This window comes from Micromonospora sp. NPDC000663, assembly GCF_042898105.1.
In the GTDB taxonomy this organism is placed as follows: domain Bacteria; phylum Actinomycetota; class Actinomycetes; order Mycobacteriales; family Micromonosporaceae; genus Micromonospora.
Genome location: NZ_JBIAYR010000002.1, coordinates 1 through 227488, shown reverse-complemented (window position 1 = coordinate 227488; position 227488 = coordinate 1). Strand labels below are relative to the sequence as shown.

Genomic DNA, 227488 nt, shown 5'->3' with positions numbered 1-227488 from the left:
GGCACCACCACCGAGGTGCTGGAGCTGCTGGCAGCGCTGCGCGGGCGTACGCCCACCACAGTCATCGTCGGCGACCCGGCGTCCCCGGCCGTCGATCTGGCCGCCGCCACGGTGACCATGCCCTTCGCCGACGAGCGGTCGGTGGTGCAGACCCGCTTCGCCACCACCGCGTTGGCGCTGCTGCGGGCACACCTCGGCGACCCGGTGACGGCGCTCGCCGCCGACGCCGAGGTGGCCGTGCGCTCGCCGCTGCCGATCGACCCGGCCACCATCGGGCAGGCGACCTTCCTCGGTCGGGGGTGGACGATCGGCCTGGCGCAGGAAGCCGCTCTGAAGTGCCGCGAGGCGGCCACGTTCTGGGCCGAGGCATACCCGGCGATGGACTACCGACACGGCCCCATCTCGATCGGCGCGCCCGGCCGGCTCGTCTGGGCATTCGGCGAACTGCCCGACGGGCTGCCCGAGGACGTTGCCGCCACCGGAGCGGCCTTCGTGCACAGCCGCACGCACGGCTGGCGCACGGTGCTGGGCAGCTGGTCCGCCGGTCGGACCCCTGTCGACCCGATGGCCGACCTGATCCTCGCCCAGCGCTTCGCGGTCGCGCTCGCGACCAGCCGGGGCCTCGACCCGGACGCGCCCCGGCACCTGTCCCGCTCGGTGGTGCTGGCGTGAGCGTGAGGACCGAGCCGGGCTTGCGAACCCCGCACTCGCGCACCGGGATCGCGCCGTGAGCGACGGCGACGCCCCGGGCGTCGACCGGGTGGTCGTCGCGCTGGACGTCGGCGGCACGGGCATGAAGTGCGCCCTGGTCCGCCCGGACGGCGCGGCGATACACACCGAACGGCATCCCACCGACGCGGCGCGCGGCCCGGCCGCCGTGATCGGGACCATCCTGGATGTCGCCGAGGGGCTGGCCGACAAGGCCCGCGCCGGTGGGCTGGCCCCGGTCGCGGTGGGCATCGCCGTACCCGGGGTGGTGGACGAGGCGCGCGGGGTCGCGGTCTGGTCGGCGAACGTGGGCTTCCGGGACGTACCGCTGCGGGACCTGGCGGCGGCGCGGCTCGGCCTGCCCACGGCGCTCGGCCACGACGTGCGCGTCGGTGGTCTCGCCGAAGCGCGGCTCGGCGCCGGGCGCGGCACCGGGCATGTGCTGTTCGTGGCCATCGGCACCGGCATCGCCGCCGCGCACGTCGTCGACGGTGTCGCCGCGCTGGGTGCGCACGGCGCCGCCGGGGAGATCGGCCACATCATGGTCCGGCCGGACGGCCCACGGTGCGGCTGCGGCCGGCCGGGCTGCCTGGAGGCGGTGGCCTCGGCCTCCGCCGTGGGCCGCCGCTACGCCGAACTGGCCGGTGGGTCCACCGACGGGGCGGTGACCGCGGCCCAGGTTGCCGAGCGTGCCGGCGCCGGCGAACCGCTCGCCGGTCGGGTCTGGCAGGAGGCCGTCGAGGCGCTCGCCGACGGCCTGGCCACCGGGCAGGCGTTGTTCGACGTGGCGACGATCGTGCTCGGCGGTGGCCTGGCCCAGGCCGGGGACGGTCTGCTCGACCCCCTGCGGACGGCGCTGCACGAACGGATGACCTTCCACCGGGAGCCGCGCCTGGTCGCGGCGGCCCTCGGCGACGAGGCCGGTTGCCTCGGTGCCGCCCTGCTCGCCCTGGACGCCATGGGTGTCCGTGACCATCAGGAGAGACGATGACCGTACGGGTGAACGGCCGAGTGGTGACCCCGACGGGTGTCATCAGGCAGGGCTGCGTCGAGTGGGACGGTGACCGGATCACCGCTGTGGCCGAATACCCGTCGGTGCGGGACGGGCACTGGATCGTGCCCGGCTTCGTCGACATGCACACGCACGGCGGCGGCGGGCACACGTTCACCACGGGGGACGCCGACGAGGCCCGGGCGGCTGCCGACTTCCACCTGGCGCACGGCACCACCACGCTGCTGGCCAGCCTGGTGAGTGCGCCCTTCTCGCTGATGCGCGCGGCCACCGAGGCGTTCGCCCCACTTGTCGACGAGGGTGTGCTTGCGGGAGTCCACTTCGAGGGGCCGTACCTGTCGGCCGCCCGCTGCGGGGCACAGAACCCGGAGTTTCTGCGCGACCCGTCCACCGACGAGCTGACCGAGCTGATCGAGCTGGGCCGGGGCGCCGTCCGGATGGTCACCCTCGCCCCCGAGCGCGACGGTGCACTGGAGGCCATCAAGCTGCTCACCGCCCAGCGGGTGGTGGCCGCCGTGGGGCACACCGACGCGACGTACGAGCAGACCCGGGCCGCCGTCGCCGCGGGCGCCAGCGTCGCCACCCACCTGTTCAACGGCATGCGGCCGGTGCACCACCGCGAACCGGGACCGGTGGTGGCGCTGCTCGACGCGCCCACCGTGATCTGCGAACTCGTCGCCGACGGGGTGCACCTGCACGACGGGATGTTGACGTTCGTGACCGCGACCGCCGGCCCGGACCGGGCCGCGCTGATCACCGACGCGATGGCCGCCGCCGGAATGGCCGACGGCGAGTACGAACTGGGTGGCCAGACCGTCACCGTGACCGACGGGGTGGCGCGGCTGGCCCGCGACGGCGCGATCGCCGGCAGCACCCTCACCATGGACGCCGCGCTGCGCCACGCCGTGGAGACCGGGATCCCGATCGCCGACGCCGCCCGGATGGTGGCCACCACCCCGGCCCGGGCCATCGGCCTGGGTGACCGGGTCGGGGCCCTCCAGGTGGGCCTGCGCGCCGACCTGGTGGTGCTGGACGACGACCTGAACGTGGTGCGCGTGCTGCGCGCGGGCTCCTGGGTGGAGTGACGCCAGACCGGCGCGGCGGCTGCGGTCAGCTCAGGCTCGGGACCTCGACACCGAGGATGGCCTGCTCGTCGGGACGGTGCACGAGAACGTCGGTCAGGTAGGACTGGACGGCGTGGCGCATACCCACGTCCCGGCCGGCGCGCTCGGAGAGCAGCCACTTGTGCTCGATGATCTGCGCGAACAGCTCCTGCGGCTCCAGCTTGCGGCGCAGGTGAGCGGGCACCGCCCGGACCACCGGCTCGAAGACCTCGGTGAGCCAGCGGTGCGCTGCCTGCTGCTCGTCGGTCAGGTCGCTCTCCGCCCGGTAGGCGTCCAGGTCGTTGAGCAGCTTGCGGGCCTGGTTCTCCTCGGCGTCCAGGCCGGTCAGCCGCAGGAGCCGCCTGGTGTGGTAGCCGGCGTCGACGACCTTCGGCCGGACCAGGTAGCGCCCGCCCTCGATTGTCGACATGGCCACCTCGGCCACGTCGAAGCCCAGCTCGTTGAGGCGACGGATCCGGCCCTCGATGTCGTGCCGGGCCTCGCGCTCGACTGCCTGCTCGTAGGTGATCTCGTGCCACAGCCGCTCGTAGCGCTGCACGACCTCCTCGCAGACCACCTCCGGATCGATGGACTCGTGCAGCAGGCCGGCGGCCTGGAGGTCCAACGCCTCACCGAAGATGTTCACCCGGGCGATCTCCAGGTCCTCACCGCGCTGCCCGTTGGAGAGCGAGTTGTGCAGGGCACCCGTCTCCGCGTCCACCAGGTAGGCGGCGAAGGCGCCCGCGTCCCGGCGGAACAGCGTGTTCGACAGCGAACAGTCGCCCCAGAAGAAACCGGTGAGGTGCATCCGCACGATCAGGGCGGCGAGCGCGTCGAGCAGCCGGCTCATCGTCTCCGGACGCAGGGTGTGCGAGAAGAGCGCCCGGTACGGCAGCGAGAACTGGAGGTGCCGGGTGATCAGCACCGATTCGAGGGGTTCGCCGTCCTCGGTCTGCCGGTCGGCGACGACCGCCACGGCCTCCACCGACGGGAAGTCGATCCGCTCCAGCGCCCGCAGCAGGTCGTACTCCCGCTCGGCGATCCGCTCGCGGGTCTCCTTGAAGGCGTACACGTAGTCGCCCAACCGGACGAACCGGACGATGTGCCGGGAGATGCCCTGCGGCAGCGCGACCAGATGCTGGGCAGGCCACTCCTCCAGCGGTGTCGACCAGGGCAGGTCGAGCAGCGCCGGGTCCACGAGAGCAGACGTGATCCGCACGGGCACAAGCATGACGCCTCGCCCCCGCCTCCGCCTCACATCGTGGCTCGGCCCACAGCGCCGAACACCCCGGCCTCGCAGGGGGCCGGTAGCGTGGTCGCGTGCTCAAAACCACTGGGGTACGTCGTGAGCTGCGGTTGCGTCCCGTCCGACCGGCCGGCTGGTGGTTCGACGCGCTGCTGCTGGCCGGATTGGTCGGGCTGACCGTCGCGCTCGCCGCCGACCAGCTCTTCGGGTTGGATCGGGCGGTCGCCGACTGGGCCGACGAGCACCGGCCGACCGCCGCGTACTGGGTGGCCCGGGTGCTGAACTTCCTCGGTCAGGGCACCCCGCTGACCCTGATCGGCGTCGGGCTGGGCGTTCTGCTGGCCGTTCGGCTGCGGTCGGTGCGGCCCATCCTGCTGCCGGTGGTCGGGTTCGTGATCACCACCTTCACGATCGGTCCGCTCAAGGTCTGGACCGCGCGGGCGGCGCCGAGCGCAAGCGTCAAGGAGCCGTTCCTGACGCCCGAGCAGACGCTGCCGCTGTTCCACGACGACCTGCCGGTCCGATTCGCCCAGTCCTACCCGTCGGGGCACGTCGCCAACGCCATCGTCTGGTACGGCGTCATCGCGCTGCTGCTCGCCCCGCTCGCACGCAGCTTCGGCCGGCAACTCCCGGCCCTGCTGGTCACGGTGATCCGGGTGGTGCCGCCGCTCGTCGTCCTCACCACCACCACCTACCTGGGCTGGCACTGGCTCACCGACTCGGTGGCCGGGCTGCTGCTGGGCCTGCTCCTGGACCGACTGCTGCACCGGGTGCCCTGGGACGATCTGCCGCTCCCCGGCCGGCTACGCCAATGGGACCGGCCGTTCACCTCGTACCCCTAGGTTTGGCCTGTGGATCAACTGGCACGGCGGCTGGGCGTACCCGATGCGGTTGTCATCGGGTTGGGGTCGATGCTCGGTGCGGGCGTCTTCGTGGTCTTCGGGCCCGCCGCGGCGGCGGCCGGCGGCGCCGGCCTGCTGCCGGCGCTGGTGCTCGCCGGGTTCATCGCCTTCTGCAACGCGACAAGCTCGGCGCGGCTGGCGGCGCGCTACCCGGAGTCCGGCGGCACCTACGTCTACGGTCGGGAACGCCTCGGGCCGTTCGCCGGTTTCCTGGCCGGTTGGGGGTTCGTGGTCGGCAAGACGGCGAGCTGCGCGGCGATGGCGTTGACGATCGGGGCGTACCTGTGGCCGGGGCAGGCCCGACTCGTCGCCGTCGTCGCGGTGCTCGCGGTGACAGCCGTGAACCTGCGCGGCATCGGTAAGACGGCCGCCGCCACGAAGGTGCTTGTCGCGTTGGTGCTCGCGGTGCTGGCCCTGGTCGCGGTCGTCGGCGTGGCGGGCGGGCCGGTGCACCTGGATCGGCTGACCGACGCCGGCGGCTCGGCGCGGGGAGTGCTCACCGCCGCCGGGCTGCTGTTCTTCGCGTTCGCCGGGTACGCGCGGATCGCCACACTCGGCGAGGAGGTGCGCGACCCGCAGCGGACCATCCCCCGGGCCGTGCCACTGGCGCTCGGTACGGTGCTCGCGATCTACCTGGTGCTGGCCATGGTCACGCTCGGCGTGCTCGGCGCCGACCGGCTGGCCGACTCCGCCGCGCCCCTCGTCGACGTGGTGACCGCCGCCGGGCTGCCCGGCCTGGCCTGGGTGGTCCGCGCCGGAGCCACCATCGCCGTCGTCGGCGTGCTGCTCTCCCTGGTCGCCGGGGTCGGCCGGACCACCCTCGCGATGGCCCGCCGCCGCGACCTGCCAGGCGCGCTGGCCGCCGTGCACGAGGTGCACCAGGTGCCGCACCGCGCCGAACTGGCCGTGGCCGCCGTGGTGATCGTGGTGGTGCTGCTCGGCGACGTACGCGGCGCGATCGGTTTCTCCAGCTGCACGGTGCTCGTCTACTACGCGATCACCAACGCGGCTGCGCTCACCCTGGGCCGCGACCCGGACCGGCGGTTGCCGGTCCGGGTGCTCGCCGTTCTCGGGCTGACCGGGTGCCTGCTGCTCGCGGTCAACCTGCCGCTGGGCAGCGTGCTCGCCGGCTTCGGCGTGCTCGCGCTCGGCGCCGCCTGGTACGCCCTCCGAACACACCGCTGATCGCCGTCGTTCACGCATGCGTCTTGGCGCTGCCCCAACCGGTGCCGCTGCTCACCCCGCCTCGCCGGGCCCGTCGGATTGGCGGATCACCTCGACCTCGTCCGTCGCGCGGCCGTTCGTCACCGGCGCCGCGCCGGCCACGGGTGGCGCCGACACAGGATGCGCCGGGGAAGCGGCGACGGGTAACTCGACCGAGGGGGGCGTCGAATGCTGTTCCCCGCCGGGCCGGGGAACCGGGCCGGGACCGGCGGGCGGCGCGCAGTGCCTGGTCAACCAGTCCAGGCCGCGGCGGCGGGCGACCACGGTGAGCCGGTCACCCGCGAAGATCACCTGTCGGGGGTCGAGGTCCTTCCACCAGATCGTCCTCGCCCCGCCGGCCGGGGTACGGGCGATCAACCGGACCTGCCCGTCCCGGTTGACCGTGCCCAGTGCCCGGCCGTCGAGGTCGGAGCCCGCGGCGACCGGCACCTCGGCGACCGGCAGCGCGTGCCTGTCGACCGGGATCGTGGTGATCACCGCGCGTTCCGTGAGCGCGCCTGTGAACGCCGGAGCAGCCAGGTAGGAGACGGATCGGGACACGCCGAGGGCGAAGGTCTCCTCGACCCGCTCGGCGAAGTCGCCGTCGAAGAGCCGCAGCACCACCCGCAGGTCGTCGCGGAGATCCCGGGCGGCAAGCGCCGCTTCCAGGTTGGCGACGTCGTCGGTGGACGCCACCACCAGCGCCTGGCAGTCGGCCACCGAGGCGGCGGCCAGGGTCTCCGGCAGCGCCGCGTCACCGACGATGAGCGGCACCTCCAACTGCCGGGCCAGCGCGCCGCCACGCGGCTCCGGATTCTTGTCGATCGCCACCACCTCGACGTCGTACCCGCGCAGTTGCGCCATCACCCGCGTGCCGACGTTGCCCAGGCCGATCACCACGACGTGGCCCACCTGCGCGGGCTGCAACCGCCCGGTGTGCAGGGCCAGCCGCGCGTTGACGATGCCGTCCACCACGACGGCGGTGATCAGCGGGATCAGCGCCAGCCCGGCCAGGTTGAGGACCACCTGCATGACCTGCGCGCTTGCGGTCTTCCCGGTGTCCGGGTCGGCACCGCTGAGGGTCGTGACGAGCGTCAGGTAGAGGGCCTCGGCGGGGGAGACACCCTCGGCCCGGGAGATCAGCGCGCCGAGCACCGCGATCACCGCGAGCACCAGCATCACCGCGATGCCGATCTTGCGGGTGGCGAAGCCGCGTACCGCCCCCAGCACCACCGTGACCGGGCGGCGTCGCCGCCGGGCCCGGACCAGCCGGCGCGCCGCCACCTCGGTCCCCGGCGGCTGCCCGGTCGCCTCGGCCAGCACCAGGTCGGCGCCCGCCTGCTCGGCGGGCAGCAGGTCGACCCCCTGCTCGTCGCCGCCGTGGGCCAACGCGCAGACCACGTCCTGTGCACGCACGTCGGCCCGGCGGGCAACCCGGAACGTCTTGTCCCGATGTTGGAACGAACTCGGGTCGACCTCACCGAGCGCGGCGGCCACGAACGCCGGCGCCGCCATCTCCGCGTCGGACAGCACCTCGACAGGCGCCTTGAGCAGCTTGCGTACGCCGTCGGCCAGGGTGCCGTTGAACATCCGCAGCACCTGGCGGACCCGCTGGTCCACGGCCTGGGCGCAGAGCGCGGCGTGCAGGTTGCCCACGTCGTCCTGGTGCAGCAGGGCCAGCCCGGTCGCCCCGGCCAGCCCGGCGGCCTCGAACGTGGCCACGTCCAGCCGCTCGGAACGGACCACCCGCGCCCCGCGCAACCCCGCCACGTCCGGCCCGTTGCGCGGGTACCGCTCCGGCACCACGACCGTCACCCGGGCGCCGCCGGCCGGCAGCTCGGATTCGAGCAACGCCCGGGCCACGTAGTAGGCGAGCGCGTCCCTGCCGCAGATCACGTAGTGCGGTCGCGGATCACCGACGGGCCGCAGCCGCCAGTTCCACTCGACCGCCCGTCGCGCCCGGTCCCGCCACGGCTCCGCCATGCCCGGATCGTAGTCAGCACGATCACGGTGGGCGAGCCCGTCCGGATCATCCCCGCGAACGCATGTCGGCCCCGACGACGGGTAGAGCAGCGCCATGCAGACCTTCCTGCCGTACCCGGACTTCCTGGCCAGCGCCCGTGCGCTGGACCAGCGGCGGCTGGGCAAGCAGCGGGTGGAGGCCATCCAGGTGCTGCGCGGGCTCACCCGACCCGGGTACGGCTGGCGCAACCACCCGGCCGTGCAGATGTGGGCCGGGTACGAGGAGGCGCTCACCCGGTACGGCCTGGACATGTGTGCCGTCTGGACCGAACCGGGGCGTGCCGACACCTGCGCCACCACGATGACCGTCGACCTGGCCGCCGCGTGCGGCCCCGGCGTGGTGCGTACCCAGCAGGAGCTGGCTTCGGCCGGCGAGCTGCCGCCCTGGCTGGGCCGCGAGGACCTGCACCTGAGCCACCGCTCGTCGCTGGTCCGCAAGGACCCGACGCACTACCGGCCGATCTTCGGCGACGACGTGCCGGAGGACCTGGAGTACGTCTGGCCCGGCTCCGACCGCGCGCGCCGCTGCCTTCCGTAGGGGAGACTGGGGGCCCGACGACGGAGGTGCTCGTGGCGGTGTCGCAGATGGTGGGTCGGGTCATCGGCGTACGCCAGCATGAGGTGGACCCCGGCGGCGGTGGCGCGGACCGCGTGCCGCGACCGGTCACGGCGGTGGTGGTGGGTGGCGGCATCGCCGGCATCTCGGCGGCGGTGGTGCTCGCCGAACGGGGTGTGACGGTGACGGTGCTGGAGGCCGCGCCCACCCTGGGCGGCCGGTTGGGCGCCTGGCCGGAGGCGCTTGCCGACGGCAGCCAGCAGAACGAGCACGGCTTCCACGCGTTCTTCCGGCAGTACTACAACTGGCGGTCGATTCTCCGCCGGATCGACCCCGACCTGGGCTTCCTCAAGCCGATCCCGGGTTATCCGATCCTCAGTGAGCAGTGGCCGACGGAGGAGTTCGGCAAGTTGCCGCCCGCGCCGCCAGCGAACCTGCTCGCGCTGCTGCTGCGCAGTCCCAGCCTGCGCCTGGCCGACCTGCGACAGATGGACCGGGACGCCGCGCTGCCGCTGCTCACCTACGACCCGGTGCGCACGTACGCCGACCTGGACGACCGGACGGCTGACGAACTGCTGTCGTCGCTGCGGCTGCCGGACCGGGCACGCGCCATGCTGTTCGAGGTCTTCTCGCACTCGTTCTTCAACCACGAGGCGGAGATGTCGGCCGCCGAGATGGTCGCGCAGTTCCACTTCTACCTGCTCGGCAACCCGGAGGGGCTGGCGTTCGACTGCCCCGACGAGGATTATGCGACCGCGATCTGGGAGCCGCTGACCCGGCACGTGGAGAAGCACGGCGGCCGGGTCGTCACCGGCGCCGCCGCGACCGGGGTGCACCGCGACGCCGACGGCTGGCGGGTGACGACCACCGGCGGCGGCGACCATCAGGCCGGCCACGTCGTGCTGGCCGTCGACCCGCCCGCCCTCGCCGCGCTCGTCGCGGCCTCCCCCGATCTGGCCACGCACGCGCCGGAGCTGGTGGCGAGGATGCCCGCGTTCGGCACGCCCGGCCCTCCGTACGCGGTGGCGCGGTACTGGTGCGACGGGGACGTCGCCGCCGGTCGCGCGGTCTTCAACGGGGTGTCCCGCCAGCCCACCCTGGACTCGGTGACGCTCTACCACCGGTTGGAGAACGAGTCGCGGCGCTGGGCGCGGCAGACCGGTGGGTCGGTCATCGAGCTGCACGCGTACGCCTGCGAGCCCGACGTGCCGGCCGAGGAGCTGGCCGAACGGATGCGCCGCGAGCTGATCGCGCTCTGGCCGGAGGTCGCCGACCTGCGGGTCCGCGAGCTGCGGGCGCGGGTGGAGGCGCAGGCGCCGGCGTTCACGCCTGGCAGTCACGCCTGGCGACCGGGGGTGCGCACCGACGCACCAGGCCTCTACCTCGCCGGGGACGGCATCGGCACGGACTTCCCGAGCGCGTTGATGGAACGGTCCGCGGCGACGGGGATCCTGGCCGCGAACCACATCCTGCGCGCCGAGGGCGGCGCGGCCGAGCCGGTGCGCTCGATCCGGCCGCGGGGACTGCTCGCCGGGCGAGACAAGAGAAACCGACAAAACCCTCTATAAGCGACGGTACGCTGCCGTACGCTCGATTGATCATCTCTCGATCGACCGGGCGGGAGGGCAGCGGAGATGTCACCACTGCACCGTGCCGGTGCGGACAGCGGGCCGCTCACCGAGGAGGCCGGCCGCGACGACGCGTACCCGCTGATCCGTGACGAACGCGCCTGCGTCGTCACCGCCCTGCGGCTGGGCTGGTGGATGGCGGACGCGTACCACCACGCTCGCAACACCCAGCCCGCTGCGACCGTCGCACCCCGCCCACCGGCGAAGCTCTCCAACCTGACCGAGATGTCCCCGCCCCGGCGGATGCGGATGTACCTCGACGGGGTCGATGTCGCGCTGGCGCAGATCGCAGCGCTCACCCGGCACACCGGACCCCGCCCCGACACGGCAGGCGCCCGCGCCCGGCTGCCCGACCTGGACCGGCTGCCCGACCTGCGACCGCCCGACACCACCGACACCGAACCACTGCTGCTGGCCCTCGACGACCTCAACGTGGAGGTGCTCCGGTGGACGATGGCCACCAACCTGCGCGTCGGGCTCGCCTACCGGCTGGGACGGTCACTTGCCGACACGGTCCGGCCCGGCGACGCCACCGAACTGCTCCGGCGCTTCAACGGCCGACAGGTCCAGATCAGCCGCTGGCTGGACGAGCTGGCCACCGTGCTGCCGCCGTACTCGGCGGCGGTCGTCCGCCGCTCACTTGCCGAGTGGGCAGTCGCCGTGGAACGCGCCGGCCGGGGCGACCCGACCGAACCCGAGCCCGCCGAACTGAGCCGCGAGCTCCGCAACCAGGGTGACCTGTGGCGCGGCGTGCTCACCGGCGGTCTGCACCCGCGCGACCTTCTCGACGAGGAGGACTACGCGGTGGTCGCCAGGAACCTGATCATCCGGGACCGGCGGCTGGTGGCGCAGGCCGCCCGGGGGATCTTCTGGCCGGTGCTGGTGCCGCTGCTTGTGGTGCTCTTCGCAGTGGTCGCGGCGAGCGCCGCCGCCGCGGCCGGCTCACCGACAGCCAGGGCCACAGTCGCCCTGCTCGGCCTCGGCGCCGGCCTGGCCGCCATCTGGCGATCCGTCTCCGGACCGGCGATGTCGGTCGCCGGTGAGGTCAACCGGCCGCTGCTGGACAGCGAACTCACCGCACGGATGGCGCTGCGACTGGATCGCCCCCTGACCACCATCCGGCGTACGGCGGGGACCACCGCCCGCCGCCAGCGCCGCCCCGAGGAGCCCGAGAGCCGATCGAAATACGTTGCCCCCCTGTCCCGCCCGGACCTACCGTGATCGCGCAAGGTCAACCACCGCAGTGGGAGCAGCTCATGACGATGTCGCACGTCAACGCCGTGCCGTCGACGCTCCCTGCCGACGGTTGCCGAGCGGAAGGTCCCCGGGCGGGCCGGCCCGACTGACGCGTACCCGTACGCGCGAGCCGCCCCGTCCACCAGCCGGACCGGGCGGCTCTTCGCTGTCCGTCGCATCTGTCGAAAGGAGTCCCGGTGGACGCCGTCCTCGTCATCAACGCCGACCTCGGCCCGCTGCACCGGGTCACCGTCCAACACGCCGTCCGGATGCTCTGCCGACGGGTGGCCGAGATCCACGAGGCGGAGCCGGACCGGGTGATCGGAGTCTTCCCGATGCCCCGGGTCGTGCGGCTGGTCCGCTACGTAGTCACCAGGTGGCGGTTCAGCGCCGGACCGGCCTGGTCACGCGCCGGGGTGCTGCGCCGCGACGAGCGGTGTTGCGCGTACTGCGGCGGCCCGGCGTCGACGATCGACCACATCCTGCCCCGCTCGCGTGGCGGCCGGAACACCTGGCGTAACACCACCGCCGCCTGCTACGGCTGCAATCAGCGCAAGGGCGACCGGACACCGGCCGAGGCGGGCATGCCGCTGCGCCGGGAGCCGGTGAACCCGGGCTGGGCGGCGCTGGCCGGGCGGTGACGGAACGGGCCGGCGGGAACGGGGGGCCGCGTCCGGGGGTACGCCCCGGGCGCGGCACCCGCCGGCCCCCCGTCAGTCAGAGTTCTCCGTGACCATCGGCTTCGGGCGGCCGTTGGCGCAGTGCACCCGGATCTCGCTGTCGTGCTCGGCCGAGGTCAGCTCGATCTGGACCCGCTTCGCCGGGCCCGGGTCGTACGCCTCGGCCTGAAAGCCGGGCGCGGGCGTCACCCCGAGCACCTCGACCGACCCGTGGAGGCAGCGGACGGTGACTGTCCCGCCCCGCGCGCCCACCGGAACGCCCGGGGGCACGGTGGGCGTGGGAGGGGCCCCGGACGGGGTTGGTTTCGGGGTGCCTGCGGTTGGGCGTACAGGGGGTGCCCCGCCCGGACCGGTCGGGGGGCCGGTCCGGGTGGCGACCGAGGAGTGCCCGGACGGCGGCGTGGCGGGTGGTCGGGTGTCGGCCGGGTCGGGCGGCACCACTGTCCGCGGTAGCCCCACGGTGGTGGTGTCGCCCGATCCGATTGCGGTTCGCGGGGTGCCCGCGTCGTGCGTGCTGGAGTCACCGAGCGCGCCGGCCAGCGCCACCGCGGCGACCACCGCGCCGCCGACCGCCAGCACCGCCCGCCGCCGACGCCACGACCGCCGGCGAGGCTTACCCGGCGGCCGCACAGCCGGGCCGCTCGACGGCCCCACCGCGCCCGACGCAGACTCCGGCATCGCCCCTGACCCGGCCTCCGCCGCTGACTCCACGCCCGCCACGACCTGGGCCGGCGTCGTGTCGGTGTCCGCCGCGAGTGCGACCGGCCCGCCCAGGGCGGCGGATTCGCCCGCGGCGACGCGCAGGATGCGGGCCGCCTCGGCGGCCGGCGGCCGGTCGTCCGGATCCCGGGCCAGGCACCAGCGGTAGAGCCGGTGAACCTCGGCCGGCACCCCGTCCATCTCGGGCAGCGGGTCCGGCTCGACGTGGACCTGGGCGTGCGCCGTCCCGCTCCGCCCCTCGGCGACCCGGGGTAGGCGGCCGGTGAGCGCCCGGTGCAGGAGCAGGCCGAGGGCGTACACGTCGCAGGCGGGTAACACCTCGCCGGCCGCCAGCCGCTCCGGCGCGAGGTACGCCGGCGTGCCGAGCAGCCGCCCCTCGAAATCGATCTCCGGATCGCCTGCGACCGCCGCGATGCCGAAGTCGAGCACCTTGGCGCCGGTGGGCGTCAGCATCACGTTGCCCGGTTTGATGTCGCGATGCACCAACCCTTGGGCATGGGCGACCGCGAGCGCCGACGCGACCTCCGCACACATCCGCAGCCCGGCGCGGGGCGGCAGCGGTCCGGCGGCCAGCCGCTGTTCGAGGGTGGTGCCGCTGAGAAGTTCCAGCACCACGAACGGGACCCGTACACCGTCGAGAAGCGACTCACCGTAGTCGTAGACGGCTGTGACGTGCGGATGCGACAGTCGGGCCGCCGCCAGGGCCTCGGCGCGGATGCGCCGCCGGGCGTTGGCGTCGGAGCCGATGAGCACCTTCACCGCGACGTCCCGTTCGAGCACCTCGTCGTACGCCCGGTGCACCGCGGACATGCCGCCGCTGCCGAGACGCTCCAGGAGACGGTAGCGGCCTGCAAGCAACTCATCACGCTGCACGACGGACAGCCTGCCGTACCGACCCGCCCCGACACCACCCGGGATCGAGGTTTCACAATGGCGCAGACGTCGGAGGTCCCGGCGGACGGGCCACCGGCGGGCGGTGATCAGCCGTCGGTCGGCGCGCGCCAGGCGAAGCGCGGCTGTCGACGCTGGACGATCGCCGCCACCCCTTCCCGGGCCTCGCCTGTGGTTGTCACCTTCCGGTGCCACCAGGCGATCCGCGCCGGTCCGGCCCGGTCGTCGATGATCTCCTTGGCGGCGGCGACGCTCAGCGGTGAGCGCTCGGCGATCGTGGCGGTCAGCTCGTCCACCCGCGCGGCGAGCCGGTCGCCGGGCAGCACCTCGTCGACCAGGCCGATCCGCAGGGCCCGCTCGGCGTCGATCAGTTCGGCGGTGAACAGCAGGTGCTTGGCCGCGGACGGTCCGACCAGCCGGGACAGCCGGCGGGTGGTGGGCGCCGGATAGACCAGCCCGAGCCGGGCCGGGGGTACGCCGAAGCGGGAGTCGTCGGCGGCCACGCGCAGGTCACAGGCGACCGCGAGTTGGGCGCCACCCCCGACGCAGGCGCCCCGGATCGCGGCCACCGTGGGCTTGGCGAAGCTGGCGAGCCGCTCCTCGGCGGCCACCGCGATGCTTGCGTCACCGGCGTCCAGCAGCTCGGCCAGATCGCCCAGGTCGGCGCCCGCGCAGAAGGCGTCCCCCGCGCCGGTCAGCACCACCGCCCGTACGCCGGGGTCGGGCTCCAGCCGGTCCAGCAGTTCGGGGAGCTGCCGCCACATGGCAGCCGTCATCGCGTTGCGGCGGGCCGGGTTGTGGATCACCACGGTCGCCACCGGTCCGGTCACCTCGACGGTCAACTGCGCGTCCGACACGTCCGCCCCTCTCCGCGTCAGCCGTCCGACGCCCCTGCGAGCCGCCGACGTGCGGCGGTGCGGCGACCATAACGGCGCGGACCCGACGACCACCGATGAGGGGTGGTCGCCGGGCCCGTACGACGGTCAGGTCAGGAGACGTTGAGCGCTGTGTCGTCGATCACGAAGGACGTCTGGAGCGAGGCGTCCTCGGTGCCGGTGAACTTCAGGCTGACGGTCTGGCCGGCGTACGCCGCCAGGGAGAAGGACTTCTGGCTGTAGCCGGTGGCCTTGTTCAGGTTCGAGTAGGTCGCCAGGGTGGCCAGAACGGTTCCGCTCGAGTTCAGCACCTGCACGTTGAGCTTGTCGTACGCGACGCTCGTGGTGGTCTCGGCCGAGTCGATGTGCAGCCAGAAGCTGAGCGCGTACGACGAGCAGCCCGACGGCAGGGTCACCGACTGGGCGAGCGTCTCGGTGCGGGTGCTGCCGTACCCGTTGAGCCAGGCCTTGTACGACCCGGTGCGGGCGGCCTGGCCGCTGGAGCTGGTGATGACGCCGGAGCTGGCCGTCCAGCCGGTCGCACCGGACTCGAAGCCCGGGTTGGCCAGCTTCTGCCCGGCCGCGGTGCAGCCGCCCCCGGTGCCGTTCACGGTGAGCCGGTAGGTCGCGCTGCGGGTGACCGAGCCGGCGCCGTTGACAGTAACCGAGTACGTGCCGGGCGGGGTGGCCGCCGAGGTGCTGATGGTGAGGGTGGACGAGCCGCCCGAGGTCACCGAGGCGGGGCTGAACGAGGCGCTCGCCCCGCTGGGCAGGCCGGAGGCGGAGAGCGTCACGGTCTGCGCCGAGCCACTCGTGGTGGCGGTGGCCACCGTGGTGGAGGCCGAGCCGCCCGGGTTGACCGAGCCGGCGGTCGGCGACAGCGACACCGAGAAGTCGTTGCCGGTCGAACAGGGCGTGTCGTTGCCGGCCACGTTCACCGCGGTCCAGGCGGCCTGCACGGCCTTGTACTCGGTGGAGCAGCTGCCGTACAGGTCGGTCGCCGCCCGCAGGCTGTACGCCCGCGCGGTGTTCGCCGGGTTGCTGGTGTTGACGTACGACGTGTTGGAGGTGAAGTAGACATCGAGCGCCCGGTACCAGATCTTCTCGGCCTTGGCCCGGCCGATGCCTGTCACCGCCGGGGCGGAACCGCAGACCGGGGAGGTGCCGTACGAGGTGGCGCCGGTGCCCTCGGCGAGGTTGAAGAAGAAGTGGTTGGCCACGCCCGAGGAGTAGTGCACGTCCTTGCTCCTGGTGCTGGTGGACCAGCAGCTGTCGGACGAGCCGTCGAGTGACGGGTTGTACATGTAGCGCAGCGGCGTACCGTTGCCATTGATGTTGATCTTCTCACCGACCTGGTAGTCGCCCGGGTCGCTCGGCGCGGCGGAGTAGAACTCCACCATGTTGCCGAAGATGTCACTGGTGGCCTCGTTGAGGCCGCCGGATTCGCCGGAGTAGACCAGGCCGGCAAGCGCTTCGGTGACACCGTGGCTCATCTCGTGCCCGGCCACGTCCAGCGAGACGAGGGGGCGGGAGTTGCCGGAGCCGTCACCGTAGGTCATCTGGGCGCCGTCCCAGAAGGCGTTGACGTAGTTGTTGCCGTAGTGCACCCGGCTCGGCACGCCGGCGCCGTTGCCGAAGATGCCGTTACGGCCGTGCGTGTTCTTGAAGTAGTCGAACGTCTTCGCCGCGCCGAAGTGGGCGTCGACGCCGGCGGACTGCCGGTTGGAGTTGGCCCCGGTGCCCCACGCGTTGTCCGCGTCGGTGAAGGTGGTGCAGGTCGACGTGCCGTTGTTCATGTCGCAGGTACGGCCGTTGCCGTGCGACGGATCGATCATCTGGTACGTGCTGCCGGAGAGCGTCGTGTCGATGCTGACCGAGCCCGTGTAGATGCCCTGGCCGCTGCCGACCACCGACTCGATCTCGTCGTACGACCCGATGGCCGCGCCGGTGACGGCGTCGCTGATCACGTGCAGCCGGGACGGGGTCTGCCCGTCGGGCTGCCAGCCACTCACCACCGTCTCCCAGGCCAGTCGACCCGTGCCGGAAGTGGCGTCGACGAACAGCTCAGGGGTGGCGACAGCCTCCGCCTCGCCGACGAATCCGGCGCGGGCGGCCTTCTGCGCCGCGGCCGCCGGGATCCTGGCCGAGGTGGCGAGGGTCAGCGGCGCGGCCAACCCGACCGAACTGCCGGCGTACGTGCCGTTCGGCGCGGTGTGGATGACGAAGTCACCGCCGTACACCCGCAGGCCCTGGTAGGTCCGGGTGTAGCGGGTGTGCGCGGCACCCGTGGCGTCCAGCTTGGTGCTGTGCACCTGGTAGGACTCGGCGCTCGAACCCTGGACAGCGCCGGGGTTCGTCCGTAGGACGGTTGCCGCTCGGGCCGCGGCGGAGGCGTCCGGCGCGGGAGCGGTGGGCGGAGCCGCGTGTGCCGCGGTGGCGACACAGGTCAGCATGCCGCCGGTTAGCAGCACTGCACTGACGGCCGCAAGGGGTCGTTTCACGTGCCCTCCTGGAAGGAGAAGAGTGTGACGGGGGTAGTCACGCATGTAGATATAGCTATGTGTTGAGGAAAAGAGAAGGCCTGGACCGCTCCCAGACATCGACAATGACCGAACGGATGAGGGTTGTGACAGGGAACCGGGGATCGGCGCCACGCGTCCGACGGACATGAGATCCGCCTCGACAACCGGCGCCACCGTCGCGCTCCTGGCCGCCCTCCTGGCCGGCTGCACCAGCACCGATCAGGGCGGCAATCCCCCGGACCAGCCGCCCGCCACCACCGGCCCGTCGCCGACCGTCGCGACCACCGACTCCCCACCGACCGTCGCCCCCAGCGGCACCCCCACGGCCGGCGGCGTGGCCCCCCGGGTGACGCTGCGACGCTCCGGCGGTTTCGCCGGGCGCGGCGACGCGGTGACCGTCGAACCGGACGGCCGGTGGACGGCCGTCGACCGGGCCGGCAGCCGGCGTACCGGCCAACTCGACACCGCAGACCTCGGTCGGCTGGGTGGGCTCGTCGCCGACCCCCGCCTCGCCGCCGAGGCACGCCTGACGGCCAGCCCGAGCGGATGCGCGGACGCGTTCAGCTACCGGTTGACCGTCGGCGCCATCGAGACCGGGTACGTCGACTGCCCCGGCGAGGCCACCCCACCACCGGCCACCCGCGCCCTGGTCGAGCTGATCCTGCGCGCCACCGACTGACCGTCGGCACTCACACCAAATAGTCCGCCGGCAGGCCGGTGCCCCGCAGCTCGGGCGGCAGGTGCGCCACGTCGTTGAAGGCGACCAGGTTCGGTGGGCCGGCCGGCCCGTACCGGATCACGGTCAGCCCCGCGTTGTGCGAGTTCACGCCCAGCCACCGCCGCTCCGGCGCGTCGAGCGCGTGCCGGACCAGCCAGCCGATCAGGAAGTTGTGCGTCACGACCAGCTCACGCACCGGCTCGCCGCCCCCGTCGCCGTCGACCGGGCCGGTGAAACGGCGGACCGCCGCCGCCGTCACCCGCGGCCCGTCGACCCGCGCGGCCGGCGCGAACTGGGCCAGGAAATCGGCGTACGCGGGCGGCAGGCCAGCCGGATCCGTGTCGTGTGGGAGGTGGTCGCCAGCCAACTCGGTCGCGTACACCGGAACCCCCGGCAGCGACGCGGCGACCAGCTCGGCGGTCTGCGCGGCCCGGAGCAGCGGCCCGTGGTGCACGGCGGCGAACTGGCGGCCCCGCAGGCGCTCGCCGAGCAGCGCAGCCTGCCTCCGGCAGCGCTCGGACAGGCCGGAGTCCGGCTCCTCCGAATCGTCCGCCCCGGTCAGGTCCTGCTCACCATGCCGGGCCAGATACAACAGGCGGGTGATCATGGCCCACCCCACCACATCGGGAGGCGCGGGATCGAACCCGGGCCTCCCGACCAACGGCTGACTAGCCCCGCGGGAACATCTGCCCGATGCGGATCTTGTTGCCGAAGGGGTCGCGGATGCCGAAGTCGATCCCGTACGGGCGCTCGGTCGGCTCGTCGGTGATCTCGACGCCCTTCGCCACGAGATCCTCGTGCGTCTTACGGGCGTCGTCGGTGGTCATGAACAGGTACCCGCCCAGGGCGCCCTTGGTGAGCAGCTCGCGGACCTGCTCGGCGGTGGCCGGGTCGAGTGCCGGCGGGCCCGGCTTCTCCAACAGGATCTCGCGCTCCGGGTCGCCGGGCAGGTTGACCGTCAGCCACCGCATGAAACCGAGGTCCTGGTCGGTGTTGACCTCCATGCCGAGCTTGTTCACGTAGAAGTCGAGCGCCTCGTCCTGGTCGAGGACGTAGATCTGGGAGCGGCTGATCGCGTTCATCGTCATGCCCATGACGCTAGAGGTCGCCCCTGACCTGCTGCTTATCCAAAACTGATCGGTCTGGTCCAGGCCTTGGTGAAGCAGGACGGCACGTTCGTCGGCGTGGCGCGTCGACGGAAGCCGGTCGGCGACTCACCGACGATCTGCCGGAACGTCCGGCTGAACGTGCCCAGGCTGCTGAAGCCGACCGCGAAACAGATGTCGGTCACGTCCCGCTCGGTCTCCACCAGCAGCCACATCGCCCGCTCCACCCGGCGGCGTTGCAGGTAGCGGTGCGGGGTCTCACCGAACGTGGCCCGGAATGTCCTGATGAAATGGGCCTCCGAGACGTGCGCGATCTTGGCCAGCGCCGGAATGTCCAGCGGCTCGGCGTACGCCCGGTCCATCGCGTCCCGGGCACGCAGCATTGCCCGGTTCGACTCCTCCACCGCGCGACTCATCGGCCCCCGTCCCGCTCGGCTCGTTGCCCGGCCAAGGCTACCGCCGGGCGGGGACGGTGCAGGGGACCAGTTGGGCGCTCAGCGTTGCGGTGCGACGGCACCGGTGACCCGGCCGGTGAAGCCACCGGCGGCCAGCATGAGGGCGACGACGCCGAGCAGGGCACCGAGCAGCACCGTGCTGTGCACGCCGTGGCTCGGTAGCGCGAGGCCGGCGACCAGGGCACCGCCTGTGATGCCGACGTTGACGGCGGCAGAGACGGTGGCGGCGGCGAGGTCGGAGCGTCCGGGAGCCACCTGAAGAACGACGCCGCCGAGCACCGCGGTGAACGCCGCGAACGCCAGTCCTGCCAGAGCGAGCAGGCCCACGGCGACCGCCGGCTGGTCACCGACCGCGTACAGCCCGAGCAGTGCCACCGACTGGAGCACGATGGTCGCGACCAGGGCGAGCCACGGACTACGGTCCACCACCGCTCCGACAGCGAGGATCCCGAGCACGCTCGCGACGCCGCGCACCAGCAGGATGACCCCGACCGACGAGGCGGCGAAACCGCTGACCTCGGTCACGAAGAGGGCGACATAGGTGTAGGCGGCGATGGCACCTGCGGTCGTCAGGATGGCCACCGCGACGAGCAGCCAGAAGCGGTAGACGTCGGGTGTCTCGCCCCGGGCGGCGTGCCCCTGCTCGGGCGGCGTCGACGGCAGGAGCGAGGCCACCGCGACGAGCACTATCGCGCCGAGTCCGGCCACCGCCAGGAACGACATGCGCCAGCCAGCGCGTTCGCCAAGCCAGGTGCCCGCGGGCACGCCCAGGACCAGAGCGACGCTGCCACCTGCGAACACGATCGCGACCACTCGGCCGCGTAGCCCGGGTCGGAACAGCTCGGCCGCGGCCGGCACCACCACCGCCCAGAACAACGCGTGGGTCGCCCCGGTCGCCATCCTGGCCGCCAGCAGCAGCGCGAACGTGCTCGCGAACACCGTGATCGCGGTGCTGACGACGAAACCGGCCAGGAGCGCCGACAGGAGTCGCCGGCGAGGAATTCTCCTGGCCAGCGCCGTCAGCGGGATCGAGGCGACAACGACCACCGCGCCGTACGCGGTGACGAGCAGGCCCACCCGCGACGGCGCGACGGCGAGGTCCGCTGCCATCGGGAGCAGCAGGCCGATGGGCAGTGCCTCGGCGGTGGTGTAGAGGAACGTGCCGCCGGACAAGCCGACCAACGCTCCCACTGCTCGCCAGTGACCCATCCATCCCCCAACTGTTTCCGGCTAAATCCGGTACGCCAGAAACAGGCTAGTGACGGCCCCCACAGTGGTCAACTGGTAAAGTGCGTTTTGATGGAAACAGTCGAGGACGTCACGCGGATGCACCTGGTGGGCGGCAACCTCGCCCTGGACTTCGTCAACACCCGCACCGGTCCACCCGTCGGGCCGTCCGACGACGACGTGCTCACGGGCTATCCGGAGCTGGTCGCCTGGGGCGCGTACGCGGGCGCCCTCACCGGGTCGGAGGCGACAGCCCTACGCCGACTGTCCCGCGCCGATCCGGACGGCGCTCGCGCCGCCTTCTCGCGAGCGCTGGGCACCCGCGACTACCTCGACGACATATTCCGGTCGCTGGCCGCCGGCGGGGCTCCCGGCGCGGCTGCGCTGGACCGACTGCGGGACGACGAGGCGGACGCGCTCGGCCACGCGCAGCTCCAGGGCGGGAGCACGTACGCGTGGGTCTGGCGAGATGACCACACGCTCGCCCGGCCCCTACGGCAGGTGGTGCACGCGGCGGTCCAGCTGCTCACCACGGGAGCGCTGGACCGGATCAAGGGATGCGGCGGCTGCCGCTTCCTCTTCAACGACGAGAGCAAGAACCGCAGTCGCCGCTGGTGCAGCATGGACGACTGCGGAACCGCCGAGAAGATGCGCCGCTACGTCGCCGCGAGGCGCACCCGCGGCGGTGCCGCTCCGAGAAAAGCCTGATGAAATTTGGAGCCCCCGGCCGGGATCGAACCGGCGACATCTCGCTTACAAGGCGAGTGCTCTGGCCAGCTGAGCTACAGGGGCGCGTGCGTCGTGGTCAGCATAGCGAGTGACGTCCGGATATCCCGCTCGCGAGGGCTCCCGAGCACGGGAAACGTCAAGAACCCGACGCCCATTGGTATGACGACAAGTCGATTGATGGTCTACCGTGCCCGACTGACCGGAATGCGTAGCTGATGGGCCAGGTTCCACCCTCCCCCGCCTTGGCAGCGCAGGGAAAGCCGTTTACCGTGCAGTGACACGGACGACAACCCGGCCGCCCCCGCGACCTGGCCGCCGTCCGCTGACCGGCACGGACACGTGCCTGTCGCTCCTTCACTCGGATCGTCCGGCACGTTCCTGCCGGTGAAAGGAAGCGCTTCACCATGGCTACGGTCACCTATTCCAAGGCGTCCCGGATCTACCCGGGCACCGAGCGTCCCGCCGTCAACGAGCTGGACCTCGAGATCGGCGACGGCGAGTTCCTCGTCCTCGTCGGCCCCTCCGGTTGCGGCAAGTCCACGAGCCTGCGGATGCTCGCCGGCCTGGAGGACGTGGACGCCGGCTCGATCTACATCGACCAGCGCGACGTCACCCACCTCCCCCCGAAGGCCCGCGACATCGCGATGGTCTTCCAGAACTACGCCCTCTACCCGCACATGACGGTGTACGAGAACATGGCGTTCGCCCTGAAGCTGCGCAAGACCTCCAAGTCGGAGATCGACCGTCGCGTCAAGGAGGCGGCCGGTCTGCTCCAGCTGGAGGAGTTCCTCAGCCGCAAGCCGAAGGCGCTCTCCGGTGGTCAGCGTCAGCGTGTCGCCATGGGCCGCGCGATCGTCCGCGAGCCGCAGGTCTTCCTCATGGACGAGCCGCTGTCGAACCTCGACGCCAAGCTGCGTGTGCAGACCCGTACGCAGATCGCGTCGCTCCAGGCCAAGCTGGGCGTCACCACCGTGTACGTCACGCACGACCAGGTCGAGGCCATGACCATGGGTCACCGGGTGGCCGTGCTGCTCGACGGTGTCCTCCAGCAGGTGGACACCCCGCGGGCGCTCTACGACACCCCGGCCAACGTCTTCGTCGCCGGCTTCATGGGCTCCCCCGCCATGAACATCAAGACCGTTCCGCTGAACGAGCAGGGTGCCGAGTTCGCCGAGCTGCACATCCCGCTGACCCGCGAGCAGGTCGCCGCGGCCCGCGCCGAGGGCGGCGACGGCAAGGTGACCGTGGGCTTCCGCCCGGAGGACTGCGACCTGGTCAGCCCGACCGAGGGTGGCATGCCCGTCGTCGTCGAGCTGGTCGAGGACCTCGGCTCGGACGCGAACGTCTACGGTCACGCCGCGCTGGGTGGCAACTCGGAGCGCTTCGTCGTCCGCACCGACCGGCGCAGCATGCCGAACATGGGTGACACCGTGTTCGTCAAGCCGCGCACCGGCCGCAGCCACGTCTTCCATGCCGCCACGGGCAGCCGGATCTGACGTAAAGCCGTACCGGAAGGGGCGGTCCGCTTCGGCGGGCCGCCCCTTTCGCCGTACCGGCAGGTTCGCCTCGCCCTGTGGGGTCAGCGCGGGAATGGCTCTGGAGCCACGTCGGCCGTGGCTGATCCCGGCCACGCTGCTGACGGCGTTGGCCGGGGCGCTGCTCTTCGTCGCCTGGACCCGCCAGATCTAGGCACACGACGAGGCCCCTCCCCGGAGTCGGGGAGGGGCCTCGTCGACGTGACTACAGCTCGATCGAGCGCCGGCGGGCGACCTCGGCCAGGGTGACGGCGGCCGCCACGCTGGCGTTGAGCGACTCCACCTCGGAGATCATCGGGATGCTGACGGTCAGGTCGCAGGTCTCACCGACCAGCCGGGACAGCCCGCGCCCCTCGGAGCCGACCACCACCACGAGCGGACCGACGGCTGCCTCCAGGTCGTACAGGTCGGTGTCGCCGTCGGCGTCCAGGCCGACCACCATGAAGCCGGCGTCGCGGCACGCCTTCAACGAGCGGGTCAGGTTGGTCACCTGCGCCACCGGCACCCGCGCGGCCGCGCCGGCGCTGGTCCGCCAGGCGGTCGCGGTGATCCCGGCGGCCCGCCGCTCGGGTACGAAGACACCCTGCGCGCCGAACGCGGCGGCCGAACGGATCACCGCGCCCAGGTTGCGCGGGTCGGTGACCCCGTCCAGTGCGACGAGCAGCGGCGCCTGCTGCTCCAGGGAGGCGGCGACCATGTCGTCGAACGGCTGGTACGCGAAGGGCGGCACCTGCAACCCGACGCCCTGGTGCAGCACCCCGCCGGTCATCCGGTCCAGTTCGGCGCGGCTGATCTCCAGGTTGGCGATGCCCCGGTCGGCGGCGGTCCGGATGATCTCGTTGATCCGGTCGTCCATGTCGATGCCCTGGGCCGTGTAGAGCGCCGTCGCCGGCACCTGGGCGCGCAGCGCCTCCAGCACCGGGTTGCGCCCGACCAGCAGCTCCGGGGTGTCCTTCGACGGGTTGGACTTGCGCCCGGGCGCGACCCGGGGGCCACCGCGGCCGACGGGCTTGCCGCCCCGTCCGGCGGCGCCACCGCGGCCGGCCACGCCACCCCGACCGCCAGGTACGCCCCGGCCGCCGCCCTTGCCCCAGGTGGTGTCCTTGCTGCCCGGCTGACCGATCTTCGGGGCGCGCCCCTCCTCGGCCGCCGCCCGGCGCTCCTTGTCCTGCTTCCAGGCGGTGCGCTGGGGCAGCTTCTCGGTGCCCGAGTAACCCTTGTGCCACGGTCGTTCGTCGGCGGGCAGCGTACGCCCCCGACCGGCGAGGGAGTCCTTGTTCTTGCCGCCGGAGCCCTTGGGGGCACCCGCCTTCGGCGTCAGTCGCCGGCCACGGCGCTGCGAGTTGCCGGCCATCAGTCCTGCTCTCCAATAGTCCAACGGGGGCCCTGGGGGGTGTCCTCGACCACCACGCCGGCCAGCTTGAGCTGGTCGCGTACCGCGTCCGCGGCGGTCCAGTCCTTGCGGCCCCGGGCCTGCGCGCGCTGCTCCAGGGCCAGCGCGATCAGGGAATCCACCACGGCGCGCAGGTCATCCGAGCGGCCGCCACCGGTCCACGCCGGGTCGAGGGGGTCGACGCCGAGGATATCCAGCATTGCCCGCACCACGGCCAGGGTGGTGCGGACGGTCACATCGTCACCGACGCTGAGCGCGGTGTTGCCGTCCCGGATGTGCTGTTGCAGCACGGCCAGGGCGGCGGACGTGTTGAGGTCGTCGTCCATGGCGGCGACGAAACCGGCCGGGAGCTCGCCGAGCTGCCCGACGCCCACCCGCTCGGCGGCCCGCTGGACGAAACCCTCGATCCGGCGGTACGCGGTGGCCGCGTCGCGCAGCGAATCCTCCGAGTAGTCGATCACCGAGCGGTAGTGGGCGGCGGCGTAGTAGTAGCGAAGCTCCACCGGGCGCACGCCGAGCGAGTCCACGTACGCGAGGCCCAGCGCGTTGCCCGCCGACTTGCCCATCTTGGCCCCGCCGATGCTGAGCAGCCCGTGATGCACCCAGTAGCGGGCGAACGGCAGCCCGGCCGCCTGGGACTGGGCGATCTCGTTCTCGTGGTGCGGGAACGTCAGGTCCAGACCGCCACCGTGGATGTCGAACTCCGGGCCCAGGTAACGCCAGCACATGGCCGAGCACTCGATGTGCCAGCCCGGGCGGCCCAGCCCCCACGGCGACGGCCAGTAGGCGTCCGCCGGCTCGTCCGGCTTGGCACCCTTCCAGAGGGCGAAGTCGCGCGGGTCACGCTTGCCCCGGTCGGGGGCGTCGCCGGCCGACTGCATCGCGTCCGGGGACTGACCCGACAGCGATCCGTACGCCGGCCAGGACGCCACGTCGAAGTAGACGTCACCGGAACCGTCGGTGGCCGGGTAGGCGTGCCCGTCGTCGATCAACTTGGTGATCAGCTCGTGCATCTCCGGGACGTGCCCGGTGGCGCGCGGCTCGTAGGTGGGCGGCAGCACGTTCAACGCCCGGTACGACTCGGCGAGGATCAACTCGTTGGCGTACGCGATCGACCAGAACGGCCGGCCCTGCTCGCCCGCCTTGACCAGGATCTTGTCGTCGATGTCGGTCACGTTGCGGATGAACGTGACCTCGTAACCGGCGGCCAGCAGCCAACGGCGCAACACGTCGTAGTTGACGCCGGAGCGAAGATGGCCGATGTGCGGCGGCGCCTGGAGGGTGAGACCACACAGGTAGACCCCCACCTTGCCGGCTTCCCGCGGGACGAAGTCCCGCACCGATCGGGTGGCGGTGTCATACAGGCGTAGCGTCACCGTACAAGGGTAGCCGTCCACGCCTGTCCGGATCCGCCGGTGCCGGGTCGTACGCTGCCAGACGTGGATGCGACAGCACGCTCCGGTGAGCCACCCGCCAGCGCCGAGGCTGTCGTGGCTTCGACCGACGTGGTCGCCGGGCGGGGCGGGGAGACCGCGCAGACGCTGGACCGGGGGCTGCGGCTGCTGCATCTGGTCGCCGACGCGCCGGGCGGCCTCACCGTCACCGAGGCCGCGACCCGGCTGGGGATCGGCAGGGCCGCCATCTACCGGCTGGTCGGCCCGCTGACCGGGCACGGAATGCTGCGCCGCGACGCCGACGGGCGGCTCCGCCTCGGCGCAGGGGTCCTGCACCTGGCCCGCAGGGCCCAACCACTGCTCGCCGAGGGCGCGCTGCCAGCCCTCCGTCGGCTCGCCGAGCAGGCCGGCGCGACCGCGCACCTGACCGTCGTCGAGGGCGGCGAGGGCGTCGCGCTGGTCGTGGTCGAGCCGAGCTGGACGTCGTTCCACGTGGCGTACCGGACGGGGGCGCGGCATCCGCTGGATCGGGGGGCGGCGGGGCGGGCCATCCTGGCCGGCCGGGCCGGTGTGGCGGAGCCGGTGAGCAGCAGCGGGGAGTTGCAGTCCGGGGCGTACGGGGTGGCCGCGCCGGTGCTCGGCGTACCCGGGTTGGAGGCGAGCGTGGGCGTGGTGGCCCTCGCCCCGCTGGACGTCGAGCTGGTCGGCCCGCAGGTGCGGGCCGCCGCCACGGCCGTCGCCGTCGCCCTCCGCTGACACTGACCCTGACCCGCGGCCTTGATCGACTCGAGATCGCCGATGTGGCGGTATCTCCGCCGATCGATAGCGCCACTACGCCGATATGGTGTTGATCTCGCCGTATAGCACCCCGAACCGGGTGTCCGGTGGTCATCCACAGGCACGCTCGGGCGGCGTACCCGGCGCTGTCCACAGGGGTATCGGGCGCCGGGGCGAAGGTCCGAGTCTGGGCACATGCCTCCTCGTCCCCACCTACCTCCGGCCCTCGCCTGGCAGGTCTTCCGCGGCTCGGACGTGATCCGACAGGGGCTGGCCACCCGACACCAGCTCCGTGGCTCGTCCTGGATCCGCCTGCGGCACGACGTGTACGCCGACGCGCGCCTCGACCGCGACCACGCGCTGGCCTGCCGGGCAGCGGCGTTGCGGCTGCCACCCGAGGCGGTGATCGCCGGCCCGTCGTCGGCCTACCTGCACGGCGTCGAGCACGCCGCGGGGTTCGACGACGACGTACACGTCCTGGTGCCGAAGGCTTGTCGGGTCGACTCCCAACGCCGGCTTCGCGTGCACCTGCTCGGCGCCGACGCCCCGGCGCTCACCGGCGCGAGTCCGGCCGCCACCCCGCCGCTCACCGGCACGAGTCCGGCCGCCGCGCCACCCCTCCTCCCACCGATGGCCGACGTGGGAGGCGCCATCGCACCGCGCCGCACAGATCCCACCTCGGCAGCCTGGGAGACGGCTGTCTGGTTGGATCCGCTGCGCGCCGTCCCGATCATCGACTCGCTCCTGGCGTGCGGCCTGACCACCCAGGCGGCGCTGACGACCGTCGGCACTGCCAACGCGGACCGGCCGGGCGGCCGCCGGGCGACATGGGTCTTCGGCCTGGCCGATCCGGGTGCGCAGTCGCCCCCGGAGTCGCAGCTACGGGTGCGGCTGGTTCTGGGCGGGCTTCCCCGGCCGGTGACCCAGCATCCGATCCGCGTGGCCGGCGGGCTCGTGCTGCATCCCGACCTGGCCTGGCCCGAGTTCCGGGTCGCCGTCGAGTACGACGGCCGGTGGCACTCCGATCCGGAGCAACTACACCGTGACCGCCGTCGGCTCGACCTGCTCGTGGGTGCGGGGTGGTTGATACTGCACGTCACCGGTCGACGGCTGCACAACGACTTCCCGACCGTCCTGGGGGAGGTCAGATCAGCGTTGTTGTCCCGCGGCTGGCGTCGGTGAGCGCCCCGGCGCTCGATCAACTCCAGCTCACCGACATGGGGGCATCAGGCAGGGCGCAGACCGCCAGATCGCCGATACGGAGTCGATCAACGACACGTGGTCAGCACGGCGTTCAGGTCTCAGGCGTTGACCGCCAGCGCGGGCTCGGGTGGGGCGGGTGCGGGCGAGGCGCGCAGTTCGTCGAGGCGTACGAGCGCGACCCCGGCGACGATGAGCGCGCCTCCGAACAGCTGCCAGGCGGTGGGCAACTCGTCCAGGAGCAGCCAGGCGATGAGCACCGCGAAGAGCACCTCGGTCAGCCCCACGAACGAGGACAGCCGGGGCCCGAGGATCCGGGTGCCGGCGACCCCGGCCAGGTACGCGACGACGGCGGCGACCAGGGAGAGCCCGACGATGGGCAGGAGCCAGCTGGTGCGCTGCCCGGCGAAGGTGACCTCGCCGAATGTGGCGTGCAGCGGCAGCACACCTGTCAGCCCGATCAGGAGCAGTACGGCGGCGCCGACGGCCATGCCGCCGCTGGCCATGGCGACGGACGGCAGTCGGGGGTCGACGCGGCCGGCGAGGACGAAGTAGCCGGCCAGGCCGACCGCGGCGCCCAGCCCCCAGAGCACGCCCACCGGGTCGAAGTCGGCGTTGCCGGCGAGGTCCAGCACGAACGCCAGTCCGGCCAGGGCGGCCACCGAGCCGACAACTGTGAGTTGGCGGGGGCGCTGCCCGTGGCGCAGCCACATCCAGCCGACGACGAGGATGATGCCCAGGTATTCCAGCAGCAACGCGACGCCGACCGGCAGGTAGCGCACGGCGTTGAAGAAGCAGGCCTGGGCCAGCGCGACCCCGAGCAGCCCGAACATGGCGATCGCCGTGGTGTTCCGCCGCAGCACGTCCCATCTGCCGCGCAGCGACAGCACTGCGGGGATCGCCAGCACCAGGGCGGCGATGCCGACCCGGGCGATGACGGCGGCCTCGGCCGACCAGCCGGCCTCGATGAGGGAGCGCGCGAAGGTGCCCGAGGTGGCGAAGGTGACTGCGGAGAGCAGCGCCAGCGCTGCCCCGGCGGCGGCGGGTCGTCGATGCATCTCGCGCTCCTCGGTACGACACGGGTGTCATGAGCAAACTATCCTTGTGCCCATGACGCTAGGCGCAGCCTGTGACAGGAGTCAAGTTGCTTTTCGCTCATGACACCGAGTGTTCGCTGATTGCCGCCGCCGCGCTCGTCAACACGGCGGGCCGCGACGGCGAACTCCTCCCCGACGTCACCGCCCTTGACGCGTTCTTCGTCAGGCACGGCTACAGCGGTCGACACGAGCACACCGACGCCGAGTTGCAGGCCGTCCGGGAGCTGCGGCCCCGGCTGCGCCGCATCTGGTACGCCGAACCGCCCGAGATCGTCACCCTGGTCAACGGCCTGCTGCTGGAGCACAGGGCGCTGCCGCAGCTCATCGAGCACGACGACGAGCCGTACCACCTGCACGCCGTACCCCGGGACGCCCCGCTGGCGACCCGCATCGCGGTGGAGGCGGCGATGGCCATGGCCGACCTGGTCCGCGCCGGCGAGCTACGTCGACTGCGGATCTGCGAGTTTCCGGACTGCGACAACGTGGTCGTCGACCTGTCCCGCAACCGGTCGCGGCGCTTCTGCGAGGCCGGCTGCGGCAACCGCGCGGCGGTGACCGCCTACCGGGCGCGCAGGGCCGCCGGCCGCTCCTGAACGGCGTCGGCCCGCACCTCGTACTCCACCTCGCCGTGCTCGGTGCCCGGAATCGGGTCGTCCCACTGGAGGTGGAAGGTACGCACGTGGCGCAGACCCGCCTTCTCCAGCACCCGCCGGGACCTGTCGTTGACCGCCATCGTCTCGGCCCAGACCCGACGCACGCCCACCCGGTCGAAGGCGTACCGGACCAGCGCCCGCGACCCCTCGGTGGCCAGGCCGCGCCCCCACGCCGAGCGGCGCAGCCGGTAACCCAGCTCGGCCTCGGTGCCGTCGACCGACGGGTCGAGCGCGAACCAGCCCAGGAAGTCGCCCGTCTCCCGGTCGAGCGCCGCCCACCGACCCAGCCCGGGATGCCTGTCGTACTGGGCGAGCAACTTCGGCAACTGCTCATCCCGGACGGTCGCCAGCGGCGTGGCGACGCCACCGGTGAGGAACCGCATCACCTCCGGGTCGCTGTCCAGCTCCACAAGCGCGTCCACGTCGGCAATCGTCAACCGCCGCAACAGCAGCCGCTCGGTCGCCGGAGGCACTCCACCCATGGCCGGATCATCCCGCCCGCCCGGAGACCAGTCGAGCCATTTACCTCGCCCCGAGATTCGTAGCCACCTCGACGCAGTTGTTGTCCTGCACGACGCGGCTGCCGACCTGTACCGGCTCAACCCGCACGACGGGCCGGACCCGGCAGCCCTCTTCGCCCGCTTCCTCGGCTGGGCGGCACCGCGCGGCGGCCCCGCCTCAGGGGTGGGTCATGCGGAGTAGGTCCAGGGTCTCGTCCAGCTGGGTTTCGGTGAGCTTGCCGGAGTCGACGTGCCCCCGGGAGATCACCACCTCGCGGATGGAGGTCTGCTTGGCCAGCGCCTCCTTGGCGATCGAGGCGGCCTCGTCGTACCCGAGGTAGCGGTTCAGCGGGGTGACGATCGACGGCGACCCTTCCGCGTACGCCAGGCAGACCTCGGCGTCCGCGACCAGGCCGGCCACCAGGCGGTCGGCGAACAGCCGACTCACGGCGGCCAGCAGCCGGATCGACTCCAGGAGGTTGCGGCCCATCACGGGGAGCATGACGTTCAGCTCGAAGTCGCCCTGGGAGCCGGCGAAGGCGACTGTCGCGTCGTTGCCGATCACCTGGGCGCACACCTGGCGCATCGCCTCGGCGACGACCGGGTTGACCTTGCCCGGCATGATCGACGAGCCGGGCTGGAGATCGGGGATGCGCAGCTCACGCAGGCCGGCGCGGGGGCCGGACCCCATCCAGCGGATGTCGTTGGCGACCTTGTAGAGGCCGACAGCCACGGTCCGCAACTGCCCCGACGTCTCCACGAGCGCGTCGCGGGCGCCCTGCGCCTCGAAGTGGTTGCGCGCCTCGGACAGCGGCAACCCGGTCGACTCGCGCAGCTTCCCGATCACCGCGGCGGCGAACCCGAGCGGGGTGTTGATCCCGGTGCCCACGGCGGTGCCACCCAACGGCAGCTCGGCCAGCCGGGGTAGCGAGCCCTCCAGCCGCTCCACGCCGTAACGCACCTGGGCGGCGTACCCGCCGAACTCCTGGCCGAGGGTGACAGGGGTGGCGTCCATCAGGTGGGTACGCCCGGCCTTCACCACCGTCTCGAACTCCGCCGCCTTCTCCTCCAACGCGGCGGCGAGGTGGTTGAGCGACGGCAGCAGATCTTCCACGATGAACTGCGTGGCGGCCAGATGGATCGACGACGGGAACACGTCGTTGCTCGACTGGGACGCGTTGACGTGGTCGTTGGGGTGCACCGGCGAGCCCAGCTCACGGCTGGCCAGGGTGGCGATCACCTCGTTGGTGTTCATGTTCGACGAGGTGCCCGAGCCGGTCTGGAAAACGTCCACCGGGAACTGGTCGTCGTAGCCGCCGTCGGCCACGTGCGCCGCCGCGGCGGCGATGGCGGCCGCGACATTCGCGTCGATCACGCCCAACTCGCCGTTGACCTCGGCCGCCGCGCCTTTGATCTGCGCGAGGGCCTTGATCTGGGCCGGCTCGATGCCCCGCCCGGAGATCGGGAAGTTCTGCACCGCGCGCTGGGTCTGCGCCCGCCACAGCGCCTCGGCGGGCACCTCCACCTCGCCCATCGAGTCGCGTTCGATCCGGTATCCGGTCGCCTCTGGAGTCGTCACGCGTACCATCCTGCCGCGCCCGTGGCCGACTCGCAGATGATCGGTCAGCCCAACTCGGCGAGCAGCCGTTCCACCTCGTGCCGATCCGGCGACTCGATCTGCCGAAACAGCGCCAGCGCCTGCTCCAGGTGGATGCGGGAAGCCGCCGGGTCGGTGGCCCACACGCTGCGGGCGATGCCCTCCAACGCCCGGGCCTGCTCATAGCGGGCACCGAGCCGGCTGGCGTCGGCGAGAACCCGGCGGTACAGGTCGAGCGCGCTGGCGGCATCCCCCTGTTCCAGGATCGACCGGGCCAGCAGATTTCGTGACGCACACTGCCCGACCCGGTCACCGGCGTCCACCATCGCCACCAGCGCCTCCCGGTGTCGGGCGGCGGCACGCTCGGGCTGTCCGGCGACGCGTTCCATCACACCTATCTCGTTGAGCACCTCCCCCTCGCCGAACCGGTTGCCGGCCTGCCGTTTGAGGTGGAGCGCGACCCGCAGCAGACGACGGGCAGGGCCCAGATCGCCCATCCGGTGCCGGACAATGGCGAGGTGCCCCATCGCGTTCTCGATCTGCCGGCGGTCCTGCGTCTGCCGGGCCAGCATGAGGTGCAGCCGGGTCAGGCGCAGCGCCTCGCCGTACCGGCCCCAGCCAATCAACGAGTAGGACCGGTTGTTCAGCAGGTTGGTCATCGCATTGAGGTCGCTCATCCCCCGGAGCAGGCCGAACGCCTCGTCGAACTTCGCCTCGGCCTGATGGAGGTCACCGTTCGCCGCGTACGAGATGCCCAGGTTCCACAGCGTGGTGAGCACATCGCCGCGCAGGCCGAGCCGCCTGCGCAAGGCCAGTGCCACCTCCATCGCCTTGATCGCCTCACGGAAGCGAGCCAGCCGGAAGTACGCCGAGGAGACGTAGTTCAGCATCGTGGCGACCGCAGCATCGTCGCCCAGCCGCTCGGCGACACGAAGCCCGAGTGTGTGGGTCTCGATCAGCTCGTCGAGGTGCCCGCCCTCGAAGTTGAGTCGCCAGCAGGCACGGGCCAACTGCCAGCAATGGACGGGGAAGCCCTCCTCCTCGGCCACCCGGACCAGGGCGGTGAGCGCGACATGGTTCTCCTCGAACCACGCCCGCCCCTCGGCCACCGGGACGGCGACCAGGTCGGGCCGGCCGGGCGTGTGCGCGGGGATGTTGCGGCGACTGCCCGCCGCCTCGATCGTCCGGGCGATCCCCAACGTGACGGACAGGTGATGGTCCAGCAGCCGCTCCAGGGCTGCCCTGCGCTCCCCCTGCCGATCCGGGCCGACAAGCAGCAACCTTGCGTACTCGCGAAGCAGATCGTGTAACCGGTAGCGACCCGGCTGCACCTCCTCCACCAGGTGCGCGTCGACCAGCTCGTCGAGCAGTTCCTGGGTTTCGGCCAAGGGCAGCTCGACCAGGGCTGCGGCGACCCGACTGTCCAGGCGCCCACCCGGATACAGGCCGAGCAACGGAAACAGGCGCTGCGCCAGTGGTGAGACCTGCGCGTACGACAGGGCGAACGCCTGCCCCACCGAACGCTGCCCGGCGGTCAGCTCGGCCAGTGGACCCGCCCCGGCGGCCAGCCGCTCGGCGAGGTCGGCGACCCGCCACCGCGGTCGGTGCGCGAGGCGTGCGCCGGCCAACCGGATGGCGAGCGGCAGGTGGCCACAGCGACGCGCCACCTCGGCTGCCGCCTCCGGTTCGGCGGCGATCCGTTCCACGCCGGCGACCCGCCCGAGCAGCTCGATCGCCTCGTCGGCGTCGAGCACTGGCAACGACGACGGGCGGCCCTCGTCGAGCCCGACCAGGCGACGACGACTGGTGATCAGGATCAGGCAGTGCGAGCCGCTGGGCAGCAGCGGGGCCACCTGGTCGGCGGTGCCCGCGTTGTCCAGCACCACAAGCGCCCGCAGGCCGGCCAACTCCGTCCGCCACAGCGCCAGCCGGTCGTCCGTGTCCTCCGGTATCCGCTCGACCGGTACACCGAGCTGGCGCAGCAGGGCGGCCACGCCCGCAGCCGTTGTCAGCGGGCGGCGTTCACTGTGCCCGTGCAGGTCGATGAAGAGTTGGGCGTCCGGGTAGCGATCGGCGAGGGCGGTGGCGACGTGCACCGCGAGTGTCGTCTTGCCGCTGCCGGCCATTCCGTCGATCAGCTGGATCCGGGTGCCGTCCTCCTCGATCTCCTTGACCAGGCGGTTCAGCGTCTCCTGTCGACCGGTGAAGTCACCGATCGCGCGGGGCAGCGAACGGACCGGCAGCGTCGACCGGGCCTCCCGACCGACCAGGGCCAGGTCGCCCGCGAGCACCCGCTGGTGCAGCTCCTGCAACTCGGCGCCCGGTTCGATGCCCAGCTCGTCGGCGTACAGCCGCCGGCCCTCCCGGTAGACCGCCAGCGCGTCGGCCTGCCGGCCGACCGAGGACAGAGCGAGCATCAACTGGCCGCGCAGACGCTCGCGCAGCGGATGCTGGTCGACGCTCTCGGTCAGGTCCTCGATCAGCTCCGCGGCACGCCCGAGGCGCAGCTCGACGTCGACGCACTCCTCCAGCACCGTGAGGCGCTGCTCGTCGAGCGCCTGGGCGCGACGACGGATGCTACGGCTCGGTATGCCCCCGAGTGCCGGTCCGCGCCACAGCGCCAGGGCCGCGCGGAACCGCTCACGGGCGTCGCCCAACCGGCCGGCCGCGACGGCGGCACGGCCAGCCTCCACCGTGCGGGCGAAGACGTCGGCGTCCAGGTCGTTCAGGGCGGTACGGATGCCGTACCCGACCGGGTCGGTGATGATGGTTTCCGGGGTGAGGCCCAGCTCGGTGAACCTGCGGCGCAGCCGCGACACGCAGGTCTGCAACTGGGCCCGGGCGGTGGCCGGAGGGTTCTCCTCCCACACCGCGTCGACCAGTTCCTCGACGGGCACCAACCGTCCGGGGCGCAGCAGCAGCATGGCGAGGACGATCCGGTCGCGGCCGGCGGTGACAGTGGACTCGCCACCGCCGACCCGCAGAGGCCCCAGGATCCCGAACCGCATTTACTCCCCCGCATCAGTGGTGCAACTTCAGCAGAGTAGTCCGGCGATCACAGATCAGCGCAGTCAGGCGATAGTGATCTGAGAGCGGATCGACAGCGGTGCGCAGCACACTCGCTCCGGGTTGTCGGTGACGGCATCCGACGGGGGCGGTGCGCCCGCCCCACCCCAGCGGGGCGGGCGCACCGATGTCGGTTCAGCACGGATGACAGGAAGGGGCACCGGGCGGTCGCCCGATGCCCCTTCGCCGTACGTGTCGGGTCAGCGGCGACCGACGGTGAGCACCGGCTTGGTGACCTCGGCGAAGAAGTCGTTGCCCTTGTCGTCGACGACGATGAAGGCCGGGAAGTCCTCCACCTCGATCTTCCAGACGGCCTCCATGCCCAGTTCCGCGTACTCGAGCACCTCGACGTGCTTGATGCAGTCCTGGGCGAGGCGGGCGGCGGGGCCACCGATGGAGCCGAGGTAGAAGCCGCCGTGCTGCTGGCAGGACCTGGTCACCTGACCCGAGCGGTTGCCCTTGGCCAGCATCACCTGCGAGCCCCCGGCGGCCTGGAACTTCTCCACGTAGGCGTCCATCCGGCCGGCGGTGGTGGGGCCGAAGGAGCCGGAAGCGTACCCCTCGGGGGTCTTCGCGGGGCCGGCGTAGTAGACGGCGTGGTCGCGCAGGTACTGCGGCATGGGTTCACCGGCATCCAGCCGCTCGGCGATCTTGGCGTGCGCGATGTCGCGGGCGACCACGAGCGGCCCGGAGAGCGAGAGGCGCGTCTTCACCGGGTACTTCGACAGCTCGGCGCGGATCTCGTCCATCGGCCGGTTGAGGTCGACCCGGACGACCATCTCGCCGTCGAGGGAGTCGTCGGTGACGTCGGGCAGGAACCGCGCCGGGTCGGTCTCCAGTCGCTCCAGCCAGACGCCCGACGGGGTGATCTTGGCCACGGCCTGCCGGTCGGCGGAGCAGGAGACAGCGATCGCCACCGGGCAGGAGGCGCCGTGCCGGGGCAGCCGGACCACCCGTACGTCGTGGCAGAAGTACCGGCCACCGAACTGGGCGCCGATGCCGAAGTTGCGGGTCAGCTCCAGCACCTGCGCCTCCAGCTCCAGGTCCCGGAAGCCGTGGGCGCTCATCGAGCCGGCGGTGGGCAGCGCGTCGAGGTACTTGGCGCTCGCGTACTTCGCGGTCTTCAGCGCGTACTCGGCCGAGGTGCCGCCGATGACGATGGCCAGGTGGTACGGCGGGCAGGCGGCGGTGCCGATCAGCCGCAGCTTCTCCTCCAGGAACTGCATCATCCGCGTCGGGTTGAGCAGCGCCTTGGTCTCCTGGTAGAGGTACGACTTGTTGGCCGAGCCGCCGCCCTTGGCCATGAACAGGAACTTGTACGCGTCGGGGTGCCCGTCCGGGTCCTCGGCGTACAGGTCCACCTGGGCGGGCAGGTTGCTGCCGGTGTTCCGCTCGTCCCACATGGTCAGCGGGGCGAGCTGCGAGTAGCGCAGGTTCAGCCGGGTGTACGCCTGGTAGACGCCCCGCGAGATGGCCTCGGCGTCGGCCCCGTCGGTAAGCACGTGCCGGCCCCGCTTGCCCATCACGATCGCGGTGCCGGTGTCCTGGCACATCGGCAGCACCCCGCCGGCGGCGATGTTGGCGTTGCGCAGCAGGTCCAGGGCGACGAACCTGTCGTTCGGCGAGGCGGCCGGGTCGTCGATGATCGACCGGAGCTGGGCCAGGTGCGCCGGGCGCAGGAAATGCGCGATGTCGTGCATCGCCTCGGCGGTCAGCGCGGTGAGCGCGGCCTGCTCCACGGTGAGGAACCGGCGGCCCCCGGGGCCGTGTACGACGTCCACGCCCTCGTCGGTGACCAGGCGGTAGTCCGTCTGGTCGGGGCCGGTCGGCAGGAGGGGGGCGTACGAGAATGCGGCGGCACTGCTCATGAGCGGCAAGCCTAGGGCAGACCGGTCGATCATTCCCACCCGCCGGGCTGCGTCTGGGACGCCGCTCTCATCAGCCGTCCTTGCCGCCGTCCGGGTCGGGGCAGAGTTCCCGTTTGGGTCCGCAGTTGTCGCCGCCGTCCGGTCCGCCGGGCCCGGGGCCGCCGGGGCGTGGGGCGTCGCCGTCACCGGGTCGACCGGGGGTGCCGGCGGAGGCGCCGAAGCGGATGTAACCGATCTCCCGCCCCTCCCCGATGATCATTCCTTGTGGCCCGACCGCGAGGGCGTTCGCCGAGGTGCGCACGACTGCCAGCTCCCGCCCGGTACGCGGGTCCAGCGCCGTCAACCGGGACGGCTTCTCGTCGGCGACCAGCGCCGCGTACGGAGTGAGGGCGGCGCCGGCCTTGCCGCTGGCGGGGCGGGTCCACAGCACCCGGTCGGTGCCGAGTTCCCGGGCCGTCACCGAGCGCTTGTCGGCGGCCCGGAACACCGCGTACCTGTCGTCGACCGCGACGAGCTTCGTGTCGCGTTCACCCACCCAGAGCAGTCGTCCGTCGTACCCGTCGATGACCGCCTCGCGGCCGTCCGCGCCGACGCCGATCAGCACGTTCCGCGCGCCCTGCGGGTCCTCGCGCTGCGCGCAGCCGGCGTTGTCGGCGGTCCGCAGGTTGACGCCGGCCCGCTGCCAGGCCTCCTGCCCGGTCGCCGGGTCCCGCGCGGAGATCGCGAAGTAGCAGGACCCGTCCTGCGAGCGGGCGGCGATCCGCAACATCCGGCCGCCCACCACCGAGAGCCGCTCGTCCTGGCCGGGCTCCACGTTCTGCAGGACCCGGCCGGTGGCGGTGTCGACGACGTGCACCCGGCCGTCGACGGGGAAGCCGAGTAGCGGGGGCACCGACTCGGGGCCGGCGACCCCGTCGTCGACCCGGGGGGCGGTGAGCCGGCGGGTGCCGCGCAGTCCCGGGTTGTCGGCGAGCAGGCCGCTGTGCACCCCGGGCAGGAACGCCGTCCACAGTGGGGCCGTGCCGCGCGGGTCCCAGGCGCTCAGGGTGCAGTCGGTGGCGTCCGTGCAGCTGGCGTCCAGCAGCAGGTTGCGGTACGTCCACACGGCCACCGCGTCGTCGTCGCGCCGCCGCGTCGCCCCGGTGGTGGGGTCGAGCAGCTCGTACCCCTTGACCAGCAGCTTGCCCACCGCGACGACCGGGTCACGGTCACCGCCGGCGACCGCCGCCCAGTCCGCCTTGCGCTCCCAGAGCTGGGCGCCGGTGGCGAGGCTGCGGGCCTCGACCCGGGTGCGCTGCTCCACCACCACCGTGTCGCCGGCGATTGTCACGCTGCGCGGGGTGCCGCCGATCCGCTGCTGCCAGACCACGTCCGGCTCGGAGATCGGATCGCTGCGGTCGACCCAGTCCCACAGCCCCGGGAACGGATTCCAGACACCTGTGGCGGCGAGGGCGACGACCACGGCGAGGCCGAGCAGCAGCCCACCGCGCACGCTCCCCTTCGCCACACCGCACACCGTAGCCACGATCACGGATCTTCAGTACGCCCGCGCCGCCGTGTCGCCGCGCTTTCTGTACTCGAAGGTGTTAGAGCGTCCGTACGGCACTGCGTACCAGCGGAAGCGTGCGGTACGGGATCTGCTCGGCCAGCGCGATGATCGTCGACGCCCGGGTGATGCCGGCGGACGAGACGATCTGGTCGATTACCCGTTGCAGGTCGGTGTTGGAGCGGGCCACGATCCGGCAGAGCAGGTCGCTGGAGCCGGTGATGGTGTGCGCCTCCAGCACCTCGGGGATCGCCGCGAGGTGGGCGGTGACCGGGTCGTGGCCGTGCCGTTGGCTGATCTCCAGGGTGACGAAGCTGGTCACCCCGAACCCGATCGCGGCAGGTGAGATCTCCGGACCGAAGCCGCCGATGACACCCCTGTCGACCAGTTTGTCGAGACGCGCCTGGACGGTGCCCCGGGCCACGCCGAGCCGCCGGGAGCACTCCAGCACCCCGATCCGTGGCTCGTCGGCGAGCAGTTCGACCAAGCGAACGTCGAGCGCGTCGAGCTGTACAGCCTGCTCACCCTTCATGGGTTCAGACCATACTGAATGCGCAACCTGACCAGCGTTTACACCGACAGTTGCCCACCTGATGCCGGCACGGCGATCCTTCGGACAACAACCGGCCCACGAGGCCGGCCGGTACGCGAGGGAGGCCACCATGACCCAGGCGATCGACCGACCCCAGTCGACCGAGGACGTCGACGTCGACCAGCTCGTCGGCGCTGTCGACCACGACATCAGCCACGACCCGTTCCCGGTCAAGGGCCTCGACTACGTGCACTTCATGGTCGGCAACGCCAAGCAGGCGGCGCACTACTACTCCACCGCCTTCGGCATGACCTGCGTGGCGTACCGGGGACCCGAGCAGGGCTTCCGGGACTACGCCGAGTACGTGCTGACCAGCGGCTCGGCCCGGTTCGTCCTCACCGGCGCCGTCCGCCCGGACGCCAAGGGCGCGGAGCACGTCGTCAAGCACAGCGACGGCGTCATCGACATCGCCCTCGAGGTGCCCGACGTGGACGCCGCGTACGCCCACGCCACCGCGCAGGGCGCGACCGGCCTGGTCGAGCCGAACGACATCACCGACGAGCACGGCACCGTCCGGGTCGCCTCCATCGCCGCGTACGGCGACACCCGGCACACCCTCGTCGACAGGTCCCGCTACACCGGGCCGTTCCTGCCCGGCTTCGTGGCCCGTGGCCCCATCGTGGACCGGCAGCCGATGATCGACGCCGGCATCCAGCCGAAGCGCTTCTTCCAAGCCGTCGACCACGTGGTCGGCAACGTGGAGCTGGGCCGGATGGACGAGTGGGTCGAGTTCTACAAGCGGGTGATGGGCTTCTCCAACATGGCGGAGTTCATCGGTGACGACATCGCCACCGACTACTCGGCGCTGATGAGCAAGGTCGTGGCGAACGGCACCCGCAAGGTGAAGTTCCCGCTCAACGAGCCGGCGGTGGCCCGCAAGAAGTCGCAGATCGACGAGTACCTGGAGTTCTACCAGGGCCCCGGCGCCCAGCACATCGCTGTCGCCACCAACGACATCGTGGCAAGCGTCGACGCGATGCGGGCGGCGGGTGTCGAGTTCCTGGACACCCCCGATTCGTACTACGACGACCCGGAGCTGCGCGCCCGGATCGGCAACGTGCGGGTGCCGATCGAGGAGCTGAAGGCCCGCAAGATCCTGGTCGACCGGGACGAGGACGGCTACCTGCTCCAGATCTTCACCAAGCCGGTGCAGGACCGCCCCACCGTCTTCTTCGAGCTGATCGAGCGGCACGGCTCGCTGGGCTTCGGCAAGGGCAACTTCAAGGCGCTGTTCGAGGCGATCGAGCGGGAGCAGGAAGCCCGCGGCAACCTGTAACACTTGCGGGCGTGACGCAGCCTCCGTCGTACCCGACGCCGCCGGCAGGTGGGCCCCAGCCCGCCGCCGGCGGCTTCGCGCCGCCACCCGGACCACACCCCCAGGGGTACGCCGTGCCGCCGCAGTACGCCCCACCCGGGTACGGCACACCCCCGCGGTACGCCCCACCACCGCCGGCGTTGAGCCCGGCCGGGCAGCCGCTTGCCAGCTTCGGCGACCGACTGCTGGCCTGGCTGATCGACACGGCACTGGCGAGTGTCGTGTCGTTGGTGCTGTTCATGCCGGTCTTCCTGGTCCTCTGGTGGCGGATGTTCAGCGAGATGACCCGGACCAACCCGGACGGCACCCTGGTGGAGCCCGACCCGGGCACCTTCCTCACAGAGTTCTTCCTGCCGATCCTGCTGTTCCAGGCGGGCCTGTTCGTGGTGCTGCTCGGCCTCTACTGGCTGTACCACGTGGAGTACCTCAAGCGCGGCGGCCAGACACTCGGCAAGAAGATCATGAAGCTGCGGGTGGTACCCATCGATCCGGCCGGCACGCTCGACCGGCGGATCGCCGGCCGGCGGTGGCTCGTGCAGTACCTGGCGTGCTCGCTGGTGCCGGGCGCGAGCTACGCCGACGGGTTGTGGCAGCTCTGGGACAAGCCCTGGCAGCAGTGCCTCCACGACAAGTTCGCAGGTACGGTCGTCGTTAAGGTGGCTTCGTGAGTGTGCAACCGGGTTGGTACGTCGACCCCGCCGACCCCGAGACCCGACGGTACTGGGACGGCGAGGGTTGGCTCGGTGCGCCCATCCCGGTCGACGCCACCCCGCCGGACGGGCCGCCGCCGCCCGAGCCACCGCCGGTCCCGGTCGCCCAGGCGGCCCCCGACGCCGCGGCGACCAACGCGGGCTGGCCGCCGCACGCCGGGTCGGGCCCCGCGCCGGGTCACGGCATGCCGCAAGGGCACGGCGCCCCGTCACCGCACGTTCCCCAGCCGGGGCCGGGTTGGGAGCCGCAGGCTGGTCCGCCCGGCTGGTCCCCGCAGGCCGGTCCTCCGGGCTGGACACCGCAGGGCGCCCCTCCCGGTTGGTCGCCGCAGGGCGTGCCACCGGGCTGGCCCGGCCGGCCGCCCGAGCCGCGCCCGCACGGGCTGAGACTGGCCGGATACGGCCGCCGGTTCGCCGCCCGACTGATCGACTTCACTGTCGTCTTCGCCCTGAACGCCCTCGTCAACGGCTGGTTCGTGTGGCGGCTGATCGAGGAGATGCTGCCGTACTGGCGGGAGGTGTTCCGGCGGGCGTTCGCCGGCGACACCTCCACCGACAACCTGCCGCAGATCGGCGAGCAGGCCGGGCTGCTCCAGGTGGTGATCCTGCTGATCGCCACGGCGCTCTGGCTGGCGTACGAGGTGCCCGCCATGGCGTCCCACGGGCAGACCTTCGGCAAGCGGGTGATGCGGATCCGCGCCGTGCCGCTCGCCGCCGACCAGCCGCTGGGCTTCGCCAGGGCGTTCGGCAGGTGGACCACAATGGGTCTGCCCACACTGCTCTGGTACTGCGCCGGCCTCGGCCTGATCCTGCAGCTGGTCGACGCCCTGTCCCCCCTCTTCGACCACCCGCTGCGTCAGGCGCTGCACGACAAGCGCGTGCAGACGGTAGTGGTCGAGGTCCCCGCCAGCACCGCCCCCGCCCTCTCGAACGACGACCAGCCCCCGGGAGACACCCCATGACCGACTCCGGACGTCACCAGCCGGCGCTGCGGCTGACCCGCGCCGACCTGGACGCGCTGCCCAGCTACGTGCCGGGGCGTAGCCCCGCCGATCTCGCCCGGGAGCTGGGTCTACCCGAGGCGATCAAGCTGGCCAGCAACGAGGTGCCGTACGGCCCGCTGCCCGGTGTCGTCGAGGCGGTCACCGAGGCGGTCACCGCCTCGCACCGCTACCCCGACATGGGCGTGGTGGCGCTGCGTGACGCCCTGGCCCAGCGGTACGGCGTGGACGTCGACCGGATCGCCACCGGCTGCGGGTCGGTGGCGCTCGCCGAGCACCTGGTCCGGGCCACCTGTCTGCCCGGCGACGAGTTGCTCTACTCGTGGCGCTCCTTCGAGGCGTACCCGATCATCGCGGCGACCAGCGGCGCGACGAGCGTGCGGGTGCCCAACGACGCCGGGCACGGGCACGACCTGGCGGCCATGGCCGCGGCGGTGACCGACCGGACCCGGATGATCCTGGTCTGCAATCCGAACAACCCGACAGGCACGGCGGTCCGCAAGGCCGAACTGGACCGCTTCCTCGACTCGGTGCCGGACGACGTGCTTGTGGTCATCGACGAGGCGTACCGGGAGTTCGTGACCGATCCGGAGGTGCCGGACGGGCTCGACTACCTGGACCGGTCGAACGTCGCGGTGCTGCGCACCCTGTCCAAGGCGTGGGGTCTGGCCGGGCTGCGGATCGGCTGGCTCGTGGCGCAGCCGACGGTGGCGGCGGCGATCCGCAAGGTGGTGACGCCGTTCTCCACGAGTACGGCAGCCCAGGCCGGTGCGCTCGCGGCGCTGACCCAGGCCGCCGAGATGGAGCGCCGCTGCGCGCTCGTCGTCGCCGAGCGGGACCGGGTCACCGAGGCGCTGCGCAAGTTCGTGCCCGACGTGCCTACCAGCCAGGCCAACTTCGTCTGGATGCCGCTCGGCGACCGGGCGGTGGCCTTCGGGAAGGCGTGCGAGGCGCGCGGGGTGATCGTGCGGCCGTTCGCCGGGGACGGCGTGCGGGTCACGATCGGAACCCCTGCCGAGAACGACGCCTTCCTGGCCGCGGCCGAGGCCGCGCTGATCTGAGGGCGCACTGTGACCATCCGGTGATACAAGACCGGTTTGTCCCGTTTGACCCACTATCTGCCCTATCTTCCGAAGTAGCCGACGTGGCGAGGACCCGCGTCGGCTCACTTCGAGAAAACGGGGTAACGAACAGTGCGTACTGCCAGGATCTGTCTCGCCGGGGCCGCCGCCGCCGCGATGGTCGGCTTTCTCGCCGCGCCGGCCGCCGCCGCGCCCACCGACACCACGACCACCACGTTCGAGGTGCTGGCCGGCACGCTCGACATCGACGCGCCGGCCACTGCCGACCTCGGCTCCGGCGCTCCCGGTGGCACCATCACCGGCCAACTCGGCACCGTGACGGTCACCGACTCCCGGGGCGCCTCCGACGCGTCCTGGACCGCGTCGGTGACGGCGACCGTCTTCCAGACCGGCACCAGTTCCCCACCAGAGACAGTCCTCCCCGAGGAGATCAACTACTGGTCCGGCCCGGCAACAGCGACCACCGGCACCGGCACCTTCACGCCGGGGCAGCCCTCCGCCGGCGATGCCGCGCCGCTGTCCAGCACCACGCCGCTCACCGCGTTCACCCACAGTGGCGGCACCGGCGGCAACACCGCCGCCTGGAACCCCACCCTCGTGGTCAACGTCCCGCTGGACAGCATCGCGGGCGTCTACACCGGCACGGTGACACATTCGGTGGCGTAGCCGCCGGGGGCGGTCGGCCCTCGCGGTCGCGCTCGCCCTGTTCTGCCTCGCCGGTCCGGGTCTGCCGACCCGGGCCGGCGCGGCCGAGCCGGACGCGGGCTCGGACGAGGGCAGCATCGGGATCCGGTTGCTGGAGGCTCCGACCGACCGCCGCGCCGACCCCCGGGCTCTGCGCTACATCGTGGACCACCTGCCGCCGGGCACCACCATCAGGCGACAACTGCTGATCGTCAACCGCACGGCCGAGCCCCGCCAGGTCGACGTCTACCCGGCAGCGGCGATCCTGGACGGCTCGGCGTTCCGGTTCGGCGAGGGCCGCGCGGCCAACGAGCTGACCTCGTGGACCACCCTCGATCGCAGCTCTGTGGAGTTGGAGCCGTGGGGCGAGACCCGGGTCCGGGCGACAATCACGGTGCCGCCGGACGCCTCGCGCGGCGAGCGGTACGGGGTGGTCTGGGCGGCCACCCGATCCGCAGCCCGGGCCAGCGGCGAGATCAACCAGATTCACCGGGTCGGCGTCCGGATGTATCTCGACGTCGGCCCCGGCGGCGAGCCGGCTTCCGACTTCGCGATCGGCGAGCTGCGGCCGGCCCGCAGCCCCGAGGGCGTGCCGTCGGTGACCGTCCAGGTCACCAACACCGGCGGCCGTGCCGTGGACCTGACCGGCGCGATCGCGCTGAGCGAGGGACCGGCCGGAAGCCGGGCCGGACCGTTCCCCGTCGGGCAGGGCGTCACGCTGCCCCCGGGCGGCTCCGGGCAGGTCGTCGCCCGGTTCCCCGCCGAGTTGCCGAACGGACCCTGGAAGGCCGAGGTGAACCTGGAGAGCGGGACGGTGAAGCGCGGCGCGACCGTGCGGATCGCCTTCCCGGATCCCGGTCAGGTGGGCAGGAAGGGCAGCGTCGTCTCCCGACTGTTCACCGGCTGGACCGGGGGTGCGGCAGTGGCGGCGCTGCTGCTGCTCACCACTCTCGGGGTGCTCGCGCGCCGGTCCCGTCGCGCCCCTGCCGTCCCACCCCGGGAGCACCTCCCGGTGGACCACTGAGACCGCCGGCGGCCCTGCGTCAGCTCGGCCGTCGGCGGCGCGCGGCGAGCCACCCGAGGGCCAGCAGGGTCATGCCCAGCACGGCGAGCAGCAGGACCGGCCCGCCCGGACCGGTGACCGGCAACTGACCCCCGTGACTGGGGGTCGGGGTGGGCGGGTGCCGGGTCGGCGTGGGCGGGGTGGCGGTAGGCGAGGCGGGCACCACCTCGAAGGTGACGCTCGTGTCGCCCGACGGTTCGGCCCGCACTGCGGCGTACGCGGTCGACCGGGCCGGGTCCGACACGAGGGTCGGCGGCGCCGCGACCACGAGGCTCGCGGTGGCGGCGAGCATCCCGCCCACCAGCCACCTGGCTGCCGTCGCACCCATGCGCCAACCCCCTTCACCGGAAAATCTGAACCGTGAAAAACGTACCGTTTCTGGTCAGAAGTGGTGAAAGCTTCGCGGTTCGACGCCCCGATCAGGTAGCGGCGAGGATCACCGCCTCGGCGGTGAAGTAGTAACTCTGGTCGTCCGCGTCCGGGTCGACAGGCTTCCGCAACCGTTCCACAGCCAGATATCCGTCGGTGGCGGCCACCGCCCCCGGCGCCCAGCCCGTACCGTCCGAGCCGACGTTCAACGTGAACCGGGAGAGCTGCGCCCCGTTCACCGGGTCGAGCGTCACCAACTCGTTCGCCTCGGTCAGCACATGCACCCGACCGGGCTGCACCGCGAGGACCCGCGCCGCGCCCAGGCCGCCGAAGCGCCACAGCTCGACGCCCGACCGCGCCGCCCGGCCCACCGCCACCCCGTCCACCACCGAGACCACCTGGTCGCCGACGACAGTGGCGCCGGCCAGGTCCAGAGCGGGAGCGGCCACCGGCTCACCGCCGGTCACCAGCCAGCCCCGACCGCCGGCGTCACCCGGCCCGGCCGTCCGCACGGCCGGACAGCCCGACCGACCGGTACGGCAACCGAGTGGGGACACCACAAGCCCGTCCGCCGCCACCCCCGGCGGCTGCCAGCGCTCGCGTACCTGCCCGGTGGCCGCGTCCCGGAACTCGACAGCGGCCGGTCCGGCGCAGGTGTCCAGGCCGATCAGCTGCCCGGCCACGCTGGTGCCGACGTCGCTGCGGCACGAGCCGGGCAGGTCGACCCGCCACAACTCCCTGCCGTCGGCCACCTGCACCGCACGGGCCTCGGTGGTCCCCGTGACCACGAGCACCGTCCGGCCGTCCGCGAGGTCGGTGAGGTAGAGCCCACGCGGATCCCAGACGGTGGCCGCCCCGGTACGCCGCGCCACCGCGTCGTCCTCGGCCGGCGCCGGCCCCGCGGCCCGCCACAGCACCCGCCCGGACGACGCGTCGAGCGCGACCAACCGACCGTCGGACCAACGGCTCACGACGGTACGGCCGCTGGCCACCACCCCGCTCAGCTCCGCCGGCCAGCGCCGGTACGACCAGAACGGCGTGGTCCGGTACCGCCAGTCGACGGGCCGGTCGGCGTAGACCTGCCGGTGCGCCGCGTACACCCGCAGTCGGGCGTCCACGATCAGCGGGGCGGCGGGCAGCCGGCCGATCACGCCGGGCTCGGGTCGGGGCGCGGCCGGGTAGTCACCCCGGGCCACAGTGCTCACCTCGGCCGGCGCGAGCACCCGGTGGACGACGACCGCGACGACCGCGACGGCGAGCAGCGCCGCGACCGCCATCACCAGCCGTCGCCGGCCCTTCGGGAACCCCATGCCGCACCTCCGCCCGGCACCCTACCCAGCGGAGGCCGCCGGAGCCCGGTCAGGTCGCGGGCCGGGTCAGGCCGCTTCCACAGCGCCGGAGGACCTCGCCGCGACAGTCAGATCGGCGAGATCACGCCGCAACGCCACCTCGACCGCCCGGGCGGCGAGCCCACCGAGCAGCAGGGCGACCACCCGAGGGTACGGAGCCGTCGGCACCGCCTCCTGCGTGACTGTGACAGCCGTGCAGCCGCGACGACGGCGCCGGACCGGCCGCAGGGTCCAGGTGAGCCGGTAGTCCACGTCGGCGCCCGAGGAGCAGAGGACCAGCCGATGCGGGGCGAGCGCCTCCACCACGAGGAACTCCTCGGTCAGCGTGCCGCCGCCCGGCTGGGCGCGCTCCTCACGCCACGCGGTGCCCGGCCCGAACGGACCCGGGGTGAGCAGCTCGGTCGGGCCGGCGGAGGTCATGCGGGCCGCACGGCCGGGCAGGTCGGTCAGCAGACGCCAGACATCGACGGCGTGCGCCTCGATGAACCCGGTAACCGCCACCGTCGACATGACACCCTCCCGTGTCGTCGACGGTACGCGCTGTGAGGGCCCGACGGGGCCCCGGGGATGGAATTCCCACAACCCGGAGGCCCCGCTGCCCGTTCGTGCGGCAGGCGCCGTACCTGTGGACAGGTACGACGCCGCCGCTCAGCGTTCGAAGCGACCGGCCCGGATCGCTCCGACGAACGCTGTCCACCCCGGCGGGCTCACGGCCAGTGTGGGGCCGGCCTGGTCCTTGGAGTCGCGGACCGCGACGAGGCCGAGGACGTCGACCAGGTTGTCCGCCACCTCCACGCAGAGTCCCTGGTCGTTTGAGCGGCTACTGGTACGCCAGGCCGCGCGCGAGAGATCGTGCATCGTCGTCTACCTCCGTGTGCGATGGGTTGCCCCACCGCCGGTGACCGGGCGGGGGGCCCGGCCCGTACCGCGCGGTGGAGCGACGGAATCCGCGACGATCAACGCGGCAACCGGCGGTGGTTATCGCACAGTCGGTGCGATCATCAGTCCCGCCGACGAGACAGAGGACCGCTCCGGCCTGGAAAGACGCTCAGCGGGCCGGACGGACCGTCCCGGTGACCTCGCCGAGGGCGATCGTGGTGCCGTCCGGGCCGGGCGCGGTAGCGGTGATGGTCACCGTGTCGCCGTCGGCGAGAAAGGTGCGGGTCTCGTCGCCGAGCTTCACCGGCTCCGCCCCTCCCCAGGTCAGCTCCAGGAACGAGCCGACCTGCGACCGGTCCGGGCCGGAGACGGTGCCCGAGGCGTACAGGTCGCCGGTACGCACTGACGCGCCGTTGACGGTGAGGTGCGCCAACTGCTGGGCCGGCGTCCAGTACATGGTGGCGAACGGTGGCTCGCTCACCCGTTCGCCGTTCCACTCGACCTCGAGGCGCAGGTCGAGGCCGAGGTGCGGCACGTCCCGCAGGTAGTCGACCACCGGGGGGTCCTGGTCCGGGGCGGGCACGAACGCGTCGGCGAGCGCGTCCAGCGGCGTCACCCAGGCCGACACCGAGGTGGCGAAGGACTTGCCGAGGAAGGGGCCGAGGGGCTGGTACTCCCAGGCCTGGATGTCCCGGGCCGACCAGTCGTTGACCAGCACCACGCCGAAGACGTGGTCGGCGAAGTCGTCGACGCCCACCCGGTCACCCAGCTCGCTCGGCACGCCCACCACGAAGCCGACCTCTGCCTCGATGTCCAGGCGTACGGACGGGCCGGTCACCGGGCCCTCGGCCGAGGCGCGCTGCCCGGTCGGCCGGGTCACCGGCGTGCCGGAGACGACCACAGTGCCGGCCCGCCCGTGGTAGCCGATCGGCAGGTGCTTCCAGTTCGGCAGCAGCGGCGGCTGACCCGGGCGGAAGATCTGCCCGACGTTCGACGCGTGGTGCTCCGAGGAGTAGAAGTCGACGTAGTCGGCCACCTCGAACGGCAGCAGCATGTCCACCTCGGCAAGCGGCACCAGCAGCGGCTCCACGGCCGCCCGGTGCGCCGGGTCGGTAAGCAGCTCGGTGATCCGCTGCCGCACCGACGTCCACTGCGGACGGCCCAGCGCCATGAACTCGTTCAGGGTGGGGTGGCACAGCGCGCCTGCCGCCAGCACGAGGTCCGCGGCCTCGGCCCCGGCCAGGTCGAACACCCACGACCCGATGCGTACGCCGATCCGCGGCTGGCCCCCGCCGGAGGAGAACACCCCGTACGGCAGGTTCGTCACCCCGTACGGCGAACCGTCAGCGCCGGTCACCCAGGTCATGCGTCGTAGCCCCCGTTCACCAGCCCCAGCCGGATCAGATCGGTAAGTGGTTCCAGAATGCTGCACGAGCCGAAGCCCACCCACAGGGGGCGTGGCGCGTCGAGCCGCCCGTTCAGGTGTTCCAGCAGTGGGCGCGGATCGGCCACGGTCAGCAGCTCGGCGACGGCGCGTACACCGGCGCCGCCGGCGGCGGCGAGCGTGGCGGCCAGCACGTTGGCGTACCCGTGGTGGGTGAAGCCGGTCTCCGGGTCGAGGTGCCGCACCGCCTCGTGCAGCCCGGCGGTGAGCTTGAACGGCAGGGCCCGGTCCCGGCAGGCGCAGACGACGGCGGCCAGCTCGGCAGGGGTGGGGAACAGTTCGGCGGCCAGGCCGCCGGTGCGGAACTTGGCGGCGATGGGCACGCCGTCGGCGCGGGCGGCGGCGAGCGCGTCGAGCGCGCCCATCAGCCCGAAGGTCAGCGGCAGCTCGGCGTAGACGGCCTCGACGCCGGGCGTCGTGGCGGTCACCCGCAGCAGCTCGGTGATGCCGGGCAGCGGGTCCTCGCCCCGCTTGGCGACCGCCACCTCGACCTGCCGGACGGTGACGCCGTCCGGTGGCAGGCACGGGAGCGCGACAGGCAGGCCGGCGATACCGGTGTCTCCGATCACCCCGACCACCAGGCCCTCGGCCGGGTCCACGAGACCGCTCAGCCTGCCGGCCGCGACCGTCGAGGCGGGGATGAGCAGCGGGCCGACCAGGTCGGCGTACCAGGCGGCCCGGTGTCGACGGTGGGCGGTCAGCGCGTCGGGGAGCGCGGCGCTACCCGGCGGGAAGACGGCGGCGTCGTCCACCAGGCCGTCGAGGAGTGCGGGCACCTGCGTTGACACGACACAAGAATCTACGGGACGCTACAAGGAACGGACAACAGCGTCCGATTATCGGACGCCTTCGACCGGTGAACGGGACATATCGGGAGGGCGAGATGCCGTACTACCGCAGCGTCGGCGAGGTGCCGCGAAAGCGCCACACCCAGTTCCGCCAACCAGACGGCAGCCTCTACGCCGAGGAGCTGATGGGCCAGGAGGGCTTCTCCTCCGACTCGTCACTGCTCTACCACCGGCACGCGCCCACCGCGATCCTCGCCGCCGACGAGTTCACCCCGCCCGCGTTCACCCGTACGCCGAACCTGCCCCTCAAACCCCGCCACCTGCGCACCCACAAGCTCGACACAGGCGGCGCCGACCCGATCCTCGGCCGGCAGTACCTCCTCGCCAACGACGACGTGCGCATCGGGTACGTGCTCGCCGACCGACCCTCGCCGCTGTTCCGCGATGCCACAGGCGACCACTGCCTCTACGTCGAGGCCGGCACCCTGCGGGTCGAGTCCCCGTTCGGCGTCCTGGACGCGGTAGCCGGCGACTACGTCATCATCCCCACCTCGACCATCCACCGGCTGGTGCCCACCGGCGACCAGCCCGTCCGGATGCTCACCGTCGAGGCGGCCGGGCACATCGGCCCGCCCAAGCGCTACCTCTCCGTACGCGGCCAGTTCCTGGAGCACTCCCCGTACTGCGAGCGCGACGTCCGCGGACCGGACGCCCCGCTGCTCGTCGACGACGAGGAGGTCGAGGTGCTGGTCCGCCACAGGCGTGGCTGGACCCGCTACGTCTACGCCAACCACCCGTTCGACGTGGTCGGCTGGGACGGGCACCTCTACCCGTGGGCGTTCTCCATCCACGACTTCGAGCCGATCACCGGCCGCATCCACCAGCCCCCGCCCGTGCACCAGACCTTCCAGGGGCCGAACTTCGTCATCTGCTCCTTCGTGCCCCGCAAGGTCGACTACCACCCGCAGTCGATCCCGGTGCCGTACAACCACCACAACGTCGACTCCGACGAGATGCTCTTCTACACGGGCGGCAACTACGAGGCCCGGCGCGGCTCCGGCATCGAGCAGGGTTCGATCTCGCTGCACCCGTCCGGCTTCACGCACGGCCCGCAGCCCGGCGCCGCCGAACGCTCCATCGGCGCCCACTACTTCGACGAGTTGGCCGTCATGGTCGACACGTTCCGCCCGCTGGACCTCTGCGACGCGGCACGCACCTGCGAGGACGACGGGTACGCCTGGACCTGGGCACGTCGGGTCTAGCGGAAGGTGGTTCTGGTGAAGATGGCGAACTCGGCCATCGCTGTCACGGCCACGGCCAGCACCAGCGGCCACGGGGAGCCGACCACCGCGTACACCAGGAGCAGCACCGGCGCGGCGGCCACGGCGTAGACCGCCAGGGCCATCGCCCGGTCCGAGTGCACCAGGGCGGGCAGGACCGTCCGGGTCAACCCCGGCAGACGCGCCGCGAGCTGCCACACCACGACCCCACCGGTAAGCGCGGCAAGCACCGCGACGACGCGGGAGAGGCCACCGTTGGCCGAGGCCGCGAACGCCACGAGCACCGCCGCGATCAAAGACCAGCCCGCGCCGAAGAGCACCAGCCGGTGCAGGCCGTACGCGATGGTCCGCCCGGAGTCCATCCGACTCGGGCCGATCGTGACCGTCTCGGCGATGTGTGCCAACGCCTGCGACCAGCGGCGCTGCTCGAGGCGGATGACACCCACGTCGTGGGGGGCGTCGGCGAGGCGCGGGTCGAGCCGCAACGCCTCGGAGTAGGCCCGTTCGGCCAGGTCGAACAACTCCAGCCGGGCGGCGACCAGGCCGAGCACCAGGTGTGCCTGTGGTTCGTCAGGCGCCAGCTCGACCCCACGCCACGCGGCGTTCAACGCCGGTTGGCCGTTACGCGAATCGGCCAGGATCGCCGCCGCGCTCCGCTGGGCGTACGGGTCGGCCGGGCCGAGGGCGAGGAGCCGGTCGCCGGTGGCGGCCGACTCCGCGTACCGCTCCAGGTCGGCAAGCGCCATGGCACGCGTGACGAGCGGGGCAAGCGCTTCCGGTGCGGCGGCGACGGCCGTGTCGGCTACGGCCAGCGCATCCGTTGGCCGGCCGGCGGCCAGGTGCACCCGGGCCAGCATGGTGAGGGCGGCCACGTCATCCGGCTGGAGGGCCAGCCCGTACGTCAGCTCACCGGCCGCCTCATCATGGCGGCCGAGTTCGGCGAGGAGTTGGGCGCGCTGCAGATAGCCGTCTGCGGCGGACTGGTCGGGGGTGGGGTCGCTGGACATCGCGGCGAGCCTAGGCGGCCGTGGCGTCGTACACCAGCGCCACGGCGATGCCTGCCAACCCCTCTTCGCGGCCTGTGAAACCGAGACCGTCGGTGGTCGCGGCGGAGACGGTCACCGGAGCGCCGACGGCGGCGGAGAGCACCTGCTCGGCCTCCTCCCGACGACGGCTGATCTTGGGCCGGTTGCCGACGACCTGCACGGAGACGTTGCCGATCTCCAGGCCGGCGGCCCGCACCCGGCGGGCGGTCTCGGTCAGCAGAGCCACCCCGGAGGCCCCCGCCCACTCCGGCTGGCCGACCCCGAAGACGGACCCCAGATCACCGAGGCCGGCGGCGGAGAGCAGCGCGTTGCAGGCGGCGTGCGCGGCCACGTCGGCGTCCGAGTGCCCGGCCAGGCCGTCCTGTTCGGGCCAGAGCAGGCCCGCCACCCAGCAGGGCCGCCCGGGCTCGAACGCGTGTACGTCGGTGCCGATGGCCACCAGGGGAACGATCATGATCAGAGGGTACGCGTCAACCGACGGCGGCGAGCAGATGCTCCGCCAGCGCCAGGTCGAACGGGCGGGTGATCTTCAGCGCGTACTCCGAGCCGGGTACGCAGGTCACCGGGACGCCCTGCTTCTCGACGAGCCCGGCGTCGTCGGTGAGCGGATCACCGGCTGCGGCGTGCGCGGCGGTGAGCACCCCCCGGCGGAAACCCTGCGGGGTCTGCACGGAGCGCAGGGCGGACCTGTCGATGGTGCCGAGCACCACCTCGTCCGCACCCACCTCCTTGATGGTGTCGACGACCGGCAGCACCGGGATCACCGCGGCACACCCGTCGCGGACCGCCGCCGCGACGGACTCCACCAGCTCGGGCGGGGTCAGCGCGCGAGCGGCGTCGTGCACCAAGACGATCGTCGGCCCGTCGGGCACCGCGGCCAGCGCCGCAGCGACCGAGGCCTGCCGTTCCGCGCCACCGGGCACCACTGTCACGGGCGCCACCGGGGCGAGCAGCTCGCGGACCGCGGTCACCTCGGCGGCAGGAGCGGCCACCACGATCGTGTGCACCGAGGGTGCCGCCGCCAACCGCCGTACGGCGTGCACCAGCAGCGGCTCGCCCGCGAGCAGGCGCAGCGCCTTGGGTCGGCCGGGGCCGAGCCGTACGCCAGCGCCCGCCGCAGGCACGAGGACCGCGACGTCACCGCGCGGGTTGAGCTGCGCGGTCACGTCGCGGTCCTCGGTGGTTTGTTCGCTACTAATCGGGTACGACGATGCTGTGCCGACTAGGCCTCGGTGAGCACCTTGTCGAGCAGCGTCTCCGCCTCGTCCTTGGTGCTCTTCTCCGCCAGCGCGACCTCGCCGACGAGAATGTCGCGGGCCTTGGCGAGCATCCGCTTCTCACCCGCCGAAAGACCCCGCTCCCGCTCCCGGCGCCACAGGTCGCGCACGACCTCGGCGACCTTCAGCGGGTTGCCGGAAGCCAGCTTTTCCAGGTTGGCCTTGTAACGCCGCGACCAGTTGGTCGGCTCCTCGGTGTGCGGAGCCCGGAGAACGTCGAAGACCTTGCCGAGGCCCTCTTCGCCGACCACCTCGCGTACGCCCACGATCTCGGCGTTCTCGGCGGGCACCCGGACCGTCAGGTCACCCTGCGCGACCCTCAGGACGAGGTATTGCTTAGGCTCGCCCTTGATGACCCGAGTCTCGATTGCCTCGATGAGTGCGGCCCCGTGGTGGGGGTAAACAACGGTCTCGCCGACACTGAAAACCATAGGTTCGAAACCCCTTTCGCTGTGTCTAGGGTAACACGGTCAGGCACCGATGTCTCACCGATGTCCTGACTGTTGGCGCAGCTCAGGGGCCCTGTGAGAGGTCTTTCTTCAGCTTGACAGGCGGTCAAACCGATGGTTCGAACACGCTCCGTAACGTACGGATGACTGCCCGGTACGGGTGAACAGAACGTCGAGATCAAGGGCTATGCGCTCACCTCATGGTATCCCGCCTTGCGCGATCGCGCCCAGGTGTGGCGAGAGGTGCCCCCGATGCGGGACGCTTGAGGTCGCACAGCAGTCCGCTCTCGAGACGCTTCCAGGGGGTCCGATGGGCAAGCCGGACGCAGAGGGCCACGGGCCGTCCGACGGTCTGCCCGACCTGCCCCCCGAATGGGGTCGGGTGGTGGTCCCCGACGACGCCTCGGCGCTCGCCGACGAGGCCGCCCAGATCCGCCGTGAGCTGCGCCGGGCCGCCGGGCGGACCGGCCCGCACCGCGCGCTGGTCCTGCCGATGGTGGTCCTGCTTGTCGCGCTGCTCACCACGCTGGCCGGCCTGATTGCGGTGACCCTGCCACGGGCCAACCGGGGCACCGACCGGCCCACCCTGAGGCCCTCCTCGCCACCCCCGGCCCTCACCGGCCGGGCGCTGCCCGCGCTGGACCTGGTCGACGCCGGACAGGCGCCGGTGCCGCTGCGCGGCCTGCTCCCCGCCATGATCATCCTCGTGGACGGCTGCCCGTGCCCGGCCGTCGTCACGGAGGCCGTGGCGGCGGCGCCCGCCGGAGTAACAGTTGTCACCGTGACCGGCGGGCGGGCGGCGGCGCCGCCACCTGTGCACGGCGTCCGGGCGCTTGCCGACCCCGCCGGCGGGCTGCGCTCCTTCCTCGGCCAGCCGGCCCGCCCCGGCACCGCGGCGGCGCTGCTCGTCGACCGTGCCGGCACTGTCACCCGGGCGCTGCCCGAGCTGGGGCCGATCGACGCATACCGGGGCGACCTGACGGCCCTCGCCGCCTGACCGGCCCCTAGCGCGGAGGCAGGCCGACGAGCTGCACCTGCACGTCGATGGGCTGGTCCCCGACCGCCGACAGGGACACCCGGAACGGCCCGCCGCCGGGTAGCACCTCGGCCGAGACGGTCGCCCCGTCACAGTCGATACGCGGCGGACCGGCGATCTCCGCCCCGGTGCTCGTCACCACGAGCGTCCCGGGCCGGGTGCACCGGTACTGGAGCAGATAGCGGGAGCCGTCGTCGGTGGACTGCCGGGTCACCCCCTGGCCGGGCGCGAGCTCCCTGACCTCCTGCCAGATGGTGTCCCGGAAGGTCGGCAGATCACGGCCGGGCGAGAACACCCCCGCGTCACCCACGACGTCGGTGATCGCGCCGGTAGCCGGGTCGATGACGACCCCCGAGGTGCTCGGCAGACGGACCGCCGCGCCGGTCTGGTCATCCACCCGCACCGTCACCCGCGCACCGGGCTCGGCGCCGGCCAGGGCACGCTCCAACACGGTGCTCACGGTCCGCTCGACAGACGGCGTCACCGCCGGTTCAGCCGACCCCGCCGCCGGAACGGGCGCGGCCGCATGCCACCACCAGCCGCCCACCGCCAGCGCGGCCAGGGCCACCCCGACCAGCACCGCCGACCGCAGCCGGTCGTCCGCCCCGTCCATGGTGGTGAGCGTACCGCCGCCACCGCTGACGATCAGTCCTGTCGGTCGAGCAGAGCGGCGTACAGGGTGAGGCCGGGGCCGAACGCCATCATCACGATCCGGCGCGGAGCCGCACGCGCCAGCCGGTCCATGATCAGCAACACGGTCGGAGAGGAACAGTTGCCCTGCTCGTCGAGCGTCGCCCGGGACGCCGCGAGCGCCTGCGGCGGCAACGCCAACTCCCGCTCCACCACGTTGAGGATCCTCGGCCCACCCGGATGCACCGCCCAACCGTCCACCTCGGAACGGGTCGTGCCGTGCCGGGCCAGCAGGTCGTCCACCAGGGCGCTCACATGCCGCGACAGCACCTGCGGCACCTTCGACGACAGCCCCATCCGGAAACCGACGTCGGTGACGTCCCAGGTCATGTGGTCGGCCGTAGAGGTGTCCGTCACCGCGGTGACCTCGCTCAACGCGTACCCCCGGCCGTCCGGCACCACCACTGCCGCGACCGCCGCGTCCGAGAAGAGCGCGTGCGAGACGATCTGCTGCGTGTCCACCCGGGCGCTGGCGGGCTGGATGTGCAGGCTTGTCAACTCGGCGCAGAGCAGCAGGGCCGGACGCCCCCGGGCGGTGACGAAGTCACTGGCCGCCCCCAACCCCGGCAGCGCCGCGTAACAGCCCATGTGGCCCACGAACATCCGCTGCGTGTCCGGTGCCATGCCCAGATCCCGAGCGAGCAGGATGTCCAGGCCCGGGGTCGCGTACCCGGTGCAGGAACAGACGATGAACAACCCGATGTCGCCGGCGGCCAACCCGGCCGCCGTCAACGCACGGCCCACCGCCTCCTTGCCCAGCGGCAGGGCCTCCACCTGGTAGCGGCGCATCCGGCGCTCGGTGGGCCAGTCCGAGACGTCCTCCAACAGGGGATTGACGGCGGCCTGCCGCCGGGTCACCCCCGAGTTGGCGAAGATTCGCTGGGCCAATGACCTCGTGGTACCGGAGAAGTGCCGGGAGAAGAACCCCTCCCACAACTCGTCCTGCGAGGCCGATGGCGGCTGCGCCACCCCGAGCCCCGCGATCACTGGTACGGGCACGATCGCCACCTCTCGTCCGAAGCTGTCCCCCGGTCCGTCCCACCGGCCATCGTGCCCGGCCGTTCCTCCACGTCAGTCGTGCCGCGCCGACTCACCAACGAGGAGTCGATCCATCGCGGTCCGGGTCACCGCCCAGTGCCGCGACGCCGAGCCAGTCGGCGCAGACATCCGAGGTCGCCGGGTGCAGCGACCCGCAGCGGGCGTCCCGGTAGAGCCGCTCCAACGGGTGGCCGCGTCGCGTCGCCGAGGTGCCCGCCGCCTCCAGCACCGATGCCGCCACGTCGGCCGCCGTGGTGCCGGCGAGCAACTTGGCCCGCCACACCCAGCGGTTGGTCTCCGCGTCGCCCGGTTCCTCGTCCACCCGGCGGGCCGCCTCGGCCACCACCAGCCGGGCCGCCGCCGTCGCCGCGTCCGCCCGACCCAGCCGCGCCCGCACCGCCGGCAGGCCGGCCAGGTTACGGGCGTTGAGGTGCTCGGCCGCCGCGTCGATCGCCGCCTGGGCCACCCCCACGTAGACAGCCGCGTAACTCGCCACCAGCCAGTGCGGCATCAACTGGGCGACCACCAGGGCCAGCCCCTCCACGCCGCCGAGCAGCCGGTCGGCCGGCACTGTGACGTCCAGGTGCAGGTCGTGCGAGGAGGTGGCCCGCATGCCGAGCGCGTCCCAGGTCGGCTCGACGGTCAACCCGTCGCCGGCCGGGACCAGGAACTGGGACACCACCGACTGATCGGCGGCACTGCGCGCGGCCACCAGGTAGCCGTCGGCGTGCCCGGCCCCCGAGCAGAAGGTCTTGCTGCCCTTGAGGTGCCAGCCACCGTCGGTCGCCTCGTAGACCGTGCTCAACTGCGAGAGCCGGGCACCGGCACCGCGTTCGCTCATGGCGACCGCGTACCACGAGCCCTGCGCTGCGGCGGTGAGCAGCCGGTCCCGGGCGACCAACGCCTCGTCCGGCACGCCCAGCGCCTCGGCCAGTTCCTCGGTCACCGCTCCCAGCGCGCCGGTCACCGAGGCGTGCATGTTGAACACCAGAGCCGTCGCGCCGTTGCCCCGGGCCAACTCGGTGGCCACTGCGGCGTACTCGGCGAAGCTGGCCCCGAGACCGCCAAGCGCCCGGGGCACCATCAGCCCGAACAGGCCCGCGTCCCGCAGGTCACGGAAGTCCTCCACCGGGAAGGAGCCGTCCCGGTCGTGCTCCGCCGCCCGCGCGGCGAACCGCGGCGCCAATCGGCGGGCCGCCTCAAGCGTATGCACCGTCATATCGCCCCCTCCTCGGTGTCTGTACCCCCGCCACGGCCCACTATCCGTTGCGGACCCCCCGGCCCTGGTAGAGCACGGCCGTCGACCGGGTCGGCACGATCCGCGGCACCCGGCCAGCCGGTGCCGCACCGGTGGACCGGGACGCGCCGGCCCGCCGCAGCAGCCAGGCCAGCAGACCGCCGGCCTGCGGCCGGATGCCGCGCAGCCGCAGGTCGACGCTGTGCCGGGCGCACTCGGCCACCAACCGGCGAGCGTCCACGAACAACCGTGGATCGTGGATGCCACGCGGCACCGTCGGCAGGCGCTCGGCGATCCGTACCGCGACGAGCCGCGCCAGCGCCGTGTCGTTCAGGGTGTCCAGCACCAGCAGCCCGCCGGGACGCAGCAGCCGACACGCCTCGGCCACCGCGCGGGGCCAGTCCGGCACATGCTCCAGCAGCTCACCGGCGGAGACCACGTCGGCGCAGCCGTCCGGCAGCGGGACCGCCGTGACGTCGGCCTGGATGACGCGTACCCCGTGCTCGGCGGCCTGCACGAGCGCCGAACGGGTCAGGTCGACACCTACATGCCGGTAACCCTTGCCGGCCAGGTGCGGCGCGAGCAGACCGGCGCCGCAGCCCAGGTCGACCAGGAGCGCGTCGGGACGGCCCGCCGGGGGCACCATCGCCGCGCGGGCCTCGGCCAGCCAGTGCAGCATCGCGAACGCGCCATCCGGCCGCCACCACTCACCGGCCAGGTCGTCGTACTGCCGTGGATCGTTGCGCGGCAGCACCCGGGTGCCGGCGGACGCCGGGGCCGCAGCCACGTCTCGCATGGCACGAGCGTGGCACGACTGCTCGGTAACGACCAGACTTCCCTTATGTCGTCGAGGGTGTTAGGGCTGGTCAGGGCGAGCCACCCGGAACCGGCCGCCGCGGTGACCACGGTGGCCGGTCTGCTGGCGTGGGGGGTGGGGCACCGACCCTCCGGAATCGCCTCGGTGGTGCTCGCCGTGCTGGCCAGCCAGCTCGCCGTCGGCTGGACCAACGACGCGCTGGACGCCGAGCGGGACGCCACGGTGGGGCGTACCGACAAACCTGTCGCCGCCGGCGCGGTCGGCCGGCGCACCACGGCCTGGGCCGCCGCGGCGGCCGCGCTGGCCTGCCCGTTGCTGGCGCTGACCACGAACCCCACGGCGGCGTTCTGGCTCACCGTCGCCCTGGTCTCGGCGCTGCTCTACGACTGGCCGCTCAAGGCCACCGCGTTCTCGGTGCTGCCCTACGCGGTCTCGTTCGGGGCACTGCCCGCCTTCATCGTGCTGGCGCTGCCCGGCGAGCCGGCCCCGCCGGCGTGGCTGCTCGTCGCGGCTGCGTGTCTGGGCGCCGGCGCCCACTTCGCCAACGTGCTCCCCGACCTCGCCGACGACGCCCGCACCGGCGTACGCGGCCTGCCGCACCGCCTCGGCGCGGCAGGCAGCCGGATCGCCGCCGCCGCGCTCCTGCTCGCGGCGACCGCCGCCCTGGTCGTCGGGCCGCCCGGGCCGCCGTCGGTGGTCGGCGTCGCGGCGGTCGGCGCGGCCGCCGTGGTGCCACCCCTGAGCTGGTACGCCGGACGCTCCGCGCTCCGGGCCGGCCGGCGGCCGGTGGCCGCCTTCCGGGGAGTCATGCTGATCGCCCTCGTCGACGTGGTCCTGCTGGTGGCGAGCGGTCGGGTCGTCTGACCGGCACCCGGGCAGGTGGCATTGCCGGGTCCGTGTGCGGGCCTCGATCAGCTCCAACTACCCTGGAGCGCGGTCTGCGCGGGTATGGCCACCGTGCCCGGCGTGGAGGCCGGGTGGGGATTGTGACGAGGAGGACCGACGTGACGCGCTCGATCAGGGGTTCCCGGCGGGCGGCCCTGCTGCTGTCCGGGATCGCGACGGCCAGCCTGCTGGCGTCCGGCTGCGGCACCGGTCAGATCGCCGAGACCGCCGAGAAGGAGGCTTCGGTCCAGGGCGTCAGCCTCACGACCAGCAACGGCTCGTTCTCGGTACGCGGCCTGCTGGTCGACTACCCGGGTGCCGAGGGCTACCGGGCCGGTCAGGACGCCCTGCTCAACGCCGTGATCTACAACGACTCGAAGGAGACGGTGACGGTCACCGTCACCACCGACAGCGCCCGCGAGGTGGTGATCAGCGACGGCTCGGCGAGCCCGTCGCCGTCCGCCTCGGAGTCGACCTCCGCCAGCCCGTCCCCATCCGGCTCGGCCAGCCCGTCGACGTCCGGCTCGGCCAGCCCGTCCGCGACCCCCTCCGAGACCGGGTCGTCCTCGGCCACGCCGTCCGCCCCGGAGTCGGCGCGGGCGTCGGGCTCGGCCAGCCCGGCCGCGCCGGGTCAGCCGGCCCGCATCGAGCTGGCCCCGCTGAGCTACCTCCAGCTCAACTCCGAGGCGACCACCCAGCTCCGGCTGATCGGCCTGAAGGAGGCGCTGCGCTCCGGCCAGAACGTCTTCGTGACCTTCGACTTCGGTAACGGCAACACGGTCACCGGCCAGGCGCCGATCGCGGTGCCGCTCACCCCTGCTGCGCCTCCGTCGCCGATCATCGAGCGCGAGGGCGGCTACGGGGATGAAGAGGGCGGCTCCGGCCACAGCTGACCTCCACCCGACATCGACGAACGCCCCGGCGTGGTGACCACCACGCCGGGGTGTTTTCGTCGTACGAGCGGGCTAGCGTCCTGATGTGACCACCTCCCGATCGACCTCTGCGCGCGGCGGCACGGCCGGTGCCCCCCGCGCCCGGTCCGCCGCCCGCGAGCCGCGTCCGGCGTACGAGTGCGACGCCTGCGGGCACCAGCCACCCAAGTGGGTGGGGCGCTGCCCGGAGTGCGGCGAGTGGGGCTCGGTGGTCGAGTCGACGGTGACCGGCCCGACCGTCTCCGGCCGGGTGGTCAGTTCGCGGATGCCGTCCGAGCCGGCCCGACCGATCGCCACGATCAGCGCCGCCCCGGCCCGCGCCCGGCCCACCGGCGTCAGCGAGTTGGACCGGGTGCTCGGCGGCGGCCTGGTGCCGGGGGCGGTGGTGCTGCTCGCCGGCGAGCCAGGCGTGGGCAAGTCGACCCTCCTGCTCGACGTGGCGCAGCAGTGGGCCGTGGGCGCCGGCAGCCCGTCGCTGGTGGTCAGCGGTGAGGAGTCGGTGAGCCAGGTGCGCCTGCGTGCCGAGCGGATGGGCACCCTGCACGACCAGCTCTACCTCGCGGCCGAGAGTGACCTGGCCTCGGTGCTGGGCCACCTCGACGCGGTCAAGCCGGGGCTGCTGGTGCTCGACTCGGTGCAGACCATCTCGACCACAGGCACCGAGGGGGTGCCGGGTGGGGTGACCCAGGTGCGAGCGGTCACCGCCGCGCTGGTGTCGGTCGCCAAGGAGCGGGGCATCGCCACCGTGCTTGTCGGGCACGTCACCAAGGACGGCCAGGTCGCCGGCCCCCGGGTCCTGGAGCACCTGGTCGACGTGGTGCTGCACTTCGAGGGCGACAAGCACTCCTCGTTGCGCCTGGTGCGGGGCGTGAAGAACAGATTCGGCGCGGCCGACGAGGTCGGCTGCTTCGAGATGCACGAGGGCGGCATCAGCAGCCTCGCCGACCCGTCCGGGCTGTTCCTGACCCGCTACTCGGAGCCGGTCCCGGGCACCTGCGTGACAGTGGCGATGGAGGGGCGCCGGGCCCTGGTCACCGAGGTGCAGGCGCTGATCGGCGCGACGGTGGCCGGTTCGCCCCGACGCACCGTCTCCGGTCTCGACTCGGCCCGGCTGGCCATGGTGCTGGCGGTGCTGCAACGTCGTACGGAGCGGTTGACCCTGCACGACCGGGAGGTCTTCGCGGCCACCGTGGGCGGCATCCGGGTGGTGGAGCCGGCCGCTGACCTTGCGGTAGCCCTGGCGGTCGCCTCGGGCGGGCTCAACCTGGCCATCGCTCCGCACCTGGTGGCGATCGGCGAGGTGGGGCTCACCGGCGAGGTGCGTCGGGTCGGCGCGGTGCCACGCCGGCTGGCGGAGGCGGCCCGGCTGGGGTTCAAGGTGGCCCTGGTACCACCCGGCTGCGGCCCGGCGAGCACCGGCGCCGGCCCCGAGCAGATGCGGGTGACCGAGGTCACCGACGTCCGTTCGGCGCTGCAACATGCGGCGCGCGCGTCCGCCGAGTGACCCACCGTGCCGGCGGGGAGGGCGATACCGGACAGCCCGCCCCAAGCGGGAAACCTGGAAAAGGGCGGCATCGTGACACATCACAGTAACCACGACAGCACCCACCGCACGGCAGTCCGTAGACTGTGCCCGTGCCGATCGACCGCGATACCACCAAGCCTGCCGGCGCGCCGCCCCATGCCCGCACCGGCGCCGTGGGCTCGCCCGCCCGCCCGATCAGCGTGAGCGTGACGGCGGGAGCCGCCGGAGGCGCCGGGGATCCGCTGCGGGCCAACCTCGCCCTGATGGCGCCCGGCACCGCGCTGCGCGACGGCCTGGAGCGCATTCTGCGCGGCCGCACCGGCGCGCTCATCGTGCTCGGGTACGACAAGGTCGTCGAGGGCCTCTGCACCGGCGGTTTCCCCCTGGACGTGGAGTTCTCCGCGACCAGGGTGCGTGAGCTGTGCAAAATGGACGGCGCCGTCGTGCTCTCCAGCGACGGCACCCGGATCGTCCGGGCCGCGGTACACCTGATGCCCGACCCGTCGATCCCGACCGAGGAGTCCGGCACCCGGCACCGCACCGCCGAGCGGGTGGCCCGGCAGACCGGCTATCCCGTCATCTCGGTGAGCCAGTCCATGCGGATCATCAGCCTCTACGTCAACGGCCAGCGTCACGTGCTCGACGACTCGGCGGCCATCCTGTCCCGCGCCAACCAGGCCCTGGCGACCCTGGAGCGCTACAAGCTCCGACTGGACGAGGTCTCCGGGACGCTCTCCGCGCTGGAGATCGAAGACCTGGTCACCGTCCGCGACGCGGTGGCAGTGGTGCAGCGGCTGGAGATGGTCCGCCGGATCGCCGACGAGATCGCCGGTTACGTGGTCGAGTTGGGCACCGACGGCCGACTGCTCGCCCTGCAACTCGACGAGCTGATGGCCGGTGTGGACGCCGACCGCACGCTCGTCATCCGGGACTACCTCCCGGTCGGCCGCAAGTCCCGCACCCTGGACGAGGCGCTCGTCGAGCTGGACCTGCTCGGTGCCACCGAGCTGATCGACCTGGTGTCGGTGGCCAAGGCGATCGGCTACCCGGCCGCATCGGACGCGCTGGACGCCGCCGTGAGCCCGCGCGGTTTCCGGCTGCTGGCCAAGGTGCCCCGGCTGCCGGTGGCGGTGGTCGACCGTCTGGTGCTGCACTTCGGCAGCCTCCAGCGGCTGCTGGGCGCGACAGTGGAAGACCTCCAGGCCGTCGAGGGGGTGGGCGACGCCCGCGCCCGGGGCGTCCGGGAGGGCCTGTCCCGGCTCGCCGAGGCGTCCATCCTGGAACGGTACGTCTGATCCGGCTCAGCCGGTGACGGTGATCTTCACGGGCGCGCTGAGTTTGCCACCCACCCGGGCCAGCACCTGGTAGCTCCCCGCAGGCGGGAACGGGCCGGCCGCCAAGCCGTTGTCGTCGCAGCGGCTGGTGTCCCGGCCGTTCCAGCCCACCTCGTAGGAGCGCTCGAAGTTGGGCGTGAAGGACTGCACGTCCGAGCCTTTGGCCTTACCGCAGGTGTCCGACGACCAGACCTTCTCGGCGCCGGACTTGATGAAGATCTCCTGAAGGTCGGCGCCGACGTTGCGGCTGCACGTCCGGTCGGAGATGTTCTTGATCCTGAGCTGGAGGTTGACGACAGTCCCGCGCTGCGCGGTGACCGGCTGCGCCACGGCCGTCACGCTGATCTCGGCATCGGTGCAGGTGCCGTCGTCCACCGAGCCGGCGGCGGCGCCGAGCGGCGGGTTGTTGCTGGTGATCTCCGGGCTCGGCGTCGACGTGTCCGGATCAGCGGACGCGGACGGTGTCCCGGACGGCGCCCCCGACTGCGGTGTCAGCACCGGACCGCCAGCCGCCGGAGCAGCAGACGTCGCCGCCGGCGAGCCCCCCGCCTTCGGCTGACCCGCTCGATCCGAGCCGGTGCAGGAGTAGAGCAGGACAATCAGGAAGAGAAGCCCCGCTCCGAGTACGACGACGCGACGCCGCCAGTACACGGCGGGTGGCAGGGGGCCGACCGTCAGACGCATGATGCCCCCCACGGTAGCCGCGCGACACCCGCCAGCCCGGCGCGACGCGCCGGAGCACCACCGACCCGCCGCCCCCACCGTCCACTGAGGACTGAACGACGGCAGGTCACGCCCCCGTTCAGAGGTAGACCTTGCGCTGGTAGACCGCGTGCGCCCCGGCCACACGATCCAGGAAGAGCAGCCCCGCGCAATGGTCGATCTCATGCTGCAACGCCCGCGCCTCGAAGCCGTCCGTCACCAGCCGCACCGACGCCCCGCTGCCCGGAAGGTCACCCTCCACCACCAGCCGGCTGGCCCGCTTCACGTCCCCGGTCAGGTCCGGCACCGACATGCACCCCTCCCGGCCCGGCTTCCACCTGGTGGCCTCAACCACCCGGGCGTTACACAACACGAACGTGCCGTGCACGGTGACCGCCTTCGGATGCCCTGTCACGTCGACCGCGAAGACCTGTGCGTCCACCCCGATCTGCGGTGCGGCCAACCCCACGCACCCCGGCGAGACACGCATCGTCGCCACCAGGTCGGCAGCCAACCGGACCGTCTCGGAGGACGTCGGATCAACCACACCGCCGGCCCGGCTCAACACGGGATTCGGGGCGGACACCACCGCCCGGATCTCCCCCTCCACCGGCAGCGACTCAGGCGTCCAACCGCCCAGCCCGGCGTACGCCCCGCTCTGCTCCCCGGTCACAGCAGGTCCGGGTCCGCCGGCCGCAGGGTGACCCCCACGCCCAACTCGGCAGCCGTCCGATCCAACCGGTCCACAAGCGTCTCGGCCACACCCGCCGGCAACTCGACCTCCGCCAGCACCACGTAGAGCGAACCAGCCAACCGGGTGCTCAGATCCGTCACGTTCCCACCCGCGTCCACAAGCACCCGGGTCATCGCCGCCACAATGCCCATCCGGTCCGACCCGTGCACCGCCATCACGTACGGCTCACCCACCGGAGGCACCTCACCGTCCGGGGTGACCTCGCGTACCGTCGCCAGGAGCTGCCCCTGGGCGGCCAGCGGCGCCAGCGCGGCCTCGACCTCGGCGGCGGCCGGGCCCGTGCAGATGAGGGTCATCGCGAAATGCCCCCGCAACCGCGTCATCGTGCTGTCGGTGAGGTTCGCGCCCAGGCGGGCCAGCACCTCCGCGACGTCGGCCACGATGCCCGGCCGGTCCCGGCCGATGACGGTGATCGCGAGCTCGTTCATCCGGGCATTCTCTCCGATCCGTCCACCGCCGCCGCGACGCCCCGCCCGATCCGCCCAATCAGCGGGAACACACCCCGTGACATCATCGACGACGCCATGACACAACCCGATTTCGCCACCCTGGTCAGCCGATGGTTCCGGCAGCACGCCCGTGACCTGCCGTGGCGCGAGCCCGGCGTCACCCCGTGGGCCATCCTCGTCAGCGAGGTCATGCTCCAGCAGACACCCGTGGTCCGCGTGGTGCCGGCCTGGCAGGCCTGGTTGGCCCGCTGGCCGGAGCCCGCCGCGTTGGCCGGCGACACCCCCGCCGAGGCGATCCGCATGTGGGGACGCCTCGGCTACCCGCGCCGCGCCGTCCGACTGCGGGAGTGCGCGGTCGCGATCGTCGAGCGGCACGGCGGGCAGGTGCCGGACCGGCTGGAGCAGCTGCTGGCGCTGCCGGGCGTCGGCACGTACACGGCGCGGGCGGTGGCCGCGTTCGCGTACGGGCAGCGGCACCCGGTGGTCGACACGAACGTACGTCGGGTGGTCTGCCGGGCGGTCGCCGGTGAGCCGGACGCCGGCCCCGTCACCCGACCCGCCGACCTGGTCGCCACGGAGGAACTGCTCCCCGCCGAGCCCGCCGCGGCGGCCCTGGCGAGCGCCGCGTTCATGGAGCTGGGCGCCGTGATCTGCACGGCCCGGTCACCCCGCTGCACGGCCTGCCCGGTCGAGTCGATCTGCGCGTGGCGGGCCTCCGGGCAGGAGGCGCCGACCGGACCGACCCGCCGCCCCCAGCGGTACGCGGGCACCGACCGGCAGGTACGCGGACTGCTGCTCGGGGTGCTGCGGGAGACCACCGGGCCGGTGCCGTACCAGCGGCTGGACCAGGTCTGGACCGACGACGTGCAGCGCGCGCGGGCTCTGGCGGGTCTGGTCCAGGACGGGCTCGTGGAAGCGGTCGGCGCCGACTCCTTCCGGCTGGTCGGCGACGGCCCGTCCCTGCCCACCGCCGACCTCACCACCTGAACCGTCCGGCCCTGTCGGACCCGAAGGTCGCCAAGATCTGCCCAACATCTTTGAAACTGCTGCCTCAGGCCGCCGTAAGGCAGCAGTTTCCCTGATGTCGTGCCAGCGCGCGGCCGTGCGCGAACGCACGTAGCGCCGCATCTCGAGCATGGGGCGCGGTCTTGCCACCGAGCGAGGCCAGGCCCCACGACCTGGCCCCGCCCGCGACAAGACGCGCTCCCCCTGCGCCCCTGCGGCGGCCGCGACAAGGAGCGTGCCCCGGCCGCGGCTGCGCCCCTGCGGTGGACGCGAGGAAGCGGACGCCCACCACGCGGCGGATACGAAAGGGCGGGGCCCGGTGGCTCATGCCACCGGGCCCCGCCCCCGTTGCGTGCTGTTTACTCGTCCGCGCCCGCGGTGGCGGCGCTGCCACCGAGGTCGGCCGGCACGGCGTCCGGAACTTCCACCGGCTTCTCCGCGCCCCGGAACACGAGCTTGGACTTGTCGATGTCGTTCGGGTCGCCCTCGCAGTCCACCACGACGATCTGACCGGGGGTCAGCTCGTTGAACAGAATCCGCTCGGAGAGGTTGTCCTCGATGTCGCGCTGGATCGTGCGACGAAGCGGACGGGCACCGAGCACCGGGTCGAAGCCCTTCGCCGCCAGGTACTTCTTGGCGTTGTCGGTCAGCTCCAGACCCATGTCCTTGTTGCGCAGCTGCGTCTCGATCCGCTGGATCATGATGTCCACGATCGAGAGGATCTCGGTCTGGCGCAGCTGGTGGAAGACGATGGTGTCGTCGATCCGGTTGAGGAACTCAGGCCGGAAGTGCTGCTTGAGCTCGTCGTTGACCTTCTGCTTCATCCGGTCGTAGTTGGACTCGGAGTCCTCCGACGCCTGGAAGCCCAGCGACACCGCCTTGGCGACGTCACGGGTGCCCAGGTTGGTGGTCAGGATGATGACCGTGTTCTTGAAGTCCACGATCCGACCCTGACCGTCGGTGAGCCGACCGTCCTCCAGGATCTGGAGCAGCGTGTTGAACACGTCCGGGTGGGCCTTCTCGATTTCGTCGAAGAGAACCACCGAGAACGGCCGACGCCGCACCTTCTCGGTCAGCTGCCCGCCCTCGTCGTAGCCGACGTAGCCGGGAGGGGCACCCACCAGCCGGGAGACCGTGTAGCGGTCGTGGAACTCGGACATGTCCAGCTGGATGAGGGCGTCCTCGCTGCCGAAGAGGAACTCGGCGAGCGCCTTGGACAGCTCGGTCTTACCGACACCGGACGGGCCGGCGAAGATGAACGAGCCCGACGGGCGCTTCGGGTCCTTCAGGCCGGCCCGGGTACGCCGGATCGCCTTCGAGACCGCCTTGACCGCGTCCTCCTGGCCGATGACGCGCTTGTGCAGCTCGTCCTCCATGCGCAGCAGGCGCGAGGTCTCCTCCTCGGTCAGCTTGTAGACCGGGATGCCGGTCCAGTTGCCGAGCACCTCGGCGATCTGCTCGTCGTCGACCTCGCTGACGACGTCCAGGTCACCGGCCTTCCACTCCTTCTCCCGCTGAGCCTTCTGGCCGAGGAGCTGCTTCTCCTTGTCGCGCAGCTGGGCGGCGCGCTCGAAGTCCTGCGCGTCGATCGCGGACTCCTTGTCGCGACGCACCTGGGCGATGCGCTCGTCGAAGTCACGCAGGTCTGGCGGCGCGGTCATCCGACGGATTCGCATCCGGGCGCCGGCCTCGTCGATCAGGTCGATCGCCTTGTCCGGGAGGAAGCGGTCGGAGATGTACCTGTCGGCAAGCGTCGCGGCGGCCACCAGGGCGGCGTCGGTGATGCTCACCCGGTGGTGCGCCTCGTACCTGTCGCGCAGGCCCTTGAGGATCTCGATGGTGTGCGCCAGCGACGGCTCACCCACCTGGATCGGCTGGAACCGGCGCTCGAGAGCGGCGTCCTTCTCCAGGTGCTTGCGGTATTCGTCAAGCGTGGTGGCACCGATGGTCTGGAGCTCGCCACGGGCCAGCATCGGCTTGAGGATGCTCGCCGCGTCGATCGCGCCCTCGGCGGCACCCGCACCCACCAGGGTGTGGATCTCGTCGATGAACAGGATGATGTCGCCGCGGGTGCGGATCTCCTTGAGCACCTTCTTGAGGCGCTCCTCGAAGTCACCGCGGTAGCGGGAACCGGCGACCAGCGCACCCAGGTCGAGCGTGTAGAGCTGCTTGTCCTTCAGAGTCTCGGGCACCTCGCCCTTGATGATCTTCTGGGAAAGCCCCTCCACCACGGCGGTCTTACCGACGCCGGGCTCACCGATCAGGACCGGGTTGTTCTTGGTACGGCGGGAGAGCACCTGCATGACCCGCTCGATTTCCTTCTCGCGCCCGATGACCGGGTCGAGCTTGCCCTCGCGGGCGGCCTGGGTCAGGTTGCGGCCGAACTGGTCCAGCACCAGGCTGGTCGACGGCGCGGCCTCGCCGGGCGCGGCGCCAGCGGCGGCCGGCTCCTTGCCCTGGTAGCCGGAGAGGAGCTGGATCACCTGCTGGCGGACCCGGTTGAGGTCGGCGCCGAGCTTGACCAGCACCTGGGCGGCGACGCCCTCACCCTCGCGGATCAGACCGAGCAGGATGTGCTCCGTGCCGATGTAGTTGTGGCCGAGCTGCAGCGCCTCGCGCAGCGACAGCTCCAGCACCTTCTTGGCCCGCGGCGTGAACGGGATGTGCCCGCTCGGCGCCTGCTGGCCCTGGCCGATGATCTCCTCGACCTGCTGGCGGACGCCCTCCAGGGAGATGCCGAGGCTCTCCAGGGCCTTTGCCGCGACGCCTTCACCTTCGTGGATCAGGCCCAGCAGGATGTGTTCCGTACCGATGTAGTTGTGGTTGAGCATCCGGGCCTCTTCTTGGGCCAGGACGACAACCCGTCGCGCTCGGTCGGTGAACCGCTCGAACATGCCCTCGTGCTCCTCACGTGCCGTGCGCCTTGATGGTCAAGATCTTGGCGGGGCCGGTGCGCGAACGTCCAGGACGGGCGTCCGTGCCTCCTTACTCTATCGCCGCTGACCGACTCAGCCGTGGTCGTGTGTCTCCGGTCTGGGTCGGTTGCACGTCGTTTTGAACAACCGTCCGCGCTCAGGAGGTGTTCCGGTACCCCTGTCGCTACGCGCAGAGCGAAATCCGACTGACGCGACGAGGGCCCTTCTCCGGCCTCGGAAGCCCTCCGAGGGGGTGGGTCGCCGCCGCGCGAACGCCGCGCACGACCCCGGGGACGGTTGTCCACAGGCTGTGGAAAGTTGCTCCACTGGTTGTGGACAACGCCCGTCGGCTCCGGAAGCTTCCCGGCTCCACGAACCGGACACGGGGGTGGATACGGCGACGCCGGCCCGGAGGAATGCTCCGGTCCGGCGTCGTTGTCGCCTGCGCCCAGGCTGCTGACGGGTCAGCGCTTGGCGTGGAACTCGTCGACGATCTCCTGCGGGATGCGGCCCCGGTCCGAGATGTCCTTGCCAGCCTTCTTGGCCCACTCCCGGATCGCCTTGTTCTGCTCGCGGTCGGCGGTCGCGCCGCCCCGGCCACGCGCAGCCCGCCCACCGATCACGACGCCACCCCGGCCCACCTTCGTGCCGGCACCCACGTACGGCGCGAATACGTCGCGCAATTTCGCGGCGTTGGAACTCGACAGGTCGATCTCGTACTGAACGCCGTCGAGGGCGAACTTGACGGTCTCGTCCGCGTCCCCGCCGTCCAGGTCATCGACCAGCTTGTGAATGATCTGCTTGGCCACGTCCCACATTCCTTTCGAGCAGGGCACTCCTGCTAACGAGAGCACAATAACCCGCGCGCTGCTTGCCCCGTCAATAGGATGCGGTTACAGCTCGCTGTGAGCGGGGCGGACTACTCCGGGCGGACCAACGGGAAGAGGATCGTTTCCCGAATTCCGAGCCCGGTCAGGGCCATCAAGAGCCGGTCGATTCCCATTCCCATACCGCCGGCCGGCGGCATTCCGTACTCCATCGCCCGGAGAAAGTCCTCGTCCAGACGCATGGCCTCGTCGTCACCCCGCGCGGCCAGCTGCGCCTGGGCCACCAGCCGCTCCCGCTGCACCACCGGGTCCACCAGCTCGGAGTACGCGGTGCCCAGCTCGAATCCGAGCACGTAGAGGTCCCACTTCTCGGCCAGCCCCGGCTCGCTGCGGTGCGCCCGGGTGAGGGGGCTGGTCTCCTCCGGGTAGTCCCGCACGAAGGTGGGCGCCTGCAGGCCGGGAACGACCAGTTCCTCGAACAGTTCCTCAGCCAGCTTGCCCGGCCCCCACTTGGGGTCCACGGCCAATCCCACCTTGTCCGCGTACTCGACGAGGCGGGAACGCTCGGTGCGCACCGTGACCTCCTCGCCGAGTGCCTCGGAAAGCACCCCGAACAGCGTCACCGAGCGCCACTCGCCACCCAGGTCGAACTCACGCCCGTCGGCGTGGGTCACCACGGTCGAGCCGCTGACCGCGATCGCCGCCTGTTGCACGAGATTGCGGGTCAACTCGGCCATCGTGTCGTAGTCGCCGTACGCCTGGTACGTCTCCAGCATCGCGAACTCCGGTGAGTGCGAAGAGTCGACACCCTCATTACGGAAGTTGCGGTTGATCTCGAAGACTCGATCGACGCCACCGACCACGGCGCGCTTGAGAAACAGTTCCGGCGCGATTCGGAGATACAGATCGGTGTTCAACGCATTGCTGTGGGTCACGAACGGCCGAGCGGCCGCACCGCCGTGCAGGAGTTGCAACATCGGCGTTTCCACCTCGATGAAGCCCTGCCCGTGCAGCGAATCACGCAGGCTGCGTACGGCCGCCGCCCGGGTGCGGACCATCTGCCGGGCCTGCGGCCGGACGATCAGGTCGACGTAGCGCTGACGGACCCGGGCCTCCTCGGAGAGCGGCTTGTGCGCCACCGGCAGCGGGCGCAGCGCCTTCGCTGTCATCTCCCACCGCCGCGCCAGCACCGACAGCTCACCCCGGCGGCTGGTGATCACCTCACCGGTGACGCCGACGTGGTCGCCGAGGTCGACGAGGCGCTTCCAGGCCTCCAGCCGCTCCGGGCCGACCCGGTCGAGCGACAGCATCGCCTGCAACTCGGTGCCGTCGCCGTCGCGCAGGGTCGCGAAGCAGAGCTTGCCCGTGTTGCGTACGAAGATCACCCGGCCGGTGACCGAGACCTCGTCACCGGTGGCGGTGTCGGTGGGCAGATCCGCGTACTTCGCACGGATCTCGGCGAGCGTCGTGGTGCGAGAGAAACCGACCGGGTAGGGCTCGACGCCCTCGGCGAGCATCCGGTCCCGCTTCTCCCGGCGGACCTTCATCTGCTCCGGAAGGTCGTCGGCGGGGTCCACTGGTACGGCGTTCTGCTCGCTCACGGCACGCTTCCTCGTCACGGGAGATACAGGGGTCAGGCCCGAGCGTACTCAAGCGGTCGGAGGGCTGTTACCGGATAACCTGCCCGTCATGGTCGATCACACTCAGGCCCTCTCCTTCGGCGCTGCGGCGAGCGATTACGACAGGTTTCGTCCGCGCTATCCGGAAGCCGCCCTCCGGTGGGCGCTCGACGGGCTCAGCGACGGTCGGATCGTCGACCTCGGCGCGGGCACCGGCATTCTCACCCGTCAGGTGCTCGCCCTCGGGCACGAGGTGACGCCTGTGGAGCCGGACCCGGAGATGCGCGCCCAACTGGACGCCGCCACTCCCGGAGGCCACGCGCTGGCCGGCGGCGCCGAGGCCATCCCGCTGCCCGACGGGGTCGCGGACGCCGTGGTGGTGGGTCAGGCGTACCACTGGTTCGACAGGGAACGGGCGCACGCCGAGATCGCCCGGGTGCTGCGGCCCGGCGGGACGTTCGCCCCGATCTGGAACCTGCGGGACGACCGGGTCTCGTGGGTGGCCGAGCTGGGTCGGATCGCCCACCTCGGTGACAGCGCCGGCGACGTCGCCGGGCGGTACGAGGACTTCGGCTCGGCCTTCACACCTGTCGAGCTGAGGGAGTTCACGCACCACACGACGCTCACGCCCGACGAGGTGACGGCGCTGCTGCACACCCGCTCGTACTGGCTCACCGCACCTGCCGAGCGGCGGGAGCGCATCGACCGGGAACTGCGCGACCTCTTCGCGAACCATCCCGAGCTGGCCGGGCGGGAAACCGTCGACCTGCCGTACCGGACGCTCGTCCTGCGGGCCCGGCGCCGCTGAGGCCGGCAGGACGCCAGCCTCGACGGCGGCCGGGTCACACGTTGCGTTCGTAGACCATCCGCAGGCCGATCAGCGTGATCATCGGCTCGTGGTGGGTGATGGTGCTGCACTCGTTGATCACCAGTGCGGCGAGGCCACCGGTGGCGATCACCGCCTTCACCTCGCCCAACTCCTCGGTCATCCGCTCGACGATCCGGTCCACCTGCCCGGCGAAGCCGAAGTACAGGCCGGCCTGGAGGCACTCCACGGTGTTCTTGCCGATCACCGAACGGGGCTTGGTCGCCTCGACCTTGCGCAGCTGGGCGGCGCGCGCGGCCAGCGCGTCGAACGAGATCTCGATGCCCGGGGCGAACGCCCCACCGAGGAATTCGCCCCGCCCGCTGATCACGTCGAAGTTGGTGGTGGTGCCGAAGTCCACCACAATCGACGGCCCGCCGTAGAGGGTGTACGCGGCGAGGGTGTTCACCACCCGGTCGGCGCCCACCTCCTTCGGGTTGTCGATGGCCAGCTGCACCCCGGTGCGCACGCCCGGCTCGACGATCACACTCGGCAGGTCCGCGTAGTAGCGGCCGAGCATGGTACGCAGCGACCGCAGCGCGGCGGGCACCGTCGAGCAGGCGGCCACACCGGTGATCTCGACGTTGTCCCCGGCGAGCAGGCCCCGGAACATCAGGCCCAGCTCGTCCGCCGTCGAGCGGGCATCGGTCTTGATCCGCCAGGAGTGCACCAGCTTGTCGCCGTCGAAGGTCGCCAGCACGGTGTTGGTGTTTCCGATGTCGATGCAGAGCAGCACTGTCGCAGCCTAGACAACTACCCGGTGCGCAGGTCCATCGCGATGTCCAGGATCGGCGACGAGTGGGTCAGCGCGCCCACCGAGAGGAAGTCGACGCCGGTGGCCGCGTACCGGGCCGCCACCTCCAGGGTCAGCCCGCCTGTCGCCTCCAGCTCCGCCCGGTCACCCACCGCGGCCACCGCCTCGGCCAGCACCTCGGGCGTCATGTTGTCGCAGAGCAGGAAGTCTGCCCCCGCCTCCACCGCCTCCACAGCCTCGGCGACGGTGGTCACCTCGACCTGCACCGGCACCTCCGGGAACGCCTCGCGGACCCGCCGGAACGCCGCAGTGATCCCCCCGGCCGCCAGCTTGTGGTTGTCCTTGATCATGGCCACGTCGTAGAGGCCCATCCGCTTGTTGGTGCCACCGCCGGCCCGCACCGCGTACTTCTCCAGCGCCCGCAGGCCCGGCGTCGTCTTGCGGGTGTCCAGCACCATGGCCTTCGTGCCGGCCAGGGCGTCCGCCCAGGCACGGGTGTGGGTGGCCACCCCGGACATCCGGCAGAGCAGGTTCAGCGCCGTCCGCTCGGCCGTGAGCAGCAGCCGCGTCGGGCCGGTCACCGTCGCCAGCACCTCGCCGCGGGCCACCCGCTCGCCGTCGCGGGCCAGCACCGACACCTCGACGGTACGCCCCGAGCCGGTCACCTCGCCCACCAGCTCGAACACGGCCGCGGCCACGGCCATCCCGGCCAGCACCCCGTCGGCGCGGGCCACCAGGTCGGCGGTGTCGCTCTGCTCGGCCGGGATGGTGGCCACGCTCGTCACGTCCAGGAACTCCGGTCCCAGGTCCTCAACGAGTGCGGTCTCGATCACCCGCCGCACCTGCTCCGGGTCCAGTCCGGCCGCCAGCAGCGCCGTCCGCGTCGACTCCGTCATGCGTTCTCCTCCCACCGCCGCGTCAACCGGCCCTCCGCCCCGATCGAACCGACCAGGTGGCCCAGCCACCGCTCGTCGGCCGTCGGGAAATCCTCCCGCCAGTGGCAACCCCTGGTCTCGCCGCGCGCGTACGCCGCCGCGACGAGCGCGGACGCCACAGTGAGCAGGTTGGTCGCCTCCCAGTCGGCGGTCCTCGGCCGGCCCCGGGCAGTGCCCAGCTCGGTGAGCGTCCCGGCCGTCGCGGCCAACGTCGCCGCCGACCTCAGCACCCCCGCCCCCCGGGTCATCGCCCGTTGCAGAGCGGGCGTGGCCTCGGCCGGCAGCACCCACCCCCCGCCGCCCCGCCAGGCGCCGGTGTCCGCCGGCTGGGCCTGCTCGGGCAGGCCCGCCGCGATGTCGTCGGCGATCCGGCGGGAGAACACCAGCCCCTCCAGCAGCGAGTTGCTGGCCAGCCTGTTCGCGCCGTGCACACCCGTGCAGGCCACCTCACCGCAGGCGTACAGGCCGGGGATGGAGGTGCGGCCGCGCAGGTCGGTGCGGACGCCTCCGGAGGCGTAGTGGGCGGCCGGCGCGACCGGGATCAGGTCGGTGGCCGGGTCGACGCCGATGGCCAGGCAGGACGCCACGATTGTGGGGAACCGCCCGGCCAGGAAGGCGCCGCCGAGGTGCCGGGCGTCGAGGAAGACGTGGTCCGCGCCGGTGGCCAGCAGCACCCGGTGGATGCCCTTGGCCACCACGTCCCGGGGGGCCAGCTCGGCCAGCTCGTGCTGGCCCACCATGAACCGCTTGCCGTCGCCGTCCACCAGGTACGCGCCCTCGCCGCGCAGCGCCTCGGACACCAGTGGCTGCTGCGCGTGCCCGGCACCGGGAACGCCCGCGCCGGACGGGGTGATCAGGGCGGTCGGGTGGAACTGGACGAACTCGACGTCGGTCACGGCCGCGCCGGCCCGCATCGCCAGCGCCACCCCGTCGCCCGTGGAGACCGCCGGGTTGGTGGTGGCCGCGAAGACCTGCCCCATCCCGCCGGTGGCAAGCACCACCGCACGGGCCAGCAGGGCGCCCACGCCGTCCTCACTGCCCTCGCCGAGCACGTGCAGGGTGATGCCGCAGGCCGGGCCGAGCCCGTCCGGGCCGTCACCTGGCGCCCGCAGCAGATCCAGCACCAGGGCGTGCTCGACCAGCCGGATCCACGGGTCGCGCTGCACGGCGGCGTGCAGGGCACGCTGCACCTCCGCGCCTGTGGCGTCCCCGCCGGCGTGCACGATGCGGTCCGCCAGGTGCCCGCCCTCGCGGGTCAGCATCAGCGAGCCGTCCGGGTGACGGTCGAACTCGGCGCCGATCCGGATCAGCTCCCGCAGCCGGGTCGGGCCCTCCTCGACAAGTACCCGCACCGCCGCCGGGTCGCAGAGCCCCACCCCGGCGACCTCGGTGTCCCGCGCGTGCGCCGCGGGCGTGTCCGCCGGGTCGAGCACCGCGGCGATGCCGCCCTGCGCCCACCGGGTCGAGCCGTCGTCAATGTTGACCTTCGTAACGACGGTGACGTGCAGACCCGCCTCCCGCAGGTGCAGCGCGGCGGTCAGGCCGGCCACCCCGGACCCCACCACGATCACGTCGGTGGTCTCCACCCAGCCGGGCTCGGGCGCGGCCAGCAGCGGGGGCAGGGCCGGCAGGTCGACGGTCGGAAGGTCCATCCCCCCAGTCAACCCGAACGATCCTCGTCGGGGGCGGCGGGGGCGGGACGAGTGGTATCGGCTACCCCGTCCCGGGCCGCGCCGACCGCCGGGCCATGGTCACTTCGTCCGGACCGGGAGACCCGCCGGGCCCGCGCCCTTCAGCGAGGCGGTCACCGTACGGTCGCTGAGCCACAGGTAGCAGCGCACGCCCCGGTCACCGACCCGCCACCGCCCGGCCCCCGGTGGGCGGACCACCACCCCGCTGCGAAAGCGCAGCTCGGCGTCGTCGGGCACGCCCACGTAGCGGCCGAGGGCGCTGCGGCAGCCTGTGTAGAGCGGCGCCCAGTCGGCGTCCTTCGTGGGGTACGGCGTGTCCGGTGCACGCCACACCCCGACGAACTCGGCGTCGTGCTGCCTGCCGCACTCCACCGGGACAAGCGTCTGCACACGCCCGGCCGCACCACGGGTCTGCTGGCAACCAAGCCGCAGCGGCGATGGGCTCTTCAACGCGTCCCGCAGACTGCCCGAGCGGACCACCACGGTCGCCGCCGCCTCGACGGTGTTCAACTCGGTGAGATCGCACCGGAACCAGCGGGAGCCCGCCGCCCAGCCCGGCCCGGAGGGCAGCGCCACCGACAACCGCAGCCGGCCGGCCCGCCAGTCGTCACCGACGTACCCGGTCGCCCGGGTGTCGCACTCGGCGAACGCGCCCCGCAGCTCCGCCGAACCACCCGCCGGGGCGGTCGCCCGCTGGGCCGGGAACGCCCCGACATGCACGGTCTCCAGCCGGTGCGGGCCGGCACAGTCCACCGGCTGGTAGCCGGCCAGGGTGACCACGTCGGTGAAGTCGGCGGCCTGACACACACCTGCCGCCGGAGTGAACGCCGATGGCGCAGCCATCGCGGCCCAGTCGTCGGTCAGGTCACCGTCCAGGCCGCCGGACCCGGCGCAGCCCACCAGCAGCACCGCCGCCACGGCAGCGGCGAACACGGTCGTCGTGGCACGACGCATAGCGGCCTCCCCCAGCCACCGACCAGCTTTCGCCGGCGGGCCAAGGGTAACCGGACATGACCTTCCGGTAACAGAGCGGAATCACGACGCGGGGGATCACACGGCGGACACGGCCAGCGGGCTGGGCACCGGGTCACCGGCCGTGCCGGGGGCCACCGCGGCCGGGTCGGCACCCAGCTCGATCACCCGGTTGTCGGCGTCCACATGCACCACCCGAGGCCGGTACGACCGGGCCTCGGCGTCGTCCATCTGCCCGTACGAGATCAGGATGACCAGGTCACCCGGGTGTACGAGGTGCGCGGCGGCACCGTTGATGCCGATCACGCCGCTGCCCCGCTCACCGGGGATCACGTACGTCTCCAGCCGGGCGCCGTTGGTGATGTCCACGATCGCCACCTGCTCGCCGGGGAGCAGGTCGGCGGCGTCGAGCAGATCCTCGTCCACAGTCACCGAACCCACGTAGTGCAGATCGGCCTGGGTGACCGTGGCCCGGTGGATCTTCGACTTGAGCATGGTCCGCAGCATCGGAAGTGGCCTTTCGCCAAGGTGGTGGAGGTGGGGGGCGGCCTGGTCAGGGACGGGGTGCCAGGTGGATCGCCGCGTTGTCGATCAGGCGGGTCGCGCCTACCCACGCGGCGATCACCAGCCGGGCCGGCCCGGACACCGGCCCCGGCTCCAACTCGGGATCGGTGAGCACCAGGTAGTCGAGGCGGGCGCCGGGCGTACCCGCACCGAACGCGGCATGTGCGGCGGTCAGCACCGCGCCCGCGTCCCGGCCCTCGTCGGCCGCCCGCGCGCCGGCCCGCAGCGCGGCGGACAGGCTCAGGGCGGCAGCCCGCTCCGACTCGCTCAGGTAGCGGTTACGACTGGACAGCGCCAGCCCGTCCGGTTCCCGCACCGTCGGCACGCCGACCACCTCGACAGGCACGTCCAGGTCCCGGACCATCCGCCGGACCAGGGTGAGCTGCTGGTAGTCCTTCTCGCCGAAGAACGTCAGGTCCGGTCGGGTGAGCTGGAGCAGTTTCAGCACCACTGTGAGCACCCCGTGGAAGAAGCCGGGGCGGCTCGCGCCCTCCAGCTCCGCCCCGAGCGGACCGGGGTCGAGGCGTACCCGGGGCTGGCCGTCGGGGTACATGTCGGCCACCGACGGGGCGAAGACCACGTCGGCGCCGGCCCGCCGGCACACCTCCAGGTCCGTGTCGAGGGTCCGGGGGTACCTGTCGAAGTCCTCGTTCGGCCCGAACTGCAACGGGTTCACGAAGATCGTCACCAGCACGTGGTCGGCCTGTTCCCGGGCCGCGCGCATCAACGTCTCGTGCCCCGAGTGCAGGGCGCCCATGGTCATCACCACACCGACGGTGCCCTTCAGCCCGGCCCGGGCCTCGGCCAACTCGGCGCGCGTGTGCACGAGCAGCGTCACGGCGCCACCTCGGTTCGCGACTGCGGGGCTCGCAGGATCGGCTCACTCCTCGCGCTCACGCGGCCACCTCCCGATCCGGATCGGCAAGAACCCCGAGCAGCGACTGCGCGTCCACCGGCCGGAGCCGGCCGGCGGCGATCGCGCGGTCCGCGGTACGACGGGCCAGCGCCAGGTACGCGGGAACGGACTCCGGGGCGGTGGCGGTCAGTCGGGCCAGGTGCCGCCGCACGGTGCCCGCGTCACCCCGCGAGACCGGGCCGGTCAGCGCGTCGTCGCCGAGGCGTAGCGCGTTCTCCAGGGCGGCCCGCAGCAGCGGGGCGAGCACCTTCTCGGGCCGGCCCACGCCGGCGTCCCGCAGCCGGTCGGTCGCCTCGTTCACAAGGGTCACCAGGTGGTTCGCGCCGTGTGCCAGCGCCGCGTGGTACAGCGGGCGGTCCATCTCGGCCACCCACTCGGGCACGCCACCCAGGTCGGTGACCAGACGGGCGGCCAGCGGACGCAACTCCGCCGGGGCGGTCACCCCGTACGAGATGCCGTCGAGGCGGGCCAGGTCGTCAGGCGTACCGGTGAAGGTCATGGCGGGGTGCAGGGCGAGCGGCCGGGCGCGGGCCGCGGTGACCGGCGCCAGCACGCCCAGACCGTGCGCGCCGGAGGTGTGCGCGACCACCTGCCCCTGGTGCAGGGCGCCCTGTTCGGCGAGGTCGGCGACCACCCCGGCCAGCGCGTCGTCGGGTACGGCGATCAGCAGCAGGTCGGCGGCGGCGTGCGCGACGGCGACGGCGGGGTGGCGTGGCACGTCGGGCAGCAGCAGGGCGAGGCGTGCCCGGCTGGCTCCGGATTCGCCTGTGACGGCGACCACGTGGTGCCCTGCGGCGGCGAGCGCGGCGCCCAGCACGGCTCCGACGCGGCCCGCGCCGACGACACCGACGGTGAGCAGGCGGGAGGTGGCGCGGGCGCCGGGAACGGCGCGATCCCGCGATGCGGCGGGCCCAGGGCGCGGGCGCAGCGGTGCGCTCATGACGACGATCCAGTCCTCGAGAAGGGGTACCGGTCGATCGCAAGTATGCGCCCGGCCTGCCGAACCGGGACAAGCATGTGTGAAAACCTTCACCACCGTCGAGACGGCCCGATCGGGGTCGGCTGAGGTCAGGGCGTCGGGGCCGACGTGATGGCGCGCAGTTCGGCGGCGACCTCGGCGATCAGGTCGCTGAGCGGGGCGTCGCTGCCGGGCGCGATCCAGCGGGCGAACGCGGCCCGGAAGACCGTGGCACCCGACTCGGTGGCCAGGGTGGCCGTGGTCCCGTCGAGGCCCCTGGCGCGCAGGGCGGCGGTGACCGCGGCCGCCAGGGAGCCCGACTTGCGCAGTTCACGCTCCTGCAGCTCCGGGCTGCTCTCGATGATTGCCTGCCGTGCCCGGACCATCTCGGCGAGGGCACCAACAGGTGGCCGGCCGTCCACACGCTCGACGCGGCAGTGCTCTACCGACTCGCCCTCGAAAACGCCCCCGCCGGTACACGCCTGCACGGTGCCGCCGACGAGGGCGTCTCCTTCCGGCAGATCGCGGCGGCCATCGGCGACAACCTCGGCATCCCGGTCCGCAGCATCAGCCCCGCCGAGGCCGACGACCACTTCGGCTTCCTCGGATCGTTCGTCCAGATCGACAACCCCACGTCGTCCGCCATCACCCGCGAACTGCTGGGCTGGACCCCGACCCACCCCGGCCTGATCGCCGACCTGAACGAAGGGCACTACTTCCGGTCCTGAAGCACGAAGCCGGTCGTCGGGGATCGGGAAGCGGGTGGCCGTAGGGTCGGCACGGTGACACCTGCTGAACCCCGAGGTGAGCTGATGCCGATCCCGTGGCGGGACGCCATGAGTCACGCCCTCTACGGGCCGGGCGGCTTCTTCGTGGCCGGCGGCGGGCCGGCCGCCCACTTCCGCACCAGCGTGCACGCCTCGCCCGCCTTCGCCACAGCCCTGCTGCGCCTGGTCACGCAGGTCGACGCGGCACTCGGGCACCCTCCCCGTCTCGACGTCGTGGACGTGGGGGCTGGGCGGGGGGAGCTGCTGATTTCTCTCGCCGGGCTCGCGGTGGGGGTTTCCGGGGAGCCCGCCCACTCCGAGCGGTCAGGCTTGATCCCTCCGTGGGCGGGCTCCCCGGAAACCCTGACTTCCACGGCGTCCGTCCGTCGGCCGCCCGCCGATCCGTCGTCCGGCAATGTCCATCCGTCGCTCGCGGAACGGGTTCGCTTCACAGCTGTCGAGTACGCCGACCGCCCCGAAAACCTGCCCGAAGACATCAACTGGACAGCCGAGATTCCCGCCGAGATCACCGGACTGTTGATCGCCACCGAATGGCTGGACAACGTCCCGCTGGACGTGGCGGTGCACGCCGAGGACGGCTGGCGATACGTGCTGGTCGAGCCCGAGAGTGGTGCCGAATCGACTGGTGAGCCGGTCGGCCCGGCTGACCTGGATTGGCTCACGACGTGGTGGCCCAGCGCCACGAGCCCGCCCCCCGCAGACCCTGATTCGGGCAGTGGTCTGACCTCGACCGACGCGACCAGCGAGAACGAGTCGGGTTTCCGGGCAGCCCGGCCGGCGCAGGGATCAAGCCTGACCGCCCGGAGCCGGCCGGGCTGCCCGGAAACCCCCCACTACGACCACCGCGCAGAGATCGGCAGACCGAGGGACGAAGCCTGGGCGAACGCAGTCCGCAAGATCAGCCGAGGGCTGGCCGTGGCGGTCGACTACGGGCACCTGAGCGGCGACAGACCGGTGGACGGGACGTTGACCGGATACCGGGGTGGGCGGCAGGTGCCGCCGGTGCTGGACGGGACGACAGACGTGACCGCGCACGTGGCGATGGACTCGGTCGCCTCCGCCGGCGCGGCGGTCGCCCGGTGCGCGTACTCCCTGGTGTCGCAGGCCGAGGCGCTGCGGGCGCTCGGGGCCGACGGCGGGCGACCGCCGCTCAGCCTGGCCGGTACCGACCCGGCCGGCTACGTGCGGGCGCTTGCCGCCGCGTCGGCGGTGGCCGAGCTGACCGACCCGGCCGGGCTCGGCGGGCACCTGTGGCTGCGCCAGCCGGTCGGCATCCCACTCGCCGCCGCCGTGGCACGATGACGGGCATGACCACCGACGCCGGGGACCTCCGTGAACTGACCGTCGGCACCGGGGCCGGCCTCGTCGCCGGCACCGGCGATCAGCAGCTCGGCACCGACATGGTGTTGAACATCGGCCCGCAGCATCCCTCGACGCACGGTGTGCTGCGGTTGAAGCTGGTGCTCGACGGCGAACGGGTGGTCGCCTGCGAACCGATCATCGGCTACATGCACCGGGGCGCGGAGAAGCTGTTCGAGGTCCGCGACTACCGGCAGATCATCGTGCTGGCCAACAGGCACGACTGGCTGTCGGCGTTCTCCAACGAGCTGGGTGTGGTGCTCGCCGTGGAACGCCTCATGGGCATGGAGGTACCGGAGCGGGCGACCTGGCTGCGAATGGCCCTCGCGGAGCTGAACCGGGTGCTCAACCACCTGATGTTCCTCGGCTCCTACCCGCTGGAGATCGGCGCGATCACGCCGATGTTCTACGCGTTCCGGGAACGCGAGACCATCCAGGCGGTGATGGAGGAGGTCTCCGGCGGGCGGATCCACTACATGTTCAACCGGGTGGGTGGCCTGAAGGAGGAGGTTCCGTACGGCTGGACCGGGCGGGCCCGGGCGGCCATCGCCGAGGTGCGCCGCCGGCTGCCGGACCTTGACCACCTGATCCGGCGCAACGAGATCTTCCTGGCCCGCACCGTCGGCGTGGGTGTGCTCTCCGCCGCCGACGCCGCCGCGTTCGGCGCTTCCGGGCCGGTGGCCCGCGCCTCCGGGCTCGACCTGGACCTGCGCCGCGATGATCCCTACCTGGCGTACGACGAACTGGACGTGCCCGTGGTCACCCGGACCGCCGGCGACTGCCACGCCCGCTTCGAGGTGCTGCTCGACCAGGTGTACGCCTCGCTGGACCTCACCGAGCAGTGCCTCGACCGGGTGGACCGGCTGACCGGGCCGATCAACACCCGACTGCCGAAGGTGCTCAAGGCACCAGAGGGGCACACGTACGCCTGGACGGAGAACCCGCTCGGCATCAACGGCTACTACCTCGTGTCGCGGGGTGAGAAGACGCCGTGGCGGTTGAAGCTGCGGACCGCGTCGTACGCCAACGTGCAGGCGCTGGCCACCCTGCTCCCCGGCTGCCTCGTGCCGGACCTGATCGCCATCCTCGGCTCGATGTTCTTCGTGGTCGGCGACATCGACAAGTGACGCCTCAGCGCCAGCGTTCGCCGGGCGGGGCGCCGCCGGCGCGCGGCACGTCGTCAGGCGGCGGGTAGCCGTACCGCTCCTCGACCCGGCGCCGGCCGACCCGTTCCGGCTCCGCCTGGTCACCCCGCTGGCGAGGTGGACGCCACTCGTCCGGCACCGGCACGCCACCCACCGGCAGTGCCGGCCGGCCCGCCGGCTCGTCCGGGTGGTACGACTCGCGTTCGGCGTACCAGTCGGCGTCGTCCTGCCGGCTCGGCTCCCGATGACGGCGGGCGTCCTCGTGACGGCGCGGCTCCTCGTGGCGGCGCGGCTCCTCGTGGCGGCGCGGCTCCTCGTGGCGGACGGAGGCCCAGCGGTCGGCCATCCGGTACTCGGTGCCGGCGGGGTCGGCGTGCACCTCGGCCCGGCGTTCCCCGACGTGCAGTTCACGGCCGTGCTCGTCGTCGCGGACGGCCGCCCAGCGGTCACCGGCCCGCATCTGTGACCAGAACTCGCCTGTGTCGTCGGCGCGCAGCGGCGGCCCGGACCGCGGCGCGGCGCTCCCCCGGTCGGGCTCGCGCCGCTCCGACCACCCGCGCTCGTCACGCTGCTCCCGAAAGCCCCGGGCCGGCTCGTCGGCGGGGACGTACGCGTCCCGTGGACCGGTCCACTGCGGCTCGTCGCGCCGGGCCCGCCAACCGGGCTCGGCGTCGACGTCGGGTACCTCCCGGTCGGCGCCCCGACCCGGCCTGTCGTCGGGGTAGCCGGCCCACTGCCGGTCCTCTGCCTCACCACGCGGACGCTCCGCCGGGCGGGGGCGCTCGTCCGCGCCGCCGCCCCGGGTCCACTCCTGCGCCGGCGGGGTCCACTGGCCCGCGTACCCGCCGCCGTACCGGGTGGCGGTCTCCGGCGGCCCACCGTCCACCACTGTGTGCCTGGTGGTGACGTGCACCGTCTCGGTGTGCCGGACAACGCCGGCCGGTCGGTGCCCCGGCTCGGGCCGGTCGTGCTCACGAGGGCGGGCCGATCCGTACCGGGCGGCGGCGGGGCGTTCGCCTCCGTACACCCCGGCGCGGGGCTGCTCGGCGCCGTACACCCCGGCAGGCGGCGGCTCGGCGGTCGCCCGCGGGTACGCCGGTTCGTCCTCGTCGGCGTGCTCGGCGCGGCCCCAGCGGGCGGCGTCCTCCGGACCGGACACCCGGCCCCGGCCAGCGGGAACCTCCCCGGGCACCCGGCTGCGGGCGGCCGGAACGTCAGCCGGCACCGACGCCCGGCCGGCCGGCGCGTCGTCGACCGGGTCGGCGGCCTGCGCCCGCGCCCGCCCCGCACCGGCGGCATCGGGTGCCGCGCCGGCGAGCGCGGCACTGCTGGCGTCGAGGCGGCGACGGACCGCTGTGATGCCCTCCTGCGCCCGCTGCGCCTGGTCCAGCGCCTGGTTGCCGCGCTGCGCGGCGCCACGATCTCGGCCCGCAACTCCCGGCGCAGTTCCTCGATCTCGTCAAGCAGTTCGTCGGCCCGTGCCGCGTCACCGTCGGGCCGCAGCGCGATGGACAGGCCGATCAGCACGACCGCCACGATGGCGAGCACCGCCGCGAAACGCAGCGGAGTGTTGCCGTCGGCGACCAGCAGGATCAGCGCCGCCACCGGGGCGAGGCCCACACCCGCCCAGAAGAGCATGGTCAGCAGGCGCGGTTGACGCCGGGCGTCGGGGGTGACCGGGGCTGGCATGGCTGTGCAGCCTACCGAGGATCCCCAGCAGAGGGAACGGGTCACCGACACGCGCGGACGCCCCCACCCGGATGCGGGCGGGGGCGTCCGTCAGCGCGGCGGCGAAGGGGTCAGCTGGTGGCGAACGCGCTGTCCGAGGAGAAGATCAGGCCCACGCTTATCGAACCGTCGCGCAGCGCGCTCTTGGTCAGCGGGCCACCCTGGTCCAGCGAGGAGAACGAGCCCACCGACAGCCCGTACGTCTTCTCCAGGCCCGGCTTGCAGAACGGGCGCTGCTGGCACTCGGGCGGGCCACCCAGCACCGTCGCGCTGCCGGAGCACTTCGCGGCCAGCTCGGAGAGCGTGCGGACGCCGTACTTGTCGGCGAAGGCCTGGGTCACCGCGAAGGCGTTCTGGTCCTGCGCGGCGGCCGGGGCGCCGAAGGTGATGCCCACCTTGTCGCCCTCGGCCTTGAGGGCGGTCACCGTCGTGTTGATGTCCGGCGAGGAGACCGGCTGGGCGTTCGGGCCGTTGGCCTTGGTGTTCAGGAACTCGGCCATCGTCGCCGCGTACTCCGGGACGACCTGGACCTCGCCCTTCTCCAGGGCCGGCTCGTACAGCTCCCGGTTGCCGATCTGCTGCACCTTGACCTGGTAGCCCGCAGCGGTGAGCGCGATCCGGTACAGCTCGCCCAGGATCTGGCTCTCGGCGAAGTTGCCGGCGCCCACGGTGATGTCGCCGCCCGGGCCCTTGGCGATGCCCGCGGTGAGATTGTTGGCGCTGGCGAACTCCTCGGCGGCCACCTTCGGGGTCTTCCGCTCGTCGTTCACTGCCTTGTTGAGCAGGATGAGCTTCGGCGTGTCGAGCGTCGCCGAGACCTTGTCGAGTGCCGCGATCAGCTGCGGGTTGGCCACCTTGCTGTTGACCGCGGGGATGACGTTGTCGGAGTTCTGGAGCTTCTTGTCGTCCTGAAGGGCGATGAGCTGCTCGCCCTTGACCGGGGCGCACCCGGCGCCGGAGGCGCTCTGCTGGGGCGCGTCGGTGCCTGACGAACCGGCGTCACCGCAACCGGTGAGGAGCGCTGCCCCGGCGACGACGCCGACGACGCCGATCGCGAGACGTGTACGTGCGCGCATGTGCCCGCCTTCCGTGTCCCGGCGCGGCCCGTTCCGGGCCGGCCGCGTGTCCGACGGGCGATCCTGGCTGTTGGTCGCCCGCGAATGTCCACCCAACATCCTCCGGAACGGACCGACAACCTGAGATGGACTTCGTCACCTCATCGTCACCGACCGCGCGACCGGCGTTCGGCTGATCGCTGCCGGCTCACCCGGACGGAGCAGCGGGCCCGACTCAGGCGCGGCCGGTGGCGTCGGCGGGCCGCGGCTGGCCCGTCCGCTGCCGCCCACGCCGCAGCGGGCGGGGCGTGACCAGCCGCTCGACAACACCGAGGACGACCTCGGCCAGCAGGGCGAGCGCGGCCACCAGCACGCCTCCGGCCAGGATCTGACCGCCGCCGCCGGCGATACCCAGGCCGAACCCGGTCCGGATGATCTCGCCGAGGCCGCCGCCGTTGACGAACGAGGCAAGCGCGGCGGTCGCGATCACCTGCACGGCGGCGGTCCGGAAACCGGCCGCCAGATAGGGCACGGCGAGCGGCAGCTCCACCCGCCGCAGCACCTGCCCGCCGGACAGACCCATCCCCCGGGCGGCGTCGCGGGCCTCCGGGTCCGCCTGACGCACACCCGTGTACGCGTTGGCCAACAGCGGCGGTACGGCGAACACGGCGAGCGCCACCACCACAGGCGTACGCCCGAAGCCGCTGGCGAAGACCACCGGGAGGATGGTCAGCAGCGCCAGCGTCGGAATGGCGAGGGTGGCGTTGGACACCAGCACCACCAGACCGCCGCCCCGTCCGGTGTGCCCCAGCCACAGCCCGAGCGGCCACGCCACCAGGCAGCCGAGCGCCACCGCCAGAGCCGAGATGGTGAGGTGCTCGCCGAGCCGGTCCAGCATCCCGCCGGGGTTCGTCCAGTTCAGCGGGTCGTTGAGCCAGAGCACCGCCTCGCTCACCGGGTTCGCCGCTGCGGTCACCGTGCCCTCCTCGCAGTCCACGGGGTCACCAGCCGGGCGACCAGGACGAGCAGCAGGTCGAGGACGACGGCGAGCGCCACGCAGAGCACCGAACCCGTCATGATCTCGGCCTTGTAGAGGTTGTTCTGGAAGCCCGCGAAGATCAGCTGCCCGAGGCCGCCGTGTCCGACCAGCACGCCCACCGTGACCAACGCCACAGTGGAGACGGTCGCCAGCCGCAGGCCGGTCACGATGCCCGGCACGGCCAACGGCAGGTCGATCCGGAACAGCCGCCGCCACCTGCCGTAGCCCATGCCCTCGGCGGCTTCACCGACCTCCGGCGGCACCTGGTTGAGCCCGGCCACCACATTGCGGACGATCAGCAGCAGCGCGTAGAGGACCAGCCCGACCAGCACCGTGGTCGTCCCGGTGCCCAGGTACGGTGCGATGAACGCGAAGAGCGCCAACGACGGGATCGTGTAGACCACCCCGCTGACCGCGAGGATCGGACCGGCGAGCGGCCGGACCCAGTACGCCAGCACCGACAACGGGAGGGCGATCAGCACCGCGATCAGCACCGCCCGCCCGGTGAGGGAGGCGTGTTCGCGCAGCGCGGCGAGGATCGTGTCAGAGTTGTCCCGCACGTACTGCCAGGAGAACCAGGGGTTACCCGGGTCGGCCCGGTAGCTCAGGCGGAAGGACATACGTGGACGTTACCCCGGAGGCCCCCGGCCCGGCCGGCTCCCCTCGCGCGGCGTCGATCTCCCTGCACGGCATCCAGAAGCGCTACCCGAACGGCACCGAGGCCGTCCGGGAGCTGAGCCTCGACGTCCGGGCCGGCGAGCTGGTGGTCCTGATCGGCCCGTCCGGCTGCGGCAAGTCGACGGTGCTGCGCATGATCAACCGACTGATCGAGCCGACCGCCGGCCGGATCATGCTCGGCGACGAGGACGTCACCGACGTCGACCCGGTTCGGCTGCGCCGCCGGATCGGCTACGTGATCCAGAACGTCGGCCTCTTTCCACACCAGACCGTCCGCGCGAACGTGGCCACCGTGCCCGGCCTGCTGCGCTGGTCCCGGGACCGCACCCGCACCCGGGTCGACGAGCTGCTCGACCTGGTGGGACTGGACCCGGCCCAGTTCGGCGGCCGCTACCCACACGAGCTGTCGGGCGGCCAGCGGCAGCGGGTGGGGGTGGCCCGCGCGCTCGCCGCCGACCCGGTGGTGCTGCTGATGGACGAGCCGTTCTCGGCCGTCGACCCGATCGTCAGGTCCCGCCTCCAGGAGGAGTTCCTCCGACTCCAGGCCGAGGTCCGCAAGACGATCGTGCTCGTCACCCACGACCTCGACGAGGCCGTACGGCTCGGCGACCGGATCGCGGTGCTGTCCCAGGGCGGTCACCTGGAGCAGTACGACACCCCGGCCGCCCTGCTCGGCGCGCCCGCCACGCCGTTCGTACGCGAGTTCGTCGGCGCCGACCGGGGCATCCGCCGGCTGGTGGTCACCCCCCTGGACCGGGAGTCGCTGGACCCGCTGGCCGGTGACACCGCCACGGACCTGCCCACCGTGCCGCTGGACGGCTCCGCGTACGACGCGTTGGCGGTCCTGCTCACCTCGGGCCGGGACCGGCTCGTGGTGACCGACGACGGTCGACCCGTCGGGGCGCTCACCCGGCAGCGTCTGCTCGACCTCGGCCGGACGACGGGCTGAGCCGTCCCGCCGTGCCGGTGTGGCTCAGGCGCGACCGCCGAGGCTGGCGGTGCCGATGATCCAGCCGGCGAGGAAGCCGTAGCCGGCTCCGGCGCTGGCCTCCTGCAACGCCCGCAGCAGCGACGGGTCGGGGCCGAGCAGCGCCGCAAGCACGGCGGCGAGCCCGCCGGCCAGCACGTACGCGGCCCAGCCGGAGAAGAACTGGCTGACCGAGCCCGGCACCCGGGCGACCTGCGCGGCGGGCAGCAGATAGAGCAGCGCCACCGCGAGGACCACGAGCGCCACGGCCCGCAGGTCGGCGGCGAACAACCCGCCGGCCTGTCCGTCCGCGTCCAGCCGCCAGGCCGGCCAGGCGAGCACACGCAGGTAGAAGGCGACTCCCGAATCCGGGTCGGTCTGGGTGGCGGCCCAACCGGTGTACGCCGGACTGCCGCAGATGCCCACCACCAGCAGCACGGCGAGCGCGCCGGTGCCGGCGGCCGTTCCGTACCTGCTCACCGGGCCGGACCGGTGAAAGAACGATGTCATCCGCCCAGGCCCGGTGCCGCTCTGCCGGGTGGACCTGGGCTGCCCCGAACGGCTCAGTGCTTCATCAGGTAGTCGATGAAGGCGGCCCGCAGCAGCGGCGCCGACTCCTCGTAGCCGTGCCCGGTCAGCTCCCGCCACAGGGCGTTCGCCTCGTCGATCGTCGGGCCGATGGAGTTGGGTGCGCCGTCCAGCACCGTCGCCTCGTCCGCGTTCGGCAGGTGCCGCAGCACCGACCAGTAGAAGCCCACGTCGCGACGCTCCCGGGCCAGGGCGAACGCCCGTTCCCGCAACTCCTCGGTGGACAGCGCGTCGAGTGCCTCGAACGAGGTTCCGCCGGGGGTGGCGGCAGGTGAGTCGGTCATGCGCCGAGCCTAACGGGCGAGATCAGCTCCGGCGCGGCGACGCGACACGGCTCACCGCTCGTCGGCGTCCCACCGGCGCGGGCTGTCCTCCCACCGCGGCTCCCGCCACGGGTCGGTCGGCTGCGGCCCGGCAGGCGTCGGAAGAGTCGGCGGCCAGTTGGCCACCGACTGCGACTGCGGTATGGCCCAGCCCGTGCTGATCGTGCCGTCGGCGACCGGCTCGGGCCGGTCGGGGACGACACCCGTCCGGGGGCGACCGAACGTCTCGACCAGACGGGTGACAAGCAACCCGACGCCCACCGCCGCGCCGCCCACCGCCCAGGTGCTCAGCGTCCAGCCCCGCTCCGGCGCGTACTCCCGCACGACGGTGACCAGACTGACCGCCAGCAGGGTGCCGAACACCCCGCCCCGGCGGCCGAACGCGCTGGTGCCGCCGAGCAGCGCCACCCCGAGGGCCAGCACGGTCCAGTCCAGTCCGGTGCCGGGGGTGACCGGGCCGGGGCCGTTCGCGGCGATCAGCACGCCGCCGAGCGCGGCCAGCACGGTCGAGCCGATCAGCGCGACGGCCGCGACCACGGCGGCCAGCACACCCCGGCGGCGGGCCGGATCGGTGACCGGTCGGTACCTGCCGACCAGGCGGCGGATCGGCCGGATCGTGCCGAACAGCCCGCCGAGGACCGCCACCGCCGCGAACCCGGCGAAGAGGAAGCCGGCCGTCCGCCCGGGGTCGTAGTCGCCCTGCACCAGCACCGCCGTCGAACGGCGTTCGATGAACACCACGACGCCTGCCGCACCGGCCAGGCTTGCCGCCCAGGCCGGCACGTGCAGCACCACCACCACCAACGCCAGCGCGAGCCCGCCCAGCGCGGCGACCGCGACGGCCGGGCCGACGGACGCCGCCAGGCCCCGATCGCCCTGCTCGGCGTAGTGCAGGGCGGCCGCGATCGCCACCGGCCCGACGGCCAGGTTCGGGGCTGCGGTCCGCAGGCTCAGCCCGGCCGCGAGGGCGAGGAGTCCGAGCCCGACCGCGTCGACGAGCAACGTGCGCAGGTTGTCGGCGCGCAGGGCGCCCGAGTCCTCCTGCCACAGCAGCCAGCCCAGCGCGACCAGGCCGGCCACCAGGAGAAACTCCCACCACACGTGCACACCCACCCGGTCCCGGCCCGGTTCGCCGTGGGTGGGGTCGTCGAAGACGCTCTCCAGTACGGCGGCGGGCACCCCGGACGAGGGCTCGGCCGACCGGTCCCGGTCCGCTTCTTCGTACCCCATGACGCCGCCTCCCCAGTGGCCGGCCGCCTCCGGTCCGGCGCGCGGACGGATCGTGGGCGGCCATCGCTCTCCGATCGCAGGCACCGTACCCGCGCCCGGGAGCCGGGCGTAACCCCCTGGTCAGCGCTGGCCGGGGCGGCTCTCGCGCTGGTCGGGCTCGCGCTCGTCGTCCGGGCGCTCCGGCACCCGGCAGGAGCGTTCCAGCCAGAGCGCGGCGCCGACCAGCGCCAGCGAGGCCAGCAGACCACCGGCGGCGGCCGGCCGGTCCTCCGTTGCCGCCCGGGTGTTCTCGACGAAGAGCCAGCCGGTCAATCCCGCGTAGAAGCCGGCGAAGATGGCGGCGGCCAGCGCCGACGCCTTGGCCAGCACCACGAACCGGGCGACCATCAGCGGGTTGACCGGGTCTCGGCCGGGTTTGCGCTCGATCCGACCACGGGTGTTGACGGCGGCGTACGCCTCCAGCACGGCGAGCGCGGCAAGCGTCACGACGGGCAGCCAGGGCAGCCGTGGGATGCCGCTGTAGTACAGGCTGCTGATCAACAGCCAGGCCACGGCAGCGGCGGCCAGGGCGGCGACGACAAGGCTCGAGATCCGGGTGGGACCCATCCGCGACCGGTCGGGGCCCGACCCGCCCGGTGGTGGGGACTTCGCCTGCGTCATGCCGGCCGGCTCCACTCGGTCATGCGGTCGACTCTAACGCCAACTCCGGCCGGGCACGCAGATCCAGCACGTCGTCCGCGGGCGGGCCGCTGGTGAGCAGGTCGGTCAGCCAGCCGTGACCGGGCAGCCGCCCGTACGGCTGGATGTCGATCCACGGTCGCAGCACGAACGCCCGCAGGTGCGCCCGGGGGTGCGGCAGGGTCAGCTCGGGGTCGTCACTGAGCACCGGCTCGTCGTCGTCGCCCCAGACGGCGATCACGTCCACGTCGAGGGTGCGCGGCCCGAACCGCCGCAACGGGTCACGGACCCGGCCGGCCGCCAGCTCCGCGACCCGCGCCCGCTCCAGCCAGTCGCGCGGCGTCGCGGTCCGGTCCTCGGCCAGCAGCACCGCATTGAGGTACGCGGGCTGGTCGGCGTCACCCCACGGTGGAGTCTCGTACACCCCGGACACCACACGCACGGCGTCCCCGAGCGTGGCGACGGCCGTCCGCAGGTGCTCCAGACGGTCGCCCAGGTTGCTGCCGAGGGACAGGACGGCGCGCGTCATCGGGAACGCGTCCGGGTCATGGTGACCGCCACGTCGGTGAAGGTGTGTGGCACCGGCGCCTCCGGCTTGTGCACGGTGACCGTGGCGGCGTCGACCCGCTCGTCGGCCAGGCATACCGCGAGCAGCCGGTCCGCCAGGGTCTCGATGAGGTTGACCGGCTCACCGGTGATCACCGCGACCAGCCGTTCGGCCAGCTCGCCGTAGTGCACGGTGGCGGCGACGTCGTCGCTGGCGGCGGCCGGGCCGAGGTCCATCTCCAGGACGGCGTCGACGACGAAGTCCTGCCCCTGCGCCCGTTCGAAGTCGTACACGCCGTGCCGGCCGTGCGCCCGCAGGCCGGCCAGCTGGATCCGGTCGGTCGTCATCGCCGCCCCTCTCGTTCCGGTCCGGCCGTCAGGCGCGGACTGCCGGTCGCTGCCCAGACGGCCAACGCGTCGGTGGTGGCGCGGACGTCGTGCACGCGTACCCCCCAGGCGCCCGCCGCCACCGCGAGCAGGCTTGTGGCGACGGTGGCCGCCTCCCGCTGCGCGGTGGGCCGCGGCGTGCCGTCCGCGGCGGCGAGCAGCCGGCCGAGGTACGACTTGCGGCTGGCGCCGAAGAGCAGCGGGTACCCGAGGTCCAGCAGCTCCGGCAGCCGGGCGCTGAGCTCCCAGTTGTGCGCGGCCGTCTTGGCGAAGCCGAGGCCGGGGTCGATGACGATGCGGTCGGCGGCCACGCCGGCGGCCAACGCCGCGTCGATCCGCTCGGACAGCTCGGTCCGCACGTCGGCCACCACGTCGCCGTAGCTGGCCAGCTCGCGCATCTGCCTGGAGTGACCCCGCCAGTGCATGAGCACCCACGGGCAGCCGGCGTCGCGGACCACCCGGGCCATGTCGGGGTCGGCCAGGCCGCCGGAGACGTCGTTGACCACCACCGCGCCGGTCTCGAGGGCGGCCTCCGCCACCCGGGCGCGGCTGGTGTCGATGCTGACCGGCACCCCGGCGGCGGTGAGCGCGCGGATGACCGGCAGCACCCGGTCCGCCTCGGTCGCCGCGTCGATCCGCTCGGCGCCCGGGCGGGTCGACTCGCCGCCGACGTCCACCAGGTGCGCTCCGGCGTCGCGCAGACGGACGCCGTGTCCGACGGCCGCGTCGAGGTCGGCGTACCGTCCGCCGTCGGAGAAGGAGTCCGGCGTGACGTTGAGGACGCCCATCACCACCGGGACCGGAGCCCGCACCAGATCGGTCACGACTAGACGGTACCGGTCGCGGTGGCGGCCTCCCGCGACCCGGGGCAACCCTCCCTGACGTGCTCGTTAGAACAGGTGTACGATCGGTCATCCGGGCAGCATCGGGCATCCCGTTCGCGGCTTGTCGCAATCCGGGGCGGCCCGTACGCTTTGGAATTGGCCAGCATCGAGATGGCGAAGCGTGGAGGGAGGGCCGAAGCGGGGGAAAACCGCCCAAACCTCGCCACTCTCCGTGGTGAGTAACGAACACAGGGTCGTGAACGCTGCGCCCTGCGAGCACATTTTCCCGCCAGGTCTGCCTATTGCACCGCCGCGGCACCGCCGGCCGCGCTATGGGGAGGTTCCAGTGATCGCCTTCGAGCTCATGGAGACGGCGTCGTCAGGCGTCGCCCACGCGCTCTCCACCCTGGCGTCGGCTCCGCTCGCCGAGCCGGCTCCGAAGGGGATCGACACCAGCGGTGTGGTCACCTTCTTCGCCAGCAAGATCGCACCGATCCTGCTGGCCGTCCTGGGCGTCATCTTCATCGGGCGTGCCAGCCGGGGCGAGATTTCCAAGGTGCTCACCAGCTCCGCGATCGCCATCGTCGGGCTGGCGTTCATCGCCGGCGCGGCAACACTCTTCTTCGTCGGCGATTACCTGATCGACCTGATCTTCGAATAGGCGCGGTCACCAGATGCGGCTGCGCACCGACGACGACATCTACCGGGCACGCCTGGTCTACCTCGGGCCGCCCGGCTACACCCTTCCGGTTCACCTGCCGTACGCCCAGTACGGGCTTTTCATGCTGCTCGTCCCCCTCTACATGTTCATCCACTGGCTGTTCACGTTCACGGTCGAGCTCTTCCCAGCCTGGGAGATCGCACTGGCCATCGTGACCACGTCGTTCATCTTCCGGCACGTCGACCCGGACCGGCCGGCGCGGGTGGTCATCCGCACCGCGCTCACCGACTGGCGACGCACCCGGGAGCCGGCCGTCGAGCAGCGCGACCCGCGCCTGGTCGGCAGCCGGATCAGGATCCGGGAGGAGCTGGCATGACCGGGCGTACACCGAGCGGTCAGTCGTACGACAAGGGTGGGGCGATCGCATGAGCCGCGCTTCCACGCCGGGTTCCCCGGCCGGCCGCCCGGGCGCACCGGCAGGTCACCGTGCGCAGTCGTTCGACTACACCGAAGACGAGGACGAGGTGGCGCTCGACCCCGCGCTGGTGACCTCACCCGGGCACGGAGCGGTAGGCGTCTTCCAGGCGCCCCGGCCGGTGTCCCGTCGTACGCCCCCCGCCGAGCCCACCGCAGTGACGGCCGGCGAGAACGCCGACATCGACTCGCCCTTCCTGGACCTGTTCGGCGGCGCGCGACCGGGCGGCCAACGAGCCATTCCGGCCGGCCCCGCCACCCGGGAGCAGCCGGCGATCCCGCAGCAACCGCCAGCCGTCGCGCCGGCCCGCCCGGCTCCCGAGCTGGAGCCGCCGTGGACCCCGGACGACCGGTCCAGCGTCCACCGTCGGCCGCCCGCCGAGCCGCGACGGGCGGAGACCCACCCCGCCATCGAGTCCCGGGTGCCGCACCAGGCGGGTGACCGGCTGCCGATGGCGCACCCGGCGAGCGATCTCGACCCGGCAGCCGGCCGTCCGACTGTTGCACCTACCAACCGGCCTGTCGCGCCGGTCGAGCGGCCGCCCACCCCGACGGAACGACCGGCCGACACCGCACTTGAGGACCGCCCCGCCCTGGAACGCGCGCCGCGCCGCGCCGACGGCCCGCAGCGACCCAAGGCCGCCGGCAAGGAGATCGTCGCGCCGCGGCAACGCGCCGCGAGCCGGCAGGACCGACCCGTCCGACCGACCCGGGTACGCGCCCCGAAAATCAAATTCGGGGATCGGGACCCGTCTGTCGAACTGGCCATCACCGAGATCGCCGGCCACCTGACCTTCACCCCGAACACGGTCACCGCCTGGTACTGGCTGCCCGAGGTGCGCTGGGCGTTCCGACCGGACGCCGAACGCGAGGCGCTGCTGTCGGCGATCTCCGAGCAGTACGCCGGCCTCGCCGGCTTCCGGCTGCACCTGCGCCGCACCACACGGCCGTTCCCCGCCGACGAGTGGGCGCGCACCATCGACGCGCACACCGCGTCGCCGCTGCCCGACGTGCCAGGCACCGCCGGATGGGCCGACCACCTCGTCGCCGCCCAGCGACACCTGATGGCCGTCAACCACGCCGAGGGACAGACCTACCTGGGCGTCACGTTCGCCCGCCGGTCCCTTGGAGACTCCCTCACCGAACGGCTCCTGCGCACCTTCGGCCGGGGCACCGCCGACGGCGAACGCCGCAAGCTTGGTCGCACCGTTGAACAGTTCGACGAGGTGCTCGGTGCCTTCGGCATGCGGGGCCGCCGGGTCACCGCGCAGGAGTTGGAATGGCTGCTCTACCGCTCCGTGGCACTGTGCATGGCACCCCCGGGCACCCTCTCTCCGGTGACCGACGGGCAGTGGGAACGCGGTGACCTGCTCGCGCTCACCGAACAGGTCGAGCGGTACCGCACCCCGTACGGCTCGACGGTCAAGCTGGTCAACCGGATGACGGGCGAGGAGCGGCACGTCGCCGTACTCGCCGTCGGCCGGATGGAGCCGCTGGAGATCCCGGAACGGCACGAGCCCTGGCTGCACTTCCACGAGCGGCTCCCCTGGCCCATGGAGATCTCCACCCGGGTCGACATCCTCGGCTCCGGCGACTCCTTCCGCAATCTGGAACACCGGCTGCGGATGATCCGCTCCCAGCAGCTCGACTACGCAGAGCACGGCATCGACGCACCGCCCGAGCTGGAACGCCTGGCCAAGCGGGCACTGGTGATCGGCGACGAGATGACCACCGGTCTGCCCGTCGACTCGGCCCGTGCCCACGGCTGGCACCGCATCGCGGTCGGCGGCCGGACCAGGGAAGAGTGCCTCGAGCGGGCCCGTCGCCTCATCCAGCTCTACTCCCGCGAGCTGCGCATCTCACTCCAGCACCCGAAGAACCAGGACTGGCTGGCCCGCGAGTTCATCCCCGGCGAACCGATCGCCAACACCGGCTACGTCCGCCGGATGCCGGTCCCGCTGCTCGCCGCCGCACTCCCCCAGGCCGCGTCCAACGTGGGCGACAGGCGGGGCGACCTGATCGGTCGGACCGCCGGCACCTGCCGTCGACCCGTCTTCCTGGACCTGCACTTCCCCATGGAGGTGCGGGAACGCTCCGGGCTCGCGGTCTTCGTCGCCGAGCCGGGTGGTGGCAAGTCGACACTGCTCGGCGCGCTGGGCTACCTCGCCGCGCGGCGGGGCGTCCAGGTGACCCTGCTCGACCCGTCCGGTCCACTGGCCCGGCTCTGTGCCATGCCCGAGCTGCGGCCGTACTCCCGGGTGTTGAACCTGACCGGCTCGGAGCACGGCACGCTCGCGCCCTACTCGCTCATCCCGACGCCACTGCGCAGCGAGTTCGGCATCGGCGCCGCAGGCGACCGGGAGTTCGAGATCGCGGTCTCCAACGCGCGGGCCGAACGACGGATGCTCGTCCAGGACATCTGCATGATGCTGGTGCCGCCGCAGGTGGCCCGCGAGGCGTCCACCGCCACCCTGTTCCGGCACGCCGTCCGCCAGGTGCCCGCCGAGGAGACCTCCACCCTCGACGACGTGGTGAGCTGCCTCGGACGCCTCGACGACGACGCCGGCAAGGAACTGGCCAACCTGCTGCTCGACACGGCCGAGATGCCGCTGGCCATGCTCTTCTTCGGCCGGCCACCGGAAGGCCTGCTCGGGGCCGACGCGGCGCTCACCGTGATCACCATGGCCGGGCTGCGGTTGCCCGACCTCAAGATCGAACGCGAGTACTGGTCCGCCGAGGAGGCCCTCGCCCTGCCGATGCTGCACACCGCGCACCGGCTCGCCGTCCGCCGCTGCTACGGCGGCTCGATGTCCTCCCGCAAGCTCGTCGGTCTCGACGAGGCGCACTTCATGGAGGGCTGGCGCTCCGGCCGCTCGTTCCTCGTCCGGCTCGCCCGGGACTCCCGCAAGTGGAACCTCGCCGCGCTGGTCGCCTCGCAGAACCCCCGCGACATCCTCGGCCTCGACGTACAGAACCTGGTCTCCACAGTCTTCGTCGGCCGGATCGCCGAGGACGCCGAGATCGCCTCCGAGGCGCTGCGGCTGCTACGGGTACCGGTGAACGACGGGTACGAGGCCACCCTGGCCTCCCTCTCCGCCGCCGACACCAACTCGGCCAACCGGCTCGGCTTCCGCGAGTTCGTGATGCGCGACGTCGACGGCCGGGTGCAGAAGGTCCGGGTCGACGTCTCGTACGTCGACGGACTGCTGGACCACCTCGACACGACGCCCGCCGCGATCGCCGCAGCGGCCGGAGTGCTGCCGAGCATCCCCCTGCCGGATCTGGAGGCGTGACATGGCGAGGGCCCGGGCACGGATCGCGTCGTTCCTGCTCGCCCTCGGCGTACTGGCCGGGGCCAGCGTCGCCTGGCCGTTGGTCGGGGCGGAGGCGGCCTCCGCCGCGCCGCCGGCTGCCCAGGCCCGCGCCGACCTCTGCACGACCCCGGAGTGGCAGGCCGACTTCCGCACCTGCGTCAAGAAGCTGAAGCAGGTGAGCGACACCGAGATCGATTGCCGCAAGCCGCCCGTGCCGTCCGCCCCGGACTCGGGCCTGGCCGGCTGGTTCGCCTCCCGCCCCGAATCGTCGAAGCAGCCCGGGCCGAAGGGCCTCTACAGCGACTACGGGTACGGCGGCTACAGCTACAACACCTATGACGTGGATGGCGGATGTGCCTCCGCGATCCTCCATCCCGATTACAAGTTCACCACCACTGTCGCCAACGGTGAGCTCATGATGGCCACCGCGGTCGTGGGTGCCTCGAACGCTCTGCGGGAGCGGGCCTGGGATCCCCGGACGATGTGGAGTTGGGCCGACCCGCTTGTGGAGAAGGCCACCAAGGCCGTCTACCAGAAGGTGTTCAGCGTCTTCGGGATCATCACGCTGTGCGTAGTGGGCCTCTACCTCCTCTGGCGCTCCCGCCAGTCGGACATGAGCAACGCGATGACGACTGCCGGCTGGGCGCTGCTGGTGATGGTGGCGGTCACGGCGCTTGCCGCCTGGCCGGTCAAGTCGGCGAACATCGCCGACGGCACTCTGATCACCTCGCTCGGTGTCGTGCACGACGCGATAGGTCCGGCTTCCCGGGACACCCCGCCGGATCAGTGCGACGATCCGAACCCCGCAGCTTGCAAGGACAACCGGCCGCCGGCTGTACGGGCCAGCGACACCGCCACCGAATCCATGCTCTACCGCAACTGGCTACGCGGCGTACTCGGCTCGGCCGACAGCGAGACGGCCCGTAAGTACGGCCCCGCCCTGTATGACGCCAAGACGTTCTCCTGGGAGGAGTCGGAGAAGCTTCGCGCCAACCCGGCCACCCGTCCTGGGACGATCAAGGCCAAGCAGCAGCAGTGGATGACTGTTGCGGAGCAGATCAAGGCCGAGGACCCGGAGGCGTACGAGTTTCTGACGGGCAGCCGCGACATGGACCGGATCGGCTCCGGGTTCATCGCGGTGCTCGCGGCCGTGCTCTTCGCCATGTTCGACCTGACCGCTTCGGTGCTGGTCCTGTTGGGCTTCTTGATCTTCCGGTGGGCGGTGATCGCGGCACCCATTCTGGGCACCATCGGGCTTCTCCGGCCGGCCAGCGCAGGGCTGCGACGGTTGGCGAACGCGGTGGTGGCCGCGGTCTTCAACATCGCCATCTTCGGTACCGGCGCCGCCATCTACCTGTTCGCGGTCGACCTGATCATGAGTACCCCCGCCCTGCCGGGCTGGCTCCAGGTAGTGCTGGTCTGGCTGTGCGGGGTGGTTGGCTGGCTGCTGCTGCGACCGTACCGGCGGATCACCCAACTGGGCGGCAAGGACAGCAGCGAGGCGGTCAGTTCGGCCGGGTCCTGGCACCGTCGGTTCTTCCGGGACATGCGGGTCGCGGCACGCCTCGATGTGGTGGAACCCGGAGGCACCGCCGAACCCGTGGGCGGTCGTCGCCGGTCATCGGACGCGGAGCAGACCCGGCTACGTCCGGAGGCGCGGCGGGAGGACCCGGCCCCGTCGCCGAACGCCCCTGTCGGTGGGGGTCGCGCCGATGCCGGGCGGCCGGACGGGCGGGAACGCGTGGACGATGCGCCAGCGGAGCAGTCCGGCGGCCGACGTGGTTCGGTGCCGCCCCAACCTCGCCGACGGCAGCCGGCGACCTGGACAGAGCCGGACGTACCTGCCGAGAACCCGTCGTTCGTGGTCTACCGGCCGGGCTCGTCCGAGCGGACACCGGATCGCACCGGACCTCGGGTGCGCTCAGAGGCACGGTGACGGCGATGCGACGGGCACTGGAGTTCCTCTTCACCCGGGCTCTGCGGTCTCGGCTGGGAGTGGCACTGGTCATCGCGGTCCTGGTCCTCGGCGTGATCGGGACGGCGCGGCTCGTCTCCGGCTCGACCAACCCCGCCGACGGGCTGAGCAGCAGGCCGAACCAGCCGATCACCACAGTGGACCCGACGGCCGGCGACGACGGTGTGCTCTCCACCGAGACACCACCGTCGCCGGTGACCCGGTCCGGCGCCCGAACACCCGAGCAGACCGCCGAACGCTTCGCCACCGCCTGGCTCGGCCGCCCCGGGATGACCGCCGAAGAGTGGCAGGCCGGAATGCGGCCGCTCTCCACCCCGACCCTGATCGAGAAGTTGGACGGTGCCGAGCCAGCAACTGTGCCGGCCGAGAAGGTCGCCGGACCCCCGAGCATGCGGGAGCGGACCGACTCGTTCGTGGAGATGCTGCTTCCCCTCGATGCCGGGCAACTCCGGTTGGAACTCGTCGCCTCCGATGGGGGATGGCTCGTCGACGTGGTGGACTGGGAGAGGCCGTGAACGACGTTGCTGGTGCCGTCCGCCGCCCGCCGCTACGAATCGGCGTGATCGCCGCGGCGCTCACCGGGTTGCTGCTCCTGCTGTGCTGCACCGGAGGCACCGCGGCGTTCTTCCTCACGGGGCTCGGCGGCGATGAGGCAAAGGACGGGGACGACCTGGCGGCCCTGGGATGCGGCCCGGTCCGACCGGTGAACCTCACGGGCGACCTTCCGCGGTTCAGCGAGTACGGCGACGCGCAGATCCGCAATGCCGCGATCATCATCAAGGTCGGTCAGGACATGGGGGTGCCCTCTCGCGGCTGGGTGATCGCCCTGGCCACCGCGATGCAGGAGTCCGCCCTGCGCAACCTGGCGAACAGCGGCGTGCCCGCATCGCTGGCCCTACCGCACGAGGGCGTCGGCGCCGACCACGACTCGCTGGGCCTATTCCAGCAACGGCCGGGGTGGGGCTCGGTCGCCGAGCGGCTGAACCCCGCGTATGCGGCCCGCAAGTTCTACGAGAAACTCGTCGGTGTGCAGGGCTGGCAGCGTCTACCCCTGACGGCCGTCGCCCAACGGGTCCAGATCAGCGCCTACCCGGACGCCTACGCCAAGCACGAGGAACTGGCCAGCCGCATCGTGAACGCTTTGTCTGGCGGCGCGGCCCGTACCGTCGAAATCAATGGCAAGGCGGTGTGCGACGCAGCGGAGCAGGGACAGATCGCCGCTTCAGGCTGGACAGCACCGATCTCGGGAAACGTCGGCTCCGGCTTCCGGACCACAAGTCGACCCGGGCACGATGGGGTCGACATCGGTGCGGCCAAAGGCACCGATATCCGCGCGGCAGCAACCGGTCGAGTACTGGTGGCCAAGTGCGACCCGGACAAACGTGGCCGGGAGAGCTGCAATGTGGACGGATTTCCTGGCAAGGGTGGCTGCGGTTGGTTCGTCGACCTGCTGCACGCGGGTGGGTACATCACGCGGTACTGCCACATGGTCGTCCAGCCCCGCGTTCACAAGGGGCAAATGGTCACGGCCGGCGAGGTGATCGGTCAGGTGGGTAGTAGCGGCAACTCTTCGGGGCCGCACCTGCACTTCGAGGTGCACCAGCGCAGCGACCGCAGCGCGTCCGGTGCCGTGAACCCGGTTCCGTTCATGCGCGACCGGGGCGCCCCGCTGCGCCGTCCGGCATGAGGTCACCACAGGCATGACCGGACCGCTGCCGGACCCGTTCGCCGACCAACCTGACTGGGCACCCCAGCCACCCCGTCCGCTCACCATCGTTCCCGCCACCGAACGGGTGGAACTGCGTGGGCAGCGGGTGCTGGTCGGACTGCCCGGGCTGGGCTGGAGGGGCGACCTGCGCGCCGACGACCGCGTGGTGCAGGGCGCGCGCACCTACGTGCCGGTGATCCCCGAACACGAGTGGTATCGAGCCGAGGCCGAACAGGTCGAAGTGTTCGCGCCGCTGGTACCGGTGGAGCGGGTCTGGGTGGAGACCGTCGGTGACCGGCCAGGGCAGGAGACCATCCGAACCCACGGCATCCGGCTCGTCTCGCTGGACGGTCCGACGCACCCGTCTCCCACCCCTGTCTTCGAAGCCGATGCGGTGACCGGGCGACGGGTGGTGCACGTCGAGGGCACCCGGGAGCATCGTGACCTGCGAGCTGTCACCGAGACCTACTCGGGCGCCGAGGGGGACATCTGCGTCCGGATCACACCGGAGGTGGAGTGGTACCGCTGGGCCTGGCGCGGCCAGTCACCCACGACCCTGGAGGTGCCGGTCCATCTACTCTGGATCGAGTGATCGTCAGGCAGCCTTCACGCCGCCGCAAACTCGCCACCCGTCGCCGTCCTCGATCACGTCGAAAACCCAGTCCTCTCGACGGCTGCTTCTGGGCACGCCATCAGCAGAACCGGCGATGGTCAACGTTGTGGCAACGGACTCACCCATGCCTGACGGCGTCCGAGTCAACGGCCCCCAACTGACTCGGACATTGACGCCGAACTTCGACTCACGATCCTCGACCTCAGCCCGGAGACTCTTCACAGGCTCCAATTGCGCCCCGGTCTCACACGTGAACAGCTCTGCCCGAGTGTCGTTACGGTCCACGAGGAATGCACGCAGGTAGTTGTCCACCACCACGTCGGGCGCGCTGCGGTCCGGTGTCGTGGCGCGGTCGTAGAGGACGTAGACGGTGATGGCCGCGCCGACGCCAAGCAGGGCGAGCACCCCGCCGACCACGATGAGCACTGTCCGCATCCGCCGGCGCGGCGTTTGCGGGGCCGGCGCGGCCGGCGCCGGCGGCAGCTGCTCGGACGGCGTCCGCTGGGCCGGTACGCGGGAGACCTGGGAACCGGCGGGGGGCTGCACTGATTCCACCTCCTGACGTTATCGGCTGGAGGCTCCGGAGCCAATGCCTCAGATCCAGCGGATCGTGACGGACCCCTCCCCACCGGTGAGATCCACGACAACACCGGCGCACCGCCGCGGTACCTCCCGGAGGAGCGGCCTCGGCTGGGATACCGTCTCTGCTCGGGAGGGGTTGCCAACCTCGGCTAGAGGGGGTGGACGCGGTGGCCGGTCCGAAGGCTCGTACGAACCGCGCCGCAGCTCTGCACCGCCGGGCTGCGGCTGTGGCGACGGCCGCCGCCGGCATCCTGGATGAGACCCGCCCGGCCCCTGCCGATCAGCGCCGCCAGTACGAGGCTGCGGACCGGCTGCGGGCGGTCGCGGCGCGGTTGGCTCCGGGCTGGTCGGGGGCTGCTCTGGATTCGCTCGCTGTGGATTCTCCGGCGGGTGATGGTCCGCCTCTCTTCGTCCGGGTGGGTACGGCGGCGCCGTTGGACGATGCCCGCTTCCCGGCGCTGGTGCCGCTGGTGGGCACGGGTCATCTGAGTGTGGACGTCGACGCGCGGGAGCCTCGGGTGGCGGGGCTGCTCCGGGCGGTGCTGCTGCGGTCGCTGGGTGCGGCCCCGGCCGGTGCGCTGCTGGTGCGGGCGGTGGACGCCACGGGTGATGCGCTGGCCCCGTTCGGGGCGCTCGCCGACGCCGGTCTGTTGCCGCCGCCGGCGGTGGATGTGGCGGGCCTGCGCGCGGTGTTGACCGAGGCGGAGCAGTGGGTGACTCCGGGTGCGAGCGGGCGTCGACGCCACGACCGTACGTTGCTGCTGGTGGTTGCCGCGCTGCCGGAGTTGACCGGGCCCACCGATCTGGCGCGGATCGAGGCGTTGGCCGAGCAGGGGCCGTCGGCCGGGTTGCATCTGGTGGTGGCGGGTTGGCCGCCCGCGGGGCCGTACGCGGCTCGGGGACCGCTGCCGCACGCGACGCCGTTGGCGCTGCGCAACGCGTACGCGCTGCTGGGTGACCCGCCGGGGGCGTCGTTCGCCGGCCCGGGTGCCGAACAGCCGGGTGGCCTGAACTCGCCGGTCTTCGTCGAGGCGGATCCGCCCGCCGACCTGGTGGACGCGGTGTGTCGACGGCTCGCCGCGCAGGTGGAGGCGGGTTCCCGGCTGGGTTTGGCGGAGTTGCTGCCGGAGACCGGTGACCGGCTCTGGGAGTCTGATCCGGCGAACGGGTTGACGACCTCGGTCGGGGACGCCGGAGGGCGGCAGGTGTCGTTGGGCTTCACCGAGCTGACTCCGCACTGGCTGGTCAGCGGCCGGTCCGGCGGGGGGCGCGCGGCTTTCCTGACCACCGCGTTACTCGGTCTGACGGCCCGGTACGGTCCGGATGACCTGGCGCTCTACCTGGTGGATCTGGGCGAGGGCGAGTCGTTCGTGGAGTTTCTGCAGACCGAGCGGGACCGGTCGTGGGTTCCGCAGGTGCGCGCGGCGGCGATGGCCGCCGACCGGGAGTACGTCCGGGATCTGCTGGACCAGTTGACGGCTGAGGTACGGCGCCGGGCGGAGGCGGGTGGGCGTGCCGGTGGTCAGCGCTTCGCCGAGTTGCGCGAGCACCGGCCGCTGTCCCGGATCGTCTGTGTGGTGGACAATGTGCCGCTGCTCTTCGCCGAACGGGACCGGCTGTCCGCCGAGGTGGCCGCCCAGGTGGACGGGTTGGCGCGGGCCGGTCGGGCCTGGGGTGTGCATATGGTGCTGGCCGGCGCGGGTGAGTTGGGATTGTCGGCCCGGGCGGACGCCGGGCAACGGGATTCGGTGCTGGGGCAGTTTCCGGTGCGTGTTGCGCTGCCGGGTGGCAGCCCGGTGTTGGAGCCGACGAATGATTCGGCCGCCGGCCTGCCGGTGGGCAGCGCGGTGGTGAACACGGCAGGTGGGCTGGGTGGTCCGCGTGGTGCGATCCGCGGTCACGAGCGGTTGATCAGGCATCCCGACCCGCAGGACCACCCGGAGGTGGTGGAGCAGCTGCGTCACGAGCTGTGGGAGGCGCGGCCCGCCGGTTCGGCGCCGCCTGTTGTCTTCGCCGGGTACGCCCGGCCGCTGCTGGGGAACGATCCGCGGTTCCGGTCGGCGGCGGCGGGGCAGGCGCGGGGGCCTGCCGCTCTGCTGGGCCGGGCTGTGGATGTGGCGCGCTCGACGGTTTCCGTACCGCTGGGGCCGGCGGCGGGGCGCAACCTGGCGGTGCTGGGTTCGGGTCCGGCGGCGGGCGGTTTGCTGGCGACGGCGGCCCGCAGCACGGCGGTCCACCACCCGCCGGGCACGGCCCGTTTCCTGGTGGCGGCACCGGATCCGGGTGCCCGGCCGCTGGCGGAGGCGTTGACCGCCGAGCTGGCCGCCCGGCATCCGGCAAGCATGGTGGACCTGCCGACGGTGCTCGGGGACGTGGATTCCGACCTGCCGACCTATCTGGTGGTCTTCGGGCTGGACCGGCCGGGGCCGCGGGAGTTGCCCGTGGACCGGCTGCGCGCCCTGCTGCGGGACGGCCCGCCGGCTGGTCGGCACCTGTTGGGTTGGTGGCGCGCGGTGCCGCCGTTCGCCGCGTTGTTGGAGCCGGACGGCGAGGTGGACAAGCTGGCCGCGGTGGCAGTGCTGGACGTGCCGTCGGCGCAGCTCTCCGCCGTCTTCGGCCGGCCCGTGGAGTGGCGGGGCCGCCCGGACCGGGCGGTGCTCTGGGACGGCCCGGACGAGCGGGGCACGGTGCTTGTGCCGTTCGCCGACGAGGCCGGGTGATCCGGTGGCAGGCGGGGAGGGTGTCGGTGTGGGTCCGAACGCGACGGTGACAGGGCCGGGGCGGCAGCGTACCGCCGGGTCGAACGGGACCGACGGGGATCCCACCGCTGCCTGGTCGGAGTACCTGGCGGCCGCGCGGCAGTTGGACGGGGTACGCCGCGGCGCGGCGGCTGCCGCCGGTGAGCAGGCACGGTCGGCGGAGGCGGCCCGGGAGGAGCTGACGCTTGTCCGTACCGGGCTGGCGAGCCAGCAGGAGCGGCTGCGGGAGCTGGGCGTACCGGCGATCTCGCTGGTGCCGTCGCCGCCGGAGCTGAGCGAGGCGGCCCGGTCGATGGGGGGCGGCCCGGCGGCCGTGCTGGCGACGCTGCGGACGGCGCGGGGCTGGGCGGAGGGGGCGGACGCGGCGCTGGCCGCGCGGCGCCGTTTCCGGCCGGGGTCGTGGCCGGCGAGGGCCCGGAACCTCCTGGTGTACGGGCCGCTGGCGCTGCTGGTGCCGCTGATCCAGGTCGTGGTGTACGCGGCGACCGGGACGGGCGCGGCGAGCGTGGCGGCGTTGATCTGCGGACTGCCGATGCCGGCGGTGGCCTTCGTGGTCGCCTGGCTGGCCATCGGGCGGGTGTTCCGGCCCGGGCCGGGTGAGCGTCTGGACCGGACGGTTCGCTTCGGCGGGTTGGTCTGCCTGGTGCCGGCGGTGCTGGTCACGGCAGGCCTGTTGCTGGCGCTGCTGGCCGGCTGACCCGCCGGGTCGGGCGCGCACGAAAAAGGCCGGCCACCGGGGTGGGTGGCCGGCCGTGTCGGGTCAGGCTGTCAGCGGGGGATGATCAACGCCATCGCCTCGGCGCGTGACTTGGAGTCCGTCTGCAGGATTCCGCGTACGGCCGACGTGATGGTTTTCGCTCCGGACTTCTGGATGCCGCGCATCGCCATGCACATGTGCTCGCATTCCAGCACGACGACCACGCCGCGCGGGGCGAGCTTGTCCATGAGCAGGTCGGCGACCTGGGAGGTGAGCCGCTCCTGCACCTGGGGTCGGCGGGCGAAGACCTCGACCAGCCGGGCCAGTTTGGACAGGCCGGTGATCCGTCCGTCGGGGCCGGGGATGTAGCCGATGTGCGCGCTGCCGCGGAACGGCAGGAGATGGTGCTCGCAGAGGCTCATCACGTCGATGTCCCGGACGATCACCAGCTCTTCGTGGTTGGCCTCGAAGGTGGTGCTGAGCACCTGGCCGGGGTCGACCCGCAGGCCGGCGAAGAGTTCGGCGTACGCGCGGGCCACCCGGGCCGGGGTCTGCTGGAGCCCGTCGCGGTCCGGGTCCTCCCCGACGGCGATGAGGATCTCCCGGACCGCCTTCTCGATGCGGCCCAGGTCGACCGCGTCCTCGACCGGGCGGCCGGTCAGCTTGCCGCTGATCAGCCGCGCGGCCACGTAGTCCAGGCCGTCGTCGCCGTCGTCGGGCTCGGTCGCGGAGACGGCCAGCTCCCGGTGGGGGGAGCTGGCCGTCGGGTCGTTGCTCAGTGCGTACCGTCCGAGTTGTTGGACGGCGCCCCGCCACCGACTGACGCCTGCGCGCCGTCGGCCTGGGCCTGCGCCTTGAGCTTGTCCTTCTCCGCGGGGGTGAGCACGGGCGGCTCGGTGGACGGCTGCCGCTTGCCGAAGCCGTTGTACGGTGCGAGCGGCGGGCGCTTGACCACCCGGGAGCAGATCCGGGCCATGTCGGCCGTGGAGAGGGTTTCCTTCTCCATCAGCTCGAGCACGATGTTGTCCAGGACGTCCCGGTACTCCACCAGGATCTCCCAGGCCTCGTCGTGCGCCAGCTCGACCAACGCCCGCATCTCGCCGTCGATCTCGGCGGCGACCGAGTCCGAGTAGTCCCGCTCGTGGCCCATGTTGCGGCCGAGGAACGGCTCGTCCCCGCTGGTGCCGTACTTGATCGCGCCGAGCTTCGAGCTCATGCCGTACTGGGTGATCATCGCGCGGGCCAGCTGGGTGGCCTTCTCGATGTCGTTGCCGGCACCGGTGGTGGGCTCGTGGAAGACCAGTTCCTCGGCGGCCCGACCACCCAGCGCGTACGCCAGGGTGTCGATCATTTCGGCGCGCGTCTGGGTGTACTTGTCTTCGGTCGGGAGCACCAGGGTGTGGCCGAGGGAACGGCCACGGGACAGGATCGTCACCTTGTGCACCGGAGCGGCGTGCGGCAGCGCCCAGGCGACCAGCGCGTGCCCACCCTCGTGGTACGCGGTGATCTTCTTTTCCTGGTCGCTCATCACCCGGGTCCGTCGCTGCGGACCGGCGATCACCCGGTCGATCGACTCTTCGAGCGAGTCGTTGGTGATCGCCCGCTGGTCCTTGCGGGCGGTGAGCAGAGCCGACTCGTTGATCACGTTTGCCAGGTCGGCGCCGCTGAAGCCCGGGGTACGCCGTGCCACCGAGTCGAGGTCGACGTCGGGCGTGAACGGCTTGCCCTTGGCGTGCACCCGCAGGATGGCCTTGCGGCCCTCCATGTCGGGGGCGTCCACCGGGATCTGCCTGTCGAACCGGCCCGGGCGCAGCAGCGCCGGGTCGAGGATGTCCGGGCGGTTGGTGGCGGCGATCAGGATGACGCCGCCCTTGGTGTCGAAGCCGTCCATCTCGACGAGCAGCTGGTTGAGCGTCTGCTCGCGTTCGTCGTGACCGCCACCCATGCCGGCACCACGGTGCCGACCGACGGCGTCGATCTCGTCGACGAAGACGATCGCCGGGGCGTTCGCCTTGGCCTGCTCGAAGAGGTCACGGACCCGGCTCGCGCCGACACCGACGAACATCTCCACGAAGTCCGAGCCGGAGATGGAGTAGAAGGGCACCCCGGCCTCACCGGCGACCGCGCGGGCCAGCAGCGTCTTACCGGTACCGGGCGGGCCGAACAGCAGCACACCCTTCGGGATCTTGGCGCCGAGGGCCTGGTACTTCGCCGGGTTCTGCAGGAAGTCCTTGATCTCGTGCAGTTCCTCGACGGCCTCCTCGGCACCCGCGACGTCCGCGAAGGTCGTCTTCGGCGTGTCCTTGGTGATCATCTTCGCCTTGGACTTGCCGAAGTTGAGCACGCGGGAGCCGCCGCCCTGCATCTGCGACATGAAGAACAGCAGCAGGAGCACGAGCAGCGCGATCGGCAGCAGGTTGATGAGCAGGCTCATCCAGATGCTGTCCGACGAGACCTTGGCGTCGGCCGGGCCGGTGACCCGGTTGGCCGCCTTGGCGTCCAGCACCTCGTTCCAGATCTGGTCGCCAGCCTGGTACGGGAACTGGGCCTCGATCCTGTTGGTGTTGGTCTCGCCGAACTTCGTCTTCTGGGCCAGGTCGAGCTGGAGCGTCTGCTCCTTGTCCTGGAAGACAACCTTATTGATCTTGGCGGTGTGCAGCTGGTCGAGCGCAACGGAAGTGTCCACGCGGTGGTAGCTGGGACCAGCGGTGAACAGCTGACTGAGCACAACGGCGCCGAGGATGACCAGGATGATCCAGACCACCGGTCGGCGGAAGAAACGCGTACGTTCCATACTGTTGTCGAGCGCCGGGGCGCCCGCATCCTCCTGATCGACGTCCTGACCGTCTGATGGTGTCGCCGCGGTGTGCGGCAGCCGGAGCCGCCGTGCGGGCCGGCTCGACCCCGAGGCGCGAAACTGCCGCGCCGCGGTCATTCGACGGTACACCGTGTACGCGAGGAGTGAGCTTGCGAGCCCCGCACTCGGCGCACTGTCGACATCGACGGCGTACACCGTGGGCAGGCCCACCAGCCCCGCACCGACGTACGGCGGGTCCGGGCGAATACCGGCGTGGCGGGGAGTCCGGCCCGGCCCTCCGAACGCCCGGTCACGCGGTCGAGGGGGCCGGGCGCGGAGTGAGCCTCCACGCCACCGGGCTCCACGGTAACCGGAAGAGCTGAGAGCGCGCTGAACGTCGGCTTGACGGATGCCGATGCGAGTTGGCCTCACACGGTCATCGACTGCCGCGAGGTGCCGTCAGGAGCGGGCGTAGACCTCGGGCTTGAGCACTCCGACGTACGGCAGCTCGCGGTACCGCTCACCGAAGTCCAGGCCGTACCCGACGACGAACTCGGTGGGGATGTCGAAGCCGACGTACTTCACCGGGACCGGCACCTTGACCGCGTCCGGCTTGCGGAAGAGCGCGACGACCTCGACGCTCGCCGCCGAGCGGGACTCGAGGTAGCGCAGCAGCCAGGAGAGCGTCAGCCCGGAGTCGACGATGTCCTCCACGACCACGACGTGCCGGCCGGCGATGTCCCGGTCCAGGTCCTTGAGGATGCGGACCACCCCGGAGGAGGTGGTGCCCTGGCCGTAGGAGGAGATGGCCATGAAGTCGAGTTCGGCCGGGGGACCGTTGCGGCCCAACGCCCGGGCGAAGTCCGCCATGAACATCACCGCGCCCTTGAGCACGCAGACCAGCAGCAGCCCGTCGCCCACGTGGGCATAGTCGGCGGAGACCTGCTTGGCCAGTTCCGCGGTCTTCTCGCGGATCTGCGCCTCGGAAATGATCACGTGGTCGATGTCGGCGTCGTACCAGGAGCCGTCAGCCATGACTCCTAGCCTGCCGTACGTCGGATGGGCTCCGTCGGCGGGGCCGCACCTTTTGGCGCGGTCCCGCCCGGGATTTTTCGGCAGATAAACCGCTAAACACATCAGCTGGTACGTGACCGCCAGCGGCGGCCGTCGTCACTGGGCTTCCAGTCGGCCGAATCGTGACTGTCGGCGGTGAGGCCAGTCGCCGAGGCGGCGACGAGCAGGACGAGGAACAGGAGGAAGAGCAGGAACTCCATGGCGGCGCTCACTTTCGCATGGTTGCTGTCGGTTTCGCCGCCGGTGCGCACCGGACTGAGACCAGTCTGCGACCACTCGCGCTGACCGGACAGTGGCAGTGATGCCACTGGGCATCGATTTACTGCCACCTCTCGGGTTACCCTCGTCACATGCTGCGCAATGTCGCCGTCCTCGTCCTCGACCAGGTCGCCCCCTTCGAGCTCGGTGTGCTCGCCGAGGTGTTCGGCACCGACCGGACGGCGGACGGATTCCCCAGCTACCGCTTCCAGCTGTGCAGCCCGGACGGCGCGGCCGTACGCACCTCGTCCGGCTTCCACCTCACCCCGCACGCCGACCTCGGCCCGGTGGAGGAGGCCGACCTGGTGGCCGTCCCCGCGCACAGTCAGGGCACTGTCGTTCCGGGGCCGGTGCTCGACGCGCTGCGCCGCGCCGACGCGCGGGGCGCACACCTGTTCAGCGTCTGCTCCGGAGCCTTCCTGCTCGGCGAGGCCGGGCTGCTCGACGACCGGGAGTGCACCACCCACTGGCGGTACGTGGACGAGTTGCAACGCCGGCATCCCCGCGCCCGGGTGCGCTGCAACTCCCTCTACGTCCACGACGGGCGGCTGCTCACCAGCGCCGGCACGGCCGCCGGCATCGACGCCTGCCTGCACCTCATCCGCCAGGAGCACGGCTCGGCCACCGCGACCCGGCTGGCCCGACGGATGGTGGTCCCACCGCACCGCGACGGCGGGCAGTCCCAGTACGTCGAGGCGCCCATCCCGAAGGCGCCCGAGGCGCCGACCCTGGAACCGGTGCTCGAGTGGCTGATGGGACACCTGGACCGGACGATCACCGTGGAGGAACTGGCCGCCCGGGCGGGGATGGCTCCGCGCACGTTCGCCCGACGGTTCCGCGCCGAGACCGGCACCACCCCGCACGACTGGCTCACCAACCAGCGGGTGCTGCTCGCCCGACGGCTGCTCGAGGAGACACCGCTGAGCGTGGAGGCGGTCGCCGACCAGGCCGGGTTCGGTGACGCGGCGGCGCTACGACACCACTTCAGCCGCCGGGTCGGCGCCACCCCGCACAACTACCGGACGACTTTCCGGGATCGGGCGCACAGCGCCTGACGATCAGTCCTGGGTCACCGGGGAGAGCCGGTCGGCGCGGCGGAGCACCCGGACTCCCCCGGGCAGGTCCGTCGGACCCTGACCGCGCCAGTCGGTGACCAGGGCGTCAAGCGCGGCGACGTGCCGATGGGACAGGGCACCCGGCAGGGCACCCAGCTCACGCGCCCACGCGTGCAGCACCCGGCCGCGTACGGCGGGGGCCAGGCCGGCCAGCGCCGGCACCGAGAGCCCACCCTCGGGATGCCTGCCGGCCGCAAGGGCCGCCTCCGCCAGGTCGTCGAGGGCGGCGTTGTCGGCCGCCACCAGCCGGGCCGTACGCGCGAGGTTGTCCACCACGCCGGGCCCGAGAGCCCGCACCAGCGCCGGCAGCACGTCGGCCCGCACCCGGGACCGGGCGTACGACGGATCGGTGTTGTGCGGGTCCTGCCACGGCCGCAGACCGAGCACGGCGCAGGCGTCGCGGGTCTGCTCCCGGCCGGTCCCCAGCAGCGGACGCAGCAGCGGCACCCCGGACAGGTCCCGTCGGGCGGGCATCCCGGCCAGGCCGCGCGGGCCGGCGCCCCGGGCGAGCGCGAGCAGGACCGTCTCCGCCTGGTCGTCGCGGGTGTGCCCGGTGAGCACGGCGACCGCGTGATGCTGACGGGCCACCTCGGTCAACGCCTGGTACCGGGCCTCCCGGGCGGCCGCCTCCGGCCCACCCGGCCGCCCGGCCACCTCGACGCGGACCGCCTCCACGAACGCGAACCCGGCATCGCGGGCCCAGGCCGCCACCGCGTCGGCCCGCTCGGCGGAACCGGTCTGCAGACCATGGTCGACGGTCACCAGGCCGGGGACCAGACCGAGCCGGGGTGCCACGAAGACGGTCGCCGCCGCCAGGGCGAGCGAGTCGGCGCCACCTGAGCAGGCGACGAGCACCGGCCCGCCGACCGGCAGCCCGGCCAACGCGCGGCGGACCGCCACCCGGATCGCCGCCACCGGCGGGGCGAGCGCGGCCACCGGCGGGCTGGTCAGCCCGCGGCCGGAACGGTGCCGGCCGGGCCGTGCACCCGGGCCACCCAGGCGTCCGGGTCACCCAGCTCGGAGAGCCGGGGCAGGGTGAGCGGCGAGTTGAAGATCGAGTTGAACCCGTCCATGCCGACCCGCTCGACCACGCCGTGCACGAACTTGCGCCCCTCGGCGTACTGGCGCATCTTCACGTCCACCCCGAGCAGCCGACGGATCGCCTTCTCCAGCGGATTGCCCGCCTCGCGGCGCCTGTTGAACGACGCGCGGATCCGTTCCACGCTCGGGATCACCTGCGGGCCGACGCCGTCCATCACGAACTCGGCGTGCCCCTCCAGCAGCGTCATCAGCGCGGTCAGCCGGTCCAGGACGGCCCGCTGCGCGGGGGTCTGCACGATGTCGAGCACGCTCGTGCGGCTCTCCGGGTCGCGGACCGCGTCGGACAGGGTGGAAACCCCCCGCCGCAGCCGCTCGACGAGGTGCTCGCCGCCGCTGGACGAGGCGTCCACGAAGGCCTGCACCTCGCTGAGGAAGTACGCCCGCATCCAGGGGACCGCTGTGAACTGGGTCCGGTGGGTCACCTCGTGCAGGCACACCCAGAGCCGGAAGTCCCGCGGGTCGGCGCCGAGCTTGCGCTCCACCTCGACGATGTTCGGTGCGACGAGCAGCAACTGGCCGGGCTCGGCGGAGAAGACCTCGTACTGGCCGAGGACCCGGCCGGAGAGGTAGGCCAGCACGGTGCCGGCCTGCACCCCGGTCAGCCGGGACCCGATCGCCTCGGTCAGGGCACCCGGCGGCTTGTCGCCGGAGAGCCGGCCGACCAGCGGGGTGATCACCTCACGCAGACCGGCGATGTTCGCCGCGGCCCAGTCCTTGCGGTCGACCACCCGGACCGGCGGATGCGACACCTGCGCCCGCAGCCCCGTGTAGTCGGCCACGTGCCCGGCCGCCTCCTCGGTCAGCCGTCGCAGGTCGCCGACCACGTCGGTGGCCTCGGCGTACGACACCCGAGGGCCCGACTTGCTCAACGCCCCCGCGGTGGCGGCGGCCAGATCCCAGTCCACGAACTGCGCCATGGACCCACCGTACCCGCGCCGCGACACCCCGGCCCGGGCTCGCGCCGGCGATCGACGCCGGTCGCGGCCCCGCCGGGCGCCCGGGTCAGCCGCAGCCGCAGGCGGCAAGCGCCGCCGCGATCCGGTCCAGGGCCGGTTGGGCGGTGTCCGTACCACCTGGCACCTTGTCGGTGAGCACCGCGAACGTGAGCAGCCGGCCGTCGGCCGTGGTGACCAGACCGGCGATGGCGTGCACCCCTGTCAACGTGCCGGTCTTGGCGCGTACGGCGCCCGCCCCGGCGGCGGTGCCCGGCGCATCGCGGTAACGGTCGTCGAGCGTCCCGGACCACCCGGCCACCGGCAGACCCCCGAACACACCCGCGAGTTCCGGGTGGTCCGGGCTGGCGGCCAGCCGGATGAGGTCGGTCAGCAGCGACGGGCTGATCCGGTTGTTGCGGGACAGCCCGCTGCCGTCGGAGAGCGTGATCTCCTCGGCGGGCAGTCCCAGTTCGGCCACCTCGGCGTCCATCGCGGCAGCGGCCCCGTCGAACGAGGCCGGCTGGTTGCGGGCCAGCGCCACCTGCCGGGCGAGCGCCTCGGCCACCAGGTTGTCGCTCTGACTGATCATGATGTCGACCAGCCTGATCATCGGCGGCGACTGCACCACGCCCAGCTCGGTGCCGGGCGCCGGGGTGCCAGCCGCGGCCGGCGTCGGGGCCGTGCCGCGCTTGACGGTGCCCGCCGGTACGCCGAGCAGCTTGGCGAACGACCGGCCGGCGGCCAGATCCGGCTCGGCGACCCGCTCGGCGCCACCGCTGGCGGCACCCGGGTCCTTACGCGCCCCGTCGATCATCAGCGCGGTCATCGCCCCGCCGTACCCGCCTGTCGGAATGTCGTCGTCCCAGCCCGGCCCGTAGACCGGACCGGAGTAGACCGAACCGTCGACGGTGACGCTCGTCGGGGCGGTGCCGCCGAGCGCCGTACGCACCTGGGCGGCCAGGTCGTCCAGGCGCGCGGCGCCCGGATAGAAGCCGTTCTTGTCGACCGCGAGCGTCGGGTCCCCGCCGCCGACGATCACCACCTCGCCGGGCTTCGCGCCGGCCACGGCACGGGTGGGGATCCGGTACCCGGGCCCCCGCGCGGCGAGCACGGTCACCGCGGTCGCCAACTTGGTCACCGAGGCGGGCACCGTGCCGTCGTCCGCGCCCTTGGCGAACAGCGTCTGGCCGGAGGTCACGTCGGCCACCGAGACGTTCACCCGGTCGCCAAGCGCGGCGGCCCCGACCAGCGGGTCGAGCGCGGCCCGGACCCCGTCGGGGCTGGGCATCGGAGCGTTCGGGTCCGGGTCGGAGAGCACGTCCGACGGGTCCGGTTCGGAGGTCGCGGCGGCGGCTGTCGACGCCGACCCGGTGTCGTCGCCCAGCCAGCCGGCCACCGGGCCGGGCCTGGTCAGGACGACCCCGACGGCGGCGAGCACCAGCAGCACCACGACAGCCAGCACCACAGGCAGCCGGCGTCGACGACGCGGCGCGGCGGGCTCGGGTGCGGCGTCGGCCGGCGCGGGCAGGGCGGAGATCGGCGGGCCCACCGGCGGAACGCCGTTCGGAGCGGTCGGGCTCTGATCCGGTGAGGGGCCGCCCGGCGCCGGGCTGGTCGGAACGGCGGCGCTCCCCCGCGGCGGGGCGCTCGTGGGCCGCTCACCCCCGAGGACGGGGAAGCGGCCGGCGTTCGGGCCGGCCGGGGTCGCCCCCGGAGTGGGGTTCCAGGGCAGCGGGGCGGGACTGCCGTTCACCGTCTCCGGTGACGGCGTGGGCTGCGGCTCGGCGGCACGCGGGAGGTGGGCGTCGGGCACCGGAACCCGCCCGGTGGCACCACCGGAGCCGGATCGTCCGGTACCGCGCGCGACGCTTCCGTCCGGGCGGTAGTGTGAATCTTCCCTCCCCACGACCCCCTCCTCCCCCAGCGAAAATCGGCTTGGGTGACACTACTTCGGTCCGAAGACTATGCGGCGGCCGGAGTCGGCGGGTGGGCATTCACCTGTTCGGAGGGCCGCCAGTGGTTCCGTTAGCCAGCGTGGGCAGACGAGGGAGCGTGCAGATGGATTTCGACGTGACGGTTGAGATCCCCAAAGGTCACCGAAACAAGTACGAGGTGGACCACAAGACGGGCCGGATCCGGCTTGACCGCACCCTCTTCACGTCCACCCAGTACCCGGCCGACTACGGGTTCATCGAGGACACCCTGGGCGAGGACGGCGACCCGCTTGACGCGTTGGTGCTGGTCCCCGAGCCGACCTTCCCCGGTTGCCTCATCCGCTGCCGGACCATCGGCATGTTCCGGATGACCGACGAGAAGGGCGGCGACGACAAGGTCCTCTGCGTGCCCTACGAGGACCCCCGCCAGGAGCACCTGCGCGACATCCACCACCTGGGCGAGTTCGACCGTCTGGAGATCCAGCACTTCTTCGAGGTGTACAAGGACCTGGAGCCGGGCAAGTCGGTCGAGGGTGCCACCTGGGTCGGCCGGACCGAGGCCGAGGCCGAGATCGTGGCCTCCTACCAGCGGGCCAGGGACGCCGAGGCGCGTGGCGAGAACGCCCACTGACGAACGCTGACACACCGGGCCCGGGTGCCGCTCAACCGAGCAGCCCCCGGGCCCTGTCGTACAGGTCGAGCACCGCGCAGGCGACAGGCACCACGGCGACCACAAGCGCCGTGTCGGTGAGGTCCGCGACCCGGCCGAGGTACGGCGAGACCGGCCGGCTCGCGTACCCGGTGCCGGCCGCGACGGCCACCAGGGCCAGCGCCGCGCCGCCGAGGACCAGCGCGAGCCGCCCCGCGTCGTCGGCCCGGCCGGCCAGCACCACGCCCAGCACCGCATAACCGGCGAGGCCGGCGAGCACCGTCGGCACCCGGTGGCGCAGTGCCACGAACAGCCGCGACCGCAGCAGCAGCACTGCCGAGGCGACCGCCACGAGCACCCGGCCCCAGGTGCCGCCGGCCAGCCCGAGCACACCCGCCGCCGCCACCACGAGCAGGGCGTGCCCGAGCAGCATCCCGGTGAGCATCTCCTCGGTGCGGATCACCGCCGCGTGCACCCGGCTCCGGTCCGGCAGGTCCCGAACCCGCTCCGGCTCCGCGTCGGAGGTCGCGGCAGGCAGGGTGATCGGCGGCAGCGGCAGTTTGCCCAGCCGGATGGCCAGCAGAGGAACCACCCCGACGGCGAAGACCAGTGCGCTGAGCAGAATCGCCGCCGCCCCGGCCGGGGGCAGCAGCAGCCCGCCCAGCGCCGCGCCGGCGCCCACCAGCCCGGTCGTGACACCTGCCACGAAGACCCGCAGCCGGCTGGCCACCCCGAGCAGCCCGAGCAGCGCCGCCAGCAGCAGCGCCACCGACCCGGCCAGCGACTCGGGCGCACCCACCCAGCGGACCGGCCCGAACGGCCCCACCGGGTCGCCGGAGCCGATGGCCAGAGCGCCGGCGACGAACGCGTACGGCAGGGCATAGCCGCCGAGGGTGGCACCGGCGGCACCGTCGTCGTGGGCGCGGGAGGCGACCGCGCCGGCGACGGCGAGCAGCAACGCCACAACGGCCGCCGCCAACCAGCCGGCCCGGTGCGCCGGCCCACCGGCGAGCAGAGCGAGCAGACCCACCCCGAGGGGTACGGCGGCACCGGCCAGGGCCGCGGCCCGGGTGGCGTCGGCCGACCAGGCACCGCCCCGGCGACGGGCGCCCTCGGCGATGGCCTCGACCACGTCGTCGTACTCCAGCTCGGGCCAGTGCGCACGGGCCGGCACCAGGTGCAGCACCTCGCCGTCGCGGACCCCCTGCGCCAGCAGCGCCTGGGCGGTCGCCAGCGGGGCCCCGTCGGTGCGGCGCAGCACCCAGCCACCGTGCCGTTCGCCGTCGTCGGCGAGGCCCTCACCGGCGTGCCGGAGCACGTCGGGCAGCAGCTCGGCCAGGGGAACCTGCTCCGGCAGGGCGACGTCCACCCGTCGTTGCGGCGCGCTGATGGTGACGCGGGCCAGCCCGGTAGTCATCGACTGGTCTCCATATCGAGGGGGATCGGAGGCTGCGCGGACGACAGGACTTTACCTACGATGAGCCAGGCTCGGGTTACCCAGCGCGGTCAGGAGGCCGAGTGTCCACCGTCGTCATCAAGCGCCCGCCCCGCCGGCCGGCACCCGAGATCCCGGCCGGTGAGCTGCCGGTCGAGGCGCCGCCGGAGATCCCCGCGGTGACAGGTGGACGGTGGCAGCAGATGCTCATGCTGCTGCCGATGCTCGGCGGCACGGTGGCGATGGCCATGATGTTCGGCCGGGGCGGGGGCGCCTACTCGTACGTGGTGGGCGGCATGTTCGGGCTGTCCTCGCTGGCGATGCTGGTGACCTCCTGGGGCAGCGCTTCGGGCACCCCGAAGAAGTCCGAGATGATGGCCGCCCGACGCGAGTACCTGCGGCACCTGGCGACGCTGCGCCGGCGGGTCCGGCAGACCGCCGGGCGGCAGCGGGCCGGGCTCTACTACCGGCACCCGGACCCGAGCCGGCTCTGGTCGACTGTGGACAGCCACCGGGTCTGGGAACGCCGGCCCGCCGACCCGGACTTCGCAGTGGTACGCGTCGGCGTCGGCCCGCAGACCCTGGCCACCCCGCTCGTCCCCCCGGTCACCCGGCCGCTGGAGGAGCTGGAGCCGATGACCGCCGGAGCGCTGCGCCGCTTCCTGGACGCGTACTCCGTGGTGCCGGACCTGCCGGTGGCCCTGTCGCTGCGCAGCTTCGCCCGGGTGCACGTGCGGACCGCCGGCCGTCCGGGCGGCGCTCCGGCGACCGCCGGCCCGCCGACCGGTGACCCGGCGGCGCAGGCGCTGGTCCGGGCGGTGCTGACCCAGCTGGCCGTCTTCCACGCCCCGGACGAGCTGCTCGTCGCGGTCTGCGCCGGCCCGGAACGGCGGGCCGGTTGGGAGTGGGTGAAGTGGCTCCCGCACGCCCACCACCCCGGCCGCACCGACGCGCTCGGCCCGGTACGGCTGGTCACCAGCTCCGCCGTCGAGTTGGAGCGGCTGCTGGGCGACGTGCTGGCCAGCCGGTCCCGGTTCAGTCCGGCCGGGCCGGCCACCGACGGCCCGCACGTGGTGGTGGTCCTCGACGGGGGCGACCTGACCGGCGCCACCGACCTGACCGGCGACGGCGGCATCGACGCGGTGACAGTCATGGACCTGGACACCCCGCCGCCGCGCCTGCTCGACAGATACGCGCTGCTGCTGGAGCTGAAGGGCAGGCGGCTGCACTCGTGGTCGATCGGCGGGCACGCCGAGGTGGGTACGGCCGACCAGCTCGACCCGGCCGACGCCGAGGCGGTGGCCCGGAGGTTGGCGCCGCTGCGGCTGGCCGGCGCGGTACGCGGCCCGGACTCGCCGCTCCAGGCCGAGCTGGGGCTGCCCGAGTTGCTCGGCCTCGGCGACCCGGAGAGTTTCACCGCCGAGCAGGGGTGGGCGCCCCGGTCGGCGCGGGACCGACTGCGGGTGCCGATCGGGGTGGGCGTGGACGGTGGCGCCATCGAACTGGACCTCAAGGAGTCCGCCCAGGACGGGATGGGTCCGCACGGTCTGCTCATCGGGGCCACCGGTTCGGGAAAGTCCGAACTGCTCCGGACGCTGGTGCTGGGGTTGGCGGCCACGCACAGCTCGGAGCAGCTCAACTTCGTGCTCGTCGACTTCAAGGGTGGCGCCACGTTCGCGTCGTTCGACAGGCTGCCGCACACCGCCGCCGTGATCACCAACCTGGCCGACGCGCTGCCGCTTGTCGACCGGATGGTCGACGCCATCAACGGCGAGCTGGTCCGCCGGCAGGAGCTGCTGCGGCGGGCCGGCAACTTCGCGAGTGTGCGCGACTACGAGCGGGCACGGGCGGCCGGCAGCCCGCTGGCCCCGTTGCCGTCGTTGCTGCTGATCTGCGACGAGTTCTCCGAGCTGCTCTCCGCCAAACCCGACTTCATCGACCTGTTCGTGCAGATCGGCCGACTGGGCCGCTCGCTCGGTGTGCACCTCCTGCTCGCCAGCCAGCGGCTGGAGGAGGGGCGGCTGCGCGGGCTGGACACCCACCTGTCGTACCGGATCGGGTTGCGCACCTTCTCCGCGTTGGAGTCCCGCACGGTGCTCGGGGTGCCGGACGCGCACGAGCTGCCCCGGTCACCTGGGCACGGTTACCTGCGCGCGGGCACCGATCCGCTGGCCCGGTTCAAGGCCGCGTACGTCTCCGGCGCGGTCCGCCGCCGGGCCGCGCCACCCGGTGCCACGGGTGGCGGTGGCGCCCGGCTGCTCACCTTCACCACCCATGTCGTACCGGTGCCCGAGCCGGCCACACCGGCCCTGCCGGCGGTGGCCGAGGACGAGACCGGCCAGGAGACGCTGCTCGACCTGCTTGTCGACCGGCTCGTCGGGCAGGGCCCACCCGCCCACCAGGTGTGGCTCCCGCCGCTCGGTGACCCTCCGGCCCTGGACGAACTGCTCGGACCGGTCGCGGTGCACCCGAGGCGCGGGCTCGTGGTGGGCAACCCGGAGCTGCACGGTGCCCTCGGGGTGCCGGTGGCCATCGTGGACAGGCCGTTGGAGCAGCGCCGGGACCTGCTCTGGCTGGCGCTGGACGGCGCGGCCGGGCACGTCGCGGTGGTCGGCGCGCCCCAGAGCGGCAAGTCCACGGTGCTCCGTACGCTGATCTGCGCGCTGGCGCTCACCCACACACCGACCGAGGCACAGGTCTACTGCCTCGACTTCGGCGGCGGTGGGCTGGCCGCCGTCCGCGACCTGCCGCACGTCGGCGGGGTGGCCGGGCGCGCCGACCCGACCGCGGTACGACGCACCGTAGGCGAGATGACGACACTGCTCGCCGATCGGGAACGCCGCTTCGCGGAGCTGGGAGTGGAGTCGATGGCCGCGTACCGGCAGCGGCGGGCGTCGGCGGCGACGGCCGGCCAGGCGGCGGCCGACCCGTTCGGTGACGTGTTCCTGGTGATCGACGGCTGGAGCACCGTCCGGGGCGAGTACGACGACCTGGAACCGCTGGTCACCGACCTCGCCACCCGGGGCCTGTCGTACGGGGTGCACGTCGTCGCCACCGCGCTGCGCTGGCTGGATTTCCGCCCGGCGATCCGGGACCTGTTCGGTTCCCGGCTGGAGCTGCGCCTGGGTGACCCGAGCGACTCGCTCGTGGCCCGGCGCGCCGCCGCGAACGTGCCGGAGCACCCGGGCCGGGGCGTGACAGCGGAGAGCCTGCACTTTCTCACCGCCCTGCCCCAGCTCGCCGCGGACGGGGACACCGCAGACCTGGTCAAGCGGATCGCCGGCAGTTGGGGTGGCCCTGCGGCGCCCCGGGTGCGGTTGCTCCCGCCGGTGCTGCCGTACGCCGAGCTGGATCTCGCCGCGACGACCGGGCTGCGGCTGCCGATCGGCGTCGCGGAGGCGGACCTGCGCCCGGTGGTGCTGGACTTCGCCACGGAGCCGCACTTCGTGGTCTTCGGGGACGCGGAGTGCGGCAAGTCGTCGTTCCTGCGCGCGCTCGCCACCTCGATCATCACCCGGTTCACTCCCGAGCAGGCCCGGGTGATCCTCGTCGACTACCGGCGCAGCCTGCTCGGCGCCATCGAGACGCCGCACCTCATCGGGTACGGCACGGCGGCGGCGCACACGGCCGACCTGGTGGAGTCGGCCGCCGGTTATCTGGAGCGGCGGGCACCCGGCCCGGAGGTCACCCCGCAGCAGCTGCGCGACAGGTCCTGGTGGTCCGGGCCGGAGCTGTTCGTGCTTGTCGACGACTACGACCTGGTGGCGGCCGGCCCGGCGAACCCGTTGCGGGCGCTTGAGGAACATCTGCCGCACGCCCGGGACGTGGGGCTGCACCTGGTGCTGGCGCGCCGCTCGGGTGGCGCGGGCCGGGCCCAGTACGAGCCGATCGTCCAGCGGCTGCGGGAGCTGTCCACCGCCGGTCTGGTGATGGCAGGCAGCCCCGACGAGGGGGCGCTTGTCGGTCCGGTGCGACCCGGCCCGCTGCCGCCGGGCCGTGGCCGGCTGGTCACCCGCCGGGAGGGCGTACGCCTCGTTCAGCTCGCCCAACTGCCGCCACCGTGACCTGTTCGGCCGGTTCTTCCCGTGACAGGTGGGGAAACCGGTAATCTCCGATCGTCATGGTTCCGTCGGGATGAATGGCTGAGGATGTGACTGGGGTTCGGCACAGCGGTCCGGCAGCGACCCGGCGGGCGCTGCTCGGCGTGGCGGCGGTGCTCGCCGTGGCGGCCCCGACCGTCGCCACCGCACCCGTCACTGTGCCCGCCACCGGCGGTCAGCTCGCCGGCGCTCCTGTGGCGTTGGCTCCCGGCGACAGCGTGAGCCGCACCGACCAGGTCCGCGACGAGCAGTGGCAGCTCGACGAGTTGCGCGCCGAGACGGCGTGGCGCACCTCGACCGGTCGCGGCGTGACGGTGGCGGTCATCGATTCCGGAGTGGACCCCAACCATCCCGATCTGGTCGGGCAGGTGTTGCCCGGCAGGGATCTGGTGGGCGGCGCCGGGCCGGACCCGGTGGGGCACGGCACCACTGTCGCGGGTCTGATCGCCGGCCGCAAGGACGACAAGCGGGGCGTGGTCGGCCTGGCACCTGACGCCCGGATCCTGCCGGTCCGGGTGCTCGACGAACGGAACCGGTACGACGACGCCCTGATCGTCGCGCAGGGAGTCCGTTGGGCTGTCGACCACGGCGCCCGCGTGATCAATCTGTCGCTGGGCGGCAGCGGTGACAGCCCGGCCCTGGCCGCGGCCCTGGACTACGCGTTCGCCAGGGACGTGGTGGTGGTCGCCTGCACCGGCAACCTGGCCACCTCGACCGACCTGAAGGTCTGGTATCCGGCCCGCGAGCCGGGCGTCGTAGCGGTCTCCGGGTTGGAGCGCAGCAGCGACAACCTGTGGTCCGGGTCGATCACGGGCCGGGCGACGGCTCTCACCGCGCCCGCCAACGGTCTGGTCGGCGCCCGTCCACCGAGCGGGTACTGGCGGGTGCAGGGCACCAGTTTCGCCGCGCCGCTGGTGGCCGCCACGGCCGCGCTGGTCCGGTCGCACTACCCGCAGATGTCCGCGGGCGAGGTGGTCAACCGGCTGCTGGTCACCGCCCGGGACATCGGGCCGACCGGCCGGGACGACCGCTTCGGGTACGGGGTGGTGGATCCGGTCGCCGCGCTTACCGCGCAGGTGCCGCCGGTGACCGTTAACCCGTTGGACGACCAGACGTCACCGGGTGTGGTCGGTTTCGGTCCGGCCCCGGGCTCCGCCGACGACAGTCCGGTCGCCGGTGCGGGCAGTGACCCGCTCGGTCTCACCGCTCCCCGCAACGAGACCCGGTGGACGGCCCGCGCCGCGGGCGCACAGGACGACTCGGCGCCCGAGCAGGTGTGGGTCGGCGCGGTGCTCTTCGTCGCCCTGGCGACGGGCGCGGCGATGATGGTGCGCCGGTTCCGGCAACGGGTGCGCTGAGCGGGTGCTCGGGCACTGGTAGGCCTGAGTGGCGGGCGAGTGGGGTAGAACCGTCGCCATGAGCTCGCCCGGCCCAGACGCCCTCGCCACCGATCGTCCGTCCTGGCAGCGTCGCCGTCTCGACCCGGATCAGTCGCTGGGGTTGCGACTGACCCTGGCCGTGACCGCGGCGTTCCTGGTGCTGGTGCCGTTCTCGCTGCTGGCGTTGCTGGTGCTCGGCGCGTGGGCGCCCCTGCACCGGCTGGACACGTCGGTCACCGACGCGCTGCACGGCTACGCGCTCGACCACCCGGCCTGGGTCATGCTGATGCGGGTCTGGAGTGAGGTGTTCGCGCCCATGCCGCTGCGGGTCGCCGCCCTGCTCCTGGTGATCTGGCTGCTGCGCCGCAAGGCTCGTCGACTGGCCGCCTGGACGGCCACGACCATGGTGGTCGGTGGGTTGATGGGTCCGCTGCTCAAGCTGCTCGTCGGCCGGGACCGGCCGGAGCTGCTCGACCCGGTGGCACGGGCCGCCGGCTACTCGTTCCCCTCCGGGCACGCCTTGAACGCCGCCCTGGCCGCCGGGGTGCTGCTGCTGGTCTTCCTGCCGTACGCGGGGCGGAGCGCGTGGCGGGTCGTGTTGTGGGTCGTCGCGGTGCTGCTCACAGTGGTGACCGGCCTGAGCAGGGTGGCGCTGGGTGTGCACTTCACAAGCGACGTGGTCGGCGGTTGGCTGCTCGGCGCGGCGGTGGTCGCGGCGACCGCGGCCGCGTTCACCAGTTGGCGTGCGCACGCCGGTCTGCGGCCGGTCCGACCGGCACGCGACGGCATCGCCCCCGAGGTCGAGCGGCACCCGGACGCGACCTGAGGCGTGCCGGCGGCGTCGATCGGGTAATTGCCGGCCCATGTCCGACACCGTGGTCCAGATTGTCCGGCGGGTGCTGCTGCCGGTCTCCCTCCTGCTCGGCGTCATGGTGCTGCTGGGGGTGCTCGTCACCCGGGTGTTCGCCGACACCTGGCCGTTCACCGCCGAGGACGCGGTGAACAGGGAGTTGGCCGCCGACCGCACCGGCGGCTGGAACGACGTCTCGCTTGTGTTCAGCACGTTGGCCAGCACCCAGATGATCGTCGTGGTCACCGTGCTTGTGGCGCTGGCGCTGCGGCTCTGGCTCAAGCGCTGGCGGGAACCGTTGTTCCTGTGCGCGGCGGTGACCGCCCAGGCGCTGGTGTTCCTGCTGACCACTATGGCCATCGACAGGCAGCGGCCCGCTGTGGAGCACATGGACGTCTCACCGCCCACGTCGAGCTTCCCGTCCGGGCACACCTCGGCGGCGGTGGCCCTCTACGTGGGCATCGCCGTGCTGATGGCGCTGCGGGCGCGCAGCACCGGCGCGAAGGTCGCCTGGTGGACCCTGCTGCTGGTGGTGCCGATCGGTGTGGCGCTGACCCGCATGTACCGGGGCATGCACCACCCGAGCGACGTGGTGGCGTCCTTCCTCAACGGCGGCACCTGCGTCCTGATCATGGCTCGTGCGGTGCTGGACCGGGGGGTGCGGTGGGGGCGGGCGAAGCTGCCGGTGGCCGCGCCCGCGCGGACCTGACCCGGCTCAGGTGCACTCGCCGGTGCCGACGCCCCTGGTGCGTTCGGCGCCGGCCAGAGCCACCGGGCGGGCCTCGGCGGCGGTCACCGCGAAACCGGTGTTCGGGTCGTCGGCGGCCGCCGCGAAGATGACACCGAGCACCACACCGTTGGCGGCGACCAGCGGGCCGCCGGAGTTCCCGCTGCGCACAAGCGCCCGGATCGTGTAGATCTCCCGGGTGACGTCACCGGAGGAGTAGATGTCCGGGCCGGTGATCCGGTCCACGTCCCGGACCCGCGCCGACTGCGCGTTGTACGGGCCGTCGAGGGGGAAGCCGAGCACTATCGCGTCCGAGCCGCTGCCCGCGTTACCTACCGCGAAGCGCATCGACGGACCGGGCATCCCGGGCACGTGCAGCACGGCCAGGTCGCGATCCGGGTCGTACACGACCACCTGGCCGTCGTACCGCTCGCCGCCCAGCTCCACGGCCACCGAACGGGTGCCAGCCACCACGTGCGCGTTTGTCATCACCCGGTCGTCGGCGTACACGAAACCGGAGCCCTCGATGCGGCGCGAGCAGCTGGGCGCGGAGCCCAGCACCTTGACCACCGACCGCTGCCCGTTGACCACGACCTGGGAGCCGGCCAACGCGGGGTCGGGTGGCTCGACCTGCCGGGCCCGGGTGGGCGCAAGGTCGCCAAAGACGTCCGGGAAGCCGTTGGTGTCGACGGTCTCCCGCAGAGCGGTGGAGAGCTGCTGGGCCTGGTCCGGCAGCACCCGGTCCACAACGGTGATGAGCGCGCTGTTGCGGACCGAGGCGGCCAGCCAGGGCAGCGACGACGACCCGAGCGGCACCGCGACGAGCCACGCCACCAGCAGCACCGCGAACAGCGACACGAACGCCCCGCCGACGTCGTCGACCCGCTTGCCCACCTCACTGGTGATCGTCTTACGCAGGTGTGAGCCGAGCCAACCGGCGAGGGCCTGACCGAGCACGGCGAGCCCGAACACCGCCACCAGCGAGATCAACACCCGGGTGCCGCTGTCCACGAACTGCTGGGCCAGCAGCGGCCCGAGCTGGAGGCCCAGCAGGGCCCCCACGAAGAAGCCGGAGAACGACAGGATTCCGATGACGAAGCCCTGGCGGTATCCGCTGATCGCGAACACGAGCATGAGCAGCAACAGGACGAGATCCACGGCGGACACGGGTCAAGCGTACGGGCAGGACGCCCGCGAGATGACCATCGCTTGCGGAAGGTGACCGCGTGGTCAGCGCAGGGCCTTCTCGTCGATCTCGTCGGTGCCGGCCGACGGTGCCGGGGTCTCCCCCGTCGGCGGCAGCTCGATCACCCGGTCGCGCGACCACGGACGCGCCCAGCCGCCCATCTCCAGCAGGGCCGCCAGCACCCCGGCTGTGAAACCCCAGACGAGCATGCCGCGCGCCGAGAACGCCGGCCCGATCCAGCCGCTGCGGTGGCGGACCAGCAGCCGGTTGGCCGGGTCGACGAGCTCGCTGACCGGCAGCCTCGCCACGTGTGCCACCTCGGCCGGTTCCCGGGGATGCACCGGGTGCGGGTCGTGCCACCAGGCCAGGACGGGGGTGACCACGAAGTCGCTCACCGGAATCCAGAGTTTCGGCAGCTCGGCCAGTACCGTCACGCTTGACGGGTCGAGGCCGACCTCCTCGTTCGCCTCGCGCAGCGCTGTCGCGCGGACGTCGGCGTCCTCCGGGTCGGCCGCCCCACCGGGGAAGGCCGGCTGGCCGGCGTGGTTGCGCAGGGTGGCGGCGCGTTGCAGCACCAGCACGTCCGGGCCGACGCCTGGCTGCTCACCGAGCAGCACCAGCACGGCGCTCTCCCGGCCACCCTCGGAGGGTGTTGTCAGCCGCGTGAAATCCTCGGCGCGGGCCGTGCCCAGCCGGGTCAGCAACGGCTCGAACCAGTCGGGCGGTCTGCGGGTCATACCGACACTGCCAGGCCGAGATGCTGGCGGACCAGCTTGGCGAGCTGGGTGTCGTCGAGCGCGCCGGTGGCGTCGACGTGCCGGATCCGGCCCTGCGCGTCGACGAAGAGGGTGAGCGGGATGGCGTTGCGCTCCAGTGCCCGCTGCAACGCCTCACCCTGGTCGACGAGGATCGGGAACCGTACGCCGTAGTCCTCGCCGATGGACTGGGCGCCGCCACGGCTGTCCCGGCTGTTCACCCCGATCACCTGGAGCTGACCTGCCGTGCGTTCGCTGAGCCGCTGGAAGGCGGGCAGCTCCTTGCGGCACGGCGGGCACCACGACGCCCAGATGTTGATCACCGCGGGACCGGCGACTGACCGCAGCGCGACCGGGGCACCGCCGGTGAAGCAGGCGAGCGTCAGCTCGGGCAGCGGCGTACCACCAGGTGGGGCCGACGTGCCTGCGCCGGGCGGCGCGGCAGTGGGCGGCGTGCCCAGCTCGGCGCAGTCCCGGAACGGCGACGGCCGCTCCGGCGCCGCACGACGGGGTGCGGGGTCGTCGGACGGGCCGGCCGTACAACCGGCGACGGCCAGCAGCAGCGGCAGGACGAGCAGGGCGAGACGTCTGTTCACGGCACCTCCGCGGCGACCGCCTGGGCGGGCACCAACTCCGGGTCGACCCCGGCGGCCACCGCCAGGTCACGCGCCCGGGGGCCCTTGAGCAGCTTCACGGCGACTGTCGGCTCGGTCGGGCCGGTGCCGTACGAGGGGCAGAGCTTCGCCAGCGTGCACGCGCCGCAGGCGGGCTTACGGGCGTGGCAGACCCGCCGCCCGTGGAAGATGATCCGGTGCGACAGCATGGTCCAGTCGCGCTTGTCGTACAGCGCACCGATCGCGTGCTCGATCTTGACGGGGTCGGTCTCGGTGGTCAGCCGCCACCTGTGGACCAGCCGCTGGAAGTGCGTGTCGACGGTGATGCCCGGGACGTCGAAGGCGTTGCCGAGGATGACGTTCGCGGTCTTGCGGCCGATCCCGGGGAGCGTCACCAGGTCGACGAGCCGGCCGGGAACCCGGCCGTCGTACCTGTCGAGGAGGGCCTGACCGAGCTTGAGCAGCGAGTCGGTCTTGTTGCGGTAGAAGCCGGTGGGCCGGATCAGCTCCTCCATCTCGCCCCGGTCCGCGCCGGCGTACGCGGCCGCGGTCGGGTAGCGGGCGAAGAGCTTCGGGGTGACCTCGTTGACCTTCTTGTCGGTGCACTGGGCGGAGAGGATGGTGGCGACGGCCAGCTCCAGCGCGTTGGAGTGGTCGAGTTCACAGTGCGCGTCGGGATGCGTCTCGGCCAGCACCCGGCCGATCTTGCGGGCACGGCGTTTGCGCCCGAGGTCGGTCTCGCTGGCACCGGGAGGGCTACTGGTCACGACGGTCAGCCTACGTCGCGCCCCGGACGTTCCTGCTCGGGTCAACCCGCCGTCGGCGCGCTGATCCTGCCCTGCCCGTCGAACCGGGCGCCGCCCTTGGGGAAGTCGGTGCGGCTCAGCTCGGTGACCAGGCCCAGACCACGGTCGTCCGGGTCCATCGTCGGCTTGCCCGCCGAGTTCATGTACGTCGAGGTGAACGAGCCGCCGGCCCAGCTTCCGTCCGGCTTGAGCGACACCTTGAGCACGCCGCCCCAGCCGAGCCGGCCGGTGTTGCTCAGCGAGTTGCCGCCGCCGGCGAAGTTGCCCAGGCTGTACGCGATCAGCCGCCCCTGGTAGAACTCCATCCCGCGCAGCACGTGCGGCCCGTGGCCGACGATCAGGTCGGCGCCCGCGTCGACCATGGCGTGGGAGAACTTGACCGGGTCGCCCCGGTTCTCGCCCAGGAACATCTCGGTGCCCGGCTTCACCCGGGTCTTGTCCGCGCCCTCGCCACCCATGTGCACCTGCACCACCACGAGGTCGGCGAGGGTGGCCGCCTTGGCGACCACCGCCTTGGCGGCGGCGATGTCGACGAGGCTGTTCGACCAGACGTACGACGAGAAGCCGGCCACGGCCACCTTGACGCCCTTGACGTCGACAACTGTGATCTGGTTCGGCGCCCCGGTGTGCTCCAGGTCGTACTTCTCCAGGGCCTTGCGGGTGTTCTCGTACCCCTTGGGCCCGTAGTCGTAGCCGTGGTTGTTGGCCTGGTTGAGCACGTCGAAGCCGGCGTCGCGCAGGTGTGCCGCGTACTCCGGGGGTGCCCGGAACTGGAAGCAGCGGGTGGAGTTGGCCCCGCACTTGCCGGTGCCCGTGTCCACCGTCAGCGGCTCTTCCAGGTTGCCCATCACCAGGTCGGCCTTGAGGGCCTCGGTTACCGAGGCGAAGAAGCCCTTGCCGCCGGCGGCGGGCAGTCGGCTCGGCGCGTTGCCCATGATGATGTCGCCGGTGGCCGAGAGCGAGATCGCACCGCCGGTCGCGGGGGCGTCGCCACCCTTCGGCCCGGGCGTGGTCACCGGCGCGCCGGTGCCACCGCCACCGGCGCCCGGCTGCCAGACCGGCCCGTCACCACCGCCGGCTTCGGCGCAGCCGGCGACGAGCAGGGCGGCCAGCAGCGCGGCGAGGCCGAGGGCGACGCGGCGACGCGGGCGGGACGAGAGGGGGGCGGGAGCATACATCGCCCGCGACCCTACCGGCCGGCAAACGCGCCGACGAGGGCCGATCGGGTGGAACTTCAGCCGGTGAGCTGCTCGGACCAGGGAACGACAGGCCTGTCGCCGCCGGCGAGCACCGCCGCGTGCACCGCGCGGGCCAGCGGGGCACCCCAGGCGGAGCGCGGTCCCCCGTACGCGGCCTCCGGCCCGTCCACCGGGCAGAGCACGGTGACCGAGTCGGTAGGGGTGCCGGTGCCCGGCAACCCCAGCTCCATGATCGCCTGGGCTTTCGCCTCGGTCGCGGTGGCCACCGCGTTGACAAGCGCCGGGTCGGCGAGCCGGGCCGGCACGTACACCACGATGTTGACCGTGCCGACGGGCTGCGCGAGCGCCGCCGGGGCCGGAGCGGCGGCGAGCACCGGGATGCCGAGACCGACAGTCGCCCAAGCCCGCACGCCGGTGTCGGTGCGGCCCACCACCTCGGCCACGTCGACGCCGGTCAGCAGGCCCACCCCGGGCCCGTCGAGGGCCAGGTCCGCGGCGAGCGCGGCCAGGTGGGCGGCCGGGTCGTCCCGGTCGTACGACATCGGTACGGTGGCGTTCAGGACCCAGCGCCGGAGGCCTATTCCACCGCCGAGCGGGCCGCTGCTGACCGCCCGCAGTGGCACGTCGGCGCGCCAGACGAGCAGCGGGACGCGCCGCCCGTCCTCGGTGCGACTGGTCAGAGTTGGCTCGCTCAGCACGTCGGGCAGGTTACGCCTACCGACCACGATTCCAGGGCCGACCTCTGATTCGTGCTCACGTGCGCCTAGACTTGGCGGCGCGCGAGGGGATCAGCGGACGGCGGACCCGGCCGACGGACGGCACGCGTAACCGGAGGTGCGCGATGGATGAGGTACTGGCCCGCAGCGGGATCTTCCAGGGTGTCGACCCGGAAGCTGCCGAGGCGCTTGCCAAGGAGATGGAGACGATCGAGGTCCGCAAGGGCGAGGTCGTCTTCAATGAGGGCGAGCCCGGCGACAGTCTCTATATCCTGCTGTCCGGGAAGATCAAGGTTGGTCGCCGCGCCGCGGACGGCCGGCAGAACCTGATCGCGGTGATGGGCCCGTCGGACATGGTCGGTGAGCTGTCGCTCTTCGACCCGGGTCCGCGTACGGCCACCGCCACCGCGGTGACGGACACCCGGCTGGTGCGACTGCGCAAGCAGGCGCTGCGGCCGTGGCTGAACAACCGCCCGGAGATCGCCGAGCAGCTGCTCCGCGTGCTGGCCCGGCGGCTGCGCCGGACCAACGACTCGCTCGCCGACCTGATCTTCACGGACGTGCCGGGTCGGGTCGCGAAGAACCTGCTCCAGATGGCGGGCCGCTTCGGCACCCGCGACGGTGGCGTGCTGCGGGTGACCCACGACCTCACCCAGGAGGAGATCGCCCAGCTCGTCGGCGCCTCCCGGGAGACGGTGAACAAGGCGCTCGCCGACTTCGCCTCGCGCGGATGGCTGCGGCTGGACGGCAAGAGCATCATCATCCTCGACCCGGAGCGCCTGGCCCGCCGCGCCCGCGTCTGAGACAGCGGTACGGTCCGTCCCCGCCTCCCGTCACCGACGGAGGGCGGGGACGTTTCGTCTGCCGAGCGCAGAAATGCTGGCTCCCCGCGGTGTGACAGCCGAGGGTGGTGGTCATGCCGAACCGTGTCGCAGTGCTCTCCGACATCCATGGCGTGCTGCCCGCGCTGGAGGTGGCGCTTGCCGAGCCGGACGTCGCCGCCGCTGATCTGATCGTGGTCACCGGCGACATCGCGGCCGGCCCGCAGCCGGTCGAGGTGCTGGACGTGCTCGCCGACCTCGGTGACCGGGTCTGCTGGGTGGGCGGCAACGCCGACCGTGAGCTGGTGGAGGCGCGGGCCGGGAAGCCCGCGTCGATCGAGGTGTCGGACTGGGCCGCCGGGCAGCTCCGCGAGGATCAGGTGGCCCGGCTCGCCGCGCTGCCCGCGACGGTGACGCTGGAGATCGACGGGCTCGGGCCGACGCTGTTCTGCCACGCGACGCCCCGCGACGACGAGGAGGTGGTCCTCGTCGACTCGCGGATGGCGCGCTGGGCGGAGGTGTTCGCAGGTCTCCCCGCCGAGGTCTCCACGGTGGTCTGCGGCCACACGCACATGCCCTTCACCCGGCTGGTCGACAGGCGTCTGGTGGTCAACCCGGGCAGCGTCGGCATGCCGTACGGGGGCACGGGTGCGTGGTGGGCTCTGCTCGGGCCGGGTGTGCAGCTGCGCCGTACCCACTTCGACGTGGACGCGGCGTGCGCCCGGGTGGCGGCGGAGTCGACCTTCCCCGACGCCGCCGCCTGGGCCGACGAGTACCTGCGCTCGCAGCACAGCGACGCCGACGCGCTCGCCGTCTTCGGTCCCCGCGACGGCCGCTGACCCACCCGCCCAAAGCTGCAGACGGCCCTGACGTTGCTTGCAGTTCGTCGTTGCAGACGGCCTCGGCTGGCCGCTCAGCCGACGCCGCCGAATCAGCTGAGGCCTGAGGACCTTCTCTGCTGCCTGTCGAGCTGCCCCAGATCTGGGCCAGGCCAAGTATCGCCGCTGCCCCACTCGTGGGGCAGCTCGACAGGGCCCGGGAGTGGCAGATGTGCGCTGTCGTTACCCCACTTGCGGGGCAGCTCGACAGGGGTGTTGGAGGGCACCCGAGGTCGGCTCGATCCGAGCACGATCATCGAGCCGGCCACAAAAAGTCAGTCTTGACTGTTTGTTTCGGAGGCCGCACGCTGTTGCCGTGTCCACCGCATCAACATCTGCCACCGCGACGTCTGCCACCGCGACGTCTGCCGGCGCGACGCGGGTTCCTCAGCAGGAGCGCAGCCGCGCCACCCGGGCCCGGCTGCTGGAGGCGACAGTCGACTGCCTGGTGGAGCACGGCTGGTCCGGCACCACCACCACAGTGGTCGCCGCCCGGGCCGGTGTCTCGCGGGGCGCCCAGTTGCACCACTACCCGACGAAGGCGGCGCTGGTGACGGCCGCCGTGGCCCACCTCGCCGAGCGACGGGCCGACGAGCTGCGCACCGAGGCCGAGGCAATGCCGGCCGGCCCGCAACGGTTGGACCGCGTGGTCGACCTGCTCGGGGCGGCGTTCACCGGGCCGCTCTTCGTGGCCGCGCTCGAGCTCTGGGTCGCCGCCCGCACCGATCGGGAGCTCCGGGACGCCCTGGTGCCGCTGGAGGCGACAGTCGGCCGGGAGATGCACCGCCTCACCGTCTCCCTGCTCGATGTCGACGAGCGCCGACCCGGCGTCCGCGAGGCGGTCCAGGCGACCCTCGACCTCCTGCGCGGGCTCGGGGTGGCCAACCTGCTCAGCGACGACTCGGCCCGCCGCACCGCCCTGCTGACCACCTGGAAGCGACAACTCGCCACCCTGCTCACGCCCTGACCGCCGGCCGCACCGGCCCCACCCACCGGAGGCACCATGGTCGACCTCTCCGACCTACTCACGGACCTGGCCGACGAGTCCGCCGGCCTCGACTCCCTGGTGGCCCCGCTGCCCGCAACCGACTGGGCCCGGCCGACCCCGGCGGCGGGTTGGAGCATCGGGCACCAGATCGCCCACCTCGCCTGGACCGACCACGTGGCGCTGCTGGCCGCCACCGACGCGGAGGCGTTCTACGCGACGGTGACCTCCGCGCCGGACGTGACCCGGATGGTGGACGTAGGTGCGGAGGAATTCCTGGCACCCCCGGCCGAGCTGCTCGACCGCTGGCGCGCCGGGCGGGCGGCACTCGTCGACGCCCTGGCCGCCGTCCCGGCCGGAACGAAGCTGCCCTGGTACGGCACCCGGATGTCGCCCACCTCGATGGCCACTGCCCGGCTCATGGAGACCTGGGCACACGGTGAGGACGTGGCCGACACGCTCGGCGTCGTCCGCCCCACCACCGACCGGCTCCGGCACGTCGCGCACCTGGGTGTGCGTACCCTCGGGCACGGTTTCGCCGCCCACGGCCGGGAGGCGCCCACGACGCCGGTCCGGGTCGAGCTGATCGCGCCCGACGGCGACACGTGGACCTGGGGGCCGGTGGACGCCGCCGACCGGGTGAGCGGCCCGGCCCGGGACTTCTGCCTGCTGGTCACCCAGCGCCGCCACCGCGCGGACCTCGCCCTGCTGGCCACCGGCCCGGTCGCCGACGAGTGGCTCGACGTGGCGCAGGCCTTCGCCGGGCCGCCTGGCGACGGCCGCGAGCCGACCAGCGCGAACGGGGTACGGGCGTGATCCGCATCGGCAACGCCTCCGGCTTCTACGGCGACCGGTTCACCGCCTGGCGGGAGATGCTCGACGGCGGCGAACTGGACGTCCTGACCGGCGACTACCTGGCCGAGCTGACCATGCTGATCCTCGGTCGGGACCGGCTGCGCGACCCCGACCTCGGCTACGCGAAGACGTTCCTGCGCCAGATGGAGACCTGCCTCGGCACCGCCCTCGACCGGGGGGTACGGATCGTGACGAACGCCGGCGGACTGAACCCCGCCGGCCTGGCCTCGGCCATCGAGACCCTCGCCGCCCGGCTGGGCCTGCCCGCCCGGGTCGGGTACGTCGAGGGTGACGCCATCGGGCGGCCGGACGCGCTGACCGCCAACGCCTACCTCGGCGCGTACGGCATCGCCGCCTGCCTCGACGGTGGAGCGGACGTGGTGGTCACCGGGCGGGTGACCGACGCGTCGCTTGTCGTCGGTCCGGCCATCGCCCGTTACGGGTGGAGCCGCGACGACCTCGACGAGCTGGCCGGGGCGACAGTCGCGGGACATCTCGTGGAGTGCGGAGCGCAGGTCACCGGCGGCAACTTCAGCTTCTTCACCGAACTGCCCGACGGCGGGCGCCGCCCCGGCTTCCCCATCGCCGAGGTGTACCCGGACGGCTCCACCGTGCTCACCAAACACCAGGGCACCGGCGGCGCGGTCACCGTCGAGACGGTCACCGCCCAACTGCTCTACGAGATCGGCGGGCCGGCGTACCTGGGGCCGGACGTGACCACCAGGTTGGACACTGTGACGCTGCGAGCCGAGGGGCCGGACCGGGTCCGGGTCTCCGGTGTCCGTGGCACGCCGCCACCGCCCACGCTCAAGGTCGGCGTCAACAACCTCGGAGGGTTCCGCAACTCGATGACCTTCGTCCTCTGCGGACTGGACATCGAGGCGAAGGCGGCGCTGGTCCGGGGGCAGATCGAGGAGGCGGTGGGCAAGGACGGGCTGGAATTCACGCTCGCCCGCACCGACCACCCGGACGCCGCCGACACCGAGGCCGCGAGCGCACTGCTGCACGTACACCTGCGCGACAGTGACAAGGCGCGGGCCGGGCGGGCGTTCTCGGCCGCGGCTGTGGAACTGGCGTTGGCCTCGTACCCGGGATGCACGCTGACCACCCTGCCGGGCGACGCGACACCGTACGGCGTGTTCACCTCCTACGACATCCCACAGGACGACGTCACGCACGTCGCGGTGCTGCCCGACGGCTCGCGGGTGCCGATCGCCCCGCCGATCCGTACCGCCGCCACCTCCGGGGACGAGACGGTCCCCGGCGACGCGGCGGCGGTGGACGGTCCGACCCGGCGCGGCCCGCTCGGCGAGCTGGTCGGCGCGCGCTCCGGGGACAAGGGCGGGGACGCCAACCTCGGTGTCTGGGCGCGCTCCGACGCCGGGTACGCGTGGCTGCGCGCCTGGTTGACCGTGGAGCGGCTGGCCGAACTGCTGCCGGAGACCGGGCCGCTGACGGTACGGCGCTACGAGCTGCCGAACCTGCGCGCTGTCAACTTCGTGATCGAGGGCCTGCTCGGGGCGGGAGTGGCCGCGTCCACCCGGTTCGACCCGCAGGCCAAGGCGCTCGGTGAGCTGCTGCGCGCCCGGATCGTCGACCTGCCGGCCGACGTGCCGACGGGAGCTGGCCGATGAGCATCGTGGACACACCCGAACGCCGGCAACTGCGCGAGCTGACCCGGGCTTTCGTGACCCGGGAGGTGCTGCCGCACCTGGACGACTGGGAGCGGGCCGGCGAGGTGCCCCGCGCCCTGCACGAGACAGCCGCGAAGATCGGCCTGCTCGGCATCGGCTTCCCCGAGTCGGTGGGAGGCAGCGGCGGTGACCTGCTGGACTCGATCATCGTGACCGAGGAGGTGATCCGCTCCGGCGGCTCGTCCGGCCTGATCGCGGCCCTGTTCACGCACGGTATCGCGCTGCCGCACATGGTCGCTGCGGCGGGCGTGGGCATCGGCGGCTCGTTGGGCGGCCGGCTCGGCGGCACCTCCGCGCCCGGCGACGACGACCTGGTCCAGCGGTACGTCAGGCCCACCCTGGCCGGCACGATGATCGGCGCCCTTGCCATCACCGAGCCGGACGGCGGTTCCGACGTGGCGGGCATCCGTACCACCGCCCGCCGCGACGGCGACCACTACGTGGTGAACGGGTCGAAGACGTACATCACCAGCGGGCATCGGGCCGACTTCGTGACCACCGCGGTCTGCACCGACTTCCCCGGCAGCGGCTCCCTCACCCTGCTGGTCATCGACAAGGACAGCCCCGGGTTCACCGTGGGACGCCGGCTGGAGAAGCTGGGCTGGCACTGCTCGGACACCGCCGAGCTGTCCTTCGTCGACGTGCGGGTGCCGGTGGCCAACCGGATCGGCGCGGAGGACACCGGCTTCCTGGCGATCATGCAGAACTTCGCCGCGGAACGGCTCTCGCTGGCCACCCAGGCGTACGCCACCGCGCAGCGCTGCGTCGAGCTGGCCACGCGCTGGTGCCGGGACCGGGAGACCTTCGGGCGTCCGCTGGCCAGCCGGCAGGTGATCCGGCACCGGCTGGCCGAGATGCACACCCGAACCGAGGCGGCCCGGGCGTACGTGCACGAGGTGGCCGTGCGGGTGGCGGCCGGCGAGCCGGTCGTGACCGAGGTGGCGATGGCGAAGAACGTCGCGGTGGCCGCCTGCGACCAGGTCGTCGACCAGGCGTTGCAGCTGCACGGCGGGTTCGGCTACCTGCGCGACGCCGAGGTGGAACGGCACTACCGCGACGCCCGGATCCTCGGCATCGGCGGCGGCGCCACGGAGATCATGAACGAGATCATCGCGAAGGGCATGGGTCTATGAGCATCCTGGACAGCGCGATCGACAGGTCCGCGCCCGGGTACGCGGCGAACCGGACCGCGTTGTTGGAACGGCTGGCCGAGCTGGACACCGCGTTGGACCAGGCCCGGGCGGGCGGCGGCGAGAAGTACGTCACCCGGCACCACAAGCGCGGCAAGCTGCTCCCCCGGGAGCGGATCGAACTGCTTGTGGACGCGGACAGCCCGTTCCTGGAGTTGTCGCCTGTCGCCGCGTACGGCACTGACTTCCCGGTGGGGGCCAGCGTGGTCACCGGCATCGGTGTGGTCGAGGGTGTGGAGTGCCTGATCGTCGCCAACGACCCGACGGTCCGGGGTGGCGCGGTCAACCCGTGGTCGCTCGCCAAGACCCGGCGGGCCGGCGAGATCGCCCTGGCCAACCGGCTGCCGATGGTCAACCTGGTCGAGTCGGCCGGTGCGGACCTGCCCACCCAGGCGGAGATCTTCATCCCGGGTGGCCGGGTGTTCCGGGACCTGACCCGGCTCTCGGCGGCGGGCATCCCCACGGTAAGCGTGGTCTTCGGCAACGCCACGGCAGGTGGCGCGTACGTGCCGGGGATGTCCGACCACGTGATCATGATTCGGGACCGGTCGCAGGTCTACCTGGCGGGACCGCCGCTGGTGAAGATGGCCACCGGTGAGGTCACCGACGACGAGTCGCTTGGCGGCGCGGCGATGCACGCCGGCACGTCCGGGCTCGCCGACCACCTGGCCGCCGACGAGCGGGACGGCATCCGGCTGGCCCGGCAGTGCGTACGACGGTTGAACTGGCGCAAGCACGGCCCGCTGCCGCGTACGGCCGTCCCGCAGCCACCCAAGTACGACCCGGAGGAGCTGCTCGGCATCGCCAGCGCCGATCTGAAGGTGCCGTTCGACCCGCGTGAGGTGCTGGCCCGGATCCTGGACGGCAGTGACTTCGACGAGTTCAAGCCGGCGTACGGGGACGCGCTCGTCACCGGCTGGGGGGAGCTGCACGGCTACCCGGTCGGTGTGCTGGCCAACGCCCGGGGGGTGCTGTTCAGCGAGGAGGCGCAGAAGGCGGCCCAGTTCATCCAGCTCGCGAACGCCTCCGACACTCCGCTGATCTTCCTGCAGAACACCACCGGCTACATGGTCGGCACCGAGTACGAGCAGCGCGGCATCATCAAGCACGGCGCCCTGATGATCAACGCGGTGTCGAACTCGACCGTGCCGCACCTGACTGTCAACCTGGGTGCCTCGTACGGTGCCGGCAACTACGGCATGTGCGGCCGGGCGTACGAGCCGAGGTTCCTGTTCACCTGGCCGAACGCGAAGTCGGCCGTGATGGGACCGGCGCAGTTGGCCGGAGTGCTGTCCATCGTGGCCCGGCAGGCCGCCGCCGCTCGTGGGCGCGACTACGACGAGGAGTCCGACGCGGCCATGCGGATGATGGTCGAGCAGCAGATCGAGTCGCAGTCCGGCGCGCTGTTCCTCTCCGGCCGGCTCTACGACGACGGCGTGATCGATCCCCGGGACACGCGGACCGTCCTCGGGCTCTGCCTCTCGGCGATCCACAACGGCCCGGTGAAGGGCGCCGACGGTTTCGGCGTCTTCCGGATGTAGGGGGCTGGTCCGGTGAGCACGAGGAACACAGCGAAGCGGAGTCCGGCAGTCGCGAACGAAGGGCAGGCTCAGTGATTTCGAGATTACTCGTCGCCAACCGGGGGGAGATCGCCCGCCGGGTCTTCGCGACCTGCCGGGCGCTCGGCGTGGAGACGGTAGCCGTGCACTCGGACGCGGACGCGGACGCGCCGTTCGTGGCCGAAGCCGACCAGGCGGTCCGGCTGCCCGGGGACACGCCCACCGAGACGTACCTTCGGGTCGATCTGATCCTGGAGGCGGCCCGGCGCAGCGGCGCGGACGCCGTCCACCCGGGTTACGGGTTCCTCGCGGAGAACGCCGAGTTCGCGGCGGCGGTGACCGACGCGGGGCTGACCTGGGTGGGCCCGCCGGCCAAGGTGATCGCGGCGATGGGCGACAAGCTGGCGGCGAAGACGCTGCTCGCCGAGGCGGGCGTGCCGATGCTGCCGAGCTGGACCGACACCGCCGACGTGACCGATTTTCCGGTGCTGGTGAAGGCGTCCGCCGGCGGCGGCGGGCGGGGGATGCGGATCGTCCGGGACACCGACGGGCTGGCCGAGGCTGTCGCCTCGGCGGGCCGCGAGGCCGCTGCGGCGTTCGGCGACGGCACGGTCTTCATCGAGAGGTACGTCGAGCGCGGCCGGCACGTCGAGGTGCAGATCTTCGGCGACGCCGAGGGCCGGGTGGTGTCCCTGGGTGACCGGGAGTGCTCGATCCAGCGCCGGCACCAGAAGATCGTCGAGGAGGCGCCGGCGGTCGTACCGGAGTCGGTGCGGACGGCGTTGCACGAGGCGGCGGTGGCCGCCGGGCGGGCCGTGGACTACCTGGGCGCCGGCACCGTGGAGTTCCTGCTCGCCCCGGGCGGCGAGTTCTTCTTCCTGGAGATGAACACGCGACTCCAGGTGGAGCACCCGGTCACCGAGCTGTGCACCGGACTGGACCTGGTGGGTCTGCAACTGCTCGTCGCCGAGGGTCAGCCGCTTCCGGCGACCCTCGGCGCGAGCACCGGCCACGCGATCGAGGTACGGCTCTGCGCCGAGGACGCGTCGGCGGGCTGGCGCCCGGCCGCCGGCACCCTGCACCGGTTCGCCGTCCCCCAGGTGGCGGCCGAGTTCGGCGGGCTGAGCGGGCCGGGCCTGCGGCTCGACTCGGGTGTGGTGGCCGGCTCGGTGGTAGGCGTGCACTACGACTCGATGGTGGCGAAGCTCGTGGCCTGGGGTCGTACCCGCACCGAGGCGAGCCGGCTGCTGGCCGGCGCGCTGGCCCGGGCCGAGCTGCACGGGGTGACCACGAACCGGGACCTGCTGGTCCGGGTGCTGCGCAGCCCCGCGTTCGCCGCCGTCGAGATCGACACGGGTTTCCTGGACCGGCACTCCGAGGTCTTCGCGCCGCTGCTGCCCGCCGGTCAGCTTCCGGTGGTCGCGCTCGCGGCGGCGCTCGCCTCGGCCGCCGGCCGTCGCGCCGAGGCCCGGGTCCTGGCCGGGTTGCCGTCCGGCTGGCGCAACGTGCCGGCCGTCCCGCAGGTCACCCGCTTCACAGGCCCGGACGGCGAGATCGAGGTCCGCTACCGGCTCGACCGCACGGGCGCCCTCGCCGAATGGTCCGCCGACCCCGGCATCGCCGACCTGACAGTGGCGCTCGTCGAGGCCACCCCGGGCCGGGTGGTGCTCGACGTCGACGGGGTTCGCCGCGCGTACCGCGTACACCGGATGGGGTCGGAGGTCTTCGTGGACGGCCCGGACGGGGCGGCGAGCCTCACCGAGCTGCCGCGTCTCCCGCTGCCCACGGCGGAGCTGGCGGCCGGGTCGCTGCTCGCGCCGCTGCCCGGCGCGGTGACCCGGGTGCACGTCGAGGTCGGCCAGCGGGTCTCGGCCGGCGAACCGCTGCTCACGCTTGAAGCGATGAAGTTGGAGCACCCCGTGGTCGCCCCGATCGACGGAGTGGTCGCCGAACTGCCGGTGCCGGCCGGCGGTCAGGTACGTACCGGTGCCGTGCTGGCCGTCATCGACAACGCCGAGGAGAACCCCTGATGACCTTCGACCTCACCCCCGAGCAGGACCAGCTGCGCGACGCCGTCAGGGCGTTGGGCCGCCGCTACGGCCACAGCTACTTCGTCGAGAAGGCCAAGGCCGGCGAGCACACCACCGAGCTGTGGGCCGAGGCGGGACAGCTCGGCTACCTGGGGGTCAACATCCCCACCGAGTACGGCGGCGGGGGCGGCGGCATCACCGAGCTGGCAATCGTCTGCGAGGAGCTGGCCGCGGCCGGCTGCCCGCTGCTGCTGCTTGTGGTCTCCCCCGCCATCGCCGCCACGGTGCTCGCCCGGCACGGCACCGAGGAGCAGCGCAAACGGCACCTGCCAGGCCTCGCCGACGGCACCCAGAAGATCGTCTTCGCGATCACCGAGCCGGACGCCGGCTCCAACTTCCACCGCCTGAGCACAGTGGCCCGACGTGACGGCGACGGTTGGCTGCTCAACGGCCGCAAGTGCTACATCTCGGGGGTCGACGAGGCCGGTCACGTGCTGGTGGTGGCCCGTACCGAGGATTCCTCCACCGGCAAGCTGAAGCCGGCGCTCTTCCTGGTGCCGACCGACGCCGCCGGGCTGACCCGGTCCAAGCTGGACATGGAGATCGTGTCCCCGGAGAACCAGTTCCTGCTCTACCTGGACGACGTGCGGGTGCCCGCCGACGCACTGCTCGGCGAGTCGCTCGACGCCGGCCTGCCGGCGCTCTTCGCCGGGCTGAACCCGGAGCGGATCACTGTCGCCGCGATGGGCGCCGGCACCGGCCGGTACGCCATCGAGCGGGCCAGCGACTACACCGCCACCCGCAAGGTCTGGGGTGGCCGGAGCATCGGCACGCACCAGGGCGTGTCACATCCCCTCGCCCACGCGGCAGTGCAGGTGGAACTGGCCCGCCTCATGATCCAGAAGGCGGCGACCCTGTACGACGCCGGCCGTGACCTGGAGGCCGGAGTGGCCGGCAACATGGCCAAGTACGCGGCCGGGGAGGCCGCCGCACTCGCCGTGGACACCGCCGTCCAGGCGCTGGGCGGGGCGGGCATGACCACCGAGTACGGGGTGGCGACCCTGCTCGGCGCGGTCCGGGCCGGTCGCATCGCCCCGGTCAGCCGCGAGATGATCCTCAACTTCGTCGCCCAACACGTCCTGGGTCAGGACAAGTCCTACTGAGCGGGGCGGGTAAGCCCAGGCTCGGCTCCACTGCGTGCGTACGCGCCGGGCACGTCGGGGCGGCCGGACGACCGGCGCGTCGGTCGGCTCTGCGGTTGACAGTCGACCGGAGCCGGACATGCTGGAGGGGTGAGTCGACTGCCCAGGCCCGATGCGCGGACGGTGGCGGTGGTCGCGGGGCTGGGAGCCCTCGCGCCGCTGGTCACGCTTGCCGTCTGGCGACGCCAGGATCTGGTGGGCGTGGTGCTCGCACTGCTCTGCGTCCTGTTGGCCATGGTCGCCGGAGTGGCCGCCTCGGCAGCCCGGCAGGACGACGCCCCCGAGCCGGCCGAGCGCCCGCTGGCGGCCGGACCGCCCGAGCTGATGCCCTACGGCCTCGACGCCGACACCCTCGACGCGCTGGACAGCCGGGACGCGTTGCGCGCGGTGCGGGACAGGCGGCGAGGGTCGGGCGGGCTCAGCGATCGGTGAGGGTGGGCGCGCTTAGCGCGTTCACGCCCTTCCCGGCCAGACACCGGTAGGCGCGGTCGACGCTGCCCTCGACGGGCGGCAGCACCTCCAGGTGCCAACCGCTCGCCTCGGCGATCCCGGTGGTCAACCGGAAGGTGGTGGCGCTGCACACCTGCCGTACCGGCTCGGCGGCGACCACCTCGTCGTACTCGGCGCCGACCAGCGACACCGGCAGCAGACCCTCGGCGTAGGTCTCCCAGGTGTGCGGGCCGGCGCACGATACGCGGGCCGCCTCGGCGCGGCTCCCACGGATCCGCATCGGGCCGAAGCACTCCAGCTCGGGCAGACAGCGGGCGCCGCCGGGCAGGGCGGTCGGCGCGCCGGCGCTTGTCGTGCAGCCCGGCAGCGGCCCGGTGGCCAGTGCGGCGACCTGGCTGGCGGAGGGGGACGGCCCGGGCGGCGGCGCACTGCCGGCCACCCAGGCACCTGCGGTGGCCGAGGCGGCGAGCGCGAGCGCACCCGCGCCGCCGAGGAACCAGCGCCGTCGCCAGCGCCGGCCGGCGGGGGCCGCCGGCTGGGTGTCCTCCACGACAGGTCGGGGCAACGGCTGGCTGGCCAGGTACGGGCCGGAGTAGGCGCCTCCGCTGACCGGAGCGCCACTGACCGGCGGGCCGAGGGGAAGGCCGGCGAGCATCTCGTGCAGTTCGAGGGCGGAGGGCCGCTCGGCCGGGTCGTTGGCCATGCCGGCGCGCAGCACGTCGATCAGCTCGTCCGGTACGCCGGGCAGGCCGGGGAGCGGCTGGTTGAACATCTCCAGCACGGTGACCAGGCTGGGATTGCGCTCGGACTGCCAGCGCGGCGGCCGGCCGTGCATCACCGCGTAGAGGGTGGCGCAGAGCGCGTACACGTCGACGGCGGGGGACGGCGGGCTGTGGCTGAACATCTCCGGCGGCGCGTACGCCGGGGTGAGCACCTCCATGGTCACCGAGGCGTCCCGGTGCTCCGCGAGCACGGCCAGCCCGAAGTCGGCGAGCACCGCGGAGTTGAAGTTCGAGTAGAGGATGTTTGCCGGCTTGACGTCCCGGTGCAGCACCCCGGCGGCGTGCGAGTGGGCGAGCGCGTCGGCGATCTTCATGCCGAGGTCGCGGGTCTCCACCGGGCCGAGCGGCGAGGTGCGCATCCGTTCGGCGTACGACCCGTCGCAGAGTTCCATGATCAGGTAGGGGTGCTGGTCGACGGTGACCCCGACGTCGAAGAGATCCACGACGTGCGGGTGCGACGACATCCGGCCGGCCGCCCGCGCCTCACGCAGGAAGCGGGCCTGGTCCCGCTCGTTGTCGAGCGTCCGGTTCTCCACCTTGACGGCGACCTCGCGGCCGACCGAGATCTGGGTGGCCTGGTAGACGGTCGCGTAACCACCCCGGGCAAACACCCGCAGATCGGTCAGGCCGGGCACGTTCGGCACCGGCAAACCTCCGGTCGGGGTGTCGGTCACTGCTCGAAAATACCCAACCCGGCCGGCGGCTCAGCGCACCGCGTCCGCCGGAGCGGCACCGGCGTCCCCGACGTCGCCCGACGCGTCGACGGCAGGCGCCGCCCCGACGCCGCCCCGCCGGGCGTCCAGGCGCAGACCGATCGCGGTGGCCACCGCGCCCAGCCCCTCCCAGGCGGCCACCCCGAAGAACCGGTCGGGCGCGATGTCGGCAAGCACGGCGATGGTGAACACGGTGAACGTGACCAGCCGGAAGACCACTGTGAAGCGGTAGAACACCCGCCACTCGGTGACAGTCGCGAGCAGGTAGTAGACGCCCATGTTGAACGCCGCCATCGAGGACGCCAGCAGGAACGTGCCCGTGTGGTCACCGACGGCACGCGTCTGCGGCACCTCGAAACCGAGCATGCGCAGCTGCGCCTCCGGCCAGAGCAGCCCGACCGCGCCCATCACCAGCGCCAGCACTCCGAAGACCGCGATGGTCCAGCCCGCGATGGAACGCGGCAGCTTCATGAAGAGCCTCCCCAGGCACGGCGACGATCACCACTGTGGACCACCGACGGTGCCAACACGCTAGCCGGTAGGTCCGACGACCACATCCCCGGAACCGGCAGAAACCCCGGTCCGTTGATCAAGGAGTTCCGGTCAGGAGAGACGGGCGCGCAGGGCGTCCGCCTCGGCGCGTTCACTGCGCTGCTCGGTCGCGTACGCCAGGCGTACCGCCTCGTCCGCGCAGGCGCGGGCCTCCTGCGGATGGTCGCAGGCCGCCAGCGCCTCGGCCAGCACACCTGCCGCGATCACCTGGCTGCGGACGTCCTCGGCCGGTGCGGTGACCGCCCGCCGCGCCCAGTCCAGCGCCTGCTCCCGCTGACCGTGCGCCAGCAGCGCCGACGCGTACCGGGCCATCGTCTGGCGGCGGGAGAAGAGCAGCGACGGGGCGCTCGCGGCGACTGTCGCCACCGGGGCGAGCAAACCGACCGCGGTCGCCGGATCACCGGCCGCCAACCGGGCGGTGGCCAGCAGCACCCGGGGCGCGACCTGCGCCGGCGCCTGCGGGTTGTGCGGCTCCACAGCGGTCAGCACCTCACGGGCCACCCGCTCGGCCGTCTCGCAGTCCCCCATGTCCAGGGCCACGAAGCCGCGTAGCGTCCCGGCCATCCCGGTGAGCAGCGGGTGCGACGTCAACTCGGCGTACGACAGGGCGTCGGTCAGCAGGTCCGCCGCGTGCTCCGGCTCGCCCAGCCCGCGCGCCACCACGGCACGGACCACCAGCGCGAAGCCACGCCCCCAGTCGTCGGACGCCGCGGCGAACTCGCGGTACGCCCGTCGTGCCTCCCGGTCCGCCTCGGCCAGCTCACCCAGCTCGGCCGTGGCGTACGCCGCCACCGCGCGCAGCGTGCCCACCGCCCACGCCTCGCCGACCCGCTCACCGAAGGGCAGGAAGACCTGCGCCAGCCGGCACGCCTCGCCCAACCGCCCGGCGAGCAGGCGGGCGAACGCGGTGGTGCCCCGCAGCCAGGCACGCCCGTACGGGTCCTTCAGCTCGGCGAAGAGCCGGGCCGCCCGGCCGAGCACCGCGTCGGTGCCGGCGAAGTCGCCCCGGGTGGTGGTCACCCAGGCCAGGTTCTGCAACGACCACGCCTGCCCTCGTCGGTCCTGCGCGCCGAGGCTCACCTGGTACGCGGCGGCCAACCGACTGCTCGCCTGACTCAACCGTCCGCCCACGAAGTCGGCCATGCCGAGCCGGCGCATCGCCGAGGCGCGCAGGGTGGGCAGGCCGCCGGCCGTGGCGACCTGCAACGCCTCCTGCCAGGCGGACACCGCCCGGCCCTGGTCGCCGAGGGTCTGCTGGGCCTGGCCGGCGAGCAGCAGAGCGCTTGCCCGTACCGCCTCGTCGCCCGTGTTCGCGGCGATCTTCTCGGCGAACGCGAGCGCGTCGACGACCCGGCCGATCTGGAGCAACGCCCGTGCGTGCACGACCCGGTCGGCGGCCGGCACCCCGTCGCGGGCCAGTTCGGCGGCGCGTTCCGCGTACTCCACCGCCATCGCCGGCTCCCCGGCGGACAGCGACCGGCGGGCGGCCCGACCGAGGGCGGCGACCCCGAGCGGGCCCACCGCCCGGGCCGGCGCGTCCGGACGCAGCTTCACCGCGTCGGCGAGCCGGGCGGCCCGCTCGACGTGCGTCGCCACGAAGTCGTCGCGCCCCTCCTCGGTGAACCCGCCCACCGTGCCGGCGGTGGCCCCGTCCACGGGTGCCGCCCACCGGGCCAGCGCGGCGTGCCGTTCGGCCAGTTCCGCCTTGCTCACCCCGGCGTACGCGGCCTCGCGCATCAGGGGCGTCGCAAACGCGTAGCCGGAACGCGTGCGGTGCAGCATCCGGCGTTGCAGCAGCTCCTCCACCGCCCTGTCGAGTTCCACGGCGACCACCGCCGAGGGCCGCCCGTCGCGGCCGGCGCGCTGCTCCCGCAGCGCCTCCAGCGCACCTGTCGGCACCGTGTCGCCGACGACCGCGGCGTCCCGCAGCACCGAACGGGCGTCCGGCGGCAGCGCGTCGATCCGGGCGGCCAGCACGGCGGCGAGGTCCCGGGAGAGCAGCCGGCTGCCCAACGAGCCCGGAACCAGCCGCCAGCCGGACGACCCCTGGTCCCGTGCGCCGGGGGCGGTGGTGAGCGCCCCGCGCTCGATGAGCAGCGTGACCAGCTCGGCCAGGTAGAACGCGTTGCCCTGGGCGGTGGCGAGCAGCCGGTCGGCGTCCGCCTGCGGCAGCTTGCCCCCACCGAGGTAGCTGGTGAGCAGGCGGGCCGCGTCGGCCCCGCGCAGTGGCGGCAGGGAGTGCACCTCGGCGTCCGCGACCCGGGTCAGCGCGCCTGCGGTACGCACCAGCTCGGGACGCCCCAGCAGGAGCACCAGCACCGGGCCGCTGAGGCGGGACAGGGTCAGCCCGAGGGCACGGATCGTCTCGGCCGTCGCGTCGTGCAGGTCGTCCACCACGATCACCAGTGGCGCCTCGGCGGCGAGCCCGCTGAGCAGGTCGGCGACCGCGTTCGGCACCGCCTCAGCGTCGGCGGTCAACGCTGCCGCGCCGCCCCACTCACCGTTGTCGGTGCCCGTGTGCGCGGGCAGTTCGGCGTAGCCGAGAAGGGCGAGCAACTGCTCCGTGGCGATCGGTGGCACCTCGCCGCCGGCGCGGGTGAGTCGCTGGCCGAGCCGGCGCAGTCGCTCCTCCACAGCGGGTCGGGTCAGCGCGGTGGCCGCGTCGCTGGGCAGACCGACGGCGGCGCGGACCAGGTCGGCGAGCGGGGCGAGACGGCGGCGCTCGCCGAAGGCGGCGCAACGCACCGACAGCACCCGGGCGCCGGTGTGCGCGGCGTACCGGCCGGCGCCCACGTCGTACCCGGCGGCGAGGCGCTCCACCTCGGCCGCGAACCGGGACTTGCCGATACCCGCCTCGGCCGTCATCAGCAGCACCCGCGGGTCGCCCTGGTCGATCACCTCGGCGAGCCGGCCGGCCACCCGACCGATCTCGGTCTCCCGGCCGACGTAGGGCGCCTCGTCGCCGAGCCCCGAGCGGGTGCCCGGCGCGTCCAGCAGACCCAGCAGCTCGTACGCCTCGACCGGCTCCCGCTTGCCCTTCAGGCGCAGCGGGCGCAATGCCCGCCAGGACGCGACGTGCCGGGTGGCGGCGGCGGTCCGCCCGCCCGCGTAGACCGCGCCGACGGCTGCGGCGTCGGCCAGCCGGGCGGCGGTGTTCACCGTGTCGCCGATGACCGTGTACTCGATCGCGGCCTGGATGCCCGCGATGACGTCGCCGGTGTTGAGCCCCACCCGGAGTCCCAGCGGCGCGCCGCCGCCGCGCTCGTCGTCGAGCACCCGACGGACCGCCCGCTGCATGGACAGGGCGGCGCGGACCGCGCGTTCGGCGTCGTCCTCGTGCGCCACGGGGGCGCCGAACACCGCCATGATCCCGTCGCCGGTCAGCTTGTCGACGTGCCCGCCGAAGGTCTTCACGGCACCCGCGAGGGCCGCGAGCACCCGGTCGGTGACCGCGCCGACGCGTTCCGGGTCGAGATCCTCCGACCAGGAGGTGAACTCGGAGAGGTCACCGAAGAGCACGGTGACCACCCGGCGCTCGGTCGCCGGCAACGTCGCGGCGGCCGGCAGCGCGGCACCGCAGTTGTGGCAGAACCGCGCGCCGGGGACGGCGACAGTTCCGCACACCGGGCAGGTCACATGTGCTCCAACCCACTGACCCCCGGCGCGGATTCCCCGGTGGCGACGCCCAGATACTCCAGTTGGGCACGGACCGACCATTCGGCAGCCCACCACAGCGAGCGGTCCACGTCCGCGTAGACGACCGCGACCACCTCGGCGGGGGTACGGGCGCCGGCGTCGACAGCCGCCCGGACCTGGTCGAGCCGGGCCCGCCGGTGGGCCAGGTAGAAGTCGGCGGCGGCGGCGCAGTCGGCCAGCGCCGGGCCGTGGCCCGGCAGCGCCGGGATCCCGGTGTACGCGGACAGCAGCTCCAGGCTGCTCAGGTAGTCGCCGAGGTGCCCGTCCGGGTGGGCGACGACTGTGGTGCCCCGGCCGAGAATGGTGTCGCCGGTGAGGACCACCCGTTCGCCGTCGTGCTCGACGAGGAAGCAGGCCGAGTCGGCGGTGTGCCCGGGGGTGCTCAGCAGGCGGATGTCGAGGCCGTAGCCGCCCAGGTGCTCGCCGTCCTCGGTCAGCGGCTCGCCGCCGATGGTGTGCGCCGGGTCGACGGCGAGGACGTGCGCTCCGCCGAGCAGGTCACTCAACCGGGCGGAGCCCGCGGTGTGGTCGGGGTGGCCGTGGGTGATCAGGACCAGCCCGATCGGGCCGTGCTCGGCGATCCGGGTCAGGTGCCCCTCGTCGGCGGGCCCCGGGTCGACCACCACCGCGTACTCCGCCGCCGGGGCGCGCAGCACCCAGGTGTTGGTGCCGTCGAGGGTCATCGGGCCGGGGTTCGGCGCGCGCAGCAGAGAAACCCAGCGGGGCAACTCGTCGGCAAGCGCCGCCACCGCCCCCGTCACGTGCCCGCTCATGGCTGCGATCGTACGACCCCGGTCACCCGGCCCCGCGATCTTGCACTTGCTGCTGCTGATTCATGCCCCTTCAGGGCATTCGTCGGGGCAGAAAGTGCAAGATCGCGGCTGTGGTGCGGTGGGTCAGGCGACCTCGACGATCAGTTCGATCTCGACGGGGGCGTCCAGGGGGAGCTCGGCGACGCCTACCGCGCTTCTCGCGTGGCGGCCGGCCTCACCGAAGACGGTGCCGAAAAGGTCAGAGGCGCCGTTGATCACGGCAGGCTGTCCGGTGAAGCCGGGCGCGGAGGCCACGAAACCGGTCACCTTCACCACCTTGACCACTGTCTCCAGACCAACCAGCGAGTCGACCGCCGCCAGGGCGTTGAGCGCGCAGCGCTGGGCCAGGTCCTTCGCCTGCTCCGCGGAGATCCCCGCGCCGACCTTGCCGGTGGCCAGCAGCTTGCCCTCGGCGATCGGCAACTGCCCGGAGACGTACACGTGCTGGCCGGACTGCACGGCCGGCACGTAGCTGGCCACCGGCGGAACCACGTCGGGCAGTTCGAGACCCAGCTCGGCGAGCTTCGCGTGCGGACCGTTGCTCATGCCTTGGGCCGCTTCAGGTACGCCACCAGCTGGTCCGGGTTCGGGCCGGGGACCACGGCGACGAGCTCCCACCCGTCCTCGCCCCAGTTGTCGAGGATCTGCTTGGTCGCGTGGACCAGCAGCGGGACCGTGGAGTATTCCCACTTCTGCATCGCTGAAGGGCTCCCTCTCGGTGCGGAATTGTTCGAGGCACAGCCTACGGTCCGCTGGCCGAGCGAGGCGCGGGACGCTGCTCCGGCGTGGTCGGCAGCTCGCCGCACGGCCCCTCGTGCTCGTACCCCTGCGGGCACCGGGAGCGGTCGGGCAGCAGCAGGTCGCAGAAGACCCGGTGCCTGTTGTTCTGGTCGTCGGCGTTCGACACGGTGGTCTCGCCGGCGTCCAGCTCCGGAAGGAATCCCAGGGACACCGCGACCCGGCCGGCCAACGCGGTGGCCGCCGCCAGGTCGGGCACCCGGATCGGCAGGTGGATGACGAAGCCCGGCTCGTCGTCGTCCCGGACCCGTTCTGCGGGACGGTTGGACGCTCGGACCACCGCCGGCGGCTCCGGAACCCGGCGGTACGACCGCTCGTTGACCGGCGGGTTGCCGAGCGGCCCGCCGGTCGCCTCGCCCACGGCAGCCGTCCGGCGGAGCCGATCGTTCGTCGGAAACTGGGTGCGAGGGATGTTGTCCGCGTCGCGCATGCACTGCCTCCGGTAGTACCAGTCGGATCATGCTTCCGGCCCGGACGATCCGCCCGTTCCGCCCCCCGCACCGGGACGAAGGTAGGTCCGCGGCAGCAGTCCCGCCAACAGGACGCGCACGATCAGTCACCTAAAGTCACATATATGACACCTTGGGGTTACTAATCCCGACTGCGGCAGATTCCACCTCGTCGTCGGCCGAACCGGTGGCGCGAACAGCACGATAGGGGCGACACCCGGCCCGCGGTTGACCGCTACCCTTCCGGTCGGACGGTCGCGCCGCGCCCGGCCGACCGCTCGATCACGCTCGACGCCCCCGCCGGCGGCGGGCGCCGCACCCCCGGGGGAAAGACATGACCCAGCCACCCAGCGGCGACCAGGCCGGCACGCCCGCCCTCCCGCCGACCGGCCCGGATCCCGCCGGCCAGCCCGGCACCCCGGCCGTTCCCGGCCAGGCGACTCCGACTGCTCCCGGCCAGGCCACTCCCACCGCACGACCCGCCGAATCGTCCCCCACCGGTCAGTCCGGCCAGCTCGCCCTGCCCGCCGCGCCTGCCGTCTCCGCGCCGACCTTCCCCGGTCAGGCTGCCGCCGCCACCGGCCCGGGCGGTCCCGGCACGGCCGAGCCGCCGGCGGGGCCGGGCGGCCCGACCACCTCGGACATCCCGCCACCCCCACTTGGTTACCCGCCCTACCAGGGCGCCCCCGTGCCGCCGAAGAAGAAGCGCGGCCTGCTGATCGCGGCGATCGCACTCGTCGTGATCATGGTGCTCTGCGTGGGCGGCGGCGTGGTGGCGTTCCTGACCCTGCGCAACGCCGAGAGCGGCGAGGGCGCCAAGGAGCCGGCAGTCGCAGTCGACGAGTTCCTCACCGCGATCTACAAGGACCGCGACGCGTCCAAGGCGGCCAGCCACGTGTGCGCCGCCTCCCGTGACGACAAGAAGATCGCCGCGAAGGTCGCGGAGGTGCAGAAGTACGCCTCCGAGTACAAGAGCCCCCGTTTCCGCTGGACCACCCCGAAGGTGGACAACAAGACGGGTGACCGCGCCACCGTCTCCACCCGGGTCACCATGACCACCGCCGACGAGAAGGTGGCCGACCAGGACCTGCGCTTCACTGTGGTGCAGAAGACGGGTTGGTGGGTCTGCGAGGTGGCGTGACCGGCAAGCCTGGATAGGCTCGACGGGTGCGTGCAGCTGAGCGGCCGACCGACCCGGCCGGTACCGGATGGTCGGCGCGTCTCCACGTGGTGACCGGCAAGGGTGGCACCGGCAAGACAAGCGTGGCGGCGGCGCTGGCCCTGGCGCTGGCCGCCGGTGGCCGGCGCACCCTGCTGGTGGAGGTCGAGGGTCGCCAGGGCATCGCCCAGCTCTTCGGCATCGACCCGCTGCCGTACGAGGAGCGACACCTCGCGGACGCCCCGGACGGCGGTGAGGTGCGCGCGCTCGCGGTGGACGCCGAGGAGGCGCTGCTCGAATACCTCGACATGTTCTACAAGCTGGGCGCTGCCGGCCGGGCGCTACGCAAGCTCGGCGCCATCGACTTCGCCACCACCATCGCCCCGGGGCTTCGCGACGTCCTGCTCACCGGCAAGGTGAAGGAGGCCACCACCCGCACCTCGGGTCAGCGTCGGGCGTACGACGCGGTGGTGCTTGACGCTCCTCCGACCGGGCGGATCGGCCGTTTCCTGAACGTCACCGCCGAGACGGCCCGGCTGGCCAAGGTCGGCCCGATCAAGACCCAGAGCGAGGGGGTCGCCGCGTTGCTGCGTTCCCCGATGACGGCGGTGCACGTGGTCACGCTGCTGGAGGAGATGCCGGTGCAGGAGACGGTGGACGCCGTCGCCGACCTGACGTCGCTCGGCTTCGGCATCGGCAACGTGATCGTCAACGCGACCCGTCCTCCGCTTCCCGCCGGCCGGGCCGTCACCGCCGCGGAGCTGAAGCGGGGGCTTGTCGCCGCCGGGCTGCCTGCCGACCGGGAGATCGTGGCCGGCCTGCACGACGAGGCCCGGGACCAGGTCATCCGTCGGGAGCTTGAGGATTCGCTCCGCGCCGACCTGGTGGAGTTGGGGCTGCCGATGTTCGAGCTTCCGTTGCTGCCCGACGGAGTGGACCGGGCTGGCCTCGAGACGCTGTCCCGTGCCCTCGTCAGGGCGGATTGACTCACACCTGAGGTCGGCACGGGCGCACGGACCCACGCGGCCCGATACGCTCGATTGGTGCCTTCCGAAGACGCGGCGCCGCAGCTGGACGTCGACCAGATCCTCGCCGACCCCGGCGTGCGGATCATCGTGTGCTGCGGTGCCGGCGGGGTGGGAAAGACCACCACGGCCGCCGCGCTGGCGCTGCGGGCCGCCGAGCAGCACGGCCGCCGCACGGTGGTGCTCACCATCGACCCGGCCCGCCGCCTTGCCCAGTCGCTTGGCCTGACCGAGCTGGACAACACGCCTCGCCAGGTCAAGGGGATCGACGTCGAGGCCAGCGGCGGTGAGCTGCACGCCATGATGCTCGACATGAAGCGCACCTTCGACGACGTGGTGCTCCAGCACACCGATCCGGCGAAGGCCGCGGAGATCTTCGCGAACCCGTTCTACCAGGCCATGAGTTCCACCTTCTCCGGCACGCAGGAATACATGGCGATGGAGAAGCTGGGCCAGCTGCACGCCCGCGGCGAGTGGGACCTGATCGTGGTGGACACTCCGCCGTCTCGCTCGGCACTTGACTTCCTGGACGCGCCGGCCCGACTGTCCCGCTTCCTGGACGGCCGGATGCTGCGCCTGCTGCTGGCACCGGCGCGCACCGGTGGTCGGAGCATGTTCAGCCTGGTCACGGCCTCGTTCGGGATGTTCTCGAAGGTGGTGCAGAAGGTGCTCGGCGCGCAACTGCTCACCGACCTGTCCGGGTTCGTGGCCGCACTGGATTCGATGTTCGGCGGTTTCCGGCAGCGGGCCGAGCAGACGTACCGCATCCTCCAGGCACGGGAGACGGCCTTCGTGCTTGTCGCGGCCCCGGAGCCGGACGCGGTCCGGGAGGCCGCGTACTTCGCCGGCCGGCTGCGGGAGGAGAAGATGCCGCTGGCCGGCCTGGTGCTCAACCGGGTGCACCGCCCGGCGGTGCCGGAGCTGGACGCCGAGCAGAGTCGGGCGGCCGCCGAGCGGCTGACCGAGCTGGGTGGGCACGAGGCCACCGCCGACGTGCTGCGGGCGCACGCCGCGTTGGCCCGCCAGGCGGTACGCGAGCAGCAGGTCGCCGCGCGGTTCACCGAGGCGTTCCCGGCCGTGCCGGCGGTCTCGGTGACGGCGCAGCCCGCCGACGTTCACGACGTCGACGGGCTGCGGACGATCGGCGCGGCGATCAGCCGGCCCTGATCCGCGTCAGTTGGCCGCGCTGACCAGGATCTTGTCCTTGCCAGCCTTGTCCTTGCTGTTCTTCTTCATCGCGGCCTCGAACATCTTGCGCCAGCTCGTCACCTGCGGGTGGCGGCGCAGCAGCGCCCGGCGTTCGCGTTCGGTCATCCCACCCCACACACCGAACTCGATCCGGTTGTCCAGCGCGTCGGCCAGGCACTCGTACCGAACTGGGCAGCTCCGGCAGATCCGTTTCGCCACGTTCTGTTCGGCGCCCTGTACGAACAACGCGTCCGGGTCCCCGTTCTGACACGCCGCCAGCGACGGCCAGTCAGTGATCATGCCCATGTGTACACGTCCCCCCTTGCAGTACCTACCGACCTCGTCGATGCACGTCAGCCGGCAATTCCCCCCGATCGCCCGGCCTGCCTTCCCCAAGGCGGCGCGGACGACATGTGGCGCTGTTGCCGCCCCCATCATGCTCTGTAGTCGACCGATTACGCAACGTTGTCGACGAAATCCATCATTCCGGACACTCCCGGCTTCCCGGGCTCTTGACCGCCGCTTACCCCGCCGAGGTCGACGAAAACGCTGCGCCGCCTCCACCAATCGGTGGAGACTCGCGGCAGGTCACACGCAACCGCGCACCGGGGGTCGTGCGTTTAGCACAACGAGGGCAGCGCGCGCAGGAAATGGGGAAAGAACGCCCCAGCGCCCCTCGTTCCCTACTCGCGTACCCTGTCGAGGTGACCTGGATGCGGAAACGTGACCACAATGTGCTGACCAACGCCGCATCGCTAGCCGTGTGTGGCCTACTGGCCGGCGTGGTGGTCGCTGCGGCGGCCTTCCCCGCGGTGGCGATGTCCGGCTTGGCCGCGAAGGCCGGCGCCGAGACCTTCGGCGCACTGCCCACGGAGTTGACTGTGGCCCGCGCGCCACAGATCAGCTACATGCTGGCCTCGGACGGCAAGACACCGCTCGCGACGATGTACGACGAGAACCGGCGGGACGTCAAACTCGCCGACATCTCGCCGGCCATGCAGAAGGCCATCATCGCGGCCGAGGACCATGACTTCTACAAGCACAACGGCGTCGACATCAACGGTGTCGCCCGTGCGTTCGTCAACAACCAGAGCGAGGGCTCCGGCCGGCAGGGCGCCTCGACGCTGACCATGCAGTACGTCCGGCTGGCCATCGCGTACTCGGCCACCCACCCGGCCGACGTGGTCGCGGCGACCGAGGACACCAGCGCCCGCAAGCTGCGCGAGATGCGGCTGGCCCTGCAGGTCGACAAGGAGTTCTCCAAGGACGAGATCCTCACCCGCTACCTCAACCTCGCCTCGTTCGGCAACGGCGCGTACGGCATCTACGCCGCGAGCCAGGTCTACTTCGGCAAGCCGCCGAGCAAGCTCAAGATCGAGGAAGCGGCGCTGCTGGCCGGCATGGTGAAGGCGCCCACCACGAACGACCCGACCACCAAGGCCGGCTACCCGCTCGCCCTGGACCGTCGCAACTACGTCATCCAGAACATGCTCGACATCAAGGCCATCACCCAGCAGGAGGCCGACGCGGCCAAGGCGACCAAGCTGGTCGTGAAGGACAAGCGCACGCCGAACGGCTGCGTCGCCGCGAACGTGAACGAGTGGGGCTTCTTCTGCGACTACTTCTACCGCTGGTGGATGCAGCAGGAGACGTTCGGCTCGACCACGTACGACCGGGAGCGGCGGCTCAAGAGCGGCGGCTACACCATCGTGACGTCGCTCGACGTGCAGGCGCAGAAGGGCGCCGACAAGGCGGTCCGCAAGGCCAAGAGCATCAACAGCAAGGAAGCCGCCATGGTCGCGGTCGTCGAGCCCGGCACCGGCCGGGTGCGGGCGCTCGCCGTGAACCGGCAATTCAAGCTGGACGACCCGAAGAACCCGAAGAACAAGCTGTCCAGCGATCCGGCGAAGAGCAAGAAGGGCATCCGGGGCAACTACCCGGCGACCGTCAACCCGCTGCTCACCGGCGGCGACGGCATCACCGGCTACCAGGCCGGCTCGACCTTCAAGCTCTTCACCATCGTCGCGGCGGCCGAGAAGGGCATTGCGCTCAGCAATCAGTTCAACGCGCCGCAGCAGTTCAAGTCGGAATACATCATCGACAGCAGCAGCCCGGCCGCCTGCAAGGGCACCCACTTCTACTGTCCGACCAACTCCGGCCTGAAGGCCGGCGGCATGCAGAACATGTGGACCGCGTTCGCGCAGTCGGTCAACACCTACTTCGTCCCGCTCCAGCAGCAGGTCGGCGCGGAGAACGTGGTGGACGTCGCCAAGCGGGCCGGCATCCAGTTCCGGGCCAGCAACGACGCGAAGTTCGCCGCCACCAAGGAGGCGGCGCACCAGTGGGGCGCCTTCACCCTGGGCGTCTCCTCGACCACGCCACTGGACCTCGCCAACGCGTACGCGACCTTCGCGGCGGACGGCAAGTACTGCGAGCCGATCCCGGTGCAGGAGATCCGCGACCCGGACGGCAAGAAGCTGGACATCGCCAACCCGCGCTGCGAGAAGCGGTTCAGCACCGAGGTCGCCCGCGCCGCCGTGGACGCCGCCCGCTGCCCCGTCGGCGACAACTCCAAGACCAGCAAGTGCGGCAGCAGCCGTACCGCAGGCGTGGTGAAGGGCATCGTCGACGCGCCGGTGGCCGGCAAGTCCGGCACCACCGACTCGGAGAAGACCGCCGCCCTGGTCGCGATGACCAAGCAGTACGCGGTGGCCGGCATCATGGCCGACCCGGACTGGCCGCAGACGAACGTCAAGATGAAGCACGCGGAGAAGGACGGCATCAACCCTCCGGTGTACGAGACGCTGCGCGACGCCATGAAGGGCAAGCCGCGCATCAACTTCGAGCCTCCGGGCCAGAAGATCTCCGAAGGTGACCAGCGCAGCATCCCCGACGTGAAGTGCGTGTCCGTGGATCAGGCGAAGTCGCGCATCAAGGGCGCCGGTTTCGAGCCGGTCGTCTCCGAGGCGAAGGTCCCGTCCTCCTGCCCGGTCGGCACCGCGGCCGGCACCAGCCCCGACGGACGCACCATCAAGGGCGGCATCGTCACCATCCAGGTCAGCAGCGGTGGCGGCGCCACCCCGCCCGACAACAAGCCGAACCAGCCGAACATCCCTGGTCGCCCCGGCGGCGGCGGCCGCCCCGGCGGCTGAGCCGACAGGCAACACACGCGAACGGGCGGGCACCCCCTCTACTGGGTGCCCGCCCGTTCGTCTGTCCGGACTACCGCTGCTCGCGGGTCAGAGGCCGAGCTGTCGGCGTACCTCGGCAGCCACCCGACCACCCTCGGCCTGGCCGGCCACCGCGGCCTGGGCCGCCTTCATGGCCGGGCCCATCTGGGCCTTGCCGATGAAGCCACCCGCGGCGAGCGCCCCCGAGACCAGCTCGGTCAGCTCGGCGTCGGAGAGCTGCTTGGGCAGGTAGCGGTCCAGCACCTCACCCTCCGCGGTCTCCTTGGCGGCCTGCTCCGAGCGGCCGGCGTCGGCGAAGGCGGTGGCCGCCTCCCGACGCTTCTTGGCCTCCTTGGTCAGCACCGCGAGCACCTCGTCATCGGTGAGCTCGCGCTTGGCCTTGCCGGCGACCTCGGCATTGCCGACGGCGGCCAGGGCCATCCGCAGCGTGGAGGTGGTCAGCTCGTCGCGCGCCTTGAGCGCGGAACGCATGTCGGCGGTGAGGCGGTCCTTCAGCGTGCTCATGGACGGTCAAACTACCCTGAACGCCATGCGAAAGCGCACACTATTCCGGCTCGCCGCCGGAACCGCCGCCGTCGGAGCAACCACCCTCGCGTACGCGTCGCTCATCGAGCGCAACATGTTCACCCTGCGGAGGTACGACGTACCGGTGCTGCCGGCCGACGCGGAGCCGCTGCGCGTACTGCACCTGTCGGACCTGCACATGATGCCCGACCAGGCGCGCAAGCAGAGGTGGGTGGCATCGCTCGCCGCCCTCGACCCGGACCTGGTGGTCGTCACCGGAGACAACATGGCGCACCCCGACGCGGTGCCGGGCGTGCTGCGGGCGCTGCAACCGCTGCTCGACTACCCGGGCGCGTTCGTGTTCGGCTCGAACGACTACACCGGGCCGGTGCTGAAGAACCCGTTCACCTACTTCCTGCCCGACCGGGAGTACACCGAGGGCGTCGACCTGCCCTACGAGGAACTGCGCCAGGTGTTCACCGGCGCCGGATGGGCGGACCTCAACAACGCCCGGACCATACTGAAGGCCGGCGGACGGCAGCTCGACCTGGTCGGCGTCGACGACCCCCACATCGACCGGGACGACTACCCCGCCGTGTCGGGCGCGGTCTCCTCCTCGGCAGACCTGTCCATCGCGCTGACGCACTCCCCCGAGCCACGGGTGCTCGACCAGATGGCCGCCGACGGCTTCGGACTGCTGCTGGCCGGACACACCCACGGCGGTCAGGTCTGCGTACCCGGGTACGGGGCGCTGGTGACCAACTGCGGGTTGCCCCGCTCGATGGCACGCGGCCTGCACAGGTGGCCCCTGTCGGACTCCTGGCTGCACGTCTCCGCCGGCCTCGGCACCCACCCGACCGCGCCGATCCGCTTCGCCTGCCCTCCCGAAGCCTCCATCCTCACCCTCATCCCCCGCTGACCCGACCCCCGCACAAGCCTCCTGGCGGCCCGGTCGAGCGGCGGGGGTACCGAGTTTGACCCTCGGGGCGGGTGGGCTACTATTTGTCGGCACGCCTCGGGGTGTGGCGCAGCTTGGTAGCGCGCTTCGTTCGGGACGAAGAGGTCGTCGGTTCGAATCCGGCCACCCCGACCAGAGGTAAGTACAGGTCAAGGCCCCTCCACCGAGGGGTCTTGATTCGTTTCTAGGGCTTACCGCTCCTCCTGAGGCAGCGAGAAGGCAGCGAACGACGCGAGCACCCTGCGATCCCGGTCACGCGTCGAGTGCGTGTAGCGGTCCAAGGTCGTCGACGTTTGCTCGTGCCCCATCACCTTCGCCACGTCGTTGATCGGAACGCCGTCGGACACGAGCCAGGTCGCGTACGAGTGCCGCAGATCGTGGAACCGGAGCCCGAACGGCAGCCCTGCTCGTTGCAGCGAGGGCTTCCAGATTCGCGCTCGGAAGGTGCCACGCTTCAGTGGTTCACCGGTCCGGGCGACGAAGATCAGACCCTCGGCGCCGGCTTCGAAGGACTGCCGGTGGTCGGTCAGCGCCTGGACGACGAACGGAGGCAGCGGCACGGTCCGCCGGCCAGGTCGACAGCGTCCCAGCGGAGTCCCGCGCACTCGCCCCAGCGCAGTCCGGTGCCGGCGGCGACGGCGACCAGGGCGCGATACCGCTCCGGGACGACGGGGAGAAGCCGGTCGTACAGATCCGCGCGGGAGATGACCAACTCGTCGGTGTCCATGCGCCGCCGCGGTGGAAGCCGCACGCCCTCGCAGGGATTGAAGGGCCGGCCAGCTGGGGCGCGCTGCCGGGTAGCGGCGCGCCCAAGAGGCTAGGCCAGCTGGCGGGGGCGCGTGGCGGTGACCGTTGCGGTGCCGCTACCGGACAGGCCGGAGATCAGGTGCGCCTGGTAGGTGCCGTTCGGCAGCACGGCCCAGAGGTCCGGGGTGCCGTCGGCGTTGATGTCGGCAGCCTGCAGCGTGCTGATCGTGACGCCGGTGTTCCAGTTCGCCGCCACCTGGTACTGGGTGTGGTTCAGCGTGCCGGTGCCGTCACCGTTGTCGACCATGGTGACTCCGGTCCACAGGTACAGATCACCGGTGCTGGCGTTGCGCAGGAAGAGCGCAATCCCTGAGGCGGTTTCGGTGCTGGCGAGGCTCCAGTTCTGCCAGTCGGTCCCGCCAGTCGGTGTGGGGTTGGTCAGCCCGGTGACGCCGAAGTAGAGGCCTGGCGCCCAGTAGTTGGGGTGATAGCCGAGCCGGTATCCATTAGTGGCGTCACCGGCGATGCCGAGCAGATCCGGGAGGCCGGTGTCGACGCCGTCAGCCTGGAACGCGTTCACCAGCACCAGCGGGATGTTGTCGTTGGCGTCGACGAGGTAGTCGCGGCTGATGCTTGCCGTGTTGCTGTTGACCGGGTCGAGCATCGAGCCGTCGCCGGCGCCCTTGATGAAGGCGGCGTCGCCAGCGAAGACCCCGCTCGGGTAGTAGACTAGGAGGCTCTCCTCGGTACCGCCGAAAAATCGGCCGGTGGTGGCCTGCCCGCCGTCGAACTCCGTCGGCAGCCAGGTGCCGCCGAAGCCGTTGCCGCGCAGGCCCACGTTGGTGGCCGGAGTTTGCACCCCGCCGGTGCCTACGCCAGTCTTGTGGGACCTAACGCCGAGTGCTGACCAGACGCCGGAGCCGAGGCCGGTTCCCGGACCACCGGAAGCAACCAGGTCCGGCACCCCGTCGCCGTTGAGGTCCTTGTCGACCGGGCCGGTAGTGGCGGTGGGCCGGGGCTTCACTGCGGCCTGAGCTGGCAGGGCCGGGGCGAGCCCGGTCAGCGCGAGCACCACGGGCGCGGTCCAGGCGAGCAGGCGGCGAGAGCTGAAGGAATTCGTCAAGGGTTCCCCCGTGCTGTAAGTGATTTGCCGCTCGTGACGGTACTGGACGAGGGCAACTGCCACGGCCCCCGCTTCGTCCGGGCCTCGGGGTCCCATGCAGCACCCGGTTGTACAGCCATCCGTGGAGCCAAGCCGGCCGACGCGGTTCGAGGCCGACGGCGGACGACATCATGAGCAGGCCAGCGGCATCGTGGGGCTGTGAGGCAGCGAGAAAGCAGCGGAACGGCCGGTAGGAGCTGACGCAGCGGATCGCCGGTTGGCGCATCCAGCACGATCATCGACACTCCCTGACAGCCGATGACACTAGGAGATGAGCCGTACCCGCGTTCGGGGACGAAGAGGTCGTCGGTTCGAATCCGGCCACCCCGACCAGAGGTAAGAGGGCACATCCACTCGGTGGATGTGCCCTCTTCTGGTTGTCAGTCCTGCGTTTCGGTGCGTTCGATCTCGGCGAATGCAGCGCTCAGGTAGCCGTCGAGCGGCCGGCCCGTCACCGCCAGCAGGTCCGCCACGAGCAGTGGGCCATGGCGGGCAAGCGCCGCCGGATCGGGTGGAGAGTCGTCCTCACCCGGGTCGTACACGCCGAGCGCTCCGGCTAGCAGGACCAGCACGACATGCGGGTCGACGTCCGGTCGCCACGGAGCCGCCGCGCGGACGCACCGCTGGAGCACCTGCCGTACGTCGTCGCCGTCCAGCCCGTCCGGATGGGTCGCCTCCAGCAGCAACCGCACCACCGAACCCAGCACCAGGCCGGAACGCTCGGCCGTGGCGAGCCGGCCGGTGGCCACGTCGTACGCCTCGTTGTCCTGGATCTTCGCGGCCTGCACCGCGTCGGAGGCGGCGCCGGCGACCTCGCGGGCGGATGCGGGCAGGTGTCGCCAGGTCACGCTCACCCGGCCAGCATGACAGAGCACACCGACAGCCGCCGCCTCGGTAAACGGTTCGCGCGGTGTCACACCTGACGAACAGAATGCCGGTCATGTTGCGTCGCGCCCTACCCCGCCGCCCGGAAGCTCGCCGGCTCCTCGTCGGCACCCTGCTGTCGGCGATCGGGCGTGGCCTCACCCTGCCGTTCCTGTTCATCTACCTCACCGACGTACGCGGTCTCACCGACACACGGGCCGGCCTGGCGATCGGTTGGTACGGCGCGGTCACGCTGGTCCTGTCGCCGCTGGGCGGGACGCTGATCGACCGGTTCGGGGCGCGACGGGTGGTGCTGCCGTGCCTGCTGATCGAGGCGGTGGGCACCGGCTCGCTGGCCCTCGTCGACTCCAGCGCCTCCGCGTTCGCGGTGATGACGGTGATCGCCGTGGGCAGCTCGGCGATCTGGTCCGGGCAGAACACGATTCTCGCCTCGCTTACCGACGACGGCGAGCGGCAACGCGTCTTCGGGCTGAACTTCGCGCTGCTCAACCTCGGTATCGGGATCGGCGGCATGACGTCCGGCGCGATCGTCGACACGGCCCGGCCGGTCACCTTCCAGGCGGTCTACCTGCTGGACGCGGTGAGCTACCTGATGCCGGCGCTGATCCTGCTCACCCTGCCGGGTGTCGGGCACCGGCTCGGCGCCGGCCGGGCCGCTGGCCAGCCGTCGCCGGGCGGCTACCTGACAGTGCTCCGGGACCGTCCGTTCCGCCGACTGGTGATCTTCGGCCTGATCCTCACCACCTGCGGGTACGCCCAGATCGAGGTGGGCTTCGCCGCGTACGCCGTGCGGGTCGTCGAGGTGAGCCCCCGGGTGGTGGCCTGGGCGCTCGCGGCGAACACCGTGACCATCGTGCTCGCCCAGCTCCTGGTTCTGCGCCGGATCGAGGGCCGCAGCCGCACCGCCGCACTGGCCCTGGTCGGTACGGTGTTCGCCGCCGCCTGGCTGGTCCTCGGCGCCGGCGGCCTGATCAGCACCGAGAGCGCTGTGCTCGCCGCCCTGTGTGTGGTGGCCTGCTCGGCGATCTTTGGTTTCGGCGAGACGATGCTGTCGCCGATGATGCCGGCGCTCACCAACGCGCTGGCCACCGACGAGCTGCGCGGACGGTACAACGCGATGAGTTCGATGATCTTCGGGATCAGCGGCGTGATCGGCCCGGTCACCGCCGGCCCCCTCCTCGCCGCCGCCGACGGCCGGGTCTGGGTGGCGACAGTGGTCGGTGGATGCCTGGTGGCCTCGCTTGTCGCGCTCTCCCTACGCCGGCTGCTCACCCCCGCCCAGGACGGCCGGGTGACGGCCGAGCCGACCTCCCCCGAGCCGACCCCCGCCACCGCCTGACCCGCACCCCACACCGCACACGCCGCAGCCCGCACGCCGCACCCCGGCCCCGCACACGCCGCAGCCCGCACCCCGGAGGCCGCACTGCACACGCCGCACCCCGCAGGCCGCACCCCGCACTCCCCAGGTCGCACGCCGCACGCCGCACCAAGATCCGCGCAACTTCGCAGATGTTGCTGCCTCCGACGCGCGGGTGGGAGCAATATCCCCGATGCTGCGCGGATCTTGCTCGCGGATCTTGCTCGCGGATCTCGCCAGCGCCGCAAGATCGCGCTCGATCCTGGATCGAGTGGCACCCTCGCCGCCGGAGGCCACTACTTCCATGTTCGAGCGCGACCATGCGGTCGACGCGGCCGCGCGGGCGCGGCGGGCTCGGCGGGCGCGGCGGGGCGCGGCCGGGCGGGGCGGACGAGCGGGGCGGGGCACGCGAGCGAGCGCAACGGGACAGACACTCAAGCGCGGCGGGCGGGGCGAGCGGGGCACGCGGGCGAAGAGGGCGTCGGGCAGGGGGCAGGGGACGGGTCGGGCCCCGGAGCGGGGTGCTCCGGGGCCCGAGTGTCGCGGGGTCGTCCGTCAGGCGGCGGGGACCTCGGCGGTGGTGCGGATCCGGTCCAGCGCCGGTGCGGGGACCGGGGACTGGGCGGTCAGGTAGGCCACGAAGGCGTCCAGGTCGATCTGGCCGGTGACCTGGTTCGTGCCGCCGGTGAGGGCGCTGAAGCCGTCGCCGCCGCCGGCCAGGAAGTTGTTCACCGTCACCCGGTAGGTGGCGGCGGTGTCGACGGCGGTGCCGCCGATGGTGAGGCTGCCCCGGACCACGCGGGTGCCGGCGCACGGGTCCGTCGCGGGAGCGGTGGCGCCGTTCAGGTCGACCACATAGCCCACGGTCGAGGACGGGTACAGAACCTTGCCGGTCACGAACTGCTGCTCCAGTACGCAGTAGAGCTGCGCGCCGGTCAGGTCCAACGTCACCAGGTTGTTGGCGAACGGCTGCACGGTGAACGCCTCCCCGTAGGTGACCGGGCCGGCGTCCAGGCCGGCGCGGACTCCGCCCGGGTTCATGAGGGCGGCGACCGCGCCCTGCTCGTCGTCGGTGGCGGCGAGCTGCGCGTCGGCGATCACGTTGCCCAGTGGCGACTCACCGCACGAGGCCGGCACCTGCACCGAGCAGGTGCCGAGCAGGTTCTCCTGCGTTGTCACCAGAGCGGTGCTGGTAACGCCGACCTGGCGGTCGGCGACCGGGCCGAGAACGGTCTTGTACCGCTCGATCAGCGTGGTCTGCTTCCGGTCCGGGGCGACGTCCCGGGTGACCACGACGTTGTTGGCGGACGCGGAGAGCACGTCACCGCTCCGACGGTCGATCTTGAGGTCGATGTCGGTGACGAGGCGGCCGAACGAGCTGGCGCTGGTGACCAGCTTGCCGTTGATGTCGCAGTTGTACGCCTGGTGGGTGTGGCCACTGACCACCACGTCGATGGACGGGTCCATCCGGTTGGCGATGTCCACGATGGGGCCGGTCATGCCGACGCAGTCGTTGATGCCACCGGTCGCGGCCTGGGCGCCACCCTCGTGCAGCAGGACGACGATCGTCTCCACGCCCTTGCGGCGCAGCTCGCGGGCGTACCGGTTGGCGGTGTCCGCCTCGTCGGTGAAGGTGAGGCCGGCGACGCCCTGCTGGCTGACGATCTGCGGGGTGCCCTCAAGGGTCATCCCGATGAAGCCGACCTTGACGCCCTGTACCTTGTGGATCGCGTACGGAGCCATCAGCGGCTTGCCGGTGGCGGTCTTGAAGGCGTTGGCGGAGAGGTACTGGAAGCCGGCGCCGCGGTACGGCGTGCCGTCGGCGCAGCCGTCGACCGGGTGGCAGCCACCGTTCTGGATGCGCAGCAGCTCGGCTGCACCCTCGTCGAACTCGTGGTTACCGACGCTGGCGTAGTCCAGCCCGGCCATGCTCAGCGCCTCGATGGTCGGCTCGTCGTGGAACGCGGCGGAGAGCAGCGGGGACGCGCCGATCAGGTCACCGGCGGCGACGGTGATGGTGTTCTTCTTCTTGGCGGCGGCGCGCAGCTCGGCCAGGTGCGTCGCCAGGTATTCGACACCGCCCGCGGCCTGCCCGGCGATGCTGCCGCTGGAGCCGGTGGGCGGTTCGAGGTTGCCGTGGAAGTCGTTCAGCGCAAGCAGGGTGACGTCGACCGGCTTCGGCCGTGCGTCGGCCTGCTCGGGGGTGGTGGCGACCGCGCCGAGCGCGGCCACCGCGAGTGCGGTCAGGCCGGCGGCGGCCCGACGCATCCCGGAACTGGACATGGAACTCCTCGTGAGAATCGGCGTACGCGGTGGCCGGCCGGTGGGTCGACCGGGCCGCCGACCGACGCCGTCGAAAAGGGTCGATCGCGGTTGGCGACGTTGGGACCGTCGCCGTCCCGGCCAGCCTCTCATCCGGACGCCCACCCGTCGAGCGGGGCACCATCAGAGCTGCGAATACGCACGATTGTCGAGCCGGGTCCGGAAAGGACCGGACGGTCATCGTTCAGCCGGCGGCGAGCACCTCGACGACCAGGTCCGTGACGTCGTCAGGTGACCAGCCATCGACGATCCCGGGCCGGGCCGACAGGTAGTCGGCGATCCGCTCCGCCGGCCAGCCGTGCGACTCGTGCAGCCCGCGGGCGATCATGCCGAGGTAGATCGACGCCGGGGGACGGCACCGCACGGCGGACGCCGGCCCGGGGGCCGTGAAGGTGAGCATCGGGACACCACCGTGGCTGCCCGGGCAGACCAGCGTCTCGTACCGACCGGGGCCCAGCGTGGCCCGCCCGGCGGCGACGGCCGCGTCGATCGCCGCCTCGGTGGCCGGGACGAGGTCGCCGGTGCCACCCGCCGGGCGGTACATCTCCTGGGCCGCGATGTCGGTGAACTGCTCGACGGTGACCAGGTAGGCGCGGGCCGCGGCCAGGCCCGGGAGCTGTGGGTCGTAGAAGGCCATCCCGCCGGTCCAGGCACGGGACTCGCCGGCGAAGTAGATCCCGCCCGGCAGGGACACCGGCACCGACCGGCTGGGCGGGCGGGGGTCCCGGCAGCCGGGGTACGTCCGCCGCCCGCCGGGCGGACATCCGCCGCCGATGTACCAGGCCAGACGGGCGGCGTGCATGTTGGAGCCGTACGCGACGTACCAGACCAGCCGTTCCTCGACCGCCTCCACGTGCGCCGCCGTCAGAAGCCGCAGGTCTGGCCGGCGGAGTGGCTGACCTGCACGGTGTGCGTCACGCACCCGCCCGACTCGACCAGGTGCAGCAGGAAGGAGGTGGGCTCGGCGACCCAGCCGATCTGTTCGTCGGCGGCCATGGTGAGGGTGCTCTGCCTCCAGGTGCTGGGGGCCACGGTGAGCACAGTGCCGGCGTACCCGGTGGTGACCGGGCGGTGCAGGTGCCCGGCGGCGACCCGCACGACGTGCCGGTGCCGGCCGATCACCTCGGCGAGCGCGGCGCCGTCGGCGAGCCGGATCGCGTCGGCCGCCGGGATGCCGGCCGCGACCGGCGGGTGGTGCAGGCAGACCACGGCGGGCACCTCGGGCCGCCCGGAGAGGACGCCGTCGAGCCAGCCGAGCTGCTCCTCGCCGAGCTGGCCGCCGTCGCCGCCGGGGATCAGCGAGTCGAGGACCACTATGGTCACCGCCTCATGGTCGACGTGGTAGTAGGCGGAGAAGCCGCCGCCCAGCCAGGGCGTGCCGCCGAACGCGTCGAGCAGGGACTCCCGGTCGTCGTGGTTGCCGGCGACCAGGTACACCGGGAGGGGAAAGCGGCCGATCAGCTCGCGCAGCGCCGCGTACTCGTCGGGGCGACCGTGGTCGACCAGGTCGCCGGTGATGACCACGCAGTCCGGTCGGGGTCGCAGCGCCAGCACGCGGCCGAGCGCGCCGTGCAGCCCGGCGGCCGGGGCGGCGGCGAGCAGGCCGGTCGTCAGATGCGGGTCACTGAGCTGGGCGATGAGCATGGGTTCGCCTCCTCCGCGCCGGGAGTTCCACGCTATCGCCGGAGCGCGTCGCGTGGCGTCCCGAGCCCACAGGCTCCGTCCACAGCCTGTGGATAGCACATGTGTACGAAGGTCGGTCCCTCTCCACGGAAGTACGCTTGATCGCGTCGGCCCCTCCCCTACCTGGAACGACGTGCGAGTGGATCATCAGCAAGTTGTCCGCGACGTCACCGTCCGTCTGCCGATGGCGTCGACCACGCCGGAAGCCTGTCGGTGGACCGTCACCGCGCTGTCCCGCCACACCTCGGCGACGATCTCAGTGCTGCTCGAGGTCCAGGACCGGCTGCGCTGCATCGCGGCGACCGGGGCGTGGCAGGTGTTCGCAACCGTGCCGGCCCGCACCGGCATCGTCGGCCGCGTGTACGCAACAGGCGTCACGGCGGTCGTCCCCGACGTCACCGTCGACCCGGACTACCTCCCGGTACGACCCGACGTGACCACCGAGCTGTGCGTACCGGTCACCGACCCGGACGGCCGGACCATCGGCGTACTCGACCTCCAGTGGACCGGCCCGGTCGACCTGAGCCCGTGGCGGGAGATCGCGCAGCGGTTGGCCGCCCGGCTCGGCGCGCGGATCACCGCCCTCGGCGGCCCGCCGGCGGAGAGCCGCAGTGAGAAGCTGCTCCGGCACGCCGCCGCGCTCTCCTCCGCGCCCACCGAGGGTGACGTGCTGGGCGTGGCCACCTGCGCCGCCCGGGAGGTCTCCACCCTCTCCACGGCGGTGCTGCTGATCGCCGACGCGGGCGAGGTCCGGATCGGGCCGGCGCCGCTGGATCCGAACGGGTTGGAGACCCGGATCCGGGCGGAGCTGACCGGGGCGGAACCCGCAGCGCTCGCCCGGATGATCGAGCGGGCGCACCGGTACGGCGCCGGCTACACCCTCGGTGAGGCGGGGCACCCGCCGACTGAGGACTACCAGCCGCTGACCCGGGCCGGGGTACGCACACTTGTCGCCGTCCCGGTCGGGCCACCCGACGCCGGCGGGGTGCTGCTGGTCGCCGACGAACAGTCCCTGCGCCCGGACCCGACAACCGTCAGCCTCATGGAGCTGCTGGCCGGGCAGGCCTGGACGACCCTGGACCGGCTGCGCACCCTCGCTCGCCTGCGGGAACAGGCCAGCTCGGACCCGTTGACCGGGCTGCGGCACACCGGCCCGTTCGGGCAGCGGATCGCGGCGGCCACCCCGGGGCGTACGGCTCTGCTGGCGATCGACGTGGACGGCTTCAAGACGGTGAACGACACGTACGGCCACCAGGCCGGCGACCAGGTGCTGGTGGGGTTGGCCCGGGCCCTGGAGGGTGCGCTGCGGCACGGCGACGAGCTGTACCGGATCGGTGGGGACGAGTTCGTCGCGGTGATCGAGGTGAGCCGCCCGGAGGAGGCGGTCCGGATCGCGGAGCGGCTGACCGAGGCGGCCCGGCGCGTCGGCCGCACCATCAGCGTGGGTGTCGCGCTGCCCCGTCCGGGCGAGTCACCCGATCGCACACTCCGCAGAGCGGACCAGGCCCTCTACGCGGTGAAGCGCCAGGGCAGGGACGGCGTGCAGCTGTCCGCCGCCTGACCCGACCCTCGGGTCAGGAGGTCTTCAACTCCTTGGCCAGCAGCTCGGCGATCTGGGCGGTGTTGAGGGCCGCGCCCTTGCGGAGGTTGTCGCCGGTGACGAAGAAGTCGAGCGCGCGGGGGTCGTCCAGGGCGCGGCGGATCCGGCCAACCCAGGACGGGTCGGTGCCGACCGCGTCGATCGGCATCGGGAACTCGCCCGCGGCGGGGTCGTCGACGACGATCACCCCGGGGGCGTTGCGCAACGCCTCGCGGGCGCCCTCGGCGTCCACCTCGGTGGCGAAGACCGCGTGTACGGCCACCGAGTGGGCGGTCACCACCGGCACGCGTACGCAGGTGGCGGACACCTTGAGGTCGGGCAGGCCGAGGATCTTGCGAGACTCGTTGCGGATCTTCATTTCCTCGGACGACCAGTCGCCGTCGGCCGCCGAGCCGGCCCAGGGCACCACGTTGAGTGCTAGCGGCGCGGGGAACGGGCCCAGGTCGTCGCCCACCGCCTGCCGCACGTCGCCGGTACGCGAACCCAGCAGGCGGTCGCCGGCGACCTTGGCGAGCTGGTCGTGCAGGATCTCGACGCCGGCCTGCCCGGAGCCGGAGACCGCCTGGTAGGAGGCGAGCACCAGCTCCCGTAGGCCGTACTCACGGTGCAGCGGAGCCACCGCGATGATCATCGCGAGGGTGGTGCAGTTGGCGTTCGCGATGATGCCCCGGGGCCGGTTGCGGACCTGCTCGGGGTTGATCTCCGGAACGACGAGCGGGACGTCCCGGTCCATCCGGAACGCGCCTGAGTTGTCCACCACTATCGCGCCCCGGCCGACCGCGACAGGTGCCCACTCGGCGGAGACCTCGTCCGGCACGTCGAACATCGCCACATCGACGCCGTCGAACGCCTCCGGGGTCAGCGCCTGGACGACGAGTTCCTCGCCCCGGCAGCGGACCCGCCGCCCGACCGAGCGTTCGGAGGCGAGCAGACGGATCTCACCCCAGACGTTGCGGCGACCGGTGAGCAGCTCACACATCACGGTGCCGACGGCACCTGTCGCTCCGACCACGGCGAGGGTGGGCAGCGCCGTCATCGGGCGCTACCTACCCGTCCCCGCGTAGACCACGGCTTCGGTGTCGCCGCCCAGCTCGAACTGGTCGTGGATGGCGCGTACGGCGGCGTCGAGGTCGGTGTCGCGGCAGACCACGGAGACCCGGATCTCGGAGGTGGAGATCATCTCGATGTTGACCCCTGCTGCGCCGAGCGCGGCGAAGAAACCGGCGGCCACACCGGGGTGCGAGCGCATGCCGGCGCCGATCAGCGACACCTTGCCGACGTGGTCGTCGTACAGCAGGCCCTTGAACTTGACCGGCTCCTGGATCTTGCTGAGTGCGGCCATCGCGGTCGGGCCGTCCGCCTTGGGCAGGGTGAACGAGATGTCCGTGCGGCCGGTGCCCTCGGTGGAGACGTTCTGCACGATCATGTCGATGTTGATCTCAGCGCCGGCGACGGTGTCGAAGATCCGCGCGGCGGCACCCGGCTCGTCGGGTACCCCGACGATCGTGATCTTGGCCTCGCTACGGTCGTGCGCGACCCCGGTGATCAGTGCCTGCTCCACGGAAGGGTCCTCCATCGATCCGGTGACCATCGTGCCGGTGTTGGTCGAGTATGACGAACGGACGTGGATCGGCAACCCCGCCCGGCGGGCGTACTCCACGCTACGCAGGTGCAGCACCTTTGCGCCGCACGCGGCCAGCTCCAGCATCTCCTCGTAGGTGATCTGCTGGATGTGCCGGGCGTTGGGAACGATCCGGGGGTCGGCGGTGAAGATGCCGTCCACGTCGGTGTAGATCTCGCACACGTCGGCGTGCAGCGCGGCGGCGAGCGCCACCGCAGTGGTGTCCGAACCGCCGCGGCCCAGGGTGGTGACGTCCTTGGTGTCCTGCGAGACGCCCTGGAAGCCGGCCACGATGACCACCGAACCCTCGTCCAGCGCGCCCTTGAGCCGCCCCGGGGTGACGTCGATGATCCGTGCGCGGCCGTGCACCGACGTGGTGATCACGCCGGCCTGCGAGCCGGTGAACGAGCGGGCCTCGTACCCCAGGTTGTGGATGGCCATGGCCAGCAGGGCCATCGAGATCCGTTCCCCGGCGGTGAGCAGCATGTCCAGTTCGCGGCCCGGCGGCAGCGGGCTGACCTGGTTGGCCAGGTCGAGAAGTTCGTCGGTGGTGTCACCCATCGCGGAGACCACCACCACCACGTCGTCGCCGGCCTTGCGGGCGGCGACGATGCGCTCGGCCACCCGCTTGATCCGCTCGGCGTTGGCGACGGAGGACCCGCCGTACTTCTGCACCACGAGTGCCACGACGGTGCACTCCCTCCCAGCGACCCTGAGCGTGCCGACGCCGCCGGAACCGGGGCCGGCGGCGCGTGTCAGACCCCTTGAGGGTATCCGGCGGGTAACGACGGCGGGTCAGGTGATCCCACCATCCGGCCCGTCCGGGACGGCGCGGCCCCGCTGGCCAGGGCGGCGGTACGCCGGAGCGGCCCGACCCGACACGCCGGAGCGGGCGCGGCACGTGCCGGTCCCCACCAGCCGGCGTCACCCACCAGAATGAGCCGGTGCCCGTCCTTCTCCGCTCGGCCGGCCGCGTGCTCGGGCCGCTCGTGCTCGCCCTGCCGGCGTGCCTGGTCGCCTGCGCCGATGAGCAGCCCTCGCCCCCGCCGCCCACCGACAGCCCGCCCGCCCAGGTGGACGCCGCCCGGGACGAGTTGGCCGCGCTCGCGGCGGCAGCTCAGGACCGCCGGCTGGTGGCCCAGTACGTGCACATCCGGGCCGGCCAGCCGGACCGCACGGTCGTGTTCACGAGCGCGAACGACGGCAGCTGGCGGGTCGACGTGCCGGGTGGCGCACTGGGCGGCACGGTGGACGTCTCGTTGGCAGCCACCGCCGACGGGTTGTTCCAGTGCGCCCTGCCGTCGCCCGGTCGGCCGGAGTCGGTGAGCTGCGTACGTGTCGGCGACCGCGACGAGCCCCTCCCGCGCCGGCTGGACCCTCGGGTCCAGCATCCGTTCACCGACTGGTTGGACGTGCTCACCGACCGGCGGGCCCCGCTCGCCGTCGCCCCCGCCAGCGCACCGAAGGGCCTGACCGGGACCTGCTACTCGGTGGACTCCACGACCGCCTCGCTCAACGCCCCGCTGGACGTGGGCATCTACTGCTACGACCGGGACGGCACACCGACAGGCGTCCGCACCGGTAACGGGACGCTGCGGCTGGCCGCCCCGCCCGGGCCGCCGCCGGCCACCGTCCAGCTGGCCGGCCCGGTGACGGACGGCGAACCGCTCGGGACCGAGGCTCCGCCGACGCCTACCGCTGACCCGTCGGACAGCCCGAGCGCGGGAACGTCCTGATCTTCGTCCCGTTACGGGTGCTCTTGACCACATTTAGACCACCCAGGCTGAGCGGCGAATCGCCCATACAGGACGATCTGTCGCATGGCTGACCTCACTCCGCTGCTCGCGTACCGCTGGAGTCCACGGGCGTTCGACCCGAGCGCCGCACTCACCCCGGACGAGGCGGCCTCGCTGCTGGAGGCGGCCCGCTGGGCGCCGTCGACGGAGAACGGGCAGCCCTGGCGGTTCGCCCTCGGTCACCGCGAGGACGAGATCTGGAAGCGGATCCTGATCAACCTCCCGGACGACGACCAGGGCTGGGCCCGCAACGCCGCGACCCTGGTGGTCGGCGCGCACACCGGGCGCGATGCCGAGCGGGCCGCGTACGACCTGGGTCAGGCGATCGCCCACCTGACCGTGCAGGCCACCGCACTCGGCCTGCACGTGCACCAGCTCACCCGTTTCGACCGGGCCGGCCTCACCACCGAACTGGACCTGCCCGACGGCGTCCGTCCGCTGGTGGTCGCCGCCGTCGGCCGCCTCGGGGACCCGTACGGCCTCCCGGCCGAACTGCTCGCCCTGGAGACCGGCCTGCGGCACCGCCACCCGGTCGCCGACCTGCTGCTCCGCTGATCGGGCTCACCCGCCCCGGCTGGCCCGGAGCAGGACGTGCGCGGCGTCGGTGTTGCGGTAGAGGACGTGCCGACCCTGCCGGGACCTGCCGACCAGGCCGGCGGCGTGCAGCGCGGCCAGGTGCTGGGAGACGTTCCCGGCGGACATCCCGGTGAGTCGGGCCAGGTCGGTGGTGGTCGACGACCTGTCGAGCAGGTGCAGCAGCGCGGCCCGGCCTGGGCCGACCACCCGTGCCAGCGGGTCGCCGGACGGCGTCGCGGTCGCCTCCCAGAGCGTCCCGACCGCCCGGACCGGGTACGCCCCGGCCGGCACCGACTCCTCCATCAGGTTCCACAGCACCCGCCGCTCGGTGAACACCGTCGGGTTCAGCGTCAACCCTCGACCACGCAGGTCGAAGTCCCGTTCGAACGGGTCGTCGCTGACCACCCGGTCACCGAGCCAGCGCAGGCTCGGGTGCAGCTGCTCGAAGAACCGACCGGCGCCGTTCTCGGCGAGCTGGGCGGCCCGGTACGCCACGTCGGCGTCGAGCAGCGCGCGTATCCGCGGCCAGTCCGGGGCGATCGCCTCGTCGTACCAGACCCGCACCGCGTCGACGAGCTGCGGCAGCAGCCCGCGAGGGTCGGCCAGAAGCGCCAGCCCGAACGGGCCGAGCGGCCGGCGCGCGGTGGTGGCCAGCAGATCCTTGACCACCACTGCCGGTGGCGTCGCCGCAAGCTGGTCGAGCTGCTCGGCCATCTCCACGTTCGGTCGGGCCGCCGGGGTGAGGAAGTCGGGCAACGGGCAGCCCTGCCAGGTCAGCTCCGTCAGCGGTCGCACCCGGGCGGCGACCTCCGGACGGCGCAGCGTCACCCGGGCGCGGTCGATCCAGGGCAGGTGCACCGCGTAGCGGAGCGGGTTGGCCAGCGCCCACATGCTCAGGACGGTCTCGTTGACCGGCGACACGGCGAGCCGGACTCCGGCGACGTCAGCCAGGCTGAACCGCAACTCGGACACACGCACCCCCGCACGATTCGGTCCAGCCTAAAAGGTTCGACCGGAACCATGGGGACACGATTCACTCACCGCCCATGGGGGCCAGAGACACCATCCGCACAGTTGTCCGACACGTCGTACCGCCGGCCGGGCTGACCCGCGCCCTGGCCGTGCAGGCAATGGTCTACGCCGTCGGCAGCGGCCTGTTCCACGCCGGCAGTGCCGTCTTCTTCACCAGGGCGCTCGGGCTCAGCGCCGCCCAGGTCGGGTTGGGGCTGTCCATCGCGGCGGGGGTGTCGCTGCTCGGCACGGTGCCACTGGGCGGCCTCACCGACCGGTACGGGCCGCAGCGGGTCTGGGTGGTGGGGCTGGTGCTGAACGCCGCGCTCTTCGCCACCTACCCGTTCGTGGGCGGCTTCGCGGGATTCCTCGCCGTGGTGGTGGCGCTGGCGGCAGTTGACGCGTCGACAGGTGTGGCCCGTCAGGTCTACTCGATCAACGCGCTCCCGCCTGCCGAACGGGTCACGGCGATGGCCTACCAACGCTCGTCGCTGAACGTCGGATTCGGGCTGGGAGCCGTGATCAGCGGTCTGGTGCTGGCGGTGGACACGATCGAGGCGTACCGGGGAATGGTCTGGTTCATCTCGACTGTCTTCCTGTTCACGGCGCTGTTCGTACGACGACTGCCCCGGCTGCCTCAGGTGACCCGGCCGGTGGAGCCGATGGGTCGGCTCGCCGTCCTGCGGGACCGGCCGTTCATGGCGGTGTCCCTGCTGTCCGGGCTGCTCACCGCGCACGGGGTGCTCTACCTGACGGTGCTGCCGCTCTGGATCCTCACCCACACCGACGCCCCGAAGACGGTGATCGCCGCGCTGGTGCTGCTCAACACGGTCCTGATCGTGCTGCTCCAGGTACGCGTCAGCAGGGGCGCCGAGACCGCCGAGGGCGCGGCGCGGGCCTCCCGCCGTGGTGGCCTGCTGATCGCCCTGGCCTGCCTGGTCCTGCCGATCTCCGGGGTCACCCGGGGCGCGCTCACCGTCGTGGTGCTGGTGGCCGCCGCGACGGTGCTGATCCTGGCCGAGCTGATCCAGTCGGCGGGCGCCTGGGGGCTCACCGCCACCCTTCCGCCGGACGACCAGCGCGGCGCGTACGTGGGGGCGCTGCGGCTCGGTGAGCAGGTGCAGTACCTGATCGCCCCGGCCGGGTTGACCGCGCTCGGCGTGACCACCGGCGGCTGGGGTTGGCTGCCGCTGGCAGCGATCTTCGTGCTGCTCGGAGCGGCGATCGTGCCCGCCGTGGCCTGGGCCGAACGGACGCCGAGGCTGGGCGCGGACGCCCCGGAGGGCGCCATGACGCCGGTCCCATAGTCCGGACCCACCTTCCCCACCCCCCGTCACATCACGTAGGGTGACGTGGTCATGTGGCAGGCGCTGCTCCTCCTTAGCCGCCGCGACGAGGCCTGACCGGCCGGCACCTCGTCGCGGAGTCGCATCGCGCCGTCCAGCACATCTGAGTTTCCTCTCGGCACCGCCGCGCACCGTCGCCCGGCACCTCGCCGACACCTTCCGATCTGCTGACGCCACATGTTCCAGGGAGCACTCCGAGATGGCTCAACCTGTCACCGACGCTGAGACCGATCCGATCGCCCGGCAACGCCCGAGCCGTATGCCGTACCACCGCTACCAGCCCTACCGGGAGCAGTTCCGAGTGGAGCTGCCGGACCGCACCTGGCCCACCCGTACCGTCGAGGCCGCGCCACGCTGGTGCGCGGTGGATCTCCGGGACGGCAACCAGGCACTGATCGACCCGATGTCGCCCGAGCGCAAGCGCCGGATGTTCCAGCTGCTCGTACAGATGGGCTACAAGGAGATCGAGGTCGGCTTCCCGTCGGCCAGCCAGACCGACTTCGACTTCGTCAGGCAGCTCATCGAACAGGACATGATCCCGGACGACGTCACCATCCAGGTGCTCACGCAGTGCCGGGAGCACCTGATCGACAGGACGTTCGAGTCGCTGCGCGGCGCCAAGCGGGCAATCGTGCACTTCTACAACTCGACGTCCACGCTCCAGCGGCGGGTGGTCTTCGGCCTGGACAAGGACGGCATCGCCGACATCGCCACCTCCGGCGCTCGGCTCTGCCAGAAGTACGCGGAGATCCACACCCCGGACACCGAGATCTTCTACGAGTACTCGCCGGAGTCCTACACGGGCACCGAGCTGGAGTACGCGCTGGAGGTCTGCTCCAAGGTCATCGACGTGATCGACCCGACGCCGGACCGGCCGCTGATCATCAACCTGCCGGCGACAGTCGAGATGGCCACCCCGAACGTGTACGCGGACTCGATCGAGTGGATGCACAGGCACCTGCCGCGGCGGGACAGCGTGGTGCTGAGCCTGCACCCGCACAACGACCGGGGCACCGGGGTGGCCGCCGCCGAGCTGGGCCTGCTGGCCGGCGCGGACCGGATCGAGGGCTGCCTGTTCGGCAACGGCGAGCGCACCGGCAACGTGGACCTGGTGACGCTGGGCCTCAACATCTTCTCCCAGGGCATCGACCCGATGATCGACTTCTCGAACATCGACGAGGTCCGGCGCGCCGTCGAGTACTGCAACCAACTGCCGGTGCACGAACGGCACCCGTACGCGGGCGACCTCGTCTACACCGCCTTCTCCGGCTCGCACCAGGACGCCATCAACAAGGGCTTCGACGCCCTCAACGCCGACGCGAAGGCCGCCGGCGTACCTGTCGACGAGCACACCTGGGCGGTGCCGTACCTGCCGATCGATCCGAAGGACCTGGGCCGCACCTACGAGGCCGTCATCCGGGTCAACTCGCAGTCCGGCAAGGGCGGCGTCGCGTACATCATGAAGAGCGAGCACCAGCTGGACCTGCCGCGCCGGCTCCAGATCGAGTTCTCCGGGGTGGTCCAGCAGGTCACCGACCACAACGGCGGCGAGGTCGACCCGGCCGCCATGTGGGAGATCTTCGCGACGCACTACCTGCTCGACCACCAGCCCGACCCGGCGGTCCGGCTGGCCGGCTACACGATCCGCACCACCGACGGCAAGGTCGACATCGAGGCCGAGGTCGGTGTGGGCGGCGACGAGCGGTCGCTCGCCGCGGTCGGCAACGGCCCGATCGACGCGTACGTAAACGCCCTCCAGTCGGTCGGGGTGGGCGTACGGGTGCTCGACTACCACGAGCACGCGCTCTCCTCGGGTGGGGACGCGCAGGCCGCCGCGTACGTGGAGTGCGAGGTGGACGGTCGGACGGTCTGGGGTGTCGGCACCGACGCCAACATCGTCACCGCCTCGATCAAGGCGGTCACCAGCGCCGTCAACCGCGCCCGCCAGTAGACGGCACGCGCCGCGCCCCCGAGGAGGAGCCCTACCTCGGGGGTGTGGCGGCGGGCATCGAGTGGCAGGGCTGGGACGGGGGCGCCTCGCGGGGTGGCCGGTGGACCAGCACGAGGGCCAGCGCCGCACCGGCCAGCAGCAGCCCGGCGCACCACGCCAGCGAGGCGCGGAACGCGCTCGTCAGCTCCGGCTTCTGCTCGTACCCGCTGCCGGAGAGGCCGACGAGCAACGGCAGCGCGGCCACCGCGAGCAGGCCGCCGGCCCGGGACGCGGCGTTGTTGAATCCGCTTGCCACTCCGGAGAACCGGTCCTGCACGGCGGCCAGCACCGACGCGGTGAGAGGTGCCACCACCAGGGTCAGCCCGATGCCGAAGAGAAGCACCCCGGGCAGGACGTCCCGCCAGTACGACGCGCCCGGTGCCACGCCGCGCAGCAGCAGCAGCCCGGCCGCTGCGATCACCGGCCCGACGGCCAGCGGCAGCCGCGGGCCGATCCGCGCCGAGAGCGCGCCGGCCCGCGCCGAGCCGACCAACAGCAGCAGCGTCATCGGCAGCAACGCGATGCCGGTACGGAACGCCGACCACTCGACGACGTTCTGAAGGTAGACGGCGAAGAAGAAGGTGAACCCGCCGAGCGCCGCGTACACGACCACAGTGAAGATGTTCAGCGCCGAGAAGAGCCGGCTGCTGAACAGCCCGGTGGGCAGCATCGCCGTGTCGCCGCGCCGGCGTTCCAGGAGGACGAAGGCCACCGCCGCCAGCACCCCGACGAGCGCCGCCACCAGCACGGGTGCCGAGTCGAACCCGCGGGCCGGCGCGTCGATCAGCGCGTACGTGACGCCGGCGAGCGCGAACGCCCCGAGCAGCGCCCCGGCCACGTCGAAGCGGCGGCGGGTGCGGCCCGGTCCGTGCGTACGGGAGGCGTTCTCGTCGCGGCTCTCCGGCACCCAGCGCAGCGCGGCCAGCAGGACCAGCGCGGCGATCGGCAGGTTGAGGAAGAAGATCCACCGCCAGGACAGCGCGTCGATGAGCCAGCCGCCGATGAACGGCCCCAACGCCGTCGACACCCCGGAGAGCCCGGCCCACGCGCCTATCGCCCGGCCCCTGTCGTCCGGGTGGAAGCTGGCCTGGAGCACCGACAGCGAGCCGGGGGTGAGCAGCGCGCCGCCCGCGCCCTGGAGGAACCGGGCCGCGATCAGCCAGCCGGTGCCCTGCGACAGCCCGCACAGCACCGAGGCGACGGTGAACCAGAGCACCCCGATCAGGAAGACCCGCCGTCGACCGAAGCGGTCCCCGAGGGATCCGCCGAGCAGGACGAACGCCGCAAGCGTCAGCAGGTACCCGTTGACGGTCCACTGGAGATCGGCCACGTTCGCCCCGAGATCCTGACCGAGCTTCGGCAGCGCCACGTTGACGACGGTGCTGTCCAGGAAGACCATGCCGGAGGCGAGCACCGCCGCGACCAGCGTCCCCCGCCCTGCGGCGGTGCCCATCCTCAGCGCGGGTGACGGTACGGGAGCGGTCATCCCACCAATCTGCCTTGCAGGATGTGGGAGACGCCACGAAACGCCGAAACCATCCCCGGGTACTGTGCGCAATCGCCGGGAGCCCGCAAGCTGGAGAGGTGTCGTCTGTGCGTACCAGATCAGGACAGCGTGCGTCGGTGGCCGCGCTCGTCGCGGCGCTGGCGCTCGGCGTGGCCGGTTGTGTCCCGCCCGAGGAGCCGGAGGCGACGCCGCCACCGGGGGACGGCGGCAACGCCGTCGAACAGTTGAGCCAGCTGACCGTCGCCAGCGCCGGCTCGATGAAGGGTTACAGCCGGGATCGTTTCCCGCACTGGCGGGACACCGGTAAGAACTGCGACGTGCGGGACAGCATCCTGCAACGCGACGGTAAGGACGTGAAGCTCTCCGGCTGCAACGTGGTCGGTGGTCGCTGGGAGAGCGTGTACGACGGCGGCAGCGCGACGGATCCCTCCGATGTGGACATCGACCACACGGTGCCGTTGGCGAACGCCTGGCGCTCCGGCGCCGACGAGTGGGACAACGCCAAACGCGGTGACTTCGCAAACGACACGACGCGTCCGCAGCTCATCGCGGTTTCCGCGTCCTCCAATCGGGCAAAGGGTGACCAGGATCCGTCCCAGTGGAAGCCAGCGAACCGGTCGTACTGGTGCCAGTACGCCAAGGACTGGGTGACGGTGAAGCACTACTGGAAGCTGACGGTGACGAGTGCCGAGAAATCGGCACTGACCGACATGCTGGAGGGCTGCTGATGAGTGAGGGAGCTGCGACAGGCGCCGAGGCGAGCGGTGACACCGCCCCGGCCGCCGCGGGGATGACCGCCGACGGCACTGCCGACACGCCGGCCGCGGCGCCGGGGGCCGGCATGGTCGCGGACTCGACAGGTGCCGCCGGTCCGCAGAGCCGGACCGCCGACATCGTTCCCGGGCCGGGTGGGGTCATGACCGACGAGGTGGGGGTCGTCACCGGTGAGCTGACCCTGCGGACCGAGTACGCCGACGGCAAGGTCACCCTGCGGGTGCAGTACAAGGACGCGGACGAGTGGTACGCGGTGACCGGCGGGTCGGTCCCGCTGGCCGACCCGGCGGGCCTTGACGCGGTGCACGGCGTGGCGGTGGGTCTGCTGCACCGACCCGAGGGCTGAGTCGCCCGCACACGAAATCGGGGGCCGTCCGTCACGGGACGGCCCCCGACCATGTCACGGGGTGGGGATCAGCTCGCCCGGCGGGTCGACCGGGCCGGTGCCGTCCACCGGACGGACCAGCTCGACCTCGACCTTGTGGGGCCGGATCCGGCCGGCGGCGATGTCCTCGGCGAAGTGGCAGGCCACCCGGTGCCCGCCGACCACGTCGCGCAGTTCCGGCCGCTCGTCGGCGCAGCGGGTCGGCTGCGCCCACGGGCACCTGGTGTGGAACCGGCAGCCCGACGGCGGGTTGGTCGGCGACGGCAGGTCACCGGCGAGCAGGATCCGCTCCCGGCGGTCCTCCACCAGCGGGTCGGGCACCGGCACCGCGGACATGAGGGCCCGCGTGTACGGGTGCATCGGCTCGCGGTAGAGGTCGTCGCTTGACGCCTCCTCCACAAGCCCACCCAGGTACATGACACCCACCGTGTCGGCGATGTGCCGGACCACCGCCAGGTCGTGCGCGATGATCAGGTACGTCAGGCCGCGCTCGTTCTGGAGGTCCTCCAGCAGGTTGAGCACCTGAGCCTGGATCGACACGTCCAGCGCGGACACCGGCTCGTCGGCGACGATCAGGTCCGGGTTGAGCACCAGCGCCCGGGCGATGCCGATGCGCTGGCGCTGGCCGCCGGAGAACTCGTGCGGGTACTTGCCGAGGGCCGACGCGGGCAGGCCCACCGCTTCCAGCGTCTCCCGCAGGCGGCGGTTCGTCTCGACCTTGTCGTCGGCCAACCCGTGCGCCTTGAGCCCCTCCACCAGCAGCGACTCCACCGACTGGCGGGGGTCGAGGCTGGAGAGCGGATCCTGGAAGATCATCTGCATGCGGCGGCGGGCCTTGCGCATCGCCTCGCCCTTGAGCGCGCGGACGTCCGTGCCGTCGAAGATGATCTCGCCGTTGGTAGGTTCGACGAGCCGCAGCAGGCCTCGACCCAGCGTCGACTTGCCGCAGCCCGACTCGCCGACCAGGCCGTAGGTCTCGCCCTTGCGGATGCTCAGCGACACGCCGTCCACGGCGTAGACGTATCCGACGGTCCGGTCGAAGAGCAGGCCGCTCTTGATCGGGAAGTGGACCTTGATGTCGCGCAGCTCGATCAGGGCATCTGTGTGTTCGGTGGCCATCGGGCCGTGTTCGGTGGTCATCGGGCCGTGTTCGGTGGTCATCGGGCCGCCACCTCCTCGGAGACGGGGTTGTTGCAGCGGAGGTCGCCGCCGGTGGCGGTCGGTTCGAGCGGCGGCGGCCCTTCCAGGCAGGCGTCCACGACGTTGTCGCAGCGCGGTGCGAACGCGCACCCCTCGACCCACGGGATGTTGTCCGAGACGGACCCGCGGATCGCGTGCAGCCGCTCACCGCGCGGCGAGTCGAGCCGGGGCACCGAGTTCAGCAGCCCGTGGGTGTACGGGTGCCGGGCGTGCGCGAACAGCTCGTGCCGTGGCGCCCGCTCGACCACCTTGCCGCCGTAGAGCACGTTGACCGTGTCGCAGAGCCCGGCCACCACACCCAGATCGTGGGTGATCATGACGAGCGCGGTGCCGGTCTCGTCGACAAGCTGCTTGAGCAGGGTGAGGATCTGCGCCTGGATGGTCACGTCGAGCGCGGTGGTCGGCTCGTCGGCGATCAGCAGCCGGGGCTTGCAGGCCAGCGCGATAGCGATGAGCGCGCGCTGGCGCATGCCGCCGGAGATCTGGTGCGGATACTCGCTGAGCCGCCTGCTCGGGTCCGGGATGCCTACCGCGTCGAGCAGGTCCCGGGACTCCCGCAGCGCCTGCTTGCGGTCCCTGCCCTGGTGGCGTTCCAGCACCTCGGCCACCTGGACGCCGATCGGGATGACCGGGTTCAGCGAGGACAGCGGGTCCTGGAAGATCATGCTGATCTCCCGGCCGCGCCTGTCGCGCATGTCGTCGGGACGCAGCTTCAGCAGGTCGGTGCCCTCGAACAGCACCTCGCCGGTGACCTTGTTGCCCCGCTTGGGCAGCAGGCCCATGATGGCCAGGCTGGTCACGCTCTTGCCGCAGCCGGACTCGCCGACCAGGCCGACGGTCTGGCCGGGCTCCACGGTGAAGCTGACCTTGTCGACGGCGGTGAAGGACCGCTCGCCGCGCCGCTGGAACACGACGCTCAGGTCACGGACGTCGAGCAGGCTCATCGGGTCACTTCCTCACTGCTGTGGTCCTTCGCCGGCGACTGCGGGGCTCGCAGGCTCACTCCTTGCGCTCGCCCGGGGCGCGGGCCGGCCGTGCTTGTTGCGCGCACCGTGCTCACCGCCGGTTCTTCGGGTCGATCGCCTCGCGCATCGCCTCGCCCAGCAGGGTGAAGCCGAGCGCGACCACGATGATCGCGAGCGCCGGGAAGTACGCCAGCTCCGGGCGGACCTCGAAGTAACGCTGGCCGTCCACGCCGAGCATCAGACCCCACTCGGCCCGGTTGATGTCCGGGTCGCCGAGGCCCAGGAAGGAGAGCGCGGCGGCGTCCAGGATGGCCACCGCGAAGGTCAGCGTGGCCTGCACGATCACAGCGGTCAGCGAGTTGGGCAGCATGTGCCGCAGCACGATGTTGCGCTCCTTGACGCCGAGCGCGCGGGCCGCGAGCACGTGGTCGCTCTCCCGCTGCGCCAGCATCGAGCCGCGCAGCAGCCGGGCGAAGATCGGCACGCTCACGATTGCCACCGCGAAGATGACAGTCCACTGGCTCGACCGGCTCGCCATCGCGACCAGGGTGATCGCGAGCAGCAGGCTCGGCAGGGCCAGCATCACGTCCGTGAGACGCATCAGCACCACGTCGACCCAGCCGCCGAAGGCACCGGCGATCGCGCCGATCAGGACGCCGATGGCGAGGCCGATGACTGTGGCGAGCACGCCCACGAAGAGCGTCTGCCGGGCGCCGTGGATCATGCGGGACAGGAAGTCCCGACCGAGCGGGTCGGAGCCGAGCGGGAACTCGCTGCTGCTGCCCGGGATGCTGTCCACGGTCAGGTTCTTGGTCAGTTCGTCGAAACGCTGCACCGGGTCGTGCGGGGCGATCAGCGGAGCGAAGATCGCCACCAGGACGAACAGCCCGACGATCGTGGCTCCGACGATGGCCACCGGGTTGCGGCGCAGTCGGCGCACGGCGTCCCGGACGAGGCTGATCCCGCCCCGGTCGGATGCGCTCGCGCGGGCGAGCTCGTCCAGCCGCGCCTTCTTGCGGTCGCCGAGCACGCCGATGCTGCGCTCGCTCATGCCGGGACGTGGCTTCTCGTCCCCACTGCGGGGGGCCGGCGTTCCCGGCTGGGTGATCGGGTCACTCATCGCACACGCACCCTCGGGTCGATGAAGGCGTAGGAGAGGTCGACCAGCAGGTTGACCACCACGAAGACCAGCGCGGCGAGCAGGATGATCGCCTGGAGCACCGGGTAGTCCCGGCCGCCGCTGATCGAGTCGGTGATCAGTGTGCCGATGCCGCCCCAGTTGTAGACCTTCTCGGTGAGCACCGCGCCGGAGAGGAGCGCGCCGGTCTGCAGGCCGATGGTGGTGACCACCGGCAGCAGCGCGTTGCGCAGGATGTGGCGGCCGCGGATGGTGCGGTGCCGCAGGCCCTTCGCCTCGGCGGTGCGGACGTAGTCCTCGTTGAGGACGTCGAGCACGCTGGCCCGGGTGATCCGTACGATCACCGCCAGCGGGATGGTGGCGAGTGTGATCGCCGGGAGGATCAGGTGCCACAGCGCGTCCGCGCTGGCGTCGAACTCGCGCGTGAGCAGGCCGTCGAGCACGAAGAACCCGGTGACGTTCGTGTTCTCCAGGCCTGTGGTGAGCCGTCCCGACGGCGGGAACCAGTGGATGTTCTGGGTGAACACGTCCTTGAGCAGGTAGCCCAGGAAGAAGATCGGGATCGAGATGCCGAGCAGGGTGCCGGCGATGGTCAGGTTGTCCGGCCAGCGTCCCCGCCAGCGCGCCGCGAGATATCCCAGCGGAATGCCGAGACCGACGGCGATGATCATCGCGGCGAGGGCCAGCTCGATGGTGGCCGGGAAGGCACGGCTGATGACCTCGGTGACCGGGTCGCCGGTCCGGATCGAGTTGCCGAAGTCGCCGGTGACCACCCGCTGCATGAACTTGCCGTACTGCACCAGGATCGGCTGGTCGTAGCCGAGCGCCTTGGTCAGCAGGACGCGGCGCTCGGGCGTGGCCCGTTCGCCGAGCAGTGCCTCGACCGGGCCACCGGGCAGGTTCCGCAGCCAGATGAAGATCAGCGCCGACAGCGCTATGAGGGTCACCACCAGCTGCAGCAGGCGGCGGACTATGACTCGCAACATCTCTTCACACCAGACTCTCGATGATCGCGGAATCGGCCCGGCCGGGGAGAAAGCCCCGGACCGGGCCGATTCACGCCTACTGCGTCAGCCGACGGACGTCACTTGCTGATGCTGACCGTGTTGAATCGCTCGTCGGTCAGCGGGCTGGCCACCAGGCCCTTGACATCCTTGGTGACGACGATCGCCGGCGGCGCGTGCCAGACCGGAACGGCCGGCAGCCACTTGGCGGCGATGTCCCGGTTGACCTGCTCCCAGGCCGCCTTCTTGCCGGCCTCGTCGACGGTGGCGTCGGCCTTGGCGATGGCGTCGAACATCTCGGTCATCGACTGGTCGCCGAACTCGGCCTTGGCCCGGCCGAAGAACGTGCCGACGAAGTTGCCCGGGTCGTTGTAGTCACCGGTCCAGCCGAGGATGTGCAGGTCGTGCTTGCCGAACTGCTGCACGTCGTCCTTGAAGCCACCGTTCCACGGGCGAGGCACACCGTTGACCTTGATGCCGACGGCCTGCAGGTCGTTGGCGAGGACGGTGAAGATCTCCTGCGGGTTCGGCATGTACGGACGGGTGACGTCCGGCGGGTAGTAGAAGTTCAGCGTCAGACCCTCGGCGCCGGCCTCCTTGAGGAGCTGCTTGGCCTTGTCCGGGTTGTACTCGTACTTCTGCACGTCCGGGGCGTAGCCGAGCACGGTGTCCGGCATGAACTCGTCGGCGACCTTCGCGCCACCCGGGCCCTTGGTCTGCACGAGCTGCTGACGGTTGAGCGCGTAGGCGATGGCCTGCCGCACCCGCAGGTCCTTGAGCTTCGGGTTCTTCTGGTTGATGCCCAGGTAGAGGATGTTGAACGCCGGGCGGTTGATGACCTGGAAGCCCTCACCCTCGAGCGCCTTGCGGTCGGCCGGGGCCGGGAAGTCGATGCCCTGCACGGTGCCGGCGCGGAGCTCCTGCTTACGGGTGCTCTCGTCCTTGATGACCTTGATGATCATCTTGTCGACCTTGGCCTTCTCGCCAAAGTAGTCCGGGTTGCGGTTCAGGGTGATCTCGTTCTTGGCCTTGTCCCAGCCACCGAAGGTGAACGGGCCGGTGCCGACCGGGTTGGTGGTGGCGAAGGCGCTGTACTCGAACGAGTCGCCGTTCTGCTTCACCGTGTCGGCGTCGTACTTCTTCAGGGCTTCCGGGCTGGCCATCGAGAGCGAGGTCAGCGCGAAGGCACCCGGGAAGGCACCCTTGTACTGGTTGAGGGTGACGACTGCGGTGCCGTCGTCCTTCGCCGCGCAGTTGTTGTAGATCGCCTTGCCGGCGTCCTCGTTGTCGTTCTTGGCGAAGCCCCCGAAGACGTCCATGTAGTAGATCATCTGGGACTGGGCGGCAGCGCCCTTCATGTTGTACCAGCGGTCGAAGTTGTAGCAGACCGCGGCGGCGTTGAACGGCGTACCGTCGTGGAACTTCACGCCCTGACGGAGCTTGAACGTCCACACCTTGCCGGTGGGGTCGCTCTCCCAGCTCTCGGCCAGGCCGCCCTGAAGCTCGGCGGTGCCGGGCTTGTGGCTCACGAGGGTGTCGAACATCTGCCGGACCGGCCGGAACGACTCACCGTCATCGTTGAAGATCGGATCGAAGTTCTTCGGGTCACCGGCACCCGCGAAGATGAAGGTGCCGCCAGTCTTGGCCTCGCCACTGTCGCCGTCGCGCTCGCTCTCCGCGCAGCCGGCCGCGCCGACCGCCAGAGCGGCAACGGCCGCGATGGCCACAGCCGATTTAAGCCTTCTCGCCTGCATCTCTCACCTCTGTCATGCGCATGACCACGCCGAGCTGTGGCTCGGTCCGTGTGCGGGAGGCTATGACATGTCACACCGGAAGCGGAACGGGCGTCATGCAATCGCTACCAAGCCGACACCTTGCGCGGACGTCTGACAGTCGACGGCACAGCCAACACATCAAGCGACACATCGATGCGTGCGGCGGCGGGCACGACGAAGGGGTGGTGCCGTTGTCGACGGCACCACCCCCACGGGTACGACTCAGACGGCCCGACGACCCTCGAACGCCCTGCCCAGGGTGATCTCGTCGGCGTACTCCAGGTCGCCGCCGACCGGCAGCCCGCTGGCCAGCCGGGTGACCGAGATGCCCATCGGTTTCACCATCAACGCCAGGTAGGTGGCTGTCGCCTCACCCTCGGTGTTCGGGTCGGTGGCCAGGATCAACTCCCGCACCGAGCCGTCACCGAGCCGGATCAGCAACTCCCGGATGCGCAGATTGTCCGGTCCGATCCCCTCCAGCGGGTTGATCGCCCCGCCGAGCACGTGGTACCGGCCGCGGAACTCACCGGTCCGCTCGATGGCCACCACGTCCTTGGGCTCCTCGACCACGCACAGCACCTCGTTGGTGCGGCGCGGATCGCGGCAGATCCGGCACTGCTCGGACTCGGCCACGTTGTAGCAGGTCGTGCAGAACCGCACCAGCTCCTTGACCTTGCGCAGCGCGCCGGCCAGCCGGTTGACGTCGGCCGGATCCGCCGACAGGACGTGGAACGCGATCCGCTGGGCGCTCTTCGGGCCCACGCCCGGCAACCGGCCCAGCTCGTCGATCAGGTCCTGGATGGCACCTTCGTACATCTGCCGGCTCAGAAACCGGGCAGGCCGAGGCCGCCCATGCCGCCGGCGACCGGGCCCATCTTGCGCTCGGTCAGTTCACGGGCCGCCTCGGCGGCGTTGTGCATGGCCGCGACGACCAGGTCCTCAAGCGTCTCCACGTCGTCCGGGTCGACGGCCTTCGGATCGATCTTGATGCTCTTGAGCTCGCCGGCGCCGGAGACCGTCGCGGTGACCAGCCCACCGCCGGCGGTGCCGGTCAGCTCGGCCTCGGCCAGCTCGGCCTGCGCGGCGGCGATCTGCTGCTGCATCTTCTGCGCCTGCTTCAGCATCTGCTGCATGTTCGGCTGTCCACCTGGGCGCACGGGATGGCTCCTTCTCGCACTCGTCTGCTGGGCCGCCGCCCAGCCTAACCGCTGTGACCGACCCCGCCCCGCCCGGTGGCGCGCGCCCACGCCGGCGCTTCCCCGCTCCCCGTCGGGTACGGCTACCCCTACCCCGAGCTGGCCATCTGCTGGTAGTGCGCCGCGAACCCCCGCGCTGGTGTGCTCGACCGCATGGATCTCAATCGCAACGGCAGGGTCGCCGCGCTGTGCTGGGTCGCCGCGGCGCCCATCTACCTCGTCGCCAGTCTGATCACCGGCCTGCGGTGGCGTGACCCCACCTACAGCTGGGCGCTGCACAACATCAGCGACCTCGGCAACGTCCACTGCGGCATCTGGGACACCACCAGGCCCCGCTACGTCTGCTCGCCCTGGCATCCGCTGTTCAACGCCGCGGCACTACTCACCGCCGTGCTGCTCGCCGTCGGGCTCCTGCTGACCTGGCGACACCTCGGTCGCGGCGGTGTGGTGCGCTCGGCCCAGACGCTCCTGCTGCTGTCCACCGTCGGGTTCGCCCTGGTAGCCGTCTACCCGGCCGACGCCGACGAGAACATGCACGTCCTCGGCGCAGTCATGATCATGGGTCTGGGCAACGTCGGCCTGCTGCTCGCCGGCTTCGCGCCGGGCACCACAACACTCGGCCGGTGGCGACCGCTCACCCGCACCGCCGGGGTGATCGCCCTGGTCGGGACTGTGCTGTTCTTCGCCCAGCAGGGCCTCGGGATCGGGGTGGGCGGCATGGAACGCGTCGCCGTACTGCCCTTCCCCCTCTGGGCCTGCTGCCTGGGAGTCCTGCTGGCCGAGGCGCCAACTAGCGCGCGTCGACCTCGTCGATCTTCTCCGCGCCGAAGGTCTCCCGAAGCAGCCGTACCGCCTGCTCCTCGCTCGACTCCCTGGCGGTCTTCTCGTCGATGACCTCGTCGAGCGGCTCGTCACCGGGGTCGAACCCCTCGTAGACCGGGGCCGCCGGCGCCGCGCCACCCGGCCGACCGCCGCGCAGCGGGCCGTCGAAGTCCGGGTCGTAGGGCGGCTCGCCCGCCCATTCGGCGTCCGCGGTGGGCCGGGCCGCCGCGGGGGTACGCGCACCGCGCCCCGCCGCCGCCGCGCGGGCCGCGGCGATGGCGCTGCTCACCGGGGCGCCACCGGCTGCCGCCGGCTGCCGGGCCGCCGGTGTCGGGTTGCCCCGCCCACCCGGCCTGTCGCCGTTGTGCGCCGCGCCGGGGCCGCCAGGGCCACCCGGTGCGCCGCCGCCGTTCGACGCGCCGCCGTTGGGTCCGCTGCCGTTCGTGCCGTTCGGCGTCGGCGTCGAGCCGTGGCCGGGCTGGCTTCCGGCCGACGCGCCTCCTGGGCGCGCGGCCTCCGGCCAGTCCTCGTCGTCGGCCGCCTCGGCGGCAGCGGAACCACCGCCGGGGCGCGCCGCCTCCGGCCAGTCGTCCTCGGCGACGGCAGGCGTGCTCGCCGAGCCGGCGACAGCGCCCCCGTTCCGCCCCCCGGCAGCGGCGTTGCCGTTCGGCGCGACAGCAGCGGCGCTGCCGTTCGGCGCGACAGCAGCAGCGTTGCCGTTCCGGGCGGTGGCAGCGGCGCTGCCGTTCGGCGCGGCCACCGTCGAACCGGCAACGGCACCGCCAGTCGGCGTGGTGCTCGCCGGGCGGGCGACAGCACTGCTGTTCGGCACCGCGCTCGTCGAGCCGGAAGCTGCGGTGCCGCTCGCCCGGGCCGCCGGGTCGGCGCCGGTGCTCGGCGCACCCGTCGGGCCGCCGCTGGCCGGGCCCGCGCTGGCCGGGCCCGCGCTGGCCGGGCCCGCGCTGGTCGCGCTCGCGCTCGACGGGGCGCCCGGGCTCGCGTTCGGCGGGGCGGCGGCGTCGGGCGGCGGGGCGGCGGGGCGGGTCGGCTGGGAGCGCGGCGGGCCGGACAGCGGCACGCCACCCCGCTCACCGGCCACCTCGCAGCGGATCTGCCAGCGCCCGCCCAACTCCTCGTACAGCGCGTCGGTGAGCACCGCCGCGTGGTCGGCCATCATCTTGGCCAGCACTGTGGACTTCACCGTCAGCACCAGCATGTCGCCGTCGAGTTCACGTACCACCGCGTCGCGCATCAGGGCCGCGATCCGCTTGTTGGTCCGGTTGACCTTGCCGACCACGTCGGGCCAGACCCGGCGGACCGCGACAGCGTCCAGCGCGGCGGCCGGCGCACCAGGTCGGGGCGGCTCCGGTGTTGCCGGATCGGGCAGCACCGCCGACGGCGGCACCGCGCGGCGCTGGACCGGCGAACCGCCGGCCGCACCGGGACCAGTCGCGCCGGGGCCGGCTGGGGAGACGGGGGCTGGCCCCGCGATGCCCGCCGACGCACCGGGAGACGCCGGAATCGGCGAGTCGGCGGTCGAGGCACCCGACGCCGGAACGCCCGAGGTCGGAGCACCCGAGGTCGGAACACTCCGGGTCGACGGCGACGGCGTCGGATCGACGTCCCACGGCGGTGCGGAGGTCGGGGCGGCAGCGGGCGCCGGGGCGGCGGCGGGCGCCGGCTGTGGGCGTACCCCTGGGGTGGTGGTCGGGGTGTCGCCACCGCCCAGGGTGAGCCGGCGTTCCATGCGTTCGAGGCGCTGGAGCAGGCCGCCTGTGGAGTCGTCGGCGCCGGGCAGCAGCATCCTGGCGCAGATCAGTTCCAGCAGCAGGCGGGGCGCTGTGGTGCCGCGCATCTCCACCAGGCCGTCGTGCACGATGTCGGCGCAGCGGGACAGCGTGCCCGGGCCGAGCTGGGAGGCCTGCGCGGCCATCCGCTCGATCTGGTCGGCGGGGCCGTCGATGAGACCCTTCGCGGCGGCGTCCGGCACCTGCTGGAGGACGATCAGGTCGCGCAGCCGCTCCAGCAGGTCGGAGGCGAACCGACGCAGGTCGTGCCCTGCCTCGGCGACCCGGTCGACGGTGGCGTACGCGGCGGCGCCGTCCCCGGCGGCCAGCGCGTCGCACATCTCGTCGATCAACGCGGCGTCGGTCACGCCGAGCAGAGCGGCGGCCCGCGCATAGCTGATCCCCTCGGGGCCGGCACCCGCGATGAGCTGGTCGAGCACGGAGAGGCTGTCCCGCATGCTGCCGCCACCGGCGCGCACCACAAGCGGAAAGACCGCCGGCTCGGCCTTGATCCCCTCCGCCTCGCAGAGCTGCTCCAGGTACGGCCGGACCACCTTCGGCGGGAACAGCCGGAACGGGTAGTGGTGGGTCCGCGACCGGATCGTGCCGAGGACCTTCTCCGGTTCGGTGGTGGCGAAGATGAACTTGACGTACTCCGGCGGCTCCTCGACGAGCTTGAGCAGGGCGTTGAAGCCCTGCGTCGAGACCATGTGCGCCTCGTCGATGATGTAGATCTTGAAGCGGCTGCGGGCCGGCGCGAAGAACGCCTTCTCGCGCAGCTCGCGGGCGTCGTCCACACCACCGTGGCTGGCCGCGTCGATCTCGATGACGTCGATCGACCCGGCGCCGTCGGTGGACAGCGAGCGGCACGACTCGCACTTGCCGCACGGCTCGGGAGTGGGGCCCTGCTCACAGTTGAGCGAACGGGCCAGGATCCGGGCGCTCGAGGTCTTGCCGCAGCCGCGCGGGCCGGAGAAGAGGTAGGCGTGGTTGAGTCGGCCGCTCCGCAGCGCCTGTGACAGCGGCTCGGTGACCTGCTCCTGGCCGATCATCTCGGCGAAGGTGCGTGGCCGGTACTTGCGGTACAGCGCCAGCGTCACTCGTCCCGCCTCCTCTCGACCGAGCCATTCTGCGCCGGTCCGGCGCGGGTGACCACCCACCCCGCCGAACACGGGGGTGACGCACACCGCCTCGGCCGGCCGCCGCGCGTTGATCGACTCCGTGTCGGCGATCCGGCGGTATCAACCGCCCCGGGACAGCCCCACATCGCCGACCTGGAGTGGATCGAGGGCTCCGGAGACAAAAAGGCCTCCCGTGCACCCGGCAGAGCTCGCTTATCCTTGCTGCCTTCCGGCCCTGGGGAGGTTCACGAGATACCGCCGCACGGGAGGTGACGCCCAGCCTACCCGACAGCCCGTCGATCTTCAGGGGGTGGTGGGGTAGCCCGGCCGACGGAGGCCTGTATCCTGGCTCGCGGAGGATTCGCCTAGAGGCCTAGGGCGCACGCTTGGAAAGCGTGTTGGGTTTACACCCTCACGAGTTCGAATCTCGTATCCTCCGCTCGCTCTAGCAGGAAACGACAGGGCCGGCCCCCACGGGGAACCGGCCCTGAGTCGTCTCTACGGCCGCTCTGGTCTTCAGTTGTCGTCTCACTTGCCCTACTCCGGCCCACCCGGGCTCCCCCTCGCCGTCATGAGGTGGTGAGCGTCGGTTGCCGCCTGAGCGACTTCATGCCATCTGGGGTGACTGAGGTAATCGTCGTCGGGGGCGGTGGGTCCGAGTTCGTCGAGGATGGTGGTCAGGGGATCGACTGTTGGTGATCGCATCGGCCTCGCTGGTGTTGGCGAGGATGGTTCCGATGGTGTCGCGGGACTGGTGGTGGTCCCAGAACGTGTCGTCAATGAGCCAATGCACGGCTTCGGTCAGGCCAGGCCCCGCCCTCCCGGCATCACGCGCCCGCGTGTCAACGTACGGGGTCAACGTGCACAGCCATAGGTACAGCTGAACGTGCACAGCCTCGTGCAGATGGCGGAGGCACCTCCGAGCCTTCAACCGCCCGCGAGCCGGCCAGCGGATTCAGGGACACCCACAGGAACGGGCGGGCGGCCATCGTGACGTTCCGTTACCAGCGAGCCGGCATCGACCCGTATGGCGTATCCGCTTCTGGCGAAGTGCGGATGGGCAGTACGTCCATCGACGTCGATAATGACGCGCGTGTCTGTGCGTCAGAGGCTCGCAGCCGCGCTTGTGCTGACCGTGGCTGGCGTCTTGGTACTAGCCCTGCCGAACAGTTTGGGAGGTCCCGGCTGGTCGAGTTCGGCCCTGGTCACGGGTCCTCTGCACTGGGCCTGGTCGGTATAGCGCTGCTCACTCCGGGCGCTTTCTGCGCGCATGGCGGCAGCAATGATGGCATCGAGGATGGCGCGGGCGGCCTGTAGGTCGTTGATGGCCGTGCTGATGCGGTCACGGTCCGCGTTCAAGATGGTGGCCAGTTCCGGACATGCCGGCACCATTTCCTCCCCGTCCTCGGCCATGCAGGGCAGCACCTCGGCAATCGTGGCGGAGTGCAGACCTGCGGCCATTAGCGTGCGGATGTTCCGCACCGCGCGGACGTCTGTCTCTCGATATTCGCGGTAGCCGCTCGGTCGCCGCACCGGCCGGAGGAGTCCCTGTTCCTCGTAGTAGCGCAGCGCCCGTTGACTGATCCCGGTCCGCCGGGCGACTTCTCCGATCCGCATGTGACCTCCACCACCGCACCTAGACTCTGACGACGACGTGAAGGTTTACGTTAGCCGTCATGACAACTCAGGCACCAACGAACGGCGACCGGCCCAGCGTGACTGTCCTTGGCCTCGGCCAAATGGGTACCGCACTGGCCACCGCGCTTCTCGCCGCCGACTACCGGACGACCGTCTGGAACCGCACCGCCGGGAAAGCCGACGAGCTCGTCGGCCACGGCGCCGTGCGCGCCGAGACGGTCACCGACGCCGTTCTGGCAAGCCCTCTCGTGGTCGTGTGCCTGCTGGACTACGACGGCGTCCACGAGATACTCGACCCGAGCACCGACGCGCTGGCCGGGCGGGCCTTGGTCAACCTCACCACCGGCACGCCTGACGAGGCCCGTGCCATGGCTGCCTGGGCCGACAAGCGCGGCGCCCAGTATCTCGACGGCGCGATGATGGCAGTCCCCCAGACCGTCGCAACGCCCGACGGGTTCTTCCTCTACAGCGGGTCCAAGGACGCCTTCGACACCCACCGGCGGACGCTGGACGCCCTGGCCGGCAGCCACTACCTCGGCGCCGATCCGGCGGTGGCGGAACTGTGGGATATTGCCCTCCTCGGCGCCGGTTACGCGGCCCTGACTGGCTTCCTCCACAGCCTCGCGTTGCTCGACACCGCAGGCGTCACGCCGTCTCAGTTCGTCCCCCTGGCGACCCGGTGGCTTCACGGCATGACCGCATTCATGTCCGACCTGGCACAGGAAATCGAGTCTGGGGACTACACGGCCGGCGTCTCCCCAGTCGGTATGAACCGGATCGCGGTGGGAAACCTCGTCCGCACCAGCAGACTCCAGGGCATCGACACCGAGCCGCATGCCGCGCTCCGAGCTCTCCTGGACCGGCGCGTCGCCGACGGCCACAGCGCGGACAGCTTCTCCAGCCTGTTCGAACTTTTGAGAAAGCAGCCGTAAATCAGCAGGACACAGACCGCAGCAGACGATCCAATCGCGACCACCACCAGTGTTGTGATGCTGCGCTTCGACACTGACGACCTGACCATCGGCACGCTCGGCGACGACTTCGCCGACGTCGACATCATCCGGGTGGACAACGCGTCTGGTGGGACGCCACCGTCAAGCATGTCCCGTGACGGGACAGGCCCCAGACGCTTTGCGTTGCCGGATTGCGCTCCATCAGATCAAGGCGGCGCCGGCCCGGCCCCGGCCTGCTGGCGACCTCCGGCCGGCATCGGCCGGGCCGGCCGGCCACGCTGGCGGACGAGAAGACCTTGAAGACCTCGGGGCTCCGCCCCCCTTTTCAGAGATCGGCCGGGAGCGGATCACCTCGTCGGGCACCACAAGGGCGCGGGCCCAGGAGAGGAAGCGGTCGGTCAACCGGGCCGGGTCGACGCCGGTGAGCTGCGCGCTGGCCTCGGCCTGGAGCGTCGCCAGGTAGACGGTCAACGCCAGCCGGTCGTGCCGGTACTCCCCGAGCAGCCGCAGCTTCGCCGCCGAGCACGGCCAGGCGATGCCGCACGCCCGACAACGCCAGGTGGGTCGGGTAAGCAGGTGGTCCCGGTAACGACGGCTCACGAGCCGGCGCCGACGCCATGCCGAACGCCCGCGCGCCCAGCAACCGTGGGCGCCAGCGTCGCCGGTGACGCCCACTGCAACCCCTCGACCAGTATGGTCGGAAGACATTCCGAACAGCCGACGGAACCGCTGTGAAGGACGCGTTACGGGCTGCCCTTGGCGACACGGGACACCCGATCGAGTCGCTTGCGGACCATGTTGGAGTGGAGCGGAAGACTGTTGCGCGCTGGCTGAACGAGGACCGGATACCCAATCCCGGCATAGGGAGAGAGCGGCCAACGCGCTTCGCCGGCCCATCGGAGACGTTTGGCCGGACACGGCGAGACGTCGTGATGGCTGAGACATGGAACTGACCGGCGCGCGGTGGCGCAAGAGCAGCCGCAGCAACGGCGGCAACTGCGTCGAGGTCGCCGACAACCTGCCCGGCGTCGGCGCGGTACGCGACTCGAAGGACCCTCACGGACCCGCGCTCACCTTCGCTCCGCCCACCTGGCGGGCGTTCGTCGCACAGCTCACCCCGAGGGTGTGAGCGGACGCCCACCGGCATTGATCAGCCGGCGGGTACGTCCTAGCGTGGCCGGATGCGACGGCGACGTATTGCGGGCACTCCGGTCGAGGTGACGGAGCTGGGCTTCGGCGGCGCCGCGATCGGCAACCTCTACCACGCGGTGGACGACGACGATGCCGTTGCGGCAGTCGATGCGGCGTGGGATCGCGGCATCCGCTACTTCGACACCGCTCCCTACTACGGGCTGGGGATGTCCGAGCGTCGTCTGGGCCGCGCTCTGCGGGGTCGGCCCCGGGACGAGTTCGTGGTCTCGTCGAAGGTGGGCCGCCTCCTGGTGCCCAACGCCCGGCCGTCCGGCCAGGGCGTGGACGTCTTCGACGTTCCCGACGCCGTACGTCCGGAACGCGACTACAGCCGCGACGGGGTGCTGCGGTCGATCGACGCGACTCTGGAGCGCACCGGGCTCGACCGACTCGACGTCGTGTTCGTGCACGACCCGGACGACCACTGGCCGCAGGCCGCCGACGAGGCCATGCCGGCCCTGGCGGAGCTACGGGACCAGGGTGTCGTCGGGGCCATCGGCGCGGGGATGAACCAGTCGGCGATGCTCGCGCGCTTCCTGCGGGAGACGGCGGCGGACGTCGTCATGCTGGCGGGCCGGTACACGCTGCTGGAGCAGGACGCCCTCGACGACGTCCTGCCTGCCGCCGTCGAGCACGGCAAGAGTGTCATCGCGGTGGGGGTCTTCAACTCGGGGCTGCTGGCCCGTGAGCGGCCCGGCCCGGACGCGAGGTACAACTACGCGGAGGCCCCGCCGGAGGTGGTGGCACGGGCCACCCGGATCGCCGAGGTGTGCGAGCGGCACGGCACCACACTTCCCGCGGCGGCCATCGCCTTCCCGTTCGGGCATCCGGCGGTTGTCAACGTGACGCTTGGCGTACGCACCGCCGACGAGGTCGCGCGCAACGTCGACCTGCGCGCCAGCGATGCCCCGGCCGGGCTGTGGGAACAGCTCCGCGCCGACGGGTTGCTGCGCGCAGACGCCCCCGTACCGTCGCCCTGAACACCGGTACCGTTTCAGGGGCCGGCGGACCCGGAACCCGTCGTACACATGTTCTATCCACAGGCTGTGGACGGCGGAGGGCGTGATGAGTTACCAGCTCAGCGCGGTGGTAGCGGACGCGGACCTGCTCCGCGAGCAGAGCGCCGAGCTGGATCACGCGGTCCTCGGCGAGCTGCGCCAGGATTTCGCGCTGCTGCCTGTCACCCCGCAACTGGTGGCCGAGCTGACAGGTTCACTGCCGGACTACGCGGTGGACGACCGCAGCGCCGAGCAGCCGTTCGGCTTGGTGTTGTCGCCGCCATTTGTCGAGGTGCTGGCCGACTGGTCGCGGTCGGGGCCTGTGGCGTACGTGGAGGCGGAGTTCGGCGGCGGCGCCGGCCACCAGTCGGCGGCGGTGTGGCTGGGCGGGGCGCTGTCCTGGGGTCCAGGGTTCGACGACGTGTTCGACGCGCCGCGCGAGCAGTGGCCGATCAACTCGGCGCTGACCCGACTCGGCGTGGAGCGGGGTGCGTGGCTCGACCCGTTCGCCGAGTTGGGGTTGCACCTGGAGCGGAACACCGCCGGCTGGCTGGCGCACGGGCGCCGTCGACTGAGCGCCGACTACTGGGACGAGCTGGTCGAACAGTGGGAAAACCAGTAATCCGTCGCCGGGCAGCAACCTGAACGCTCCCGTCCCGTTGGGGACTGGGGGATTCCATGAAATTGCGACAATTCGCGTTTATTGCTGCGCTGATGACTGCTGCCTCGATCGCCGGCAGCGGCGTACCGTCGACCGGGCCCGGCCCGGACGGCCGGCCCGCCGGCAGCGTCGAGACCATCGACCTGAACGGTCTGAGCAACATCGAGTTCGGTGACACCGAGGACGAGCTGACCCGTCGCGGCATCCTGCGTGCCGGCCTGGACACGTGCGGGCCGATGCTCACCGGGCACGACACCGTCAGCCCGGTCTTCATCGAGGACCGACTGGTCCTGCTCTGGGTCGGCGCCCCGATGCGCACACCGGAGGGCATTGCGGCGGGCTCACCCGTCGACCAGGTCTGGGCCCGCTACCGGTCGGTCACCCGTCTGCGCGCTCCACAGGGGACACAACGACTCGACGGGCTGCTGGCGCGCAGCGGCGACCGCGCGTACCTGTTCCTGCACGACGGGCGCACGGTCCGAAAAACCATCGCGGGGTACGCCGACTGGGCGCGCCGCCTCTTCGACGAGGGCGTCGGCCCCTGCTGATCGACCCGTCCCCGGTCGACCCGACAAGCTGATTGTCCGCGATCCGCCGTGGAATCATCCCCACTCGCGCAGATCGCGCACCAAACACGGGGGAAACATCGTGCGTAGGACCGAGCCCGATCCATTGTGGAAACACGTAGGGAGGTGGGCCGCCATGGCGACCCTCAGCCTCACCGGGGCGGGCCTGCTGGCCGGCCCGCCAGCGCCGCCCCGACGGCCGAGCCGTCGCCGCGACCGACACTGACAGCCCTCCGACGACGGTGGCACATTCGAGTTACGCGGGTTCTGCCCCAACCGGCGACGTAGCTCAGCGTTATCCGCCGCCAGCCTCGCGTTCTCTGCGATCAACGCGTCAACCCGCGCGTCCCGCTCCAGGACCACCATCTCCAAGACCGCAAGCTGCTCAAGCAGTCCCACGATGGACGGCACGTCAGACACCGGCCCATCCTCACCATCGACAAGACCAAGACCAAGACCAAGACCAAGACCAAGATCAAGATCAAGATCAAGCCGCCACGCCACCCTGCAACCTGATCAGCGTGTTGGGATTACGTTAAGCAACGACAGCAATGTGTCAGCTACGTGAAAGAGGAGTTAGATACCTTCGCTTCATCAGTCAATCGATCGGCGACGGGGGGCGAGACGTGACATAAACTTTCGTTCTCGCAGTGCGGAAACTTTGACAGATAATAGCCCTTGGACGGGCAGACTTGGAGATCCACGTGCGACTTAGAGTCATTGCTGGCGCCACCGTACTGTTGGCAGCATCCCTTGTTGGAGTGACATCGGGGCCCGCGACAGCGGCGCCCGAGAGAACAAGCCCAAAGGTTGCCGAGGCGCCGATGGAGGCCGTCTCGGTTATCAAGGTAGCCAAGTCCGGCGGAAAGCACGTCCTCACCCTAACCAACGGTAAGGAAGCCCGGCTGTCGGCCCAAGCCTACGCTCAGTGGAGCAAGACCGAGTACGGCGCGCAGGCCTTGGCCCGCATCGCGAGCGGAGATGTGTCTACTAACGGCTGGGCCACGGGTGATTGTGGCATGCAGGGCGTCTGGGGCGACGGCGTAGGATCGCGGATCCTCAAGGTCCAACTGGCCTTCAACCTGATTCACGATATCCTATATTCGGAGACCTGGGTCGATGTTTATGACGACGGAGGCCGCAGTCAACGCTATTACTCAACCGGCTTAGCTGACGGCGCCTGGGGCACCACGGAGTACTTGGGTGCCATGACACCGGGTCCTTCAACTGTTGAGGTAAACGGGGAAAGCTACGCCGTACTTGTCACCGGAACGATTTGCTACTCATTGGGTGCGTACGGCCACGGTTGGATTTACTAAGAATTACTGAGCCTTAGCACAAGAAGCCCGTCCGGCGAATCCGCCGATTCACCGGACGGGCTTCTTGTGCTAAGGACCTCGTGCGCGGTTGCGAATCCTTGGGCATCGATGATCGTTGTTGACGTCATAGTTGGCGCTGCTTTCAGGCGACTACGCAAAGCCCCTGCGCTACTGGTGGTGCCCGGCCGGTCCCCGGCATCGATCTCGGCCTTCTTCACCCAGCCGCGCAACGCCTCCGGATGGATTCCGAGTTGATCGGCGATCCGCCGGATCGCGCCCACCGCGCTGGCCGGGTCCCGGCGGGCCTCGACCGCCAACCGGGTCGCACGCTCACGCAGCTCATCGGGGTACTTCTTCGGTGCCGGCATAGCTAAATCTTCTCCCAGGTTTCGATGTCTCCATCAAAACCGGTGCGAGACAAACCGAAGAACGCCGCCTGCACCGACATACAACAGCAGTTCAACCAAGCCCACAACGCCGCCCGAGCGATCGGCGAACGCGGAAACTCGCTACTCAAGATCACGTTCAAAGCGTTGCGTAACGTCAGCCTCTGCCCCTGGAGCATCGGCCGGATCACCGCAGCAGCCCTCGTGACCCTGCATATCGAGACGGCCACACCACCTGACGAACACCGTCACCGAAGGTCAACGGCCGTTACTCGGAAAGGCTCAGTGATGCCCGGCGTGCCGGTCGGTAGCTTTCGGCAGGGTGATGAACGCCCAGTCGTAGTAACGGAATCCTTTCGCCCCGGCCCCCGGCGGACATGCGCTGCCACGCCTGTTTCGGCAGGCTGGCGGCGATCTGGTCGGCCCGCTGGACGCCAAGGCCGGTCGGGACGCGGTGTGAGCAGGAGACCGCCAGGACATAGCCGAGCCGGTAGCCACGCAGCGCGGCGGCGAGGTTCAGGTCACCGCCGTAGGCCTCGTCGCCGGCGACCCACCGACACGGCAGACCACCGGCCACCGCGGTCTCGATCAGCCGCCGGGCCAGCTGCGGCTTGGTGGCGAAACAGGCCGAGTCCGGCACTCCGGCCTCAGCACGCCGTTGCGGGTCCTCAGCCCAGGACTTCGGCAGGTAGAGGGCGACGTCGAGCAGGGTATGCCCGGCCGGCGTGGCATAGGACAGGTGCACCGCGAGCTGACAATTCTCGATCTTCCCGGCGGTACCGGAGTACTGCCGCTGCGCCCCGACGGTGTGAGTGCCCTCTACTTCAAATCGCCGGTCTCATCGACCAGCAACACCCCGTCCGGATGCCCGAGCCGAGCAGCGACGAAGTCACGCACATCAGCACGCACCCCGGCGTCGTCCCAGCTTCCCCGGCCGATCAGATCCTGCATCCCGCCGGGGCCGTCGTCACCAGCGTGTTCGGCAATCGTCCAGCAATTCATGACCGGCAACAGCGCCAGCAAACCCGCGACGAAGTCCCGCACCCGGCGCCGTGGCTCGGGCCGGCCGAAGCGTGCCTCGATGGTGTCCATCAACTGTTCGAACAGCTCAGCCCATCGCTGGGCGTCTATACTTTAGGCGGCGGCCATCGCCGAATCTTGGGTCCACACAACCTTCGAGACTCAGCGATGGCTGCTTGCCGTCCACGGACAAAACCACACCGCCACCCCAACCCCCGAACGGATCTCCTGCTGGAATACTAACCAGCGGCCGTCACAATTCCGCTGCCGCGCCGAACCGGATCAGAATTCGCTGCTGTAGCTAGCAGGGATGCCGGCCAAACTAGATTGCGATCCCATTGGAGAGCGGATATTTGTGTTCCTGAGCCACATCACCGGCCCTTTTCAATAGGGTCGAGATTGATGCATGTCGACACCGTGCCATACATCGAGCCGAGTGGCTTTGGCGTCTACGGCGGCGATGTACGCGGTCAGACCCCACCCTGGGACAATACCCACCGCTGGTTGAATCCGCCGTGGCATGGGTACACCTGCACCTGAAGGCCGGCCCCCCAGTCCGCCGCGTCGAGACACTTGTACGGATAGGCGAGGCTACGAGCCTGGAAAACGTTTCCCGGGAGGAACGTAAGCTCCCACCGCTGATTAGCGCTTAGGCGGCACGGGTAGCGCTGCACGCGCGTACCCTGTCCGTAATTCTCGATGTCAAGGCACTCGTTTGACGAGAGATACTGAGAGGGCTTGATCTCCCACGAGTTGAGATTGGGGTCCTTGACGAACTGGAACCTCTGATTGGCCGTACCCTGACACTGGTATTGCTGAAAGAACCTTCCAAAGCCATAGTCTTCGAGATCCAGGCATTTATTGCTTGCCTGATTCGAGACATAAGGGAAGTATTCCGCAGGGAAGTATTCCGCAGCTTTGGCCGAGCTTGCAGGCATCAGCGCCAGCAGAGTAATCGCGGCCAACGCAACCGCTAACAACTTCCGGCGCCACGTCATCGGTCCGAGGATTCCCCCGACGTGAATACGGAGAGGTGTACTGCTCACAGGGCTTCCTTCCGGGTGATCATGGATCGAACGCCGACTCAGAGCAAGACGGCTAGGGGACCGTAGCTTCGACCGCTTTCATGGGACTTACGCGCGACTGTCGCGGGCCCAGGTCGATCAGCCCGTCAGAGCCTCTGCCTGCGCCCCTCATGCTTGCCACGGAAGCCGGCCTCGGGGTTCGCGCGTCCGACGAGTACCTGTTCGCGGTGATCGCATCGCCGGCCGACCACTTCTTCGACGTAGGCACGGCGGCCATCGAGGTGTGGTGCGAGGGCCGGCACGCCGGGTCGGCGCGAGGCGGATCGACCAGTGGCAAGGAAGAACTCTCGGGTCCGCGAATTCTGAAGCTTCCGCGACCACGAACCCGAGTACGGGTGGGCTATGATGAGAGTGCTGGCCGCGGACACCAATCAGAGAAACGAGTCGCCGAGGATTGCGACCTCGGCGATCATTGAGCCTTTTTCATCCTGCGTAGGGCGGGTTCTCGACGTGGTGTAGCACGAGGATGGCCTGGATGATCGAGGTCGCGCGGCGTGGGCAGCAGCGCAGCTTGGTCAGGATCTTCCAGGTTTTGAGCAGCCTATGAGGACGACTGTCAAGTGGTGTCTTGGCGGCGGTTGGGCGTGATTGCTCGGCTCGGCGGCGGTGTGCTGTCGAGCTGGGGATTTGTTGGTTTGGGTGGGTGCGCGTGGCGGGGTGCCGATGCCCCGGTTCTCCGGCTCTACCTAGCATCCAAGCGGGCTTGGTGGCCCAACAGCCTTCATTCGAGCTTGTGGAGGGGGCGGGGCGGCTCACGCTCAGAAGCGGGTTTGTCCCAAGGGCAGGGGCTTTGCGTAGTCGCCTGAAAGTGCTTCTGAACTGGGCGTATGCGGTGGCGTCGACCTGATTGGAGGGTGACGTTAGACGGGTGCGGCCCATCGGTGATCATGGAGTTGCTGAGACAACATGACACCGACAAGGACCACACCCGCGCATGTCATCATCGCTGATCGACGTGATCCGTCAGTATGCCCCTGCCCCATCCGGCACGACGCCCACCGGCCGGGAGGCGTATGGCCTGGTGGAGGCCCTGGCGCGGGTTCCCGATCTGCGTGACCCGCGAGGGATCCGGTACCCCCTGGCGAGCGTGCTCGCGGTCGCGGTGTGCGCGGTCATGGCCGGGGCGAGCACGTTCGCCGCGATCGGCGACTGGGTCGATGATCTCGATGCGTCGGCATGGGGCCGGCTCGGGTTCACCGGTCGGGTACCGGTGTTGACCACGGTGTGGCGGCTGCTGGTCCGCGTCGACGCCGAGACGTTGACGGCGGTGCTGGCCGACTGGCTGTGCTCCCGGCTGTCGGCGCCGCCGCCGACCAGGCAGGTCATCGCCGTTGACGGCAAGGTGGTGCGGGGTGCGGTCCTGCCCGAAGGCGGGTTCATCTGCTGTCGGCCTACGACACGTCGACCGGTGTGGTCCTGGCGCAGGTCCAGGTCGCGGCGAAGTCGAACGAGATTCCCGCGTTCGCTCCGCTGCTGGAGCAGGTCAAGGTGCGGTTGGGCGGCCTGGCTGGTGTGGTGATCGTCGCGGACGCGCTCCACGCGCAGGTCGCCCACGCCCGAGCCGTCGCCGCTGCCGGCGGGCACCTGTATGTGTCGGTCAAGGCCAACCAGCCGACCTTGTTCGCCCAGATCAAGCATCTGCCCTGGGCGCAGGTGCCGGTCGGGGACCAGCACCGCGACACCGGACACGGCCGTCGTGAGACCCGGACCGTCAAGGCGTTGACCGTCCAGACTCCCGGTGGCATCGGCTTCCCCCACGCCCAACAGGCCGTCCGGATCACCCGCACCCGCACAGTCGCCGGCAAGAGCAGTCGGACTCCGGCATGGCGCGGCGCTACCAGCACCTTACGGGACAGGTTCGACGGGACGTGGCCAAGCGGGTCGGCGGACTGCTTTGGCAACCGGCGAAGAGCGCCGACGAGGACCCGGGCGACGGTGCGGCAGGGGTGCTCAGCAAGGCGTCATGAGGCAACTGAGACCAAAACTGAGACCACGATAGGAAAACGCCCGGCGACTCACGGAGAATCGCCGGGCGTTTCGCCTGTTCGCGAGCGGTGGCGGAGGGATTTGAACCCTCGGAGGGCGTTAACCCTCACACGCTTTCGAGGCGTGCTCCTTAGGCCACTCGGACACGCCACCGCCGATGAGGGTACAGGACCGCCGGTTCGGACGCCGAACCGGTATCGCCCGGGCCGGCCTGGCAGGATCTTTGCCATGAGTACGCACATCGGCGCGAAGCCGGGCGAGATCGCCGAGCGGGTCCTGATGCCGGGTGACCCCCTGCGGGCCAAGTGGATCGCGGAGACCTACCTCGAGGGCGCCACCTGCTACTCGACGGTTCGGGGCATGCTGGGTTTCACCGGCCGCTGGAACGGCGTCGAGGTTTCCGTCCAGGGCTCCGGCATGGGCATGCCGTCCGCCTCCATCTACGCCCACGAACTGATCAACGAGTACGGCGTGAAGACGCTGATCCGCGTCGGCTCCTGCGGTGCGCTGAGCACCGACCTGCAACTGCGGGACGTGGTGGCCGCGATCGGGTCGTCGACCGACTCCAACATGAACCGGATGCGCTTCGACGGGCTGATCGACTACGCCCCGGTGGCCGACTTCGGGCTGCTGCGTACGTCGGTCGAGGTGGCCGAGCGGCGCGGCATCACCATGCACGTCGGGCCGATCCTGGCGGCGGACGCCTTCTACACGGACCGGCCGGACCTGTACGACACGCTCGCCGACTACGGCGTGCTGGCGGTGGAGATGGAGTCGGCGGCGCTCTACACGATCGCGGCCCGGTTCAAGGCCCGGGCGTTGACCGTGCTGACCGTCAGCGACCACATCAAGACCGGCGAGAAGACCACGTCCGAGGAGCGGGAGCAGACCTTCAGCCAGATGGTCGAGATCGCCCTCGACACGATCGTGGCCTGACCGGTTGGGCGAGAGAGCGGTATGACTCAGAGGCATATTTATACCTGTGTGTCATACCGCTCTCCGGTACAAGGCCCGCCGGGAGCAGCCGCCCAGCTCAGGGCAGCAGCACCCGCCCAGCTCAGCGGAAGAACGCGCGCAGTACGGCGGCGTTCTCGGCTTCCAGCACCCCGCCGTAGACCTCGGGGCGGTGGTTGAGCCGGCGGTCGCGCAGGACGTCCCACAGTGAGCCGGCCGCGCCGGTCTTGGGCTCCCACGCGCCGAAGACGACTGTGGAGACCCGGGCAAGCACGAGGGCGCCCGCGCACATGGTGCACGGCTCCAGGGTGACCACCAGGGTGCACCCGTCCAGTCGCCACCTGCCGGTGCGCTCGGCTCCCCGGCGCAGGGCCAGCACCTCGGCGTGCGCGGTGGGGTCGCCGGTCAGTTCGCGTTCGTTGCGCCCGACGGCCAACTCCTCGCCGTCCGGCCCGTAGAGCACCGCCCCGACCGGAATGTCGTCGACCGCCGCGGCCCCGTCCGCGCCGGTGTCGGGGCTGGTGACGGCGATCTCCAGGGCCCGGCGCATCCACAGCTCGTGCCGTTGCCGTCGTCCGACCTCACCGAGGTCGGCGAGGCCCTCGTGGGCGCCCGGCCCGGCGCGACCCACAGCACCGGGGGTCGGCTGCCCCGGCCGGATCGACTCCAGCGAGGGATCGGTGGCGTCGGCCGGCTCAGACCTCACGCAGCTCCTCGACCTCGTCGACGCAGCCCAGCACCTCGCAGATCTCGGCGGTGACGTCCGCCGGGAGCATCCCCTCGTGCGTGCAGAGGGTCAGCAGCTTCTGCGCGGAGATACCTAGGTTGGCCAGCAGGTCGGCGTCGCCCACCGGGTCGGCCTCCGGGTCGACGACCGGTTGTTCGGTCTCGTCGTCACCGCCGGCAGCCGGGCGGGGCTCCTCGTCGCCGTCGAGGCCGGTGACCGAGGTCTTCAGGTCGCCGACAAGCAGCGAACCCAGCCGGGACTCCTCGGCGAACGCCGAGTCCGACCCGAACACCCGCAGGTCCTCACCCTCGTCGAGGCGCAGGATCACCAGGTACGCGTCGTCGGCCTCGACGAAGAGCAGCGAGACGTCGGCCTCCTGGTCGACGTCACGCAGCCGGTCGGCGACCTCGTCTATGTCGGTGGCGCCGCGCAGGCTGACCTCGGCGGCGGTCCAGCCACTGTCGTCGCGCACCACGGCCGCAGCGAAGTACGACACGGTCCCCCCAATAGCCCCTCGGCACAGCGCCGAATCGTTACGCGTGCACGTTAGCCGGTCGGGTCGGCAGGCGACCGGTCAACGCCCCGACGGGCCGGTCATTCCTGACAAAGTCGGATCAGCCGGCTACCCGACGGCGGGTGGCGATGAGCTGGCGCAGACGCTCGGTGCGCTGTCGCTGCGGCCGACTGCGCTGGCGTACCGCCCGGGCACCCGCCAACTCGGCGAGCAACTGCAGGCGGCGGCGGCTGCGATCCGGGTCCTGCCGCGGGGTGGTCCAGGCCATAGTGCCGAGCGTGCCGAGTCTCGACGGCCACGTCAAGACGGCGTTCGCTACGCAGCCAACCGGGCACTGCGCGCAGTCAACAGCACGGTCACCACAGCGGCCAGTCGCCGCTGGTGGCCCATCGGACCGCCACCACGGCGGCGGCGATGCTCCAACCACCGGCTGTCACGATGGCCACCCCGGTGGCCACTCCCCGGTCGCCGTGACGGACCAGCACCAGGGCGGTTACCCAGGCCAGCAGGCCGGCGAAGACCGTCCACCACGCGTAGCTCGGCACGTCGGTGCCGAGCAGGCCGAACAGGAGCAGCCAACCGGCCGCCGCGCCGCCGCCGGCGGCGACACCACCGCCGGTGACCGGGTGCGGTTCGCGGTAGGTGGGTCGGGCCGGCGGGCCGGCCGGGAAGAGCCCCGACGGGGCACGGGGCACCGGGCGGACGGCACCGGGATCCGGGACGGGGTCGGGTCGGGCGATGGTCACCGTCGCTGCCCTCCGTTACGCGCGCCGTTCGTGCCCACGGTACCGGCTCTGCCAGGATGACCGGATGCCCTCGCCGACGTTCGGTCGCCGCGCGCGTTCCGCGTACCCCGTCCTGCTGTTGCTCGCCCCGGTGCTCGCCGCCGGCTGCGCGACCACCCGGCCGGGGGTGCCGCCGGAGGGCGCCGCGCCGACGCCGCCGGCGATCTGGTCGACGGGCGAGCAGCCGGCCGCGCCGTCTGCCACGCCGACGGCGAGCGTCCCGACGCGCCCCGCGCCGCCGTCCGGCGGGCCGTCGGCGGGCGCACCCCGCGCCGGGCTGCGGCATGTCTTCCCGGTACGCGCCGACAACGTGGACTACCACCCGACGCACGGCGCGTACCCGGCCACCGACCTCTTCGCCGACTGCGGTGAGCCGTTCGTCGCGGTGACCGACGGGACGGTGCTGGAGGTGAGTCGCGTCGACAGGTACTCCAAGCGGGGGCCGCAGGGCCCGGAGAACGGCGGCCTGTCCGTCTCCCTGCTCGGCGACGACGGGGTGCGCTACTACGGTTCGCACCTGAGCGTGGTGTCCGCAGGTGTCGACGCCGGGGTACGGGTCCGCGCCGGGCAGCAGCTCGGCAAGGTGGGCCGCACCGGCAACGCGAACAACGTATGCCACGTGCACTTCGGCATCTCGCCGCCGTGTACCGGCAAGGACGGCTGGTGGATCCGGCGCGGCGTGCTCTGGCCGGCGCGTTACCTGGACTCGTGGCGGCGCGGCGGCAATCGCGAACCGGCCGCTGAGGTCACCGCGTGGCAGCGCACACACGGCTGCCCGAAGGCTCCCTGACCGGTGCCGCATCGACTAGGTTCGGTGAAATGAACGCCCGGGACCCTATCGCCGACCTACGCCGGATCGCGTTCCTGCTGGAGCGGGCCAACCAGGCCACGTACCGGGTCCGGGCGTTCCGCTCGGCGGCGAAGGCACTGGCCGGCCTGCCGGCGGCCGAGGTGGCCGAACGGGCCGGCAACGGGACACTCACCGAGCTGACAGGTGTCGGCGACGTGACGGCCCGGTGTGTGGCGGAGTCCCTCGCCGGTGAGGAACCTGTCTACCTGCGCCGACTTGTCGCGACCGAGGGCAGCAACCTCGACGCCGAGGCCACGGCGCTGCGTACCGCGCTGCGCGGCGACTGCCACACCCACTCGGACTGGTCCGACGGCGGCTCGCCCATCGAGGAGATGGCGTTGGCCGCGGTGGAACTGGGCCACGAATACCTGGTGTTGACCGACCACTCGCCCCGACTGACAGTGGCGCGGGGGTTGACGGCCGCCCGGCTGCGCAAACAGCTCGACCACGTGGAGCAGGTAAACGCGGCGCTGCCGGAGGGCTTCCGCATCCTCACCGGGATCGAGGTGGACATCCTCGCCGACGGTTCGCTCGACCAGGACGAGGAGTTGCTGGCCCGGCTGGACGTGGTGGTCGGTTCGGTGCACAGCGGCCTGAAGGACGAGCGGGCGAAGATGACCCGGCGGATGCTGACCGCCGTCGCCAACCCGCACCTGGACATCCTCGGACACTGCACCGGCCGGATGGTGTCGTCCCGCCCGGCGGGGGTGACCGGTCCCGGCGACCGGGCGCACCGTCCCCGGACCCGCGCGGAGAGCGACTTCGACGCGGACGCCGTCTTCGCCGCCTGCGCCGAGCACGACACCGCCGTCGAGATCAACTCGCGGCCGGAGCGGCAGGACCCGCCGAAGCGGCTGATCCGCCGCGCCCTGGAGGCCGGCTGCCGGTTCGCCATCAACACGGACGCGCACGCGCCCGGCCAGCTCGACTGGCAGCGGTTCGGCTGCGAGCGGGCCGCTCTCTGCGGCGTCCCCGCCGACCGGGTGGTCAACACCTGGTCGGCGGAGCAGCTGGTCGAGTGGACGAGCACCCGGGCCTGAGCCGACTCAGCGGTGGGCGGGCTCGGCCGCGGGCGCGAGCACGCCGGCACCGACCACCGGCCGGGGCCTGCGGCGGCCGACCACACCCTGCGCGACCGCGACACCCAGCAGCACGATGAGCGCGCCGACCGGCTGGTGCCAGTTGAGCCGCTCGTCGAGCACCACGGCACCGATCAGCACCGCGAAGATCGGAATCAGGTACGTGACAGTGGAGGCGGTGCTCGCACCGGCCACTCGGATGTTGCGCATGTTGATGACGAAGGCGAGCCCGGTGCCGAGCGCCCCGAGCGTCAGGACGCTGGCCACCACCTTCGCCGACAGCTCGGTGGGCAGCGGCGGCGCGCCCGCGACGAACGGGGTGACGATGGCCAGCTGCCCGGCGGCGAGCAGCAGTTGCGCGGTCGAGAGCGACAGGCCCGAGTGGGCGCTGCCGGCGACGAACCGCTTCTGGTACGGGATGGCGACGCCGTAGCAGGCCGCCGCGCCGAAGCACATCAACTGCCCGACGAAGTGTGCTCCGCCGACGCCCTCCCAGACACCGAGCACCACGAGCACACCGAGGAACCCCAGCCCGAGGCCGATCGCGCTGCGCGCGGTCAACCGTTCGGTGCGGAACACGAGCACCGCCAGCGGAAGCACGATCAGCGGGGTGGTCGCGTTCCAGATGCCAGCCAGCATCGACTCGACCCGCTGCTCGCCGTACCCGAAGAGGGTGAACGGCACTGCCACGCCGAACGCGGCCACGACTGTCAGGTGGGCCCACACCCGGGGCTCGCGGGGCAGCCGGTCGCGCAGCATCGCGAGGACGACGAGCAGGGTCAGGGCACCGGTGCCGACCCGGTAGAGCGTGAGCTGGACCGGGTGCAGCTCGGCCACGCCGATCTTGATGAAGAGGAAGCTGGAACCCCAGATCGCGGCGAGGGCGAGGAAGCCAGGCAGCCAGGCGCGGACCGGCGCTTTGTCAGGAGTGGTATCGGTGGTCACCCCTGACACTCTGCCGCAACCGTACGACAAAGTCGCGCGCCTTTCGGACGTCGCACCTGTCGGGCGGGTGAGCCGATCACGGCAAGCGGCGACGACACCGAGGGGCCGAACTCACGTAGGGTCGGCGTGTGGGACAAATCGATAAACTCGCGAACCGCTACGTGGCCGAGTGGGCGCCGTTGAGCCCCACCGACGCGACCTTTGTCGGCATCGCCGGCCATGACGACGAACTCGACGACCTGTCGCCCGAGGGTTACCGGGCGCGCGCAGACCTGACCCGGCGGACCCTCGCCGAGCTGGAGGTCACCGAACCGGACACCGAGACGGAACGGATCGCCAAGGAGGCGATGCAGGAACGGCTCGGCCTGGAACTGGCCAGGTACGACGCCGGCGAAACCACAAGCGAGGTCAGCGTCATCACCAGCGGACTGCACGCGATCCGCATGGTGTTCGACCTGATGCCGACTGCCACGGAGGAGGCGCAGGCAAACATCGCCTCCCGGCTCAACGGACTCGCCGGCGCGCTGGAGGGCTACAAGACCACCCTGCGCGAGGCGCTCGCCGCCGGCCACATCAGCTCGAAGGTGCAGCTGGTCGAGGTCGCCAAGCAGTGCGACATCTGGACCGACCCGACGGGTGACAACTTCTTCCACGGGCTTGTCGAACGACTGGACGCCGACGGCACGCTCGGATCGGAGCTGCGCCGGGGCGCGGCGGCGGCGACCGCGGCGACCGCCGAGTTCGGTCAGTTCCTGCGTACCGAGCTGGCCCCGCACGGCCGGGACAAGCAGGCCGCCGGTCGGGAACGGTACGAACTCGCCTCGCAGTACTTCCTCGGCGCGAAGGTCGACCTGGACGAGACGTACGCCTGGGGTTTCGCGGAGCTGGCCCGCCTCGAGGCGGAGATGCGGGTCGTCGCCGGGCGGATCGCCGGCTCGGGTGCCACAGTCGACGAGGCGGTCGCCGCGTTGGACGCCGACCCGGCGCGGACCATCCACGGCAAGGAGGCGTTCCGCGACTGGATGCAGGCCCTCGCCGACAAGGCGCTCGACGAGCTGAACGACACCCACTTCGACATTCCGGAGGTGGTCCGCCGCATCGAGTGCTGCCTCGCCCCGACCAGCGACGGCGCCATCTACTACACGGGGCCGAGCGAGAACTTCGCCCGCCCCGGCCGGATGTGGTGGGCGGTGCCGCAGGGCATCACCGAGTTCTCCACCTGGCGGGAGGTGACCACCGTCTACCACGAGGGCGTGCCGGGTCACCACCTTCAGGTGGCACAGACCGCCGTACGGGCCGACGTGCTCAACCGCTGGCAGCGGCTGCTCTGCTGGGTGTCCGGGCACGGTGAGGGCTGGGCGCTCTACGCGGAGCGGTTGATGGACGAGCTGGGCTACCTGGAGGACCCGGGCGACAAGCTGGGCATGCTCGACGGGCAGGCGATGCGCGCCGCCCGTGTGATCGTCGACATCGGCATGCACCTGGAGTTGGAGATCCCGAAGGACAATCCCTTCGGTTTCCATCCGGGTGAGCGGTGGACGCCGGAGCTGGGTTGGGAGTTCATGCGGGCGCACTGCCGGGTGCCGGACGAGAACCTGCGCTTCGAGCTGAACCGCTACCTGGGCTGGCCGGGGCAGGCCCCGTCGTACAAGGTCGGCGAGCGGATCTGGCTCCAGGCCCGCGAGGACGCCAAGGCCCGCAAGGGCGCCGACTTCGACCTGCGGGAGTTCCACAGGCAGGCGTTGGACCTGGGCGCCCTGGGTCTCGACCCTCTGCGGCGGGCGCTGGCCCGGATCTGAGGTGACGAAGGCCCCGGGTGCCGGCGGGACGACCGCCCGACACCCGGGGCTTCGGCACCGCGCTGATCAGGCCAGACCCAGCGCCAAATTCGGCTCGGCGGTCAGTGTGTTGCTTGTGACGTACGCCAGGTCGATGACCGGGTCGGTGAACGTGACAGAGATGGGCAATGTGACCGGGATGCCGTCCGGCAACGGCAGATCAGGCGTCAAGGTGATCTTGATGCCGAGCAGCTTGCCGACGAACCGGGTGGAGTAGAAGGCCACGTCACCACTGACGGTCAGCGTCCGTGTCGCGTACCGCTGGTTGCGCCCCGAAGGTCCGTCGGCGACCAGCAGGAAGTCCTTGGTCTCCGCCTCCCGCATGCTGAACTTCAGCACCTTGAGGTCGCCCTTCTCGGTGCGCAGGTCGGTGATCCCGTCGAACCGCAGACCTGTCATCTTGACCGAGGAGCCGGTGAGCTTGGACGGCCTCTGCGCCACCTTCGGCAGACTCGGGTCGGCGGCGATACGCGGCAGCATTCTGCCCGGCTCCACAGTGCCCGGCTTGTCGGGCGTTCCCGGCTTACCCGGCTTGGCGGGGGGCGATGGTGGGCAGGTGCCGGGCTCGGGGCGGGTCGTCGGCGTCCCGCTCGGCTGGACGGTAGGGCTCGGCGACGGCGACGCGCTCTCCGCACGGTTACCGCCGGTGAACAGGTCACCGATCCCGTCCAGGATGTCGCCGATCAGGTTGCCCCGGCGCTCGGGACTCGGCGTCGGCGTCGGGGTCGCCGTGGTGCGGCTGGGCGACGGGGTGGCGGTCCGGGACGGGGCGGGGCAGGCGGCGGTGGGGCGGTTCGGCGCGGCCTGCACGGCTCTGGGCTGGGCGGCCAGACCGACGACGGCCAGGCCGAGCACCACCAGGACGACGCCGAGGGTACGCGGATCGACAGACCGTCCCGGCCACTCGGGCGGCGGGCCGTCGTCGGCCAGCCCTCGCTCCGGAACGGGCTGCTTCCGGACGACCTGCTCGGGAGCGACCTGCTCGGGAGCGACCTGCTCGGGAGCGACCTGCTCGGGAGCGACCTGCTCGGGAGCGACCTGCTCGGGGGCGACCTGGTCGGGAGCGACCTGGTCGGGAGCGACCTGGTCGGGGACAGGCTGCTCGGGGGAGTCGTGTTCATCGTCCGCGTGTTCGGCGTCCCCCTCGGCGACGGGCAGCTCGGCTGTCGGCTCGTCTGCCTGGCCCGGCGCCGACGGAGCCGGGGTGACCGGCGTCCAGGCGAAGGCGAGCGCGCTGCCGACGATGCCGAGCAGCAGGCCGACGAAGAAGCCGCCGAGGTTGAGCCCGATCAGCGAGTAGACAGCGGTGAACGCCGCGACGATCGAGTAGAACGGTCGCTGCGCCGGGCTGAGCCAGAGCAGCAGGCCACAGGCCACCAGGATGACAGGGATCAGCAGGGAGAGCAGGCCGGTGGCGCCGCTGTGGAAGCTCAGCCCGTTGACCGTCATCCGGGTGGAGGCGAACATCTCCACCCCGGCCAGGGCGGTGAGAAGGCCACCCCAGAACGGGCGGCTCCGCCGCCAGCGGCGGAAGCTCTGCCACACCTGTGCCGGACCGCCGGGCCGGGCGTGGGCCGGGTTGGTGGTTGTCACGTACTCCTCCTGGCGGAGCGGGGACAGGGACACGGGCTGGCCCGCGGTGGTCGACCACCGCGGGCCTCACCTCAGAAGCACTCCTTGCCCTCGGCGGCGTCGCCCACGTTGACCTTCAGCCGCAGCCCGACCAGGTTGAAGGTGGCCGCCGTGGTGTAGCGGGACACCTGCTCGAGGTTGGTGATGGTGACGTGTTCGGAGTTCTGGCCGAACGATCCCGCCTGCGCCGTCGGGTTGAGGTCGGTGGCGTCCCGGCCGATCTTGATGTTGGTGAATGTCGCGTTGCCGTTCAGCGAGTCCATCGCGATGAGCAGGTCCTTGGCCCGGGCGGGCTCCTTGCCGTCACCGGCGTTGATGGTGAGCACCACCGGCAGGCCGGGCAGGTCCGCGCGGACCGACTGGCAGAGCTTGTACAGCTCGGCGCTGCTGATCTCGGAGAGGGCAACGGGGTGGACCTTGCCGTCCTTGCCCTTCTCCCGGACGATGCCGCCGTACTGCTTGAAGCCCTCGCCCTCCAGCCGCTCGGCGCCGATCTTGAAGGTCTGTCCGGAGACCGTGATGTCGGACGCGATGGCGCCGGTCGACATGCCGAACAGGATGGCACCGGCGGCCGCCGTGGCGGGCACCATCATGGCGGCGAACCGCCGCCAGCGGGTAGTGCCTTGATTGCCCAACCGCTTCTGCACGGGTTCCTCCTTGTTGGACGCGGGCGGGGTGGCCGGGCCCGACTGGCGGCCCCGCACCGGCCCGTCATCTGTTACCGGCGGGTAACGACCGAGGTTGATGGTGCACCCGGTGCGGCGCAGGTCACAACCCCCCAAATACCCGCCGGTAACACTTGCGTCACCGACCGATGCCATGACCTCACGAAGTGTTGATCCACTGGTGACGAAAATCAGACCGGGAGTGGACAAGAGCGACACAACTTCCCGCGTGCGCCACGAAGAGTGAGGAAGAATCGACCGATTACAATCGGGTAACAAATGTAAAGTGCCCAGGTCGTCGCGGCACTAAAGGGGTGGACCGCAGCGCGGTCCACCCCTCAGGTCGTACAGCCGGTCGTACGCGCGTCAGCGCTGCTCCACCTCGCCGGGAGCCGGGCGCTGCGTCGGCACGGTCGGATCGTCGGACTTCCAGTTCGTCGACGCCGGCGGGATCTCGTCGGTCAGCGGACCACCCACAGGCTGAGGCCTGGGCTGCTCGACGGTGTCCGTGTCACGTACCGGCTCCTGGTCCACCCGGGTTGGAGTGGAGTCGGCGGCGGGTGCGACAGGAGCCGGCTCGGCGCGGTGCCGGGCGGTGGCGGCGCCACCGTCGCTCCGCCGCGTCACCAGCCACACGCCGGCGATGAGGGCGAGCAGACCGAGGACACCTGCGGCGATCGGACCCCAGAGACTGATCAGGCCGATCTTGAAACGGTTGTCCTTGGCCGTGTCGGCGCTGCGGGTCACCGTCTCGTCGGTGTAGTTGAAGTCCGCGTCCAGCAGCACGGTCGGGGTGCCGGTGTTCGGACGCAGCTCCTTGTGCTGCTGCTCCCGGACGTTGATGTAGGAGCCGGTAACCGGGTCGACCCAGACCGTCCGGGTGTTGCTGTAGACGATCTGACCGCTTGTCGCGCCGGGGGCGAACTTGCCGACAAGCGTCTGGATGCTGGCCTCCGGAGTCGCCAGCACCTCGTTCTCGATCCGCTGCTCGAAGCGGTACGTCTCGATACCCTTGATCTTCTCGGTGCCGGTGAACTTCGCCGGGAGCGCCCGCTTCAGGTCACGGTCGAACACCTGGTAGTCCCGCTTGCCGGTGCCGAACGGGAACTTGTAGAGCTGCCCGGAGTAGTTCACGTTGCCGACCGGGGTCTCGTTCGCCCCGCTCTCGTTGAGCCACTGGTCCTTCCACGGGGCGGCCGCGCCCGAGATCCGGTAGAGAGCGAACTCGGTGCTGTACTGGCTGACCACCTCCTCGGTGTCGACACGCTTGACGGTCTGGAAGACGTCCCAGATCACCGCGTCGCCCTTGAGTTCCTTCGGGAGCCGGTTCTTCGTGTCGTCGGGTTGCGGAATGACCTCGACACTGGAGCGCAGGTTGCCCTGCGGGACCTCGATGCTCACCGAGCTTCCGCTAGCGGTGATCTTCAAAAACTTCGCGTCCTTCGCCTCGGCGATGGACGTCGTTGGTTCGAGGTCATAGGGGAGCTTGGACACGGCGGGCGCGACGTAGAACGGCAGCCCAGCCGCGAAGACCAGCAACAAGACGCCGAGCCCAAAGAGCGCGGCGCCCACGCGTAGCTTCACTCATCCTCCTGTAACCTGCCGCCCTACGACCTGTTGTCCGGGGCTCCCGATCCTTAACATGGCGGGAGGTTACTCCCCAGTCACCTTCAAAGCGACCCCCTGGATGTCCAGATGTCCGCAGCCGCCGCGCCAACAGTTTCGGAGCCTTCGGTAGCCGGCCGACTCCCCGCCCTCGACGCGCTGCGAGCGATCGGCGCCGTGGCGGTCGTCGGCCACCACGTCGGGTTTCAGACCGCCGTCACCATGAACACCACCTGGGGCGGCTGGTTGGCACGCCTCGACGTAGGCGTCGCCATCTTCTTCGTACTCTCCGGGTTTCTGCTGTTCCGGCCATGGGCGCTGAGCGCCGTGACGGGCGGGCCCCGGCCGCGCGCCGGCCGCTACCTGTGGCGCCGCGCCCTGCGGATCCTGCCCGCCTACTGGCTGGCGGTGCTGGTCTGCCTCGTCGTCCTGCCGCAGAACCGGCCGGCGTCCGCCGGCGACTGGATCCGCCACCTCACCTTCACGCAGATCTACCAGCCCGGCGAGCTGCGGTACGGGCTCAGCCAGACCTGGAGCCTCGCCACCGAGGTCGCGTTCTACCTGCTCCTGCCGCTGGTCGCAGTCCTCGCCGTCGGCCGGTCCTGGCGTCCCGTCCGCACCATCGCCATCGTCAGCGCGGGGGCGCTGCTGACCGCGGGCTGGCTCACCATGATGGGGTTCGGCCTGCTCGACAACGCGCTGCACACCATGTGGCTCCCGTCGTACGGCGGGTGGTTCGGCGCCGGCATGGCCCTGGGCGCGGCGCACGTCGCCCTGCGCACGGGGACCGCTCCCGCCGCCTTCCGCGTGCTGGACGACCTCGCCTCCGCGCCGCTCGCCTGCTGGGCCGCGGCCGTCGCCCTCATGGCGATCGCGACGACGCCAGTCGCCGGTCCCCGCGACCTCGCCGGTCCCACGGCAGCCGAGTTCGCCGTCAAGCTGGTCCTGTACCTCGCGATCGCGGTGCTGATCCTGATCCCTGTGGCGTTCGGTGGGCCGAGTCGGGTCAAGGAGGTCTTCGCCAGTTCCTCCGCCCGGTGGCTCGGCGCCGTCTCGTACGGCCTGTTCCTGTGGCATCCGCTGGTCATCGAACTCATCTACCTGCTCGACGACAGGCCGTTGTTCAGCGGCGGACTGCTCAACACCTTCGCCCTGACCATGGCCTTCGGCCTGGTGTACGCCGCGGTCAGCTACTACGGAGTCGAACGTCCACTGCAACTTCTCGGTACGCAGCGGCGGCGCCGACGGACCGCGCCGGCGCCGGTCGCCGGGCCGCCGGTCGAGGCGGCACCCGTTCCACAGGTCGAGGCGGCACCCGTTCCGCCGGCCGTCGCCGCGGGCGCCCCGGTGCCGACGGCCGGCGCGTAGCGGAGCAGGCAAGCGCTGGCCCGTCGGGCATTGCCGGGCGGCAGCCCCAACCCCTAGTGTGACGCGCGTCCCTAAATTACTTGAGAGTAGGGTTCGCGTGGAGCGTAGCTTCGGCATGCCCGGACACGTGCTGTTCCTCAACTGGCGGGACACCCGTAACCCCGAGGGCGGCGGTTCCGAGGTGTACGTGGAACGGATCGCCGCCGAGCTGGTGGCGCGTGGTTTCCGCGCCACTCTCTTCTGCGCCGCGCACACCGAGGCGCCCGCCGACGAGGTCAACGAGGCGGGCGTCCGGGTGGTACGGCGCGGTGGGCGGCACACCGTCTACCTGTGGGCGGCGCTCTGCTACCTGGCCGGCGCGCTGGGTGCCGGCCCGCTCGCGACGCGGCGCGGCGGCCGGCCCGACATCCTCGTCGACGTCTGCAACGGGTTGCCGTTCCTGGCCCCGCTCTGGGCACGACGGCCGGTGGTCAAGCTGATCCACCACGTGCACCGCGAGCAGTGGCCTGTGGTTCTTCCACAGTGGGCCGCCCGGTTCGGCTGGTGGATCGAGTCGTCCCTCGCCGTACGCGTCTACCGGCGGTGCCGTTACGTCACGGTCTCCGAGGCCACGCGCCGGGAGTTGGCCACCCTCGGCGTGCCGCCCGAGCAGGTGGCAGTCGTGCACAACGGCACCCCGGAACTGCCCCCCACCGACGTCGAGCGGGCGCCGTTCCCGCTGCTCGTGACGTTGAACCGCCTGGTGCCGCACAAGCGGGTCGAGGTGGCGTTGCGGGCCGTCGCGGCGCTCGCCGACGAGCTGCCCCAACTGCGGCTGGTGGTCGCCGGCCAGGGCTGGTGGGAGCCACACCTGCAGGAGATGGCCGCGGAGCTGGACATCACCGAGCGGGTGGACTTCCGGGGCTTCGTGACCGAGGAGGAGAAGGCAGCCCTGCTCGCCTCGGCCTGGGTCGCCCTGACCCCGTCGCTGAAGGAGGGCTGGGGGCTGACGATCGTGGAGGCCGGCGCGGCGGGTACGCCAACTGTGGCGTTCCGAGAGGCCGGGGGCGTGGCCGAGGCGGTCGTCGACGGGCGTACCGGCCTGCTGGCCGACGGCATCGACGACTACCTGATGAAGGTACGCACGCTTCTGCACGACGACGAGATGCGACGCGAGATGGGCGCGCAGGCCCGGGAGCACGCGGCGAGTTTCACCTGGCAGGTCGCGGGTGGACGCTTCGCGGCCCTGCTGGAGAATGCGGAGTCGCCCCGCCCGGTGCAGCAGCGGGGCGAGCCGTCCTACCTGTTGCCGTAAACCTCGGGGGCGTACGGGTCCTGCTTTCCGTTGCGCTTGGCCGCTTCCGAGACGTTCTTGGCCTCGGTGGCGGCCTCCTCGTCGGTGGCGGTCGCGGCGGCCGAGAGCCCACCGAGGGCCAGGATCCCCAGCAACGCCGCCACCAGGCCGGACACGACCAGGGTCAAAGCTCTACGCATGCCAATCCTCCAATGGCGAGACGTGCGAGCGGACGTTACCACGCGGTAGCTCGCCGGTGTAGCGCCGAAAAGCTGGCAGCCACGACCACCAGAAGGGCGATGCTGAGCGCCACGACGACGGCCAGTCGAGCCGGTCCCGACGCCTCTGGCCCCGGCACGATCGTCGGATTGCGGTACAGGCTCAGGACCCGACCCCGATGGATGAGATCCAGGCCGTCGATGGCACCGGGCGGCAGGTCACCGGAGACCTGGTGCTGCACGAGGACCCAGCGCACCCCGGTGGTCCAGACCGGCCGGTCCTCGGCCAGCGCCCGGCGCACCTCGCGGACGCGGGGATTCTCCCCAGCCACGGCGACGTCGCCGACCCGGAGCGTGTCGTCAATCAGGACCGTGCCCGGCAGGTAGCGGGGCGCCGGGTCCAGGACCACCCGGTCGGGATTCCACGGGTACGCCCGGTAGGCGTTCAACGGCAGCGACAGGATCTCCCCCGGCTCCTCCTCGATGATCGTGGCCACCGTCCGCCAGTCCGCCGGATAACTCACCGGCCGGACGCGTCCGGCGCCGCCGAACGCGAGGTCCGGCATGACGGCCACCGGCAGGAGCAGCAGCCCCGCCAGCACCACCCCGGCAACCTCCCGGTCGAGCAGGGCCACCAGCCGCTCGGCGCCCAGCGCCGCGCACACCACGAGCAGCAGCGCGTACGGGGCCAGGAACTTCTGGCCGTCCCGCAGCAGCCCCGCACCGGGCAGGTGCACCACGGCCCAGCGCAGCACCGCATCGCCGCCGGGCAGCACGGCGAACGCCGCCAGAAGAAAACTGACCCCGGCCAGCACGCCCAGCCGCAACGGCGTACCCGCTGGCAGCCGGCGCCGCAGCAGGCCGACGCCGACACCGGCGAGGACGAGCAGCACCAGAGTCGCCAACGGCACCAACGGCCCGGTGCGGCTGCCCGGCGTGGCCTGCGCGTTCCAGATCCCGCCGGTCCCGGCGAGCGCCACCAACGGGCCGGCCCAGTTCTCGGCGCGCGCCGCGAACGCCGACACCCCCGCCGGATCGGAGGACCCACCGGCGCCGGTGACCAGGGCCGCCACCACCCAGGGTGCGTTGAGCAGCGTCAGACCGGCCACCGCGTACTTCATCTCGCGCGCCCGTTTGGCGCTCAGGAGAACAGGTCGGGTCAGCGGGCGGCCCGGGATGCGACGCCGCGGCACCAGCAGGACCACCACGCCCAGCGCGATGAGCCCACCGGTGGGCGTTATCGCGGCGGGCGCGGCGGCGAGGACCACCCGGGCGAGCGCGCCGTCCCGCCCCTCCCGCAGCGCCAGCGCCGCCCGCACCAACCAGGGCATCGTGGCGTACGCGAGCAGCAGCCCCCACTGCCCGATCAGCAGCCGCTCGGCGAGGTACGGGGTCCACGCGTACGCCACTGCGGCGAACAACCGGACGGCGAGGCGGTCGGTCGGCACGAGCCGACCGGCACCGATCGCGGCCAGCAGGAACACCCCGACGAGCACCACCCGCTGCACCAGCCACCCCGGCACGACCTGCGTGACCAGGGAGACGAGCGCGTCCATCGGCACCGCGCGGGGCAGGCTCTGCGCCGGTGCGACGAGATCCCAGATCAACGGCTGCCGGGGTACGAACACCATGTCGTACAGCAGCGCGTACCCGGGTGCCGCCAGCGGAGCGAGCACCACCACGGCGACGGTCACCGCCGCGGCGTACAGCGGCAGTGTGTCCCGCGCCCACCGTCGCCGGGTGTCGACGTCGGCGGGTCGGTCAACCATTCACGCCGCCGGTACCGCCCGGCCGACGGTGACCAGTTGGGTGCACACCCCTACCCCCGGGGTGGCCACGGTGATCCGGACGGAGTCTCCGCCGCCCTCCATCAGGAAGAACACCTCGTTCAGGCCACGCCGAAGGGTGATCTCCCGGGTGGCGTCGCCGAGCTGGAACAGCGCCGTCGAGTCCCCCGAGCTGAGGTAGCCGAACTGGACCACGTACGGCCACTCCTCCAGGTAGCCGTCCATCATGATCCGGGTGGTCCGCCCGCCCTCGGCCAGGTGCCCGCAGTCGGCCACCGGGCCCGGCACGATCTTGCGCCCCTCGACGGCTACCGGACGGATTCGGCCGGACTCGTCGAACGTCGACGGCCTCTCGGCCAGCTCGACGAACGTGGGCCTGCGCTCCGCCGGCCGGAAGAAGTGCGACTGGAGGTTGTCCGGCCAGAAGTACCCAGCCACCACCCGCTCCGGGACGGTGGTGTCGAAGAAGACGGTGCCCGGCCGGGCGGCGGCCAACTCGGCCTGCGCCGTGGCGAGATAGTCCCGCCCGTGCTTGGTGCTCCAGTTGTCCCCGAAACGGGCAGTGCTCCACAGCGTGCCCACCCCGATGCCGGCCAGCAGGACGACGATCGCGACCAGGCCGACCGCGAAGGCCCCCGGCTCCCGCAGGACCGTCGGCACCGGCCATGCGGAGACGTCGTCCTCGTTGGCGTCCTTCGTGCCCAGCAGAGCCGCGCCCACACAGATCGCGGCGACGAGCACCACGTCGGCGACGTACCGGGGGATCACGCCCACCAGCGGGCCGAGCGGCCCACCGAGCCGGGTCACCGCGAAGAGCGCCGCGACCAGGCCGAGGTAGCACACGAGCAGCAGCCAGGCCCGCCCGGCCGACGGGCGTCGCCGCACCGTGACCACGACCAGCGTCACCAGCACCGCCCAGGACAACCACTTGGCGACCTCGTACGGATCCACAAGCGGTGGACCGTCACCGGCGTACGCCCACCGCCAGGGCCCACCGAGCAGACCCGGTACGACAGTGTCGCCGACCAGGTCACCGAGGAACGTGAGGACCTGACCGACAGACGTGGGTTCGTCCAGCTCGCGAGCCGGGCGGGTCAGATAGAACGCCAGGTACGCCCCGGAGAGCACACCGAGCACCAGCCACGCCGGCCAGTACCGGCGCACTGTCGTCACCAGGCTGCGCCATGCCCGCCCCGACGTGAACAGGAAGGCGGTGAGCAGGAACAGCAGCGGCACGATCAGCAGGGCCTTGGTGTCGAAGAGCAGCCCGAACACCACCCAGAGAGCGACCGTGACGAGGTGCCGCAGGCGGCCCGTCCGCACGTACCGCACCTGGGCCGACACCGCCAGGACCAGCGCCAACTGCGGCGGCAGCACGAGCAGGCCGACCAGCCACAGCGACGACACCTCGAGCGTCAGCGGGCTGAAGATGAACAGGCACAGCGGAATCAGCAGCCCCCAGCCCGGCCGGAGCAGGTCCCGCAGCAGCCGGTACAGGGCGAAGCCGACAGCCGCCTGACCGAACGCGAGCAGCAGCACCCACGGCCAGCTGGCGAAGCCGGCCACCCGCACCATCGCCCACGCCACCAGCAGACCGCCCGGCATGAGGTGGTTGTTGAACGTCCCCAGCAGGTAGTCCGCGTCCAGCCTGGTGTCCAGGACCTGCGCGGCGATGACGAACTCGTCCTGGGAGAACCAGCCACGGGCGGCGAGGCCGGCACGCCAGGCGACGGACACGACGATGAGGGCGACCGCGACCGCGCGAACCCGGTCGGCCCGGAGCCATCGGCCGACCGGCCCCGGCCCGTCGCCGTCGCCGGCGACACCCCCCGGACGCGTCTCGGCCTCAGCTTCTGGCATTGACATGGTCGGCAGCCTGCCACACGCTTACACGCCGTGGGGACGGCCGTTCTCCCGATAACGCCACCGCAGCGTCCCAGGTCGCCAGTCCGTGCCCGGTCCGGATAACGTCGCGCGACACATGTCGGCTCGCGTGCGTGTCCGGCCGGCGGAGACAGGAGCCGAAATGCGTGCAGAGGTGACAGGTGACGTCGCTCCGGCGTCCAGTCGTACCCGGCGTACCGCCCGGCGTTTCCGGCACCTGACCATCTGCATCGTGCTCACCGCCCTCGCCTTCCAGCAGGCCCCGGGGCTGGTCGTCCCCGACACCAAGGTCGACCTGAACGTGAACCCGGCCGGGTGGCTGCTGCGCTCGCTGCACCTGTGGGACCCGACCGGCACGTTCGGTCAGCTCCAGAACCAGGCGTACGGATATCTCTGGCCGATGGGTCCGTTCTTCCTGCTCGGGTCGGAACTGGGTCTCGCGCCGTGGGTGGTCCAGCGGCTGTGGTGGGCACTGCTCTTCTGTGTCGCGTACCTGGGTGCGGTGCGGCTCGCGGGCCGGCTCGGCATCGGCACACCCGCCGGACGCATGATCGCGGGTGTCGCCTTCGCGCTGTCGCCCCGGATCCTCACCCAGCTCGGCTGGTCGTCGGTGGAGGCGTGGCCGAGCGCCATCGCCCCGTGGGTGCTCATCCCGCTCGTGGGTCTGGCCAAGGGCACCACCCCGCTGCGGCGTGCCGTCGCCGGGTCGGCCGTCGCCGTGGCCTGCGCCGGCGGCGTCAACGCCACGGCCGTGGCCGCGGTGGTGCCGCTCGCCCTGCTCTGGCTCGCCACCCTCACGCCGGTACGCCGTCGCGTCACCGCGCTGGCCGCCTGGTGCGGCGCGGTGGCGCTGGCCACGGCGTGGTGGCTGGTGCCGCTGCTGGTCCTCGGGCGGTACAGCCCACCGTTCCTCGACTACATCGAGACCGCCCGGAACACCACGAGCGTCACCGACGCGGTGACGACGTTGCGCGGTGCCTCCTACTGGGTGGCGTACCTGGGCTCCGCGTTCGGTCCGACGATCCCGTCCGGCTCACGGCTCGGCAACGAGCCGCTGCTGGTCGCCGCCACCCTGACGGTCGCCGCCCTCGGCATCCTCGGGCTGTCCCGACGCGGCATGCCGCACCGCCGGTTCCTCGTCACCGGTCTGGTGCTCGGCGCCGCGCTCGTCGGTCTCGGGCACGTCGGCGACCTGCCGAACATCCTCGCCGGGCCGCAGCAGGAGTTCCTCGACGGCGTCGGCGCGCCGCTGCGCAACGTGCACAAGTTCGACGTCCTGCTGCGACTGCCGCTGGCGCTCGGCATGGCGCACCTGATCGGCCTTGCCGTCCGGGCGGCCCGCACGGCACCCGAACGGCAGCGCCCGCGTACCGTCGCGCGCGCCTGGCTCACCGCCGGCGTGGCGATGCTCGCCGTGGCGGGGGTCGCCACGCCCGCGCTCGCCGGCGGTCTCGCCACGCCGGGCAGCGTGAAGACCGTGCCCGGCTACTGGCACGAGGCCACCGACTGGCTCGACGCGAACACGGGCCGCGGCCGGGTCCTCGTCGTTCCCGGGGCGCGCTTCCCGTCGTACGACTGGGGCAGCACCACGGACGAGATAACCCAGCCGCTGCTGGACAGCCGGTGGGCCGTCCGCAACGCCATCCCGTTCACCCCGCCCACCACGATCCGGCTGCTGGACGCCATCGAGGCGACGCTCGCCACCGGCGCCGGCTCGACCGGTCTGGCCGACCTGCTCGCCCGATCCGGGATCAGCCACGTCCTGTTCCGCGCCGACCTCGACCACGGCCGCTCCGACACGGCCCGCCCGGCGGTGGTCCGGCAGGCCCTGGACCGCTCACCGGGGCTGACCCTCGTCACCTCGTTCGGCCCGGTACGCGGCGGCCCGTCGTCTCCCGACGAGTTCCGCGACCAGGGCCTCGACGTGCCGGTACGCGCGCTGGAGGTCTACCGGGTCGACCGGGCCGTCGATCCGGTGGTCGCCTACGACCGGGACGACGTGACAACAGTCGTCGGCGGCCCCGAGTCGCTTCTCGACCTCGCCGCGGCGGGTCAACTGAGCGCGGCGCCCACGGTCCTGGCCGGCGACGCGCCGCCCGGCGACGCCGGGTCGGTCGCCATGACCGACGGGCTGCGCAGGCGGGACGTGTCGTTCGGCCGGCTGCGCGACAACTCCTCGCAGACCCTGACCGCCGACGACACCTTGGACGTGTCGGCGCCGGCGCACGACTACCTGCCCGAGTGGGGCGCGGAGCGATCCACCGTGGCCCGCTTCGAGGGCATCAGCGCGGTCCGCGCCTCGACGGCGAGATCGCAGGTCGACTCGCCCGGCGGCACCCGTCCGGAGCACCAGCCGTACGCGGCGATGGACGGCAACCCGGCGACCTCCTGGCAGTCCGCCCCGTACGCGCCGAGCGACAGGCAGTGGATCGAGGTGGCCCTCGCGAACGCGACACGGGTCACGAGGGTTGAGGTGTGGTTCGACCTGAAGGCCGACGCGCTGCCCACGACCGTGACAGTCACCGCCGGGTACGAGAGCCGCACGATCGAGCAGTTCACCGACCACATGGTCTTCGAACTGCCAGGCGTGCACGCCACCCGCGACGTCCAGGTCTCGGTCGACGGCGCGTACGACCTCCGCCCGTTCGGCAACGGGTCGGTGGGCATCGCCGAGATCAAGATTCCCGGGATCAGGACCAGCCGGACCCTCGTGCTTCCCGCCGCACCGGCCACCACCCAACCGGCGACGGTGGTGATGTCGGCGGCCCCCAGCACACCTGCCTGCTTCTCGGTCGACGGGCGGCCCCGCTGCTCCACCGACGCCGTCCGCGGCTCCGAGGACGCGTCCACTGTCGACCGGACCCTGACCCTGCCCAGCGCCGGCGCGTACGACGCCCGGCTGTGGGCGCGGCCGACACCCGGCCCGGACCTGGACGCGACAGTCGACAAGCTGGTGGCCGACGCGCAGCCGCTGCGCCTCGCGCCGCAGATCAGCGCCTCCTCGACGTCGGTGCCCGACCCGACCGGCCGGGCCGGGGTGGTGCTCGACGGCAACCCGGCGACCAGCTGGTCGCCGGCGGCCAACGACGAGGCACCGATCCTGCGCCTCAAGTGGCTCAAGCCGCAGACCATCGGCGGGCTCCGCTTCTCCGTCGACGACGAGGCGGCAGCCACCCGCATCGGCAGTGTCCGGGTGGTCGGCGACGACGGTTTCCGCAGCAGCCTGGTCGGCGACGACGGCCTGCTCCGCCTGGATCCGCCGATGCGCACCGACGAGATCACCATCCAGTTCCTCGACAAGCCGTCCGCCACCAGCACCGACCCGTACAAGCTGCGGCTGCCGGAGACGCTGCCCGTCGCGGTCGGTGAGGTGACAGTGCTGCCCGGGGCGTCCACCGTCACGCCGCGCCTCGACACGCCCCTGAAGCTGGCCTGCGGATCGGGGCCGACGCTCGCCATCGGCACGGCCCGGGTCACCACCACCCTCAGCGGCACCCTGCGCGACCTGCTCGAACTGCGCGACATGCCGGTCACCGCGTGCGGCAGGGAGACACCCAGGCGCCTGGACCTGGACCGCGGCGAGCACCGGGTCGTCGCCACCGCCGGCACGCTTGCCGCACCGACCCTTGTCGCCCTCGTGCCGCAGAGGGCCGCGCCCGCCCCGGTGGTGGCCGCCAGTCCCGTCCAGGTCGAGTCGTGGGCAGCCACCGAACGACGGGTACGGGTGGACGAGCGCCCCGTCGACCGGGTGCTCGCCGTGCGGGAGAACACCAACACCGGCTGGCAGGCGACAATCGGCGGGCGGACGCTCACGCCCCTTGTGGTGGACGGCTGGCAGCAGGGCTGGATTCTCCCCGCCGGCGTCTCCGGCGAGGTGGTGCTGCGCTTCGCCCCGGACACCACGTACCGGGCGGGTCTGCTGCTCGGCGGCATCCTGCTGGCGGTGGTGGTCCTCCTCGCGGTGCTGCCGCAGCGCACGCCGGCCGGGAGCACCGCCGTACCGCGCGGCCGGCGCCGACTCACCCGGTCCCTGCCGCTGCTGGCCGTGGGCGCCGGCGCGCTGGTGCTGTCCAGCGGGCTCATCGGTGGTCTGCTCGTGGCGGCCGGGTTCATGCTTGCCGTACCCGGACCGCGTCGCCTGCCCTGGACGACCGATCCCCGGCGGGCCCGGATGATCAGTCGGGCTGTCGAGACCTGGCTCCCCGGTGGGCTCGTCGTGCTCGCCGGATGGCTCTACCTCGAATCGGCGCACCGGCACACCGACGCCGCCTCGCAGCTCGCGATCGTCGTCGCGCTGGGTGCCCTCTGGATCTCCACCGCCGCCCGCCGACGACCCGTACGGCGGATCAGGCCGACCGCGGCACCCGCCGCTCCCGCCCAGCGCACCGCCCCGGACGAGCAGCCGGAGCCGACCGCGCCCGCCCTCAGCGAGATCACATGAGCCGTCCCGAGCCGACGACGGAGACGGCCCCGACGGGCGGACGGAGTACAGGCCTGGGCGCGGCCGGAGCCGCCGTCACCCTGGCCGGCGTCCTCGTCAACGGCCTGGCCTACCTGGTGCCGGTCCTCGCCGCCCGTCGGCTCGATCCGGCCGGCCTCAGCGCGCTCGCCACAGCCCTGGGTCTGGTGGCGATCGCCGCCGTACCCGGCCTCGGCCTGCAACTGGCAGTGGCCGTGCACCACGCCCGGCACGGTTCGTCCGACACGAGACGACTCACCGCGGTGACCGCCGCCGTGAGCGCCGCGGCGCTGATCCTGGCGACACCGCTGCTGGTCACCGCCCTCGACCTGCCCGTCGAGGTACCCGCACTGCTGGCGGTCACCACCGCCGCTGTCGTGTTGTCGTCCCGTTCGCTCGGCGAGTTGCAGGGCAGCCAACGGTTCCTGCGCCTGGCCGCCGCGATGGCCCTGCTCGCCGCCGGCCGGTACGGCGGAGTGATCGCCGGACTGGTGCTCGGCACCGGGCTGACCGGCGCGCTCACGGCCGGCGCGCTGACCGCCGCGCTCACCCCGGTCGTGCTGGCCCGGATCGCCCGCACACCCGACCGGTCGACCACCGCGCCACGACTGACAGTCGCCCAGGTGACCGCCGGCTGCGGCGCGACCCTGGCGATGCTCGTCGTCTCCTACGCCGACCTGCTCCTGGCCCGGCAACTGCTTCCCCCGTCCGGGTCCGGGGCGTACGCGGTGGGCACCGTCCTGAGCAAGGGCGCGCTGTGGGCGCCGCAGGTCGCCGCCGTCCTCGCCCTGCCACGTCTGGCGCGCGGCGACCGCCGCAGCCGTACCGTGGCTCTCGCCGTGACCGGCGGGTGCGGTCTGGTGCTGGTACTCGCGTCGACGCTGGCCGGCGGGCTGGCCTTCCGGCTCGCCGGTGGACCGGGCTACACCGACCTGGGCCGGTACGCGCCGATCTTCGCCGCGGTCGGTGGGCTCTACGCGGTTACGTTCGTGCTGCTCAACGACCGTCTCGCGGCCGGCGTACGGTGGCCCGCGGCGCCGCTGTGGGTGGGCACGGCAGGGCTCGTCACCGTTGCGGCGATCATGCGACCCCGTACCGTCTCCGATCTCCTCCTGCTCGCCCTCGGCACGGCCCTCGTGACCACTGTGCTGATGGCGCTGCCCGCCCGCCGATCCGTCTAGCTCTCCGCGAGCCAGTCGTGCAGCAGGCGGTGGTCGATCGCGTCGACCCGGCCGAGCGTACGACCGGAGGCCACCCGCTCCCGCAGGTCCGCCCGGGTGAACCAGCGTGCCTCCAGCAGTTCCTCGCCGTCGACACGTACCTCCTCGGACGTGGCGGTGGCCCGGAAGCCCACCATCAGGCCGGCGGGGAACGGCCACGCCTGCGAGCCCTGGTAGGTCACGTCGGTGACGGTGATCCCGGCCTCCTCGGCCATCTCACGACGGACCGCGTCCTCCAGGCTCTCTCCCACCTCGACGAAGCCGGCCAACGTCGAGTACGCGTCGGGGGCCGCACCGGCGTGCCGGGCCAGCAGGCAGCGTCCCGGCGGGCCGGGCGCCTCGACCAGCACGATGATCGCCGGTTCGATGCGGGGGAACAGCAGCCGTCCGCACTCCGCGCCGGTGCACGTCCGGACGTGTCCGCCGCCGCCGATCACCGCCGTCGCGCCGCAGGTGCCGCAGTACCGCTGCTGCCGGTGCCAGTGCAGCAGCCCCCGGGCGTACGCCTGCACGGCCGCGCCGTCTGCGTCTAGCCGACCGACAAGCGCCCGTACGTCTGTGGACCGCGCCGCACCTGCCATCTCGACGGCGGACCGCTCGTCGAGCCCGGACAGGTCCACGGCGAACACGGCGGCGTCACCGTCGAGGCCCAGGAAGACCGTCTCACCGGCGGCGGACCGGGCGAGGGACGCCCGCTCGGCGGTCAACCGGACCGGACCGTCCCCGTCGACGAGACAGCGGTCCCGCCACAGCGGCAGGACGACGGTGTCCGACTGGTCGAGCAGCGCGTCCAGCCGTGTCGCGTCGGTGCGCAGCGCACCCGCCCGGTCCAACCGACAGCCGCCGTACGCCAGCATCCGCTCCGCAGTACCCACCCCGTCACCGTGCCAGGTCGGCGGCACGTCACCGGCACCGCCCCCGCCCCGGCACGACACGCCGGCCGACACGCCGTACCCGGCGGGTGGGCGCAGCCCACGACCACGGCTGGCCATTGGCTACCGTAGGTGTCCTCCGGGAGGGTGGACCTCCCGCGGCATCCTGGCGATCGAGGTTGTAGTGACGCTGTACGGCGAAAAAAGTCCACCCGCCGACGACCGGCCCACCGTGCAGGTCACCGCGGTCACCTGGCCCGACGACGGCCCGGCGACAGCGCCCGCGCCAGCAGTCGGTGAGCCGGAGGACACCCCACGCCGTGGCCGCCGGATGCGGATCCTCCTCGCGGCCGGCGTGACAGGTGGTGTGTTCGCCGCCGTGGCGGGCGCCGGCGCCTGGGCGTACGCCGGAGACGTCCCCAGGGGCACCACGGTGCTCGGCGCCGAACTGGGCGGCCGGAGCCGTACCGACGCGGACCGCGCGTTGCGCGCGGAGCTGGACCGACGCGCGGCGGCCCTCGCCGCGCCGCTGCGGATCACCGTCGGGCAGCGCACCGCCGAGATCAACCCGGCGGACGTGGGGCTGGCCATCGACGTACCCGCCACCGTCGCGGCGGCGGCCGAGGCCGACGCGCACCCGGTCAGTCGACTGGTCGGCTCCCGCACCGTCGACCCGGTGGTCACCATCGACGTGGACCGGCTGGACGCGGCACTGGGCAAGGCAGCCGGCAACGAGGCCCGTGGGATGACCATGCCGGCGATCACCTTCAAGGGCACCACCCCGAAGGTCGTGCAGCCCAAGCCGGGGCTGGCACTCGACCCGCAGCGCTCCGCCGACCTGGTCCGCGCCGGCTGGCTGGCCGGTGACCCGATCACCGTGCCGCTCGTGGAGAGCCACCCGGCGACCACCGCGGAGGAGCTGGACAAGCTCGTCACCGAACTGGCGAAGCCGGCGGTGGCACTGCCGGTCACGCTGCGTACCGACAAGGGCTCGGTGAAGGTACCGCCCGCCGCCATTGCGAAGAGTCTGCGGTTCACTGCCGACAAGACCGGCAAGCTGACCCCGAGCGTGGACGTCAAGCGGCTGCGCACGGCACTCGGCGACGACCTGAACGCCATCGAGGTGCCGCCGAAGGACGCCACCATGACCATTTCCGGCGGCCAGCCGAAGGTCGTCGAGGGCCGGCCCGGCCAGCAGCTCGACACGGCCGATCTGGGCCGCGACCTGCTGGCGGTGCTGCCGAAGTCGGAGGGACGCGAGGTCACCGGCGAGCTGAAGCCGACACCGCCGGCGCTGACCGCCGAGAAACTGGCCGGCCTGGGCATCAAGGAGCGGGTTTCCACATTCACCACCCGGTTCACCGGCGGCATGGCGTCGTCGCGCAGCCAGAACATCGCCACCATCGCCAAGGAGGTGGACGGCACAGTCGTCCTGTCCGGCAAGACGTTCTCGCTGAACGGCCACACCGGCGAACGGGGCTACGCGCAGGGCTACCGGGACGCCCCGGTGATCCTGGACGGCAAGTTGGTGCCGGGCGTTGGCGGCGGCACCTCGCAGTTCACCACGACGCTGTTCAACGCCACCTACTACGCAGGCCTGGAGGACGTCGAGCACAAGCCGCACTCGTACTGGTTCGACAGGTACCCGGCGGTCATCGAGTCGACGATCTTCTGGCCGGACCTGGACTTCAAGTTCCGCAACAACACCGAGTACGGCCTGCTCATCGACACGTCGTTCACGTCGAGTTCGGTGACCGTGTCGATCTGGAGCACGAAGATCTACGACAGTGTGAAGACCGAGTACGGCCCGCGCCGCAACATCACCACGCCGAAGGTGATCCACCTAGAACCCGGTCCGTCCTGCATTCCGAGCAACGGCATCAACGGTTTCACCCAGGACGCCTTCCGGGTCATCAAGAAGGGTGGCGTGGTGGTCAAGCGGGAGAAGTTCAGCTGGCGCTACGACGCGGAACCCCGCTACGTCTGCGGCCCGAAGCCGTCCTGAGGTCAGAAGGTGGCGATCGGGTTGACCGGGCTGCCGGACGTGCCGGCGAAGCGGACCGGCGCGACCGCGAGCTGGAAGTCCCACTGGCCGAGTTCGGCAGCGGTTGCCGCGCACGCCTCCAGGTCGCAGTTGTCGAGCAGCCAGAGGCCCATCGCGACGAGGCTCACGGCGTGCACGGGCATCAATACGTTGTCGTATCCCGACGGCTGGACGTCCTGGGGGGTGTCGGCGCCGATCAGCGCGACGTCCCGTTCGTGGAGCCACGGCAGGCAGGACGCGTGCCAGCCGGCCTGGGTGAAACCGCCTGCCGGCCCGCTCTCGTGCCGGGAGCGGCCGTTGCCGGTGCGCAGGAGCACCGCGTCGCCTGGTCGCACACGTACGCCCTGGCGGCGTTCGGCCTCCTCGAGATCGTCGGGAAACACACCCTGTCCCGGTTCCAACCACGGCACACCGCGGGCCCCGGCCACGTCCAGTAGGACGCCGCGCGTGATGATCCCGTTCGCCGCCGCCGTGACCGCCGCCCAGGCCGATCCCGTTGCCGCGTCGACAAGCGAGGACGACCGCCCGTTGTACATGCTGCCGTCCCAGAAGATGTGAGCCGGCGAGTCGACGTGGGTGAGGGTGTTGCCGTGGAACATGAGGCCGAGCCGCTCCGACGAGAAGCCCCAGCGCCGGTCGGCGTGGAAGGCGGGCGGCATGTTCTCGGCGCCCGGCATCTCGACGGCGCGCGGGCACGTGGTCGTGGACCGCTCCATGTCGTCCGGTCCGGCAACCTCCCACGCGCAGGACACGCTCCTGCCGTGGCGTACGGCCCGCGCCGCCGCCAGCCGGATCTCGTCGGTGATGTGGTTCAGGGTGCCGAGTTCGTCGTCGTCGCCCCAGCGTCCCCAGTTCGACAACGTGTCGAAGTACCGGAGCACGTCGTCCTGCGTCGGCAGCTGCCGCTCCGCGGTCATCCGGTCATCAACTCCTCCGGCTGCGGAATGGGTGCGGGAAACGCAGAACGGGTCACCCGTGAGGGTGACCCGTTCTGGAATGATTGTCCGGCGGCGTCCTACTCTCCCACACCCTCACGAGTGCAGT

The 227488-nt window shown here is 71.9% G+C and carries 207 protein-coding genes, 4 tRNA genes, 1 other RNA gene and 4 pseudogenes (1 of these 216 cut by a window edge); 93 read left to right on the top strand and 123 right to left on the bottom strand.

Going from position 1 to position 227488, the window contains the following annotated elements; translation table 11 throughout:
* The 3 genes in view from ACFY1S_RS09675 to nagA are tightly spaced (at most 55 nt apart) and all read left to right on the top strand, a layout consistent with a single transcriptional unit that may run on beyond the window.
* A protein-coding gene (locus ACFY1S_RS09675; protein WP_387114910.1) for an SIS domain-containing protein crosses the window boundary here: on the top strand, positions 1-672 show its 3' portion. The gene continues 258 nt to the left of window position 1, outside the view; only the last 672 of its 930 coding nucleotides appear in the window; the start codon falls outside the window, past its left edge; it ends in the stop codon at positions 670-672.
* 55 nt (positions 673-727) lie between these two features.
* Positions 728-1699, top strand: a complete 972-nt coding sequence (locus ACFY1S_RS09670; RefSeq protein WP_387114907.1) for an ROK family protein — start codon at positions 728-730, stop codon at positions 1697-1699.
* Complete coding sequence (gene nagA, locus ACFY1S_RS09665) at positions 1696-2805, top strand: N-acetylglucosamine-6-phosphate deacetylase (RefSeq protein WP_387114904.1); 1110 nt, start codon at positions 1696-1698, stop codon at positions 2803-2805. The genes ACFY1S_RS09670 and nagA overlap by 4 nt, the downstream gene beginning before the upstream one ends.
* 25 nt (positions 2806-2830) lie before the next feature.
* On the opposite strand, the gene ACFY1S_RS09660 is transcribed toward nagA, so the two are convergent.
* Positions 2831-4054 (bottom strand): DUF4032 domain-containing protein, encoded by a 1224-nt coding sequence (locus ACFY1S_RS09660; protein WP_387114901.1) that lies wholly within the window; start codon positions 4052-4054, stop codon positions 2831-2833.
* Positions 4055-4173: 119 nt separating this feature from the next.
* Between ACFY1S_RS09660 and ACFY1S_RS09655 the strand changes: the two genes are divergently transcribed.
* A complete protein-coding gene (locus ACFY1S_RS09655; RefSeq protein WP_387115995.1) occupies positions 4174-4911 on the top strand; it encodes a phosphatase PAP2 family protein in 738 nt (245 codons plus the stop codon).
* A 9-nt stretch (positions 4912-4920) separates the two neighbouring features.
* Positions 4921-6156 carry an APC family permease gene (locus ACFY1S_RS09650; protein ID WP_387114898.1) on the top strand — a complete coding sequence of 412 codons (1236 nt, stop codon included), beginning with the start codon at positions 4921-4923 and terminating at the stop codon, positions 6154-6156.
* Between the two features lie 51 nt (positions 6157-6207).
* On the opposite strand, the gene ACFY1S_RS09645 is transcribed toward ACFY1S_RS09650, so the two are convergent.
* Complete coding sequence (locus ACFY1S_RS09645) at positions 6208-8157, bottom strand: potassium channel family protein (protein WP_387114895.1); 1950 nt, start codon at positions 8155-8157, stop codon at positions 6208-6210.
* A gap of 94 nt (positions 8158-8251) precedes the next feature.
* On the opposite strand from ACFY1S_RS09645, the gene ACFY1S_RS09640 reads away from it, so the two are divergent.
* The 4 genes from ACFY1S_RS09640 (at position 8252) to ACFY1S_RS09625 (ending at position 12257) form a co-directional block, all read left to right on the top strand.
* Positions 8252-8734, top strand: a complete 483-nt coding sequence (locus tag ACFY1S_RS09640) for an MSMEG_6728 family protein (RefSeq protein WP_387114892.1) — start codon at positions 8252-8254, stop codon at positions 8732-8734.
* Between the two features lie 32 nt (positions 8735-8766).
* Complete coding sequence (locus ACFY1S_RS09635; protein WP_387114889.1) at positions 8767-10320, top strand: FAD-dependent oxidoreductase; 1554 nt, start codon at positions 8767-8769, stop codon at positions 10318-10320.
* A 66-nt stretch (positions 10321-10386) separates the two neighbouring features.
* Positions 10387-11601, top strand: coding sequence for a hypothetical protein (locus ACFY1S_RS09630; RefSeq protein WP_364372674.1), 1215 nt, complete (start codon positions 10387-10389; stop codon positions 11599-11601).
* Between the two features lie 212 nt (positions 11602-11813).
* The gene (locus ACFY1S_RS09625; RefSeq protein WP_387114886.1) at positions 11814-12257 is read left to right on the top strand and encodes an HNH endonuclease; all 444 of its coding nucleotides are present in this window, start codon (positions 11814-11816) and stop codon (positions 12255-12257) included.
* 72 nt (positions 12258-12329) lie between these two features.
* On the opposite strand, the gene ACFY1S_RS09620 is transcribed toward ACFY1S_RS09625, so the two are convergent.
* The 3 genes from ACFY1S_RS09620 to ACFY1S_RS09610 form a co-directional block, all read right to left on the bottom strand.
* Positions 12330-13889 carry a serine/threonine-protein kinase gene (locus ACFY1S_RS09620; protein ID WP_387114884.1) on the bottom strand — a complete coding sequence of 520 codons (1560 nt, stop codon included), beginning with the start codon at positions 13887-13889 and terminating at the stop codon, positions 12330-12332.
* Between the two features lie 107 nt (positions 13890-13996).
* On the bottom strand, positions 13997-14764 hold the full coding sequence (locus ACFY1S_RS09615; RefSeq protein ID WP_387114881.1) for an enoyl-CoA hydratase/isomerase family protein: 768 nt from the start codon (positions 14762-14764) through the stop codon (positions 13997-13999).
* Positions 14765-14895: 131 nt separating this feature from the next.
* Entirely contained in the window at positions 14896-17283 is a 2388-nt protein-coding gene (locus ACFY1S_RS09610; RefSeq protein ID WP_387114878.1) for a M4 family metallopeptidase, read from the bottom strand.
* Between the two features lie 166 nt (positions 17284-17449).
* Here ACFY1S_RS09610 and ACFY1S_RS09605 point away from each other — a divergent pair, with 166 nt between their 5' ends.
* Complete coding sequence (locus ACFY1S_RS09605; RefSeq protein ID WP_387114875.1) at positions 17450-17983, top strand: protealysin inhibitor emfourin; 534 nt, start codon at positions 17450-17452, stop codon at positions 17981-17983.
* A gap of 10 nt (positions 17984-17993) precedes the next feature.
* Here ACFY1S_RS09605 and ACFY1S_RS09600 read toward each other — a convergent pair whose 3' ends face one another.
* The 4 genes from ACFY1S_RS09600 to ACFY1S_RS09585 all read right to left on the bottom strand — a co-directional run bounded on the left by ACFY1S_RS09600 (position 17994) and on the right by ACFY1S_RS09585 (position 20765).
* Entirely contained in the window at positions 17994-18629 is a 636-nt protein-coding gene (locus ACFY1S_RS09600; RefSeq protein WP_387114872.1) for a histidine phosphatase family protein, read from the bottom strand.
* Between the two features lie 61 nt (positions 18630-18690).
* Positions 18691-19110: a VOC family protein gene (locus tag ACFY1S_RS09595; RefSeq protein ID WP_357983044.1), complete on the bottom strand. Its 420-nt coding sequence runs from the start codon at positions 19108-19110 to the stop codon at positions 18691-18693.
* Between the two features lie 35 nt (positions 19111-19145).
* Positions 19146-19544, bottom strand: a complete 399-nt coding sequence (locus ACFY1S_RS09590; RefSeq protein WP_387114869.1) for a helix-turn-helix domain-containing protein — start codon at positions 19542-19544, stop codon at positions 19146-19148.
* 78 nt (positions 19545-19622) lie between these two features.
* Entirely contained in the window at positions 19623-20765 is a 1143-nt protein-coding gene (locus tag ACFY1S_RS09585) for an MFS transporter (RefSeq protein ID WP_387114865.1), read from the bottom strand.
* 117 nt (positions 20766-20882) lie between these two features.
* Here ACFY1S_RS09585 and ACFY1S_RS09580 point away from each other — a divergent pair, with 117 nt between their 5' ends.
* On the top strand, positions 20883-21518 hold the full coding sequence (locus tag ACFY1S_RS09580) for a CGNR zinc finger domain-containing protein (protein WP_387114862.1): 636 nt from the start codon (positions 20883-20885) through the stop codon (positions 21516-21518).
* Between the two features lie 7 nt (positions 21519-21525).
* On the opposite strand, the gene ACFY1S_RS09575 is transcribed toward ACFY1S_RS09580, so the two are convergent.
* Positions 21526-21602, bottom strand: a tRNA-Thr gene (locus tag ACFY1S_RS09575).
* A gap of 341 nt (positions 21603-21943) precedes the next feature.
* Between ACFY1S_RS09575 and ACFY1S_RS09570 the strand changes: the two genes are divergently transcribed.
* The gene (locus tag ACFY1S_RS09570; RefSeq protein WP_364372646.1) at positions 21944-23035 is read left to right on the top strand and encodes a sn-glycerol-3-phosphate ABC transporter ATP-binding protein UgpC; all 1092 of its coding nucleotides are present in this window, start codon (positions 21944-21946) and stop codon (positions 23033-23035) included.
* A 244-nt stretch (positions 23036-23279) separates the two neighbouring features.
* On the opposite strand, the gene rlmB is transcribed toward ACFY1S_RS09570, so the two are convergent.
* Together rlmB and cysS are read right to left on the bottom strand one after the other, a co-directional pair.
* Complete coding sequence (gene rlmB / locus ACFY1S_RS09565; RefSeq protein ID WP_387114859.1) at positions 23280-24428, bottom strand: 23S rRNA (guanosine(2251)-2'-O)-methyltransferase RlmB; 1149 nt, start codon at positions 24426-24428, stop codon at positions 23280-23282.
* Complete coding sequence (cysS, locus tag ACFY1S_RS09560; RefSeq protein WP_387114856.1) at positions 24428-25843, bottom strand: cysteine--tRNA ligase; 1416 nt, start codon at positions 25841-25843, stop codon at positions 24428-24430. The genes rlmB and cysS overlap by 1 nt, the downstream gene beginning before the upstream one ends.
* A gap of 114 nt (positions 25844-25957) precedes the next feature.
* Here cysS and ACFY1S_RS09555 point away from each other — a divergent pair, with 114 nt between their 5' ends.
* Both ACFY1S_RS09555 and ACFY1S_RS09550 read left to right on the top strand, forming a co-directional pair.
* Positions 25958-26617, top strand: coding sequence for an IclR family transcriptional regulator (locus ACFY1S_RS09555; RefSeq protein ID WP_387115992.1), 660 nt, complete (start codon positions 25958-25960; stop codon positions 26615-26617).
* Between the two features lie 216 nt (positions 26618-26833).
* Positions 26834-27820: an endonuclease domain-containing protein gene (locus ACFY1S_RS09550; protein WP_387114853.1), complete on the top strand. Its 987-nt coding sequence runs from the start codon at positions 26834-26836 to the stop codon at positions 27818-27820.
* A 119-nt stretch (positions 27821-27939) separates the two neighbouring features.
* On the opposite strand, the gene ACFY1S_RS09545 is transcribed toward ACFY1S_RS09550, so the two are convergent.
* Positions 27940-28896 carry a DMT family transporter gene (locus ACFY1S_RS09545; protein ID WP_387114850.1) on the bottom strand — a complete coding sequence of 319 codons (957 nt, stop codon included), beginning with the start codon at positions 28894-28896 and terminating at the stop codon, positions 27940-27942.
* 86 nt (positions 28897-28982) lie between these two features.
* On the opposite strand from ACFY1S_RS09545, the gene ACFY1S_RS09540 reads away from it, so the two are divergent.
* Positions 28983-29528, top strand: coding sequence for a CGNR zinc finger domain-containing protein (locus tag ACFY1S_RS09540; protein ID WP_387114847.1), 546 nt, complete (start codon positions 28983-28985; stop codon positions 29526-29528).
* Here ACFY1S_RS09540 and ACFY1S_RS09535 read toward each other — a convergent pair.
* From ACFY1S_RS09535 to ACFY1S_RS09510, 6 genes are all read right to left on the bottom strand, one after another.
* A complete protein-coding gene (locus ACFY1S_RS09535; RefSeq protein WP_387114844.1) occupies positions 29495-30070 on the bottom strand; it encodes a GNAT family N-acetyltransferase in 576 nt (191 codons plus the stop codon). The genes ACFY1S_RS09540 and ACFY1S_RS09535 overlap by 34 nt on opposite strands.
* Before the next feature lie 196 nt (positions 30071-30266).
* Complete coding sequence (locus tag ACFY1S_RS09530) at positions 30267-31676, bottom strand: class II fumarate hydratase (protein WP_387114841.1); 1410 nt, start codon at positions 31674-31676, stop codon at positions 30267-30269.
* A gap of 35 nt (positions 31677-31711) precedes the next feature.
* Positions 31712-34693: a BTAD domain-containing putative transcriptional regulator gene (locus ACFY1S_RS09525; RefSeq protein WP_387114838.1), complete on the bottom strand. Its 2982-nt coding sequence runs from the start codon at positions 34691-34693 to the stop codon at positions 31712-31714.
* A gap of 258 nt (positions 34694-34951) precedes the next feature.
* Positions 34952-36619 (bottom strand): fumarate hydratase, encoded by a 1668-nt coding sequence (locus tag ACFY1S_RS09520; protein WP_387114835.1) that lies wholly within the window; start codon positions 36617-36619, stop codon positions 34952-34954.
* 70 nt (positions 36620-36689) lie between these two features.
* Positions 36690-38099 (bottom strand): PQQ-binding-like beta-propeller repeat protein, encoded by a 1410-nt coding sequence (locus ACFY1S_RS09515; protein ID WP_387115990.1) that lies wholly within the window; start codon positions 38097-38099, stop codon positions 36690-36692.
* 106 nt (positions 38100-38205) lie between these two features.
* Positions 38206-38697, bottom strand: a complete 492-nt coding sequence (locus ACFY1S_RS09510) for an Lrp/AsnC family transcriptional regulator (RefSeq protein ID WP_387114832.1) — start codon at positions 38695-38697, stop codon at positions 38206-38208.
* 130 nt (positions 38698-38827) lie between these two features.
* Here ACFY1S_RS09510 and hppD point away from each other — a divergent pair, with 130 nt between their 5' ends.
* The 6 genes from hppD (at position 38828) to ACFY1S_RS09480 (ending at position 44573) form a co-directional block, all read left to right on the top strand.
* On the top strand, positions 38828-40033 hold the full coding sequence (gene hppD, locus ACFY1S_RS09505) for a 4-hydroxyphenylpyruvate dioxygenase (RefSeq protein WP_364372602.1): 1206 nt from the start codon (positions 38828-38830) through the stop codon (positions 40031-40033).
* An 11-nt stretch (positions 40034-40044) separates the two neighbouring features.
* Entirely contained in the window at positions 40045-40740 is a 696-nt protein-coding gene (locus tag ACFY1S_RS09500) for an RDD family protein (RefSeq protein WP_387114829.1), read from the top strand.
* On the top strand, positions 40737-41744 hold the full coding sequence (locus ACFY1S_RS09495) for an RDD family protein (protein WP_387114826.1): 1008 nt from the start codon (positions 40737-40739) through the stop codon (positions 41742-41744). Before ACFY1S_RS09500 ends, ACFY1S_RS09495 begins: the two co-directional genes overlap by 4 nt.
* Positions 41741-42844: a histidinol-phosphate transaminase gene (gene hisC, locus ACFY1S_RS09490; RefSeq protein ID WP_387114824.1), complete on the top strand. Its 1104-nt coding sequence runs from the start codon at positions 41741-41743 to the stop codon at positions 42842-42844. The genes ACFY1S_RS09495 and hisC overlap by 4 nt, the downstream gene beginning before the upstream one ends.
* 132 nt (positions 42845-42976) lie before the next feature.
* Positions 42977-43531, top strand: coding sequence for a hypothetical protein (locus ACFY1S_RS09485; protein ID WP_387114821.1), 555 nt, complete (start codon positions 42977-42979; stop codon positions 43529-43531).
* A 127-nt stretch (positions 43532-43658) separates the two neighbouring features.
* Complete coding sequence (locus tag ACFY1S_RS09480) at positions 43659-44573, top strand: hypothetical protein (protein ID WP_387114818.1); 915 nt, start codon at positions 43659-43661, stop codon at positions 44571-44573.
* A 19-nt stretch (positions 44574-44592) separates the two neighbouring features.
* Here the strand turns inward: ACFY1S_RS09480 and ACFY1S_RS09475 are convergent, their stop codons facing one another.
* The 6 genes from ACFY1S_RS09475 to ACFY1S_RS09450 all read right to left on the bottom strand — a co-directional run bounded on the left by ACFY1S_RS09475 (position 44593) and on the right by ACFY1S_RS09450 (position 49441).
* Positions 44593-44940 (bottom strand): LPXTG cell wall anchor domain-containing protein, encoded by a 348-nt coding sequence (locus ACFY1S_RS09475; RefSeq protein ID WP_387114816.1) that lies wholly within the window; start codon positions 44938-44940, stop codon positions 44593-44595.
* A 91-nt stretch (positions 44941-45031) separates the two neighbouring features.
* Complete coding sequence (locus ACFY1S_RS09470) at positions 45032-46291, bottom strand: PQQ-binding-like beta-propeller repeat protein (RefSeq protein ID WP_387114813.1); 1260 nt, start codon at positions 46289-46291, stop codon at positions 45032-45034.
* A gap of 66 nt (positions 46292-46357) precedes the next feature.
* A complete protein-coding gene (locus ACFY1S_RS09465; protein WP_387114810.1) occupies positions 46358-46840 on the bottom strand; it encodes an SRPBCC family protein in 483 nt (160 codons plus the stop codon).
* Positions 46841-46978: 138 nt separating this feature from the next.
* Positions 46979-47188 (bottom strand): DUF397 domain-containing protein, encoded by a 210-nt coding sequence (locus ACFY1S_RS09460; RefSeq protein WP_387114807.1) that lies wholly within the window; start codon positions 47186-47188, stop codon positions 46979-46981.
* 190 nt (positions 47189-47378) lie between these two features.
* The gene (gene fahA / locus ACFY1S_RS09455) at positions 47379-48575 is read right to left on the bottom strand and encodes a fumarylacetoacetase (protein WP_387114804.1); all 1197 of its coding nucleotides are present in this window, start codon (positions 48573-48575) and stop codon (positions 47379-47381) included.
* Positions 48572-49441: a hypothetical protein gene (locus ACFY1S_RS09450; protein ID WP_387114801.1), complete on the bottom strand. Its 870-nt coding sequence runs from the start codon at positions 49439-49441 to the stop codon at positions 48572-48574. Before ACFY1S_RS09450 ends, fahA begins: the two co-directional genes overlap by 4 nt.
* Positions 49442-49536: 95 nt before the next feature.
* Here ACFY1S_RS09450 and ACFY1S_RS09445 point away from each other — a divergent pair, with 95 nt between their 5' ends.
* Positions 49537-50703: a homogentisate 1,2-dioxygenase gene (locus ACFY1S_RS09445; protein WP_387115987.1), complete on the top strand. Its 1167-nt coding sequence runs from the start codon at positions 49537-49539 to the stop codon at positions 50701-50703.
* Here the strand turns inward: ACFY1S_RS09445 and ACFY1S_RS09440 are convergent.
* Genes ACFY1S_RS09440 through ACFY1S_RS09425 form a run of 4 tightly spaced genes read right to left on the bottom strand, consistent with a single transcriptional unit; the run spans position 50700 to position 53475 of the window.
* Entirely contained in the window at positions 50700-51728 is a 1029-nt protein-coding gene (locus tag ACFY1S_RS09440; protein WP_387114798.1) for a tetratricopeptide repeat protein, read from the bottom strand. The two genes, ACFY1S_RS09445 and ACFY1S_RS09440, sit on opposite strands and share 4 nt — an antisense overlap.
* 10 nt (positions 51729-51738) lie before the next feature.
* Entirely contained in the window at positions 51739-52224 is a 486-nt protein-coding gene (gene ispF / locus ACFY1S_RS09435) for a 2-C-methyl-D-erythritol 2,4-cyclodiphosphate synthase (RefSeq protein ID WP_387115984.1), read from the bottom strand.
* Positions 52225-52237: 13 nt separating this feature from the next.
* Positions 52238-52933 (bottom strand): 2-C-methyl-D-erythritol 4-phosphate cytidylyltransferase, encoded by a 696-nt coding sequence (ispD, locus tag ACFY1S_RS09430; RefSeq protein ID WP_387114795.1) that lies wholly within the window; start codon positions 52931-52933, stop codon positions 52238-52240.
* A gap of 56 nt (positions 52934-52989) precedes the next feature.
* On the bottom strand, positions 52990-53475 hold the full coding sequence (locus ACFY1S_RS09425; protein WP_007073334.1) for a CarD family transcriptional regulator: 486 nt from the start codon (positions 53473-53475) through the stop codon (positions 52990-52992).
* A gap of 328 nt (positions 53476-53803) precedes the next feature.
* On the opposite strand from ACFY1S_RS09425, the gene ACFY1S_RS09420 reads away from it, so the two are divergent.
* Positions 53804-54490, top strand: coding sequence for a hypothetical protein (locus tag ACFY1S_RS09420; protein WP_387114792.1), 687 nt, complete (start codon positions 53804-53806; stop codon positions 54488-54490).
* Between the two features lie 7 nt (positions 54491-54497).
* Here ACFY1S_RS09420 and ACFY1S_RS09415 read toward each other — a convergent pair whose 3' ends face one another.
* From ACFY1S_RS09415 to ACFY1S_RS09400, 4 genes are all read right to left on the bottom strand, one after another.
* Positions 54498-55142, bottom strand: a complete 645-nt coding sequence (locus ACFY1S_RS09415; RefSeq protein ID WP_387114789.1) for a hypothetical protein — start codon at positions 55140-55142, stop codon at positions 54498-54500.
* 32 nt (positions 55143-55174) lie between these two features.
* Entirely contained in the window at positions 55175-56218 is a 1044-nt protein-coding gene (locus ACFY1S_RS09410; protein ID WP_387114786.1) for a type III polyketide synthase, read from the bottom strand.
* Positions 56219-56309: 91 nt separating this feature from the next.
* The gene (locus ACFY1S_RS09405) at positions 56310-57476 is read right to left on the bottom strand and encodes an acyl-CoA dehydrogenase family protein (protein ID WP_387114783.1); all 1167 of its coding nucleotides are present in this window, start codon (positions 57474-57476) and stop codon (positions 56310-56312) included.
* Positions 57477-57516: 40 nt separating this feature from the next.
* The gene (locus tag ACFY1S_RS09400; protein ID WP_387114779.1) at positions 57517-58290 is read right to left on the bottom strand and encodes a methyltransferase domain-containing protein; all 774 of its coding nucleotides are present in this window, start codon (positions 58288-58290) and stop codon (positions 57517-57519) included.
* Positions 58291-58335: 45 nt separating this feature from the next.
* Between ACFY1S_RS09400 and ACFY1S_RS09395 the strand changes: the two genes are divergently transcribed.
* The 4 genes from ACFY1S_RS09395 (at position 58336) to disA (ending at position 62948) form a co-directional block, all read left to right on the top strand.
* Complete coding sequence (locus tag ACFY1S_RS09395; RefSeq protein WP_387114776.1) at positions 58336-59175, top strand: UbiA family prenyltransferase; 840 nt, start codon at positions 58336-58338, stop codon at positions 59173-59175.
* Between the two features lie 140 nt (positions 59176-59315).
* Positions 59316-60089, top strand: a complete 774-nt coding sequence (locus tag ACFY1S_RS09390) for a hypothetical protein (protein WP_387114773.1) — start codon at positions 59316-59318, stop codon at positions 60087-60089.
* A gap of 85 nt (positions 60090-60174) precedes the next feature.
* Entirely contained in the window at positions 60175-61632 is a 1458-nt protein-coding gene (radA, locus tag ACFY1S_RS09385) for a DNA repair protein RadA (RefSeq protein ID WP_364372530.1), read from the top strand.
* A gap of 131 nt (positions 61633-61763) precedes the next feature.
* Positions 61764-62948, top strand: coding sequence for a DNA integrity scanning diadenylate cyclase DisA (disA, locus tag ACFY1S_RS09380; RefSeq protein ID WP_203178413.1), 1185 nt, complete (start codon positions 61764-61766; stop codon positions 62946-62948).
* Between the two features lie 6 nt (positions 62949-62954).
* Here the strand turns inward: disA and ACFY1S_RS09375 are convergent, their stop codons facing one another.
* The 3 genes from ACFY1S_RS09375 to ACFY1S_RS09365 all read right to left on the bottom strand — a co-directional run bounded on the left by ACFY1S_RS09375 (position 62955) and on the right by ACFY1S_RS09365 (position 64871).
* Positions 62955-63671: a hypothetical protein gene (locus ACFY1S_RS09375; protein ID WP_387114768.1), complete on the bottom strand. Its 717-nt coding sequence runs from the start codon at positions 63669-63671 to the stop codon at positions 62955-62957.
* 118 nt (positions 63672-63789) lie between these two features.
* Positions 63790-64362, bottom strand: a complete 573-nt coding sequence (locus ACFY1S_RS09370; protein ID WP_387114765.1) for a peptide deformylase — start codon at positions 64360-64362, stop codon at positions 63790-63792.
* Positions 64359-64871 (bottom strand): ACT domain-containing protein, encoded by a 513-nt coding sequence (locus ACFY1S_RS09365; RefSeq protein WP_364372523.1) that lies wholly within the window; start codon positions 64869-64871, stop codon positions 64359-64361. The genes ACFY1S_RS09370 and ACFY1S_RS09365 overlap by 4 nt, the downstream gene beginning before the upstream one ends.
* Positions 64872-64967: 96 nt before the next feature.
* Between ACFY1S_RS09365 and ACFY1S_RS09360 the strand changes: the two genes are divergently transcribed.
* On the top strand, positions 64968-65879 hold the full coding sequence (locus ACFY1S_RS09360) for an A/G-specific adenine glycosylase (protein WP_387114762.1): 912 nt from the start codon (positions 64968-64970) through the stop codon (positions 65877-65879).
* Between the two features lie 377 nt (positions 65880-66256).
* Here ACFY1S_RS09360 and ACFY1S_RS09355 read toward each other — a convergent pair whose 3' ends face one another.
* The 3 genes from ACFY1S_RS09355 to lysS form a co-directional block, all read right to left on the bottom strand.
* Complete coding sequence (locus ACFY1S_RS09355; protein WP_387114759.1) at positions 66257-68791, bottom strand: ATP-dependent Clp protease ATP-binding subunit; 2535 nt, start codon at positions 68789-68791, stop codon at positions 66257-66259.
* A 485-nt stretch (positions 68792-69276) separates the two neighbouring features.
* Positions 69277-69621 (bottom strand): Lsr2 family protein, encoded by a 345-nt coding sequence (locus ACFY1S_RS09350; RefSeq protein ID WP_139582958.1) that lies wholly within the window; start codon positions 69619-69621, stop codon positions 69277-69279.
* A 110-nt stretch (positions 69622-69731) separates the two neighbouring features.
* Positions 69732-71240, bottom strand: coding sequence for a lysine--tRNA ligase (lysS, locus tag ACFY1S_RS09345; RefSeq protein WP_387114754.1), 1509 nt, complete (start codon positions 71238-71240; stop codon positions 69732-69734).
* Positions 71241-71328: 88 nt separating this feature from the next.
* Between lysS and ACFY1S_RS09340 the strand changes: the two genes are divergently transcribed.
* Positions 71329-72066, top strand: a complete 738-nt coding sequence (locus tag ACFY1S_RS09340) for a class I SAM-dependent methyltransferase (RefSeq protein ID WP_387114752.1) — start codon at positions 71329-71331, stop codon at positions 72064-72066.
* Positions 72067-72100: 34 nt separating this feature from the next.
* Here ACFY1S_RS09340 and ACFY1S_RS09335 read toward each other — a convergent pair whose 3' ends face one another.
* The 8 genes from ACFY1S_RS09335 to ACFY1S_RS09300 all read right to left on the bottom strand — a co-directional run bounded on the left by ACFY1S_RS09335 (position 72101) and on the right by ACFY1S_RS09300 (position 79299).
* On the bottom strand, positions 72101-72859 hold the full coding sequence (locus ACFY1S_RS09335) for a type III pantothenate kinase (RefSeq protein WP_364372510.1): 759 nt from the start codon (positions 72857-72859) through the stop codon (positions 72101-72103).
* A gap of 17 nt (positions 72860-72876) precedes the next feature.
* A complete protein-coding gene (gene nadC, locus ACFY1S_RS09330) occupies positions 72877-73773 on the bottom strand; it encodes a carboxylating nicotinate-nucleotide diphosphorylase (protein ID WP_387114748.1) in 897 nt (298 codons plus the stop codon).
* Positions 73770-75464: an L-aspartate oxidase gene (locus ACFY1S_RS09325; protein WP_387114745.1), complete on the bottom strand. Its 1695-nt coding sequence runs from the start codon at positions 75462-75464 to the stop codon at positions 73770-73772. Before ACFY1S_RS09325 ends, nadC begins: the two co-directional genes overlap by 4 nt.
* A gap of 99 nt (positions 75465-75563) precedes the next feature.
* Positions 75564-76457 (bottom strand): septum formation family protein, encoded by an 894-nt coding sequence (locus ACFY1S_RS09320; RefSeq protein ID WP_387114742.1) that lies wholly within the window; start codon positions 76455-76457, stop codon positions 75564-75566.
* A 96-nt stretch (positions 76458-76553) separates the two neighbouring features.
* Complete coding sequence (gene panD / locus ACFY1S_RS09315; protein ID WP_387114739.1) at positions 76554-76982, bottom strand: aspartate 1-decarboxylase; 429 nt, start codon at positions 76980-76982, stop codon at positions 76554-76556.
* Between the two features lie 46 nt (positions 76983-77028).
* Positions 77029-77877: a pantoate--beta-alanine ligase gene (gene panC / locus ACFY1S_RS09310; RefSeq protein ID WP_387114735.1), complete on the bottom strand. Its 849-nt coding sequence runs from the start codon at positions 77875-77877 to the stop codon at positions 77029-77031.
* 55 nt (positions 77878-77932) lie between these two features.
* On the bottom strand, positions 77933-78895 hold the full coding sequence (locus ACFY1S_RS09305) for a Rossmann-like and DUF2520 domain-containing protein (protein ID WP_387114732.1): 963 nt from the start codon (positions 78893-78895) through the stop codon (positions 77933-77935).
* Positions 78896-79023: 128 nt separating this feature from the next.
* A complete protein-coding gene (locus tag ACFY1S_RS09300) occupies positions 79024-79299 on the bottom strand; it encodes a hypothetical protein (protein ID WP_387114729.1) in 276 nt (91 codons plus the stop codon).
* A 51-nt stretch (positions 79300-79350) separates the two neighbouring features.
* Here ACFY1S_RS09300 and ACFY1S_RS09295 point away from each other — a divergent pair, with 51 nt between their 5' ends.
* The 3 genes from ACFY1S_RS09295 (at position 79351) to ACFY1S_RS09285 (ending at position 82187) form a co-directional block, all read left to right on the top strand.
* Positions 79351-79641 (top strand): hypothetical protein, encoded by a 291-nt coding sequence (locus ACFY1S_RS09295; protein WP_387114726.1) that lies wholly within the window; start codon positions 79351-79353, stop codon positions 79639-79641.
* A gap of 84 nt (positions 79642-79725) precedes the next feature.
* A complete protein-coding gene (locus tag ACFY1S_RS09290) occupies positions 79726-81003 on the top strand; it encodes an SAM-dependent methyltransferase (RefSeq protein WP_387115980.1) in 1278 nt (425 codons plus the stop codon).
* A complete protein-coding gene (locus tag ACFY1S_RS09285) occupies positions 81000-82187 on the top strand; it encodes an NADH-quinone oxidoreductase subunit D (RefSeq protein WP_364372484.1) in 1188 nt (395 codons plus the stop codon). Before ACFY1S_RS09290 ends, ACFY1S_RS09285 begins: the two co-directional genes overlap by 4 nt.
* 4 nt (positions 82188-82191) lie before the next feature.
* On the opposite strand, the gene ACFY1S_RS09280 is transcribed toward ACFY1S_RS09285, so the two are convergent.
* Complete coding sequence (locus ACFY1S_RS09280; protein WP_387114723.1) at positions 82192-83118, bottom strand: hypothetical protein; 927 nt, start codon at positions 83116-83118, stop codon at positions 82192-82194.
* Here ACFY1S_RS09280 and ACFY1S_RS09275 point away from each other — a divergent pair.
* Positions 83113-83862, top strand: coding sequence for a hypothetical protein (locus ACFY1S_RS09275; RefSeq protein ID WP_387114720.1), 750 nt, complete (start codon positions 83113-83115; stop codon positions 83860-83862). The two genes, ACFY1S_RS09280 and ACFY1S_RS09275, sit on opposite strands and share 6 nt — an antisense overlap.
* Positions 83863-84004: 142 nt before the next feature.
* Here ACFY1S_RS09275 and ACFY1S_RS09270 read toward each other — a convergent pair whose 3' ends face one another.
* The 3 genes from ACFY1S_RS09270 to ACFY1S_RS09260 all read right to left on the bottom strand — a co-directional run bounded on the left by ACFY1S_RS09270 (position 84005) and on the right by ACFY1S_RS09260 (position 86647).
* Positions 84005-85009: a glycine betaine ABC transporter substrate-binding protein gene (locus ACFY1S_RS09270; protein ID WP_387114717.1), complete on the bottom strand. Its 1005-nt coding sequence runs from the start codon at positions 85007-85009 to the stop codon at positions 84005-84007.
* A 214-nt stretch (positions 85010-85223) separates the two neighbouring features.
* Positions 85224-85964 carry an ABC transporter permease gene (locus tag ACFY1S_RS09265; protein ID WP_387114714.1) on the bottom strand — a complete coding sequence of 247 codons (741 nt, stop codon included), beginning with the start codon at positions 85962-85964 and terminating at the stop codon, positions 85224-85226.
* Positions 85961-86647 (bottom strand): ABC transporter permease, encoded by a 687-nt coding sequence (locus tag ACFY1S_RS09260; protein WP_387114711.1) that lies wholly within the window; start codon positions 86645-86647, stop codon positions 85961-85963. Before ACFY1S_RS09260 ends, ACFY1S_RS09265 begins: the two co-directional genes overlap by 4 nt.
* Positions 86648-86649: 2 nt before the next feature.
* On the opposite strand from ACFY1S_RS09260, the gene ACFY1S_RS09255 reads away from it, so the two are divergent.
* Positions 86650-87654, top strand: a complete 1005-nt coding sequence (locus tag ACFY1S_RS09255; RefSeq protein WP_387114708.1) for an ABC transporter ATP-binding protein — start codon at positions 86650-86652, stop codon at positions 87652-87654.
* A gap of 24 nt (positions 87655-87678) precedes the next feature.
* On the opposite strand, the gene ACFY1S_RS09250 is transcribed toward ACFY1S_RS09255, so the two are convergent.
* The 7 genes from ACFY1S_RS09250 to folP form a co-directional block, all read right to left on the bottom strand.
* The gene (locus ACFY1S_RS09250; protein WP_387114705.1) at positions 87679-88182 is read right to left on the bottom strand and encodes a hypothetical protein; all 504 of its coding nucleotides are present in this window, start codon (positions 88180-88182) and stop codon (positions 87679-87681) included.
* Between the two features lie 53 nt (positions 88183-88235).
* Positions 88236-88544, bottom strand: a complete 309-nt coding sequence (locus ACFY1S_RS09245) for a hypothetical protein (RefSeq protein ID WP_151488076.1) — start codon at positions 88542-88544, stop codon at positions 88236-88238.
* Positions 88545-88595: 51 nt separating this feature from the next.
* Positions 88596-89813 (bottom strand): ABC transporter permease, encoded by a 1218-nt coding sequence (locus ACFY1S_RS09240; RefSeq protein WP_387114702.1) that lies wholly within the window; start codon positions 89811-89813, stop codon positions 88596-88598.
* A 120-nt stretch (positions 89814-89933) separates the two neighbouring features.
* Complete coding sequence (locus ACFY1S_RS09235; RefSeq protein WP_387114699.1) at positions 89934-90473, bottom strand: DUF3180 domain-containing protein; 540 nt, start codon at positions 90471-90473, stop codon at positions 89934-89936.
* A 19-nt stretch (positions 90474-90492) separates the two neighbouring features.
* Positions 90493-91020, bottom strand: a complete 528-nt coding sequence (folK, locus tag ACFY1S_RS09230; protein WP_387114696.1) for a 2-amino-4-hydroxy-6-hydroxymethyldihydropteridine diphosphokinase — start codon at positions 91018-91020, stop codon at positions 90493-90495.
* Positions 91017-91385 (bottom strand): dihydroneopterin aldolase, encoded by a 369-nt coding sequence (gene folB, locus ACFY1S_RS09225; RefSeq protein WP_387114693.1) that lies wholly within the window; start codon positions 91383-91385, stop codon positions 91017-91019. The genes folK and folB overlap by 4 nt, the downstream gene beginning before the upstream one ends.
* A complete protein-coding gene (gene folP, locus ACFY1S_RS09220) occupies positions 91382-92248 on the bottom strand; it encodes a dihydropteroate synthase (RefSeq protein WP_387114690.1) in 867 nt (288 codons plus the stop codon). Before folP ends, folB begins: the two co-directional genes overlap by 4 nt.
* 346 nt (positions 92249-92594) lie before the next feature.
* Here folP and ACFY1S_RS09215 point away from each other — a divergent pair, with 346 nt between their 5' ends.
* Genes ACFY1S_RS09215 through ACFY1S_RS09185 form a run of 7 tightly spaced genes read left to right on the top strand, consistent with a single transcriptional unit; the run spans position 92595 to position 100972 of the window.
* The gene (locus ACFY1S_RS09215; protein ID WP_007466099.1) at positions 92595-92909 is read left to right on the top strand and encodes a hypothetical protein; all 315 of its coding nucleotides are present in this window, start codon (positions 92595-92597) and stop codon (positions 92907-92909) included.
* A 13-nt stretch (positions 92910-92922) separates the two neighbouring features.
* A complete protein-coding gene (locus ACFY1S_RS09210) occupies positions 92923-93285 on the top strand; it encodes a hypothetical protein (RefSeq protein ID WP_139583242.1) in 363 nt (120 codons plus the stop codon).
* A 49-nt stretch (positions 93286-93334) separates the two neighbouring features.
* The gene (locus ACFY1S_RS09205; protein ID WP_387114686.1) at positions 93335-96676 is read left to right on the top strand and encodes an ATP-binding protein; all 3342 of its coding nucleotides are present in this window, start codon (positions 93335-93337) and stop codon (positions 96674-96676) included.
* A 1-nt stretch (position 96677) separates the two neighbouring features.
* A complete protein-coding gene (locus ACFY1S_RS09200) occupies positions 96678-98633 on the top strand; it encodes an MFS transporter (protein ID WP_387114683.1) in 1956 nt (651 codons plus the stop codon).
* Entirely contained in the window at positions 98630-99187 is a 558-nt protein-coding gene (locus ACFY1S_RS09195; protein ID WP_387114680.1) for a hypothetical protein, read from the top strand. Before ACFY1S_RS09200 ends, ACFY1S_RS09195 begins: the two co-directional genes overlap by 4 nt.
* Positions 99151-100359: a M23 family metallopeptidase gene (locus ACFY1S_RS09190; protein ID WP_387114677.1), complete on the top strand. Its 1209-nt coding sequence runs from the start codon at positions 99151-99153 to the stop codon at positions 100357-100359. The genes ACFY1S_RS09195 and ACFY1S_RS09190 overlap by 37 nt, the downstream gene beginning before the upstream one ends.
* A gap of 13 nt (positions 100360-100372) precedes the next feature.
* Positions 100373-100972: a hypothetical protein gene (locus ACFY1S_RS09185; protein ID WP_387114675.1), complete on the top strand. Its 600-nt coding sequence runs from the start codon at positions 100373-100375 to the stop codon at positions 100970-100972.
* 3 nt (positions 100973-100975) lie between these two features.
* Here ACFY1S_RS09185 and ACFY1S_RS09180 read toward each other — a convergent pair whose 3' ends face one another.
* A complete protein-coding gene (locus ACFY1S_RS09180; RefSeq protein WP_387115977.1) occupies positions 100976-101539 on the bottom strand; it encodes a hypothetical protein in 564 nt (187 codons plus the stop codon).
* 194 nt (positions 101540-101733) lie between these two features.
* Between ACFY1S_RS09180 and ACFY1S_RS09175 the strand changes: the two genes are divergently transcribed.
* Together ACFY1S_RS09175 and ACFY1S_RS09170 are read left to right on the top strand one after the other, a co-directional pair.
* Positions 101734-104295: an FtsK/SpoIIIE domain-containing protein gene (locus ACFY1S_RS09175; protein WP_387114672.1), complete on the top strand. Its 2562-nt coding sequence runs from the start codon at positions 101734-101736 to the stop codon at positions 104293-104295.
* A 28-nt stretch (positions 104296-104323) separates the two neighbouring features.
* Positions 104324-105031 carry a hypothetical protein gene (locus ACFY1S_RS09170; RefSeq protein WP_387114669.1) on the top strand — a complete coding sequence of 236 codons (708 nt, stop codon included), beginning with the start codon at positions 104324-104326 and terminating at the stop codon, positions 105029-105031.
* A 71-nt stretch (positions 105032-105102) separates the two neighbouring features.
* On the opposite strand, the gene folE is transcribed toward ACFY1S_RS09170, so the two are convergent.
* The 4 genes from folE to ACFY1S_RS09150 form a co-directional block, all read right to left on the bottom strand.
* Positions 105103-105771, bottom strand: a complete 669-nt coding sequence (gene folE / locus ACFY1S_RS09165; protein ID WP_364373360.1) for a GTP cyclohydrolase I FolE — start codon at positions 105769-105771, stop codon at positions 105103-105105.
* Positions 105772-105806: 35 nt separating this feature from the next.
* Positions 105807-107825 (bottom strand): ATP-dependent zinc metalloprotease FtsH, encoded by a 2019-nt coding sequence (gene ftsH / locus ACFY1S_RS09160; RefSeq protein WP_364372422.1) that lies wholly within the window; start codon positions 107823-107825, stop codon positions 105807-105809.
* 462 nt (positions 107826-108287) lie between these two features.
* A complete protein-coding gene (gene hpt, locus ACFY1S_RS09155) occupies positions 108288-108863 on the bottom strand; it encodes a hypoxanthine phosphoribosyltransferase (RefSeq protein WP_030328005.1) in 576 nt (191 codons plus the stop codon).
* A 101-nt stretch (positions 108864-108964) separates the two neighbouring features.
* Positions 108965-109114 (bottom strand): hypothetical protein, encoded by a 150-nt coding sequence (locus ACFY1S_RS09150; protein ID WP_364373413.1) that lies wholly within the window; start codon positions 109112-109114, stop codon positions 108965-108967.
* A gap of 138 nt (positions 109115-109252) precedes the next feature.
* On the opposite strand from ACFY1S_RS09150, the gene ACFY1S_RS09145 reads away from it, so the two are divergent.
* A complete protein-coding gene (locus ACFY1S_RS09145; RefSeq protein WP_387114664.1) occupies positions 109253-110215 on the top strand; it encodes a GlxA family transcriptional regulator in 963 nt (320 codons plus the stop codon).
* 3 nt (positions 110216-110218) lie between these two features.
* Here ACFY1S_RS09145 and tilS read toward each other — a convergent pair whose 3' ends face one another.
* The 3 genes from tilS to dacB form a co-directional block, all read right to left on the bottom strand.
* Positions 110219-111211, bottom strand: coding sequence for a tRNA lysidine(34) synthetase TilS (tilS, locus tag ACFY1S_RS09140; protein ID WP_387114661.1), 993 nt, complete (start codon positions 111209-111211; stop codon positions 110219-110221).
* An 11-nt stretch (positions 111212-111222) separates the two neighbouring features.
* Positions 111223-112293: a zinc-dependent metalloprotease gene (locus tag ACFY1S_RS09135; protein WP_387114658.1), complete on the bottom strand. Its 1071-nt coding sequence runs from the start codon at positions 112291-112293 to the stop codon at positions 111223-111225.
* 85 nt (positions 112294-112378) lie between these two features.
* Positions 112379-113839 carry a D-alanyl-D-alanine carboxypeptidase/D-alanyl-D-alanine-endopeptidase gene (gene dacB, locus ACFY1S_RS09130; RefSeq protein ID WP_387115973.1) on the bottom strand — a complete coding sequence of 487 codons (1461 nt, stop codon included), beginning with the start codon at positions 113837-113839 and terminating at the stop codon, positions 112379-112381.
* Between the two features lie 530 nt (positions 113840-114369).
* On the opposite strand from dacB, the gene ACFY1S_RS09125 reads away from it, so the two are divergent.
* Entirely contained in the window at positions 114370-114876 is a 507-nt protein-coding gene (locus tag ACFY1S_RS09125) for an inorganic diphosphatase (RefSeq protein WP_364372409.1), read from the top strand.
* A 31-nt stretch (positions 114877-114907) separates the two neighbouring features.
* Here the strand turns inward: ACFY1S_RS09125 and eccD are convergent, their stop codons facing one another.
* Positions 114908-116311: a type VII secretion integral membrane protein EccD gene (gene eccD / locus ACFY1S_RS09120; RefSeq protein ID WP_387114655.1), complete on the bottom strand. Its 1404-nt coding sequence runs from the start codon at positions 116309-116311 to the stop codon at positions 114908-114910.
* A gap of 101 nt (positions 116312-116412) precedes the next feature.
* On the opposite strand from eccD, the gene eccCa reads away from it, so the two are divergent.
* The 4 genes from eccCa to ACFY1S_RS09100 all read left to right on the top strand — a co-directional run bounded on the left by eccCa (position 116413) and on the right by ACFY1S_RS09100 (position 123367).
* Complete coding sequence (gene eccCa, locus ACFY1S_RS09115) at positions 116413-120393, top strand: type VII secretion protein EccCa (RefSeq protein WP_387114652.1); 3981 nt, start codon at positions 116413-116415, stop codon at positions 120391-120393.
* A gap of 74 nt (positions 120394-120467) precedes the next feature.
* Complete coding sequence (gene mycP / locus ACFY1S_RS09110) at positions 120468-121787, top strand: type VII secretion-associated serine protease mycosin (protein WP_387114649.1); 1320 nt, start codon at positions 120468-120470, stop codon at positions 121785-121787.
* A gap of 58 nt (positions 121788-121845) precedes the next feature.
* On the top strand, positions 121846-122634 hold the full coding sequence (locus ACFY1S_RS09105; protein WP_387114646.1) for a phosphatase PAP2 family protein: 789 nt from the start codon (positions 121846-121848) through the stop codon (positions 122632-122634).
* 37 nt (positions 122635-122671) lie between these two features.
* Positions 122672-123367 (top strand): phosphatase PAP2 family protein, encoded by a 696-nt coding sequence (locus tag ACFY1S_RS09100; RefSeq protein ID WP_387114643.1) that lies wholly within the window; start codon positions 122672-122674, stop codon positions 123365-123367.
* Positions 123368-123373: 6 nt separating this feature from the next.
* On the opposite strand, the gene ACFY1S_RS09095 is transcribed toward ACFY1S_RS09100, so the two are convergent.
* From ACFY1S_RS09095 to ACFY1S_RS09070, 6 genes are all read right to left on the bottom strand, one after another.
* Positions 123374-124552: a MarP family serine protease gene (locus ACFY1S_RS09095; RefSeq protein WP_387114640.1), complete on the bottom strand. Its 1179-nt coding sequence runs from the start codon at positions 124550-124552 to the stop codon at positions 123374-123376.
* A 63-nt stretch (positions 124553-124615) separates the two neighbouring features.
* Positions 124616-125308, bottom strand: coding sequence for an NUDIX hydrolase (locus ACFY1S_RS09090; protein WP_387114637.1), 693 nt, complete (start codon positions 125306-125308; stop codon positions 124616-124618).
* Complete coding sequence (locus ACFY1S_RS09085; RefSeq protein WP_387114634.1) at positions 125305-125922, bottom strand: TlpA family protein disulfide reductase; 618 nt, start codon at positions 125920-125922, stop codon at positions 125305-125307. Before ACFY1S_RS09085 ends, ACFY1S_RS09090 begins: the two co-directional genes overlap by 4 nt.
* The gene (gene nth / locus ACFY1S_RS09080; RefSeq protein WP_387114631.1) at positions 125919-126707 is read right to left on the bottom strand and encodes an endonuclease III; all 789 of its coding nucleotides are present in this window, start codon (positions 126705-126707) and stop codon (positions 125919-125921) included. The genes ACFY1S_RS09085 and nth overlap by 4 nt, the downstream gene beginning before the upstream one ends.
* 41 nt (positions 126708-126748) lie before the next feature.
* A complete protein-coding gene (locus ACFY1S_RS09075) occupies positions 126749-127924 on the bottom strand; it encodes a CapA family protein (RefSeq protein WP_387114628.1) in 1176 nt (391 codons plus the stop codon).
* A gap of 56 nt (positions 127925-127980) precedes the next feature.
* Positions 127981-128643 (bottom strand): adenosylcobinamide amidohydrolase, encoded by a 663-nt coding sequence (locus tag ACFY1S_RS09070; protein WP_387114625.1) that lies wholly within the window; start codon positions 128641-128643, stop codon positions 127981-127983.
* Positions 128644-128786: 143 nt separating this feature from the next.
* On the opposite strand from ACFY1S_RS09070, the gene ACFY1S_RS09065 reads away from it, so the two are divergent.
* The 10 genes from ACFY1S_RS09065 (at position 128787) to ACFY1S_RS09020 (ending at position 140307) form a co-directional block, all read left to right on the top strand.
* A complete protein-coding gene (locus ACFY1S_RS09065) occupies positions 128787-129464 on the top strand; it encodes a Crp/Fnr family transcriptional regulator (protein ID WP_007073398.1) in 678 nt (225 codons plus the stop codon).
* Positions 129465-129577: 113 nt separating this feature from the next.
* A complete protein-coding gene (locus tag ACFY1S_RS09060; protein WP_387114621.1) occupies positions 129578-130321 on the top strand; it encodes a metallophosphoesterase family protein in 744 nt (247 codons plus the stop codon).
* A 355-nt stretch (positions 130322-130676) separates the two neighbouring features.
* A complete protein-coding gene (locus ACFY1S_RS09055) occupies positions 130677-131327 on the top strand; it encodes a TetR/AcrR family transcriptional regulator (RefSeq protein ID WP_387114618.1) in 651 nt (216 codons plus the stop codon).
* A 36-nt stretch (positions 131328-131363) separates the two neighbouring features.
* Positions 131364-132161, top strand: a complete 798-nt coding sequence (locus tag ACFY1S_RS09050; protein ID WP_387114615.1) for a TIGR03084 family metal-binding protein — start codon at positions 131364-131366, stop codon at positions 132159-132161.
* Positions 132162-132217: 56 nt separating this feature from the next.
* Entirely contained in the window at positions 132218-133834 is a 1617-nt protein-coding gene (locus ACFY1S_RS09045; RefSeq protein WP_387115970.1) for an acyclic terpene utilization AtuA family protein, read from the top strand.
* Positions 133831-135027, top strand: coding sequence for an acyl-CoA dehydrogenase family protein (locus ACFY1S_RS09040; protein ID WP_387114612.1), 1197 nt, complete (start codon positions 133831-133833; stop codon positions 135025-135027). Before ACFY1S_RS09045 ends, ACFY1S_RS09040 begins: the two co-directional genes overlap by 4 nt.
* The gene (locus ACFY1S_RS09035) at positions 135024-136625 is read left to right on the top strand and encodes an acyl-CoA carboxylase subunit beta (RefSeq protein WP_387114609.1); all 1602 of its coding nucleotides are present in this window, start codon (positions 135024-135026) and stop codon (positions 136623-136625) included. Before ACFY1S_RS09040 ends, ACFY1S_RS09035 begins: the two co-directional genes overlap by 4 nt.
* A 71-nt stretch (positions 136626-136696) precedes the next feature.
* Positions 136697-138673, top strand: a complete 1977-nt coding sequence (locus ACFY1S_RS09030) for a biotin carboxylase N-terminal domain-containing protein (RefSeq protein WP_387114606.1) — start codon at positions 136697-136699, stop codon at positions 138671-138673.
* A complete protein-coding gene (locus ACFY1S_RS09025) occupies positions 138673-139836 on the top strand; it encodes an acyl-CoA dehydrogenase (protein WP_364372352.1) in 1164 nt (387 codons plus the stop codon). Before ACFY1S_RS09030 ends, ACFY1S_RS09025 begins: the two co-directional genes overlap by 1 nt.
* A gap of 129 nt (positions 139837-139965) precedes the next feature.
* A complete protein-coding gene (locus ACFY1S_RS09020) occupies positions 139966-140307 on the top strand; it encodes a hypothetical protein (RefSeq protein WP_387114602.1) in 342 nt (113 codons plus the stop codon).
* Here ACFY1S_RS09020 and ACFY1S_RS09015 read toward each other — a convergent pair.
* The 7 genes from ACFY1S_RS09015 to ACFY1S_RS08985 form a co-directional block, all read right to left on the bottom strand.
* Positions 140294-141781 carry a serine/threonine-protein kinase gene (locus ACFY1S_RS09015; RefSeq protein ID WP_387114598.1) on the bottom strand — a complete coding sequence of 496 codons (1488 nt, stop codon included), beginning with the start codon at positions 141779-141781 and terminating at the stop codon, positions 140294-140296. The genes ACFY1S_RS09020 and ACFY1S_RS09015 overlap by 14 nt on opposite strands.
* Before the next feature lie 30 nt (positions 141782-141811).
* Entirely contained in the window at positions 141812-142291 is a 480-nt protein-coding gene (locus ACFY1S_RS09010) for a hypothetical protein (protein WP_387114594.1), read from the bottom strand.
* A gap of 132 nt (positions 142292-142423) precedes the next feature.
* The gene (locus ACFY1S_RS09005) at positions 142424-146008 is read right to left on the bottom strand and encodes an adenylate/guanylate cyclase domain-containing protein (protein WP_387114591.1); all 3585 of its coding nucleotides are present in this window, start codon (positions 146006-146008) and stop codon (positions 142424-142426) included.
* Positions 146005-146841: an MBL fold metallo-hydrolase gene (locus ACFY1S_RS09000; RefSeq protein WP_387114588.1), complete on the bottom strand. Its 837-nt coding sequence runs from the start codon at positions 146839-146841 to the stop codon at positions 146005-146007. Before ACFY1S_RS09000 ends, ACFY1S_RS09005 begins: the two co-directional genes overlap by 4 nt.
* 123 nt (positions 146842-146964) lie before the next feature.
* Entirely contained in the window at positions 146965-147426 is a 462-nt protein-coding gene (locus ACFY1S_RS08995) for a RidA family protein (RefSeq protein ID WP_364372334.1), read from the bottom strand.
* Positions 147423-147578: a DUF4177 domain-containing protein gene (locus ACFY1S_RS08990; RefSeq protein WP_007466198.1), complete on the bottom strand. Its 156-nt coding sequence runs from the start codon at positions 147576-147578 to the stop codon at positions 147423-147425. Before ACFY1S_RS08990 ends, ACFY1S_RS08995 begins: the two co-directional genes overlap by 4 nt.
* A 44-nt stretch (positions 147579-147622) precedes the next feature.
* Positions 147623-148108 (bottom strand): hypothetical protein, encoded by a 486-nt coding sequence (locus tag ACFY1S_RS08985; protein WP_387114585.1) that lies wholly within the window; start codon positions 148106-148108, stop codon positions 147623-147625.
* Between the two features lie 539 nt (positions 148109-148647).
* On the opposite strand from ACFY1S_RS08985, the gene ACFY1S_RS08980 reads away from it, so the two are divergent.
* Genes ACFY1S_RS08980 through ACFY1S_RS08970 form a run of 3 tightly spaced genes read left to right on the top strand, consistent with a single transcriptional unit; the run spans position 148648 to position 151478 of the window.
* Positions 148648-149268: a hypothetical protein gene (locus ACFY1S_RS08980; protein WP_387115967.1), complete on the top strand. Its 621-nt coding sequence runs from the start codon at positions 148648-148650 to the stop codon at positions 149266-149268.
* Between the two features lie 26 nt (positions 149269-149294).
* Complete coding sequence (locus ACFY1S_RS08975; protein ID WP_387114582.1) at positions 149295-150272, top strand: ArsA-related P-loop ATPase; 978 nt, start codon at positions 149295-149297, stop codon at positions 150270-150272.
* A 57-nt stretch (positions 150273-150329) separates the two neighbouring features.
* Positions 150330-151478 (top strand): ArsA-related P-loop ATPase, encoded by a 1149-nt coding sequence (locus tag ACFY1S_RS08970; RefSeq protein WP_364372325.1) that lies wholly within the window; start codon positions 150330-150332, stop codon positions 151476-151478.
* Between the two features lie 6 nt (positions 151479-151484).
* On the opposite strand, the gene ACFY1S_RS08965 is transcribed toward ACFY1S_RS08970, so the two are convergent.
* Entirely contained in the window at positions 151485-151805 is a 321-nt protein-coding gene (locus ACFY1S_RS08965; RefSeq protein WP_030328078.1) for a WhiB family transcriptional regulator, read from the bottom strand.
* A 407-nt stretch (positions 151806-152212) separates the two neighbouring features.
* Between ACFY1S_RS08965 and ACFY1S_RS08960 the strand changes: the two genes are divergently transcribed.
* Entirely contained in the window at positions 152213-154651 is a 2439-nt protein-coding gene (locus ACFY1S_RS08960) for a penicillin-binding protein (protein WP_387114578.1), read from the top strand.
* Between the two features lie 87 nt (positions 154652-154738).
* On the opposite strand, the gene ACFY1S_RS08955 is transcribed toward ACFY1S_RS08960, so the two are convergent.
* Complete coding sequence (locus ACFY1S_RS08955) at positions 154739-155194, bottom strand: GatB/YqeY domain-containing protein (protein WP_387114575.1); 456 nt, start codon at positions 155192-155194, stop codon at positions 154739-154741.
* 25 nt (positions 155195-155219) lie between these two features.
* Between ACFY1S_RS08955 and ACFY1S_RS08950 the strand changes: the two genes are divergently transcribed.
* On the top strand, positions 155220-156113 hold the full coding sequence (locus tag ACFY1S_RS08950) for a metallophosphoesterase (protein WP_387114572.1): 894 nt from the start codon (positions 155220-155222) through the stop codon (positions 156111-156113).
* Between the two features lie 97 nt (positions 156114-156210).
* A tRNA-Pro gene (locus ACFY1S_RS08945) sits at positions 156211-156287 on the top strand.
* 56 nt (positions 156288-156343) lie between these two features.
* Here ACFY1S_RS08945 and ACFY1S_RS08940 read toward each other — a convergent pair.
* From ACFY1S_RS08940 to ACFY1S_RS08925, 4 genes are all read right to left on the bottom strand, one after another.
* Positions 156344-156712 carry a tyrosine-type recombinase/integrase gene (locus ACFY1S_RS08940; RefSeq protein WP_387114569.1) on the bottom strand — a complete coding sequence of 123 codons (369 nt, stop codon included), beginning with the start codon at positions 156710-156712 and terminating at the stop codon, positions 156344-156346.
* Complete coding sequence (locus ACFY1S_RS08935) at positions 156679-156879, bottom strand: hypothetical protein (protein ID WP_387114566.1); 201 nt, start codon at positions 156877-156879, stop codon at positions 156679-156681. Before ACFY1S_RS08935 ends, ACFY1S_RS08940 begins: the two co-directional genes overlap by 34 nt.
* Before the next feature lie 90 nt (positions 156880-156969).
* Complete coding sequence (locus ACFY1S_RS08930) at positions 156970-158022, bottom strand: hypothetical protein (protein WP_387114563.1); 1053 nt, start codon at positions 158020-158022, stop codon at positions 156970-156972.
* A gap of 419 nt (positions 158023-158441) precedes the next feature.
* Positions 158442-158915, bottom strand: coding sequence for a hypothetical protein (locus ACFY1S_RS08925; protein WP_387114560.1), 474 nt, complete (start codon positions 158913-158915; stop codon positions 158442-158444).
* Between the two features lie 86 nt (positions 158916-159001).
* Between ACFY1S_RS08925 and ACFY1S_RS08920 the strand changes: the two genes are divergently transcribed.
* Positions 159002-160285, top strand: coding sequence for an MFS transporter (locus ACFY1S_RS08920; protein WP_387114557.1), 1284 nt, complete (start codon positions 159002-159004; stop codon positions 160283-160285).
* 573 nt (positions 160286-160858) lie between these two features.
* Here ACFY1S_RS08920 and ACFY1S_RS08915 read toward each other — a convergent pair.
* The 3 genes from ACFY1S_RS08915 to ACFY1S_RS08905 form a co-directional block, all read right to left on the bottom strand.
* A complete protein-coding gene (locus ACFY1S_RS08915; protein ID WP_387114554.1) occupies positions 160859-162586 on the bottom strand; it encodes a bifunctional metallophosphatase/5'-nucleotidase in 1728 nt (575 codons plus the stop codon).
* A gap of 223 nt (positions 162587-162809) precedes the next feature.
* The gene (locus tag ACFY1S_RS08910; protein WP_387114551.1) at positions 162810-163478 is read right to left on the bottom strand and encodes a histone deacetylase; all 669 of its coding nucleotides are present in this window, start codon (positions 163476-163478) and stop codon (positions 162810-162812) included.
* Between the two features lie 11 nt (positions 163479-163489).
* The gene (locus ACFY1S_RS08905; protein ID WP_387114548.1) at positions 163490-164269 is read right to left on the bottom strand and encodes a phosphodiesterase; all 780 of its coding nucleotides are present in this window, start codon (positions 164267-164269) and stop codon (positions 163490-163492) included.
* A 178-nt stretch (positions 164270-164447) separates the two neighbouring features.
* On the opposite strand from ACFY1S_RS08905, the gene ACFY1S_RS08900 reads away from it, so the two are divergent.
* Positions 164448-165869, top strand: a complete 1422-nt coding sequence (locus ACFY1S_RS08900) for a diguanylate cyclase (RefSeq protein WP_387114545.1) — start codon at positions 164448-164450, stop codon at positions 165867-165869.
* A 13-nt stretch (positions 165870-165882) separates the two neighbouring features.
* On the opposite strand, the gene ACFY1S_RS08895 is transcribed toward ACFY1S_RS08900, so the two are convergent.
* Both ACFY1S_RS08895 and ACFY1S_RS08890 read right to left on the bottom strand, forming a co-directional pair.
* Complete coding sequence (locus ACFY1S_RS08895) at positions 165883-166944, bottom strand: aspartate-semialdehyde dehydrogenase (protein ID WP_387114542.1); 1062 nt, start codon at positions 166942-166944, stop codon at positions 165883-165885.
* Positions 166945-166950: 6 nt separating this feature from the next.
* Complete coding sequence (locus ACFY1S_RS08890; protein ID WP_364372294.1) at positions 166951-168216, bottom strand: aspartate kinase; 1266 nt, start codon at positions 168214-168216, stop codon at positions 166951-166953.
* A gap of 257 nt (positions 168217-168473) precedes the next feature.
* Here ACFY1S_RS08890 and ACFY1S_RS08885 point away from each other — a divergent pair, with 257 nt between their 5' ends.
* A complete protein-coding gene (locus tag ACFY1S_RS08885) occupies positions 168474-169265 on the top strand; it encodes a hypothetical protein (RefSeq protein WP_387114538.1) in 792 nt (263 codons plus the stop codon).
* Between the two features lie 84 nt (positions 169266-169349).
* A complete protein-coding gene (locus ACFY1S_RS08880) occupies positions 169350-169880 on the top strand; it encodes a nitroreductase family protein (RefSeq protein ID WP_387114535.1) in 531 nt (176 codons plus the stop codon).
* A gap of 6 nt (positions 169881-169886) precedes the next feature.
* Here the strand turns inward: ACFY1S_RS08880 and ACFY1S_RS08875 are convergent, their stop codons facing one another.
* Complete coding sequence (locus ACFY1S_RS08875) at positions 169887-170879, bottom strand: ArsR family transcriptional regulator (RefSeq protein WP_387114532.1); 993 nt, start codon at positions 170877-170879, stop codon at positions 169887-169889.
* A gap of 68 nt (positions 170880-170947) precedes the next feature.
* Here ACFY1S_RS08875 and ACFY1S_RS08870 point away from each other — a divergent pair, with 68 nt between their 5' ends.
* Positions 170948-172219, top strand: a complete 1272-nt coding sequence (locus ACFY1S_RS08870) for an MFS transporter (RefSeq protein WP_387114529.1) — start codon at positions 170948-170950, stop codon at positions 172217-172219.
* Between the two features lie 238 nt (positions 172220-172457).
* Entirely contained in the window at positions 172458-174209 is a 1752-nt protein-coding gene (gene leuA, locus ACFY1S_RS08865; protein ID WP_387114526.1) for a 2-isopropylmalate synthase, read from the top strand.
* A gap of 31 nt (positions 174210-174240) precedes the next feature.
* On the opposite strand, the gene ACFY1S_RS08860 is transcribed toward leuA, so the two are convergent.
* Entirely contained in the window at positions 174241-175734 is a 1494-nt protein-coding gene (locus ACFY1S_RS08860) for an MFS transporter (RefSeq protein ID WP_387114523.1), read from the bottom strand.
* Between the two features lie 107 nt (positions 175735-175841).
* On the opposite strand from ACFY1S_RS08860, the gene ACFY1S_RS08855 reads away from it, so the two are divergent.
* Both ACFY1S_RS08855 and ACFY1S_RS08850 read left to right on the top strand, forming a co-directional pair.
* The gene (locus ACFY1S_RS08855) at positions 175842-176483 is read left to right on the top strand and encodes an HNH endonuclease family protein (protein WP_387114520.1); all 642 of its coding nucleotides are present in this window, start codon (positions 175842-175844) and stop codon (positions 176481-176483) included.
* On the top strand, positions 176483-176875 hold the full coding sequence (locus ACFY1S_RS08850; protein WP_387114517.1) for a hypothetical protein: 393 nt from the start codon (positions 176483-176485) through the stop codon (positions 176873-176875). The genes ACFY1S_RS08855 and ACFY1S_RS08850 overlap by 1 nt, the downstream gene beginning before the upstream one ends.
* A 54-nt stretch (positions 176876-176929) precedes the next feature.
* Here ACFY1S_RS08850 and ACFY1S_RS08845 read toward each other — a convergent pair whose 3' ends face one another.
* The 7 genes from ACFY1S_RS08845 to ACFY1S_RS08815 form a co-directional block, all read right to left on the bottom strand.
* The gene (locus ACFY1S_RS08845) at positions 176930-178075 is read right to left on the bottom strand and encodes an ABC transporter ATP-binding protein (protein WP_387114514.1); all 1146 of its coding nucleotides are present in this window, start codon (positions 178073-178075) and stop codon (positions 176930-176932) included.
* Positions 178072-179058: an ABC transporter ATP-binding protein gene (locus tag ACFY1S_RS08840; protein WP_364372266.1), complete on the bottom strand. Its 987-nt coding sequence runs from the start codon at positions 179056-179058 to the stop codon at positions 178072-178074. Before ACFY1S_RS08840 ends, ACFY1S_RS08845 begins: the two co-directional genes overlap by 4 nt.
* A gap of 112 nt (positions 179059-179170) precedes the next feature.
* Positions 179171-180130 carry an ABC transporter permease gene (locus ACFY1S_RS08835; protein WP_364372263.1) on the bottom strand — a complete coding sequence of 320 codons (960 nt, stop codon included), beginning with the start codon at positions 180128-180130 and terminating at the stop codon, positions 179171-179173.
* A gap of 65 nt (positions 180131-180195) precedes the next feature.
* Positions 180196-181203 carry an ABC transporter permease gene (locus ACFY1S_RS08830; protein WP_387114510.1) on the bottom strand — a complete coding sequence of 336 codons (1008 nt, stop codon included), beginning with the start codon at positions 181201-181203 and terminating at the stop codon, positions 180196-180198.
* A 98-nt stretch (positions 181204-181301) separates the two neighbouring features.
* A complete protein-coding gene (locus ACFY1S_RS08825; protein WP_387114507.1) occupies positions 181302-182975 on the bottom strand; it encodes an ABC transporter substrate-binding protein in 1674 nt (557 codons plus the stop codon).
* Positions 182976-183218: 243 nt separating this feature from the next.
* A complete protein-coding gene (gene recR / locus ACFY1S_RS08820) occupies positions 183219-183812 on the bottom strand; it encodes a recombination mediator RecR (RefSeq protein WP_357989293.1) in 594 nt (197 codons plus the stop codon).
* A gap of 8 nt (positions 183813-183820) precedes the next feature.
* Positions 183821-184129, bottom strand: coding sequence for a YbaB/EbfC family nucleoid-associated protein (locus ACFY1S_RS08815; RefSeq protein WP_244296072.1), 309 nt, complete (start codon positions 184127-184129; stop codon positions 183821-183823).
* 216 nt (positions 184130-184345) lie between these two features.
* Here ACFY1S_RS08815 and ACFY1S_RS08810 point away from each other — a divergent pair, with 216 nt between their 5' ends.
* Positions 184346-185086, top strand: a complete 741-nt coding sequence (locus tag ACFY1S_RS08810; RefSeq protein WP_387114501.1) for a DUF998 domain-containing protein — start codon at positions 184346-184348, stop codon at positions 185084-185086.
* On the opposite strand, the gene ACFY1S_RS08805 is transcribed toward ACFY1S_RS08810, so the two are convergent.
* Both ACFY1S_RS08805 and ffs read right to left on the bottom strand, forming a co-directional pair.
* Positions 184983-187901 carry a DNA polymerase III subunit gamma and tau gene (locus ACFY1S_RS08805; protein WP_387114498.1) on the bottom strand — a complete coding sequence of 973 codons (2919 nt, stop codon included), beginning with the start codon at positions 187899-187901 and terminating at the stop codon, positions 184983-184985. The two genes, ACFY1S_RS08810 and ACFY1S_RS08805, sit on opposite strands and share 104 nt — an antisense overlap.
* A gap of 203 nt (positions 187902-188104) precedes the next feature.
* Positions 188105-188194: signal recognition particle sRNA small type (gene ffs, locus ACFY1S_RS08800), an RNA gene on the bottom strand.
* Positions 188195-188276: 82 nt separating this feature from the next.
* Between ffs and ACFY1S_RS08795 the strand changes: the two genes are divergently transcribed.
* Positions 188277-188361: transfer RNA gene (locus ACFY1S_RS08795), tRNA-Ser, on the top strand.
* A gap of 665 nt (positions 188362-189026) precedes the next feature.
* Here the strand turns inward: ACFY1S_RS08795 and ACFY1S_RS08790 are convergent.
* Positions 189027-189539 (bottom strand): MerR family transcriptional regulator, encoded by a 513-nt coding sequence (locus tag ACFY1S_RS08790; RefSeq protein WP_387114495.1) that lies wholly within the window; start codon positions 189537-189539, stop codon positions 189027-189029.
* A gap of 59 nt (positions 189540-189598) precedes the next feature.
* Between ACFY1S_RS08790 and ACFY1S_RS08785 the strand changes: the two genes are divergently transcribed.
* Positions 189599-190492 carry an NAD(P)-dependent oxidoreductase gene (locus tag ACFY1S_RS08785; RefSeq protein ID WP_387114492.1) on the top strand — a complete coding sequence of 298 codons (894 nt, stop codon included), beginning with the start codon at positions 189599-189601 and terminating at the stop codon, positions 190490-190492.
* Between the two features lie 222 nt (positions 190493-190714).
* Here ACFY1S_RS08785 and ACFY1S_RS08780 read toward each other — a convergent pair whose 3' ends face one another.
* On the bottom strand, positions 190715-191113 hold the full coding sequence (locus ACFY1S_RS08780) for a hypothetical protein (RefSeq protein WP_387114489.1): 399 nt from the start codon (positions 191111-191113) through the stop codon (positions 190715-190717).
* A gap of 343 nt (positions 191114-191456) precedes the next feature.
* Here ACFY1S_RS08780 and ACFY1S_RS08775 point away from each other — a divergent pair, with 343 nt between their 5' ends.
* The 5 genes from ACFY1S_RS08775 to ACFY1S_RS08755 all read left to right on the top strand — a co-directional run bounded on the left by ACFY1S_RS08775 (position 191457) and on the right by ACFY1S_RS08755 (position 195248).
* Positions 191457-191642 carry a DUF397 domain-containing protein gene (locus ACFY1S_RS08775; RefSeq protein WP_387114486.1) on the top strand — a complete coding sequence of 62 codons (186 nt, stop codon included), beginning with the start codon at positions 191457-191459 and terminating at the stop codon, positions 191640-191642.
* 52 nt (positions 191643-191694) lie between these two features.
* A complete protein-coding gene (locus ACFY1S_RS08770) occupies positions 191695-192684 on the top strand; it encodes an aldo/keto reductase (RefSeq protein ID WP_387114483.1) in 990 nt (329 codons plus the stop codon).
* A gap of 85 nt (positions 192685-192769) precedes the next feature.
* Positions 192770-193324 (top strand): hypothetical protein, encoded by a 555-nt coding sequence (locus ACFY1S_RS08765; protein WP_387114480.1) that lies wholly within the window; start codon positions 192770-192772, stop codon positions 193322-193324.
* A 92-nt stretch (positions 193325-193416) separates the two neighbouring features.
* On the top strand, positions 193417-193911 hold the full coding sequence (locus ACFY1S_RS08760; RefSeq protein WP_387114476.1) for a hypothetical protein: 495 nt from the start codon (positions 193417-193419) through the stop codon (positions 193909-193911).
* A gap of 842 nt (positions 193912-194753) precedes the next feature.
* Entirely contained in the window at positions 194754-195248 is a 495-nt protein-coding gene (locus ACFY1S_RS08755; protein ID WP_387114473.1) for a hypothetical protein, read from the top strand.
* Here the strand turns inward: ACFY1S_RS08755 and ACFY1S_RS08750 are convergent.
* Positions 195245-195616, bottom strand: coding sequence for a transposase (locus ACFY1S_RS08750; protein WP_387114470.1), 372 nt, complete (start codon positions 195614-195616; stop codon positions 195245-195247). The two genes, ACFY1S_RS08755 and ACFY1S_RS08750, sit on opposite strands and share 4 nt — an antisense overlap.
* Positions 195617-195715: 99 nt before the next feature.
* Here ACFY1S_RS08750 and ACFY1S_RS08745 point away from each other — a divergent pair.
* A pseudogene (locus ACFY1S_RS08745) lies at positions 195716-195856 on the top strand (IS5/IS1182 family transposase); the annotation flags it as partial.
* Between the two features lie 46 nt (positions 195857-195902).
* Here ACFY1S_RS08745 and ACFY1S_RS08740 read toward each other — a convergent pair.
* The 4 genes and pseudogenes from ACFY1S_RS08740 to ACFY1S_RS08725 form a co-directional block, all read right to left on the bottom strand.
* A complete protein-coding gene (locus tag ACFY1S_RS08740; RefSeq protein WP_387115962.1) occupies positions 195903-196400 on the bottom strand; it encodes a transposase in 498 nt (165 codons plus the stop codon).
* Between the two features lie 53 nt (positions 196401-196453).
* Positions 196454-196726 carry a transposase gene (locus ACFY1S_RS08735; RefSeq protein WP_387114467.1) on the bottom strand — a complete coding sequence of 91 codons (273 nt, stop codon included), beginning with the start codon at positions 196724-196726 and terminating at the stop codon, positions 196454-196456.
* Between the two features lie 398 nt (positions 196727-197124).
* Positions 197125-197700 (bottom strand): RICIN domain-containing protein, encoded by a 576-nt coding sequence (locus tag ACFY1S_RS08730; RefSeq protein WP_387114464.1) that lies wholly within the window; start codon positions 197698-197700, stop codon positions 197125-197127.
* A 462-nt stretch (positions 197701-198162) separates the two neighbouring features.
* A pseudogene (locus tag ACFY1S_RS08725) lies at positions 198163-198282 on the bottom strand (IS5/IS1182 family transposase); the annotation flags it as partial.
* Between the two features lie 391 nt (positions 198283-198673).
* Here ACFY1S_RS08725 and ACFY1S_RS08720 point away from each other — a divergent pair.
* Both ACFY1S_RS08720 and ACFY1S_RS08715 read left to right on the top strand, forming a co-directional pair.
* Positions 198674-199258 (top strand): transposase family protein, encoded by a 585-nt coding sequence (locus tag ACFY1S_RS08720; protein ID WP_387114461.1) that lies wholly within the window; start codon positions 198674-198676, stop codon positions 199256-199258.
* Positions 199150-199497 (top strand): annotated as a pseudogene (locus ACFY1S_RS08715) (transposase); the annotation flags it as partial. The gene ACFY1S_RS08720 and the pseudogene ACFY1S_RS08715, both read left to right, overlap by 109 nt.
* Positions 199498-199791: 294 nt before the next feature.
* On the opposite strand, the gene ACFY1S_RS08710 reads toward ACFY1S_RS08715, so the two are convergent.
* A tRNA-Ser gene (locus ACFY1S_RS08710) sits at positions 199792-199878 on the bottom strand.
* Between the two features lie 75 nt (positions 199879-199953).
* Between ACFY1S_RS08710 and deoD the strand changes: the two genes are divergently transcribed.
* Complete coding sequence (gene deoD / locus ACFY1S_RS08705; protein WP_109819285.1) at positions 199954-200661, top strand: purine-nucleoside phosphorylase; 708 nt, start codon at positions 199954-199956, stop codon at positions 200659-200661.
* Positions 200662-200782: 121 nt separating this feature from the next.
* Here the strand turns inward: deoD and ACFY1S_RS08700 are convergent, their stop codons facing one another.
* The 4 genes from ACFY1S_RS08700 to ACFY1S_RS08685 form a co-directional block, all read right to left on the bottom strand.
* Positions 200783-201229: a nucleoside deaminase gene (locus ACFY1S_RS08700; protein ID WP_387115959.1), complete on the bottom strand. Its 447-nt coding sequence runs from the start codon at positions 201227-201229 to the stop codon at positions 200783-200785.
* A gap of 145 nt (positions 201230-201374) precedes the next feature.
* Entirely contained in the window at positions 201375-201902 is a 528-nt protein-coding gene (locus ACFY1S_RS08695; protein ID WP_139587623.1) for a tRNA adenosine deaminase-associated protein, read from the bottom strand.
* 118 nt (positions 201903-202020) lie between these two features.
* The gene (locus ACFY1S_RS08690; protein ID WP_167454701.1) at positions 202021-202188 is read right to left on the bottom strand and encodes a hypothetical protein; all 168 of its coding nucleotides are present in this window, start codon (positions 202186-202188) and stop codon (positions 202021-202023) included.
* Between the two features lie 88 nt (positions 202189-202276).
* Positions 202277-202666 (bottom strand): hypothetical protein, encoded by a 390-nt coding sequence (locus tag ACFY1S_RS08685; RefSeq protein ID WP_387114456.1) that lies wholly within the window; start codon positions 202664-202666, stop codon positions 202277-202279.
* Between ACFY1S_RS08685 and ACFY1S_RS08680 the strand changes: the two genes are divergently transcribed.
* Together ACFY1S_RS08680 and ACFY1S_RS08675 are read left to right on the top strand one after the other, a co-directional pair.
* On the top strand, positions 202659-203495 hold the full coding sequence (locus ACFY1S_RS08680; protein WP_387114453.1) for a M23 family metallopeptidase: 837 nt from the start codon (positions 202659-202661) through the stop codon (positions 203493-203495). The genes ACFY1S_RS08685 and ACFY1S_RS08680 overlap by 8 nt on opposite strands.
* 29 nt (positions 203496-203524) lie before the next feature.
* A complete protein-coding gene (locus ACFY1S_RS08675) occupies positions 203525-204595 on the top strand; it encodes a PHP domain-containing protein (protein ID WP_387114451.1) in 1071 nt (356 codons plus the stop codon).
* Here ACFY1S_RS08675 and ACFY1S_RS08670 read toward each other — a convergent pair.
* Positions 204478-205579 (bottom strand): annotated as a pseudogene (locus ACFY1S_RS08670) (DMT family transporter); the annotation flags it as partial. The gene ACFY1S_RS08675 and the pseudogene ACFY1S_RS08670 sit on opposite strands and share 118 nt — an antisense overlap.
* A 128-nt stretch (positions 205580-205707) precedes the next feature.
* Between ACFY1S_RS08670 and ACFY1S_RS08665 the strand changes: the two are divergent.
* Positions 205708-207378 carry a DUF885 domain-containing protein gene (locus ACFY1S_RS08665; RefSeq protein WP_387114448.1) on the top strand — a complete coding sequence of 557 codons (1671 nt, stop codon included), beginning with the start codon at positions 205708-205710 and terminating at the stop codon, positions 207376-207378.
* Positions 207379-207444: 66 nt separating this feature from the next.
* Here ACFY1S_RS08665 and ACFY1S_RS08660 read toward each other — a convergent pair whose 3' ends face one another.
* The 3 genes from ACFY1S_RS08660 to ACFY1S_RS08650 form a co-directional block, all read right to left on the bottom strand.
* On the bottom strand, positions 207445-209010 hold the full coding sequence (locus ACFY1S_RS08660; RefSeq protein ID WP_387114445.1) for a DUF6114 domain-containing protein: 1566 nt from the start codon (positions 209008-209010) through the stop codon (positions 207445-207447).
* 71 nt (positions 209011-209081) lie between these two features.
* The gene (locus ACFY1S_RS08655; RefSeq protein WP_387114442.1) at positions 209082-209696 is read right to left on the bottom strand and encodes a DUF6230 family protein; all 615 of its coding nucleotides are present in this window, start codon (positions 209694-209696) and stop codon (positions 209082-209084) included.
* A gap of 384 nt (positions 209697-210080) precedes the next feature.
* The gene (locus ACFY1S_RS08650) at positions 210081-211298 is read right to left on the bottom strand and encodes a DUF3068 domain-containing protein (protein WP_387114439.1); all 1218 of its coding nucleotides are present in this window, start codon (positions 211296-211298) and stop codon (positions 210081-210083) included.
* Between the two features lie 111 nt (positions 211299-211409).
* Here ACFY1S_RS08650 and ACFY1S_RS08645 point away from each other — a divergent pair, with 111 nt between their 5' ends.
* Positions 211410-212687: an acyltransferase family protein gene (locus ACFY1S_RS08645; protein ID WP_387114436.1), complete on the top strand. Its 1278-nt coding sequence runs from the start codon at positions 211410-211412 to the stop codon at positions 212685-212687.
* Positions 212688-212802: 115 nt separating this feature from the next.
* The gene (locus ACFY1S_RS08640) at positions 212803-213981 is read left to right on the top strand and encodes a glycosyltransferase family 4 protein (protein WP_387115956.1); all 1179 of its coding nucleotides are present in this window, start codon (positions 212803-212805) and stop codon (positions 213979-213981) included.
* Here ACFY1S_RS08640 and ACFY1S_RS08635 read toward each other — a convergent pair.
* Genes ACFY1S_RS08635 through ACFY1S_RS08625 form a run of 3 tightly spaced genes read right to left on the bottom strand, consistent with a single transcriptional unit; the run spans position 213966 to position 217825 of the window.
* Positions 213966-214160, bottom strand: a complete 195-nt coding sequence (locus ACFY1S_RS08635; RefSeq protein WP_139584335.1) for a hypothetical protein — start codon at positions 214158-214160, stop codon at positions 213966-213968. The genes ACFY1S_RS08640 and ACFY1S_RS08635 overlap by 16 nt on opposite strands.
* A 35-nt stretch (positions 214161-214195) precedes the next feature.
* Positions 214196-215947, bottom strand: a complete 1752-nt coding sequence (locus ACFY1S_RS08630) for a hypothetical protein (protein ID WP_387114433.1) — start codon at positions 215945-215947, stop codon at positions 214196-214198.
* Entirely contained in the window at positions 215948-217825 is a 1878-nt protein-coding gene (locus tag ACFY1S_RS08625; protein WP_387115953.1) for a hypothetical protein, read from the bottom strand.
* A gap of 166 nt (positions 217826-217991) precedes the next feature.
* Here ACFY1S_RS08625 and ACFY1S_RS08620 point away from each other — a divergent pair, with 166 nt between their 5' ends.
* Positions 217992-222290: an alpha-(1->3)-arabinofuranosyltransferase gene (locus ACFY1S_RS08620; RefSeq protein ID WP_387114430.1), complete on the top strand. Its 4299-nt coding sequence runs from the start codon at positions 217992-217994 to the stop codon at positions 222288-222290.
* Positions 222287-223489 carry a polysaccharide biosynthesis protein gene (locus ACFY1S_RS08615; RefSeq protein ID WP_387114427.1) on the top strand — a complete coding sequence of 401 codons (1203 nt, stop codon included), beginning with the start codon at positions 222287-222289 and terminating at the stop codon, positions 223487-223489. Before ACFY1S_RS08620 ends, ACFY1S_RS08615 begins: the two co-directional genes overlap by 4 nt.
* On the opposite strand, the gene nudC is transcribed toward ACFY1S_RS08615, so the two are convergent.
* Positions 223486-224385 carry an NAD(+) diphosphatase gene (gene nudC, locus ACFY1S_RS08610; RefSeq protein ID WP_387115950.1) on the bottom strand — a complete coding sequence of 300 codons (900 nt, stop codon included), beginning with the start codon at positions 224383-224385 and terminating at the stop codon, positions 223486-223488. The genes ACFY1S_RS08615 and nudC overlap by 4 nt on opposite strands.
* Before the next feature lie 199 nt (positions 224386-224584).
* Between nudC and ACFY1S_RS08605 the strand changes: the two genes are divergently transcribed.
* A complete protein-coding gene (locus ACFY1S_RS08605; protein WP_387114424.1) occupies positions 224585-226405 on the top strand; it encodes a VanW family protein in 1821 nt (606 codons plus the stop codon).
* 2 nt (positions 226406-226407) lie between these two features.
* Here the strand turns inward: ACFY1S_RS08605 and ACFY1S_RS08600 are convergent, their stop codons facing one another.
* Positions 226408-227361 carry a cyclase family protein gene (locus tag ACFY1S_RS08600; protein ID WP_387114421.1) on the bottom strand — a complete coding sequence of 318 codons (954 nt, stop codon included), beginning with the start codon at positions 227359-227361 and terminating at the stop codon, positions 226408-226410.
* Positions 227362-227488: the final 127 nt, after the last annotated feature.

Bases quoted from the DNA above. Each gene is read 5' to 3' on its own strand.
- ACFY1S_RS08675 (WP_387114451.1), top strand. From the start codon at position 203,525: ATGAACGCCCGGGACCCTATCGCCGACCTACGCCGGATCGCGTTCCTG.
- ACFY1S_RS09425 (WP_007073334.1), bottom strand. From the start codon at position 53,475: ATGGTTTTCAGTGTCGGCGAGACCGTTGTTTACCCCCACCACGGGGCC.
- ACFY1S_RS09325 (WP_387114745.1), bottom strand. From the start codon at position 75,464: ATGGACCTTCCGACCGTCGACCTGCCGGCCCTGCCCCCGCTGCTGGCC.
- ACFY1S_RS08845 (WP_387114514.1), bottom strand. From the start codon at position 178,075: ATGACCACCGAACACGGCCCGATGACCACCGAACACGGCCCGATGGCC.
- ACFY1S_RS09340 (WP_387114752.1), top strand. From the start codon at position 71,329: ATGGTCGATCACACTCAGGCCCTCTCCTTCGGCGCTGCGGCGAGCGAT.
- ACFY1S_RS08700 (WP_387115959.1), bottom strand. From the start codon at position 201,229: ATGCGCCGGGCCCTGGAGATCGCCGTCACCAGCCCCGACACCGGCGCG.
- ACFY1S_RS09420 (WP_387114792.1), top strand. From the start codon at position 53,804: ATGGGCAAGCCGGACGCAGAGGGCCACGGGCCGTCCGACGGTCTGCCC.
- ACFY1S_RS09010 (WP_387114594.1), bottom strand. From the start codon at position 142,291: ATGAAGCTGCCGCGTTCCATCGCGGGCTGGACCATCGCGGTCTTCGGA.
- ACFY1S_RS08840 (WP_364372266.1), bottom strand. From the start codon at position 179,058: ATGAGCCTGCTCGACGTCCGTGACCTGAGCGTCGTGTTCCAGCGGCGC.
- hpt (WP_030328005.1), bottom strand. From the start codon at position 108,863: ATGGCTGACGGCTCCTGGTACGACGCCGACATCGACCACGTGATCATT.
- ACFY1S_RS09415 (WP_387114789.1), bottom strand. From the start codon at position 55,142: ATGGACGGGGCGGACGACCGGCTGCGGTCGGCGGTGCTGGTCGGGGTG.
- ACFY1S_RS09640 (WP_387114892.1), top strand. From the start codon at position 8,252: ATGCAGACCTTCCTGCCGTACCCGGACTTCCTGGCCAGCGCCCGTGCG.
- mycP (WP_387114649.1), top strand. From the start codon at position 120,468: ATGGCTGAGGATGTGACTGGGGTTCGGCACAGCGGTCCGGCAGCGACC.
- ACFY1S_RS09470 (WP_387114813.1), bottom strand. From the start codon at position 46,291: ATGGGGTTCCCGAAGGGCCGGCGACGGCTGGTGATGGCGGTCGCGGCG.
- ACFY1S_RS09580 (WP_387114862.1), top strand. From the start codon at position 20,883: ATGGAAACAGTCGAGGACGTCACGCGGATGCACCTGGTGGGCGGCAAC.
- ACFY1S_RS09520 (WP_387114835.1), bottom strand. From the start codon at position 36,619: ATGAGCAGTGCCGCCGCATTCTCGTACGCCCCCCTCCTGCCGACCGGC.
- ACFY1S_RS09145 (WP_387114664.1), top strand. From the start codon at position 109,253: ATGCTGCGCAATGTCGCCGTCCTCGTCCTCGACCAGGTCGCCCCCTTC.
- ACFY1S_RS08750 (WP_387114470.1), bottom strand. From the start codon at position 195,616: ATGCCGGCACCGAAGAAGTACCCCGATGAGCTGCGTGAGCGTGCGACC.
- ACFY1S_RS09460 (WP_387114807.1), bottom strand. From the start codon at position 47,188: ATGCACGATCTCTCGCGCGCGGCCTGGCGTACCAGTAGCCGCTCAAAC.
- ACFY1S_RS09090 (WP_387114637.1), bottom strand. From the start codon at position 125,308: ATGACCCGCAGACCGCCCGACTGGTTCGAGCCGTTGCTGACCCGGCTG.
- ACFY1S_RS08720 (WP_387114461.1), top strand. From the start codon at position 198,674: ATGTCATCATCGCTGATCGACGTGATCCGTCAGTATGCCCCTGCCCCA.
- ACFY1S_RS09100 (WP_387114643.1), top strand. From the start codon at position 122,672: ATGTCCGACACCGTGGTCCAGATTGTCCGGCGGGTGCTGCTGCCGGTC.
- ACFY1S_RS08735 (WP_387114467.1), bottom strand. From the start codon at position 196,726: ATGGACACCATCGAGGCACGCTTCGGCCGGCCCGAGCCACGGCGCCGG.
- ACFY1S_RS09320 (WP_387114742.1), bottom strand. From the start codon at position 76,457: ATGCGTCGTGCCACGACGACCGTGTTCGCCGCTGCCGTGGCGGCGGTG.
- ACFY1S_RS09660 (WP_387114901.1), bottom strand. From the start codon at position 4,054: ATGCTTGTGCCCGTGCGGATCACGTCTGCTCTCGTGGACCCGGCGCTG.
- ACFY1S_RS09250 (WP_387114705.1), bottom strand. From the start codon at position 88,182: ATGACATCGTTCTTTCACCGGTCCGGCCCGGTGAGCAGGTACGGAACG.
- ACFY1S_RS08755 (WP_387114473.1), top strand. From the start codon at position 194,754: ATGGAGGCCGTCTCGGTTATCAAGGTAGCCAAGTCCGGCGGAAAGCAC.
- ACFY1S_RS08835 (WP_364372263.1), bottom strand. From the start codon at position 180,130: ATGAGCGAGCGCAGCATCGGCGTGCTCGGCGACCGCAAGAAGGCGCGG.
- ACFY1S_RS09000 (WP_387114588.1), bottom strand. From the start codon at position 146,841: ATGAGCGGGCACGTGACGGGGGCGGTGGCGGCGCTTGCCGACGAGTTG.
- ACFY1S_RS08615 (WP_387114427.1), top strand. From the start codon at position 222,287: ATGAGCCGTCCCGAGCCGACGACGGAGACGGCCCCGACGGGCGGACGG.
- ACFY1S_RS08770 (WP_387114483.1), top strand. From the start codon at position 191,695: ATGCGACGGCGACGTATTGCGGGCACTCCGGTCGAGGTGACGGAGCTG.
- nadC (WP_387114748.1), bottom strand. From the start codon at position 73,773: ATGACGGAGTCGACGCGGACGGCGCTGCTGGCGGCCGGACTGGACCCG.
- ACFY1S_RS09135 (WP_387114658.1), bottom strand. From the start codon at position 112,293: ATGGCGCAGTTCGTGGACTGGGATCTGGCCGCCGCCACCGCGGGGGCG.
- ACFY1S_RS09235 (WP_387114699.1), bottom strand. From the start codon at position 90,473: ATGACGCAGGCGAAGTCCCCACCACCGGGCGGGTCGGGCCCCGACCGG.
- ACFY1S_RS09185 (WP_387114675.1), top strand. From the start codon at position 100,373: ATGACCGGACCGCTGCCGGACCCGTTCGCCGACCAACCTGACTGGGCA.
- ACFY1S_RS09475 (WP_387114816.1), bottom strand. From the start codon at position 44,940: ATGGGTGCGACGGCAGCCAGGTGGCTGGTGGGCGGGATGCTCGCCGCC.
- ACFY1S_RS09605 (WP_387114875.1), top strand. From the start codon at position 17,450: ATGAGATCCGCCTCGACAACCGGCGCCACCGTCGCGCTCCTGGCCGCC.
- ACFY1S_RS08680 (WP_387114453.1), top strand. From the start codon at position 202,659: ATGGTCACCGTCGCTGCCCTCCGTTACGCGCGCCGTTCGTGCCCACGG.
- ACFY1S_RS08830 (WP_387114510.1), bottom strand. From the start codon at position 181,203: ATGTTGCGAGTCATAGTCCGCCGCCTGCTGCAGCTGGTGGTGACCCTC.
- ACFY1S_RS08765 (WP_387114480.1), top strand. From the start codon at position 192,770: ATGAGTTACCAGCTCAGCGCGGTGGTAGCGGACGCGGACCTGCTCCGC.
- ACFY1S_RS09440 (WP_387114798.1), bottom strand. From the start codon at position 51,728: ATGTCCAGCGACCCCACCCCCGACCAGTCCGCCGCAGACGGCTATCTG.
- ACFY1S_RS08645 (WP_387114436.1), top strand. From the start codon at position 211,410: ATGTCCGCAGCCGCCGCGCCAACAGTTTCGGAGCCTTCGGTAGCCGGC.
- nudC (WP_387115950.1), bottom strand. From the start codon at position 224,385: ATGCTGGCGTACGGCGGCTGTCGGTTGGACCGGGCGGGTGCGCTGCGC.
- ACFY1S_RS08985 (WP_387114585.1), bottom strand. From the start codon at position 148,108: ATGCGCGACGCGGACAACATCCCTCGCACCCAGTTTCCGACGAACGAT.
- ACFY1S_RS09200 (WP_387114683.1), top strand. From the start codon at position 96,678: ATGGCGAGGGCCCGGGCACGGATCGCGTCGTTCCTGCTCGCCCTCGGC.
- ACFY1S_RS09260 (WP_387114711.1), bottom strand. From the start codon at position 86,647: ATGTCCTTCCGCCTGAGCTACCGGGCCGACCCGGGTAACCCCTGGTTC.
- ACFY1S_RS09285 (WP_364372484.1), top strand. From the start codon at position 81,000: ATGACGGGCATGACCACCGACGCCGGGGACCTCCGTGAACTGACCGTC.
- ACFY1S_RS08950 (WP_387114572.1), top strand. From the start codon at position 155,220: ATGCGAAAGCGCACACTATTCCGGCTCGCCGCCGGAACCGCCGCCGTC.
- leuA (WP_387114526.1), top strand. From the start codon at position 172,458: ATGGCTCAACCTGTCACCGACGCTGAGACCGATCCGATCGCCCGGCAA.
- ACFY1S_RS08955 (WP_387114575.1), bottom strand. From the start codon at position 155,194: ATGAGCACGCTGAAGGACCGCCTCACCGCCGACATGCGTTCCGCGCTC.
- fahA (WP_387114804.1), bottom strand. From the start codon at position 48,575: ATGACCTGGGTGACCGGCGCTGACGGTTCGCCGTACGGGGTGACGAAC.
- ACFY1S_RS08905 (WP_387114548.1), bottom strand. From the start codon at position 164,269: ATGCTCATCGCCCAGCTCAGTGACCCGCATCTGACGACCGGCCTGCTC.
- ACFY1S_RS09595 (WP_357983044.1), bottom strand. From the start codon at position 19,110: ATGACGATGAACGCGATCAGCCGCTCCCAGATCTACGTCCTCGACCAG.
- nagA (WP_387114904.1), top strand. From the start codon at position 1,696: ATGACCGTACGGGTGAACGGCCGAGTGGTGACCCCGACGGGTGTCATC.
- ACFY1S_RS09395 (WP_387114776.1), top strand. From the start codon at position 58,336: ATGTCGTCGAGGGTGTTAGGGCTGGTCAGGGCGAGCCACCCGGAACCG.
- ftsH (WP_364372422.1), bottom strand. From the start codon at position 107,825: ATGGAACGTACGCGTTTCTTCCGCCGACCGGTGGTCTGGATCATCCTG.
- ACFY1S_RS09355 (WP_387114759.1), bottom strand. From the start codon at position 68,791: ATGTTCGAGCGGTTCACCGACCGAGCGCGACGGGTTGTCGTCCTGGCC.
- ACFY1S_RS08915 (WP_387114554.1), bottom strand. From the start codon at position 162,586: ATGTCCAGTTCCGGGATGCGTCGGGCCGCCGCCGGCCTGACCGCACTC.
- deoD (WP_109819285.1), top strand. From the start codon at position 199,954: ATGAGTACGCACATCGGCGCGAAGCCGGGCGAGATCGCCGAGCGGGTC.
- ACFY1S_RS09205 (WP_387114686.1), top strand. From the start codon at position 93,335: ATGAGCCGCGCTTCCACGCCGGGTTCCCCGGCCGGCCGCCCGGGCGCA.
- ACFY1S_RS09645 (WP_387114895.1), bottom strand. From the start codon at position 8,157: ATGGCGGAGCCGTGGCGGGACCGGGCGCGACGGGCGGTCGAGTGGAAC.
- ACFY1S_RS09125 (WP_364372409.1), top strand. From the start codon at position 114,370: ATGGATTTCGACGTGACGGTTGAGATCCCCAAAGGTCACCGAAACAAG.
- ACFY1S_RS09305 (WP_387114732.1), bottom strand. From the start codon at position 78,895: ATGAGCGCACCGCTGCGCCCGCGCCCTGGGCCCGCCGCATCGCGGGAT.
- ACFY1S_RS08825 (WP_387114507.1), bottom strand. From the start codon at position 182,975: ATGCAGGCGAGAAGGCTTAAATCGGCTGTGGCCATCGCGGCCGTTGCC.
- ACFY1S_RS09590 (WP_387114869.1), bottom strand. From the start codon at position 19,544: ATGAGTCGCGCGGTGGAGGAGTCGAACCGGGCAATGCTGCGTGCCCGG.
- ACFY1S_RS08630 (WP_387114433.1), bottom strand. From the start codon at position 215,947: ATGGTTGACCGACCCGCCGACGTCGACACCCGGCGACGGTGGGCGCGG.
- ACFY1S_RS09035 (WP_387114609.1), top strand. From the start codon at position 135,024: ATGAGCATCCTGGACAGCGCGATCGACAGGTCCGCGCCCGGGTACGCG.
- panD (WP_387114739.1), bottom strand. From the start codon at position 76,982: ATGCTGCGGACCATGCTCAAGTCGAAGATCCACCGGGCCACGGTCACC.
- ACFY1S_RS09525 (WP_387114838.1), bottom strand. From the start codon at position 34,693: ATGCGGTTCGGGATCCTGGGGCCTCTGCGGGTCGGCGGTGGCGAGTCC.
- ACFY1S_RS08880 (WP_387114535.1), top strand. From the start codon at position 169,350: ATGGCTGACCTCACTCCGCTGCTCGCGTACCGCTGGAGTCCACGGGCG.
- ACFY1S_RS09190 (WP_387114677.1), top strand. From the start codon at position 99,151: ATGGCTCGTCGACGTGGTGGACTGGGAGAGGCCGTGAACGACGTTGCT.
- ACFY1S_RS09270 (WP_387114717.1), bottom strand. From the start codon at position 85,009: ATGCGCGCACGTACACGTCTCGCGATCGGCGTCGTCGGCGTCGTCGCC.
- ACFY1S_RS09360 (WP_387114762.1), top strand. From the start codon at position 64,968: ATGACACAACCCGATTTCGCCACCCTGGTCAGCCGATGGTTCCGGCAG.
- ACFY1S_RS08640 (WP_387115956.1), top strand. From the start codon at position 212,803: ATGCCCGGACACGTGCTGTTCCTCAACTGGCGGGACACCCGTAACCCC.
- ACFY1S_RS08965 (WP_030328078.1), bottom strand. From the start codon at position 151,805: ATGGGCATGATCACTGACTGGCCGTCGCTGGCGGCGTGTCAGAACGGG.
- ACFY1S_RS08920 (WP_387114557.1), top strand. From the start codon at position 159,002: ATGTTGCGTCGCGCCCTACCCCGCCGCCCGGAAGCTCGCCGGCTCCTC.
- ACFY1S_RS08895 (WP_387114542.1), bottom strand. From the start codon at position 166,944: ATGACGGCGCTGCCCACCCTCGCCGTGGTCGGAGCGACAGGTGCCGTC.
- ACFY1S_RS08935 (WP_387114566.1), bottom strand. From the start codon at position 156,879: ATGGACACCGACGAGTTGGTCATCTCCCGCGCGGATCTGTACGACCGG.
- ACFY1S_RS09050 (WP_387114615.1), top strand. From the start codon at position 131,364: ATGGTCGACCTCTCCGACCTACTCACGGACCTGGCCGACGAGTCCGCC.
- ACFY1S_RS09045 (WP_387115970.1), top strand. From the start codon at position 132,218: ATGCTCGACGGCGGCGAACTGGACGTCCTGACCGGCGACTACCTGGCC.
- ACFY1S_RS09105 (WP_387114646.1), top strand. From the start codon at position 121,846: ATGAGCTCGCCCGGCCCAGACGCCCTCGCCACCGATCGTCCGTCCTGG.
- ACFY1S_RS09510 (WP_387114832.1), bottom strand. From the start codon at position 38,697: ATGAAGGGTGAGCAGGCTGTACAGCTCGACGCGCTCGACGTTCGCTTG.
- ACFY1S_RS08690 (WP_167454701.1), bottom strand. From the start codon at position 202,188: ATGGCCTGGACCACCCCGCGGCAGGACCCGGATCGCAGCCGCCGCCGC.
- ACFY1S_RS08990 (WP_007466198.1), bottom strand. From the start codon at position 147,578: ATGCAGAAGTGGGAATACTCCACGGTCCCGCTGCTGGTCCACGCGACC.
- ACFY1S_RS09445 (WP_387115987.1), top strand. From the start codon at position 49,537: ATGCCGTACTACCGCAGCGTCGGCGAGGTGCCGCGAAAGCGCCACACC.
- ACFY1S_RS09405 (WP_387114783.1), bottom strand. From the start codon at position 57,476: ATGACGGTGCATACGCTTGAGGCGGCCCGCCGATTGGCGCCGCGGTTC.
- ACFY1S_RS08810 (WP_387114501.1), top strand. From the start codon at position 184,346: ATGGATCTCAATCGCAACGGCAGGGTCGCCGCGCTGTGCTGGGTCGCC.
- ACFY1S_RS09040 (WP_387114612.1), top strand. From the start codon at position 133,831: ATGAGCATCGTGGACACACCCGAACGCCGGCAACTGCGCGAGCTGACC.
- hisC (WP_387114824.1), top strand. From the start codon at position 41,741: ATGACCGACTCCGGACGTCACCAGCCGGCGCTGCGGCTGACCCGCGCC.
- ACFY1S_RS08760 (WP_387114476.1), top strand. From the start codon at position 193,417: ATGACTGCTGCCTCGATCGCCGGCAGCGGCGTACCGTCGACCGGGCCC.
- ACFY1S_RS08870 (WP_387114529.1), top strand. From the start codon at position 170,948: ATGGGGGCCAGAGACACCATCCGCACAGTTGTCCGACACGTCGTACCG.
- ACFY1S_RS08850 (WP_387114517.1), top strand. From the start codon at position 176,483: ATGAGTGAGGGAGCTGCGACAGGCGCCGAGGCGAGCGGTGACACCGCC.
- folK (WP_387114696.1), bottom strand. From the start codon at position 91,020: ATGACGCGCGCCGTCCTGTCCCTCGGCAGCAACCTGGGCGACCGTCTG.
- ACFY1S_RS09630 (WP_364372674.1), top strand. From the start codon at position 10,387: ATGTCACCACTGCACCGTGCCGGTGCGGACAGCGGGCCGCTCACCGAG.
- ACFY1S_RS08775 (WP_387114486.1), top strand. From the start codon at position 191,457: ATGGAACTGACCGGCGCGCGGTGGCGCAAGAGCAGCCGCAGCAACGGC.
- ACFY1S_RS09400 (WP_387114779.1), bottom strand. From the start codon at position 58,290: ATGCGAGACGTGGCTGCGGCCCCGGCGTCCGCCGGCACCCGGGTGCTG.
- folB (WP_387114693.1), bottom strand. From the start codon at position 91,385: ATGACGACCGACCGGATCCAGCTGGCCGGCCTGCGGGCGCACGGCCGG.
- ACFY1S_RS09300 (WP_387114729.1), bottom strand. From the start codon at position 79,299: ATGGTCCGGGCACGGCAGGCAATCATCGAGAGCAGCCCGGAGCTGCAG.
- ACFY1S_RS09245 (WP_151488076.1), bottom strand. From the start codon at position 88,544: ATGACCGACTCACCTGCCGCCACCCCCGGCGGAACCTCGTTCGAGGCA.
- ACFY1S_RS09375 (WP_387114768.1), bottom strand. From the start codon at position 63,671: ATGCGTCTGACGGTCGGCCCCCTGCCACCCGCCGTGTACTGGCGGCGT.
- ACFY1S_RS09550 (WP_387114853.1), top strand. From the start codon at position 26,834: ATGCCTCCTCGTCCCCACCTACCTCCGGCCCTCGCCTGGCAGGTCTTC.
- ACFY1S_RS09065 (WP_007073398.1), top strand. From the start codon at position 128,787: ATGGATGAGGTACTGGCCCGCAGCGGGATCTTCCAGGGTGTCGACCCG.
- ACFY1S_RS08960 (WP_387114578.1), top strand. From the start codon at position 152,213: ATGCGGAAACGTGACCACAATGTGCTGACCAACGCCGCATCGCTAGCC.
- ACFY1S_RS08600 (WP_387114421.1), bottom strand. From the start codon at position 227,361: ATGACCGCGGAGCGGCAGCTGCCGACGCAGGACGACGTGCTCCGGTAC.
- ACFY1S_RS09365 (WP_364372523.1), bottom strand. From the start codon at position 64,871: ATGAACGAGCTCGCGATCACCGTCATCGGCCGGGACCGGCCGGGCATC.
- ACFY1S_RS09075 (WP_387114628.1), bottom strand. From the start codon at position 127,924: ATGTATGCTCCCGCCCCCCTCTCGTCCCGCCCGCGTCGCCGCGTCGCC.
- ACFY1S_RS09060 (WP_387114621.1), top strand. From the start codon at position 129,578: ATGCCGAACCGTGTCGCAGTGCTCTCCGACATCCATGGCGTGCTGCCC.
- ACFY1S_RS09240 (WP_387114702.1), bottom strand. From the start codon at position 89,813: ATGGGGTACGAAGAAGCGGACCGGGACCGGTCGGCCGAGCCCTCGTCC.
- ACFY1S_RS09570 (WP_364372646.1), top strand. From the start codon at position 21,944: ATGGCTACGGTCACCTATTCCAAGGCGTCCCGGATCTACCCGGGCACC.
- ACFY1S_RS09025 (WP_364372352.1), top strand. From the start codon at position 138,673: ATGACCTTCGACCTCACCCCCGAGCAGGACCAGCTGCGCGACGCCGTC.
- ACFY1S_RS08995 (WP_364372334.1), bottom strand. From the start codon at position 147,426: ATGAGCAACGGTCCGCACGCGAAGCTCGCCGAGCTGGGTCTCGAACTG.
- ACFY1S_RS08635 (WP_139584335.1), bottom strand. From the start codon at position 214,160: ATGCGTAGAGCTTTGACCCTGGTCGTGTCCGGCCTGGTGGCGGCGTTG.
- ACFY1S_RS09530 (WP_387114841.1), bottom strand. From the start codon at position 31,676: ATGGTACGCGTGACGACTCCAGAGGCGACCGGATACCGGATCGAACGC.
- ACFY1S_RS09210 (WP_139583242.1), top strand. From the start codon at position 92,923: ATGCGGCTGCGCACCGACGACGACATCTACCGGGCACGCCTGGTCTAC.
- ACFY1S_RS09545 (WP_387114850.1), bottom strand. From the start codon at position 28,896: ATGCATCGACGACCCGCCGCCGCCGGGGCAGCGCTGGCGCTGCTCTCC.
- ACFY1S_RS09290 (WP_387115980.1), top strand. From the start codon at position 79,726: ATGCCGATCCCGTGGCGGGACGCCATGAGTCACGCCCTCTACGGGCCG.
- recR (WP_357989293.1), bottom strand. From the start codon at position 183,812: ATGTACGAAGGTGCCATCCAGGACCTGATCGACGAGCTGGGCCGGTTG.
- ACFY1S_RS09465 (WP_387114810.1), bottom strand. From the start codon at position 46,840: ATGTCGACGGTGGCGGTTACCGGGTTCATCGAGGCGCACGCCGTCGAT.
- eccD (WP_387114655.1), bottom strand. From the start codon at position 116,311: ATGACTACCGGGCTGGCCCGCGTCACCATCAGCGCGCCGCAACGACGG.
- rlmB (WP_387114859.1), bottom strand. From the start codon at position 24,428: ATGGCCGGCAACTCGCAGCGCCGTGGCCGGCGACTGACGCCGAAGGCG.
- ACFY1S_RS08620 (WP_387114430.1), top strand. From the start codon at position 217,992: ATGCGTGCAGAGGTGACAGGTGACGTCGCTCCGGCGTCCAGTCGTACC.
- ACFY1S_RS08625 (WP_387115953.1), bottom strand. From the start codon at position 217,825: ATGCCAGAAGCTGAGGCCGAGACGCGTCCGGGGGGTGTCGCCGGCGAC.
- ACFY1S_RS08860 (WP_387114523.1), bottom strand. From the start codon at position 175,734: ATGACCGCTCCCGTACCGTCACCCGCGCTGAGGATGGGCACCGCCGCA.
- ACFY1S_RS08785 (WP_387114492.1), top strand. From the start codon at position 189,599: ATGACAACTCAGGCACCAACGAACGGCGACCGGCCCAGCGTGACTGTC.
- ACFY1S_RS09535 (WP_387114844.1), bottom strand. From the start codon at position 30,070: ATGGGTGGAGTGCCTCCGGCGACCGAGCGGCTGCTGTTGCGGCGGTTG.
- ACFY1S_RS08815 (WP_244296072.1), bottom strand. From the start codon at position 184,129: ATGCAGCAGATGCTGAAGCAGGCGCAGAAGATGCAGCAGCAGATCGCC.
- ACFY1S_RS08790 (WP_387114495.1), bottom strand. From the start codon at position 189,539: ATGCGGATCGGAGAAGTCGCCCGGCGGACCGGGATCAGTCAACGGGCG.
- hppD (WP_364372602.1), top strand. From the start codon at position 38,828: ATGACCCAGGCGATCGACCGACCCCAGTCGACCGAGGACGTCGACGTC.
- ACFY1S_RS09600 (WP_387114872.1), bottom strand. From the start codon at position 18,629: ATGATCACCCGCCTGTTGTATCTGGCCCGGCATGGTGAGCAGGACCTG.